The following is a 168,712-nucleotide window of genomic DNA, read 5'->3' on the forward strand; positions in this document are numbered from 1 at the left end:
GCCGCCGGCCTGCAGCAGGGGCCGTACCGACCGCCGCAACCCTTCGGTGACGCGGACCAGCAGCCCGCCCCAGTCCCGGTCGGCGGCCGTGCGCAGGAGGTCGCTCGGCAGGGTCAGGCCCTCGATCGCCGAGTCGGCGACGAAGGTGAGCACGGCGTCGACGGGCCCGTGCCGCCTGCGGTAGTGGAACTCACGGCCGAACGGCGCGTACGGGCCCACCGGCCGGGGCGGCAGGGCGGGCACCACGTCCCGGTCGAAGATGTAGCGGATCAAACGGTCACGCAGCACGTGGTTGCCCAGCGGGCCGGGTGTCTCCTCGCAGGCGCGGGCCAGGTCGGGGCCGCCGACCATGGGCTGGCCGAAGGTGTAGACGCCCTTGAGCTTCTCGGCGATGTGCCGGTACGTCGGTTCGTGGACCAGGGTGAGCGCCATGATCGCGGCCATGGCGGCGCCGAGGCTGTGCCCGGTGATGTAGAGGGCCTCCAGGCCGCCGCCGCGGGTGCCCTGCTCCTCGGGGTTCAGGGACTCGCCGCGCACGGCGCGCTCCAGGGCCTCGATGACCAGGTGGCGGGTGGCACGGACGTTGCGGTAGAAGCCGGCGTGGACCTCGTACGTGCGGCCCTCCAGTTCGACGCAGAGCATCTCCGGCCGTACGTCGGCGTCGGTGAGGATGCTGATGATGTCCTCGGGCTGGGTGCCGCGGTAGCAGAGGATCGCGACCCTGCGGTCCTTGTCCTGGACCAGATAGGCGGCGGAGGCGATGTACATGGCGTCCACGCGCTGCTCGAAGGCCCGGCAGGCGTTCTCCTCCAGGCCGAGCCGCGCCATGATCATGGAGACGGTCCGCACATCGCTGTGCTGCTCGAACCCGGCGTACGAGTAGGCCGCGCAGGTCGCCAGCACATGCGGGACCACTCCGTCCGGGTCGGGCTGGTGCTCGTCCTCGACGAGCCGTTCCACCAGGTCGGGGTAGACCGGGAAGCCAGTCGGATCGGTCTCGGGCTTGCACGGGCGCAGCGCGGCGTAGCTGGGCCCTTTGACGTAGGTGTCCCGCATCTGGGACCTCCCCCGGAACGTCTGCGGATGGTGGGCACCCACCATGGCCCCGAACCGGCACCGGAATGGAGTCGTTCCCCGGCCACGGCAGGGGCGGCGGATGAGGTTGCCGGGAAGCGGGAACGCCCGCGGTGCGGGCACAGCAGGTTACGGCTCCCTCACAGGCCCGGCTGACGTGCCCAAATGCCGTTCATCATGTAAATGTTCGCATGGGGCGCAAGGTGGCGCACATCGGCGCGAACCATCGCTGCGAGCGTGCCGCTGGCGCCAGTAGGGTGCGGGGCCCTGTCCCGTACGCAACCGTGCGCGTGAGGAAACGACCGATGGCCGAGACCGGGCAGCAAGAACCGCGGTACGAGCGGTACGAGCGGTACGAAGGCGGTAGTCCCGAAGCGGAACGGCTGGTGTTCGAGCAGCTGGCCGCCGAACTGATGAAGGTGCAGGTCAAGAACCGGCGGGCGGGGGGCGGCGGGATCGCCCGGACCTTCCATGCGAAGGCGCCGGTGGCCGTGGACAACGCGCGGCTGCGCTTCCACGACGATCTCCCCGCCGCGCTGCGGGTGGGGTTCGCCCAGCCGGGCGCCGAGTATCCGGCGACGGTACGGCTGTCGAACGCGAGCGGGATCCGGCAGGGCGACGGTTCGCCGGACCTGCGCGGGGCGGCCGTGCGGGTGCGGGTGTCGGACGAGGAGAGCCACGACCTGCTGGCGACCAGCTATCCGGTCTCGCACGCCCGCAACGCACGCGAGTTCGTGGCCTTCGCGAAAGCCATGGCGGGCGCGAAGAGCCCCGTGCAGAAGGCGTTCGGGCTGTTCGTGAAGCTGCCGCTGGCCGTGGGCCTCGGCACCGCGAACCGGATGCGCCGCAATGTGCAGGCCGCCACCCGGCACACCGTCGACTCGCTGGCCAATGAGACGTTCTGGAGCCGCGGCGCGGTGCTGTGGGGCGAGGCGGGACCGGTGCGGTTCCTGTTCCGTCCGGTGCCCGGCACACCGCCGGCGCCCTCCGCGGACCGTCGGGACGCGGACGCCCTGCACCGGGAGTTCGCGCACCGCCTGGCGCAGGGTGAGGTCTCCTACGACCTGTGCGTGCAGCGGTTCGTCGACGAGCGGCGCACTCCGGTCGAGGACGCCTCGATGGAGTGGAAGGACGGGGTGTCGCCCGCGATCGCGGTGGCCCGGCTGACCCTTCCGAGCCAGGACCTGAACACCGCGGAGGCCCGCGCGGCCGCCCGCCGGATCGAGGACCTCGCCTTCAACCCCTGGTACACCACGGACGAGTTCCGTCCCCTGGGCAACATCAACCGCGCCCGGAAGGCCGCCTACCAGGCGGCGAGCGCGCACCGGCTGGGGCTGAGGTTCGTCACCGAGGAGCCTGTGCGCAACCGCGTCCTGGGCCGCCCGATGGAAGCGGCCTTCGCGCTGCTGAACCGGTATGTCCCCTGGCACCGGCTGCCGTTGCAGCTGAGCCTGCTGAACCTGGTCTTCCTGCGCAAGGTGCTGCGCCGCCGCAACCTGATCGACACCGAACCGCGCGAGGCACCGCCGAAGGCCCAGCCGGTGCCGGCGCCGATCCCGGAGCGGCTGCGCGGCGAGCGGTCCTACGACGGCACGTACAACGATCTGTCGGACGCGAAGATGGGCGCGGTGGGCGCCACCTTCGGCCGCAACCTGAAGCCGGACTACCGCCCCGACCTCTTCGACACCCCGAACCCGGTCACGGTCAGCCGGCAGCTGCTGTACCGCGAGAGCTTCGTGCCCGCGACCTCCCTCAACATCCTGGCCGCCGCCTGGATCCAGTTCCAGGTGCACGACTGGGTCAACCACCGCCGCTACAAGCCCGGCGAGCGCAGCGTCGAGGTTCCCCTGCCGCCCGGCAGCGGCCCCTGGCACAACACGCCCGGCGGGCCCGGCGAGAACGTGATGCGGTTCGCGGAGAACGAGGGCATCGAGGTGCCGGGCCGCCCGCCGATCCTGTTCGGCAACAACGCCTCCCACTGGTGGGACGGCTCCGAGGTGTACGGCGAGGACGAGCACACCGCCCGCTTCCTGCGCGAGGCCGACGGACGTGCCGAACTCCGCCTGGAGGACGGCCACCTGCCCGGCGGCGGCAACGGCCACGTCCCGCTCACCGGCTTCAACGAGAGCTGGTGGATGGGCCTGAGCGCCATGCACACCCTCTTCGCCCGCGAGCACAACGCGGTGTGTGCCGCGCTGCGCGCCGAGTACCCGGCGATGAGCGAGGAGCGCATCTACCAGACCGCCCGGCTGGTGGTCTCCGCGCTGATCGCGAAGATCCACACGGTGGAGTGGACGCCGGCGATCCTCGCCACCGAGGCGATCGACCTCGCCCTGCACACCAACTGGCAGGGCCCGCCGAAGAACTGGCTCAACCAGCTGGGCCTGTGGCTGTTCGAGGCGCACTCGCTGACGGGCATCCCGAAGACCCTGCCGGACCACCACACGGCGCCGTACTCGCTGACGGAGGACTTCGTCACCGTCTACCGCATGCACCCACTGGTCCCGGACGACTTCGAGCTGCGCGAGCACCACTTCGGGCAGCGCCTGGAGACGGTGGGCTTCCTGGACATCCAGGGCGGCGCGGCCGAGTCCCAGATCCGCAAGACGGGCCTCGCGAACACGCTCTACTCCTTCGGCATCGCCCATCCGGGCGCGATCACCCTGCACAACTACCCTCGTGCGCTGCAGCAGTTCGAGCGGGACGGGGAGATCATCGATCTGTCGGTGGTGGACCTTGTACGGACCCGCCGTCGTGGCGTGCCGCGCTACAACGACTTCCGCGAGGGCCTGCACAAGCAGCGCATCCGCTCCTTCGAGGAGCTCACGGAGAACGCCGAGACCCTGGCGCGCCTCAAGGACGTCTACCGTTCGGTCGACGAGATCGACACGGTGGTGGGCCTGTTCGGGGAGAACCCGCCGACCGGCTTCGGCTTCAGCGACACGGCGTTCCGCATCTTCATCCTGATGGCGAGCAGGCGGCTGCAGTCCGACCGCTTCCTCAACGTCGACTACCGGCCCGAGGTGTACACGCCGCTGGGCATCGACTGGGTGGAGCGGGGCGGCATGAACTCCGTCATCCTGCGGCACTGCCCGGAGCTGGCGGCGCTGCTGCCGCGCGGCGCGAGCGCGTTCGCGCCGTGGCGGACGGTGCGGGCGACCAGCGAGGAAGACATGCACGGAGGCCGTGAATGAGCACGGTCGACGGACATCCGGGGCTGGCCGACCTGTTCGGCCGGCCCCTGCTGGACACCCTCTGGCACCGGCGCACGCACCGCGTCAGCCGCGGCGCCTCGGTGCCCGCCGGGTCGATGAGCTACCACTCCCCGCACACTCAGCAGCCGCTGTCGGAGCTGGAGGAGGCGGTGCTGATCGCGATCACCGGCTGTACGGGCCTCACCATGCCGGACCGCCCCTTCGAGGACCCCCGCGACGGCAAACCCATCATGGCCAAGCCCAACCTCACCATGGCGGGCCGCACCGCGGGCAGCCCCGACAACGCGCAGGGCACCCACTTCTTCATGATCAACGACACGGGGACCTACTACCTGCGGAAGCTGCCACCGGCTCCCCAAGAGCCCTTCGACGCCGAGACGTTGGCGGCGCGGGCGGCGCAGTCGAAGGTGAAGGTCCTCGACCACCGCCTGGACGTACCGCAGAACAAGCGGGACTTCCCGGCGTACCTGGACTCGAACCGCTTCCTGTCCAACCTCGCCGGAACGACGGTGTTCTTCCCGGTCGTCGACCTGTCCCACCAGTACATCAACGCGTTGATGTACCTGCTGACCCAGCCGGACGGAGCGCGCCCGACGCTGGTGGACGACCGCAACTTCTACCGGCCCGCCGGCGTGAGGAAGTGGGTCAGGAACGGCTTCCTGAACGGAGACCTGAAGCTGCCGCTCGGCGCGCTCGGCCCGATGCGCACCCAGATCGAGGCGGACCTGCTGCTGCAGAACCTCATGCTGACGGCGGAGGCGATGGGCCTCGGGGCCTGGATCCACGCGTCGATCAATCCCCAAATCGCCCTGGGCGACCCGAAGTTCTCTCGCACATACGGCAGGATGCTCGGCTTCACCTTCGTCACCCCGCGCTGGCGACTCGCGGACCTGTGGCGCTGGCACGTACCGCTCCCGGCGTACGCGACCCTGCGCTCGCACCCGGTGGGACTCACCTCCCGGGACGGCGAGGCACTGATCGCCGCCGCCTGCCCGCCCGCGCACAAGTCGATGTCGGACGCGGTGGACTCGGTGATCGGCGCGAAGTTCGGCACCGGCGGCATCTACACCGACAAGGACGTCTTCACCCGCATCTACAAGGAGGACTACGGCCAGCGCTATCTCGCGGAGGCGAGCGAGTACGAGGAGCGGGTGATCGACTGCGCCCGCGACATCTGCGAGTACGTCATCCGCACGCACCGCCGCTTCCCCGCGCACACGGACGCGATCCACGTCCCGGGCATCTGGCTGCAGGCCCATCACGTGGAACGGGAGTACTACGAGCGGTACTTCGTGAACGGACTGACCGACACCCACCGGCGGCACGCGGAGCTCTGGGATTAGAGTCACGCTCTGTGGAGATCAACGATCTGACGCCGGCCGAGCAGCAGGTGTGGCGGGCGTTCTCGACGGGGGCGGTGGTCGACTTCCGGGAGGGGGGCGACGACGAGGACACGGCGGAGGGTGCGCAGTGGGGGCCCGAACGGAGCATAAGAGCGACGGTGTTGCGGGCGCTGCTCCTCAACGGCCCCCGAGTGCCGGGGGAAGTGGCCGCGCTCAAGGTCAAGGGGGCGCGGGTCATCGGCACCCTGGACCTGAGACACGCGACCGTCGACAGCATCGTCCATCTGAGCCACTGTCACTTCGCCGACGCCCCGGACCTCTCCGGCGCCCAGCTCCCCTATCTGAACCTGCGTGACTCCGTGCTGCCGGGCCTGATGATCGCGCGGGCGCGCGTGGACGGCAGCGTCCGCCTGACCCGGTGCCGGTTCTCCGGAGTCGTGCACCTGGGCGGATCGCACATCTCCGGGGTGCTGTTCCTCGAACGGGCCGAGTTCGCCGCGGCGCCGGGTCCCGCGCCGGTCCTGAAGCTCAGCCACGTCACCATCGAGGACGACCTGTGCGCCCCGGGGCTGCGCACCCACGGCGAGATACGACTCGACGGCGCCGCCGTCGCCGGATCGGTCGACCTCAACGACGCCCGGCTCCACCACCCCGGCAACGCCGTCCTCGACGCCCAGACCCTCGTCGTGGAAGGCGACCTCCTGCTACGGCGCGTGGAGGCGACGGGCTGGATCGGCCTGCGCGGCGCACGTATCGCGGGTCGCTTCGACCTGTCGTACGCCCGCCTGTCGAACCCGGACGACTCGGCCCTGCGGGCGAGCAGCTGCACCATCGGCGAACTCTGGCTGCGCAAGGGTCCGCCCTTGAACGGACGGCTCAACCTGCGGCGCGCCCAGGTGGACGTCCTCTTCCTGGAACCGGAGGTGGTACCCGAGGAGGTCTATCTGAGCAGCCTCGTGTACACCACTCTCACCCCCCACGAGCCCGCCGAGCGCCGCCTCCCCATGCTGGAACGCGATGCCGAGGGCTATGTGCCGCACGCCTACGAGCAGTTGGCCACCGCCTACCGCCGTGTCGGCGACGACCACGCGGCCCGTCTGGTCCAGCTCGCCAAGCAACGCCGTCTCCGCTCGACCCGCGCCTGGTACGGCCGTCTCTGGGGCTACGTCCAGGACGCCACCGTCGGCTACGGCTTCCGCCCGCTGCGCGCGGCCGTATGGCTCCTGTCGCTCCTCGCCGCCGGCTCGACCGCGTACGCCCTGCACCACCCCCATGCGCTCAAGGCGTCGGAGGCCCCGCACTTCAACCCGGTCTTCTACACCCTCGACCTGCTGCTCCCGGTGATCTCCTTCGGCCAGGAGGAGGCGTTCGCGCCGGACGGCTGGTACCAGTACCTCGCCTACGCCCTGATCATCACCGGCTGGATCCTGGCCACGACGGTCGTCACCGGCGTCACCAGAACCGTCAGCCGCCAGTGAGCCGCCGCGCGGCATGCTGCGCGGCCAGGCGCACGGGCGCGTTCTGGGCGCCGTAACCCCTGTATCCGCCGTCACGCTGGACGAGCTCGAAGAAGACCCGGCCCACGGTCCGCGTGTAGCAGTGCCGGAACTCCCCGTACCGATCCCTGTCGTAGAGGATCCCGAGCTCGCGATACGTGTCCAGCTCCCCCTCGCCGAACGCGAACCGGGCCGCCAGATCGTCGTAGTAGTTCTCGGGCATCGCCAGCAGCAGCCCGCCCGCCTCGCGGAAGCGGCGCGCCGCGGCCACCACGTCGTCCGTCGCCAGCGCGATGTGCTGGGCGTGGACCGTGTCGTCGGCGGGCGCCGCGCCGACCGTCAGGGCGATACGGACGCTGCCGTCGGCGGCGGTGACGGCACGGCTGCGCAGCAGGCCGTACGGGTCGGCGACGTCCACGCTCTCCTGGGCGGACAGGCCGAGCACGCTGCGGTGGAAGAGGGTGGCTTCGTCGAAGTGGTGCCAGGGCTGTACGAGAGCGAGATGGTCGATGCGCCGCACGCCCGAAACCGCCGGCCCCGCGTGCTCGACGTCCTCGAAGTCTCCACGCCAGTCGGGCAGTTCGGGCCGACCGGTCGCGCAGAAGAACAACTCCGTGCCGTCCGGGGCCGCCACGGCATCCAGCGGGGCGTCCTCGCTCGCCCGACGGCGCGGCAGCACGGGCGCCAGCAGCGCCTCGGCGCGGCGGGCGGCGCCCTCCGGGTCCGGGGACTCCAGACCGATCGCGGCGAGGCCGGTGCCGTCCCGCCGGGCGGCCGGCCCGGTGTTGACGAGCACCCGGGCCTCCCCCGCCTGCCACAGATCGACCGGCTTGCTGCGGTGCCGAGCGGTCCGGGCGAAGCCCAGGGCGCCCAGCACTTCGCTGACCGGCTCGGCGTCGGGAGTGACCAGCTCGGCGAAGGCGACCCCCGTGGGGACTACGGGGGCGGGCAGCTCGGCCAGCCCCACCGCCTCCTGGAGCACCAGCAGCGACCGGTGCGCGTCCACGGCCGTCGGCCCGGCCTCGGCCTGCCGGAAGACGTCGTTGAAGACCTCCAGGGAGAGCGGCCCGGCATACCCCGCGCGCAGCACATGCCGCACGAGCCCGGCGACGTCGAAGCCGCCCTGCCCCGGGAAGCAGCGATAGTGACGACTCCACTGCAGGACGTCCATCGCGAGCAGCGGAGCATCCGCGAGCTGCAGAAAGAAGATCTTCTCGCCCGGGATGTCCTCGATCCCCTTGGGATCGGACCCACGGGAAAGAATGTGAAAGCTGTCGAGACAGGTACCGAGCGCGGGATGGTCCGCCGTCTCGACAACATGCCAGGCATGGTCGTACGTACTGACGTGCCGCCCCCAGGCAAGCGCCTCGTAGGCGACACGGATCCCGAAGTCCTGCGCCAGATCGGCGAGTCGGCTCAGCTGCTCGGCCGCGAGGGCGTCGTCGTCCACGGCCAGGGGACTCACGCTGGAACAGACGAGGACCGTATCGGCGTCCAGCCGCCGCATGACCTCGAACTTGTGCCGGGCCCGACGCAGATTGCGAGTGAACTCCTCCTCGGGCACGGCCTCGATGTCCCGCATGGGTTGGTAGAGGTCGATGCTGAGCCCGAGATCGGCACAACGGGCCCGGATCTCCTCGGGCCTGAGGGGACTCGCCAGCAGGTCGTTCTCGAAGATCTCAACCCCGTCGAACCCGGCCCGGGAGGCGGCGGTGAGTTTTTCGGTCAGCGACCCGCTGAGCGAAACGGTGGCGATGGACGTACGCATGGCCCTGCTCCTTCAAACTGCCGGGTGGTACAGCGCCCCGATAGGGGCGCGGGGCTGTGTTCGATGTGCGGCTACCGCCGCGTGGGCGCGAGCAACCACATACGACCCGCACCCGTCACACGGCCTCGCCAACCGAACTCTCCACAGCAATCTCCGAGAAGTCGGCAAGCATCCGCCCACTGTCGGGCTCCCGCCCCGTGAACAACCGAAACGCATCCGCAGCCTGGAACACGGCCATCCCACCCCCATCCAAAGTCGCGCAGCCAACCGCCCGAGCGGCCCGCAGCAACTCCGTCTCCAGAGGCCGATAGACCACTTCGGCAACCCACAGCCCCGGATGAAGCAGTTCAGCGGCGAAGGGCAACCCCGGATGGGCCGCCATCCCGGTGGGCGTGGCATGCACAACCCCGTCGGCCGAGCCGAGCAGCCGCCCGAGCTGATCAGGAGTACCGGCGGCCGCCCGGCCGACCCCGAAGTGCCGGTTCAGTCCGTCGGCAAGATCCGCGGCCCGCTCGGCCAGCGCATCCACGACGGTGACCCGCTCGGCGCCCAGCGTGAGGGTGGCGTGCGCAACGGCCGCCCCCGCCCCGCCGGCACCCAGCTGCACCACCCGCTCCAGCGAGGCGTCCGGCAGCCCCCGGGCGAACGAGGCCGCGAACCCGGTGACGTCCGTGTTGTGACCGATCGCGCGCCCGTCCTCGAAAACGACGGTGTTGACCGCTCCCAACGCCTCGGCCTGCGGAGCAAGCCCGTCCAGGTGCTCGATCACCAGCTGCTTGCACGGGTGGGTGATGTTCAGCCCGTCGAAGCCGAGGTCCCGGGCGGCCCGCACCAGGTCGCCCACCGCCTCCGGCGGCACGCCGAGGGTGTCGATGTCGATGAGCCGGTACAGACAGCGCAGGCCCTGCCGGTCCGCCTCCCGCTCGTGCAGCGCCGGGCTGAGCGACGGACCGATGCCGGAACCGATCAGTCCGACGAGATACGAGTCCTTGGCCACGGGACCTCCTGAGCCGAGCTCTAATGTACGAACTAGTACGTTAGCTATATCAGCCTGTCGGTTCCCTGGGAAGACCCCGCCGGCGCCACCCGGCCCGCCTTCTAGAATCTGCGGCACTGGCCGTACTCCCGAAGGAACCCGATGACCAGCGTCGACGAACCGGCACGACCCAACGGGCGGATCCGCGACGCCGCGCGCACCCAGGCCGAGATCCTCGACGTGGCGACACAGGAGTTCGCGCGAGCTGGTTACGACGGTGCTCGGGTCGACGAGATCGCCGCCCGCACCCGCACCACCAAGCGGATGATCTACTACTACTTCGGCGGCAAGGAGCAGCTGTTCACGGCCGTCCTGGAGCGGGCGTACGGCGTGATCCGGGAGGCCGAGCAGAAGCTGGACGTCGAGCATCTCGACCCGGTCGCGGCGATCCGGCGGCTGGCCGAGCTGACCTTCGACCACCACGAGCAGCACCCGGACTTCATCCGCCTGGTCAGCATCGAGAACATCCACGGCGCCGAGCACATCGCCGCCTCCGAGAAGCTGGGCAGGATCGGCTCCCCGGCGCTCGACGTGATCCGCCGCATCCTGGCCGCCGGGCAGGAGTCGGGCCTGTTCACGGCCGATGTCGACGCGGTCGACCTGCACGCGATGATCAGTTCCTTCTGCTTCTTCCGGGTCTCCAACCGGCATACGTTCGGCGCCCTGTTCGGCCGCGACCTGGTCGACCCGGCCCAGCGCGAGCACTACCGCACGATGCTGGGCGACATGGTGATCGCCTATCTGACGGCGGACCGCGCGACGGACTGATCACGCCGGTCACGCGCACGACGGCGGCAAGATCCTTCGGCATCACCTCTTGACACCCGGGAAACGTGGGCGCAACATCCGTAGCCAACCGCTACTAACTACCCAGTGGGTTAATTAGCCGGGTAGCGCCCGGCACGGCCGTCCCGTCACCCCAGGGATCCGGCACTTCTCCCCCGCCGCTCACTCCGCTTACGTTGGAGTTCCCTCGAAGGAGCAAGCCGTGCCCCATGCCGCCGCACCCCGCGACCCTGCCGAAGCCGTCGGGCAGCCGAAGAAGGCGGCCACTGCCGCCTGGATCGGCAGCGCCCTGGAGTACTACGACTTCTTCATCTACGGCAGCGCGGCCGCACTGATCTTCCCGAAGGTCTTCTTCGACGAGTCCGACCCGGCCACCGCGACCCTGCTGTCCCTGGCCACGTTCGGCGTCGCGTACGCGGCCCGGCCGGTCGGCGCGCTCTTCCTCGGTCACTTCGGCGACCGTATCGGCCGTAAGAAGATCATGGTCTTCACGCTGATCCTGATGGGCCTGTCGACGTTCCTCATCGGCTGTCTCCCCACCCGCGCCCAGGTCGGCACGCTCGCCCCGGTCCTGCTGGTCGCCTGCCGTGTCCTGCAGGGCATCTCGGCGGCGGGCGAGCAGGCCAGCGCGAACTCCATGACCCTGGAACACGCGCCACCGCACAGGCGCGGCTTCTTCACCAGCTTCACCCTCAGCGGCACACAGGGCGGTCAGCTCATCGCCACCCTGGTCTTCATCCCGGTGGCCGCGCTCCCCGAGGACCAGCTGCTGTCGTGGGGCTGGCGGGTCCCGTTCTGGGCGAGCGTCGCGGTCGCCGTCGCCGGCTACGTCATCCGCCGAAATCTCCAGGAGACGCCCGCCTTCGCGAAGCAGGCGGCCACCGCCGGTGTCGTGAAGCTGCCGCTTGCGGTGCTGCTGCGCGAGCACTGGGTGGACGTGCTGCGGGTGATCGGCGGCGCGCTCATCGCCTCGGTCTCCACGATCTTCACGGTCTGGGCCCTCGCCTACGCCACCAGCGACTCGGTCGGCATGTCCCGCTCCTCCATGCTCTGGGTCGGCGCGCTCGCCAACCTCGTCGCCCTCGCCGCGATCCCCCTGTGGGCCTCCCTGTCGGACCGCATCGGCCGCCGTCCCGTGTTCCTGATCGGCGCGGCGGGCAGCGCGCTCGCCATGTTCGGCTACCTATGGGCGGTCTCGACGGGCAACTACCCGCTGACCCTGATCCTGGGCATCGTGGCCTTCGGCATCGTCTACAGCGCCGCGAACGGCGTCTGGCCGTCCTTCTACGGCGAGATGTTCTCCACCCGGGTGCGCCTGTCCGGCATGGCGATCGGCACCCAGATCGGCTTCGCCGTGGCCGGTTTCGCGGTCACCTTCGCCGCGCAGATCGCGGGGCCCAACGGCAACGACTGGTCCTCGGTCGCCCTGTTCACCGCGGCCCTCTGCGTACCGCCGGTCATCACCGGCCTCTCGGCCCGTGAGACCCACAAGATCCCGACGGAGCTCCTGGGCGAGCGTGCGGCGCAGGGAGCGTCACAGCCGGAGACGGTCACCGCCTGACGGCTGCGCACACGCCCCCGGGCCCCGGACACCACACTGGCTCCGGCGCCCGGGGGTTCCGGCATTCCCGTCCCTCACTCACGGCTGCCTCGGCCACCCACTGGAGTGTGATTCCCCCTGCCGGCCTGCGCGGGAGCCACCGCGTCGGCCTCCCGTCCCGGTCAGGGCCTGTCGTGCTGCCGGCCTCCGCCGGACCGTTTCCCACCAGGGAGGCAACGTCTTCCGCCCTTGCCTCCGGCCTGGCGGGGATCCATCGTCGGCCGCAGATCTCGTACGCGGCGGTCCACGGCAGCAGCGCGGCCGGGGCGCCGGAGGCCGGCGTCCCGGCCAGGCCCTCAAGCCACCCGCCGCGTGCCTCGCACCGCGGCGGCGAGGCTGAGCCCATCGCCTCAACCGGCGGCACAGCCCGGCGGACTTCCCGGAGCCGCCGGAGGCCCGGTCGGTGAGGCGTCCGGTTCCTACGCCCGTGGGTGCAGCGGCTCGTAGAGGCCGACCTCGCCGCCGCCCGGCAGCCGGAAGCCGGTCACCCGGCCCCAGCGGGCCTCCTCCAGGGGGCGCGTGAACTCCACGCCCTTCTCGGTGAGTTCGGCGGTCGTCGCGTCGAGGTCGTCGCACATCAGCATCAGTTCGTGCGACGGCTCGCCCGCGGCCGGGTGGAAGGCTACCTCGGCGGGCGGCGCCTTGAAGATGAGCCAGCCGTGCCCGGCGTCGACGTGCGCCCAGCCGAGGACGTCCCGGAAGAAGGCGCGGTCCGCCTCGGCGTCTCGGGTGTAGATCACCACATGTGCACCATTGATCACGCGCGGAGGCTAGGTCCCCGGCCCGGGGCACGGCAAGGGCGGCGCGCGGTCCTCATGCGGAGGAGGCGGCCACGCAGAACTCGTTGCCCTCCGGGTCGGCCATGACGATGTGGTGTCCGCCGACCTCCTCCAGGACTCTCCCGCCCGCCTTCACCAGGCGCTCGGACTCGGCACGGATGCGGGCCCACCGCTCGTCGGGGCTGCCGCCTCCCGGTACCCGGACATCTATGTGGAGGCGGTTCTTCGCCGTCTTGGACTCGGGGACCTTCAAGAGGGACAGCCGGGGGCCCGCACCCTCGGGATCGCAGAGCCACGCGCCGTCGTCGGCCGAGTCGTCGTCCGGCAGGTCGAACTGCGCGAGCCACTCCTCGCGCGTGGTGAAGGGTGCGGGCGGCGGCTCGTCGACATAGCCGAGTGCCGTCTTCCAGAACTCGGCGAGGAGCTTCGCGTCCGCGCAGTCGAGCGTGAGATCGAAGGTGGCTGCCATGCAAGGACCGTACTGCGCACCACTGACAGCGGGGCCGCGGCCGGAGCCTGATCAGGCGTTCGACCAGCCCCGCTCGCACAGCACCAGCCGGTAGCCGTCCGGGTCCTCGACGGTGACGCCCCACTGGTTCCAGTACGGATTGGGCGACGGCACCCGCTTGCCGCCGTGCTCCTCCAGCCGGGCCACCAGGTCGTCCGGCACCGGCCCGTCGACGTAGACGACGAGGAGGTCCTCCTCGGTGGGCCGGGGCTCGACGGGCCGCGCCGGTTCATGGACGAGCTCCAGATGCCATCCGGCGTCCGGCCAGCCGAGCATCAGCAGGTCGTGCTCGCCGGGTTCAAAGCCGCCCTCGGCCCGCCAGACCACACTCAGCCCGAGCCCCTGCGCCCAGAACCGCTCGGCGGCCGCAAGGTCCCTGGACGGGCGGGCGATTCGGATGTGGCTGCGGCCGTCGACCGGCATCGTGACCTCTTCCTGAGCAGGGGCATCCTTCCCCGCAGCCTAGGCAGTCCGTGATCCGCGAACCATCGGTCGCCCGCCCTGCGCCCCGGGACCTAGGTCTCCACCCGCCGCCATCCCGAACCCTCCGGGACAAAGGCGCTGTTGAGGCATTGCGCGCACTGCGGTAATCATGAGGGACCTCCGCGCGCTCCGGCCGGATTCAGGGGCGGCCGGGGTGCGCGGACCGTGACGGCTCCGAGCACCGCGCCGATGGCCCCCGGCGAAACCGGATCCACCATGCCGCGCACTCCCCGTCTTCCGCTCTCCGCCGTTCCATCTGTCGCTCGCGGTGATCAACCCTGACCGCAGCCACGTGTCATGACAGAGCATCACGGAATGCGGGCTCCCGACCGCCGGACGGGCTCATGGCGTTCAGCCCCGGTTCGCCCCCTTGGGAATGCCGTAAGCCCGCTCCACCTTCAGTCGCACCACCAGACGTCGGTCGCGGACCATCGCGGCACGGTAGTCGTCCCAGTCCGGGTGCTCGCCCAGGACGTCGCGGTACAGGCGGATCAGCTCCTCCACCGTGTCGTCGTGCGGGTCCTTGGCGACGGGTGTGAGCTCGGCGGTGCCCTCGACGACCGTGTAGGCGCGGCGGTCCGCGGTGGACACGTGGTACGACGCCCGCGCGTCCCGGCGCAGGTTGCGGGTCTTGGCCCGGTCGTCGGTGACGGAGATCCGGATGATGCCCTCGTCCGGGGAGTAGTGGTGGCTGACGTTCGACAGCTGGGGCCGGCCGTCGCTCTTGAGGGTGACCAGTACGCCGCTGCGGTCGTCGGAGAGCAGCTCGAGCAGTGTGTCGTGAGTCATACCCGGATCAACCCGCGGGACCGATCCATGCATTCCCGCCCACTCCTGCGCGAGTAGACACTGTCTACGCCGGGGTGGTAGACAGTGTCTATGGATGCGTCGGAGAGTGGACTGAGGGACCGGCTGGTCGACGTCGGAGTGGATCTGGTCGCAAGCGAAGGCGCGCAGGCGCTGACCCTGCGGGAGATCGCGCGCCGCGCGGGCGTCTCGCACGGGGCGCCCCGCCGCTACTTCCCCACCCACCTCGAGCTGCTGTCCGCCATCGCCCGCCGCGGCTTCGCCGAACTGGCCGAACGGGCGACGGCGGCGACCGGCGACGGCACGGCGGCCCCGCGTGAGCAGCTGACGGCCCTGGGGCGGGTCTACCTGGAGTTCGCCGTCGACAGCCGCGGAATGTACGAATTGATGTTCCGCCATGACCTGCTGGAGAGCGGGCACTTGGGTCTGCGTGACACCAGCCTGCCGCTGTTCGGGCGTCTGGTGGAGCTGGTCGGGCGGGTCCGGCCCGACGCGGACGCCCGGGTCGTCGCGGGCGCACTGTGGGCGAACCTGCACGGCATCGCCCAGCTGTGGGGCTGGGGCAGCCTCCAACTCGCCACGGGTGCCGATGACTTCGTACCTCTGCTGCGTTCGGCGCTCGACGCCCACCTGGCGGACGGCGCATGAGCGGGCACCGTGCGCTGACGCTGGCGTGCAGTGTGGTCGGGGCGGTGATCGTCGCCCTGGACGGCACGGTCCTCACCGTCGCGCAGCCCAGCCTGCAACGCGACCTGGGCGCGTCCTTCACACAGGTCCAGTGGACGAGCACCGGCTATCTCATCGCGGTGGCGGGCCTGTTGGTCTTCTCCGGACGGCTTGGCGACCGGTACGGGCATCAACGGCTCTACGCCATGGGGATGCTGGGCTTCGGGGCGACGTCGGCGGGCATCGGTCTGGCGCCCGGTGTCGGCTGGGTGATCGGTCTGCGGGTCCTGCAAGGCGTGTTCGGGGCGTTGCTGCAGCCCGCCACGCTGGGGATGCTGCGGGCCGCCTTCCCGCCCGACCGGCTGCGGATGCCGATCGCCGTGCGGGCCGGCGCGATCGGGCTCGCGGCCGCGGCGGGGCCCGTACTGGGCGGGGTGCTGGTGGCCGGGCCGGGCTGGCGGGCGGTGTTCTTCCTCAACGTCGTACCGGCCCTCGTCTTCGGTCTGCTCGCGCTGACGCTGCGCGGCGCGCGCCCTCAACGGTCCTCAGCCCGCCCGGACGTGCCCGGCGCGCTCCTGCTCGCGGTGACCCTGGCCTGTCTGGTCCACACCCTGGTCGCCCTGCCGGACGGCGGATGGACGAGGGCGAGCGCGCTCGGCCTCGCGTCGGCCGCGGTCGCGGGTGCGGCCTTCGTACGGCATGAGCGGCGGACCGCGAGCCCGCTGGTGCCGCCGGACGTCGTGGGCTCGGCCGCGGTCGGTTCCGCGCTCGGCCTGCTGGTCGCCGCGTCGGCCGCCCTGCACGGCACGCTGTTCGTCGCCACCTTCCTGCTCCAGGACACGCTCGGTCTCGACCCGGTGCACATGGCCCTGCTCAGCCTGCCGCTCGCGGCACTGATGATCGCTGCCGCGCCGGGGTGCGCGGTGCTGCTGCGCCGGGCAGGGGCCCGCCGTACGAGCGTGGCGGCGACGGCCGTTCTGGCCGCCGGGATCCTGGTGCTGGGCCGGGCCTCGGGCACGGTCGGCTTCTGCACCGGGTTCGCGCTGCTGGGGGCCGGTTTCGGCACGGTGATGGTGGCGGCCACCCATGTCGTCGTACGCCAGGCCGCCGTCGGGTCGGCCGGGGTGGCGGGCGGGTTGCAGCAGACCGCGCTGAACGTCGGGCCGGCCCTGGGCGTGGCCGCGGCGACGACGCTGATGGGGCTGGGCCACGGACACGAACTGCCGCTGGTCGTCCTCGCCGCGGTGGCCGTCGCCGGGGCGATGGCGGGCCGCGCGCTGCCGGAACGTTCCATCGAAATGATCAATCATGGTCAACAGGGGGCCAACGCCGGCGTTCCTGAGCGACGATGAGACCAGGCAGAACAGGCAAGGTCCGCTGCGGGTTCAGAGCGCCCCGAAGGGGCGCGGGGCTGTATCGTTATGCGGCTCCGCCGCGTGGGCGCGACCAGCCACGATGGTGCCGCAGAGGGCAGACGGTCTGTCGCGGCACGCACAGCAGAGCGCACAGCGCGCCCGGAGGAGAGCGAATGGCACAGCTGCGACAAGAGGTCGACCCGGGTGAGGCCGGGCTGGACGCCAAGGCGCTGGATCGCCTCGACCAGCACTTCGCCCACTATGTCGACGAGGGCCGCCTGCCCGGCTACCTGGTGGCCGTGGCCCGCGGCGGACGCGTCGCCCACCTCACCACCCACGGTCGGCGCGACATCGCGGCGGGTCTGCCCGTCGAGGCCGACACCCTGTGGCGTATCTACTCCATGACCAAGCCGGTCACCTCGGTCGCCGCGCTGATCCTGATGGAGGAGGGCCGTCTGTCGCTCGACGACCCGGTCGCCCGGCACCTCCCGGCCTTCGCCGACCCGCAGGTCTACGAGGGCGGATCCGGCTCCGGCATCCGGACCCGCCCGGCCGCCCAACCCCCGCTGATCCGGCACCTGATGACCCACACCGCGGGCCTGACCTTCGCCTTTTACCACAACCACCCCGTCGACGCCCTCTACCGCGAGGCGGGCCTCGACTCGGCGGTGCTGCCCGGCTCGGACCTGGCCGGGACCGTCGACGCGTACGCGCGCCTGCCGCTGCAGTTCGAGCCTGGCACCGAGTGGAACTACTCGGTCGCCACCAATGTCCTCGGCAGGGTGATCGAGGTCGTGTCCGGACAGCCGCTCGACATGTTCGTCACCGAGCGCGTCCTCGGCCCGCTCGGCATGACCGACGCCGGGTTCTGCGTCACCGACGCACAGGCCCCGAGGCTCTCCGAGTTGTACGGCGAGACCGACGCCGGCGGCATCGAGCCGATCGCCGGGCTGCCGCTGCGCGGGCGGCCCCGCTTCCTGTCCGGCAGCGGCGGGCTGGTGGCATCCGCCTACGACGTGCACCGCTTCATGGAGCTGCTGCGCCGCCGCGGCGAACTCGACGGCGTCCGCCTGCTGGCCGACGAGACGGTGGACCTGATGACCAGCAACCAGCTGCCCGGCGGCGCCGACCTGCGCGCCTTCGGCAGCCGCCCGGCCCATGACGAGCCCGGCAACGACGGCGTCGGCTTCGGCCTCGGCGTCTCCGTCGTCATCGACCCCGAGCGCACCCAGGCGCCCTCGGGCCCGGGCACGTTCGGCTGGAGCGGGGTGGCGACGACGACCTTCTGGGTGGACCCCGGCCGCGATCTGACCGTGCAGTTCATGACGCAGGTCCGGCCGAAGTCGTCACTCAGGCTCTTCCCGGACCTCAAGCGGCTGGTCCACGAGGCGGTCACGGACTGAACCATCCCCGGGGCCGCGACCGGATCACCTCGCCGACCGCCGGTGTCGGCGAGGTGGTGCACGATCCCGCTCAGGACAGGTGGGCCACCGCGTCCAGATGCGGCAGGACGTGGTCGAGCCGCTCCCGCTTGGTGCGCAGATAGGTGATGTTGCTCTCGCACGGCGGGATCAGCAGCGGGACGGTCTCCGCCACCTGGATGCCGTGCCGCACCAACGCCTCCTGCTTGCGCGGGTTGTTGGACATCAGGCGTACCGAGTTCACGCCCAGGTCCTGAAGGATCTTCGCGGCGACGCCGTAGTCGCGGGCGTCCACCGGCAGTCCCAGCGCGAGGTTCGCCTCGACGGTGTCCAGGCCCTCCGCCTGCAGCGCCATCGCCCGCAGCTTGGCGAGCAGACCGATGCCGCGGCCCTCGTGGCCCCTCAAGTAGACGACTATGCCGCTGCCTTCGGCGACGACGGCCTTCAGCGCGGAGGACAGCTGGTCGCCGCACTCGCAGTGCTGGGAGCCGAACGCGTCACCGGTCAGGCACTCGGAATGCAGCCGGGTGAGGACACCGTCCGTGCCGATGTCACCGTGGACGAGGGCCACTTGCTCGTCGCCGCGATCGTGATCCATGTAACCCACCGCCCGGAATTGCCCGTACACCGTGGGCAGTGGGGCATTCACAATCCGTTCCACGCCCGTGCGCTGTGGGGACTTCTTGCCGAGGACGCCGATTTTATCTGTCATGATCTGATTCCTAAGCAGAGACGAAAGGCCGTGAAGAAATGAGTGTTTCGGGCGCGCGTACGGCGGCATACGGGCTGGTGCCGGCGGACACTACGGAAGAGGTACGGACCAGAGCGGCGGGTGTCTCAACGCAGGTCGCCGTCCTTCCGGTCGGGAGCTTCGAGCAGCACGGTCCGTTCCTTCCGCTGGCGACCGACACGCTCGTCGCCTGTGCCGTGGCCCGGGAGATCGCGGCCGCGTACCCGGTGCACCTCCTTCCGCCGGTGACGATCTCCTGCTCGCACGAGCATGCGGCCTGGCCGGGGACCGTCAGCATCTCCTCCGTGACCCTTCACTCGGTGGTGAGCGACATTGCGCAGTCGCTGCGCCGCTCCGGTGTCGAGGCCCTGGTGGTGGTCAACGGGCACGGCGGAAACTACGTACTGGGCAACGTCGTTCAGGAATCCTCCGCCCGCGGCGAGCGCATGGCGCTGTTCCCGGCCGCCGAGGACTGGGAAGCGGCGCGGCAGCGGGCGGGGGTGACCACCTCGCTGCTGACCGACATGCACGCGGGAGAAATCGAGACCTCCATCCTTCTGCACGCTCACCCGGAATTGCTCCGCCCCGGTTATGAGACCTCCGATTTCGTCGCGGACGACCGGCGTCATCTGCTCACCCTCGGGATGTCCGGCTATACCGATTCGGGCGTCATCGGACGCCCTTCGCTCGGTTCCGCGGAAAAGGGGAAGGAACTGCTCGCCGCCCTGGCGGATTCCTTCGGAGCGTATTTCTCACTCCTCACGTCGGCGGACGAATCCGGCACCGAATCCGGGGAGACGGCGGAAGCCGGCAGCGCGCGCGGATAGGTGGGTTCGCGGGCGGGTTGCGGGGCCGGCGCCGCGGCGGTTCCGGAGCCTGCCCGCAGACCCGTGTACCAGCGGGCGACGAGGACGGCGAGGCCGGGCAGGGCCGCCACGAAGCTGAGCACCCCGTACACCACGGAGACCGCCACCCCGCTGCTCGCGCCGAGCCCCGCCGCTCCGAACGCCCAGGCGGCGACGCCCTCGCGGGGGCCGAAGCCGCCGACGTTCAGGGGCAGGCCCATCGCGATCAGGGCGAGGACCGCGAGCGGCAGCAGCGCGGCGACGGAGGCGCCGGATCCGGCGACACCCGCGGCCAGCACGAACATCGCGACATGGCCGGCCAGGATGAGCACCGACGAGACGACGACGCCCGGCCAGTTGCGGCGCGACACCAGCCCCTCGCGCGCCTCGGCGAGCGTCGCGCGCAGCGCCCGCCCGCGGCGGGAGGGCGCCCGGTTCATCCGCAGCGCGACCATGACGGCGAGCGCGCCCACCGCCGCGAGAGCGACCAGCGGCGCGAAGTGCCGGGTCTCCGCGAGCACGGGGGACGGCATCGTCAGCAGCACGGCACCGCCGAGGACGGTCAGCGCGACCTGGCCCGCGACCCGTTCGAGGACCACCGAGCGAACGCCACGGCCCATGTCGCCGGCGCTCTGACCGTGCCGTACCGCCCGGTGCACATCGCCGAGGACACCGCCGGGCAGGGCCGCGTTCAGGAACAGCGCCCGGTAGTAGTCGGCGACGGCCGCCCCGAGCGGCAGCCGGATCTTCAGGCCCCGGGCCACGAGGGCCCAGCGCCAGGCGCTGAGCACGGTGGTGGCCACACCGATCAGGAGGGCCAGCACCAGCGTCGTCGTGTCGATGCGCCGCAGCCCGTCCAGGAGGACGCCGGTGCCGAGGTGCCACAGCAGGGCGCCGAGGATGACGACGCCGGCGACGGTGCCGAAGTGGGTCCGTACGGCACGGGAGTTGAGACGGGACACCACGGCACGCCACCGGGGCGTCCGCGCGGCGGCCGACTCGGGCCGGGCCGCGGAGACGATCACGCCGATACGGGCCTCGGAAACGGCGGGACCCACGGGTGGGGCGGACGCGAGGACATCCGCCCGCGTCCGCAGCGCCGCATCCCGCGCGGCGAGACAGGGCGCGCCGTCCGCCCATACCTCGACCACGGCGGAGACGGCACTGCCGGCCGCACCCGCCGCTGCCGGGCGGACGGCGCATTCGGTTCGCGTCTCCAGGCCGGCGCCGGTCGGCGCCCCGGACACGACGTCCACACCCCGCCCGGCCGCCACGACGCCACGCCGGTCGGCTCGCACCACGTGTGCCCGTACCGTCTCGATGCTCATGCCGCGCCGCCCGTCGGCCGGGACAATGCCAGCAGGTCGCTGTGGTGGACCACGACGTGCAGTTCGCCCGCCGCGCAGGCGGCCAGACGGTCCTGCAGATACCGTTCTGCACGGGCCTTCAGCTCAGGGCGTTCCTCGACGGCCGCGCCCACCCAGCCGCGCAGCCACTGGGCCGTCAGCGCGGCCTCGTCGGGGCCGAGGCGCCAGGGGCTGGGGTTGACCCGTACCGTCGCGCCCCGTTCCGAGAAGGCCTCGCAGGCCACCGTGATCGCGTCCGGGCCGAGCAGGTCGCCGCGGCGCTGGTGGGCGTTGAACGCCTCGGTGATCTCCTCGTCCATCGGGTCGGACGGGGTGAGTTCGACGCGTCCGGCCACCGAGAGCGTCAGCAGGGCGGGGCAGCCGGCCCCGGTGCAGGCGTCGGCGAGGGTCTCGATCTCCTCACGGGTGAGGACGTCGAGGAGGGCGGAGGCCGTCACCAGGGAGGCGCCGGCGAGCGCGTCCGGGGTGAGCCGGGCGACGTCGCCGCGGCGCGTCTCCACGGAGACCCGGCTGCCGTCGGCGGCGGACCGCGGGGAGGCGACGGCCGCGAAGTGCAGCAGGTAGGGGTCGCGGTCGTGCAGGACCCAGTGCTGGGCGCCGTCCAGGCGGGGTGCGAGCCAGCGGCCCATCGAACCGGTGCCGCAGCCCAGGTCGTGGATGACGAGCCCGGCCTTGCCCGGCAGGTTGGCCAGCCGGATCCGCAGCGGGTCGAGCAGCTCGTGCGCCCGCGCGGCGGCGTCGGCGGGCTCGCGCAGCTCCAGCCACTCGGGCGCGTAACGCGGCGGCTCCTCGGGCCCGGTGTCCCGCAGCCGCACGGTGGCGCGCTCGCCGGGGCGCGGGGCGGGGCCGGCGCCGGGGATCACGGAGTCCGCCGTCTCGGAGGCGTCGCGATCGGCCTGTTCGGAGCCGCCCCGCGGCCCGGGCTGCGCCGGAATCTTCCCGCCGGCCTTCGCCGGTACCGTCCTGTTCATGCCGCCCTCCTGGGTTCGCTCGGCAGCCGGCCCAGTACTCCGGCAAGGCTTCGGGCCGTGGTCGCCCATCCGTCCAGGGCGGCCCGTCGGCCCCGGGCGGCGGCCTTCAGCCGGCGTCGTACGTCGGCCTCGCCGAACCAGCCACGCAGTTCGGCGGCGAGGGCGGCGGGGTCCTCCGGCGGCACGAGGATGCCGGGCACACCGCCGTCGGGGGCGCGTCCGACCGCCTCCGGGAGACCGCCGACATCCGTGGCCAGCACGGGGATGCCGCGCGCGAGGGCCTCCGTCACCGCCATGCCGTACGTCTCCGCGTACGAGGTGAGGACCATGAGGTCGGCGGCGTTGTAGCTGGCGTCGAGCTCGGCGCCGGACTGCGGTCCGGCAAGGTGGATGCGGTCCTCCAGGCCGTGCTCCTGGATCAGCAGCCGCAGATGGGCGACGTACTCGGGGTCGTGCCCGAGCCCGCCGACGCACACGCAGCTCCACGGCAGGTCGGCCGCCGCGGCCAGTGCCTGCACCAGCCGGTGCTGCCCCTTGCGCGGGGTCACCGACGCCACGCACAGCAGCCGGGAGACGCCGTCGGTGCCGGAGGCGAGCGGCGCGATGTCGGCGCCGGGGGCGGCGACATGCACCCGCTCGGGTGCGAGGCCGTGGTGGGCGACGAGGCGGCGCACCGCCCAGTCGCTGGTGGCGATCACCGCGGGCACGGCCCGCAGCACGTCACGCTCCTTGGCGTCCAACTCGGCGGCCACGGCGGGCTCGAGGCCCCGCTCGTCGCCGAGCGGGAGGTGCACGAGGACGGCGAGGTTCAGCCGCTCCGTCTCCGGTACGACGATCTCGGGGACCCCGCAGGCCACGATCCCGTCCAGCAGGACAACCGTCCCGTCCGGCAACTCCCGCAGCGTCCGCGCGAGTTCCGCACGGGCCGCCGCACCCGGCCGGGGCCACTCGCCGGCCACGGCGTGCTTGTGCACCTGCCAGCCGAAGCCGGGCAGGTCGAGGCTGACGCGCCGGTCATAGGCGTTGCCGCCGCTCGGCGCGGCCGCGTCGTCGACGCCGCCCGGCATGACGAAGTGCACGGAGCGCAGGGACATGGGGATGATCTCGGCGTTCTTCAGGGCGGAGTGCTGCACGGGCACATAGCTGAGCGACGGCGTCTCCGCCTCCCCCGGGGCGTTCTCCACCTTCTCCAAGGTCACGTCGGTCACAGGGCACGCTCGTAACTCGCCCAGGCGATGTGCGACTCGTGCAGGGTCACCGAGATGCCGGCGATGCCCTTGGCGCCCTCGCCCAGCGCGCCCTTCTCGATCCGCTCGGCGAGCCGGTCGGCGATGACCTTGGCCAGGAACTCCGTGGAGGTGTTGACGCCGGCGAACTCGGGCTCGTTGTCGAGGTTGCGGTAGTTCAGCTCGCTGACGACGGCGCCGAGTTCCTGAGTGGCGAGTCCGATGTCGACGACGATGTTGTCGTCGTCCAGCTGCTCGCGCCGGAACGTGGCGTCCACCAGGAACGTCGCTCCGTGCAGGCGCTGCGCGGGTCCGAAGACCTCGCCGCGGAAGCTGTGGGCGATCATGATGTGATCGCGGACGGTGACACTGAACAACGGACGACCCTCCAGGTGCGGCACGTCTGGTCCTCCGGCCATTGGCTGCCGGAGGATGCCGTGTAGTACGGCCCTTCGCTTCCCCCCGTTCAGCCGAGTCTCACTCTTTTCTCAGGTCAGACCGTTTCGGGGTACCTCACACGGTGACACAGCGCGGGAATCTCACCGTTGGCCAGCCGGGGCATCACCTCCGGCAGCTCCTCGAACGCGCTTTCCCCTGTGATGAGCGCGTCGAGCGCCGGGTCGGCGAGCAGGTCGAGGGCGAGGGCGAGCCGGTCGGCGTAGCTGCGCTGCGCGCGGGCCGGGGAGACGGTGCCGACCTGGCTGCTGCGGATCGTCAGCCGCCGGGAGTGGAAGGCCTCGCCGAGCGGGAGGCTCACCTTCCGGTCGCCGTACCAGCTCAGTTCCACGACGGTGCCCTCGGCGGCCAGGAGTTCCAGGGACCGGGCGAGGCCCTGTTCCGTGGCGCTGGCGTGCACCACCAGGTCCCTTTCTCCAAGCGCGTCCTCGGGCAGCGCGAAGTCGACTCCGAGGGCCTCGGCGGTCTTGGCGCGGGCCGGGTCGGCGTCGACGAGTTGCACGCGTACACCCGGGAAGCGGGCCAGCAGGGCGGCCACCGAGCAGCCGACCATGCCGCCGCCGACCACCGCGATCCGGTCACCGACCAGCGGCGCGGCGTCCCACAGGGCGTTCACGGCGGTCTCCACGGTCCCGGCGAGGACGGCCCGTTCGGCAGGAATGGTGTCCGGTACGACCGTAACGGCTGAAACCGGCACAACATACCGCGTCTGATGCGGATACAGACAGAAAACCGTACGCCCGACCAGTTCCTCGGGCCCCTCCTCCACCCTCCCGACACTGAGGTACCCATACTTCACGGGTGCAGGGAACTCGCCCTCCTGGAAAGGCGCTCGCATGGCCGCGTGCTGACTCTCCGGAACGCCGCCGCGGAAGACAAGCGTCTCCGTGCCCCGGCTGACCCCGGAGTAGAGCGAGCGCACCAGCACCTCGCCCTCGGCGGGTTCGGGCAGGTCGACGCTCCGGATCTCGCCGAGACCCGGACGACTCAGCCAGAACGCGCGTGCGATGCGGTTCATCCGGCCTCCTCCTGAACGATCGGGAAGTTGTTCACGTACCGAGGTGTGCACAGGCCGCGCACAGTACGCGGCGTTGATCGACTTTGTCATACGGCCGGAGGGTGTGCGGTGGCCCTGAACAACACTTACGAAGCAAGGCTGGTCCAGCAGGAGACCGCTGTGGGAGCGGGCGTTCAGATCCTGTTGCTGGCCCTGCTCGGCACGGCGATCGGCATGGGGCCGGCGGGCTGGCTGACCGGCCTCGTCTTCGCCGTCGCCATGTGGGCGGTGCTCTCGCGAGCCCTGCACCGCACCCGGCCGCGTTCGTTCGGCCCGGCCAACCGCGTCACGCTCGGCCGGGCGACCCTGGTGGGCGGGGTGACGGCCCTGGTCGCGGACTCCTTCGAGAGCTCCCCGCCGGTCACCGCACTCGTCGGCCTCACGGCGGTCGCCCTCATCCTGGACGGCGTCGACGGCAAGGTCGCCCGCGCCACCAACACCTCCACCCCGCTGGGCGCCCGCTTCGACATGGAGGTCGACGCGTTCCTCATCCTGGTGCTCAGCGTCTACGTCTCGATGCAGCTCGGCCCGTGGGTCCTGCTCATCGGCGGCATGCGCTACGCCTTCGTCGCCGCGGCCCGCGTCTGGCCGTGGCTGAACGCCTCACTGCCGCCGAGCACGGCCCGCAAGACGGTCGCCGCGATGCAGGGCATCTGCCTCCTCCTGGCCGCCTCGGGCTACCTGCCCCCCATGGCCTCCCTCGGGGTCGTCGTCCTGGCCCTGGGCTCGCTCATCTGGTCCTTCGGCCGCGATGTCCTGTGGCTGCGGCGCACGTCCCGGGTCCGGGACGGCGAGGTGGAGGAGATGCTGGACCTGGAGTCGGAGCGCGAGACAGTGGCGTCCTGATCACAGACCAGGAAACGGTTCCGGCAGCGCCCCAAAGGGGCGCGGGGCTGTGTCGATTTGCGGCTCCGCCGCGTGGGCGCGACCAGCCACAACGTACTCGCAGACGACCGCGGCGCCACCGGCGAGGCAACAACCCCACCGCAGCCGCCGGCACGGCACCCAGCACCAGCCACGGCACAACCCCCGGCAACCCCATCTCCAGCAGCGCCCCGGTGTACAGCCCGAGTCGTCCCTCCTCCACAACGTCGGGGACCCAGGCACGGGCGACCGCCAGAAAACGGCGGTTGCGCAGCAGCCCTCGCACCCCGCCCCGTCCCCGGGTACGCGAGCCCCCGCCCGCCTCCTCCAACACGACGGCCTGCCGGGCGACCTCGGCCTCCACGGCGGGTGAGAACCGCGCGGCGGCGAACCCGATCAGCAGCACCGCACCGATCCCCGCCCAGGTCTGCCCGGCGTACCCGAGCCGGACGAAGCCGACGACCCGCAGCACGCAACCGGCCTGCCCAAGGTGCTCGGACATGACATGCATGAAGCAGCCTCCTTGATCACCATCCGATCACCCACCCGACCGCCCCGATTTGACAGACCGTCGGAAGCTGCCTAAAACCTAGCCACATGACATTCATTTTCAAAATGAGCTCGGCCCGGTAATGCGGGTCGCGTTCGTCGGCAAGGGCGGCAGCGGCAAGACCACCCTCTCAGCGCTCTTCACCCGCCATCTGGCCCGCTCCGGCGCGCCGGTACTCGCCATCGACGGCGACATCAACCAGCACCTGGCCGAGGCGCTGGGACACGACGAGGACCATCTGGACGCCCCGCCCCTGGGCGCCCACCTCCCCGAGATCAAGGACTATCTGCGGGGCACCAACCCGCGCATCGCCTCCCGCGAGGCGATGATCAAGACGACCCCGCCCGGCCGCGGCTCCCGCCTTCTGCGCGTCCTCGGCGACGACGAACTCCACGAGCGCCACGTCCGGCGCGTGGGCGACGTACCGCTGATGGTGACCGGCGAGTTCGACGAGAGCGACCTCGGGGTGGCCTGCTACCACTCCAAACTGGGCGGCGTCGAGCTCTATCTCAACCACCTGGTCGACGGCCCCGGCGAGTACGTGGTGGTCGACATGACGGCGGGCGCGGACGCCTTCGCCTCCGGCCTGTTCACCCGGTTCGACATCACGTTCCTGGTGGCGGAACCGACCCGCAAGGGCGTCTCGGTCTACCGCCAGTACCGCGACCACGCCCGCGAGTTCGGCATCCGTATCGCCGTGGTCGGCAACAAGGTGACGGGCGAGGACGACCTGCTGTTCCTCAAGGAGCAGGTGGGCGACGACCTCCTGACCCACCTGGTCCACTCCCCCTGGGTACGGGCGGCCGAACAGGGCCGCGCGGAGGGCGGACTGGACACCCTCGAGCCGCACAACCGCCACGCCCTGACCATCCTGCGCGAGACCGTCGACGCCCACCCCAAGGACTGGCCCGCCCTCCACCGCCACGCCGTCGAGTTCCATCTGCGCAATGCCCGCGCATGGGCGGACGAGGCGACCGGCCTGGACCTGGCCGGCCAGGTGGACCCGGGGTTCGTACCGGGCCCGACGGCGCTCACCTGACCGCTCCCCCCATGCAGAACATCCACCCCCTCCTGGAACGGACGCCCCTTTTCATGTCTCTCGACGTCCCCCCGAAGCTCCTCGCCGAAGCCGAGTCCGGTGACATCCGCGAGCAGGACTTCGTGGACACGGTCCGCACGTCCCTCCCGTACGCCTACGACCTGATCGCATCCCTCGCCGGCGAACTCAAGGGCGGCACGGCCGAGTTCACCGACAACCAGACCCCTCCCCCCTCAGAGCAGGAGCGCGGCCAGCTTCTGCGCGCCCTCGCCAGCGACGCCATCCGCGGCAGCCTGGAACGCCACTTCGGGGTGGAACTGGCCTTCCAGAACTGCCACCGGGTGGCGGCGTTCCGGCCCGGGGCACGGGACGGCGAGACGTACGGGCGGTTCACGTCGCTGCGGTCGCAGGTGCTGAACCAGTCGCCGGAGTTCCGGGACTGCTGACGCGCCCCACGCCCTGCCGGCCGGCTCGGCCGAAGGCCCCGGTCAGAGGATCTCTTCCTCCTCGGGGACCACGACCTGGTCGATCATGTACTGGATCTGCTCGGCCGGCAGGGCGACCGCCATGGCCCAGTAGTAGATGATCAGGCTGAAGACGCCGGTGGCGACCATGTCCCACCACAGCGGGAACCACGGGTGCTTCAGCGGCCCGAAGTCGCTCAGGTACACGATCAGACCCATCCCGACCAGGTACACGGGCAGCCACTGCGCGGCACGCAGGTCCAGCTGCGGGGTGATCGGGTTCATCTTGAACACCCTGTTGGCGACCAGGATGACGTAGCCGATGAGAATGGCGACGCCGAGCTTCCAGTCGGTCGTCCAGCCCGACCAGAGGATCAGCAGGTTGGCCACGATGAAGGCGAGCGGTGACATCCAGCTGCCGCCGGGCAGCCGGTAGGGGCGGTGGGCGTCGGGAAGACGGCTGCGGAACACACCGAAGGAGAGCGGCGCTCCCGCGTACATCAGCACGCTCGCGCTGGTGATCAGCCCGACCAGGGAGCGCCAGCTCGGGAAGGGCAGGAAGCAGATGCAGCCGATCACGAAAGCGGTGATCAGGCCGACCCAGGGGACACCGCGCTTGTTGGTCCGCTCGAACGCGGTCGGCACATAGCCGTTGCGGCTCAGGCCGTACGAGACCCGGGAGGACCCCGTGATGTAGATCAGGCCGGTGCCTGCGGGGGAGATCACCGCGTCGAGGTACAGGATGGTGGCGAGCCAGCCGAGGCTGATCAGCGTGGCGACCTGCGCGAAGGGTCCGCTCAGGGCATTGAACGCGGAGTCTGCCCAGGTATGGCCGATCTGGGACGCGGGCAGCGCCGCGAGGAAGACCACCTGGAGGAGGATGTAGATGATGATGCCGATGACGATCGACCCGATCACCGCGCGCGGGATGTCCCGCTTGGGATTGGCGCTCTCGCCGGCGAGCTGGTCGGCCTGCTCGAAGCCGAGCAGGGCGAAGATGATGCCGCTGGTCGAGACGGCGGACAGGATGCCCTTCGCCCCGTAGGGGTTGAATCCGTCGGCCGCCGTGAAGTTGGCCGTGTGGAACTGCGCGATGGCGAAGACGAAGATCGTCAGCAGGGGGATGCCGACCTTCCACCAGGTCGCCGCGCTGTTGGTGCGGGCCAGCAGCCGGATGCTGAGGAAGTTGATGGCCGTGATGACGGCCATCAGTCCGACCGCGACGGCGATGCCGGAGCTGGTGAGGACGTGCTGGCCGCCCTCGACCTTCTCCCAGCCGTGTGCCCAGGAGTAGTGCTGGCCGTAGGTGATCATGGCCAGGACCTCGATGGGTGCCACCGTGGCCGCCTGCAGCCAGGAGAACCAGCCGAAGGAGGCTCCCGCGGCACCTCCGTAGGCGTAGTGCGGGAAACGGGCGGTGCCGCCCGAGACCGGGTACATCCCGCCGAGCTCGGCGTGCACCAGCGCCAGAATCAGAATGGCGACGCCGCCGATGGCCCAGGAGATGATGGCCGCCGGCCCGGCCGCCGCCAGGGCACCCTGGGCGCCGAACAGCCACCCGGATCCGATGATCGATCCCTCCGAGGCCCAGATGAGGCCGATGAAGCCGATCTCGCGCTTCAGCCCCGGTTTGGTTCCCGCGCTGGGCGCTTTTTCCGATGTGGCCATGACACGCACCCCCTCATAGGGTGATTCTCGTCACAACATCGTGCCACGCCGACGCGCGCGCAGCAGCCGCACATGCAGGCACGACTCGGCAAAATGCGCATGAGCAGGGCGACCGTGCCTGTGCCGGACCCGGGCTCCCGCGCCCGGATCCGGCACAGGGTCCTGTCTCAGGCCGCCCTGCGGGTGCGGCCCCGGTGGGCACGGACGATCTCGGCGTAGCGGTGTCCGCTCCCCTTGATCGTCCGCAGCTGCGTCCGGTAGTCCACACGCACCAGCCCGAACCGCTTGTCGTAGCCGTACGCCCACTCGAAGTTGTCCAGCAGCGACCAGGCGAAGTAACCGGCCAGCGGGGCGCCCCTGCGAACGGCTGAGGCGCAGGCCGCGAGGTGGCGTTCCAGGTAGTCCTGGCGCTCGGGGTCCTCGACGGTGCCGTCCGGGCGTACGACGTCCGGGTAGGCGGAGCCGTTCTCGGTGACGTACAGGCGCCGGGCGCCGTACTCCTCGGTGAGCCGCAGCAGCAGCGTCTCGATGCCGTCCGCGTCGATCTCCCAGTCCATGCCGGTGCGCGGGACGCCGAGGCGGCGGACCGAACGTACGTGGGGTGCCGGGGCCGAGGGGTCGTCGGCGACGGTCGCCGGCATGTAGTAGTTCAGGCCGTGCCAGTCGAGCGGGGCGGCGATCGTCGCCAAGTCGCCTTCCTGTTCGGGGAGTTCGACGCCGTACACCTCACGCATGTCCGCCGGGAACCCGCGGCCGTACACCGGGTCCAGCCACCAGCGGTTGACGTGGCCGTCCTGTCGACGGGCGGCCCGTACGTCCTCGTCGCGGTCGGTGGCGGCGTGCACCGTGGAGAGGTTGGTGACGAGGCCGACCTGCGCGGACGGGGCCGCGGCGCGGATCGCTCCGACGGCGAGGCCGTGGCCGAGGAGCAGGTGGTAGGAGGCGCGGACGGCGGCGGTCAGATCGGTCAGGCCGGGGGCCATCCGGCCTTCCAGGTGGCCGATCCAGGCGGAGCACAGCGGTTCGTTGAGGGTGGCCCAGTGCGCCACGCGGTCGCCGAGGCGCGCGGCGACGACCGAGGCGTACTCGGCGAAGGCCTGCGCGGTGTCCCGCTCGGGCCAGCCGCCGCGGTCCTGGAGCGTCTGCGGGAGGTCCCAGTGGTAGAGGGTGACGAACGGCGTGATGCCCGCCGCCAGCAGGCCGTCGATCAGCTCGTCGTAGAAGGCGAGGCCCTTGGGGTTCACCGGCCCGTCCCCGTCCGGCATCACCCTCGGCCACGCGATCGACAACCGGTAGGCGTTCGCGCCCAGTCGACGCATCAGGCCGATGTCCTCGCGCCAGCGGTGGTAGTGGTCGCATGCGACATCGCCGTTGTCGTTGCCCGCGACCTTGCCGGGGGTGTGGGAGAAGGTGTCCCAGATCGACGGGGAGCGGCCGTCCTCCGCGACGGCGCCCTCGATCTGGTACGCCGCTGTGGCCGTCCCCCACAGGAAGTCGTGCGGGAAGGCGGCGAGGTCGATGCGGTCGGACACGGAAGTCCCTTCGGAATCGGAGAAGTTGGTTTCCCGACGGCTCACTTGACGGCTCCCGCCGTAAGACCGGCGACGAGATAGCGCTGCAGCAGCAGGAAGCCGGCCACCACGGGCACGCTGACGACCAGCGAGGCGGCCATGATCTGGTTCCAGTAGACGTCGTTGAGGGTGGAGTAGCCCTGCAGGCCGACGGCGAGCGTGCGGGTGGTGTCGTTGGTCATGACGGAGGCGAAGAGCACCTCGCCCCAGGCGGTCATGAAGGCGTAGACGGCGACGGCGACGATCCCGGGGATCGCGGCCGGTACGACGATCCGCAGCAGCGCGCCCAGCGGTCCGCAGCCGTCCACCAGCGCCGCCTCGTCCAGGTCGCGCGGCACCGAGTCGAAGTACCCGATCAGCATCCAGATCGAGAAGGGCAGGGAGAAGGTGAGGTACGTGAGGATCAGGCCGCCGCGGGAGCCGAACAGGGCGATGCCGGTGGCGTTGCCGATGTTGACGTAGAGGAGGAACAGCGGGAGCAGGAAGAGGATGCCCGGGAACATCTGCGTGGACAGGACGGTGACCGTGAAGACCCGTTTGCCGCGGAAGTCGTAGCGGCTGACGGCGTAGGCGGCGAACACCGCGATCACCACCGAGCAGACGGTCGCCGCACCCGCCACGATCAGCGAGTTCACGAAGTAGCGCGCCAGTGGGACCGTCGACCAGATGTCGATGTACGGGCGGACCGTCAGACCGCTGGGCAGCCAGCGGAACTCGCCCGTGACGTCGGCGAGCGGCTTCAGCGAGCTGGAGACCATGACGTACACCGGCACCAGGACGAAGCCGGTGAGCAGGGTGAGGAAGAGACGCCGGGACCAGAGGAACGAACTCGGCGGGGACATCGGGGACTTATACATCAGCGGCCCTTCGTCCGCGGGAGGTGAGGGCCAGGTAGACGCCCGTCACGACCAGCAGGAACAGCAGCAGGAGTACGGACATGGCGGATCCGGTGCCGAAGTTCCAGGTGACGAAGGACGCCTGGTAGATGTGGACCGAGATGAGGTCCGCGGCTTCGGGGGCCGCCTTGCCGAACAGGACGTACGGCGTGTTGAAGTCGTTGAAGGTCCACAGGAACAGCACCAGGACCAGGACCTGGTTCACGGGGCGCAGGGAGGGCAGCGTGATGCGGCGGATCTGCTGCCACATCCCGGCACCGTCCAGGGCAGCCGCCTCGTACAGCTCGCGCGGGATGTTCTGCAGGCCGGCCATGACGATCAGGAAGGCGAACGGCCAGCCCTTCCACACCGACACGGTGAGCAGCGCGTAGAAACTGTTGTCGCCGATCAGCCAGAAGGACGGCTTGTCGGTGAGATGCAGCTGGTCGTGCAGGACATGGTTCACCAGGCCGTTGTCGTGCTGGAACATGAACACCCAGGTGATGACGGCGGCGTACACCGGCAGGGCGTACGGCACCAGGAACAGCGCCCGCAGGAGGCCGCGGCCGCGGAAGGTGTCCTGCATGAAGACCGCGGCCGCCGTACCGATCAGCCAGCACAGGCCGACCGACAGCAGGGTGAAACCGACCGTGACGAAGAAGGAGTGCAGCAGCGCCTCGCCGACCGGGGCGTCGAAGTCCACCGACACCTTGTAGTTGCCGAGGCCGGACCAGGGCGCGGTGCCCCAGTCCCGGATGTAGAACTGCGTGAGCTCCTTGAAGCTCATCACGATGCCGATGACCATCGGCACGAGGTGGACCAGGAGTTCGAGGATCAGAGCGGGCAGCAGGAGCAGGTACGGGAGTCCGATACGGCGGATCCGGCCGGGGCGGCGGCCACGCGGCTCGCGTGCCGCCGCCCCGGGGGAACTCCCGCTCACCGAGGGCTCCTTGAGGGCGGTGGTCGTCATCGGGCTCACTTCGCCGGCATCTGCTGCTGGGCCTTCTCCAGCGCCGCCTTCACCGAGTCGGCGGTCACCGCGCGCCCGGCCGCCGCATCCGCGAACAGGTCCTTGACGGCCGTACCGACCGCCGTCTCGAACTGTGACTCGTCGGCGACCTGCGGCAGCGCGGCGGCACTGGTCGCGAGGGTCTGCTTCAGCACGGAGTTGGACGCGCTGTTGAACGCGGCATCCGACTGGGCGGTCTTCACGGGCGGGATCGAGCTGTAAGCCGTGTTGAGGATCTTCTGCTCGGCGTCGCTGGTCATGAACTTCACGAACTTCGTGGCGCCGTCGAGGTTGTCGGTGTTCTTGAAGACGGCGAGGTTGATGCCGGCGACCATCGAGTCGACCTGGGTGCCGGTTCCGGGGGTGCCGGACTGCACGGGCACGGGCGCGATGCCGTACGAACTCTCGCTCATCCCCTGGGACTTGAGGTTGGCGGCGGCGGACTGCCACAGCAGCATGGCCTGCTTGCCCTTGGCGAAGTCGCTGACGGACTGGTTCTGCGCGTACTCGGCGTCGCCGGTCGGGATGACCTTGTCCTTGGCCATCAGGCCGACGTACTGCTCGACCGCGGTCACCACCCCGTCGTTCGTGAAGTCGGGCTTGCCGTCGGCGGTGAAGAAGTCGGCGCCGTGCTGCTTGGCGAAGACGAAGACATGGTGGATGTTCTCCGCGAGGTTGGCTCCCTCGGCGCCGAGCGGCGACTTGCCCTTCGCCTTGATCTTCTTGCCGTCCGCGACCAGTTCGTCCCAGGTGGCCGGGGGCTTGGAGATGCCGGCGTCGGCGAAGATCTGCTTGTTGTAGTAGAGGGCGTAGGCCATCGAGTACAGCGGTACGGCCGCCGGGTCCTTGCCCTGCGCGCCCGTCGAGCCGAGTGCCGAGTCGACGAAGCGGTCCTTGCCGCCGATCTTCGCGAAGTTCCCGGCGTCCCAGGGCAGCAGGGCGCCGGTGGCCTGCAGGGAGGCGCTCCAGGTGTTGCCGATGTTGAGGACGTCGGGGCCCTGGCCGGAAGTGGTCGCGGTGAGGATCCGGTTCAGCAGGTCCGACCAGGGGACCACCTCCAGCTTCACCTTGATGCCCGTCTGCTTCTCGAACTTGTCGAGCTCGGGCTGCAGGACCTTCTTGTCCACGGCGATGCTCGCGCCCTGGTTGGAGGCCCAGTAGGTGAGCGTCTTCGGTGAGTCGTTGGAACCCCCGCCCGTCGACGAACCGCCTCCGCAGGCCGAGGCGGAGAGGGCGAGTGACATGGTGACGGCGCCTACGGCCGCGGCTCGGATGCTGCGCATGGCTCCCGGTGTCCCTTCAGGGATTGCACTCATGACTTAATTTAGGACGTGAGTTAAACCTCAAGGGATGGCCGCGTCAAGGGGTGCGGCAACCCTTGTGGAACTCCGGTCCCACCTCTTGACGCACCCGTTCGGGCAGTTGAAGCATTCACCGGCGAGAGAGCGCTCCCATACCCCACCTCGTTCACTTCCTGAACAGGAGAGCCGCCCCATGCCCCTGCCTGACTCCGGCCTGCCCGCCGTGGGCCGCAGAACCGTCCTCGGCGCAGCCGCCGCAGCCGCAGCAGCGCCCGCGGTGCTCGGTCTGTCCGCCCGCGCGTCCGCCGTCCCGTCGCCGCCCGGGAAGCCGAAGCTCCTCCCCGGCGGCGGTGACCTCGGCCCCAACGTCCTGGTCTTCGACCCGTCCACCCCGGGGATCCAGGCCAAGCTGGACGAGGTCTTCGCACAGCAGGAGTCGGCCCAGTTCGGCACCGGCCGCTACGCGCTGCTGTTCAAGCCGGGCACCTACAACGGCCTCAACGCCCAACTCGGCTTCTACACCTCGATCATGGGACTGGGTCTCTCCCCCGACGACACCACCATCAACGGGGACGTCACCGTCGACGCCGGCTGGTTCAACGGCAACGCGACGCAGAACTTCTGGCGTTCGGCGGAGAACCTGGCCCTGGTACCGGCGAACGGCACCAACCGGTGGGCGGTCGCCCAGGCGGCCCCCTTCCGCCGTATGCACGTCCGCGGCGGCCTCAACCTCTCGCCCACGGGCTACGGCTGGGCGAGCGGCGGCTACATCGCCGACAGCCGCATCGACGGCCAGGTCGGACCGTACTCGCAGCAGCAGTGGTACACCCGGGACAGTGCGATCGGCAGCTGGCTCAACGGGGTCTGGAACATGGTGTTCTCCGGCGTCGAGGGCGCCCCCGCGCAGAGCTTCCCGAACCCGCCGTACACCACACTGGACACCACCCCGGTCTCCCGCGAGAAGCCCTTTCTGTACGTCGGCGGCGCCTCGGACCTCCGCGTGTTCCTGCCGGAGAAGCGGACGGGCGCCCGCGGTGTCACCTGGGGCAACGGCACCCCGCGAGGCAGCTCGCTCCCGCTGTCGCAGTTCTACGTCGCCAAGCCGGGCGTATCCGCGGCCACCCTCAACCAGGCGCTCGAGCAGGGTCTTCACCTCCTGCTGACGCCGGGGATCTTCCACCTCGACCAGCCGATCCGGGTGAACCGCGCCAACACCGTCGTGCTGGGTCTGGGTTACGCAACTCTCGTACCGGACAACGGAGTTACCGCGTTGCGGGTCGCCGACGTGGACGGCGTGCGCCTGGCGGGCTTCCTGATCGACGCCGGACCGGTCAACTCCCCCACCCTGCTGGAGGTCGGCCCGCGCGGCGCCTGGCGCGACCACTCCGCCAACCCGACCACCGTGCAGGACGTGTTCGTCCGCATCGGGGGCGCGGGCGCCGGAAAGGCCACCACCAGCATGGTCATCAACAACAGGCACACCATCGTCGACCACACCTGGGTCTGGCGCGCCGACCACGGCGACGGAGTCGGCTGGGACACCAACCGCGCCGACTACGGAATCGTGGTGAACGGCGACGACGTGCTGTGCACCGGCCTGTTCGTCGAGCACTTCAACAAGTACGACGTGCAGTGGTACGGCCAGCGGGGCCGCACGATCTTCTTCCAGAACGAGAAGGCCTACGACGCCCCGAACCAGGCCGCGATCCAGAACGGCCCGGTGAAGGGGTACGCGGCCTACAAGGTCGGCGACGGCGTCACCGTGCACGAGGGCTGGGGCCTGGGCAGCTACTGCTACTACAACGCCGACCCCACGATCGTGCAGCACAACGGCTTCGCCGCCCCGGACCGGCCCGGCGTGCGCTTCCACGACCTGCTGGTGGTCTCCCTGGGCGGCAAGGGCCAGTACGAACACGTCATCAACGACACGGGCACCCCGACGTCGGGCACGTCGACGGTGCCGTCCACGGTGGTGTCGTATCCGTGAGCCTGCGGCGGCCCTGACCGTGTCCGGGACGGGCCGTGAAGGTGCCGCGGCGTGTGCCCCTGCGCGAGCCTGCGACCACCCGTGCCGCTTGGGACGGCACGGGTGGGCGCAGGCGGCCCCCGCCCGCGTACCGCAGGGGCCGCCTTTCGCTCACCGGACCGGTGTCACCGCCGGCGCCGGCGCATAGCCCGTGGGGCGGGCCGTGAAGGTGCCGCGGCCCTGTGTCCGGCTGCGCAACCGGGTTGCGTAGCCGAAGAGTTCGGCCAGGGGCACGGTGGCCGTGACGACCGCCGCGCCGCCCCGCGCGGCCGAGCCCGAGACGCGGCCGCGGCGGGCGGCCAGGTCTCCGAGGGCGCCGCCGACGGCGTCCTCGGAGACGGTGACCGTGACCTCGACGACCGGTTCCAGCAGGACCATCGCGCAGGCCCGCAGGGCTTCCCGGAGACCGAGCCTGCCCGCCGTGCGGAAGGCGGTCTCCGAGGAGTCCTTCACATGGGTCGCCCCGTCGGTGAGGGTCACGCGCAGCCCGGTCACCGGGTGACCGCCGAGCGGTCCCTCGGCGAGGGCGTCCCGGCAGCCGGCCTCGACCGCGCGGACGTACTCCTGAGGCACCCGCCCGCCGACCACGGCCGAGCGGAACTCGAAACCGTCGTCGAGGGGCTCGACATCGAGGACGACGTGCGCGAACTGGCCGGCCCCGCCGTCCTGTTTGACGTGCCGGAAGACCAGACCGGACACCCCGCGCCCGACCGTCTCGCGGTAACTCACCCTCGGTCGGCCGACATTGACCTCCACCCCGTGTGCGAGCCGGAGCTTCTCCGCCGCGACCTCCAGGTGCAGTTCACCCATCCCGGACAGCACCGTCTGGCCGGTCTCGGGGTCCGTGCGCACCACGAGCGAGGGGTCCTCCTCGGCCAGCCGCGCGAGCGCCGAGGCCAGCTTGTCGGCGTCGGTGGAGCTGCGGGCCTCGACGGCCACGGAGACCACCGGCTCGGCGACGCCCGGCGGTTCGAGCACGATCGGCGCGCCGGGGGCGCACAGGGTCGAGCCGGCGCGGGCGGACTTCAGCCCGACCACGGCGACGATGTCCCCGGCGACCGCACGGTCCACCTGCGCGTGCCGGTCGGCCCGCACCCGCAGGATCCGCCCGATCCGCTCGGTGCGGCGCGCGCCCGCGTCCCACACGGCGTCTCCCTTCTCGATCGTTCCCGAATACACGCGTACGTACGTCAGCCGCCCGGTCGGGGTGGCATTCACCTTGAACGCCAGCGCCGCGAACGGCGCCGCCGGATCGGCCGCCCGCTCCTGCTCCGTACCGTCGAACGTCCCTTGTACGGCGGGTACGTCGAGCGGCGAGGGCAGATACGAGACCACGGCGTCGAGCAGCGGTTCGATCCCGCGGTTGCGGTACGCCGAGCCGCACAGGACGACGACGCCCTCGCCGCTGCGGGTCAGCTCGCGCAGCGCGGCGGCAAGGGTCTGGGACGCGAGGGCCCCGTGCAGGCAGAACTCCTCCAGCGCACCGGCGTGCAGTTCGGCCACCGTCTCCTCCAGCAGCCGCCGACGCCGCGCCGCCTCGTCCCGCAGTTCCTCCGGCACCGGACTCTCCACGGCCGTGTCGGCGCCGTCGGCCCAGACCAGGGCCCGCATGCGGACGAGGTCGACGACACCGCGGAAGCCGTCCTCCGCGCCGATCGGCGACTGCACCACGAGCGGCGCCGGGTGCAGCCGCTCGCGGATCGACGCGACGGCCGCGTCGAGGTCGGCGCCCGCACGGTCCAGTTTGTTGACGAACGCGATCCTCGGCACGCCGTGCCGGTCGGCCTGCCGCCACACGGACTCGCTCTGCGGCTCGACGCCCGCGACGGCGTCGAACACCGCGACCGCCCCGTCGAGCACCCGCAGCGAGCGTTCCACCTCGTCGGCGAAGTCCACATGCCCGGGGGTGTCGATGAGGTTGATCCGGTGGCCGTCCCAGGCGCAGCTGACGGCCGCGGCGAAGATGGTGATCCCACGGTCGCGTTCCTGCGGGTCGAAGTCGGTGATGGTGGTGCCGTCGTGGACCTCACCGCGCCGGTGCGTGGTCCCGGTGGCGTACAGGATCCGCTCGGTGACGGTGGTCTTGCCCGCGTCGACGTGGGCGAGGATGCCGAGGTTGCGGACGACGGCGAGGGAGTTGAGGTTGGTGCGCACGGCCCGTTGGCCTTTCTGGTGTCATGAAAGAGGGCAGCGCGATTCCCGGACGAGAGGCTGGTCTGCTCAGACGTTCGTCACGGGCATCCGGTACCGGCCGCGCAGCGGGCACCGGACGGACAAGGACACGAGGATCACCTCGAACTGCGAGCAGGGGACGACGACATCGGTGCGGTAACGCACGGCCGTCCCCCTCTCGTTCGTCTCTCTTGCGTCCCGCGCGTCATGGCGACGCACGGTGCGTGGCGAGTGTAGGGAACGAGGAGCGGGCGGGGCACCGGATTTTCCGGCGGCGCGGGGCAGGTGAACTCTCCTGGAACGGACGGAACTTATCCTCCGTGCCACGAGTTTCCACGGTGCTGTAGATCTCTTACGACACCGAACACATGGAGTTCTCATGGCCCTGTGGGACCGCATCAAGGAATCCGCGTCGACGATGCAGACCCAGCTCGTGGCGAAGAAGAACGACCTGAAGAGCGGAGCCTTCCGCGACGCCAGCATGGCGATGTGCGCCCTGGTCGCCGCAGCCGACGGCACCATCGACCCGGCCGAGCGGCAGCGCGTGGCCCAGTTGATCGCCACCAACGAGGTCCTGCAGAACTTCCCCGCCGACGATCTGCGCCGCCGCTTCGAGGAGAACCTGAACAAGCTGACGGCGGACTTCGCCTTCGGCAAGGTCAGCGTGCTGCAGGAGATCGCCAAGGCGAAGAAGAAGCCTGCCGAGGCCCGGGCCGTCATCCAGATCGGCATCGTCATCGGCGGCGCCGACGGCGACTTCGACAAGACGGAGCAGGCCGTGGTGCGGGAGGCCTGCTTCACCCTCGACCTGCCGCCGCACGAGTTCGACCTCTGATCCGGCCTCTGCCTGCGCTGCGGTGCCCCAGCTCACCCCTGCGGGTGGTTTACGTCGCGCAGAACCGGTGAGGCGCGTGGGATGTCCCACCCCCAGACCACAGCCGTAACTCAGGTAAGACACGCATCAGAAAGCGCAGGTTCCCCACGCGGTGTGCAGCCAGGGCGGGTGAGGCAGCGCGACGCCTACTTCGACAACGCGAAGTATCTGGCGATCGTGCTGGTGGCGATGGGCCACGCGTGGGAGCCGCTGCGGGACGGCAGCCGGACCGTCACCGCGCTCTACGACCTCGTCTACGCCTTCCACATGCCGGCGTTCATCGTGATCTCCGGCTATTTCTCCCGCAGTTTCGACGCGAGCCCGGCGAAGATCAGACGGCTCGTGACCGGCGTCGTCGTTCCGTATGTCGTCTTCGAGACGGCGTACACCCTTTTCACTCGCTGGACCGACGGCGTCCCGGACCGGCCGATCACCCTCCTGGACCCCTTGTATCTGACGTGGTTCCTGGTGGCGCTGTTCATCTGGCGGCTGACCACACCGCTCTGGCAGAAGCTGCGCCGGCCGCTGCCGGTGGCGCTCGTCGTGGCGATGCTGGCGACCGTCTCCCCGTCCATCGGCAACGACCTCGATCTGCAGCGGGTGCTGCAGTTCCTGCCGTACTTCGTGGTCGGTCTGTGCCTGCGGCCGGAGCACTTCCGGCTGGTGCGCCGCTGGAAGGTGCGCGTCCTGGCCGTGCCGGTGTTCGTCTGTGCGCTCGCCGCGTCGTACTGGGCGGTGCCGCGGATGACCGGCGCCTGGTTCTTCCACCGCGACAGCGCCCAGGAGCTGGGCGCCCCCGCCTGGTACGGGCCGGTGATGACACTGGCCACCTTCGGCTGCTCGATGGTCCTGGTCGCCTGCTTCCTGGCCTGGGTGCCGGGTCGCCGCCTGTGGTTCACCGCACTGGGCGCGGGCACGCTGTACGGCTACCTGCTGCACGGATTCGTCGCCCAGGGGTCGAAGTTCTGGGGCTGGTACTCCCCCGCCTGGATCCACGGGCCGCTCGGCGAGATCACCGTCACGGTCGCCGCCGCCGCGGTCGTGACCGTGCTGTGCACACCGCCGGTCCGGCGGGTCTTCCGCTTCGCGGTGGAGCCGAGACTGAGCTGGGCGTTTCGCCCGTAGCCTCTCTCCCCGCCTGCTGTCGGACGTCCCTATGCGCCGGCGAAGAAGCCGCTCCGTGCGGCACGAGCGCCCATCGCGGCTCCCACCAGCCGCCTCTCGAAGGACCGCAGTATCTGTTCGAGATCCGTCGCGTCGAACGACGTCGCATCCGTCCCGAGGCTGATTCCGGCCGTCTCGGACATCCCCCACACATCGAAGCTGAGCCTTCCGGAGTACGGGTCGACGGGTTTGGGGAATCGTCCGTAACGGCTGGACTCCATGGCCCGCTCGATGTCCTGCTGTGCGCTGTCCGCGCGAGCGCGGATCAGCGTGCGGGGCGCTATGGGGCGAATGTTGACCACATACGGGTTGTGTGCCGAGCGGCCCAGCTCGGCGGAGACCTCGTCCAGGGACCTGGCATAGCGGTCGGGCTCTCGCAGGCTGACGGAGGAGGACCTGACGAGTGCCGCGTCGACGGCCCGGCACAGCGCCGGGAAGCGGTCGCTGCCCAGGGAGGTGTCGACCGGGACGAGGGCCCTGCCGGCGACATGGGCCACCGCCTGACGGGCGAAGGTGGTCTGCCGGTTGGCCATCACGGTGTTGAACACGCAGTCGCCGACGCCGAGATGCTCGGCGAGCGCGCACGCGTACGCGGCTTGCAGCACGGCGGCCGCGGATGTCCGGTATTGCTTCGCCAGACCGGCTGCCGCGAGTGCGACCGCCGCGGAGTCGAGACATACGAAGTTGTAGACGGCGCCCCTGTGGCTCGCGGGCACCTGGAGTTCGGGCATGACGGACTGCCGGAGCATGGCCCGGTCATGGGTGTCGACACGATGGGCGTGCCGCAGCCCGGAGGGACTGGCTTCGAAGCTCGCGATCTGCCGCGGCTGCCACCCCGAACCCAGGCGGGCGCCCGGATCGACGGCCAGTCGGGCTATGTGTTCGGCCACGATCCGGGCGGCCGTCGTGTCCGCCGAGAAGTGGTGCACCGACAGCGCGACGTGGACGGGTCTGCCGTCCACGGTGACCACGGCGGCCCGCAACGGCAGGTCGTCCGGGGCGAATCCGGGCTCGGCCAGTCGGAGGGTGAGCGCGCTCAGCTCGTCGTGGGTCGCCGGGGCGTCGAAGGCGTACTCGTCGACCTGGAGCACGCCGGAGGCCACAACGACCGCGCGCGTGTGCCCGTCCGCGTCACGCGGATACAGCGTGCGCAGCGCCTCGAAGCGGGCCACGACCGCGGCGAAGGCATGCAACACCGCGGCGATGTCGGGTCGGCCGTCCAGTGCCCGGCCCATCCGTATGTTCCTGTTGCGGGGTCCTTGGAGACGGGGGTGACACCCCTCGCGTTCATGGGCCTTCTGCGACCAGGTCGGTTCATGCTCTCCGGCGGTGCCGGCCACGAAGACGACGTCATGGCGTGCGATCAGTCGCATACCCGCCTCGGCTCTCTTCCGGTACGACGACACGGCCCGAGCGCGGGCGTCCTGTCTTCAGTCGGAGGATGGATCCGCAGGCAGAGGATAAATCCGCGCGGAGCCGGTGCGTCAAGGCTCGGAAGGGGTGGGACGCGGCGGCGGCCCGTTGTCCCACCACGTTCCACCGGTACTCACCGACTCCCGCCGGCGATCGCGGCCAGGTGGGCACCACCCCGCAGAACGAGATACAGATCGTGCACCCCGGTCACCTCCGCGGGCATCGGTGCGCCGACCGTGTGCCAGTCGTAGCGGCCGCCGGTGCCCGCGGGGACATGGAGGCCGGCGAGCAGGGTGCCGGTACCGGGAGCGCCGTCGGCGTAGATCTCGACGGTCGCCTCCTCCTGCGTACCGCGGGACACCTCGGCCGTGATGACGCGCGGTCCGTCCGCCGGGCCGCCCAGGTCGACGGATCGATAGCGCAGTTCGCAGTGGGTCTCGCCGGTTGCCGGTGTGACCGCCTCCCCTCTCTCCCGGGTGGCGTCGACGAGCGTGCCGCCGGCCCACTCGTCGAAGTCGGCGGCCTCCAGTCGTCCGCCGATGAGGCCGCGGACGGGAAGGGCAGGACCCGTCACGGTGAGGGGCGCCGCCAGGGCGATCGCTTCGGCCGAGTGCCCGATCAGGATCTCGTGCTCTCCCGGTTCCACGGCGAAGGCGCCGGCTGCGACGGACCAGTGCGCCAAGGCCGCGACCGGCACATCGAACTCCAGCCGCCGCCGTTCACCGGGGGCGAGGGAGACCTTGCGGAAGTCCGTCAGTCTGCGCCTGGGCGCGCGATGGCGGGCGGCGAGCGCGCGGGTGTAGAGCTGCACGGTCTCGGTGCCGGGGCGCGTTCCGGTGTTGGTGAGCTCGACGCTCACGGTCAGGGTGTCGTCCTGCGCCGCTTCCCGGGCGGACAGCCGCAGGTCGGCGTAGGCGAAGCCGGTGTAGGACAGGCCGTGCCCGAAGGGGTACAGCGGTGCGGCCTCGTGGTACTGGTACGTCCAGCCGGCGCTGATGATGTCGTAGTCGAGGCGGGCGGGCAGCGGGTCGTCGCCGCGGTACCAGGTCTGCGGGAGCCGTCCCGAGGGTTCGGCCTCGCCGAGCAGGATCGCGGCGAGTGCCCGGCCCGTGTCCTGTCCGCCGTGGGAGGTCCACACCACGGCGGGCAGGTGCTCGTCCGCCCAGTCGACGGCGTACGGGTAGCTGCTCATCACGACCAGCACCGACTCGGGGCGCGCGGCGGCGACGGCGCGCAGCAGCGCTTCCTGTGCGGGCGGCAGCGAGATGCCCGTACGGTCCTCGGTCTCACGGCCGTTGATGTGCGGGTCGTTGCCGAGGACGACCACGGCGACGTCCGCCGAGGCGGCGGCCGCGATGGCTTCGGCGATTCCGTTCCTGACGACCGTCCGCGTCCAGCGTTCCGCCTTCTCGGGGGCTTCGGCGGACAGGGTGACGAGGCCGGTGGCGGGATCCACGGCGGCGTAGCGGCCGTTGCTGATGTTGCGCAGCAGTTGTGTGCCGTCCGGCTGGGTTTCCAGGCGGAAGGTCTCGTGGACGAACCAGCCGTTCGGCTGCGTCTGGTCGGCGGCGAGGGTGAGGTCGTCGTCCTTGAGGGTGACGTAGCGCTCCGTGCGCGCGTTGCGGAGGGTCAGCACGCCTTCGCCCCAGTCGAACAGGTCGTGGCAGGCGCTGTCGCCCGCCTCCTGCTCGTCCGAGGGAGCGCCGGCCACCATGGGTCCGCCGGGGTCGGGCGCCGGGACGCGCAGGAGGCCTCCGGTGGTGGCGGCGCGCAGGGTGACCCGGTCGACGCCCTCCGCGCGGACCGCTTCGGCACCGCGCTGGGCGAGCGCCGCCCCCAGGCCGGTGGCGACGGTGATCCGGTACGGCATGGTGCCGCTGTACCAGTCCTCGAAGAGGGTGTCCGCCAGTGGGCCGACGATCGCCACGCGGCGGCCGGGGGCCGGCGACAGCGGCAGGGCGCCGTCGTTCTTCAGCAGCACCACCGACTCCGTGGCGGCGCGCAGGGCGAGCGCACGGTGTGCGGGGCTGTCCACGACGTCGTCACGGATGCCGGCGTAGGGGTCGAGGTCCGGATCGAACTCGCCGAGGCGGAAGCGGATCGACAGGTGGCGTCGTGCGGCGCGGTCGATGTCGGCCTCGGTGAGCAGCCCGCGGTCGACCGCCGTGCGGAGTCTGCCGAGGGTGATGCTGCCGTCCTCGCGCTGTTCGGTGATGCTGTCGACGCCGGCACGTACGGCCGCCGCGTGGGAGGTGGGGTGGTCGTCGAAGTAGGCCTGCGATTCGGCCAGGTTGGTCACGGCGGTGGCGTCGCTGCAGACGAAGAGCTCGTGGCCGGTGGGCTCGGCCCAGCGCCGTACCTCGGTCTCGATCAGTGGACTGACATGGCAGGGGCGGCCGTTGACGAGGTTGTAGGCCGGCATGACGCCGGTGGCGGCACCGGACGCGATCGCCGGGCGGAAGGCGGCGAGGTCGTATTCGTGCAGCACCCTGGGCGGCACCACGGAGGAGGTGACGTCGCGCTCGTCCTCGTTGTTGTAGGCGAGGAAGTGCTTGAGGAGCGGCGCCGTCCGCAGATGGACCGGGTGGTCCCCGGCCAGCCCGCGGCAGTAGCTGACGGAGAGCCGGCCGGTGAGCAGCGGATCCTCCGCGTACCCCTCCTCGTTGCGGCCCCAGCGGGGGTCGCGCAGCAGGTTCACCACGGGCGCCCAGACCTGAAGGCTGTGCCGGCGGCCGTCCTCGGAAGGGCGCTGGTGGAAGGCGCGGGCCTCGGTCCCGACGGCTGTGGCGACCTCGTGCAGCAGTTCCTCGTCCCAAGTGGCCCCCAGACCTGTCGCCTGCGGGAACACGGTGGCCGGCCCCAGCCAGGACACACCGTGCAGCCCTTCGGTGCCGGTCTTGAAGGGGGCAAGTCCCAGGCGTGGGACCCCTGGTGAGTACTGGTAGAGCAGCTCGATGCGCTCGTCCGGCGTCAGACGGGAGAGCAGGTCGTCGACTCGCTGGGCGAGGGGCAGCGCGGGGTCGCGGAACGGCAGGTCGGTGGTGGGCGGCTCGGGGGGTGGGGCGGCGGTACTCACCTGAGATGTCCCTTACAGGAGGCTCGGAGGAGAAGGCGTGGGTTCCATGGGCGACTGCGGGCCCGGGCGGCGTGCGGCTCTCTTCGATCGCACGGTCGCGCAGTCGAAGCGCTTCGACGTTGACATGACGCTGAGTCGTGTGTCAATCACAGGTCACCCAGCCGCTACAGGCCGCTGTCCGAGCGTTCGCGTTCCCTTCTGAGAGTTCGTCAGAAGAGCAGCTCACCTGGGGTGAAGCCACATGGAAAGTCGGACACACCGCCACCCTCGACCGTGCCTGTTACCGAAAAGTGACCTGGACGGCCCGTTGTCGCGCCCGGAAACACGGCCTTAGTGTCACGGAAACGTCGAAGCGCATCGAAACAGATTCCGCCACCCTCCCGGCGTCAGGCCACCTAGGGACTCAGCCTCGGCAGCCGAAGGCCGCCCCGGACGGGTGACACCGTCCGCCCGTACCTCCCCGACCGCACCAGTGCCGAGGGACCGCTGCCTCTGCGCATCCCGTACGGACCCGCACCCGAAAGGCAAGAACCGGTCATGTCCCACGCCCCGCACCTCTCCCGCCGAGGCCTGCTGGCCGCCGGCGCGGCCGCGGCCGCGCTCCCCCTGCTCACCCCCGCCGCCGCGTCCGCCCGTGCGGCCGGGAGGGTCCGGTGCGCGCCCTACGCCTTCCGCAACGCGGAGATAGTCGGCGGCGGCTTCGTCGACGGGATCGTCTTCAACCAGCGCGAGCCCGGACTGGTGTACGCCCGTACCGACATCGGCGGCGCCTACCGCCTCGACACGGCGACCAAGCGGTGGATTCCCCTCACCGACTGGATCGGCTGGGACGAGTACGGACACACCGGCATCATCAGCATCGCCACCGACGAGGTCGACCCCGACCGCGTCTATCTGGCGGCGGGCACCTACACCCTTCCCGACTGGGACCCGAGCATGGCGGCGATCCTGCGGTCGAACGACCGCGGCCGCACCTGGAAGACCACTCCCCTGCCGTTCCGGCTGGGCGGCAACATGCCCGGCCGGGGCATCGGCGAACGGCTGGTGATCGACCCCCACCGCAACAGCATCCTCTACCTGGGAGTGCGCGGCGGCCACAGCCTGTGGCGCAGCACCGACCACGGCAGGACCTTCGCGAAGGTGTCCGGCTTCCCCAACGCGGGCAACTTCGTCCCCGACCCCACCGACCCCGGCGGCTACAACGGCGACAACCTGGGCGTGCTGCAAGTCGTCTTCGACAAGCGCACCGGCAGAGCGGGCAGAGCCACCCGGACCCTCTACGTCACCGTCGCCGACAAGGACAACATCCTGTACCGGTCGACCGACGCGGGAGCCACCTGGGAACGCGTCCCCGGGCAGCCCACCGGCTTCATCCCGCACCACGCGGTCTTCGACCACGCAGGCGGTCACCTGTACCTGGCGACCAGCGACACCGCCGGCCCCTACGACGGTTCCAAGGGCGACGTGTGGAAGCTGGACACCGCCACCGACACCTGGACCCGCATCAGCCCGGTCCCCTCCACCAGCGACGACAACACGTACGGATACAGCGGCCTGACCATCGACCGGCAGCACCCGGACACCCTGATGGTGTCCACCCAGGTCAAGTGGTACCCCGACTGCCTCCTCTTCCGCTCCACCGACGGCGGCGCGAGCTGGACCCGCGCATGGGACCTGGGCACGAATTCCGAACGCACCCTGCGCTACGACATCGACATCTCCAACGCCCCCTGGCTGACCTGGAACGCCTCGCCGTCACTGCCCGAGATGGCCCCCAAGCTGGGCTGGATGATGGAGTCCGTCCAGATCGACCCCTTCGACTCCGACCACTTCATGTACGGCACCGGCGCGACGATCTACGGCGCCGACAACCTGACCGACTGGGACAGCGGCGGCACGGTGCACCTGTCCGTGCGGGCCCAGGGCCTGGAGGAGTGCTCGATCGGCTGTGTGATCAGCCCGCCGGTCGGCCCGGCGCACCTCTTCTCCGGCGTGGGCGATGTCGGCGGCTTCCGGCACACGGATCTCCACAAGGCGACGAAGATGTACGACAGCCCGACCTTCGGCGCCACCCCGGCCCTGGACTACGCGGAGCTGGCGCCCCGCACCCTCGTGCGGGTCGGCAGTCCCACCAGCGGCTGGACCCAGCACTTCGCCGTCTCCACCGACAGCGGCGACACCTGGAAGCCGTCGGGCAGTGAGCCGTCCGGCATCACCGGGCCCGGAGTCGACGACCAGGCCGTCGCCATCAGCGCCGACGGCAGGCGGATCGTCTGGTCACCGGCCGGTGCGCCGGTGAGCTGGTCCGACGACCACGGAGCGACCTGGACGGCTTCGAAGGGGCTGCCGGCCGGGGCCCCCGTGCGCTCCGACCGGATGAACCCGGCGAAGTTCTACGCCTACGACTCCGGCGTCTTCTACCTCAGCACGGACGGCGGCAAGAGCTTCGAGGCCACGGCGGCCACCGGTCTGCCCGTCGCGGGGAACGTCCGGTTCAAGCCGGTCCCGGGTCACGAGGGCGACATCTGGCTGGCCGGCGGCACCACCAAGCCCACCACCCCCACACCGTACGGGCTGTGGCGGTCGACCGACTCCGGAACGTCCTTCACCAGGTTCGACGCGGTGGACGAGGGCGACGTCGTCGGATTCGGCAAGGCCGCACCCGGTGCCGAGTACCCCGCCGTCTACACCAGTTCGAAGATCTGCGGCGTGCGCGGCATCTTCCGTTCCGACGACGCGGGCCGGACCTGGACCCGCATCAACGACGACCGCCACCAGTACGCCTGGACCGGCAACACCCTGACCGGAGACCCACGGATCTACGGTCGCGTCTACTTCGGGACGAACGGACGCGGGGTCATCTACGGCGACCCCAAGTGAGGTTCGGCTCCGGCCGCCTCGCTCCGCACCCGCCGTCCCGAAGGGGAGACCGACGTGGTCCTGCCCCCCCCATGACAGGACGACCGACCTCTCCTCTCCTGTGTGATCCCCCCACTCAGCACACATTCCGGAGGGCAGATGAAATTCCGTATCGGCTGGGCCGCGCTTCTCGCGGCTCTGGCTCTCGTCCTCACCCTGCCGAACTCGGCGGTGGCGGCGTCATCGACGTACTGGTTCAAGTACTACGCGACCGGCGGCAACGCCTCGACCTGGTACAGCGACGACAACAACTGGGGTGTGAACTCCTCGACCGGCACCGGCTTCGTCGCCATGGTCAACGGCAAGGACTGGGGCTATTCGTCCCCGGTGACCACACTCCCCAAGAAGATCCGCGACGTCAGCCCCAACAACAACACCTGGTTCAGCCAGTCCGCGTACCCGAAGTCCGGCTCGTACTACGACGCCACGTACGACATCTTCATCGACCCCTACCCCGCGCCGACCGACCGCAACTCCAAGACCGAGATCATGATCTGGCTCAACTGGTACAACACCAAGCCGCTGGCCGACCACTACGACGCGAACGGCAACGCGGTCCCGGCCGCGACCAACGTCAGCCTGGGCGGCCGCAGTTGGGACGTCTACGAGTACACCTGGAGCAACGGCGGCCACACCCTCAGCTTCCTGGACAGGAACAAGTCCGGCTGGTGGTCCGGCAGCCTCACCCCGTTCTTCAACTACGGCCAGAACAGGGGTTTCTACAACGGCGACCACTACCTCAACAGCGTCATGGCCGGCTGGGAATTCGGGCCGGGCGACTACACGGCTCACTCCTGGGGCGCCGTGGGCTTCTGACGCCGCCACAGGCACAAGGGCGGAGCGGTGACCGACCGCCCTCTGCCGGGAAGTACCGCCCGGCTCTCCGTACGGGGGGTCGGGCGGCCCGTACGCAGCGCCGACTCTCCGTAGGGAGGCACGTCATGACCCCACGCAGCATCGCCGACCGCCTCGGCGGGCTCGCCTTCGGCGGGGACTACAACCCCGAGCAGTGGGACGAGCCGGTCTGGAAGGAGGACGACGAGCTCATGCGCCGGGCCAGGGTCAACCTGGCCACCATGGGAGTCTTCTCCTGGGCCCTGCTGGAACCGGAGGAGGGACGCTACGACTTCGCCTGGCTCGACGCCCACATCGATCGCCTCCACGCGAACGGCGTGGCCGTCGACCTGGCCACCCCGACGGCCTCCCCGCCGCCCTGGTTCACCCTGGCCCACCCCGACGCGCTGCCGGTCACCCCGGACGGCACCCGTCTCACCCACGGCAGCCGCGACACCTACTGCCTCACCGCGCCCGCCTACCGCAGCGCGGCCCGCCGGATCGCCTCCGCCCTGGCCGAACGGTACGGCGACCACCCCGCGCTCGCGCTGTGGCACGTACACAACGAGTACGCCACGCTCTGCTGGTGCGACCACACGGCCGCGGCCTTCCGGGTGTGGCTGCGCGCCCGCCACGGCTCGCTGGACGCCCTCAACGACGCGTGGGGCACGGCCTTCTGGAGCCAGCGCTACACCTCCTGGGAGCAGGTGCTGCCGCCGCGTACGACGCAGTGGCACAAGAACCCCGGCCAGGGGCTGGACTTCCACCGGTTCTGGTCCGACGAGGTCATCGCCGCCTACCGTGAGCAGCGCGACGCGATCCGCGCCCACAGCGACCGGCCGGTGACGACCAACCTGATGCTCCCCGCCTACCAGAACATCGACCTGTGGGCCCTGGCCCGCGAACTCGACGTCGTCAGCTCCGACCAGTACCCCGGCTCACCCGGACTGGACGCCGCAGCCGACGCCGCCTGCCACGCCGACCGCACCCGCTCCCTGGCCGGCGGCAGACCCTGGCTGCTGATGGAGCAGGGCACCAGTACGGTCTACGACCGCGACCGGGTGCTGGCCAAGGAGCCCGGGGAGATCCTGCGCCACACCCTCGGACACATCGCCCGCGGTTCGGAGGGCGCCCTCTTCTTCCAGTGGCGGCAGTCCCGGGCCGGTGCCGAGATGTGGCACTCGGCGATGGTCCCGCACGCGGGGCCCGACAGCCGGATCTTCCGCGAGGTCACAGGGACCGGCGAGGCCGTCGCCCGGCTCGGTGAGCTGGCGGGATCGACGGTCGCCGCCCCGGTTGCCGTCCTGCACGACTCGGACGCCTGGTGGGCGCTGGGCATGGACGGCCTGCCCTCCCCCGACCTCGACTACCACGAGGCACTGGGCCGGGCCCACCGAGCTCTGTGGGACGCGGGCGTCACGGTCGACTTCGCCCATCCCGAACACGAGTTGGGCCACTACCGGCTCGTCATCGCCCCGGCCCTGTTCCTGATGTCCGACGCGGGCGCCGAGAACCTGCGCCGTTACGTCGAGGGTGGTGGGACGCTGCTCGTCCAGCACGCGAGCGGATTCGTCGACGAGCGCCTGCACGCCCGGCTGGGCGGGTATCCCGGCGGGCCGCTGCGCGAGGCGCTGGGCATCCGCGTCGAGGAGTACCGGCCGCTGCGGCGGAAGGAGCGGATCGTCCTGTCGGACGGGTCGTACGGCACCGTCTGGAGCGAGTCCGTGCGCGCCGAGGGCGCTCAGACGCTCGCCGCCTACACCCACGGCATGCTCACGGACGGCCCCGCGCTCACCCGGCACCGCCACGGCACCGGGAAGGGCTGGTACCTCTCGACCCGCCTGGAGAAGACCGACTACGGCGCCCTGGTCCGCCGGCTGCTCGTCGAGTCCGGCGTCGGACCGGAGCTGCCGGGACTGCCGGCCGGTGTCGAAGCCGTCACCCGGCACGCGCCCGACGGCCGCCGATGGCACGTCCTGATCAACCACCGCACCGAGGCCCTGTCCCTGCCGGAGCCCGCTCACGACCTGCTCACCGGTGCGGTCGCGCACGAAGTACCGCCCGGCGGCTGCGCGGTGCTGCGCAAGCCCTGACCTGGAAAGGCCACCATGCCCAAGGAACAACAGACCATCAGCTGGGGGCACGAGGCCCTCCAACTGGAGATCCGCCTCGATGACGACGGCAGCCCGCGCCTGACACACCTCGGGCCGCCCGGCGCGGCGGACCGCACCCCCGGTACACCCCTGCCTCTGGTGGAGGTGACGGCCGCAGGCCACGGCCGCAGCTGGTCGGGCAGCCGTCTCGTCGACACCGGCCTCGGCGGGCGGCTGCGCCACCGGGCCCATCACGCGACCCGCGACGGCGACTGGCACTCGCTGACCGTCCAGCTCCACGACGCGGAGACGGGGTTGGCCGCGGAGGTGACCTACCGCTCGCCGACCGGGGTGCCCGCACTCCGCAGCGAGGTGACCCTGCGCAACGAAGGGCGGACCACGCTGCACCTCGAGTCGGTGAGCTCTCTCGTGGTGGGTGTCCTGACCACAAAAGGCTCGGAGGCCATCGACGCCGTGGACCTGCTGTGGGCCGAGAACGACTGGCTGGCCGAGTGCCGCTGGCAGCGACAGCCGATGCGCCGGACCACACCCGCCCTCAGCGGACGCGTGAACTACGGGCACGGCAAGGCCGGCTTCGCGCTGAACGGCCAGGGCACCTGGTCCAGTTGCGGGCATCTGCCCATGGGCGGCCTGACGGACCGCCGCTCGGGCCGCACCTGGCTGTGGCAGATCGAGCACAACGGCGGAGGCTGGCGCTGGGAATGCGGCGAACGCGACAAGGCGGCCTACGCGGCGCTGTTCGGGCCCACCGACACCCACCACGGCTGGCGGCACCCCCTGGAACCCGGGGCCGCGTTCCGCACCGTACCCGCCGCGCTGTCCTTCAGCGCCGAGGACGGCCCCGACGCGGCGTTCGCCGCGCTGACCCGCTACCGCCGCGCCGGGCGCCGCCCGCACGCCGACCACCGACGCCTGCCCGTCATCTTCAACGACTACATGAACTGCCTGATGGGCGATCCCACCACCGACAAGCTGCTGCCGCTCGTCGACGCGGCCGCCGAGGCGGGCGCCGAGTACTTCGTCATCGACGCCGGCTGGTACGACGACGATGACGGCGGCTGGTGGAGCACCGTCGGCGCCTGGGAACCGGCCGTCTCCCGCTTCCCCGGGGAGAGGGGCATCCACGAGGTGCTGGACCGCATCCGCGGCCACGGCATGGTCCCCGGCCTGTGGCTGGAGCCGGAGGTGATCGGCATCCACAGCCCCATGGCCAAGTCCCTGCCCGACGAGGCGTTCTTCCGACGCGACGGCGTCCGCGTCACGGAGACAGGCCGGCACCACCTGGACCTGCGTCACCCCGCGGCCCGTGCCCACCTGGACCAGGTCGTGGACCGTCTGGTCGGCGAGTGGGGCGTCGGCTACCTCAAGCTCGACCACAACATCGACCCGGGCTCCGGCACCAGCGCCCACCCCGGCGAGACGCCGGGCGCCGGACTGCTCGGACACAACCGTGCCCACCTCGACTGGCTCGACGGCATCCTCGACCGGCACCCGCACCTCGTGGTGGAGAACTGTTCGTCCGGCGGCATGCGCTGGGATGACGCCCTGCTGTCCCGGCTGCAGCTGCAGTCCACCAGCGACCAGCAGAACCTCCAGCTCTACGCGCCCATCGCGGCCTCCGCACCCACCGCCGTGACCCCCGAGCAGGGTGCCGTGTGGGCCTACCCCCAGCCGGAGGACTCCCTAGACGAGGTCGCCTTCACCATGGCGAGCGCCCTCCTCGGGCGCATCCACCTCTCCGGCCGTGTCCCCGAACTCGGACCGGAGGCCCGCGCCCTGGTCCACGAGGCGGTCGCCGTGTACAAGGCCATCCGCGCCGACCTGCCGCAGGCCGTGCCGTCCTGGCCACTCGGCCTGCCCGCCTGGGACGCGCCCTGGATCGCCCTGGCCCTGCACACCTCCGCCACCACCTACCTCACCGCCTGGCGCCGCCCCGGCGCCGAGCCCTCCGCAACCCTCCGCCTGCCCCATCTGCGCGGCTCCCACATCCACGCGGACCCGCTCTACCCATCGATCAGCCAGGCCACCACCACCTGGGACCCCGGCACCGGCGGCCTCTCCCTGACCCTGCCCACCGCCCCTTCCGCGGTCCTGCTCCGCCTCGCACGCCGGGAGACGAGCACCTAGCGGGGCACGCACGCCTCGGCGGACGCCCCTACGCGGGCCGGCCCGTGCCGTTCACGTTCCTCACCCTGCCGCTGCACCGTCTCTCCACCCGGAGGAAGTCCCCATGCCTCTCACCGACTTCGGCCATGACGAACTCGTCGGCTACCGACCGGTGTCGACCGCGCCGCACGACTTCGACGCCTTCTGGCAGCGCACCCTCGACGACGCCCGGTCACGGGGCGGAGCGGTGAAGGCCGAGCGTGTCACCGACCGGTTCCGGCTGCGCACCGTCGAGGTGGACGACCTGCGCCTGCCCGGCTGGAACGGCGAGCCGGTGGCCGCCTGGCTGCTCCGCCCGCGTGGTGCCGAAGGCCCGCTGCCCGTCGTCGTCACCTACATCGGCTACAGCGGCGGCCGTGGCCTGCCCACCGACCACCTCTTCTGGCCCGCGGCCGGTTACGCCCAGCTCGTCGTCGACAGCCGCGGCCAGGGCCACGACACCCCGGACCGGCCCCTGGGCGACGGCACCCAATGGGTCGAGGGATTCATGACCCGCGGCATCGACTCGCCCGAGAACTACTACTACCGCCGCCTGATGACCGACTGCGTGCGGGCGGTGGACGCCGTCGCGGAACTGCCCGGCCTCGACGCCCGCCGGGTCGTGGTCGGGGGCGGCAGCCAGGGCGGTGGACTGGCCCTCGCCGCCGCCGGACTCCTGGGGGACAGGGTGGCGGCGGTGATGCCCGACGTACCGTTCCTGTGCCACTTCCGCCGCGCCGTCCAGATCACCGGCGAGGGCCCCTACCCGGAGATCGCCCACTACCTGCGCTGGCACAGCCGCCACCAGGTGGCACCTGCCCTCGCCACCCTCGACTACTTCGACGGCGTCCACTTCGCCCAGCGGGCCACCGCACCGGCCCTGTTCAGCGTAGGCCTGATGGATCCGGTCTGCCCGCCCTCCACCGTCTACGCGGCCTTCAACCACTACGCGGGCCGGGACCGGACCATGACTGTCTGGCCGTTCGCCGACCACGGCGGCGGTTGCGGCTCCAACCCGCCTGTCCAACTGGACTGGCTGGCCGAGCGCGGCCTCGCACCCGAGCAGGGCCCAGCGACGAGCTGACGGCCACCGGGGTGTCACCTCCGGGGGTGTCCGGTCCGGGACTGACGGCCCCAACGGCACCGGCGGCCGCCATCCGTGGTCAGCGCTCCAGCAGAAAGTCGAACACCGCCTGACGACCCTTGTCGCTCGCCGCCCTGTTCTGCACCGAGTGCGCGGCGCCCGGCACCACCACGACGCGGGCTCGCGGTGTCAGCCTCTTCTGCTCGTAGAGCCCTTCCAGCGGTGTCGACAGGTCGCGGTCCCCGCCGAGGAGCAGGACCGGTACGCCCGGAAGCCGGCGGTGCTGCGGCGGCAGCGGCTGCACGGCGGTGCGGGGCCAGTGCAGACAACTCAGCATGGAGCCGAGTCCCGTTGCCGTGGCGGCATCGAACGGGCCGAGGTCGTCCGGGGTCAGCTCCGCGGCCGCCTTCTCAAGGGCCTCCTGGCGTCCCGCCACCGGCGCGTCCGCCCTGCCCCACGGGTAGCGGCCGTCCAGGCACAGGGTCGAGGCGTGCAGCCCCTGGCTCAGCTCCTGCGCGGTCGCCCCGCTCCCCTGCCGTACGTCCGCGATCAGGCCCCGCAGCGGCGCGGGGTCGCCGGTCGCCGCCTTGTGCAGGGCGTCGATCATCGCGGCGTAGTCCGGGTCCACGAACTCCCAGGTGGTCAGGGTGTCCAGTACGTCGACGCCATTGCCGTACGTGGCCACCACCTTGGCCAGGTCCGCCGCCGGGTCGGTGGCGCAGCCGGTCGCCTCGCAGGCCTTCGTCAGCACGCGCGGCGCCGCGCGCATGGCGTAGAGGTCCATCGGGTCGTAACCGGTCTGCGGCACGACCGAGTCCAGCACCATCCGCGCCACGTGCCGCGGGTACGCCAGGGCGTACCGTTCGGCGGTGTACGTCCCGTACGAGACGCCGTCGAGCGTCAATTTCCGCGCGCCCAGCGCCCGGCGCAGCAGTTCCAGGTCGGCGACCGTGTCACTCGTGCCGTAGAAGCGGCGGTCGGGGCCGATGACCGCGGCGCAGTCCGTCACCGCCCGTGCGGTGGGCGGCGTGAGGTCGGACGACCCCATCTCCTGCTGCAGCTGCGGACACTGCAGCGCGCCCGCGCCGGTGCCGCGCTGGTCGACCATCACGAGGCGGTAGTCCTTCAGAACCGGCGCGAGCTTCTTGCTCAGCCGTTCCACGAACGGCACACCCGGCTGCCCCGGACCGCCCGTCAGGAACAGCAGGACACCCTTCGGTGCCTTCACGTTGTCCGCCATCGCGACCTTCAGGCCCAGCCGGCCCGGAACCCGGCCGCCGTGGTCGAGCGGTACCGACAGCGTGGCGCAGGTGTAGCCGTCCAGGCCGGGGCAGGCCGCGGCGCCGGAAAGCCCCCCGCTGCCTCCCGATGCCGCGGCCGTCCTCCCCGGCGCCGCCGACGTGCACGTCCCCGACAGCATCAGCATGCCGGCGGCCAGCGCGACCGTCGCCAGCGCCTTGGGCCTGCGCTTCCCCCGCGCCTTCGCGCCCGTCCGTCTTCTCCGCATCCCCGTGCTCCCCCACATCTGCGTGCCCTTCCCCTGCCCCGTGTCCCTCGGCTTGCGGACCTGAGTCCGCGCCGGCCTCCTCGTCGGTGCCGGCCACCAGACTGCTCGAACCGTTCTCCTGCGGCGAGAGTCCATGCCACGATTCGAGCAGGTTCGAAGCGTCAGGGGCTGCGGGCGACAAGGGACGGCGGATGCAGGACAGGGCCACGCAGGCCAAGGGACCGGGGGAAAGAGCCGTTGATCGAACTCACCGTGGACGCCACTGGGCTGGCCCGCTCCCGTTTCGCGGTCTCGCCGCTGCACGAGGTCGCGGCGACACTGCTGCCCTCGGGCCTCAGCCCGGGCCCGGACGCCGATCCCTGGATCGCACGCGCCCGGAGTGTGCTGCGCCGGGCGCGGCTGCCGCTGCTGTCGGAGCTGGCCCTGGACGACGGCGGATACGTACCCGACTTCCTGAGCCCGCATCCGTGCGGGCCGTCGCCCACCGTCGAGGAGGAACTCGAGCGGGTCCGGTCCACCCCGCCCGAGCGCGTCCTCGGCGAACTTCGGGCCTTGCGCGACGGCCGCCCGTGCAACGGCCTGGCCGGATCGGAACTGCCCCCGGAGGTGAGGCGGGCGATGGCCCGGGGCGGTGGGTACGTCGCCCGGCAGGCCGCTCAGGAGCTGCGGCGCTACTGGGACCTGGCGTTCGCCCGGCACTGGGAGGCCGCGAAGGCCGTCCTGGAAACCGAGGTCGACCGGTGCGCCGGTGTGCTGGCCCGGCGCGGGGCGGCCGGGCTGTTCAACTCGCTGCATCCCGGCATCCGGTGGGCCGACGGCACGCTGCGCGTCGACAGCCGGTTCACGGTGGAGCTGGCCGTGCCGCTGCTGGTCGTGGTGCCCTCGCTGGTGGCGGTGCGGCCGGGGGTGGCCGTGGACCCGGTAAGGGGTGGACGAAGACCGCCGATGGTGGCCTACCCCGTGCGCGACAGGGCCACCGCGCCGACGCCCCGTACCGCCGAGCTGGCCCGGCTGCTCGGCCCCACCCGAGCCGGACTGCTCACAGCGCTGGCGAAGCCGGCTTCCACCGCGCAGCTTGCGGCACGGCACTTCCTCAGTCCCGCCACGGTCTCGTACCACCTGGGCGTCCTGCACCAGGCGGGTCTCGTCACCCGCGCCCGGTCCGGACGGATGGTGCTCTACCGCCGTACCCCGGAGGGTTCCCGGCTGACAGGAGGCCGGTAGTCACGGACGACAACGCAACGAGGACCGCGACCGTTGGGTCGAGGTCCTCGCGTCCGTGTTGTTACAAGGAGTGTCCGAGGGGCGAGCGGACGCATGCTTCCTGGCCTCCGCCATCCAACGAGATCACCAACGCAGTCGAAACCAGTGGGCGAGCGGAGGGGAGGCCTGTACACGCACGACTGCGTCACCCGGCCTACGGGTCGCTCCTCGGGGGTCGCAGTGCGGCGGCGCCTGCCCGCACCATCGCGGCCACCGGTGACCTCACCCATTGCACGAGGTCACGCGGCAGGCCGGTGTCGAACTCGACGCTCACCCGGACGTATCGGGTGTCCAGCCGAGCGACTTCGACGAGACGCGGTACGACCGCCTCCGGGCCGCGCTGCAATGCGGCCCGGTAGGTGTCCTTGCGCTGGTTCATGCCGTGTCCTGTCGCTTGACGAGTTCTTCTGCGAGATCCATGTACGCCGAGCCTTTGGCCACCACCGGACTTCCGAATGACTGGGCGTACAGGTCGAGCCGCGGGATGTGGGTGGACAGCACGTCGAAACCCCGCTCGGTGAGAGCTTCGCGGGCGTCGGCGTCGGGACCGGTCCGCGTGGCGTCGGCCCGGTTCGTTCGGTTCAGCAGGACGGCGGCGTGGGCCGGGTGGGCGCGCAGGGACTGTACGTCGCCCATCTCGCCCCCGATGGGCGCCATGCGGTCCAGCTCGATAGGGGCCGGAGTGACCGGCACGATCCATTCGCTCGCGTATCTCATGATGCTGCGGGCGATGTGCGAGTGGTCCTCCATCTGCGGAGCGTCGAACACGACGGCCTGCCGCTCGCCCAGGAAGTCATTCACGCGCCGGTGCACATCGCCCACCGGCAGGGCGACCACGGGCAACGGGAAGCCACCTGCCAATTCGCTCCAGCGCAACGCGGAGGAAGCGGGGTCGCTGTCGACCAGCAACGGCGGGATGCCCAACTCGTGAAGTGCGTGGGCCAACCAGACCGCGCTGGTCGTCTTTCCCACTCCGGGCTTCAGGTTCACAAAGGCGTAACTCAGCGTCACACGAGTCAACGTAGGGTCGCGCGCGGCTGCCGACCGCCGACTCGGGCCACACAGTGCCATCGTTCACCCTGCGGCGCTGGTGAATCATTCGTATGGGCCAGTACGGATGTCGTCCTCTTCGGGTGCCAAGGGGAGCGGGACCACCTCAAGTCCCGACGCGGCGCCAGGATTTCCACGTCCTTGTCATGGTCGCTCATCGGTAGCAAGCGCAGCACGGCACACGCGTTCGTCACAGCCAGGTAGGCCAGTCGCAACAGCACGATCGATCGTGTTCCCGCAGTTCTCAGCACTCGCTCCAGAGCGCCGCCCCCAGGGACCGCCACCAAGACCCCTCGTCGACAGACGCCAGGTCATCATCCGCCTGCGGGTCCGTAGGTTGGCCTGTCCGGTTCTGGACTGCTGGCGACAGGCGTTCCACAAGCAGATTCCAGGGCTGTTGGAGCGTCATCAGCGACCGGCCGCCTGTGGTGCTGATCGACGACGCGGACGTGTTCGACGACTTCAGCGGAGTGCTTCAAGCCCTGGCGTCCCATCAGGACCCGGGCATCCACGTCATCGCCGCCGCCCGCAACGACGGCGAGGTGCGCAGCAGCATGCACTGGTTGGCTCGGTGCGGCGCAGCAGGTCGGGGGTGTTGCTGATGCCCGACTCGCTCGACGGCGATCTGCTGGGCGTCGGCCTGCCCCGCCGTCCCGCGCTCACCATGCGGCCCGGCGCGGATACCTCGTCTCGGACGGCTCCTTCACCGCCGTCCAGGTCGCCGTGCCCGGCGACTGACAGGCCGACAGAACGTGTGGGGCCGCGCACCGCACGCCCTGTCCGGTCTACGTCCGACGCCCCGCACGCTACTGCCGACAAGTGACGGAGAGTGGGGCGGATCTGCTGGCGTTGCTGCGTGAGCTCGATGACCCGCAGTGGCTTGAGTGGCCGGCATCGTACGACAGGAAGGCAGTCGCTGCGCGGTTCGGCGAGCTGATCACGCGGCTCGAAAGCGACTTCGGGGTTCGGTGCGCGGCCGAGCAAGGATACGCAGAATTCCAGCGAGTACGGGCAGGTCACTGTGCCCGCTGAGGCCACGGCATGCGGGACCCGGATCGTCGTCTGCGTCAGCAAGTTCGGGTCCCTCGCCCTGGTCTGTGCTGAGGATCCAGGAGCCTTTCTCGGGACGCAAGATGCCCAGGACGAAGGCGAGCCAGACGCCGCCGATCTCGCCTCCGTCGAGCGGGCCCTGGTCGAGCTCGGCTTCACGGTCGTCCCGGAGGAACTGGTGGAGTCCGACTATGACGGGCCGAGTCGAGCGTCGTCCGGCGTGGGTCGGTGCGTGTGTTCGTCGGCGCGGACGACGGCGAGGAAGGCGTGAGCCAGCATCGCGAGAGTGGCCCAGCGGGCCCAGGAGGGGTAGCGGCGGACCTGGTGCTCATCCTGCGGCGGATGAGCAGCTGGTGACGGCCTGGGGCCGGCTCGGCGAGGTCGATGCCGGCCCAGTCGTAGAACCGCTGCCCCTTCGCGCCGCGCCCGGCCGAGAGCTTCTGCCAGGCCCGCTTCGGCACCTTCCGCGCCAGGGCATCGGCGCGGAACTTGCCTGCGCCAGTGGGCAGTTCGGCCGAGCAGGCCACCGCGAGGACATAGCCGACGCCGCGTTCCTCCAGAGCCGTACGGAGTCGTGGGTTGCCGCCGTAGACCTCGTCCCCGGTGACCCGGCCGACGTGTGCGCAGGGCGGGCACGGTGGTCGATGAACGCGTGCTTGACACCCCGTCGTGACGGTGCGAGGACTCAGGAGTGGTGGCATCGGGCCGGGGGAGCCCGCGGCCTGGGCGGCTGTTCAGCAGAGGAGAGTGGTGAGCGCCTCCTGGAGCAGGTGCAACGCTTCTTCGTCGTCCCAGACGGCTTCGCTGTGGCGCCAGGCGATGTAACCGTCGGGGCGGACCAGCAGTGCTCCGGCCTCGTGGATGTCGCGGGCGCGGTGCCAGTCGTGGTAGGCGTCCTCCGCACCCTTGGCGCCGATCACGACGGCACGCAGGAAGGATGGTCGGCCTTGTCCGCCGCGTGCACCCATGCCTGGCCGGACACTCCGGTGACGAGGGAGAACTTTCCCTTCTGGGTCACGTCGAGGGTGGAAACCCTGTGGCCGGTCTCGTCGATCAGCCACGCGTGCGGAATCTTGGCGCCGGGCCGGGTCGTCGCCTGCAGGTACAGGACGGGGTCGCGCTTCCAGACCTCCTCGCCTGCCTCGGCGTCGGGGATGACGGCGCGGGAGTCGTAGCGCTGGTTGAGTTCGATGCCTTGGGCGTTGAACTCGGTGTTCTTCAGTTCGACAGCGGCGACGAGGGCTTCGCGGGCCTGGACACCGGCGGGGCTGATATCACGGATCTTCGCCAGGCCGGCGGCGACCGGATCGGACTGGCCTTCGGTGCGGAACGCCGCGTTGAGCGGGCCGTAGTACGGAATCCATCCGAGTCGAGACCGGCGCCGGCCTGGTGACGTGCACCGTCTACCGCCCGTCGGCCGCCGCCACAGCCCCTGCCCGCAGGGTCACGGCACCGCTGCCGAGCTTGTACGCCGCGCCCTGCAGGAACTCACCCGGGACATCCCGTTCCTGTCGACGGATCCATTCCTGCAGATGGGACACGGTTTCGGAGCGTCGCTTGACCCAAGGAGCCAGGCGCTAGAAGGAAACTCCCCTCACCGCCGACCAGATCCGGGAGATCACTGAGAGACTCGGAGACATCGCACAACGCGTGCAAGCCGTCGACACAGAGAAGAAGAGCCCACTCTACGAAGCCCTCGGCATCACGATCAGTTACGAACACGCAGGTAGGGCCGCGACCGTAAGGTCGAGGCCCTTGTCCGCGTATCGCTATAGCGAGTGTCCGAGGGGGGACTTGAACCCCCACGCCCGATAAAGGGCACTAGCACCTCAAGCTAGCGCGTCTGCCATTCCGCCACCCGGACCAGGTGTCTGCCGCCTGACCGGGGCGTTCCCCGCGGCGACATGGACAACAATACCAAGCTTTCGCAGTGCCCTTCACCTGCATATCCGTCCCTCGGGCGCCGCCTCGGGAGAACCGGAGACGCCAGGCGGGACGGGCCACTGTGGGTGACCGAACGACTACGGCCACCGACTGCACTGTGCGCCGCCCGGCCGCCTAGACGCGGCCCGTACAGGTACTGGTGTCGTATGACGACCCGGCGGCAACGCGAGCCACAGTGCGCGCGCCGGTCGACGCCGGGATGCATCACGTCGTGCTCAGCCGGCCCCGCCCCTGTCCGCGAGGAGCGGCACGGTGGCTGGCCGACAAGGTGATCGCCGGGTGGCACCCCTGAGGCGGGGCGCCACCCGGGCGTCGGTCACGGCATGAGGTGGTAGTCCGGGAAGTTCCCAGGCAGTCGCTCTCCCGCCGGACCCTGGGTCACGGCGCGCACCAGCAGCTCGCCACCGACGAAGGCGCCGCGCCAGGAGGCGCCGAAGCCGCCGAACAGTTCGTCGCGGTCACCGCGTGAGCGCGGCTTGCCATGGCCGACCTTGAACGCCCGGATCTGCGGGGCCAGCCGGTCGAAGGTCGCCCGGTCGTCCGTGGACAGGGTGGCCACCAGCGCGCCGTTGGACGCGTTCATCGCGGCCAGCAGCTCCGCCTCCGTGTCGACCAGGACGATGCTGTCGACCGGGCCGAACGGTTCCGCGTGGTGCAGGGGTGAGGACGGCGGCGGGTTGAGGAGCGTCACCGGATGGACGTATGCCGAGGTGTCCTGGCCGGGCAGGAACCGGCCGTCGGCCTCGCTGCCGCGGTGCAGCGGGACCGCGCCCCGGTCGATGGCCTCGGCGACCTGGTCGCGCAGCTCCTTGGCCTTGGCCGCGTTGATGACCGGCCCGAAGTCCAGCTGCGGATACGGGTCGTCGCCGTTCTCGACCGCCAGCGGGTGCCCCACCTTGAGCGTGCGCACCGCCGGGAGGTACGCCGCGAGGAACTCGTCGAACAACTGCCGCTGGACGACGAAGCGCGGGTACGCCGTGCAGCGCTGCTTGCCGTAGTCGAAGAGCTTCGGGATCACCGCGGTGAGCGCGTCCCAGTCCGAGTGGTTCCAGATGCCCCAGGTGTTGAGTCCTTCCTGTTCGAGTACATGCCGCTTGCCGAGGTCGGCGACGGCCGTGGCGACCGCGGCACCGGTGTCACGGCCGCCCACGAAGGAGACGCAGCCGATCTCGGGCGCCCGTACCAGCGCCTGGGACAGCTCGCCCCCGCTGCCACTGACGAGGGTGGCGGGAATCCCCTCGCGGGCGGCGAGCGCACAGGCCAGGGTCAGACAGGCGAGGCCGCCGTCGGTCGGGGTCTTGGCGATCACCGCGTTGCCTGCCAGTGCCTGGACCAGCATGGCGTGAACGAGCACGCTCATCGGATAGTTCCAGCTCGCGATGTTGGACACCGGCCCGTCCAGCGAGGTGCGCCCGTCGAGCATCGGGTCGATGCCGTCGACGTACCAGCGCACGCCGTCGATGGCCCGGTCGACGTCCGCCTGCGCGAGCCTCCAGGGCTTGCCGATCTCCCACACCAGCAGCAGGGCGAGGAGTTCGCGGTGCTCGGTGAGGGCGTCGAGGGTGGCCGCGACGCGGGCGCGGCGCTCGTCGAGGGGGACGTGCCGCCAGGCGCGGTGCTGGTCGAGCGAGGCGCGCACAGCCTGGTGCGCGGTGTCGCGGTCGAGGCGGGGCGGGCCGGCGATGGGGCTGCCGTCGACGGGGCTGGTGGCGGGCAGGGCCCGGCCGTCGGCCTGCCAGGCGGAGTTCCAGAGGTTGAGGACGCGGTCGTCCTGGAAGGCCTCCGGGGCGACGGACAGGCAGCGCTGCCAGGCGTCGGCCCAGGACGTGCCTGATTTGAGGGTGAGGGTTGTTGCCATAGGGGTTTCTCCGCTCTCGGTGCACAGTCGGGGGCGGGGGTGCATGGCTCGTCGCGCGCCGGCTCGCACTGCCGTGCGCGGACGTCGTGCGAAGGAGGCCGTGACGCACGCGGTGGTGCGCCACGGTCGCCTCACATCAACTATGAGCGGCCGCGCGCCCGCGTTCGAGACACGCGAGCACAAGTTTCGCCGTCTCGGTCGGTGTGTTTCCCACACTCACCCCGGCGGCCTCCAGAGCCTCCTTCTTCGCCTGGGCGGTGCCGGAGGAGCCGGACACGATGGCGCCCGCGTGCCCCATCGTCCTGCCCTCGGGGGCGGTGAATCCGGCGATGTAGCCGACGACGGGCTTGGTGACGTGCTCGCGGACGTATGCGGCGGCGCGTTCCTCGGCGTCGCCGCCGATCTCCCCGATGAGGACGATCAGTTCGGTGTCGGGGTCGTCCTGGAAGGCGGCCAGGCAGTCGATGTGGGTGGTGCCGACGACCGGGTCGCCGCCGATTCCGACACATGTCGAGAAGCCGATGTCGCGGAGTTCGTACATGAGTTGGTAGGTGAGCGTGCCGGACTTGGACACCAGGCCGACGCGGCCCGCCTTGGTGATGTCGGAAGGGATGATGCCCGCGTTGGACTGTCCGGGGGTGATCAGACCCGGGCAGTTGGGGCCGATGACACGCGTGCCCTTCGCCTTGGCGTGGGCGTGGAAGGCGACGGAGTCGTGGACGGGGATGCCCTCGGTGATGACGACCGCCAGGCCGATGCCGGCGTCGGCGGCCTCGACGACGGCCGCCTTCGCGAAGGCGGGCGGCACGAAGACGACGGAGACGTCGGCGCCGGTCGCATGGATGCCCTCGGCGACCGATCCGAAGACGGGGACGCCACGGTCGTCGAAGTCGACGGTGCGGCCCGCCTTGCGCGGGTTGACGCCGCCGACGATGTTCGTGCCGGCCGCGAGCATGCGCCGGGTGTGCTTCATGCCCTCGCCGCCGGTCATGCCCTGGACGAGGACCTTGCTCTCCTTGGTGAGGTAGACGGCCATGTCGGGCTCCTTCAGCCGCTGGTGGCGAGTTGGGCGGCACGGCCGGCGGCGCCGTCCATGGTGGTGGCCTGCTGGACCAGGGGGTGCGCGCGCTCGTCGAGGATGGCGCGCCCGCGGGCCGCGTTGTTGCCGTCGAGCCGCACGACGAGTGGTTTGGTCAACTGCACTCTGTCCAGGGCCTGCACGATGCCGTCGGCGACCGCGTCGCAGGCGGTGATTCCGCCGAAGACGTTGACGAAGACCGACTTGACGGCCGGGTCGGACAGGATGACCGAGAGGCCGTCGGCCATGATCTGGGCGGAGGCTCCGCCGCCGATGTCGAGGAAGTTGGCGGGGCGGGCGCCGCAGCCCGCGACGACGTCGAGGGTCGACATGACCAGGCCCGCGCCGTTGCCGATGATGCCGACCTCGCCGTCCAGCTTGACGTAGTTGAGGCCCTTGGCGGCGGCCGCCGCCTCCAGGGGGTCGTCGTGCTCCACGTCCTCGGCGCCCCAACGGGCCTGCCGGAAGCGGGCGTTGTCGTCGAGGGTGACCTTGCCGTCGAGGGCGAGGATCTGCCCCTGCGACGTCCGCACGAGCGGGTTGACCTCGACGAGGACGGCGTCCTCCCGGACCAGGACCTCCCAGAGCCGTACGAGGACGTCGACGGTCTGCGCCGGCAGTCCGGCCGCCTCGGCGATCTCGTTCGCCTTCGCCGAGGTGACGCCCTCGGCCGGGTCGATGTGGATACGGGCCACCGCCTCCGGCCGGCTCGCGGCGACCTCCTCTATCCCCATGCCTCCCTCGGCGGAGGCGATGGCGAGGAAGCGGCCCGCCGCACGGTCGAGCACATAGGAGGCGTAGAACTCCGTCTCGATGTCCACGGGCTGGGCCAGCATCACCTTGCCGACCGTGTGGCCCTTGATGTCCACACCGAGGATCTGACGTGCGGTGAGCTCCGCGGCGGCCGGGTCCGCGGCGAGCTTCACACCGCCCGCCTTGCCCCGCCCACCGGTCTTGACCTGCGCCTTGACGACGACGCGACCGCCGAGCCTGCGGGCGATCTCACGTGCTTCCTTGGGCGAGTCGGTGACCTCGGCCCTCGGCACCACGATGCCGTGTTCCTCGAAGAGTTCCCTTGCCTGGTGCTCGTACAGGTCCATTTCGGCTCCTGACCGCTGTGTCTTCTGGGAGGGACCCCCAGACCCCCGGAAATTGCCGCACGCCCCCTGGACACCACTCACTGGATGCGGGATAACAAGGTTCATACAGTATTCGTCGACTGTATGCAATGTACCGCGAGAGCAGTTCGAACCCCTACGAAGGGACAGGACTTCGCCATGCCCGACGACACCCAGGACGTGATTTCCGGTGGTCATCTCGTTGCCAAGGCACTCAAGGCCGAGGGGGTCGACCGCATCTACACCTTGTGCGGCGGCCACATCATCGACATCTACGACGGTTGCGTCGACGAGGGCATAGAGGTCGTCGACGTCCGCCATGAGCAGGTCGCCGCCCATGCCGCCGACGGTTACGCCCGTCTCACCGGCAAACCCGGCTGCGCGGTCGTCACCGCGGGTCCGGGCACGACGGACGCCGTCACCGGTGTCGCCAACGCCTTCCGCGCGGAGTCCCCGATGCTGCTGATCGGCGGTCAGGGGGCCCTCACCCAGCACAAGATGGGGTCCCTGCAGGACCTGCCGCACGTCGACATGATGACGCCGATCACCAAGTTCGCGGCGGCCGTGCCGGACACGGCCCGCGCGGCGGACATGGTGTCCATGGCCTTCCGTGAGTGCTACCACGGCGCGCCGGGCCCCTCCTTCCTGGAGATCCCCCGCGACGTGCTGGACGCCAAGGTGCCGGTGAGCAGGGCACGCGTGCCGAAGTCCGGCGCCTACCGCGCCTCGACCCGCTCGGCCGGTGACCCCGAGGCCGTCGAGAAGCTCGCCGACCTGCTCGTGCACGCCGAGAAGCCGGCCATCCTGCTCGGCAGCCAGGTGTGGACGACCCGCGGCACCGAGGCGGCCATCGACCTCGTACGGACCCTCAACATCCCCGCCTATATGAACGGGGCGGGCCGCGGCACCCTCCCGCCCGGCGACCCGCACCACTTCCAGCTCTCGCGCCGGTACGCCTTCTCCCACGCGGACGTCATCGTCGTCGTCGGCACGCCCTTCGACTTCCGCATGGGCTACGGCAAGCGGCTCTCCCCCGACGCGACCGTCGTGCAGATCGACCTCGACTACCGGACGGTGGGCAAGAACCGCGACATCGACCTCGGGATCGTCGGCGACGCCGGGCGCGTGCTGAAGTCGGTGACCGAGGCCGCCTCCGGACGCATCAACGGCGGCGCCGCCAAGCGCAAGGAGTGGCTCGACGAGCTGCGCGCCGCCGAGCAGACCGCGATCGAGAAGCGGCTGCCGAGCCTGCGGTCCGACGCCTCACCGATCCACCCCTACCGCCTGGTCAGCGAGATCAACGACTTCCTCACCGAGGACTCCATCTACATCGGCGACGGCGGCGACATCGTCACCTTCTCCGGGCAGGTCGTCCAGCCCAAGTCACCCGGGCACTGGATGGACCCGGGCCCGCTCGGCACCCTCGGCGTCGGCGTCCCCTTCGTACTCGCGGCCAAGCAGGCACGGCCCGACAAGGAGGTCGTCGCCCTGTTCGGCGACGGCGCCTTCTCCCTCACCGGCTGGGACTTCGAAACCCTCGTCCGCTACGGCCTCCCCTTCGTCGGCATCGTCGGCAACAACTCCTCCATGAACCAGATCCGCTACGGCCAGGCCCAGAAGTACGGCCTGGAGCGCGAGCGGGTCGGCAACACCCTCGGCGACGTCCACTACGACAAGTTCGCGCAGATGCTGGGCGGTTACGGCGAGGAGGTCCGCGACCCCGCCGACATCGGCCCGGCGCTGCGGCGTGCCCGTGAGTCGGGCAAGCCGTCGCTGATCAACGTCTGGGTCGACCCGGACGCGTACGCCCCCGGAACCATGAACCAGACGATGTACAAGTGAGGTGGCCCGCATGACTGGAACGCCCGCCAAGGCCCTCGCCGGCATCCGCGTCCTCGACATGACCCACGTCCAGTCCGGGCCCTCCGCCACCCAGCTGCTCGCCTGGCTCGGGGCGGACGTGGTCAAGCTGGAGGCGCCGACCGGTGACATCACGCGGGGGCAGCTGCGCGACCTGCCGGACGTCGACTCCCTCTACTTCACGATGCTCAACTGCAACAAGCGGAGCATCACCCTGAACACCAAGACCGAGCGCGGCAAGGAGATCCTCACCGAGCTGATCCGGCGCTCCGACGTCATGGTCGAGAACTTCGGACCGGGCGCGGTCGACCGTATGGGTTTCACCTGGGACCGCATCCAGGAGATCAATCCGCGGATCGTCTATGCCTCCATCAAGGGGTTCGGGGACGGCCCGTACACCAACTTCAAGGCGTACGAGGTCGTCGCGCAGGCCATGGGCGGGTCGATGTCGACCACCGGTTTCGAGGACGGGCCGCCGCTGGCGACGGGGGCCCAGATCGGGGACTCGGGGACGGGCGTCCACGCCGTGGCGGGGATACTCGCGGCGCTGTTCCAGCGGGAGCACACCGGGCGCGGTCAGCGGGTGAACGTGGCCATGCAGCACGCTGTGCTCAACCTCTGCCGGGTGAAGCTGCGCGATCAGCAGCGCCTGGCCCACGGCCCGCTCGCTGAATATCCCAACGAGGACTTCGGCACGGAAGTTCCCCGGTCCGGAAACGCCTCGGGCGGCGGCCAGCCCGGCTGGGCGGTCAAGTGTGCGCCGGGCGGCCCCAACGACTACGTGTACGTCATCGTGCAGCCCGTCGGCTGGAAGCCGATCAGCGAACTCATCGGCCGGCCGGAGCTGGCCGATGACCCCGAGTGGGCGACGCCCCAGGCCCGGCTGCCCAAGCTCAACAAGATGTTCCAGCTGATCGAGGAGTGGTCCTCGACGCTTCCCAAGTGGGAGGTGCTGGAGCGGCTCAACGCGCACAACATCCCGTGCGGGCCGATCCTGTCCACCAAGGAGATCATCGAGGACGACTCGCTGATCGCCAACGAGATGGTCGTCACCGTCCCGCACCCCGAGCGCGGCGAGTTCACCACGGTGGGCAGCCCGCTCAAGCTCTCCGACTCCCCCGTCGAGGTGACCAGTTCACCCCTGCTCGGCGAGCACAACGAAGAGGTCTACATCGGCGAACTCGGCCTCGGCGACGAGGAACTGCGCCTGCTCAAGTCGAACGGAGTGATCTGACGTGATGGCCGAAGACCGGGAGCCGAGGGTGCGGTCGCTCCTCGACACTGCGCGGGCCGAGGGCCGCACCGCGCTCACCGCACCCGAGGGCAAGGTGATCGCCGACGCGTACGGGATCGCCGTACCGGGTGAGGAGTTGGCGACCGACGTCGACGAGGCCGTCTCGTACGCCGCGCGCTTCGGCGGGCCCGTGGTGATGAAGATCGTCTCCCCGGACATCCTGCACAAGACCGACGCCGGCGGTGTGATCGTCGGCGTCGAGGGCGCCGCGGACGTCCGGGCCGCGTTCCACGAGATCGTCGAGAACGCGCGCGCGTACAACGCGTCCGCGCGCATCGAGGGCGTACAGGTCCAGGAGCTGCTCCCGCAGGGGCAGGAGGTCATCGTCGGCGCGGTGACGGACCCGACGTTCGGGAAGGTGGTCGCCTTCGGGCTCGGCGGTGTGCTCGTCGAGGTCCTCAAGGACGTCACGTTCCGCCTGGCGCCGGTGAGCGCCGACGAGGCGCTGTCCATGCTGGACTCGATCCGCTCGGCGGAGGTCCTGCACGGGGTGCGCGGGCAGGCGGGCGTCGACCGGTGGGCGATCGCCGAGCAGATCCGCCGGGTCTCGCAACTGGTCACGGACTTCCCGGAGATCGCGGAGGTCGACCTCAACCCGGTGATCGCCACTCCTGAGGGCGCGGTCGCGGCGGACATCCGCGTGATCCTCGCCGAGTCGGTGCCGAAGCCGCGGCGCGCGTACACGCGCGAGGAGATCCTCACCTCCATGCGCCACCTGATGCAGCCCTCGTCCGTCGCCGTGATCGGTGCCTCCAACGAGCAGGGCAAGATCGGCCACTCGGTGATGCGCAACCTCATCGACGGCGGCTTCGCCGGAGAGATCCATCCGGTGAACCCCAAGGCCGATGACATTCAGGGCCGCAAGGCGTACAAGAGTGTCACGAACGTTCCCGGTGAGGTGGATGTGGCGGTCTTCGCGATCCCCGCCAAGTTCGTGGCCTCGGCACTGGAGGAGGTGGGACGCAAGAAGATCCCGAACGCCGTGCTGATCCCCTCCGGGTTCGCGGAGACCGGCGAGCACGAGCTCCAGGAGGAGATCGTCGCGATCGCCGAGCGGCACGGCGTGCGCCTCCTCGGGCCGAACATCTACGGCTACTACTCGACGTGGCAGGACCTGTGCGCCACGTTCTGCACGCCGTACGACGTCAAGGGCGGTGTCGCGCTGACCTCGCAGTCCGGTGGCATCGGGATGGCCATCCTGGGTTTCGCGCGCACCACGAAGACGGGTGTGTCGGCGATCGTGGGCCTGGGCAACAAGTCGGACCTGGACGAGGACGACCTGCTCACCTGGTTCGGCGAGGACCCGCACACCGAGTGCATCGCGATGCATCTGGAGGACCTCAAGGACGGCCGCGCCTTCGTGGAGGCCGCACGGGCGACCGTGCCGAAGAAGCCGGTCGTGGTGCTCAAGGCGGGCCGTACGGCGGCGGGTGCGAAGGCCGCCGGTTCGCACACCGGGGCGCTGGCGGGCGACGACGCCGTGTACGACGACATCCTCAGGCAGGCGGGTGTCATCAGGGCGCCGGGGCTGAACGACATGCTCGAGTACGCGCGCGCGTTGCCGGTGCTTCCGGCTCCCCAGGGCGACAACGTCGTGATCATCACCGGGGCCGGCGGCAGCGGTGTGCTGCTGTCCGACGCGGTGAGCGACAACGGGCTGTCCCTGATGGAGATCCCGCCGGACCTCGACGAGGCCTTCCGCAAGTTCATCCCGCCCTTCGGGGCCGCCGGCAACCCCGTCGACATCACCGGAGGCGAGCCTCCGTGGACGTACGAGGCAACGATTCGGCTGGGCCTTCAGGACCCGCGCATCCACGCGCTCGTCCTCGGCTACTGGCACACCATCGTCACTCCCCCGATGGTCTTCGCGGAGCTCACCGCGCGCGTGGTGGCCGAATTCCGGGAGCGCGGCATCGAGAAGCCCGTGGTGGCCTCCCTCGCGGGTGACGTCGAGGTCGAGGAGGCCTGCCAGTACCTCTACGAGCGAGGGGTCGTGGCTTATCCGTACACGACCGAGAAGCCGGTGGCCGTGCTGGGTGCGAAGTACCGCTGGGCGCGGGCGGCGGGCTTGTTGGGGGGCGGTTCATGAGGTGAGCGAAGCGCGGGGCCGGCCGACAGTGCGGTCGGCCGGCCCCGGGACCCGTGCGCACGCGAAAGGCATTGGACAGGGGGCGCTGGCCAGAGCTTTCGATGCAAGGGGTGCTGAGCGATGACAACCACCGACCACTCGACGTCCGTCCCCTACAGGGAGGTGACGGATCGCCATGGCCGCGTGTACCGGATCGGTGAGTCCGATACCGACGTCATGGGCCGACCACGCAAGTGGATGGTCGTCCTGCCCTGGGTGGGGATGATGGGCATCAGCTCCGCCGAGTACGCGTTCACATCGGCGGAGGACACGCTCCACGAGGCTCATCTGTGGAGCAGCGGACACATCTTCTGGCTGATGGGCGTCTGGGTGTTCTTCCAGGCGGCCGTGGCCTTTCCCGCCGGGCAGCTGCGGGAGAGCGGCAGGCTGCCCGCCCGTACGGCGATGATGATCGGCGCCGTCGGCACCATGCTGGGCTATCTGTCGCTGGCGTACGCGCCGAACGTGGCCGTCGCGTATGTCGGCTTCGGCATGTGCAGCGGCATCGGCGCCGGTCTCGTCTACGCGACCTGTGTGAACATGGTCGGCAAGTGGTATCCGGAGCGCAAGGGCGGCAAGACGGGCTTCGTCAACGGCGGTTTCGCCTACGGCTCCGTGCCCTTCGTCTTCCTGTTCACCTCGTACATGGACCTGAGCAACTACCGGACCGTGCTCGCCTCTGCGGGCATCGGGCTGTGCCTGCTGGTGGCCGCGGCCGGCTGGTTCTTCCAGGACCCGCCGAAGAACTGGTGGCCCGCGCACGTCGACCCGCTGAGGATGACCGACGACCCGAAGATCCGCCGGGCCCTGGAGAAGAACCCGCCCGCCGTCAAGCAGTACACCCCCAAGGAGGCCGCCCGTACCCCCGTCCTGTGGATGATGTGGTTCTGTCTGCTGTGCACGGCCGGCATCAACATCTTCGGCATCGCCTTCCAGGTGCCGTTCGGCAAGGACATGGGGTTCGCGGGCGGGGTCGTGGCCACCGCGATGTCCCTGAAGGCCGTCGTCAACGGCACCGGGCGCGGTGTCATCGGCTGGATCTCCGACCTCCCCCACGCTCGAACAAGCTCGCGCGGGGGCACCCCCATCGGCCGGCGCAACACACTGATCATCGTCTGCATCGTGCTCGGCACGGCGCAGTTCGGTGTACTGGTCTCCGGCCAGCTGGGCAGCATGCCGTTCTTCCTGTTCTGCTCCATGGTCTCCGGTTTCGGCGGCGGCGCGATCTTCCCGCTGTTCGCGGCCATGACGGCGGACTACTTCGGCGAGAACAACAACGCCACCAACTACGGAATGGTCTACAGCTCGAAGCTGATCTCCGGGCTCGTCGGCTCCGGCCTGGGCGCGGTCGTCGTCGGCGCATGGGACTACCACGGCGCGTTCGTGCTGGCGGGTTCCATCGGCCTGGCCTCCGCGGTGCTGGCGCTCTTCCTGAAGTCCCCGGGCCGGCCGAAGGCCCGGCGCATCGTCCCCAACCCGCACCCGCTCGGCGAGGAGATGGCATAAGCATGACAGCAGACCCGCTCGCGGCCGATCCGACAGCCGCGAACCGTCCCTACCGTGAAGTGACCGACGCCCGAGGCCGCGTCTACCGCATCGGCGAGACCGACCGGGACATCCTCGGCCATTCGCGCAAGCTCATGGTGTACCTCCCGTGGATCGCCATGATGGCCATCAGCGTCTTCGAATACGCGTACGGCTCCGCGGAGGACACGCTGTCCCACGCGCACGGCTGGACGCAGTCCAACACCTTCTGGATCCTCAGCGTCTGGGTGTTCTTCCAGGCCGGCATCGCCTTCCCGGCGGGCTGGCTGCGCGAGAAGGGCATCCTGACGGCCCGCAAGGCCATGTACACCGGCTCCGGGATGTGTCTGGTCGGATTCCTCGCGCTGTCGCACCTGAGCAACGTGTGGCTGGCGATCCTGGGCTTCGGAGTCATCGGCGGGCTCGGTGCCGGCCTGGTCTACGCGACCTGCATCAACATGGTCGGCAAGTGGTTCCCCGAGCGCCGCGGCGCCCGCACCGGCTTCGTCAACGGCGGCTTCGCCTACGGATCGCTGCCTTTCATCTTCATCTTCAACTACGCCTTCGACACCGGGAACTACCACCGCGTCCTGGACCTGATCGGCTGCTACATCATGATCGTGGTGTTCGGGTGCGCGTTCTTCTTCAAGGACCCGCCGAAGAACTGGTGGCCCGCGGACATCGATCCGCTGACCTTCTCCGGGGCCCGGAAGGGCGCGGAGAGCCTTGCCAAGAACCCGCCTGCGACGAAGCAGTACACACCCAAGGAGGCCATCAGGACGGGCATGCTGCCGCTGATGTGGATCTCCATCGTGATGACCGCCGGTGTGTCGATCTTCGGGATCTCCTTCCAGGTCGACTACGCCAAGGACGTCGGCTTCGGCCCCCTGGTGGCAGCGTCCTCCATGGGTGTCATGGCGGTCATCAACGGCATCGGACGCGGTGTGGTGGGCTGGCTGTCCGACAAGTGGGGCCGCAAGTCGACCCTGGTGTTCGTCATCGTCGTCCTGGGACTGGCCCAGTTCGGTGTGATCCTGGCGGGCGAGATGAAGAGCGAGTGGCTCTTCCTGTTCTTCGCCTTCCTCTCCGGCTTCGGCGGCGGCGCGTTCTACCCGATGTTCGCGGCGCTGACCCCGGACTACTTCGGGGAGAACTACAACGCCACCAACTACGGCCTTGTGTACAGCGGAAAGCTGGTCAGCGGCCTGTTCGGCGGCGGCCTCGGCTCCATGGTGGTCGCGGCCTGGGGCTACAACGGGGCGTACGCGCTGGCCGGCGGCGTCTCGATGGTCGCGGCGGCGATCGCCCTGCTGCTGCGGCAGCCGGGACGCAGCAGCTCGGATGCGCCGGCCCCGCAACCGCAGCCCGCAGGCTGACGGTTGACGGCACACGCGCGTGAGGCGGCCCTCCCCGGGATTGCGGAGAGGGCCGCCTCACGTGTGCGCCCCTGTGGCGCCGTCAGCACTTCTCGCGCAGTGAGTGCAGGTAGGCGCTGGAGCGGCGTGCGAAGGTGAACGACTCGGCCGGCTGGTCGTGTTCGGTCTGCCAGTGGTGGGCGAGGCGCTCGCCGCGCAGCCGGGTCACGGCGGCGATGAAGCGCTGGTAGTCGATGTCGCCGACGTCTGGCGGACCTTGGGGTCGTCGGAGGCGAAGGCGAACTCATCGGAGTGGTTGTGCTGGTAGAACTTCATGCCGCGCGCCTTGGCCGCCGCGCCGTACGCGTTGAACTCCTCGGCGGCCCGCTTCCAGGCGTCGACGCTGTTTCCGTAGCGGCCCGGGTTCGCCGCGGTGCCGATGTGCTTGAGGCCGAGAGCCTGGGCGTCGTCGAGGACCTTGGTGAGGTTCTGGGCGAAGGTGTAGGCGCTCGGGTCACTGGAGTAGTAGCCGACGTGGCTGCCGATCGGGTTGAGGCCGTGGTCGACCTCGTCGTACGCCTTGGAGGCCTTCCTCGTCGTGGGAGTAGACGTCGAGCTTGCCGATGAGCCGTGTGTTTCCGGCGGCGTCCGTGAGGCGGAGTTCGCCGTCGCGCGAGGTGTGCAGGACCGAGCGGTCCGGGAGGACGGCGAGGGACATCGGCTCGCCGACCTCCGCCTCCCCCTTGGCGAGGGTGACCTGCCGGAAGTCCTCGGCGGCGGCTGCCGCGGGGGCCGCCCCCGGGTCGGCGACGGCTGCGCCGGCCCGGGGAGCGGTGAGGGTCAGCGACGCGCCCGCCGGCAACACGTCACTGAACAGGGCGGCTGCTGGTGGTGCGGTCGTTCCCGTGCACGAATGCCTCCAGTGAGGGGCCGGTTGTACGGGCGGGTGCGGTACGCCGGGATGCGCCGTCATCCCGGAACACACGGAAGAAGGAACGGAGTCGGGTTACTCGTTGCCTCCGAACGCCGCGTCGAAGGAGGCCGACGGCGGCTCGAAGTCGTATGCCTTCAGACGGGTCAGGGCTTCTGGTGCACCCTGGAGCCGGTCCATGCCGGCGTCCTCCCACTCCACGGAGACGGGCCCCTGGTAGTCGATGGAGCGCAGCATCCTGAAGACGTCCTCCCAGGGGACGTCACCGTGGCCGGCCGACACGAAGTCCCAGCCGCGGCGCGGGTCGCCCCAGGGCAGATGGGAGCCGAGGCGGCCGTTGCGGCCGTCGAGGCGTTTGCGGGCCTCCTTGCAGTCGACGTGGTAGATCCGGTCGCGGAAGTCCCACAGGAAGCCGACGGGGTCGAGGTCCTGCCACACGAAGTGCGAGGGGTCGAAGTTCAGACCGAAGGCCGGGCGTCCGCCGACTGCCTCCAGGGCGCGCCAGGTTGTCCAGTAGTCGTACGCGATCTCGCTCGGGTGGACCTCGTGCGCGAACCGGACACCCTCCTCGTCGAAGACGTCGAGGATCGGGTTCCAGCGTTCGGCGAAGTCCTCGTAGCCGCGCTCGATCATCGACTCCGGGGCGGGCGGAAACATGGCGACCAGATGCCAGATCGCGGACCCGGTGAAGCCGATGACGGTGTCGACGCCGAAGGCGGCCGCGGCGCGCGCGGTGTCCTTCATACGGTCCGCCGCGCGTCGTCGCACCCCTTCCGGGTCGCCGTCGCCCCACACCTCGCCCGGCAGGATGGCCCGATGGCGCTCGTCGATGATGGCGTCGCAGACGGCCTGGCCGACCAGATGGTTGGACACGGCCCAGCACTTGAGGCCGTACTTGTCGAGCAGTTGCTTCCTGGACTCGATGTACGTGGAGTCCGCGAGCGCCTTGTCGACCTCGAAGTGGTCGCCCCAACAGGCGAGTTCGAGCCCGTCGTAGCCGAAGTCGCGGGCGAGGCGGCAGACCTCCTCGAGCGGGAGGTCGGCCCATTGTCCGGTGAAGAGCGTGAACTGTCGCGGCATGCGCAGGGGCCTCCTCAGACCGCTATGGGCGTGTAGACGGAGTTCTTCTCGGCGCTCTCCTCCACCGCGGCCAGTACGCGCTGCACCTGCAGGCCGTCGGCGAAGGAGGGTTCGGGCCTGCGGCCCTCGGCGATCGCGTGGACGAGGTCGCGGGCCTGGTGGACGAAGGTGTGCTCGTAGCCGAGGCCGTGGCCCGGCGGCCACCAGGCGTCCAGGTAGGGGTGGTCGGGTTCGGTGACGAGGATGCGGCGGAAGCCGGCGTGCGCGCCGGGTTCCGTGGCGTCGTGGTACGATAGCTCGTTGAGGCGCTCCAGGTCGAAGGCCAACGAGCCGCGCTCGCCGTTGAGTTCGATGCGCAGGGCGTTCTTGCGGCCGGTCGCATAGCGCGTCGCCTCAAAGGAGGCCAGGGCGCCGGAGGTGAAGCGGCCGGTGAACAGGGCGGCGTCGTCGACGGTGACCTGTCCGGTGCCGGCGGAGGCGACCGAGGACAGTCCGCTGGTGGCGCCGACGGGCAGCGGCCGCTCCCGTACGAAGGTTTCCGTCAGGGCGGAGACCCCGGCCAGCCGCTCCCCCGCCAGGTACTGCGCGAGGTCGACGATGTGCGCACCCAGGTCGCCGAGCGCGCCGGAGCCGGCCTGGTCCTTGCGCAGCCGCCAGGTGAGCGGGAACTGCGGGTCCACGAGCCAGTCCTGGAGATACGTCACCCGGATGTGCCGCAGGGCGCCGAGCCTGCCCTCGGCAATCATGTTCCGGGCGAGCGCGGTGGCCGGCACCCGGCGGTAGTTGAAACCGACCATCGCCAACTGGCCACGTCCATAAGCCGCTTCGGCTGCGGCGGTCATCGCCGAGGCCTCCTCGACCGTGTTGGCGAGGGGCTTCTCGCACAGCACGTGCTTTCCGGCGGCGAGGGCGGCCAGGGCGATCTCGGCGTGGCTGTCGCCGGGGGTGCAGATGTCCACGAGGTCGATGTCGTCCCGGGCGATCAGGGCCCGCCAGTCGGTCTCGGCCGAAGCCCAGCCGTGCCGGTCGGCCGCCGCGCGCACGGCCTCCGGGTCGCGTCCGCAGATCGCGGCCAGGACCGGGCGGCGGGGCAGGTCGAAGACGTGGCCCGCGGTGCGCCAGCCCTGGGAGTGGGCGGCGCCCATGAACGCGTAGCCGACCATGCCTACGCGCAGCGGCGGCGTCGCGGCCTCCGGTCCGTCCGACTGCTGGGGCTGTCCCATACGGATGTCCTCCTCGTCCTCGTAGTGATGGCCCCGCGGGGGGTGCGGGGGCAGGATGCGGCCCAGCGGAAGCCGGTGGGCATGTACTGGTCGACGTTGGTCTTGTCGACGACGGCCGAGCAGAGCGTCAGCGAGGCCGGGATCTCGAACTCGGCGAGACCGCTTGTGCCCTTGCCCCGGCCGAGCGCCCGGGCCAGGTCGATCGCGGAGGCGGCCATCGTCGGCGGATACAGGACGGTCGCCTTCAGTACGCCGTTGTCCTGCTTGATGGCCTGGAAGGCGCAGAGCGCGCCCGCCCCGCCGACCATCAGGAAGTCCGCGTACGACGAATCCGGCGGCCGTGGGTTCATGGCCGAGGTGGACGTTCTCGGCCACCGACAGGTGCTCCACCAGGTCGAGTTCCTGGTAGATGGTGGCGATGCCCAGGCGCATGGCGGCGATCGGCGAGCGGAGGGGGACCTCCTCGCCGCCGGCGGATGGTGCCGGTGTCGGGCTGGTGGGCACCGGCCAGCACCTTGATGAGGGTGGACTCCCCGGCCCGTTCTGGCCGAGCAGGCAGTGCACTTCACCGGCCTGGACGTCGAGGTCGACGCCGTCGAGGGCCCGGACTCCGGGGAACGACTCGGTGATGCCGGACATGCTGAGCAGCGCTGGTTCTGGTGCCATGAGGTCCCCTTGGCGGGCGTGCGGGCCGGTTTCAGGGCGCTTTCGGGCAGGCGTGTTCAGGGCAGGGCGGGGCAGGACGCCGTACCGGTGATCTTCAAGAACGGGTTGGTTGCGCAGGCGAGAAGAGGTGGTCGCTGATGAGCCGCGCCGCGCCGATGACGCCGGCGGTCGGGCCCAACTCCCCGAGGACGATGGGCAGATGGCCCGTCGCGAGGGGCAGCGACTGGCGGTAGACCTGGGTGCGGATGGCGGCGAGCAGGGTGTGGCCGAGGCCGGTCACCCCGCCGCCGATCACCACCAGGCCCGGGTTGAAGAAGGAGACCAGGCCGGCGATGACCTGGCCGGTCCGGTTGCCGCCCTCGCGGATCAGATCGAGGGCGGTGGCGTCGCCCGCGGCGGCCGCGGCGGCGACGTCGACGGCGGTGAGCGTGCCGTTCGCCGCCAGCCGCGAGGCGAGTTCCTCGGAGCGCCCCTGCTCGGCCGCCGCCGTGGCGTCCCGGGCGAGGGCCGCCCCGCTGAAGTGGGCTTCCAGACAGCCCCGGTTGCCGCAGGCGCACGGGTTGCCGTCGGGCACGGCCTGGATGTGCCCGATGTCTCCCGCGCTGCCCGTCACGCCGCGGTGGACCTCACCGCCGGCGACGATGCCGCAGCCGATGCCGGTGCCGATCTTGACGCAGAGGAAGTCGCCCACGGAGCGTGCGACGCCCGCGTGCTGCTCCCCCATCGCCATGAGGTTCACGTCGTTGTCGACCATGACCGGGCAGCCGAGTTCCTGGCTGAGCGCCTCCCGTACGGGGAAGCCGTCCCAGCCCGGCATGATCGGCGGAGCCACGGGGACGCCCTCGGGGAAGCGGACGGGTCCCGGGACGCCGATGCCGGCGCCGTCGAAACCCTCCGCGAGCCCCGAGGCCCGCAGCTTCGCGGCCATGGACAGGACTTGCTCGAAGACCGCGACCGGGCCCTCGCGTACGTCCATGGGCTGGTTGAGATGTTCGAGGATCTCCAGCTCGGCGTTGGTGACGGCGACGTCGACCGAGGTCGCGCCGATGTCGACGCCGAGGAAACGCAGGCCGGGTGCGAGCCTGATGTTGTGGGAGCGGCGGCCGCCGCGCGAGGCGGCGAGTCCGTCGGCCACGACCAGGCCGGTCTCCAGCAGCCGGTCCACCTCCACGGCCAGTTTGGACCGCGACAGATCGACCTGGTCACCGAGCTGCGCACGGGAGTTGGGTCCTCCGTCGCGCAACAGCTTGAGCAGCCTGGCCTGATGGGCGTTCGCGGGTCGTGCCGTCATGCGTCTCACGAACCCCTCCCCGCCTCAATCGGCCACCAGTGTCCGGGCTTTCGAGGGGAACGTAGCAGCGAACCGCGCACCTGAGAAGAAGCTGTGCACGCATTCGTCCAACTTTCTCCACTCACAGGACAAAGACTGAACTGCCCGCCGCCCCATACGATCTGGTCAGCACCGGTTCAGGGGGAACGCATGAGCACCACGGAACGCATGAACACCGCAGCGGAGGAGCCCGGCCGCCGGGTCACGACGCTGGAACTCTTCTTCGACCTCGTCTTCGTCTTCACCCTCACCCAGCTCAGCGTGCTGCTCGCCGGCGACCTGACGTTCGCCACGGCGGGCCGTGTGGCGCTGATCTTCGTGGTGCTGTTCTGGATGTACGGCGCCTACGCGTACCTCACCAACCAGGTCCCGCCCGACCGCCCCTCCCGGCGGCTGCTGCTGATGCTGGGCATGGGCGCGTTCCTGGTCTGCGCGCTGGCGATCCCGCGCGTCTTCGACGACACCGGAGTGGTCTTCGGGCTCGGCTTCCTGGCCGTCGTGGTCGTGCACACCACCCTCTACACCCGCAGCCACGGCCGGGACGCGATCTGGTACGGCGTCCCCAACTCGCTGGCCGCGCTGGCCGTCACGGCGGCGGGCCTCCTCGACGGGCTCGCGGCGGACGGGCTGTGGCTGCTCGCGCTGCTCCTGCAGTTCGTGACGCCGTTCCTGGCCGAGCACGGCCCCGGCCGGGCCGACGGGCGGTCGGCCGCGGCCCTGCGCGTTCAGCTGGGCAGCCTGGACCCGGCGCACTTCGTGGAGCGGCACGGTCTGCTGCTGATCGTCGCGTTCGGCGAGTCCGTCATCGCGATCGGCACCGGGATCGGCGAACTGCCGCTCACCCCGGGCCTGTTCGGCGGGGCGTTCCTGTCGCTGGCGCTCGCGGTCGCGCTGTGGTGGACGTACTTCGTGCGGGACGAGGAGGCCGCCGAGGCGGCGTTCCGGAACACGCCGGCACCGAATCGCTGGCGGCTGGCGATGAACGCCTACTACTACGCGTTCCTGCCGATGCTGCTCGGCATCGCCTACCTGGCCACGGGTGTGAAGAAGACCCTGGGCCACCTCACCGAGCACCTGCACACCGGCCCCGCCCTGGCCCTCGCGGGCGGCGTGGCGCTCTTCCTCGCGGGGGACGCGGCCTTCCGGACGGTCCTGCGTCTGCATCCCGTCCGCTTCCGGGCGACCGCCGCCCCGGTCCCCCTGGCCGCCGCGCTGCTCGGCGTCCACCTGTCGGCGGTCGCCGAACTCCTCGCGCTGGTGGGCGTGTTGGTGGTCATGCTGGCGGTGGAGGCACGCTGGTGCGCGGCGAGCGAGGCACCACGGGATCTCGTGCGAACCTGACCGCTCCGTGGCTCAGGTCAGGACTGCGCCCGGTCGTGGTACGACCGCCGGGTGTGCTCGGTGTGCTCCCGCATCAGCCGGGTGGCCCGCTGTTCGTCACGGTCGGAGATCGCGGCGATCAGCTCGCGGTGCTCGGTCCAGGACTGCTGTCCGCGCTGCCGGGCGATGGGTGTGTAGTACCAGCGCACCCGGCGGTCGACCTGGGCGGCGAGCTCGGCGAGGACCGCGTTGCCCGCCAGTTCCATGATCTTCGCGTGGAAGCGGGCGTTCATCGTGACGGCGCCGTCCACGTCGTCCGCGGCGACGGCCTTCTCGCCCTCCGTGCACAGCTCCTCGAGGACCGCGATGCCGGCGCTGCCCGCGTTGGCGGCGGCGAGCCGGGCCGCCTCGGCCTCCAGCAGCGTGCGGACGGTGAGGAGCTGGTCGGCCTCCTCCTCCGTCGGCTCGTGCACGAACGCGCCCTGGGCGGGCCGCAGATCGACCCAGCCCTCGGTGTTCAGGCGCTGCAGCGCCTCCCGTACGGGCTGCCGGGACACCCCGAGGTGGCCTGCGAGTTCGCTCTCGACGAGGTGCTGGCCGGGCTGCAGGGCGCGCGTGGTGATCAGTTCCAGGAGCGCTTCGTAGACGCGGTCGCGCAGCGGGCCGGGCCGTTCGAGCTTGGGCACCGCGCCCTGCGGCAGTCCTGTCGACAACATCGGTCGGTCCCCCTCCTGAGCGGCGCGGAGCAACTGCGGCCGGAAAGCCAGTATGGATTGTCTTTCGTCTACAGTCTACGGCGCACCGGGGCCAGGGGTGCGGGGGGCGAGTGCGTCACATCGGACCGTGCGCGCAGGTCACGGGCAGCGGACGACCTGTCCGGCGTACGACAGGTTCCCGCCGAAGCCGAACAGCAGCACCGGGTCCCCGGTCGAGATGGCCCCCTGCTCGACGAGCTTGGAGAAGGCGAGCGGAATACTCGCGGCCGAGGTGTTCCCCGACTCGGCGACATCCCGCGCGACGACGGCGTTGACGGCGCCGATCTTCTCGGCGAGGGGCTCGATGATGCGCAGGTTCGCCTGGTGCAGGACGACTCCGGCGAGTTCCTCGGGGGCGAGCCCGGCGCGCTCGCAGGCCTTGCGGGCGATGGGCGGCAGCTGGGTGGTGGCCCAGCGGTAGACGCTCTGCCCCTCCTGTGCGAACCGCGCAGGCGTGCCCTCGATGCGTACGGCGTGCCCCATTTCGGGCACGGAGCCCCACAGCACGGGCCCGATTCCGGTCTCCTCCGCGGCCTCCACGACGGCGGCCCCCGCGCCGTCGCCGACGAGCACGCAGGTGGTGCGGTCGCTCCAGTCGGTCACGTCGGACATCTTGTCGGCGCCGATGACCAGCGCTCGCGTCGAGGCACCCGCCCGGACCGCGTGGTCGGCGGTGGCCAGGGCGTGGGTGAACCCGGCGCACACGACGTTGACGTCCATCGCGGCGGGCGAGGGGATGCCGAGCCGGGCGGCGACCCGGGCGGCCATGTTGGGCGAGCGGTCCACGGCGGTGGAGGTGGCGACCAGGACCAGGTCGATGTCACCGGGCGCGAGGCCGGCCGCCGCGAGCGCCTTGGCCGCGGCGTGGGCGGCCAGCTCGTCGACCGGCTCGTCGGGTCCGGCGATGTGGCGTGTGCGGATGCCCACCCTGGACGTGATCCACTCGTCACTGGTGTCGACCAGGCCCGCCAGGTCCTCGTTGGTGAGCACCTTGGCGGGCTGGTAGTGGCCGACGGCGGCGATGCGCGAGCCGTTCATTGGGCGGTCCCCCTCATTGCCTCGGGTAGCGGGATCCACCAGTCTGATCAGTGACTCACGGGTACGACGGCAGCCAAGACGACAGGATTCGAGCGCCAGGCTTGTCGGCTTCTGTCAGGTCTTCGGACGCCCGAACACTTCCCGAACAGTCACCCGGTGAACAGCTTCGTCGCCTTCTGTACGAGCTCGTACACCCCGTAGGCGAGCGGTGCCCCCACCCACAGCCAGGCGAAGGCGATCAGCGGGCGCCGGTCAGGCGGACTCTGACTGCTGTCGTTCGACATCGGCGGTCTCCTCCCTGGGGGCGGGGATGTGGTGGCGGGCGTTGACGGGCCGGACCAGTTCGTTGGCGACGAAGCCGACGACGAGCAGCCCGATCATGATGATGAAGGAGAGGCTGTAGAGGGACGCGCCGCTCTTGCCTTCGGCCTTCTGGTGGTCGGCGATCCAGTTCACGATCAGCGGTCCGAGGACGCCGGCCGTGGACCAGGCGGTGAGCAGCCGGCCGTGGATGGCACCGACCTGGTAGGTGCCGAACAGGTCCTTCAGATAGGCCGGGATGGTCGCGAACCCGCCGCCGTAGAAGGACAGGATCACCATCGCGCACAGGACGAACAGCGGCTTGGAGGAGTCGCCGAACAGGGCGATCAGCGCGTACATCAGCGCGCCGAAGCCCAGATAGACGCGGTAGATGTTCTTGCGTCCGATCAGGTCGGAGGTGGACGACCAGCCGATGCGGCCCGCCATGTTGGCGGCGGAGAGCAGCGCCACGAAACCGGCCGAGGCCGAGACGGACACGGGGGTCGAGGTGTTCTTGAAGAAGTCCTGGATCATCGGGGCGGCCTTCTCCAGGATGCCGATGCCCGCGGTCACGTTCATGCAGAGCACGACCCACAGACACCAGAACTGCGGGGTGCGCACGGCCGTGCCGGCGGAGACCTGTGGCCCCTGGAAGGCGCTCGGCGCGCCCTCGACCGGCCGCTCACTGCGCGGCACCCGCACCAGCAGCACGCCGAGCGCCATGAAGACGGCGTACGACAGCCCGTGCACGAGGAACGCGAGCGCGATCCCGGAGCTGTCGGTGCCGAACGACTCCAGCATCTGCGTGGACCACGGCGAGGCGATGAGCGCGCCGCCGCCGAAGCCCATGATCGCGATGCCCGTGGCCATTCCGGGCCTGTCCGGGAACCACTTGATCAGCGTGGAGACGGGCGAGATGTAACCGATGCCTAGGCCGATGCCGCCGACGAAGCCGTAGCCGAGGACGATCAGCCAGTACTGCTCGGTGGCCGCGCCCAGCGCGGAGATCAGGAAGCCGGACGAGAAGCAGACCAGGGCGACGGTCATCGCCCAGCGCGGCCCGTTGCGCTCCACCAGCGTGCCGCCGAACGCGGCCGACAGACCGAGCATGACGATGGCGAGCTGGAAGGGCAGCGCGCTCTGGGTGCCACTGAGGCCGAGCGAGGACTCCAGGGGCGGCTTGAAGACACTCCAGGCGTAGGCCTGGCCGATGGAGAGATGGACGGAGAGAGCGGCGGGGGGAACCAGCCAGCGGCTCCAGCCGGCCGGTGCGACGGGGGGACTCATGATCTCGAACGTAAGGGAACGACAAGGGAGTTGAGAAGGCGGCGCGTCGACCGTATGCGATGAACGGTATCCGGCGCGCGCCGAACGGTCGGACCGCCCGGTTTTCCGACCGTGCGCGGAGCCTTGTGGCCCCCGCCACCATACTGTAGACAATATTCAGTCGACAGCGTTCGGCAGTTCGGCCATCTCCGCGGTATCCCTCGAACCGAACGGAGCTCCCTCGTCATGAAAGTCGCAGTTCTCGGCGCCGGTGCGATCGGCGCCTACGTCGGTGCCGCGCTCCATCGCGCCGGCGCCGATGTGCATCTCGTCGCCCGTGGACCGCACTTGGCGGCCATGAGGCAGCACGGAGTACGGGTGCTCAGCCCGCGCGGCGACTTCACCGCGCACGCCCACGCCACCGACGACCCGGCCGAGATCGGCCCGGTCGACTATGTGTTCCTGGGCCTGAAGGCCAACTCGTACGCGGCGTGCGGGCCGCTGATCGAGCCCCTTCTGCACGACACCACGGCCGTCGTCGCCGCTCAGAACGGCATCCCCTGGTGGTACTTCCACCGGCACGGCGGCCCCTACGACGGCCACCGCGTGGAGAGCGTGGACCCGGACGGCGCGGTCAGCGCGGTACTCGCGCCCGAACGGGCCGTCGGATGCGTCGTCTACGCGGCCACCGAGCTCGAAGGACCGGGCGTCGTACGGCATTTGGAAGGCACCCGGTTCTCCATCGGCGAGCCCGACCGCAGCGTGTCCCAGCGCTGCCTGGCCTTCAGCGAGGCCATGGTCGCCGGTGGCCTGAAGTGCCCGGTCGAGCCGGAGCTGCGGGGCGACATCTGGGTCAAGCTGCTCGGCAACATCTCCTTCAACCCGATCAGCGCGCTGGCCCGGGCCACCATGCGGCAGATGTGTCTGCACGGCGGCACCCGCAAGGTCATCGAGACCATGATGGCCGAGACCCTTGCCGTCGCCGAGGCCCTCGGCTGCGAGGTCGGCGTCTCCATCGAACGCCGCCTCGCCGGCGCCGAACGCGTCGGCGACCACCGCACCTCCACGCTCCAGGACCTGGAGCGCGGCAAGCCGCTCGAACTCGACGTCCTGCTCGCGGCCGTCGTCGAGTTGGCGGAGATCACCGGCGTCGAGGTGCCCACGCTGCGCACCGTGCACGCCATCTCGGACCTGCTCGCGCTGAGGAGCGCCGCATGAGGAGTGTCGTATGAGCAAACGCGACCGGACCCCGAAGACCTACACCCGGCTCACCCACCCACTGGTCCGCGACTCGCGCGACGAGCCGTTCCGGCAGGCGAGCTGGGAGGAGGCCCTGGACCGGACGGCGCGCGGGCTGCAGCGCAACCGCGGCGCGTTCGGCATGTTCTCCTGCGCCCGCGCCACGAACGAGATGAACTACGTGGCGCAGAAGTTCGCTCGGGTCGTGATGGGCACCAACAACGTCGACTCCTGCAACCGGACGTGTCACGCGCCCAGCGTCGCGGGCCTGTCGGCCGCGTTCGGTTCCGGCGGCGGAACGTCGTCGTACGAGGAGATCGAGCACACGGACGTCATCGTGATGTGGGGCTCCAACGCCCGCTTCGCGCACCCGATCTTCTTCCAGCACGTCCTGAAGGGGATCAGGAACGGCGCCCGGATGTACGCCGTCGATCCGCGCCGTACGTCGACCGCCGAGTGGGCGGAGAGCTGGCTCGGCCTCAACGTCGGCACCGACATCCCGATGGCCCACGCGCTCGGCCGCGAGATCATCCACGCGGGCCTGGCCAACGAGGCGTTCATCGAGCGGGCGACGACCGGCTTCGAGGAGTACCAGGCGCTCGTCGAGCCATGGACCCTGTCCCTCGCGGAGAAGGTCACGGGCGTACCGGCGCCTGCGATACGGGAGTTGGCGCACGCCTACGCCCGCGCCGAGCGCGCCCAGCTGTGCTGGACCCTCGGCATCACCGAGCACCACAACGGCACCGACAACGTCCGCGCGCTGATCAACCTCTCCCTGCTGACCGGCCAGGTCGGCCGCTACGGCGCCGGACTGCAGCCGCTGCGCGGCCAGAACAACGTGCAGGGCGGCGGCGACATGGGCGCCATCCCCAACCGCCTCCCCGGCTTCCAGGACCTCCTCGATCCGGACGCCCGGCTGAAGTTCGAGTCGGCCTGGGACACCGTCATCCAGCCGCACTACGGGCTGAACCTGACGGAGATGTTCGAGGCGATGGAGGAGGGCTCCCTCAGGGCCGTCTACTGCATCGGCGAGAACCCGGCGCAGTCGGAGGCCGACAGCGAGCAGGCCGTACGCCGGCTGCGGCAGCTCGACTTCCTCGTCGTCCAGGACATCTTCCTGACGAAGACGGCCGGGCTGGCGGACGTCGTCCTGCCGGCCACCGCCGGCTGGGCGGAGACCGACGGCACGACCACCAACAGCGAGCGGCGGGTGCAGCGCGTGCGCCAGGCGGTGACCCCGCCCGGCGAGGCGCGCCAGGACATCGACATCATCTGCGAACTGGCGGCACGCCTCGGCCACGACTGGAAGTACGCCGACGCCGAGGCCGTCTGGAACGAGCTGCGCTCGGTCTCTGAGGACCACTATGGGATGACGTACGAACGCCTGGAGGAACACCAGGGCATCCAGTGGCCGTGCCCGAGCACCGAGGAGCTCGAACCGACCTATCTGCACGGCCGGTTGTGGGAGAAGGACCCGGCCCGGCGCGGAATGCCCGCGCCCTTCGGGATCGTCCAGCACGATCCGCCGGTCGACCTCACCGACGAGGAGTACCCGATCCGGCTGACGACCGGGCGGCGCCTCGACTCGTACAACACCGGTGTGCAGAGCGGGGGTTTCGCCTCCCCGCTCAGGCGCGGCGAGTACATCGAGCTGTGCCCGGAGGACGCCGAACGCTACGGGGTCGTGGTCGGCGAGGAGGTCCAGGTGTCCTCGCGGCGGGGGTCGGTCGTGGCGCCCGTATGGGTCGACACGGCTCTTCGCCCCGGGCTCGCCTTCATGACCATGCACTTTCCCGACGAGGTGGACACCAACCAGCTGACGATCGAGGCGAACTGCCCGATCGCGGGGACGGCGGAGTTCAAGGCGTCGGCGATCCGGATCGAGAAGCTCCCCGTCGCGACCATCGTGAGGTGACCTGGTGGATCTGCACTTCGGCGACAGCAAGCCGACGGACGACGAACGGGCCGCGGTGGACGCCCTGTTGGGCCCTCCCGAGTCCTCCTGGGAGGGCGCGGACCGCTCCGACGCCGACCTGAGGTGGGCCCGCGGCGGCCGCGAGGCCCGGGAGAGGCGCGATCTGCTGTTGCCGGGGCTGCACGCCATCAACGACCGGATCGGCTGGATCAGCGAGGGCGCCCTCGACCACCTGTGCCGGCGGCTGACCGTACCGCCCGCGGAGGCGTACGGCGTCGCCACCTTCTACGCCATGTTCTCGGTACGGCCCCGCCCCGCCACCGTGCTCCACGTGTGCACGGACCTGGCCTGCGCCGCCGCCGGGGCACCCGAGCTGTGCGCGGGGATCGAGGCGCGGCTGGGCCAGGGCAGCGGGGTGAGCGTCGAGCGCAGCCCCTGCCTCGGTCTGTGCGAGCGGGCCCCGGCGGCCCTCGCGATCAAGGCGGGCGACCCGGTGCGCACGGCCGTGTCGGCGCCGGCGACGGTCGAGGCGGCCGTACTCGCCGCGAGCGCACCCGACTCGGCGCCGGAGGAACCGCCGGCGGCGATGGCGGTGCCCCAGGCCGGACAGGACGGGCTTGTCCTGCTGGGGCGGGTCGGCGTGGTGGACCCGGAAAGTCTCGACGACTACCGGGCCCACGGCGGCTACACCGCCCTGCGCCGGGCCTTCGCGCTCGGCCCCGCCGGAGTCATCCGCGAGGTCACCGACTCCGGCCTGGTCGGGCGCGGCGGCGCCGCCTTCCCCACCGGCCGCAAATGGCAGGCCACGGCGTCCCAGCCCGACCACCCCCACTACCTCGTCTGCAACGCCGACGAATCCGAGCCGGGCACCTTCAAGGACCGCGTGGTCATGGAAGGGGACCCGTACGCGCTGGTCGAGGCGATGACGATCGCCGGATACGCGACCGGCGCCCACCGGGGCTACCTCTACCTGCGCGGCGAGTACCCGCGGGCGCTGCGCCGCCTGGAGCAGGCGATCGCGCAGGCACGCGCGCGTGGCTTCCTCGGCGAGGACGTCCTCGGACAGGGCTGCGCCTTCGACATCGAGATCCGGCGCGGCGCGGGCGCCTACATCTGCGGCGAGGAGACGGCCCTGTTCAACTCCATCGAGGGCTACCGCGGCGAACCACGCTCGAAGCCGCCCTTCCCGGTGGAGAAGGGCCTGTTCGGCAAACCGACGGTCGAGAACAACGTGGAGACGCTGATCAACGTCCTGCACATCCTGACCATGGGCGCCCCGGCCTACGCGGCGACCGGCACCGCGAGGTCCACCGGACCGAAACTGTTCTGCGTCTCCGGCAGCGTGGACCGGCCCGGCGTCTACGAGCTGCCGTTCGGCGCGACGCTCGGCGACCTGCTCACCCTGGCCGGGGTGCGGGACCGTCTGCGGGCGGTGCTCCTCGGCGGCGCGGCGGGCGGCTTCGTACGACCGGACGAACTGGACATCCCGCTCACCTTCGAAGGCACCCGCGAGGCGGGCACGACACTCGGCTCAGGCGTGGTCATGGCCTTCGACGACACGGTGCCGCTGCCCCGGCTGCTGCTGCGCATCGCGGAGTTCTTCCGCGACGAGTCGTGCGGCCAGTGCGTGCCCTGCCGGGTCGGGACCGTGCGCCAGGAGGAGGCGCTGCACCGGATCGCCGAGCGCACGGGCGCGGCGGCCGCCGACGACATCGCCCTGCTCAGGGAGGTCGGCCGCGCCATGCGGGACGCCTCCATCTGCGGCCTGGGGCAGACCGCGTGGAACGCCGTGGAATCCGCCATCGACCGTCTGGGGGCGTACGAATGACCGTGACACCGCTGGGGATACCGCGCCGGCTGCTGGAGTTCACCATCGACGGGGAGCCGGTACGCGCTCCCGAGGGTTCGACGATCCTCGACGCCTGCCGGACGGCGGGCAAGGACATCCCGACCCTCTGCCAGGGGGACACGCTGCGGCCCAAGAACGCGTGCCGCGTCTGCGTGGTCGAGGTGGAGGGATCCAGGACCCTCGTCCCGGCCTGCTCCCGCACGGCCGAGCCCGGCATGGAGGTCCGCACCGACACGGAACGGGCCCGCCACAGCCGCAGGATCGTCCTCGAACTCCTCGCCTCCTCGGTCGACTTGTCGACGACTCCACAAGTCGCCGAATGGATCAAGGAGTACGAGGCGAAGCCGGACCGCTTCGGCCCGGACGCGGCCCGTCCGGGCGAGGAGCCCAAGGTCGACAACGAACTGTATGTGCGCGACTACGGCAAGTGCATCCTCTGCTACAAGTGCGTGGACGCCTGCGGCGACCAGTGGCAGAACACCTTCGCGATCTCGGTCTCCGGCCGCGGCTTCGACGCCCGGATCGCCGTCGAGCACGACGCCCCGCTCACCGACTCGGCGTGCGTGTACTGCGGGAACTGCATCGAGGTGTGCCCGACGGGGGCGCTGTCGTTCAAGTCGGAGTTCGACATGCGCGCGGCGGGTACCTGGAACGAATCGGCACAGACGCAGACGACGACGGTGTGCGCGTACTGCGGAGTGGGCTGCAACCTCACTCTGCACGTGCAGGACAATGACATCGTGAAGGTCACCTCACCGCACGACAACCCGGTGACCCACGGCAACCTCTGCATCAAGGGCCGCTTCGGCTACCAGCACGTACAGAACCGGGACTGAGACACGACATGGGACGAGTCACGGAACGACGCAAGGTGATCCGCATCCGCGACGGGGCGGTCTCGTCCCGCCCGGACACGCTCGTCGCCGAGGAACCGCTGGAGATCAGGCTGAACGGCAAGCCGCTCGCGATCACCATGCGCACCCCGGGCGACGACTTCGCGCTGGCCGCGGGCTTCCTCGTCAGCGAGGGCGTGCTCGCCGAGCAGGGCGATCTGCAGAACATCGTGTACTGCGCGGGGGCCACGGTCGACGGTTCGAACACGTACAACGTGGTGGACGTGCGGACCGCGCCGGGTGTGCAGATCCCCGACATCACCCTCGAACGGAACGTCTACACGACCTCGTCCTGCGGGCTGTGCGGCAAGGCGAGCCTCGACGCGGTCCGTACGACGGCCCGCTGGCCGATCGCCGACACTCCCCCGGTCCGCGTCGGACCCGAGCTGCTCGCGAGCCTCCCCGACCGGCTGCGCGCCGCCCAGCGGGTCTTCGACCGGACCGGGGGGCTGCACGCGGCGGCCCTGTTCACCGAGGACGGCGAGCTGCTGGACATACGGGAGGACGTGGGCCGGCACAACGCGGTCGACAAGCTGGTGGGCCGCGCCCTGCAGAACGGCGACCTGCCGCTGTCCCGCACGATCCTGCTGGTCTCGGGCCGCGCCTCCTTCGAGCTGGCGCAGAAGGCGGTCATGGCCGGGATCCCGGTCCTGGCCGCGGTCTCGGCTCCCTCGTCCCTCGCCGTCGACCTGGCGGCGGAGACCGGCCTGACCCTCGTGGGCTTCCTGCGGGGCAGCTCCATGAACGTGTACGCGGGCGAGAACCGCATCGCTCTGCGGACCGCGGCCGCCCAGGGGTGACCGACTCTCCGCGACACGGCGGCGGGGCCCGGTCGGCGGGGAGCGCCCCCTGCGCCGGCCGGGCCGGAACCGTGCCGCCCGGCCGTACGGACCTCCCGTAGAGCCGTAACGACGTACGGAAATCCAGTACGGCCGAAACAGGGACAGAACGCCACCCTGTCCCTATTGTGAGAAGGGCCCGCACGGGGGAGGGCCCATGGCGCCACGACCGCTGCCACAGCTGCCGCAGTACGACACGGACGCCGTCACACGTCTGCTGTGTGCGCACGCGCATCTCGACGAGAACTTCGCGCTGGACGCGCTGGACGAGTTCACCGGCGACCGTCTCAAAGCCGTCGGGCTGCCCCTCGGGATCAATCTGGTCGCGCTGGTGCGGCACGCGGCGGCGGCGCAGCTGCGGCGCAGACGGCGGGATCGCCTGCTGACGGTGCTGCTGGTGGCGATGGTCGCCGCCCTGCCGGGTGGCGTCGTCGCCCTGGTTCAGGGGCAACAGTCCGCCGCGGTGGCGCTCGGTGCCGTGCTGGTGGGTGCGGGCGTCGTGGCGGCGGGGGTCGTGCACCGGACCGAGCACACGGCCTGGGTGGCGGCCCGCACGGTCTTCCGCGACCCCGGCAAACCCCTGAGCCAGGCGCCTCCTCTCGACCAGGCCACCGAGGCCCGGCTCACCTCGCTGCGACGGATGAACGTGGTCCCGTACGACGCGAGCGTCGAGGCCCGCAACCCCTTCGTGGGCAGCGGCATCAAGATCCGGGAGAGCGTCTGGGCGCCGATCGACGTCGGCACGGCGGCCGCCGGGAAGACGATCAAGCCGTTCGACGCGGTGGACCTGCACGGCTTCCTGGCCCGGGAAATGACGACGATCACCGGCCTGACAGAGCTTCGGGCCCAGAACCGCCTGTACATCCGCGGCCTGCATGTGAGCAAGGTCGGTCCGAAACTGCTGCCGGACCCACTGAAGTCCCCTGTCTCCCGCATCGACAAACAGCTCGTGCAGGCCGGGGCGAACCAGGCGGGAGCCGCCATGGCGACGTATCTGAGCCTGGAGATGGTGGGCCGCGGCGGCCGCTATGTGGTGTCCGTGCATCTGCGGGCCAGGCTGCTGCAGACCCGGCTCTCCTGGGAGGTGGCCGCCTATGTACTGCCGCCCGTGGACGAGGAGTTCAGCCGGGTGGCCGCACTGCCGCTCGGCGGCTTCGAGGAGTGGTGGTGGCTGGTGCGGATCACGCTGGCGAACTGGCGTGTCCTGCTGACCCGCGCGCCCGTCCGCATCCGAAAGCGCCGGGTACGGAAGGCGCGGCGCGCACGGGCCCTGGACAAGGACCGGCGGGACATCTCCAAGTACCACGTGGTGTACGACTACGGGGCGTTGGACAGTCTCCGCGAGCGGGTGTCGGGCGTCACCATGGCTTACAACGAGGTGATGGACGCCACGGACGCCTTCCAGCGCATCCATGAGTCCGTGATGATCGCCACGGAGCAATTCCTGCGCGCTCACAACGTGGACACGGCCGCCCTGGACAAGGTGCGGACCGTGATCAACAACCAGAACAACTTCGCCGGTCCCACCTGGGGCAACTTCGGCGACGACGGAAAGTTCTTCATCAACCAGCCGGGTCAGCAGGCAGGTCCCGCGGGCGGCGGACAGGGGCCGGGACAGCAGCCCCCGCAGCCGCAGCAGCAGGCCAAGCCGCACACCTGAGCCGGGGGTCAGGACCGTTTAATGGGGAGATGTCGCGATGACCACGAACAACATCTACGGCCCGGCGACGGGCAACTTCGGTGACGGCAACACGTTCAACCAGTACCAGGCGGCACCCGTCGGCGACGCCACTCCGGTCGCCATCGCCGCCGAACTGATCCGCCAACTACGCGCCGTACAGCCCGCGTTGGCCCCGCAGGCCGAGCAGGTCCACCGTGAGCTGGTGCACGCCGGTGAGCACAACCGGCCGATCGACCAGGGCCGTATCCGCGGCTGGCTGGAGACGATCCAGGCCGGTTCGGCCGCCGGGAGCGGGGTGTTGGCCCTGGTGTTGTCGCTCGGCCGGGCGGTCGGGCTGCCGATGTAGGGCCTTCCCGGCGGACACGGCAGGCCGCCCCGCACCCGCGGTCAGTGCTCGCGCACCACCGCCTGGGCAAGGCCGAGGTCGACCTCCAGGCCCGCGCGCAGCGGCACCGTCTGGCCCGGCGCGACCTGCTGGGCGGTGCCGTCGCTCCGGCGCGTGCTCCAGGTGGTCGCGGTCCGGTTGGCCAGCCCGTACTTGCCGGGCTTCTGGGGGTGTTCGACGAGTTCGGCGACGAGACCGTCCGGGCCGTAGCGGTGCCGGTCGGGCTCGGCCTGGAGGTGGTGGGCGTACACCTTGGCGGCCCGGCGCAGCCGCAGATGCCGTTCCACCTTGGGCATACGGGTGGTGACCACGAGCCGCGGGGGCAGCATGAGCGTGTGCCGGCAACGCCAGCACACCCCCGGTTTTGTCTCGCGCGGCTCCGTCAGGTTCTGCTTGCCGCAGTCTGCGCAGACCACGATGGTGTCGCGGACCTCGCTGAGCGCGTGCCTCCACTGGGTCTCGCGGACCCGGTGCGAGGCGTCGCGCAGTCCGTCGGTGAAGTTCTGCACGAAGAGCTTCTGCAGCACGGGCGGGATGGTGGGCCAGGTCAGCAGGACTGTACGGTGTTCGTCGGGGTCGGGGCAGTTGGCGTCGTTCTCTGGGTCGAAGATGAACACCGGACGCTTGCCGAACAGCCGTCGCTCGGCGGCCTCGTCCAGGCAGTTGATGTCCAACTCGGCGCGGCCCTTGAGCGGGTGATGATTCGTCAGCAGCATGAACAGGAGGACGGAGAGGGAGTGCAGGTCGGTCTGGGTGCCCGGCATCGCGCCAGGGTCGCCGCGGACCAGCTCCGGCGCCATGAACTCCATCGTGCCGGCGATGCCGGTGACCTCGCCCTCACCGACGGCGTTGTCGTTGTCGCAGACCAGGACGTCTCCGTTGTCCGGGTCGAAGAAGAGGTTGCCGTAGGAGATGTCCCGGTAGGCGATGCCTTTGGAGTGCAGCGCCTGGTACGCCTCGACCATGTGCAGGCCCGCGGTCACCAGGGCCAGCGGGGAGGTGTCAAGTTCCCGGCGGAAGAGGTCGGGCAGTCCGCGGAAGCGTTCGGGGCGGATGTCCATGAGGTAGCCGAAGCCGCTGCGGGGCCCGGTGACCATGGCCTGCGGCCACAGGAACCGGTCGTCGGTGAAGCCGCGGCCGACGAGGTTGTGGACGATGTCCCACTGCTCGGCGGTGGCGCAGCCCGGGTAATACCACTTGAGGGCCTTCTCCCCCATCGTGCCCTTGACCTGGTAGACCTCGCCCTGGCCGCCGGAGCCGAGCAGGCCGGAGACCACCATCTCCTCCCCGTCCTCGGTCTCGAGCCGGGTACCGGTCGCCAGCATGCCGGACATCAGTCCTCCTCTTCGCGTCCCCCGTGCGGAGGCAGTGTTCGCCGGTTGCGGGCGACGACCGCCGTGGTGTCATCGCCCGAGTACCTGCCGGCCTGGGCCAGCCATCCCTGCAGGGCCTCGTCGACCGCCGCAGGGCCCTCGGCAGTGATCCGCCGGTCCACGTCCCTCACGAACCGCACGAAGCCGTCGCGCTCGGCGAAGCTGTTGGACAGTCCGTCGGTGGACAGGGCGACCAGGCGGGGCAGCCGGCCCGGATCGCCCGGCAGCGCGCAGTGCACCCGCATCAGCTGCCAGGCGCGGCGGCTGCACATCGACTCGGTGTCGTCGCCGAGTTCGGGGCGGGCCGGGGTCAGCGGCTGGGTGAGGGACCCGTCGTCGTCGACTACCACCAGGTCCCCGTCGCCCAACTGCCAGGCGGCGAACAGGCCGTCGGTGAGCACGACGCCGATCAGGGTGGTGCCGAACGGGCGCAGCGATTCGTACAGACGGGGTTGTTCGCCCAGTGACTCCCCGTCGGTGCCGAGAACTTGGCGGCGCCATTTGAGGACGAGTTCGCGCGGCATGCGGTCATGGGCGTCGGTCCACAGCCGGCGGAAACCTCCGGGGCCGCTCCCGGCGGCGGCCCGGGCCCGTACGGCGAATTCGATGCCGCTGGCGGTGAAGACCTCCACCGCGTGGCGGGAGCCGACATGGCTGCGCGCATGCACGGGTGCGCCGTGGCCGTCGGCCACCGCGAACACCAGGTCGCCGTCGGAGGTGACCCGGACGGCGCTGGAGTCCTGGTTGCGCCGCTTGGCGGGGCCCTGCGCCGACTGGTAGAGCACGTCCCAGTACTTCTCCTCGCGCAGCACGGTCACCACACGTCGTCGTCATCGTCGTCATCGAGCTGGGGCGGCGCGTAGGCGGGGGCGAGCTGTTTGCCGCCGCTGCCGGAGTCGCCCGAGACGACCGGCTGGGAGGCGGCCTTCACGGCGGCGGTAGAGGCCCAACGGATGGCGGCGGCCAGCTGTTTGGGGCTGTTCGCGTCGAGCACCGGCAGCTCGGGGTTGGCGAGGAACTCCTGCAGGACCGAGCGGTCGGCATCGCCGCCGATGGCGATGGCGACGCGTACCGCCTTGCGGCCCCAGGGTGTCGCGTCGATGGCCTTGAGTCCCTCGCGCCAGTCCTCGTCCAGCGGCTGCCCGTCGGACACCAGCGCCAGCACGGGCTTGAGGGCCCGCCGGGGCATGGGCGGCGTCTCCAGTTCGCGGGCGACCGCCTTGAGGGCGTCGCCGAAGTTGGTGCCGCCGTCGACACCGACCTCCTGCCAGGTGAACTGCTCCACCGGGACGGGTGTCGCTATGTGCCAGCGGGGTGTCGCGGAGAACGTCAGGACACGCACCATCAGCTGCGCGGAGGGCTGGTCGTGCGCCACCGCGCGCATCTCCGGAATGGCCTCGCGGATCGCGTAGTTGACGGTGCCGATCTTCTCGCCGCTCATCGAGAACGACACGTCCAGGATCCAGATGAAATGGACCGGACGGCTCTCCATGGGGCCGCCGGGAATATCGCTCACTCTCGTGTCCTCTCCCTGACGCCGTGGACGGGTTCGCCGCCTCGGCCTACGCCGGCCACCCCACCGTCAGCAGCACGAGCGTGCCGGTGGTCACCAGCGCCGACACGACGAACAGGCCCAGCACCAGGCGGCGTCCGCGCGCCGTGTGATCCGGTACGAGACTCATCGCCGGCTCCCCCGATTTCTCCTGTGCATGCCCACGGTAGACCTCTCGGCGCGAGCCGTCATGGCTTTGCTCCGGCGTCTGTGAGCAGGGATTTCACTGGCAGCCCGGTGGTTGCCAGCAGCCACAGAAGTGGCGCGGCGGCGTGCCGTCCCTCGCTCTCCAGGGCGCCCGCGCCGGTGGCCGCTCGGGCGCTGACGGCCCAGTAGCGCACCTTCCCGAAGTCATGGCCGAGCCCCAGGACGAGGTCGCCGAGTCCCACCCCGGCCAGCCAGGTGTCGAGCGGGTCGCAGGGCCGGGGTATCGAGGGGTGGAGCCGGTCGAGCGCGTCGCGTTTGGTCACGACCGCGGCGACGGGGGTGCGGTCGCGTCGACGGGACATCTCCGTGAACTCGCCCACCAGCCGGTCGTACGTCTGCTTGGGGCTCTCGGGCGAGGGACGGGCCTCGACGGCGTACGGGGCGCCGGCTCCGTCGATCCTGCGCCGCACGCCGGGCACGGCGAGGATGTCCGCGACGAGGACGACGGCGTCGGCGTGGGCGAGGTACTGCTGCCGGCGTACAGCGTCCGCGTCGTCGTACACGCCGCCGTGCGGGTCGTAAAGGTAGAGCAGTCTGCGGCGCCGGCCGCAGCCGATCTCCAGCATGTAGGCGCGGGGCTGGGCCGCGGTGGTGCCGAGCACCCAGCCGCCAGTGTCCAACTGGCTTTTCAGTTGCTGGAGTTGGCGCCGGTCGTCCAGGGTGGCGCAGGTGGCGGTGAGCAAACCGGCGCGTTCGAAGGAAGTGATCCCCGCCAGCATGGCGGCCATCAGCATGGTCTTGCCGGAGGAGGTGCCGCCGACGATCGGGATGTGCACGAGCCGTGCGGAGCCGAGGGAGGGCGGCAACGCACGGGCGCAGTACGGGCATTCGGCGGATTCGCGTGGTCGGCGACCGGGAAACGCGGCGTTGAGGCGGCGGCCGCAGACGCACACGTGCACGAAGACCCCGAACCGGCCCGGGTGCAGGTTGCGGTGGCGCCCGTGGCAGCCGGGGCAGCGGTAGACGGGGAGCGGGATCGGCCGGTAGCAGCCGGGGTAGGGGCACTTCATCCGTACGCGGCGGACGAGCAGCCGGGCCCGCTCCAGCCCGCGCAGTGTCAGCACGCACGCGCCGAGACCGGCACATATGACGGCCAGCAGTGCGGCGAAGCAGATCAGCACGGCGAGCAGGTACGCCACGGCGGCGAACGTGCCCGCCAGGGCTCCCACGGCGAATCCCGGGCTGGTCAGAGTGAGTCCGGCTCTGCTGAACGGGTTGCCGGCGCGCAGATGGGACGGCCACCGGCCGCGCAGGAGATTGAGCGCATCGTTGCCCAGCCACTCACCGAACAGCAGCGTGTCGAGCAGGGCGGCTCCCTCGCCGACAGCCCTGACCACATCGGTCCGCAACTGCCCGGCCCAGTAGGACAGATGGGCGGACTCCTCCGGCACGGGCGGCAGGATCGGCCGCGGGTCGGGCTCGTTGGCCCGCCACGGTCCGAGGCACGCGGCGATGGCCTTGAGAGACCGCCAGGCCGCCGCGGGTGCCGTGCACAGGACGACGAAGGCGGCGACGAGGGCGCTGTAGCCGAGGTAGCCCCAGAGCAGCCACTTGAGAAGGATCAACTGCCGTCTCCTTCCTGGTACTTCGGGCCACGACCCTGGTACTTCGAGCCCCGGCGGAAGAGCCGGCCGCCCCGACGGCCGGACCGTCCCGGCGGCAGCCACTCCTCGAAGACGCGCACACGGTCCGGGGCCGCCCGCTCCACCTCGCGGGTGGTCTCGGCGAGGTCCTGCGGTGTCTTGGCGCGGACCGCTGGACGCAGCACCTCCGCAAGGAGCGCCGTACGGGTCCGCTCCCAGGCGGGGTTGAGTCCGGCGCCGCCGGTCCATGCCACGAAGCAGGCCGCGGTGTAGGCGGGCGACACCCGCAGCCGGTCGCGCACGGCGTCGGAGCGCCCCACCCGCAGATAGCCGTCGAGCAGGGTCTCGTTCCCCGAGGCGAGAAGCCGGTCCAGTTCGCCCGGCGGGGGCTGCCGAGAGAGCAGGGCCTCGGCGACGGTGTCGGCGATACGCTCGGCGACAGCCGGTTCCAGCGGCCGGGCGGCCCGGCAGTGGGCGAGGGCGGTGGCGGTGAATCCGGGCTCCGCCGTGCCGTCGGCGATCCGTCCGGCCAGGACGAGCACGTTGAGCGCGGCGCGTTCCCGGGGCCCGAGGTCCTGCGGGAGGTGCCACAGCAGGTCGGCGGCGAGCCGGGGGGCTGCGGGGTCCTGGGCGGGTGCGTCGAGCGCGGCGGAGACGAGGTGGGCCGCGATGCCGGAGGACGTCAGCCACACCGGGGCCAGTTCGACCGCGAGGTGTCCGGCCTCGATGGTGGTCGGGGCGCCATCCGGCCAGGCCAGCCGGTGCGCGGTGCGCAGCACCGCTCCGTCGCCGAGGTGCTCGTCGCCCGCAGCGGCGACCAGTGCGTGGAAGGTGCGCAGCCGGTCCCCGCCGCCCGGTTTGCGGGCCAGGTCGCCCATGCGCAGGTACGGGCAGTCGGTGAGGTCCGCCGCGGGGACGACTGCGAGCAGTGCGGTGGCGAGCCGTGCGGGATCGTCACCGCGGGCCGCGGCCTGCTCGGCCGCCTCGACGACGGCCTGGGAGAGCTCCGGCCGGTCGGCCAGCACGTCCCCGAGGCCGGCCAGCCGCGCCCCTGCGAGCAGTGCACCCACCGCGGCGCGGACCAGGGCGGGACGGGCGGCCAGGGTGTCCACGCCCAAGGTGTCGGCCAGGACGAGCAGCCCGAGGAACCGCTCGAAGTCGCTCTCGTCGCAGGCCGTGAGGGTAGCTCGCAGGTCGCCCCGGAGCCCTTCGGCGGCCGGAGTGCCGGCGAGGCCGGGGAACCGGGCGGCCAACCGGGTCAGGGCCTGCCACTCCCCGGGCGTCCGTGGGTCGCGCCCCGCAGCGACCGTACTGAACAGCCCCTCCAGGAACGGGACTTGCTGACCTGCACCATGCCCTGCCGCCCAGTCGGCGGCCGCCGTCCGCCCGGCCGAGTCGAGCGGGACGCCTTGCGCGGCGGCGGCCGCGGCGAGCCGCCTGGCATCGAAGGCCCGGTCCTCGCCGTCCCCGGGCAGCGTCCCGGCAGCCTCGAACAGATCGGGCCGGCCGGCCAGCCAGACCCGGGCGGCGAGGTCTGCCCAGGGATCGGGGCGGGCGGGGGTCGAGGCGCCGCCCGTACAGTCGTGGACCCTGAAGCGCGGGTCGCGGGTCGCGCCCGCGAGGTCGAAGTCGGCGTCCGGGAGCACACCCACCAGATGCTGCCGGGCCCGGTCGGGGCGGCGGGTGTACGACGTGAAGGTGAGCCGCTGCGCCAAGGCGTGCGGCACGACGGCACTGGCCAGTGCGATCCACTGGACGGCGGCGTACGCGTCGCGTTCCACGACGATCATCTGGGGCGGCTCGGCCCGGCACAGCAGTTCCCGCACATCGGCCAGGAACGCGGGCAGCCGCTGGGCACGGGAGCGGGCGAACTCTGCTAGCCCGGCGATCTCGATCAATCCGCCCGGGAGCAGTTCCTCGGGCTCGCCGTCGTGCGGGGTGCGGGTCCGCCAGCCCGGGGATCCCCACAGGGCGACGGGCAGCATGCCGCCGGGCAGCGCTCCGCCGTCCGGGAGCCACACGGCGTGGGCGTGGAAGTTGCCGTAGCGGCCGCTGTGGTCGGCCCCGGTGTACACGCTGCGGCACACCAGCCGACTGCCGTCGGTCAGCCGGGTGTGGGTGAACGCAGGGGGAAAGGCGGCCAGTTCCTCGTCGGTTGGGCGGCGCGGAGCGGTGCGGGGAGCCTCGTAGCCGATGATCTGCTCGATCTCGCCGAGCAGCCGGCGCGGGACAGTGTCGCCCACGGCGGTGAAGCGGAAGCCGGAACCGTCGGGGCCGGGTGGCGCGGAGGTGTAGTGGAGATGGGCGAGGCTCACTCGGCGACTCCCCTGGTTCGTCGGTTCGTCCTGCGGACGGGCAGCAGGCCCTGCTCGGCGAGGAGCCACAGCAGGGGGTCCTCGATACGGACGGGTTGGGGGCCGCCCGGAGGTGCCTTGTCCGGGGCGCCGGCCGGGGGCGGCGCCCCGAGCGCCGAGAAGCCGAAGTAGGACACGCGGGAGAAGTCCCGGTCGAGGCGGCGGCAGAGTTCGCCGCCGTCCCAGCCGATCAGCAGCGAGCGCACCTCTTCGTGGACGGCCAGCCGGTCGCTCTCGTGCAGTACTCCGTCGTCGTGGCGAGCGTTGGCGTGCAGCGGCGAGTGGGCCGGAAGCAGCGGGCGGACCATGTCCGTCTTGGTCAGCGCGACTGCCAGCGGGGTGTGCAGCCGGCCGCCGGAGCCGCGCCGCCCGTGGCTGCGCAACTGGGTGGCGACGTCGGCCGCGATCCGCTGCTGCGGGGCGGGCTCGAACGGCAGCAGCGGGCCGCTCGCCGACAACTCCTCACGCACGGTCGGGAGCTGCAGGGGGTCGACGAGAAGGATGATGCCGTCGGCCGCGGCCAGATATCCGGTGTAGCGGTTCATCGCCTCGATGCCGCTCAGATCCTCGCCGGCCGCGTCGAAGAAGACGAGCGCGGTGTGCCGGGTGCCGGTGCCGCGGCGGCCGCCGGGCAGGCTCAGCCGGTATAGCAGCGGGTCGTTGAGGGCGCGCGCCGCCGTGGTGGTGGGGTCCGGCATCAGGCCCAGGTCGTAGAGGTCGCGCTCCAGGTCCCGGTCGCGAGTCTGGGTGTCGCCGCCCATGGCGGCGACGGCGGCCCGGAAGGCGTGGCCCACCCGGTGGCGCAGCTCGTGCATCAGGACGGTGACGCAGGTGCTCTTGCCGACGGAGACAGCCCCGACCAGCGCAATGATCCTGCTCTCCTGGTCGCAGTAGTCGCTCGGGAAGTCGCTGTGGCATTCCTTGCAGACCCGGGTGGGAGTGGGGACGGCGCACTGCGGACAGGGGACGCGCCCGCCCCGGGGGCGCAGCCCCCGCCGCGGGTGGAAGAGCGGCCCGCGCACCGCGGCCTGCGCGCCGATCGCGGGCCCCTTGAACGCCTCCCAGACCTCGTCGCGCACGGGATCGCAGGCCCGGCTGACGCTGCCGCCGCCACGGGACAGACACCGGTAGGGCAGTGCCGAGGCCGCGGCCCGGGCGAAGCAGTACGGGCAGATGACGTCGGTCATGTCAGCGCACCACCAGTCGCTCCCACGGCGGCTCGATCAGCCGCACGGACTCGGCACCGGGACCGAGCAGAAAGACCCGCAGGGCGTACGGCGGCCCGGCACCGCCGAGCGTGACCTCGACGTCACGCGACACGAGTCGGCCGATGCCCAGCTCGGAACCCGACAGGTGCAGCAGAGTCACCCCGTCCCGCAGGGACTGGGGGCGGGGCGGGTCCGACCCCAGCGGTCCGACGCCGGGCCGGGCGACGAGCACGACATCGGGCAGGACCACATCGCGGACGTCGGCCGGGGCGCAGTCGGCGCGGACGGTGATCCGACGCTTGGCCCCGCTCCACCAGCTGGGCTTGCGTACGTCGTAGCTGACGGCGAGGTCGGCCGGGAGGCGGAAGCCCGCGGGGGCCGCCGCGATCACCACGTCGGCGTCGGGCGGCACGGGCTCGATGTGGAAGTCGGCGGGAGCCGTGGCCACGGCGAACTCCAGGGCGCCGCGCCGGTAGGCGGCTCTGGTGATGATCCGGCGGGCCTGGGCTCCCGACTGGGTCCAGCTCAAGTCCACCCGGTCGGCGCGCTCGGGCCACTCGAAGGTGACCCGCACCAGTTCGGCGGCGACGCGCCGGACCCTGAAGTTCCGGACGGGTGCGGTCAGTTCGACCACGACCGACGCTCCGGTGGTGGCCCGCTCCTCGATCACACTGACGGCGGTCAGCCGGAAGCGCATGCCGCGCCGCGGCGGCAGCAGCTCGACGCCGTGGGGCAGTGCCGTCGTCTCCCACTCCATCGGGTCGGGCAGCTCACGGACCGGCAGATCGAGTCCGGCTGCGGGCAACGGCTTGTCGTAGAGCCGCACTTGGGATCCCTCGGCGCCGTCCCAGCCGACGGCGATACGGCCCGGGCGCGGGCCGGTCGTGACGAACAGCCGGGTGACGGGGGCGGGCCACCGCGGCACGGCGGCCCGGGCCACCACCCCGTCGGAGAGGGTTTCGCCGCCGTCGGGCAGCGAGTAGCGGCAGCGGATCAGATAGCGATGCTCACCGGGCGGCACCGGTCTGTCGTCGAAGCCGTTCCCGTCCACCGCCACCCGGAAGGAGCCGCCATGGGCTTCGAGCCGTTCGACCTGTACGGCGAGCGCGGCCGGCGGGGTACGCCACATCACGCTCACCCGGTCCCGGGCCTCCTGGACGCGGACGTTCTCGACCTCGGGCGCGTACCGCACCGGCGCGCCCAGCAGCGCGGGCCCGTCGAGTTCGTGGCCTTGGACGGGCAGCACCACGTACTGGACGGTCTCGCCCGGGGTGACGTCCGCGTCGGTGAAGGCGGGGCCCGGCGCACGGGCGGCCAGCAGCATCCACGGTCCCCCCGCGCCTCGGCGCCTCAGCACCCGATGGGGTCCGTCGCCTAGCCACTGGACGCGGACTCCGCCGCCGACCGGCACGGCGGTCGGGCGCCGGGCAGGATCCGGGTCGGCCGCGGTGCGCAGCAAACCCTCCACGGCCGTGGCGTCGTCCACCGCGGCCCGAGCGGCCTCCAGGTAGAGCGCGGCGGCTCCGTCCGGGTCCCCGGCGTCCTCCAGTTCGGCGGCGCGGGCGAGCAGTTCGTCGAGCCTGCGGTCCTGGTCCGCGATGTCGAGGACGAGCCGACTCAGGCCGGCGTCCCGGCCCGGTTCGCCCAGCCGGACCGCGCAGTCGAAGGCCCGGTGGATCCGCCCAGCCCGCCAGGCGTCGACGATCTCCTCCGCAGCTTCCCGACGATCGACGGTCGGGTGCGGCTCGTGCGCGGCGGCGTGGGCCAGCGCCTCGGCCTCCCAGGTGTCCACGCCCAGCGACGTCACTTCGTCGGCGGTGGGCGCGTGCGATCCGGTCCGCAGAAGCTGGAGGAGTTCGTAGAGGACGACCCGGCGCAGGGCCAGAGGGTGCGAGTCGAGGATGCTCGCGTAGTGGGTGAACAGCAGGTCGACCGTCGCGGCCTCGGCGTCCGTACGGCCGCGCCAGCCGTCGCGCGCCTGGGCCAGGGCGAGGTGGTCGACCCGCGACCAGTGGACCCCACGAAGCACATGCAACCCGTCGAGAACCCGGAAGCGGACCCGGCCGGTGGGGAAGAGCGCATCCGCGGCGTGCCTCAGGCCCAATGCGCGCTGCAGGGCGGACAGTTCGCGGGCCTCGGAGATCAACGGCGAGCGGGGCATGGGAGGAACTGCTTGCTGCAGTCCCAGCAGGGCCCCGAAGGCTTGCGGCATCGCTGCGTCCCCCCACGTCGATACCCCAGAGTTGCCATCTCACCAGATTGCCGTCCTGGGTGTCGACGCTTTCGACAGCCGCGACCGGCGCCGCGCCCGGACGTGCGTGACACCGGGAAACGCCTGGTGAGAGCGGGGTTCATGGGACCCGACGCGGCTCGTTCAAGCGATCGTGAAGGTCACCTCGTGCACGCTCACGACCTTCCCCAGCCGCGGAAAGTCCAGCCGCACCGACGCCTCATGCTCGGCGGCCGTGAGCGCGGCCATGGCGTCCTCGACGAAGACCAGGTCGTAGCCGAGGTCCCCGGCGGCGCGGGCGGTGGACTCGACCCCGAGGTTGGTGGCGATACCGCCGAAGACGAGCGTGCCCACGCCCCGGTCACGCAGCAGGTCGTCCAGTCCCGTGCCCTGGAAGCCGCCGATGGTCCGCTTCACGACCTCCAGGTCGCCGTCCTGGGCCAGACCGGCCACCAGACCGCTTCCGGGGGGCTGTTCGGCGACGCCGGGTCGTTCGACCCGGACGAGGACGACGGTCGCGCCCGCCGAGCGGAACGCGGTCGCCAACTCCTCGGCGGCGGACAGGACTTCGGTGCCCTTGCGGGGCTCCAGGGGCAGCGCGACGATCCGGTCCATCAGATCGACGAGGACGAGGGCGCTGCGCGCGGGATCGAGGGCGAGAGATACGGCCATGACGGAACGTTATCCGCCGTCAGCTCTCCGTACCGGAAATCCGGATCAACAGGTTCATGAACCGGTCGCGTTCGGCCGCGGAGAGCGGCGCGAGCAGCTCGTCGTTGGCCGCGCGCGCCGCCCGCTCGCAGCGCTTGAGCAGCCGCGCACCGTCCCCGGTGAGCGACACCGCGTTCTTGCGACGGTCCTTGGGGTCCGGTTCGCGTACGACGAGGCCGGCGGACTGGAGGTCGTTGAGGACGCCGACCAGGTCCTTCGGGTCGAGCTGCACGCCGCGCCCGAGATCGGCCTGGGCGACGGGGCCGAGGTCGCGCACGGCGGAGAGGACCACGTGGTGCCACATCTTCAGCCCCTCCGCAGCCAGCGCCTCGGCCACCAGGGCCCGGCCGCGCGCGGCGGCACGGCCGAGCAGCCAGCTGGGGAGGGAGCGGATCGCGGCGAGGGGTGCTTCGGACATGCGGACAGCCTAGCGAAAAGTCATTGGACTTCCCAATGAAGTTCGACCTATCGTTGGGGCTCCCAATGAATCCGTCGGGAGTCCCGACGATCCCTGGAGGTGTGATGCGCCGCGTCCGCTACGAGTCCACCGGCGGCCCTTTGCTTCTGGAGGAAGCCCCGGTCCCCGAGCCCGGCCCCGGTGAACTCCTCGTCCGTTGCGAGGCCGTCGGCGTCACGCTCCCCGTCGTCCGCAAGGTCACCGAGGCCGCCGAGCCGATCCCGCTGGGCGGTGAGATCGCGGGAGAGGTCGTGGCCGTCGGCGACGGAGTCACCCGGTTCCGCGCCGGTGACCGCGTGACGGGGCTGTGCTTCGGGCACGGTTACGCCGATTTCGCGCCCCTGCACGAGGCCATGGCCTCCCCCGTACCGGACGGCGCCTCGGCGGTCGACGCGGTCGCCCTCGTCCGCAGCGGCCTGGTCGCCCTCGGCGCCCTGACCGCCGCGCACCCCGAGCCCGGCGAGACAGCGCTGGTCACGGCCGCAGCCAGCGGAGTCGGCCACCTCGCCGTGCAGCTGGCGAGGGTGCGGGGCGCGGCCCAGGTGGTGGGTGCCGTCTCCGATGCCGGGAAGGCGGACTTCGTGCGCTCCCTCGGCGCGGACGACGTCATCGCGTACGGCGACGACAGCTGGGGAGATCCCGTCGACTACGCCTTGGATGCCGTCGGCGGCGACCTGCTCGCCCCGGCCGTCGCCGCCCTCGCTCCGGGCGGACGGCTGGTGGCGTACAGCTCGGGCGGCGGGACGATCCAGGCGTACGACCTGCTCGTCGGCGCCAAGTCCGTGATCGGCTTCCAGATGGCGCGGATCGCCCGCGGCAAGCCGGAGTTGTACGAGAGCTGGCGCCAGGAGCTGTGGCAACTGTTCGGGGCGGGCGCGCTGAAGCCCGCCGTGCACGGGGAGTTCGCGCTGGAGGACGCGGCGAAGGCGCATGCGGCGATCGAGTCGCGGAGCAATCTGGGCAAGGTGGTTCTGCGTCCCTGAAATCCGCGAGCCCGGCGAGTGGCCGCACGGTTCTTGTGAGGCTCCGGAGGCCCCAACTAGCCTCTGAAGTACGGACATTGGACGTGGGATGTCCAGATGTCGAGACCTCTGAAGGGCAGGTTCGCACCATGCCGTCACGTCTTCGCGCCCGTCTGAGAACCGTGATCGCAGCAGTCGCCGTCACCGCAGCACTGGCCGTGTCGCCGCATCCCGCGCAGGCCCAACCCCGCAGCGCGAACGCCGAGTTCGAGCAGCAGGTCATCTTCAAGGCCTCCCAGGACCCCGGCTACGCCTGCTTCCGCATACCGGCGGTCGTGAAGTCCGCCGACGGCACGCTGCTGGCGTTCGCCGAGGGCCGCGTCCGCAACTGCGGGGACGCCGGCGACATCGACATCGTCCTCAAACGCTCCATGGACGGCGGTCGCACCTGGGGCCCGCTCCAGGTCGTCACCCACGGCGGCGGCGACACGCACGGCAACCCGGCACCGGTCGTGGACCGCGCCACGGGCCGCGTCCTGCTGGCCGAGACGTACAACACGGGCCGTGCGGACGGCTCCAGTTGCCAGGTGCCGTGCGACCGCTCCCCGCATCTGCAGTACAGCGACGACGACGGGCAGACCTGGTCGCAGCCGCGCGATCTGAGCGACGAGATCCTCCCGGCCGACTGGAACTCCTGGTACGCCACCGGTCCCGTGCACGGCATCCAGCTCACCCGTGGCAGGCATGCCGGGCGGCTGGTCTTCGGCGTCAACACCGAGACATGGAACGGCAACCGCGTCACCGCCAACCACGCGGCGCTGATCGTCAGCGACGACGGCGGCGACCACTGGCGGATCGGCGCCACCGACTCCTGGCCGATCGCCGACGACGGCACGTTCCGGCAGAAGCCCTCCGAGCTCACGCTCACCGAGCGCGCCGACGGCTCGGTCCTGGTCAGCGGCCGTGAGCAGGACGGCACCGACCTCGGCCACCGCACCCAGACGGTCAGCCGGGACGGCGGAGACAGCTTCACCGCCCCGTTCCGCGACCTGCCCGGCTTCTACACGCCGCAGGTGCAGGGCTCGATGCTGCGCCTGGGCGACCGCATCCTGCTCGCCTGCCCCGGCGACCCCGACCGCCGCCGGACCATGATGATCCGCTCCTCGTACGACGGCGGACGCACCTGGGACAGCGTGGACCGGGGCGCGGTCGTCACCACGGACTGGTCGGGCTACTCCGACCTGGTGCGGGTCGACGGCGCCACGGTGGGGCTGATGTACGAGGGCGGCGCGGTCGACGCCCGTGACGAGATCCGCTTCGCCCGCTTCACGGAGGACTGGCTGCAGCCGCGCCGCGGTCCGGACCCGACCACCGTCGACCTCGCCCGGCACGAACCGCCGGCGGCCGTGCTCGGGGGCGCCCGGGAGACGGACGGCGTGTTCGGCGGGGCGCTGGAGTTCGACGGTGTCGACGACGCCGTACGCCTGCCGTATCGGGACGAACTGCCGCTCAGGACAAAGGACTTCACGGCCTCGCTGTGGTTTCGATACACGGCCACGAGCGGTGAGCAGCCGCTGCTGTGGATGGGCGGGATCGGCACCACACAGCCCCAGGTCTGGCTGCGCGGCGAGCCCGCGAGCAACCGCATCCAGGGTCTGATCACGGTACGCAACGGCGCGGCGGCCCCGCAGTCGGCGTCCGTCCGCACGAACGGGGCGTACAACGACGGGCAGTGGCACCATCTGGCGCTGCGGCGCGGCGGAGGCCGGCTGACGCTGTTCGTCGACGGTACGCAGCTCAGTACCGCCGACGTGCCCGGTTCGGTCAGCCGGAACTCGCCGTTCGGTGTGCACATCGGGCAGCGCATGGACAGCCGGGCCTTCTTCTCCGGTGCGATCGACGAGGTCCACGTGTGGGACCGGGCGCTGAGCGACGAGGAACTCGCCGCCCCTGCCCCCGCCATGAAGGACACGGTGCTGTGGCTGCCCATGGACCAGGTGAGCAACAGCCACTAACGTCCCGTGGGTGCCCGACGACGTACGAGCACGACAGCGGACGGGAACCGGCCTCGGCCTGCTGCTGGCCCTGGTTCTCGGGGCCGTGCTGCTCACCGCCCTCCCGGAGCACGGCCGCCGGGAGGGCGGCGCGTGTACACCGCACACGGTCTCCTCGTGGTCGGCCGACGACCGTCTCACGCGTGAGTTCGCGCGGTACGGCGACGACGCGACCCGTACCGACGACTGGACCGGCGGCGACGGCACGCACTCCGTACGGCTGCCGGACGGGCGCGTGCTGTGGCTGTTCTCGGACACCTATCTCGGGCAGGTGCACCGCCCGCCCAACCCGGTCGGCGAGTCGTACGCCTGGCGGGACACTACGGCCCCGCTGGTGCGCAACTCGGCCGTGGTGATGGACGGCAGGGGCCGCCTGGAGAGCACGCTTCCCGCCCCGCTCTTCCCCGATCCCGCCCAGAACCAGTGGCGCTGGCCGGTCGCCGCCCGGGTCGAGCCACGCTCCCCCGGCTCCTTGGAGAGGGTCGTCCGGGTGCTGCTGTGGGTACGGGCGGCCGGGCAGTCGCCGTGGATCTACGGGGTGCCCACCGCGACCGAGGTCGCCACGCTCTCCCTGCCGGATCTGCGGGTCGAGTCGGTGGTGAAGGTGCTCGACCAGAGCCTGGTGCCCGATCCGTCGCGTCGGATCCTGTTCGGTACGACGCTGGTGGAGAAGGGCGGTTGGACGTACGTCTTCGGCGGCGACGACGGGCAGGCCGCCTCCCGGCCGGCCTCGTCGGCGTATGTGGCGCGGGTGCCTCAGGGGCGGCTCGGGGACGCGGCCGCCTGGCGGTACTGGGACGGCTCGGGGTGGGGCCTCGGGCCGCGGCCGGTGAGCGGGGCGAAGGTGGGCAGCGCGTTCTCGGTGGTGCGGGTGGACGGGACGTATGTGCTGTTCACGATGGCGGCGGGGACGGCGGGGCTGACCACCGTGACCTCGTACTGGGCGTGCTCCCCCGCCGGGCCGTGGCACGGCCCGACGAGGAGCTTCAGCCCGTCGCTGCCGACGGCGGGCGTCGCCGCGTACAACCCGCAGGGGCATCCCGAGCTGAGCGGCGACGGGCGGCTGGTGCTGAGCTACGACGTCAACTGGCTGGAGACGAGCGGCGCCTCGGCGAGCATCAACGCGAACGTGGCCCTGTACCGACCGCGGTTCGTGACGCTGCGGGTGACGCGGTCGCAGTGACCTCGGCGGCTTCCGCCTCGGGGTCGTGCGCGCGGCGCTTGGCGAGCACCGCGCAGACCATCAGCTGCATCTGGTGGAAGAGCATCAGCGGCAGCACGGCCAGTGAGGCGTGGGCGCCGAACAGGACGCTGGCCATGGGCAGTCCCGAGGCGAGGGACTTCTTGGAGCCGGCGAACTGGATGGCGATGCGGTCCTCGCGATCGAAGCGCAGCGCCTTGGCGCCGTACCAGGTCAGGGCGAGCATCACGGCGAGCAGGACGGCCTCCACGACCAGCAGGCCGCCCAGCCTGAGCGGGCTCACCTGGTGCCAGATGCCCCGGACCATGCCCTCGCTGAACGCGGTGTAGACGACCAGCAGGATCGAGCCGCGGTCGACGAGCCCGAGCACCTTCTTGTGCCGGGCGACAAAGCCTCCGATCCAGGGGCGCAGCAGCTGCCCGGCGAGGAACGGCACCAGCAGCTGCAGCACGATCTGGACGAGCGAGTCGGCCGAGAACCCTCCGGCGCTGCTGCCCAGCAGGACCGCCGCGAGAAGCGGGGTGATCACGATGCCGACGAGGGAGGAGAAGGAGCCCGCGCAGATCGCCGCCGGAACGTTCCCCCGGGCGATCGACGTGAAGGCGATCGAGGACTGGATGGTCGACGGGACGAGCGTGAGGAAGAGCAGCCCCTGGTAGAGCGGATGGGTCAGAAAGACGGGGACGAGACCGCGGGCGGCCAGGCCCAGCAGCGGGAAGATCACGAATGTGCAGGCCAGGACCGTGCCGTGCAGCCTCCAGTGCTTGAGTCCGTCCAGCGCCTCACGGGTGGAGAGCCGGGCGCCGTACAGGAAGAAGAGGAAGGCGATCGCGGCCGTGGAGGCTCCCGAGGCGACATCGGCCCCCACCCCGCGCGCCGGGAGAAGCGCCGCGAGGCCCACCGTCCCGAGGAGCAGCAGGATGTACGGGTCGATCGGCATCCAACTCGGCCAGGACAGGCGCTTCACGGTGCTCCACTTGCTTGTTGCTGTCGGCGGTCCGGGGCCGGAGGGCCCCCGTTCATCGTCCTCCACCGGCAGCCGATCGGGAATCCGTCATACCGCTCTGACTGTCATCACGATTAACGATGAGCGGCTACCGTTGTTCTCATGTACGCCCCCTCCCACCTGCGGACCTTCCTGGCGGTGGCCCAGACGTTGAGCTTCACACAGGCCGCCCGGCGGCTGGGGCTGCGGCAGTCGACCGTCAGCCAGCACGTGCGGCGCCTGGAGGACGCCACCGGGCGGCAGCTGTTCTCCCGGGACACCCACTCCGTGGAGCTGACGGAGGACGGCGAGGCGATGCTCGGGTTCGCGCGCCGGATCCTGGAGGTGCAGGAGCAGGCCTCGGCGTTCTTCACGGGCACGCGGCTGCGCGGCCGGCTGCGCTTCGGCGCCTCGGAGGACTTCGTGCTGACCCGGCTCCCGGAGATCCTGGAGGGCTTCCGGCACGACCATCCGGAGGTCGATCTGGAGCTGACGGTCGAGCTGTCGGGCACCCTGCACGAGCAGCTGGCCGCCGGGAAGCTGGACCTGGTGCTGGCCAAGCGGCGTCCGGAGGACCCGCGGGGCGAGCTGGTCTGGCACGACGAGCTGGTGTGGATCGGTGCGGAGCGGCTGCGCCTGGACGCGGACCGGCCGGTGCCGCTGATCGTCTTCCCGCCGCCGGGGATCACGCGCGCGCTCGCCTTCGAGTCCCTGGAGCGTCAGGGCCGGCCGTGGCGCATCGCCTGCACCAGCGGCAGCCTGAGCGCCCTGATCGCGGCGGCCCGGGCCGGCCTCGGCGTCATGGCGCACTCCCGCGGCCTGGTCCCGCCGGGCCTGGTCCGCGTACCGGACCGCTTCGGCCTGCCCGAACTCGGCCGCGTCGACTTCGTCCTGGACCACGGCACCCGCCGTACCTCCGCCCAGAGCGCGGCGGACGCGCTGGCGGCGACGATCCTGGCGGGCGGGGTCCGGCTGCAGCGCGGGCGCAGTGGTTAGCGCGGCCTCGGCCGGTACGTCAGCTGCTTGACGTTGCGCAGGTACGGCGTCACCTCCACATGCTGGACGCCCTCCAGGTGGCCGAGGGGGCCGCTGAGGTAGTCGTACAGATCAGAGGTGTTCCTGACGACTGCAGTCGCCGTGAGGTTGGTGGGGCCCGCGGTCGCGGAGACGTGGGCGATCGGGACGTGGGCGGCGAGGGCCTCGCCGACGGAGTGGAGTGCCGCGGGGGCGACGGTGAGCCAGAGGGCCGCCATATAGGGGTAGCCGACGGTCTCGGTGTGGTACTCGCAGTCGAGGTGGATCGCCCCGGAGGCGATCAGAGTGGCCAGGCGTCGTTTGACGGCGGATTCCGAGCGGCCGGTGGCGCGCTGGAGTTCGGGGTAGGTGGCGCGCCCGTCGCGTTCGAGGACGGCGAGCAGCGGCTCGTCGTCCGGGTCGATCCGGGCGGGGCCGGGGTCGGGCACGGGACCGGGCGTGAGGGCCTCGATCTGGTCCGGGGCGAGCGCCGAGAGCTTCTGCAACCAGCCCTGCGGGCCGCCGAAGAAGCGGTGCAGCTTCTGGTAGGCGCGGATCTCCAGCACGCGCGGAGTGCGCGGGAGCTTGCCCAGCAGCAGGTCGTCGCGGTCGCCCGCGTTGCGTGGCCGGGTGCCGAGCACGATCTCGGTGCCACCGGAGGCGAGCCCGATCCAGGTGGTGTCGGGCCGTTTGGCGAGCGCCTCCGCGACGGCCTGGGCACTGTCGGGGACGCAGCGCAGCCGCAGCGTCCAGTGGTCCAGGCCGAGCGCATCGCCGTCCCGGAGCGCGACGACGCGCAGACCGCCCTCGGCGCACAGCCGCCGGTAGCGGCGCGCGACGGTCTGGTCGGAGACGCCGAGCACGGCGCCGATCCGGCTGAAGGAGGCCCGGCCGTTGACCTCCAGCGCGCTCAGCAGTTGCAGGTCGAGCTTGTCGAAGACATCGGATTCCATCTCTGTCCCGGTCACTCCCGTCGGATTCCGTCGACAGACGCCTGACTTCCGTTGCGATCTGCCGCTCACCGTCCATCGTACGGAGAGACGCATCCGACGTACACGAAGCACAGGAGTTGAGGACATGCGTACATGGGGGCCGCTCACGGCCGTGTGCCTGAGCACGTTCATGTTGTTGCTGGACGTGACCATCGCGGTGGTCGCACTGCCGGACATGGCGGGTTCGCTGCACGCGTCGCTGAGCGATCTGCAGTGGGTGATGGACGGGTACGCGCTGGCACTGGCCGCGCTGCTGCTCGGGACGGGCGCCGCGGCCGACATCCTGGGCCGGCGGCGGGTGCACGTCGTGGGCGTGGTGGTGTTCGCGACGGCCTCGCTGCTGTGCGGTCTCGCGGGCGGGCCGGGGATGCTGATCGCCTCGCGCGCGCTGCAGGGGCTCGGCGGGGCGGCGATGCTCGCGACCACACTGCCGCTGCTGGGCTCCGTCTACCAGGGCAGGCAGCGTTCGGTGGCGCTCGGCGTGTGGGGCGCGGTCAGCGGCGCGGCGGCCGCGGTGGGGCCGGTGCTCGGCGGGGTGCTGACGGACGGGCCGGGCTGGCGGTGGATCTTCTACGTCAATCTGCCGGTGAGCGTGGCCGCGGCGTGGCTGACGCTGAGGGTCGTACCGGAGTCGCACGGCTCGCGCGAGGTGGGGGTCCCCCCGCGCGAGCGAAGCCGAGCGTGGGGGAGTGTCGACTGGGCGGGCACGGTGACGTTCGCGGCCTTCGCGGGCGGGCTGACGTATGGGGCGGTGCGGGCCGGGGAGCACGGCTGGGGCGATGCGGGCACCCTCGTGACGTTCGCGGCGGCCGTGGTGGCGCTGGTGCTTTTCGTCGCGGTGGAGCGACGCGGCGCCGACCCGCTGCTGGATCCGCGGCTGTTCCTGAACCCCCGGTTCTCGGTGGTGATGGTGGGCGCGCTCGCCTTCAACTCGGGGGCGTTCGGTCTCATGGCGTACGACTCGATATGGATGCAGTCGCTGCTCGGGATGAGCCCGGTGCGCGGCGGCGCGGTGTTCCTGTGGATGTCGCTGGCGGCGTTCGTGGTGGCGGCGGCCGGCGGGCGGCTGCTGCACGGGGTACCGGCGCGGATCACGGTCGGCGGCGGGCTGCTGCTTGTCGGCTCCGGGCAGTTCTGCACGACGGTGCTGGACGCGGGGTCGACGGCGTCCGTGCTGGCGCCGGGCATGGTGCTGATCGGGGTCGGTACGGGGCTGGTGGCGCCCGGCATCGCGGGCGCGGCGCTGGCCGCCGTACCGCCGGAGCGGTCCGGGATGGCGGGCGGCGCGGTCAACACCTTCCGGCAGCTCGGCCTCGCGCTCGGCATCGCCGTCTACGGCACCGTGCTCACGTCGCGCATGCAAAGCACGCTGCCGCACGACGCGGCCCACGCGCTGGCGGGAGGCGCGGCCGGGGCCCTGCGCGGGGGCTTCTCCGAGCATGCGCTGCGGTCGGCGTTCGCGTCGGGACTGAACACGGCGGCGGTGGCGGCGGGACTGACCGCGACGGTCGCCGGAGCACTGGTGATCGTCCTGGTCAGGACGGTGCGCCCAACCCGGACGGAAGTAACGGAATCCTCCGCTCCGACGCTGACAGAGGAGAGGACGACACCCCTCGGACAGGCCCGTTGACGGGCGCCGGGGGCGGTTACCAGGTCGTACAGATTCGGTGGAGATTACGGGACCGAAACTTACTCAACCGTCAGTTTTCTGTCCGACCCTTCCGGATGTGAGCGCATTTTCCGGCCGTGACCAGCGTGTGCCTGAGCACTGCCCGGTTTCGGCCCCCCTCCCGCCCTGTCGCCGTCTGGGGTAGCTTTCACGCCCTGTGCGGAGTAGCACTAAATCGGGCACTGAGGAGCGGGGAGCGGGTTTGCGCGAGTTCACCAACCCTCCGTTGACGTTGTCACCGCCGGTGGGCGGTCTGGCCGACGTCGTCTTCGAGCGTGCCCAGGAAGACCCGCTGCACATCACCCTGGGCCGCAAGGACGACCAGGGGCAGTGGCGTGATGTGACGGCCGCGGAGTTCCGGGACGAGGTGCTGGCCCTGGCCAAGGGGCTGCTGGCCCGCGGCATCCGCTTCGGCGACCGCGTCGCGATCATGTCCCGTACCCGCTACGAGTGGACGCTGTTCGACTTCGCGCTGTGGACGATCGGCGCCCAGGTGGTGCCGATCTACCCCACGTCCTCGGCCGAGCAGTGTTTCTGGATGCTCTACGACGCCGAGTGTTCGGCGGCGATCGTGGAGCACGAGGACCACGCGATGACGATCGCCAGCGTCATCGACCGGCTGCCGCAGCTGCACCAGCTGTGGCAGCTCGACATCGGCGCCGTGCAGGAGCTGTACGACGCGGGCGCGTACATCGACGACGAGGTGGTGCACCGGCACCGCCAGGCGGTCACCCCCGACTCGACCGCGACGATCATCTACACCTCGGGCACCACGGGCCGACCCAAGGGCTGTGTGATCACCCACGGCAGCTTCATGTGGGAGGCGGACACGGTCGCCCAGAACTGGGATCCGGTCTTCCACTCCAAGAAGGGCGACGAGGCGGCGACCCTGCTGTTCCTGCCGCTCGCGCACGTCTTCGGGCGGATGGTGGAGGTCGCGGCCATCCGCGGAGGGGTGCGTTTCGGCCATCAGCCGCAGCTGAACGCGGCCGCACTGCTGCCGGACCTGCAGGCGTTCAAGCCGACGTTCATCCTCGGGGTGCCGTACATCTTCGAGAAGGTCTTCAACGCCTCCCGCCGCAAGGCCGAGAAGGAAGGCAAGGCCGGGCCGTTCGAGAAGGCCATCGACATCGCCGTGAAGTACGCGGACGCCGTCGAGGCGAAGGCCTGGGGCCTCGGTCCCGGCCCGTCGGCCGGTCTGCGCGTGCAGCACCAGCTGTTCGACAAGCTCGTCTACTCCAAGGTGCGGGCCGCGATGGGTGGCCGCATCCGCAACGCCATCACGGGGGGCTCCGGGATGGACCGGCGGCTCGGCCTCTTCTTCGCGGGCGCGGGCGTGCAGATCTACGAGGGTTACGGCCTCACGGAGTCGACGGCGGCCGCGACCGCCAACCCGCCCGGACGCACCCGCTACGGCACCGTCGGCCAGCCCATCCCGGGCACGACCGTGCACATCGCGGACGACGGCGAGATCTGGCTGCACGGCCCCAACATCTTCCAGGGCTACCTCAACAACCAGAAGGCCACCGACGAGACCCTGCACGACGGCTGGCTCGCCACCGGCGACCTGGGCTCCCTCGACGAGGACGGCTATCTCACGATCACCGGCCGCAAGAAGGAGATCCTGGTGACCTCCGGCGGCAAGAGCGTCTCCCCCGGTCTGTTGGAGGAGCGGGTGCGCGACCACCCGCTGGTCAACCAGTGCATCGTCGTCGGCAACGACCGTCCGTACATCGCCGCCCTGGTCACCCTCGACCAGGAGGCCGTCGAGCACTGGCTGACCATGCGCGGCAAGCCGCAGATGTCGCCGGCCGAGCTGGTGCGGGACGCCGACCTGGAGACGGAGGTGCGGCGCTCGGTCGTCGCCGCCAACACCCTCGTCTCACAGGCCGAGTCGATCCGCACCTTCCGGATACTGGCCCAGCCGTTCACCGAGGAACACGGTCTGCTGACCCCGTCCCTGAAGCTGAAGCGGAAGGCCATCGAGAACGCCTACGCCAACGAGGTCGAGGCGCTCTACCGGGCCTGAGCCCGACCTGACACTCCGTCAACTGATGTCGATGCGGAAGAGCTTGTCCGATCCGTCCGGCTGGTTTCCGTTGTTGTCGCAGTTGGTGGTCGACAGCCACAGCTGGTCGGCGCCCGGCACCTTGGTCACGGTCCGCAGACGGCCGTACGTGCCCACGTAGTACGCGGTCGGTGTGCCGACGCTCTCGTTGTCCCCGTTGATCGGGATCCGCCACAGCCGCTCTCCGCGCAGGGACGCCATGTAGACGACGTTGCGGACGATCGCTATACCGCTGGGCGAGGCCTCGGAGACGTTCCAGGTGGCCTTGGGGTTGGTCATCCCGGAGACGCTGCAGGTGCCCTCGCAGGTCGGCCAGCCGTAGTTGGCGCCCGGCTTGATCAGGTTCAGCTCGTCCTTGGAGCTGTTGCCGAACTCCGCCTCCCACAGGCGGCCGTTGCGGTCGAAGGCGAGGCCCTGCGGATTGCGGTGGCCGAGGCTGTAGACGTAGTTGCCGAACGGGTTGCCGGGGGCCGGCTTCCCGTCCGTCGTCATGCGCAGGATCTTGCCGTTGAGGGAGTTCTTGTCCTGTGCCAGGTCGGGGGTCTGGGCCTCGCCGGTGGAGACGTAGAGGTAGCCGTCGGGGCCGAAGGCGAGGCGGCCGCCGTTGTGGTAGCGGTTCTTCTTGATGCCCTGGAGCAGGATCTTGTAGTCGCTGAGCTTGGTGCCGTCGTACGTCATGCGCACGACCCGGTTGCCCTCGGAGGCGGTGTGCATGAAGTAGACATAGTGGTTGGTGTCCCACTTGGGGTCGACGGCGACGCCGAGCAGTCCGCCTTCGCCGTTGGTGGTGACGGCGTTGGGGACGGTGCCGACCTGGGTCTTCGTGCCGTCCTTGGTGACCTTCCAGACCTTGAAGTCGTCCCGCTCGGTGACCAGGGCGGTCTTGCCGTCGGGCATCCAGTAGGTGCCCCAGGGGATGGTCCAGCCGCTGGAGAGCGTCGCGATGGAGGACGGGACACCGCCGTCGGTCGCGCACGCCTTCGTGGTGAAGGTGACGGTGTTGCTGGCCTCGGAGACGTTGCCGGCGGCGTCCCGGGCGACGACGTTGAGGCTGTAGGGGCTGTTGCAGGCGAGCCCGGTGAGCGTGGTCGACGTGCCGTTGGTGACCGTGTCGTAGACGGTGGTGTCGCTGCGCACGTCGTAGGCGACGACCGCCTTGTCGTCGGTCGAGGCGCCCCACTTGAGGTCGGCGCTGTTGGCGGTGACATTGCTCGCGGACAGCGTGCCCGGCTTGGTCGGCGGGGTGGTGTCGGAGCTGGGCCTGGTGGTGCAGTCGACGACCGGGCTGGCGGCCGAGGTGTTGCCGGCCGCGTCGCGGGCGATCACCGTGAGGTTGTAGTCGGTGTTCGGGGTGAGCCCGGTCAGCACCTTGGAGGTCGAACTCCCCGGCGCCTCACTGATCTTGTTGCCGTGCTCGTAGATGTCGTACGCGCTCACCCCCACGTTGTCCGTGGACGCCCCCCAGGCCAGCGTCAGCGCGTCCTCGCCGATGTTCGAGCAGCTGGGCTGTCCGGGGCGGGTCGGGGCCTGGGTGTCGGCGGCCGCGTCGAGGCTGATCCGGTCGAGGTTGGGACCGCCGTTGGCGGTGGTGGCGGTGGCCCGGATCGTGTCGGTGCCCGCGGTCAGCGGGACGTTGACGGTCTTGGTGACCCAGGTGTTCCAGTCGGCGGTGGCCGGGAAGGACACCCCGGAGGCGACGACCGTGCCGCCCACGGAGATGTCCATCGGCCGGTCGGTGGAGGTCCCGTTGGCGTAGCGCAGGGTGAGGGCGGAGGTGCCGGCGGAGGCCGCGCTCACCGTGAACTCCACGTAGGAGCCCTTGACGTTGGTGTAGTCGACGAAGCCGGTGCCGGTGTACCCGGTGTGGTTGGTGGCGACGGTGCCCTGGGAGATCGTCGCGTCCTCGGCCTGGTAGTCGGTGGCGGCCAGCGCGGTGCCCTGGCCGAGTCCGGCGAGCGGCAGCGCCAGGGCCGCCGCGACGCCGTACGGCAGAACTCTTCTGATGTTCACGGATGTTCCCCTCAGCCCGTGTACTGGGTGAAGACCTTGAGGTAGTCGTACGGCTGCTGCGAAACGCCGCTGCAGGCGTCGCCGTCGGTGCCCGAGCCGCAGGCCCGGTCGCGGTTGACGGCCCAGTAGGTGAGCCGTCCGATGTGGTGCTGCTGGGCGTAGGCGAGCATGGTCTTGAAGTCGGCCACCCGCACGCGCTCACCGGAGTCGTCGGTCTTGCCGTTCATCGACGACAGTCCGATGTGGGTGTAGGCGGTGGAGTCGCTGTAGCCGTACGCCGACTTCACCTGGGCCTTGAGTCCTTCCATCGCCTTGGTGGTGAGGCTGCCCATGGTGGTGGTGCCGCCGCCGAAGTCGAACGGCATGATGCACCAGACGTCGTTCGCCAGACCGGAGTTCGCGGCCCGCTTGATCATGTCGGTACCGGTGGAGTCGGGACCGCTGGAGGTGGTCCCGAAGGTGATGACGGTCTTCAGGCCCGGGTTGTTGGCCTTCACCGTCTTCAGCGCGTCGACCACCCGCTGCCGCACGGTCGCGTTGGACCACTCGGTGTTCTCGATGTCGATGTCGAGCGCCTTCAGCTTGTAGGCGTTGATCACCTTCTGGTAGGCGCCGGCGAGCGCGGAGGCGCTGGAGCACTTCTCGCCGAGCTTGTTCCCGCTCCAGCCGCCGACGGAGACGACGACGTCACCGCCCGCCGCTCTGATCGCGTTGATGGTGGACTGGTCGCTGCCTCCGGTCAGCGGGCGGGAGCCGTCCCACTTCGGGTTGCAGGTGCCGTCGGAGAGGATGAAGGCGAGGGTGAACCACTTGACGCCCGTCGCGGACATCACCGACGTGGGGATCTGGGGGCTGCCCCAGCCGAGGTACTCGTAGGGGGCCACGGCGAAGCCGGGTGAAGCGGCCGCCGCCTCCAGGGAGTTGGCGGGCTTGACCCGGATGAGCCGGGTCTCGCCCGGACGCAGGGTCGCGCTGTAGGAGTCGGCGATCACGCCCTTGTGGGATCCGGACCAGAGGTCGGTCACGTCACCCGAGCCGCTGAAGCCGACCTGCGACCAGTTCACGCTCACCGTCGCGTTGCCCGAGGTCCCGGTGTTGAACAGGGCCACGACGTACTGTCCGTCGCTCTCCTTCTTGCTCCAGACCTGTTTGACACCGCTGCTCACGATCCGCTTCGCGGCGACGCCGTCCTGGTCGACGCCGATCAGCCGGTCGTTGGTCAGCATCGCCTTGTCGACGGGGTCGAGCTGGGTGAGGTCGGTGCCGAGCAGGAGCGGGGCCGCCGCCATCGACCACAGGGTGAAGTGCGAGCGGCGCTGGTCGGCCGTCAGGCCCACCTGGTCGCCGTTGCCGATCTCCAGCGAGTCCAGGTCGTTCCAGCCACCCGGGCCGGCGTACTGCTGCCAGGAGGCGGCCGAGTCGAAGCGCTTGGAGACATGGGACCAGTCGGTCAGCGGATAGCCGCTGCCGTTGCTCCCCGGCCCGCAGTAGCACTCGACGTCACCCTGGGTGCGCCAGCTGTTCGCCAGTTTCCGCCAGGTGGGGGCGTCGGCGATCGGCAGGTTGTTGGACAGGGCGAAGTTGATGGGCCGTCCGCTGGCCCGCAGCGCCTTGTCCCAGGCCTGGACGTCGGGGATGTCGGCGCTGCCCACCCCGTCGATCTTCAGGTAGTCGACACCCCAGGACGCGAACTGCTTGGCCCAGGAGTCGACGAACTCCTGCGCACCCGGCTTGGAGTAGTCGATGTAGTACATGTTCTTGCAGTTGTAGTTCTTCTCGGTCTTCGAGGTGTCCGCGATGTCCTTCGCGTGGTACGAGGTCCCCTCGATCGGCGTGTTCTTGGTGACGGCGTTCTTCGCGATGCCGGGGGTGACGTAGAAGCCGAACTTCAGGCCCTTGGAGTGGACGTAGTCGGCCACCCCTTTGATGCCGTCCGGGAACTTGGCGGTGTCGACGGCCCAGCGACCGTAGCCGTCCACGGTGAAGCCGTTGGAATCACACTTCTGCCAGAAGTCGTCGAGGTTGACGTAGACGAAGCCGTGGTCCTTGAGGCCACTGGAGACCAGCGCGTCGGCCTGCGCCTTGATCTTCGCCTCGGTCGGCGTGCGGCGCACGAAGCTCCAGCTGGACCAGCCCATGGCGGGCCGGACGGACTGGCCGTTGTCGGAGGCGGCCGCCGGGTGGGCGGCGCCCACGAGCGGCACCGCCGCGGCGAGCAGCAGGCCCGCCGCCGCGGCCGTGAGGGATCTGAGACGGATCATGACTGTCCCCCGTTCGCGGGTGTGGCGTACGACGTGCCGATCCACGCCTCGTCGACCCGCAGTCGCTTGTAGCGGGTGGTGTCGCTGGAGGCGGCCCAGGTGGTGTCGACCTCGAGCCGGACGTAGCGGGCGCCCGCGGCGGTCAGGTCGATGCCCTGGATGCCGCGGCGGCTCGGCAGCTGGCCGGACTTGACCGCGCTGCCCCAGGTCGAGCCGTCGTTGCTGAGGAACACCTTGTAGTCCTTGATGCGGGCCGACTGCTCGGTGCTCGAACGGGCGTAGGCCACGGAGTCCTCGCGCTGGTTGAGCCCGATGTACTGCACCTTCTTGGCCGAGCCGAGGTCGAAGGTGAGGTTCACGGGGAGGGTCTTGTTGTTGTCCCAGTAGGTGAGGTAGTCGCCGTCACCGGCGGCCGACGCGGGGTGCCCGCTCGCGGAGGCGCTCGCGCTGACCTTGACGCCGGTGAGGATGCCCTGACGGCCGGCCGTCGTGACCTTGAAGACCGTGTCGTACGGGTCCCAGGTGCCGAGCCCGCTCAGGGTGAGCACGCCGCCGGACTGCGACCACGAAACCGCCGCTCCAGTGCGGAGGTTGGTGACGGAGGCGATGCGGTAGCCGTTGTCCCGCACGCGCAGGGTGCTGGTGCTGGGCGGGGTCAGGACGTGGATGTACTGCCGGTTGGCGTCGTCCTTGGCGATGGTCGTCACCCCGTACGCGCCGTCGTTCCAGGCGCCGGGCTTGAGGCCGCCGTACATGTAGCCGCCGCCCTCGGTGCCGTGCAGGGACTCCCAGATGGGGTCGAGGTAGGAGTCCGCGAAGGTGTTGAAGGAGGCCTGGTTCGACGGGAACTTGCCGTTGACCTGGGCCGTCTCGGCCATCAGCGCCTTCACCGAGGAGCCGGCGTTGGTGATGAGGCGGCCGAGGGTGAGTGCGCGGTCGACGGAGGGGTTCGAGCCGTCGTACCACCACGCACCGGTCGAGGGCAGCTTGAAGTCGGCCTCGGTCAGGCGGGGTTGGGCGGTGTAGACGGCCTGCGGGTAGTCGTAGGCCGGGGTCATGCCCGTCTTCTGCTCATTGCTGATCATGTCCATGATCGGCGTGTCTTCGTTGTTGTTGCTGAGCGTGTAGTTCGGGCGCTTGTCGTAGATCTGCTGGTAGAGGTTGTGGCTCTCCCAGTAGGAGTTGTCGTTGTCGATCCAGAAGCCGCCGAGTTCGGGGTAGCGGTCCATGACCTCGAAGAAGTTGTCGTAGCTGAACTGCCCGAAGCCGTCGTTGGTGGTCAGGTCGACGTTCTTGCCCTTGTAGGCGGAGTACGCGGCCGAGTCGAGCCACTCGTGGCCGCCCTCGTCGTGCCACTGGGGGTCGTTGGTCATGTAGAGGATGACCTTCATGCCCTTGGCCTTGGCGGCCGTGATCAGCTCGCCGAGGAAGTCCCGCTTGGTGGAGCAGGATCCGGGGATCTTGGAGGGCCAGGGGCGGGCGTAGCCGAGGCGGCTGTGGAAGGTGGCGAGGACCAGGTACTGGGTGTGCAGCTTCTGCGCCTCGTTCACCCAGTAGTCGGGGCTCCAGCCCCCGCTCGTGACGTCGTTCTCCCAGGCGGTGCAGCTGGTGTGGGCGGGTGCGGTGCGCAGCCCCCAGTGCAGGAACAGACCGCCGACGGAGGCGCGGAGGAAGTCCTGGCGGGGGTTCTCCAGGTCGAGCGGCCTCACCGCCGTACTGGTACCGCACTCCTGGCTGCCCGAGACGCGCAGGGCACCGCCGGAGGTGTTGTGACTGTCCGTCAGGCAGCCGCCGGTGACGTCCTGGAAGCCCACGTCGAAGGGGGAGTTACTGCCCCTCTGCGCGGTGAACCGGGTGAGCCGGATGCCGCTGGCCGCGTTGGCGATGAACGCGGGCCGGCCGTCGTTCGAGGCGAACTTGACCGAGCTGTCGGTGAACTGCACGTTGTCGGCGTTGTGCAGGTACCAGCCGTAGGCGGGCCGGGTACCGATGCTCTTCGGGTTGTAGTCGGTCGAGTCGTTGCTGGGCACGCCCGTGGACATGGTGCCGTTGCCGCCGGGGACCGTGATGTTGACGTCGGTGAAGGTCACGCCGTTGATGCGGTGCCCGGACTCGCCCCACAGGGTCGGGCTGAAGGAGGGGCTGTTGCCGGTCGCCGTGATGTTGTCGTACGTGACGTTGCTGATCGATCCGACGCCGGGACTGTTGCCGCAGCGTTTGCGGGTGCCGATCTTCTGCATGATCGGCGAGTGGACGTTGGTCATCGTGATGTCGCGGTAGTGGACGTCGGAGATCTTCGCGCCGTCCATCGACACCATGCCGAGACCGGACTTGTCCGCGCCGTCGATACGGATGTTCTCGAACTGGTAGTCGGAGAAGTCACCGCAGGTCTCGGAGCCGAACATCAGGGCGTTGCAGCACTTGGCGCCGAGCGTCGAATCACTCACCCGCACATGGCCGTTGGGCAGCTTGGCGCCGAGGGCGTAGTCGCTCTTGAAGACCAGGGCGTCGTCGTTGGCGTGGATGGTGGCGTTGGTGATCGTGGCGTCGGTCGTCGAGATGACGTTCCAGCCGTCGCGGTCGCTCGCGGTGTCGATGGTCAGGTGGTCCGAGGTGACGTTCTTGCAGCCGTTGATCAGGGCGGCGAAGTGGCCTCCGCGGCGCAGGGTGAGACCGTCGCCGATGCGCAGGCCGTCGCACCGGGTGAGCGAGATGATCTTGTCGGCCTCGCCGGACTTCGGGTTGCCGGTGATCAGGTTGCCCATGCCGTCGATGACACCCTGCCCGACGAAGCCGATGTCGGTCAGCCGGTCGCCGTAGATCATCGCATCGTGGAAGTGGCTGTGCCCGTAGTCCTGGTAGGCGTCGTACGGGTTCGGCTCGGCCTTGTCGTAGGTGTCGGCGCTGGAGCCCTGGATCGTGGCGCCCTTGTCGAGCTGGAGCGTCACATGGCTCTTCATGTGGATGGTGTTCTGGGACTTGTAGGCGCCGGCGGGAAAGCGGACGATGCCGCCGCCACTGGCCGAACCGGCTGCCGTGATGGCCTTGTTGATGGCCGGGGTGTCGTTGGCGGACCCGTCGGCCTTGGCTCCGTAGTCACGGACGTCGTAGACGGCGGCGGTCTGCGGGCTGTGGTGCGGGGCCGCGAGCGCGGCGGGGTGGGCGAGTCCGAGGACGACGGCGATGACGAAGAACACGATCGCCGCCGCCCCCGTCCGCTGTGCGGTGGGGGGTCTCATATGACGGTTCCTCAGACGAGTTGGTAGCCGCGGAGATTGGTGAGCAGGAGGTAGGTGTCCTGCAGGGACCCGGAGGTGTCGCCGAGGGAGCGGTAGATGCCCCACTTCGGGCGCACACGGTCGGCCAGGAAGGTGTCGACGCCGGATTTCGACGCGTCGACGACGGTGGAGCCGCCGGACTTGAGGATCCAGCGGACCGAGCCCGCCGAGCCGTTGCCGACCTTGATCTGGAAGTCGACGTCGGTCCATGTGTCGTGCAGCGGGTCGAGGTCGGTGCGGCCGACGAGGATGTCGTCGACGGCCAGCTTCAGCTCGATGGTCTGCTTGCCGTTCACCCGGCGCAGGGACTGCACGACGATCGGCGAGGTGCCGTTGCCCGGCTGCTTCATCTGCATGATGTGGGTGAAGGTGGTCGTCGCCTTCAGCGAGCTGGGGATGTACATCGAGTACGTGACCCGCCAGGTCTGGCCCTCGGTCCACTTGAGGTAGTTGCCGCCGCTGCCGTTGCGCAGGCCGGTGACCTCCTGGCGCTGGCGGTCCGTCGAGGTGTCGCGGTCGACGGTGTGCATGTTGAAGCGCCAGTTGTTGCCGGTGGCGAAGATGTGCGGATGGCCGGCGGGGTGCGAGTCGGCGCGGTCGTCCTCGACCGTCTCGAAGGCACCGAGGCCGTCGCCGCTCGCGGACGGTGCCCACTTCTGCTGCCAGGAGGCGGCGTGAGCGGTGGTGGCCGGCAGGCCGACCGCCGCGGTGGCCGCGCCACCGAGAGCGGCGCCCAGCAGCGCCCTTCTGGATGTGCTCATGACATTAATCACCTCGCAGTTGCTCGTTCATGATCAGGAAGGCGCCCAGGCCGTGGAAGTCGTTGGTGGCCCGGGGGCGGGCGACGTAGTACGCGTAGTCGCCGACGTTCGTACCGACGGATGTGTCGGCGAGGTCGGTACGGCCGTCGGGGCCGGTGGAGAGCTTGGCGAGCACGCCCTGGTAGCCCCGGCGGGCGATGTCCGCGTAGTGGGGGTCGAGGTAGTGCTGCTGAGCTCCGCGCGAGAGGGCGTAGGTGAACATGCTGGAGCAGGACGTCTCGGTCCAGTTGCCGCTCCGGTCGCCCTTGTCGATCACCTGGAACCAGCGTCCGGTCGCCGGGTCCTGGTATTTCTCCAGACCTTCCGCCAGCTTGCGGAAGATTCCGATGAGTTGGGCCCGGCGTGGGTGGTTCGCGGGGAGCGCGTCCAGCACATTGACGATCGCCATGGCGTACCAGCCGACCGCGCGGCACCAGTGTTCGGGGGCGAGCCCGGTCTGCGGGTCGGCCCAGCTCGCGCTCTTCGACTCGTCGTAGGCGTGCCTGAGCAGACCGTTCGCCACCTGCAGATGGCTGCCGTACACAGACAGCTGCCTGGCCGCCTCGTCGTCGGTGGAGGCGCTGTCGCCGAACTCCTTGCCGTACTCGACGAGGAACGGGTTCACCATGTAGACGCCGTCCGACCAGAGCTGGTGGGCGCGGGCGGCGGAGTCCGCGTGCCAGAAGCCGCCGTCGGCGGTGCGCGGGTAGGTGGCGAGCCGGTCGACGATCTTCTTCGCGGCCTTGCGGTAGCGGTCCTGGCCGGTCTCGTGGTGCAGGATCACCAGCAGCCGTCCGGCCTGCATGCTGTCCAGGCTGTTGAAGGACTGGTCGATGGAGCCGTCGCTCTTCACGAACCGGTCGACATAGTTCCTGATGTACGTCAGGGAGCGGGCGTCATGGGTGCGCTTGTACGTGAGGTACTGGCCGTAGAGGTAGAGGCCGACCGGGTAGGACCAGCCGCCGATGGTGCTCGGGGTGTAGCGGGCCATGGTGGAGTCGACGACGGCCACGGACCAGTCGGGGGCGGCGGCCCGGAGGTGTGCGGGCGCGGGGGCGGCGGGCGGAGCCGGTGTCGCCGCCGGCAGGGTGACGAGGCCGGCGGTGACGAGGGCGAGGGTCGTCAGTGCCGTCCGCAGACGTCTGGGGCTCATGTTCCTCCCTTTCGGTGGACGTACGCGAGGTCGCCGCGCGGCCCCTGCACGAGATCGCGTACGAGGTGGTGGTCGGGGGCGTGCCGACAGGCCGGGTCGGTGCGGCTCGCGTCGCCGGTGAGGGCGTGGGCCTGGCAGCGGCAGCCGCCGTGGTCGGCGGAGCGCAGGGCGCAGCCGCGGCAGGGTTCGGGCATCCAGGACTCGCCGCGGTAGACGTTGAAGGCCTTCGACTCCCGCCAGATCCACGCCAGTCGGTGCTCGCGCACGTTCGGCGGGTCGAGGTCCGCAAGGGCGGCCGCGGCCGGGCAGGGCAGGACCGTGCCGTCCGGGGCGACGGTGAGCGAGACCGCGCCCCAGCCGCCCATGCAGGGTTTAGCGGTGGCGTCCACCCAGTCCGGGGCGACCCACACCAACTCCTTCGCTCCGTCGAGGAGTTGGCGCCAGCGGGAGACCGAGGCGCGAGCCCGCTCGACCTGTTCCCGGGTGGGCAGCAGGGCTGACCGGTTGCGCAGGGCCCAGCCGTGGAACTGCGCGTGGGCGAGTTCGATACGGTCGGCGCCCCACGACAGGCCGAGGGCGATCAGGTCGTCGAGGGCGTCGAGATTGGCGCGGTGGAGCACGATGTTGAGGCCGAAGGGGAGACCGGAGGCGCGGATCAGCCGGGCGGCGCGCTCCTTGGCCGCGAACGAGCGGACGCCCGCGATGCGCTCGGAGGCCCCCGGGTCGGCGTGCTGCACCGAGAGCTGGACGCTGCGCAGCCCGGCCTCGGCAAGTTCCGTCGTGCGCCGCTCGCTCAGCCCCACGCCGCTGGTGACCAACTGGGTGTAGAGGCCCGCGGTGTCGGCGGCCGCGACGATACGGGGCAGATCGCGCCGGAGCAGGGGTTCACCGCCGGACAGGTGTGTCTGCACGACGCCGAGGTCGGCGGCCTGACGGAACACGTCGGACCACTGCCCGGCGTCCAACTCCCTTGACCGACTGATCAGTTCGACGGGATTGGAGCAGTACCCGCAGCGCAGCGGACAGCCGTGGGTGAGTTCGGCGAGCAGCGCCCAGGGGGCGTCCACGGTCATGCGAGCCAGCCCTCCTTCCGTAACGCCGCGAGGAAGTCGGGGACCTCGCCGGCGACGGGTGCGTCGGGGTACCGTCCGCCGAGCTCGGCGACGATGGCGTCCACCGCGCGCGTGCCGTCGCAGAGGCGCAGGACGGAGCCCGCGCTGCCGCGCAGTACGACCACCCGCTCGGGGAGCAGCAGCAGATCGGTCTCCCGCACGCGGTCGTGGTGGAGGACGACACCGCGGGAGAGCGCCGGACGCCAGGTCATGGGCCGGCTCCGTCCACCGCGTCCAGCAGCGACCACAGCACCTCGCACTTGAACTCCAGTGCGGCCAGCGCGCGTTGCTGCTCCTCGCGGGTGCGGGCGAGGTCGAGGACCAGGGTGAGGGCCTCGGCTCCGTCGCGGCCGCCCTGGTCGACGCGCGTGCGGAAGTAGGCGAGGCCGTCGGGATCGATCCAGGGGTAGTGGCGCTCGAAGGCGGCGATGCGGGTGCGCATGAGGTCGGGTGCGGCGAGTTCCGTGAGCGAGGCGGCGATCGCGTCCAGGGCCGGGCGCAGGCGGCAGAAGTTGACGTATCCCTCGACCGCGAGGCGGACGCCGGGCAGCACCCGGGAGCCCTCCCACAGTTCGTCGCGGCGCAGGCCGGCCGCCTCTCCGAGGCGCAGCCAGCGTTCGATGCCGCCCTCCCCCTCGGCCGTGCCGTCGTGGTCCTGGATGCGGCGCAGCCAGGACCTGCGCAGTTCGGGCCGGTCCAGCTCGGCGAGGATCAGGGCGTCCTTGACCGGGATGTGGCGCTGGTAGTGGAAGCGGTTGGCGATCCAGCGGCGCAGCTCGGCCGGGCTCAGTTCGCCGCGGTGCATCCGCAGGTTGAAGGGGTGGCGGTCGTGGTAGCGCTCCGCGGCGACGGCGCGCAGCCGCTCGGTGAACTCGGCGGTTCCCCAGGCGGTGGCGCCGTCGGCACGGACGGTTGTCGCGGTCACGGTGCGGTCGCCGTACGGCCGGGTCAGCGGTCGCCGAGGGCGTAGGCGGTCACTTCGAGAGCGGTCTCCACCACCGTATAACCAGGGCTTTGCCAGACGTTTTCATCCGATGTCTCCCGCTCTTCCTGGAGCGGCCGTTCCGCACGGAGGACGTACCGAAGCGTCTCGTTCATGTGGCCGTACCTGCTTTCCTGAGGTGGGGGGGGTCGGGGAGGCCCAGACAGGTGCTAGGTGTTCACATGCATGCACCGAGTTCATGAACTCGTTCGGTGGCGCGATCCAGAGTTGCGGGCGGAAGGAGTCCGCGTCAATGGTCCGTACCGAAGACGTCGGATGCATTTCCGGACAACCCCCGGATCCGTCAACTGACTCATCGGTCAGTTCGCACGGATTCTCCCGTCAGGAATGCATTACCGCCGGTGATCGTTGACGATGGGAGTACCACCTGACGACAACCGTAAGGATCAAGAGCTCGTGAGCAGCAAGGTCCCCCCGATCATCCTCAACAACGGCGTCGAGATGCCCCAGCTGGGCTTCGGCGTCTGGCAGGTGCCGGACGACGAGGCGGAGCGGGCCGTCGCCACCGCGCTGGAGGCCGGGTACCGCAGCATCGACACAGCGGCGATCTACGGCAACGAAGAGGGCACCGGCAAGGCGATCGCCGCCTCCGGCGTCCCCCGCGAGGACATCTTCCTCACCACCAAGCTCTGGAACAGCGACCACGGCTACGACTCCACGCTGCGTGCCTTCGACGCGTCGCTGGACAAGCTCGGCGTGGAGTACGTCGACCTGTACCTGATCCACTGGCCGACCCCGGCCCGGGACAAGTACGTCGACACGTACAAGGCGTTCGAGAAGCTGCACGCCGACGGCCGCATCCGGGCGATCGGCGTCTCCAACTTCGAGCCCGACCACCTTCAGCGGCTGATCGCGGAGACGTCGGTCATCCCGGCCGTCGACCAGATCGAGCTGCACCCGCACCTGCAGCAGCACGCCGCCCGCGAGTACCACGCGGAACAGGGCATCGCCACCGAGGCCTGGTCGCCGCTCGGCCAGGGCAAGGGTCTGCTGGAGGTCCCGGCGATCGTCGCCATCGCCCAGAAGCACGGCCGCACCCCGGCCCAGATCGTGCTGCGCTGGCACCTGCAGCTCGGCAACATCGTGATCCCCAAGTCCGTGACCCCGTCCCGGATCAAGGAGAACATCGAGGTCTTCGACTTCAGCCTGGACACCGAGGACCTGGCGGCGATCAGCGCGCTCAACGAGGACCGGCGCCTGGGACCGGACCCGTCGACGTTCAACATGGCCTGACGGCTGCCGCGGTACACGGGTCGGCCCCCGCTGTGCGGCGGGGGCCGACCCGTGCCCGGGGCCGGCGCTACGTCGACTCCCCCACGGAACCCGTCAGTCGCCGTGCACATCCGCGTGGACGACCTCGAACTCCTCCAGTCCGATCACGGTCACATGCGCCTTGGCCGCGCTCTCGTGCCGGGCCGACGCCTGTGCCGCGCGGGATGCGCCGAGGGACTGCCGGTCCGTGAACAGCGCGCCGACCAGGCCGCGTCCGCGCTCCCGGTCGACCAGTAGGGAGGTCCTGGCCAGCCCGGACAGGCTGTCGAGCCGGGGGACCACGGAAGCGCGGAAGGTCTCGCTGAGCAGATCCGCGTCCATCGGGTCGAACTCCAACCTGGTGAGCCGCAGTCCGCCGCCCGGCTCCGGCGGCCGCACCTGATGGACGACCACCGCCTCGTAGTTCTCCACCGCGGTCGTCGCCGCGAACGGCTCCAGCAGCCCGCCGCGCCGTTCCCGCATGACCTGGTCGCTGTTGCGCCGGGCCTCCTCGGACCGCCACCAGCTCGCCGTCAGCAGCTTGCCGAGCTCCCGGTCCACGAAGATGCCGGCCCCGAGATAGCCCGGACGCTCCTCCAGCAGCTCCCGCCCCTGCGAGTTCAAGGCCCTGATGGCCGTGTCGACCTTCGTGGGATCCCCGGTCGCATACACCATGCGAACGAACATGACGCCTCGCCTCCCAGAAGTCGGGCGCACATCTGGATATTGCGTCCATCCAGTCTTCTCCTCCGGACAAACCGCTGCAATCAGGGCCGGACACGGTGCCGTGGCACAGAAGTCCGGACCAGTCCAGACCAAGGGGTTGACGAGGACACGCAAAGAGGGCCACCTTGTACGGCACCCAAGTAAGGAAACTTTCCTAACAGAAGGGTCCCCCACAGTGCGCATACGAACACTGACCCTCGCCGCGGCCTCCGGGGCCGCACTGCTCGCCGCCGGAGTGCTCCCCGCGAACGCCTCCGGTACGGCAGGACCGGCCTCCGCCCAGGAGGGCTCGGTCAGCGCGGCCGACCTGCTCGCCAAGGTGACGTCCTGTCAGCAGATCTCCCACGGCAAGTACAAGACGGACGACGAGACCTCGGCCACGATCCCGGTCTGCGGCAAGAACGGCGCGGTCTTCTGGAAGGCCGACATGGACATCGACTGCGACGGACAGCGCACCTCGAAGTGCAACGAGAACACCGACCCCTGGTACCAGGACGACACGGCGTTCCACCAGTCCAACGGCAAGCCGCTCAAGGCCGATTCGCTGCCGTACGTGGTCGTTCCCAGCTCCAGCAGCATCTGGAACTACTCCAGCTCCGGCATCAAGGGCGGCGGCGTGGTCGCCGTGATCTACAACAACAAGGTCGAGTACGCCGTCGTCGGCGACACCGGCCCCACAAAGATCATCGGGGAGGCCTCGTACGCCACCGCCCAGGCCCTCGGCATAGACAGCAACCCCGAGACCGGCGGCGCCGACTCCGGCGTGACCTACATCCTCTTCAAGAACTCGCAGGTGTCCCCCATCGAGAGCCACAGCGCGGCGGTCTCACTGGGGGATCAGCTGGCGAAGAAGTTCCTGCAGAACAACTAGGACATGGGGCGCGCAAGCTTCCGGGCACTCCAACCAGCCGCTCATGACGGCTGGTTGGAATCCCCCTCACATGGCATGGGCCGCCGTGTGCACCGTGTGTGCCGCCAGGACGAACACGTCCGGGCGGTGGTGGACGCTCGCCTTGTCGTCGGGGTCCAGGAGCTGGTCGAGGGTGGCGCGGTCGGTGGCGTCGAGGTGGTCGCCGAGGCCGTCGCGGAGGCGGGAGAGGGAGGCGGCGACATAGGCGCGGGCGCGGTCCTTGGCCGGGGCCGGCAGGTCCAGCAGGAAGGTCCGGGTGCCGGTGGGCCTGAGGCCCGCGGCGGCCATCAGGGCCGGCCAGTCCTCGGTCTCGGCGACCGCGCCGGGCAGGCCGGCGCGCATTTCGGCGAACCACTCCTCCTCCAGCACGTCGAGGCGGGCCTGCAGACCGGGGCGGCCGATGCCGATGTCCCGCGGCAGGAACCGCGCCGGCAGACCGCCCTCCATGAGCGCGAGTGTGCCGCCGGGCGCGAGCCGCGCGGCGAAGGCGGCCAGGGCGGCCCGCTGGTCGCCGATGTGGTGCAGGCTGCGGCTGGCCCACAGCAGATCGGCGGGATAGTCCAACTCGTCCAGCACACCCGGCAGTTCACCGGTGAGCGTGCCGAAGCGATCGCCCACCCCCAGCCGGTCGGCCCGGGCACGGGCCCGCTCCAGGAGCGGCGCCGAGCCGTCGACCGCGACGACCCGGGCCCCCGGGAAGGCCTCGGCGAGCAGACAGGCGACGACACCGGGCCCGCTGCCCGCGTCGACGATCAGCCCGGGTTCGGTCTGTTTGTCGGTCAGCCAGGTCATGGCCCGCTCGTACAGGGACGTGAACAGCTCCGCCTGCGATTCCAGCAGCGGGGCCATCTCGGCCCAGTCGATGTCGGTGTGGTCGTGGTGACCGTGCGTGCCGTGGCCGTGCGTGCCGTGGTCGTGATCGCCGTGCTGGTGGGGTCCGTGCGCCATGGTGGTCAGCCTCTCTCCGGGTGCCGCCCAGAGTGCGCCGACGCACCGCGCGAGGGCCAGTGCTGTTGCCGTCATGGCAAAAAGCGGCGGCAAAAATCAGGTGCGTACGGCCGACCGTGTCACCCACGATGGCCCGATGGACGACGAACTGGTGGACAGGTTCCTCACGGACGGGTTCGTGAAGATCGAAGGGGCGTTTCCGCCACGGGTCGCCGAGGACTGCGCGCGGCTGCTGTGGCGGGAGACGGGGTACGACCCCGAGGACCCCGCGACCTGGAAGGACCCGGTGGTCTGGGTGGGCGGCATGGCCCAGGGACCGTTCGCCGCAGCCGTCAACTCCCCTGTTCTGCACGAGGCGTTCGACCTGCTGGTGGGCGAGGGCCGCTGGATGCCGCGCTACTCCCTGGGCAGCTTCCCGCTGCGGTTCCCGCACGAGGAGGAGCCGGACGACGCGGGCTGGCACATCGAGGGGAGCTATCTGCCCGACGGTGTCGAGTCCCGCTGGTACCACACCAATCTGCGCTCACGCGATCGCGCCCTGCTGATGCTCTTCCTCTTCTCCGAGGTCACCGAGCAGGACGCGCCCACCCGCATCCGGGTCGGCTCCCACCTCGACATACCTCCCGTCCTGGAGCCGTACGGCGAGGAGGGCGTCTCCATGCTGGAGATCGCCCCCCAGGTCGTCGAGGCCTCCGCGCACCGCCCCGTCGCACACGCCACCGGCCGCCCCGGCGACGTCTACCTCTGCCACCCGTTCCTGGTCCACGCGGCCCAGCCGAACCACGGCACCCGCCCCCGCTTCATGGCGCAGCCGCCGCTGATGCCGGCCGTCCCCTATGAGCTGGAACGGCCGGACGGCGACTACTCGGCGGTGGAGTACGCGATCCGCCGGGGCCTGACCAACAAGGCCTGACCCCGGCGGACCTGTCTTTCAGGAGCGCGGGGCTGTGTTTGATGTGCGGCTGCCGCCGGGTGGCCGCGACCAGCCACAAACAGCCCGCAGCTCAGAACGCACCGCGACCAACGAGACCTACAACGGCGGGTACGCATTCTGCATCAGCTGCTGGAACTCCGCCGAGAACCAGTGCCCCGACAGCGGAGCGTTGGGCAGCGCCCCCGACATGTTGTTGTTGTTCCGGGGGTTGCCCGTATAGGTCGGGTCGCACATGCGGTCGAAGCCCTTGCCCTCGTCGTTCGGGATCGCGGAGCTGGACCCGTCGGACTCGCCCGGAGGCTTCATCCACACATACGCGTCGATCCCGGCCGCCGGACTGGCCTGCGGACGCTCGCCGAGACCGGCCCCGGCCTGGTTGCACCAGTTACCGGCGTTGATACGGCGGTCGTAGCGCCCGCCGTCGACATACGCGTCCACGCTGGTCTTCGGACCGGGACCGGCCGGCCGGGCGGTCCCGCCCCACCCGTTCCTGGACGTGTCGATCAGCATGCCGATGCCGGAGTTGAAGCCGACGGAGACCAGTTCGTTGCGGAAGGCCTGCGCGTACGACAGCTCGTCCACGTACCGGTTCCAGTCGACCCACTTGGACTGGCGCACGGAGGTGCCGTTCACCGTGTCGTCGATGGTGAAGTTGTTCTCCTTGAGGGCGCTGTAGTTCGCCGTGTTGGTGATGAAGCCCTGCACGTCGTCGACGGTCGCGCCCTCGCTGGTCGCCGCCTGCTTGAGCACGTTGGCGGAGGGGGCGAAGTTGTCGTCCCAGCCGAGCCAGCCGTGGTGGCCGGCGTCGATGTAGTTGTAGACGTTCGGGATCGCGCCGAGCTTGGCGAGCGCGTAGCCGACGCCCTTCACGTAGTTGCCGTTGGCGAGCATGGTGTCGCAGTTGGCGGTGGCGGTGGCGCGGCTGCCGGTGTTGGTGACGAGGTTGGGCAGCGAGTCGAGCTCGACCGTGGTGACGATCCGCAGCGAGCTGTACTTGCTGTCCGCGAGGATCGCCGCGATCGGGTCGATGAACTGGGACTTGTACTTGTCGATCTCCGTGGGGCCGAGTTCGCCGTTGGAGGCGAGAGCTGAGCAGTCGCGTCCGGGAAGGTCGTAGATGACGAGCTGGACGACTTCCTCGCCGCTGCCCTTCTGCTGCAGGGCCGCGTCGAGATGGTCACGCAGACCCATGCCGCCGTTCACGCCGTTGATCGCGGCGATGCGGTCGAGCCACACGCCGGTGGGCTGGTTGGAGATCCTGCTGCCGCCCGGCTCCGCGGCGGCATGCGCGGACCACTCGGGGTTCACGTACACCTTGGCGCCGGCGTACGGGTTGTCGACGCGGCCGCCCGGGTTGGTGCCGCCGCCCCCGCCGCCTCCCCCGCTGCCGTCATCGACGTTGCAGGTCACGCCGTCGAGCGTGAACGAGGCCGGGACCGCGTTGGTGCCGCTGTAGGAGCCCTGGAAGCCGAAGCTGACCGAACCGCCGGTCGCCAGCTGGCCGTTGTAGGTCTCGTTGGCGGCGGTGACGGCGGCCCCGCTCTGGGTGAGCTTGGTGTTCCAGTAGTTGGTGACCTTCTGGTTGCCTGCGTACGACCACTTCACCGCCCAACTGCTCTTGGCGGCACTGTTGTTGGTGACCGTGACGGCGGCGGTGAAGCCGGAGCCCCAGTCGTTCTGCACCTTGTAGTCGACGGTGCAGGGAACCGAGGCCGCGGAGACGCCTCCGGGGACGACGGCCGTCGCGGTCCCTGCGGTCCCGGCGACCAGCGCCAGGGCGGCGAGTATCGCTGTTCTGGTACGACTCATGAGTGCGGGTTCCTTCTTGGATGCGGGAATTGCGGGATACGGGACTTACGGGTTGATGGCGCGCAGGTGATCGCGCAGCCCGATGCCGTACGACGTGGGGGTCCCGTCGTAGTTGGAGATCAGGGAGGGACCGGAGGAGCAGTCCCAGGTGTTCCAGGTCCAGCCGAGGTAGGACAGGCCCCGGTCGTCGAACCACTTCATGACCTGGTCGACGAAGGAGTGCGAGCAGGTGTTCTCGCCGATCTCCCCGGCCACCAGCGGCACCTGGGCCGCGACCGGGGCGAGGGTGGAGTTCCAGCAGCTCTCGTTCGTACAGGCGTTGAAGTTGTAGACGTGGTAGGCGGCGACCAGATTGCCCGTCGGGTCGGTGGGCTTGTACGTCAGCCACTGGCCGAGGTCGTTCGAGTACGCCAGACCACCGGCCATGACGACGTTCTTGGCGCCGGTGCCGCGCACGGCGTCGACGAGGTCCTGCATCCCCGCGACCTGGTAGCCGATGCCGGGGCAGGTGCCTCCGTCCTTCCAGCACTGCCACGCCTGGGCGGTGGTGGAGGTCGCCCGGTCCGGGTACGGCTCGTTGAACAGGTCGAACACGACCGCCGGGTCGGCCTTGAAAGTGCTCGCCACCGACGACCAGAACGAGGGCGTGTACTGCATGTCGGGCATCGGCTTCTGGCAGGTGGCGTGCACGTCGGAGCAGCCCGCCGAGTTGCCGGTGTACTGGCCGTAGGTCCAGTGCAGATCGAGGATCGGCGTCAGGCCGTGCGCCTCCGCCTTGGTCACGAGATCCTTGACGGCACCTATGTAGTTGGCGCCCGCGTACTCGGGCTTGATGTTGGGAAGACCCAGCCAGCACTCCTCGTTGAGCGGGATGCGGACGGTGTTCGCCTTCCAGTCGGCGATCGCCTTGAGCGCGGCGTCGTCGACCGGGCCGTCCCACAGGCCCCGGCCCTGCACACACATGAACTCGCCGCCGGAACGGTTGACGCCGAGCAGCCGGCGGTTCCTGCCGTCGGCGTCCACGAGCTTGTTCCCGGAGACATGCAGGGCGGGTGCGGTACCACCGGCAGGCGGCTCGGTCGGCGGCGGGGACGGCTCCGTATCGACGTTGCACGTCGTCCCGTTGAGCCTGAACGACGTCGGTACGGCGTTCGTCCCCGACCAGGAGGCGAGGAACCCGGCGCTGACGCTCCCGCCGGTGGCCAGCGAGCCGTTGTAGCTCTCGTTGGCCGCGGTCACCGTCGTGCCGGACTGGGACCACTTGGCGTTCCAGCCCTGGCTGACCCTCTGACCGTTCGCGAAGTCGAAGCCGAGGCTCCAACTGCTCATGGCCGCCGTATTGTTGGTGATCTTCACGGCGGCCTGGAAGCCGGTGTCCCACTGACTGGTGACGGAGTACTCCACCGAGCAGGCGGGGGTGGCTCCCTGTGCCGTGACGACCGGTGCGACCGCCGTGCCCACCAGGGCCACGGCGGCAGCGACAAGTAAAAGACCTGAACGCGGGGGGTGTCGCATGAGCGACTCCTTGCAGTTCGGGCGCGTCGTGACGGACGCGTCGACTGATGGAATCGCTCCCACTGGTGTCCATGAAGCTAGCGCCAAGTGACGGCAAAGGACAGGGGGGTCACAGACTTTCCTGACTTTCCCTCAGCTGGAACGCGTCGAATCTTTTCGACTCTTCAAGCACCTTGACCGCCCCCACCCCCGTCCCCACTATGGGAGCGCTCCCACTGGTTCAAGGCTTGTTGCTCCTCCCCTCCCCCACTCTTTTCCGAGCCGCAAGGAGGAACCAGCACATGCAGCCCAGAAGGAGACGCAAAGCCGCTCGGCGGTTGTGGACCGCCGTGGTGGCGGCCCTCGCTCTTCCGCTCACCATGCTCGGCACCGGTACGACTCCCGCTCACGCGGCGGCACTTCAGTGCAGCGTCGACTACAAGACCAACGACTGGGGCTCCGGCTTCACCGCGGATCTGACGCTCACCAACCGCGGCACGGACGTCATCGACGGCTGGACCCTGACGTACGCCTACAGCGGCAACCAGAAGCTCAGCAACGGCTGGAACGGCACCTGGTCCCAGTCGGGCCAGTCGGTCACCGTGAAGGACGCCGGGTACAACGCGAAGATCGCCGCGGGCGCCGCGGTCTCCACCGGCGCGCAGTTCACCTACAGCGGCACCAACACGGCGCCCACCAGCTTCGCGATCAACGGCACCACCTGCGCCGGCGCGCACCAGCCGCCGGTCACCGTGCTGACCAGCCCCACCGCGGGCGCGGTCTACACGCAGGGCGACCCGGTCCCGCTCGCGGCCACCGCCGCCGCGGCCGACAACGCGACGATCAGCAAGGTCGAGTTCTACGACGACACGACCCTGCTGGGCACGGACACCAGCGCGCCCTACACGCTCTCCGCCTCCGGTTTGACCGTGGGCAGTCATTCGCTGGTGGCGAAGGCGTACGACAGCCTGGGCGCGTCCGCGGAGTCGACGCCCGTCGGCATCACGGTCGCCTCGGGTCCCGCCGTGGTGGCCTCGCCGACCCAACTGGGAGTCCAGCAGGGCAAGTCGGGCACCTACGCGGTGAAGCTGTCGACGCAGCCGAGCGCCAATGTCACCGTGACATCGGCCCGGGCGAGCGGCAACTCCGGTCTGTCGGTAACCGGCGGCGCGACGCTCACCTTCACGCCCGCCAACTGGAGCACCGCCCAGAACGTGACCGTCACCGCCGACTCCTCCGGCACCGGCTCGGCGTCCTTCGAGTCGACGGCGACCGGTTACACCAAGGCAGCGGTCACGGTCACCGAGCTGGCGGCCCAGAAGGCGTACGACGCCCGCTTCCTGGACCTCTACGGCAAGATCACCAACCCGGCGAACGGCTACTTCTCCCCCGATGGCATCCCGTACCACTCGGTCGAGACGCTGATCGTGGAGGCTCCGGACCAGGGCCATGAGACCACCTCGGAGGCCTACAGCTATCTGCTGTGGCTGCAGGCGATGTACGGCAAGGTCACCGGTGACTGGTCCAAGTTCAACGGCGCGTGGGCCCTCATGGAGAAGTACATGATCCCGACCCACGCCGACCAGCCGACCGGCTCCTTCTACAACGCCTCCAAGCCGGCGACGTACGCGCCCGAGCTGGACACCCCGAACGAGTACCCGGCGAAGCTCGACACGTCCGTCTCGGTCGGCTCCGATCCGATCGCGGGCGAGCTGAAGAGCGCGTACGGCACGGACGACGTGTACGGCATGCACTGGCTGCAGGACGTCGACAACGTCTACGGGTACGGCAACACGCCGGGCGGCACCTGCGAGGGCGGTCCGACGGCGAAGGGCCCGTCGTACATCAACACCTTCCAGCGCGGGCCGCAGGAGTCGGTGTGGGAGACGGTGCCGCAGCCGACCTGCGACGCCTTCAAGTACGGCGGCACGAACGGGTACCTGGACCTCTTCACCGGTGACTCGTCGTACGCCAAGCAGTGGAAGTTCACCGACGCCCCGGACGCCGACGCGCGTGCCGTGCAGGCCGCGTACTGGGCGGACGTGTGGGCCAAGCAGCAGGGCAAGGGCAGTGACGTCTCCGCGACCGTCGGCAAGGCCGCGAAGATGGGCGACTACCTGCGCTACGCCATGTACGACAAGTACTTCAAGAAGATCGGCAACTGCGTCGGTCCGTCCACCTGCCCGGCCGGCACCGGCAAGGACGCCTCCGACTACCTGCTGTCCTGGTACTACGCCTGGGGCGGCGCCACGGACACCAACGCGGGCTGGGCCTGGCGCATCGGCTCCAGCCATGTGCACGGCGGCTACCAGAACCCGCTGGCCGCGTACGCGCTGAGCTCGTACGCCGATCTGAAGCCGAAGTCGGCGACGGGCGCGACCGACTGGTCCAAGTCGCTGCAGCGACAGCTGGAGTTCTACCAGTGGCTGCAGTCGTCCGAGGGCGCCATCGCGGGCGGTGCGACCAACAGCTGGGCCGGCCGCTACGCCACGCCGCCGGCCGGGACGTCGACCTTCTACGGCATGTACTACGACTGGGAGCCCGTCTACCACGACCCGCCGTCCAACCAGTGGTTCGGCTTCCAGGCGTGGTCGATGGAGCGGGTCGCCGAGTACTACCAGCAGACGGGGAACGCGCAGGCCAAGGCGATCCTCGACAAGTGGGTCAAGTGGGCGCTGTCCAAGACCACGGTCAACCCGGACGGCACCTATCTGATCCCCGCGACGCTGCAGTGGTCGGGGCAGCCCGACACCTGGAACGCGTCAAGTCCCGGCTCCAACAGCGGACTTCACGTCACCGTCGCCGACTACACCAATGACGTCGGTGTGGCGGCCGCGTACGCCAAGGTCCTGACGTACTACGGCGCCAAGTCGGGTGACGCCACCGCCAAGTCGACGGCGAAGGCGCTGCTGGACGGCATGTGGAGCAACTACCAGGACAGCCTGGGCATCGCCGTGCCGGAGACCCGCACCGACTACAGCCGGTTCGCCGACAGCGTGTACGTGCCCAGCGGCTGGAGCGGCAAGATGCCGAACGGGGACGCGATCAACTCGTCGTCGACGTTCAGCTCGATCAGGTCGTTCTACAAGAACGATCCGGCCTGGTCGAAGATCCAGGCGTATCTGGCCGGTGGGGCGGCGCCGTCGTTCACGTATCACCGGTTCTGGGCCGAGGCGGACATTGCCATGGCCATGGGCTCGTACGCGGAGCTTCTTGAATAGCCCTGCGAGGAGCTCCGCGGGTTGGGCAGTTTTTGGCTGCGAGTCCGTTGTGGCTGGTCGCGCAGTTCCCCGCGCCCCTTAAAGGGGCGCTACCCACCGCCCGGTCCCGCGGAGCCGCCGGGCGGCCCCCACCCGCACTGGGGGCCGCCCGGCAACCCCACTTCCCGGAAAGGACCTTCCGTGCGAAGAACCCGTATCCTCACGGCCGCGCTCGCCCTTGCGGCCGGCTTGCTGGTGGGCTCGCCGTCCGCGCTCGCCGCCGGCAGCAGCCCGAAAGTGAAGCTCGCCGCGGACACGTACACCTGGAAGAACGCGCGGATCGACGGGGGTGGTTTCGTCCCCGGCATCGTGTTCAACCGGAGTGAGAAGAACCTGGCCTACGCCCGCACCGACATCGGTGGGGCCTACCGCTGGCAGGAGTCGACGAAGACCTGGACACCGTTGCTGGACTCGGTCGGCTGGGACCAGTGGGGGCACACCGGGGTCGTGAGCCTGGCCTCCGACTCCGTCGATCCGAACAAGGTGTACGCGGCCGTCGGCACGTACACCAACAGCTGGGACCCGACGAACGGGGCCGTGCTGCGGTCCTCCGACCGCGGTGCCGACTGGCAGAAGACGGATCTGCCGTTCAAGCTGGGCGGGAACATGCCCGGGCGGGGCATGGGTGAGCGGCTCGCGATCGACCCGAACAAGGACAGTGTGCTGTATCTGGGCGCGCCCAGCGGCAAGGGGCTGTGGCGGTCGACGGACTCCGGGGTGACCTGGTCGCAGGTCGCAAGCTTCCCCAACGTCGGCAATTACGTGCAGGATCCGAGCGACACCAGCGGATACGCCTCCGACAACCAGGGGATCGTCTGGGTCACCTTCGACGAGTCGACCGGTACGTCCGGTACGGCGACGAGGACCATCTACGTCGGGGTCGCCGACAAGGACAACGCGGTGTACCGCTCGACGGACGCGGGCGCCACCTGGTCCCGTCTCGCCGGGCAGCCGACGGGATATCTGGCGCACAAGGGCGTGCTGGACGCGAAGAACGGCTATCTGTATCTCGCCTACAGCGACAAGGGCGGACCCTACGACGGCGGCAAGGGACAGCTGTGGCGGTACGCGACCGCGACCGGGACCTGGACCGACATCAGCCCGGTCGCCGAGGCCGACACGTCCTACGGCTTCAGCGGCCTGACCGTCGACCGGCAGCATCCCGGCACGGTCATGGCGACCGCGTACAGCTCCTGGTGGCCGGACACGCAGATCTTCCGCTCGACCGACAGCGGCGGCACCTGGACCAAGGCGTGGGACTACACGTCGTACCCGGGCCGCTCGAACCGCTACACCATCGACGTCTCGTCGTCACCCTGGCTGACCTTCGACGCACACCCCTCACCCCCCGAACAGGCCCCGAAACTGGGCTGGATGACCGAGTCGCTGGAGATCGACCCGTTCAACTCGGACCGGATGATGTACGGCACGGGGGCGACGCTCTACGGCACCGAGAACCTCACCCGGTGGGACAGCGGGGGCCAGTTCACCGTGAAGCCCATGGTGCAGGGGCTGGAGGAGACGGCCGTCAACGACCTCGCCTCTCCCCCGTCGGGCGACGCCCAGCTGTTCAGCGCCCTCGGTGACATCGGCGGTTTCCGGCACACGGACCTGACCAAGGTCCCCTCGATGATGTTCACCTCGCCGACCTTCACCACGACGACCGGTCTCGACTTCGCGGAGACCGACCCGAACACGGTCGTGCGGGTCGGCAATCTCGACTCCGGTCCGCACATCGCGTTCTCGACGGACAACGGGGCCCACTGGTTCGCGGGGACCGATCCTTCGGGTGTGTCGGGCGGCGGGACGGTGGCCGCGGCTTCGGACGGCAGCCGGTTCGTGTGGAGCCCGGCGGGCACCGGCGTGCAGTACACGACCGGCTTCGGGACGTCCTGGGCCGCGTCGAGCGGCATCCCGGCCGGTGCGACCGTCGAGGCCGACCGGGTCGACGCGAAGACCTTCTACGGCTTCAAGTCGGGGAAGTTCTATGTGAGTTCGGACGGCGGCGCGACCTTCACCGCGTCCCCGGCCACCGGCCTCCCCAGCGGCGACAGCGTCCGCTTCAAGGCGCTGCCCGGCGCGAAGGGTGACGTCTGGCTCGCGGGCGGCGCCCTTGACGGCGCGTACGGGCTGTGGCACTCCACGGACGGCGGCGCGAGCTTCACCCAGCTGCCCGGCGTCGAGCGGGCCGACACCATCGGCTTCGGCAAGGCGGCGACGGGGGCCTCGTACCAGACCCTCTACACCAGCGCGAAGATCGGCGGCATACGCGGCATCTTCCGTTCGACCGACAAGGGCGCAACCTGGACCCGCGTCAACGACGACGCCCACCAGTGGGGCTGGACGGGCGCGGCGATCACCGGTGACCCGCGGGTCTACGGACGGGTGTACGTCTCCACCGACGGCCGGGGCGTCATCTACGGCGACACCTCCGACACCGGCGGAGGCGGCGACAACGGCGGCGGTGGCGGCACGGACCCGACGCCTTCCGCTGCCTGCACGGTCATCTACAAGATCACCAACCAGTGGTCGGGCGGCTTCCAGGCCGACGTCCAGCTCACCAATACGGGCTCGAGTGCCTGGAGCGGCTGGTCACTCGGCTGGACCTTCGCGGACGGCCAGAAGATCACCCAGCTGTGGAACGCCGAACGCACCCAGTCGGGCGCAGCGGTGACGGTGAGAAACGTGAGCTGGAACGGCACGGTGGCGGCCGGTTCGTCCGTGGGCTTCGGGTTCACGGGGAGCTGGTCGGGCTCGAACACGAAACCCGCCTCGTTCAAGCTGGGCGACCGGATCTGCACGGTCGCCTGACTGGGCCGAACGGTTGCCGCGAGTGATCCTCGAGTTGCGGAGCGCAGAGGGCCACCTGAATCTGATTGAACCTGATCAAGGAAGGTCCGGTCCCCCATGCCCGTCGAAAGGACAGTGATGTCGCAGCGCACACGCAAATCGACCCGCTCCCGCGTCGCGGCGGTCCTCGCCGCTCCCGTAATCGCCCTGACCCTCATGGCGCCGAGCGCGTCTGCGGCTCCGGCGCCCTCCAAGTGCGAAGGAACAATCCACATCTCCCTCCTGGGCCACCAGACATGCGTCTCGGCCAAGGGCGACCACGACGAGCACCATGACGGGCTCTCAGGCCTGCTGGGCGTCGTGACCGGCCTCCTGGGCGGGCTGTTGGGTGGAATCCTGGGCGGCTGAAGCCGGCCCGGGGAGGTGAGGCGGTCGCCCGCGATCGGCGGGCGACCGCCTCCGTGTCATGGTGTGCGGACCGTCGGCCTCGGCGGCGTCGCCGTCCCGTCGCCGATGGACACTGTTGGGCGTGGCGGCTGTGGAGGACAGGCCGTAACCGAGATGGTCTCGTTGCCGGACCGTTTGCCCGACTCACCACGGCAATGAGTCACGCGTTCGACGCAAGACCTTTTGCCCCTTTCCCGCGGTGTGCACGCACCCGTCCGCCACCACTTCAGCCGTAGCGCGCCGCCAGCTCCAGTACGGTCGCCGCGATCCTGTCCCGCAGTGCGGCCGGTTCCAGCACCTTGATGTCGGCGCCCAGCCGCAGGAACTCGCCATGGGCGTGCTCGACGGACTCGATGGGGACCGTGGCGAGGGTCCAGCCGTCGTCGTCCGTACGGCTGCCGACCGCCCTGGGCAGCCGCACGCCCGGCGCCAGCCGGACCAGTGCCTCGCCGCGGTACAGCCGGTCGTGGAAGTCGCGCTGGTACGCCGTCCAGTAGGCGGCCAGGTCGAAGTCGTCCGGGCGGGTGAACTCCTCCTCGGAGGCGGCGAGTCGGAGGATCTGGTCGACGCGGAAGGTACGGGGGCCCGGGCCCGCGACGACGTACCAGCGGCCGGCCTTCAGCACCAGCCCGTACGGCTCCAGGCGGCGCTCCACGTCGGTGGGTTCGGCCCAGCGGCGGTACAGGACGTTCAGGACGCGGCTGTTCCACACCGCGTCGGCCACCGCCGGCAGATACGGCGCCTCCTCTGCGTCCGCGTACCAGCCGGGGGCGTCGAGGTGGAAGCGGCCGCTGATCCGGTCGGCGTGCGCGCGCAGCTCCGGCGGCAGGGCGGCGCGGACCTTGAGCTGGGCGGCGGCGAGTACCGAGCCGAGACCCAGCTCCGCGGCCGGACCTGGAGCACCGGCGAGGAAGAGGGCCTCGGCCTCGTCGGCGGTGAGGCCGGTGAGACGGGTGCGGTAGCCGTCGAGCAGACGGTAACCGCCGGCGTGGCCCGCGTCGCCGTACAGCGGGACGCCCGCGGCGCCCAGCGCCTCGACGTCCCGGTAGACCGTGCGGACCGAGACCTCCAGCTCCTCGGCGAGCTGGGCGGCGGTCATCCGGCCCCGGGTCTGGAGCAGGAGGAGGATCGAGACGAGTCGGCTTGCCTTCACTGACACAGGATGTCAGTGAAGGCGCCCTAGCGTCCTGTCCATGCCCTTCACGGAGAAATTCCTGACCGTGCCGCCGCCCGTCGAAATGGCGGGACGGCACATCAAGCGGTACCACGTCACCGCCGATCCGGCCGGTATCGCACCCGACGTGGAGAAGGCGGCGTACGCGATCCTGGCGGAGCTGCTGCCGGAGCCGGACGGCACTCCGCCGGCGACGTTCGTCGTCGTTCACAGGGGAAACGACGACGGCGCCTACATCAACGCCTACAGCTGGGTGTGGGACAACGTCCTGCACTACGCGAACGCCGCCGCGGGTCAGCCGGTCGTCGGCTGCCCCGATCACGACCCGACGCATTTCGTCAGGCCCGAACTCCCGTGGATCGGCTGCGTCTTTGAGCTGCCGCCGATCCAGCACGAACGAGACGCCTGGGTACGGCACATGCTCGTACCCCAAGTCCCGGACCTGGACGCCTACTTGGCCGACTCCCTGCCCGCAGGAACCACTGGAGAGCGCTCATGAGCAGCCCGCACGACTTCGACTTCTTCGCCGGCGAGTGGCGGGTCGCGAACCGTCGCCGCACCGACTTCCTCGACCCGGACAGCGACTGGGTGCAGTTCCCGGGCACCAGCTGGTGCCGGCCGCTGTTCGACGGGGCCGCGAACATCGACGAGATCGACATGCCGTACCTCGGCGCGAAGGGGCTGACTCTGCGGCTGTTCGACGTGGAGCGCGAGGAATGGTCGCTGAACTGGTCCTCCAGCCGTAGCGGCAAGCTCTTCCCGCCCGTTTCCGGGCGTTTCGACGGCGACCGCGGCGAGTTCTACGGCGACGACACATACGACGGCAAGGACGTGCGGGTGCGGTTCATCTGGGCGGACGTGTCCACCAGCTCCGCCCACTGGGAGCAGGCGTTCTCCGTCGACGGCGGTCAGACCTGGGTGACCAACTGGACCATGGACTTCAGTCGGCCGCCGGCTTCCTGAAGGCCCGCAGGCTGAACTCCGGGTCGGCGCGCGGCCGTTCCTGGTCGGGCAGCGTCCGCAGGCGGGCGACGAAGCCTTCGGTGAGCGGGTCGCCGGGCGGCAGCTGCGTGAACCAGCCGCGCCGCAGATCGGCGGCCGTGCGGCGGGGGCTGCGGCCCTGACCGCGGCCCGGGAAACGGGCCTGCCCCGCCGGGTGCAGGCGGTGCGCGGCGGCGTACGACTCCACGAGCGGGGCGGCGTCCGGGGCCGGGCGGCGCGGGCGCGGGGCTAGGACGGCGTCGATGTCGCTGCCGACGTCGTGCGCGGCGGCCTTGTCGACGGTGGTGACGTACACACCGCCGGGCTTCAGCACGCGGGCGCACTCGGCGACGACGGCGCGGACGTCCTCGGGTTCGTCCAGCAGGTGCAGCAGCCAGACGCTGGTGACGGCGTCGAACGTCCCGTCTCGGAACGGCAGTCGGCGGCTGTCGGCCAGCAGGACGCAGCCGGGCAGGCGCCGGGCGGCCATCCGGGCCATGCCGTACGTCAGGTCGGCGCCCGTCACCCGGGTGGCGGGCCGCGCGGCCGCGAGGCGCCGGGTGACGATCCCGGTGCCGCAGCCGACGTCGAGGAGCCGCTCGGCGGCTGCCGGGATCAGGCCGAGTACGGCGTCGGCGGCGGCCGCGGCCCTCGGCTCGCCACCGCGGGTGGCGTCGTAGGCGTCGGCTTCCTTGTCGTAGTCGAGCACGCGGGTCAGTGTGCCCCGTGGGCCTGTGCGAGTTCCTCGACCCTTTGCGCGAGGCCGAAGTCGAGCTCGGTGATCTTGCCGCCCACACTGTGCGTGTTCACCGACAGGGAGACGGTGTTGTAGCCGAGGGTGAGGTCGGAGTGGTGGTCGAGCTCGTCCTGCACCTGGGCGATGTGGATGACCATCGCGGTCGCGGCGAAGTGCGAACCGAGCCGGTAGGAGCGGGTGAGCCGGTCGTCGTCGACCGCCCAGCCCGGCAGCTCGGCCAGTCGGTCCTCGATCTCCTTCAGCGACAGGGGTTCGACGGGCATGGGCTCGCTCCTTCCTCGGCACCGGGTGCTTCTTCAGCGTGCCACAGCAACTGACTGCGGTCCTGGTCAGAAGGGTTCCCGGGGGCGGGCCGGAGAACCCTCCGGAGGGCCGGGGAACGGCTGCCCGCTCACCACTCGTGCAGGCGCTCCGCCGCCAGGTCGTCCGCGATCGCGGCGATCCGGGGCCTGCCCTCGACCCGCTCCACCCACTCGTGCGGCAGGCCGACGTCTCCGTGTACGGCGCCGAGGAGGTTGCCGCAGATGGAGCCGGTGGAGTCGCTGTCACCCGAGTGGTTGACGGACAGCAGCAGGGCCTCCTTGACGTCCGGCTCGACGAGCGCGCAGTAGACGCCCATCGCGAGGGCCTGCTCGGCGACCCAGCCCGCGCCGAGGGACTGGAGCTTCTCCGCGGTCGGCGCCCCCTGCGCGGCAAGGTCGAGGGCTCCTTCCAGGGCGGCGGTCGTCTCCTCGTGGCCGGGGTGGCGGGCCAGCAGGCGAAGTGTGCGCAGCACCGCGCCCTCCAGGGAGTCCCCGTCCACTGCGTACGCCACGATCGCGGCCAGTGCGCCCGCCGCGTAGTAGCCGGTGGGGTGACCGTGGGTGATCTGGGCGCCGCGGGCGGCCATCGCGAAGGCCCCCTCGGCGGAGTTGATCAGGCCGAAGGGGGCCGAGCGCATCACCGTGCCGCAGCCCTTGGAGTCGGGGTTGACCCGGCCCGGCCTGCCGTCGAGCGAGAGCGACGGGTCGGGGGCGTACTTCTGGGCGACCCCGGAGAGGCAGGCGTTGCCGGGCGCGCGGCGGGAGTACAGCCAGGGCTCGTCGATCAGACCGCCCGTCGGGGCGCCGCCCTGCTCCGGGCCCGGCTTCGACTGGGTCTCCAGCCAGCGCTCGTACGCCTGGAGCAGCATGTGCGACCAGGCGCCGCCGATCCCCCTCATCCGCTCCCGGGCGTGCGCCTGGATCAGGGCCTCCACGGTGAACAGGGTCATCTGTGTGTCGTCGCTGACCAGGCCCAGCGCGCCGTACGCACCGGGCACGAACCCGGTCACCCCGCGTTCGCCGTGGAGGGCACGGATACGGTCCAGGGAGTTGAACTCGATGGGATAGCCGAGGGCGTCACCGATCGCCCCGCCCAACAGACAGCCACGCACTCGGGCGCGGTACACCGCGGCGGTCTCCAAGGTCGGCTTCAACGGCCAGGTCATCTGCTGCGCTCCTCGACTACGGTCGTACGTATGGCCATTGTCGCGACCGGAACCGCCACCTCCACGACCGGCCCCTCCGACAAGAGCGTCGGCCCCCTCCTGCGGTCCTGGCGCGAGCGCCGCCGGGTGAGTCAGCTGGAGCTGGCGCTGCGGGCCGACTCCTCGGCGCGGCACATCAGCTTCATCGAGACGGGCCGTTCGCGGCCGAGCGAGGAGATGGTGCTCAGGCTCGCCGAGCATCTCGACGTCCCGGTGCGCGAGCGCAACTCCCTGCTGCTGGCGGCCGGTTACGCCCCGCACTACCCGGAGACCCCGCTCGACTCGCCCGAGCTGGACGCCCTGCGCCAGGGCATGGAACGCCTCATCCAGTGCTACGAGCCCTACCCGGCGTTCGTCGTCGACTCGGTGTACGACGTGGTCGCGGCCAACCGGGGCATGACGATGTTCCTGGACGGCGTCGCGGAGTCCCTGCTCGAACCCCCGCTGAACGCCATGCGGTTGACGCTGCACCCCGAGGGCCTCGCGCCGCGCATCCGCAACCTCCCGGAGTGGCGCGGACATCTGCTCGCGCAGATGGAACGGGAGATCGCCCTGCACCGCTCCGCACCACTGCGGGCGCTGTACGAGGAGGTGGCGGCCTACCCGGTGCCGCAGCGGGAACACAGTCAGGGCCCCGAACCGGCGGAACCCGTCCCCTACTTCGCGCTCCCGATGCAGATCGAGCACGAGGGCCGGACGCTGTCCTTCGTCTCGTCCATCTCCACCTTCAACACGCCCATGGACGTGACGGTCGCCGAACTGGCCATCGAGACGCTTCTTCCGGCCGACCCGGCGACGGTCAAGTACCTCCAGTCGCTGATGCCCTGACGGACGTCCGCCGGACGGCCCGCGTGGCGAGCGCCTCTTCCCGGAACCCGTGAGACTGGCGGCGGAACATGACACACTACTGCGCGGTTGCTTCGGCGCGTAGGGGAGGCGTGGCGTGAGTGAGCGGCGTCCCGCGCCCACCGTGGGCCAGGTGGTGCTCGGCAGACGCCTGCAGGAACTGCGCGAGGCGGCACAGCTCAAGCGGGAGGAGGCCGCACGCGTCCTGCGGGTGGCCCCCGCGACCGTACGGCGGATGGAGATGGCCGAGGTCGCCCTGAAGATCCCGTACGTCCAGGTGCTGCTGGAGACGTACGGCGTCCCGGACGACGAGGCGGCCGCGTTCGTCGCCCTGGCCGAGGAGGCCAACCGGCCGGGCTGGTGGCAGCGCTTCCACGACGTGCTGCCGGACTGGTTCAGCCTGTATGTGAGCCTCGAGGGCGCCGCCGGCATCATCCGCTCCTACGAGCCGCACTTCGTGCCCGGGCTGCTGCAGACCGAGGACTACGCACGTGCGGTGATGGAGGCGGGCACCGTCGGGCAGACCGGTCCGGAGACCATCGAGCGGCATGTGTCGCTGCGGATGGCGCGGCAGCGGCTGCTGGACCGCCCGGATCCGCCCCATCTGTGGGTGATCATGGACGAAACGGTTTTGCGGCGCCCGGTGAGCTTCCGCGGCGAGGTGATGCGCGAGCAGCTGGACAAGCTGCTGGAGTTCGCCGAGCGGGACCGGGTCACGCTGCAGATCGCCGAGTTCAAGGACGGCCCGCACCCGGGGACGTACGCACCCTTCACCCTGTTCCGCTTCGACGAGCCCGAGCTGCCCGACATGGTCTTCACCGAGTATCTGACCGGTGCCCTGTACCTCGACTCGCGCACGGAGGTCTCCGCGCATCTGGAGGTCCTCGACCACATGACGGCGCGGGCCGCGTCGGCCCAGCGCACGAAGAAGATCCTGCGGGAGCACCGCGAGGACTTCTGAGCCACCCACTACACCTGTCCGACCGGAGGAGAAGACCCCGCATGACCGGATCCGACGCCGCACCGCAGATCGACACCAGCCGGCCGCACCCCGCCCGCGTGTACGACTGGCTGCTGGGCGGCAAGGACAACTACCCGGTGGACGAGGAGCTGGCCCGGAAGATCCTCGCCGTGGACAACAGCGCGGTGCGCGGGGCGCGGGCCAACCGGCGGTTCATGCACCGGGCCGTCCGCACCGTCGCCGAGGCCGGGATCCGCCAGTTCCTGGACATCGGCACGGGCATCCCCACCGAGCCCAATCTGCACCAGGTGGCGCAGGCCGTGGCGCCGGAGTCCCGGGTGGTGTACGCGGATAACGACCCGATCGTGCTGCGGCACGCCCAGGCACTGCTGCGCGGCTCCGAGGAGGGCCGCACGGAGTATGTGCACGCGGACGTGCGGGACATCGACACCCTGCTGCGGCAGGCCGCCGAGACCCTGGACTTCGCACAGCCGGTCGCGCTGTCGCTGGTGGCGCTGACCCACTACCTGGACGACGGCGTCCACGACCTCCTGGCGAAGTACGTCGCGGCGCTCGCCCCGGGCAGCCATCTGATCCTTTCGCAGGTCACCCCCGACCTCAATCCGGAGGCCATCGCGAAGGCGGCGGGCGCCTTCCGCGCGAGCGGCACCCCGCTCTTCCCCCGCTCGATCACGGACTTCCAGCGCTTCTTCGAGGGCCTGGAGCTGCTCGGCCCCGGCGTGATCCCGGTGACCGGGTGGCGGCCGGAGGCCGAGGACGTGGCGGCGCAGACGGAGGGCATCGTTCCGGTGTACGCGGGGGTCGCCCGCAAGCCCTGACGTCGTGCACGAGCACCCATACGGGCGCCATGAACAGGTGCGTTCCTCCGCCCGCCCCTAGCGTCGAAGCACGGGGTGAGCAAGGGAGCGACGCAGGTGGCCGAACCGCGAACAACGCCCGCCGGGCCGGGAGCGGCGCTGCTGCGCGCAAGATGCTTCTTGCGGTCCGCAGCCACCGCCCCCGACCGGCCCGAGTGCGAACCCCGCGGCTGCGTCAGGGGCGTCTGCCGTAGCTGTACCACGAGGCTCTCGCCCGGCCCGGAGCCCCCGTCTTCGCCCGGGCCGGCATCCAGCCGTCTGCCGCTGGTGTCGGTGGCGCACTTCCACGCCCTGCGAAGACGCCGGACCACGGACGAGACCAAGGAGGCCTGATGCCCTCGGACGCCGTGCTGTACCAGGCGGCAGCGCTCTGCCTGACCTATCCCGACGACGGCTTCCGCGCCCGGCTGCCCCTGCTGCGCGAGGCGGCCCCGCAGCTGCGGGAGTTCACCGACCACGCGGCCCTCACCCCGCCCGGCGAACTGGCCGCCCACTACGTCCAGGTCTTCGACTTCAAGAACCGGCACAGCCTCTGTCTGAGCTGGTGGCGGGAGGGCGACACCCGGCGGCGCGGCAGGTCGCTGGTCCGCTTCAAGGACGTCTACCGCGCCGCCGGCCTGGAGTTCACCGGCGAGGAACCGCCCGACTTCCTGCCCGCGGTACTGGAGTTCGCGGCCCGCACCGGCGACACGGACCTCCTCACGGAACACCGCGGGGGCCTCGGGCGGCTGCGGGCCCGGCTCACCGACTTCGGTACCCCGTACGCATCCGTCCTGGATGCCGTGTGCGCCACCCTGCCGATCCCCCACACGGAGGTTCGCTCATGACCACGCTCCTGTGGGGCGTTCTGCCGTATGCCGCCTTCGCCCTGCTCGTCGCCGGCCTGATCTGGCGCTACCGCTACGACAAGTACGGCTGGTCCACGCGTTCGTCGCAGGTGTCCGAGTCGAAGCTGCTGAACATCGCCTCCCCGGCCTTCCACTACGGCATCCTCTTCGTGCTGGCGGGCCACCTGGTGGGCCTGTTCGTCCCCCGGTCGTGGACCGACTCGATCGGCGCCCGCGAGCACACGTACCACCTGTTCTCGCTCTACGGCGGCACGGTGGCCGGCGCGCTCGCCGTCGCCGGGATCCTGCTGCTCATCCACCGCCGCCGCACGCACGCCCCGGTGTTCCGGGCGACGACCGTCAACGACAAGCTCATGTACGTCGTCCTGATCGCCGCCATCTGGCTGGGCATGGCCGCCAAGCTCAGTCATGTCTCCGGCGACGGCTACAACTACCGTGCGTCCATCGCCCCTTGGGCCCGCAGCCTGTTCACGCTCCAGCCGAGGACGGACCTCATGGAGGGCGTGCCGGTGCTGTACCGGGTCCACGCGACGATCGGCATGGCGCTGATCGCGCTGGTGCCGTACACCCGCCTGGTCCATGTGTTCAGCGTGCCGGTGCAGTACCTGTTCCGCCCGTACGTGGCCCACCGCAGCCGCGAGCCCAGGCAGTTGGGACCGCGGCCGGAGCGGCGGGGCTGGGAGAAGACGGGCGTGTGACGGTCAGGCCGCGCCGCCCTTCGTGTCGCGGTCCTCGTCGACGATCTCGGCGTCGACCACGCCCTCCTCGTCCTGTGGTGACGTCTGCTGTTCGGTGCCGCTTCCGGAGGCGCCCTGGTCGGCCTGGGCGTACATGGCCTGGCCCATCTTCTGGCTGACGGTGGCGAGTTTCTCGACGCCGGTGCGCAACTCGTTGGTGTCGGCGTTGTGTTCCAGCAGGCCCTTGAGTTCCGTGGCGGCCGCCTCCACCTCCGCTTTGGTGTCGGCGGGGATCCGCTCCTCGTTCTCGCGGATGAACTTCTCCGTCTGGTAGACGAGTTGTTCGGCCTGGTTGCGGGTCTCGGCGGCCTCGCGACGCTTTCGGTCCTCCTCGGCGTACTGCTCGGCCTCCCGCATCATGCGGTCGATGTCGTCCTTGGGGAGCGCCGAGCCGCCGGTCACCGTCATCTTCTGTTCGCGGCCGGTGGCGAGGTCCTTGGCCGACACATGCATGATGCCGTTGGCGTCGATGTCGAAGGCGACCTCGATCTGCGGGACCCCGCGCGGGGCCGGGGGCAGACCCGTGAGGTCGAAGACGCCGAGCTTCTTGTTGTACGCGGCGATCTCGCGCTCGCCCTGGTAGACCTGGATGCCCACCGAGGGCTGGTTGTCGGTGGCCGTGGTGAAGATCTCCGAACGCCGGGTCGGGATGGTCGTGTTGCGCTCGATGAGCTTCGTCATGATGCCGCCCTTGGTCTCGATGCCGAGGGACAGCGGGGTGACGTCGAGGAGCAGCACGTCCTTGACGTCACCGCGGATGACGCCGGCCTGGAGGGCCGCGCCGACGGCCACGACCTCGTCGGGGTTGACACCCTTGTGCGGGTCCTTGCCGGTGAGCTCCTTGACCAGGTCGGTGACCGCGGGCATCCGGGTGGAGCCGCCGACGAGGATGACGTGGTCGACCGCGGAAAGCTTGATGCCGGCGTCCTTGACCGCCTGGTGGAAGGGGGTCTTGCAGCGGTCGAGGAGATCGGCGGTGAGCTCCTGGAACTGGGCGCGGGTCATCTTCTCGTCGAGGTGCAGCGGCCCCTCGGCGGAGGCGGTGATGTAGGGGAGGTTGATCGTCGTCTCGGACGAGCTGGACAGCTCGATCTTGGCCTTCTCGGCGCCCTCGCGCAGCCGCTGCACGGCCATCTTGTCGCCCGCGAGGTCGATGCCGTACTGCCCCTTGAACTTCTTGACGAGGTGCTCGACGATCCGCTGGTCCCAGTCGTCGCCGCCCAGGTGTGTGTCGCCGTTGGTGGCCTTGACCTCGATGACGCCGTCGCCGATCTCCAGCAGCGACACGTCGAAGGTGCCGCCGCCGAGGTCGAAGACCAGCACGGTCTGCTCCTCGCCGCGGTCCAGGCCGTAGGCGAGGGCCGCGGCCGTCGGCTCGTTGATGATCCGCAGGACCTTCAGGCCCGCGATCTCCCCTGCCTCCTTGGTCGCCTGCCGCTGGGAGTCGTCGAAGTACGCCGGTACGGTGATCACGGCGTCCGTGACGTCCTCGCCGAGGTAGGACTCGGCGTCCCGCTTCAGCTTCTGCAGCACCCGCGCGGACAGCTCCTGCGCCCGGTAGCGGGTGCCGTCCACGGAGCCCTGCTCGGGGAAGCGCCAGCTCGCGTCGCCCATGTGCCGCTTCACGGAGCGGGCGGTCCGCTCCACGTTGGTCACGGCCTGCCTCTTCGCGACCTCCCCGACGAGCACCTCGCCGTTCTTGGCGAAGGCCACGACCGACGGTGTGGTCCTGGCCCCCTCCGCATTCGCGACGACGGTGGGTTCGCCGCCCTCCAGCACGGCCACCACCGAGTTCGTGGTCCCCAGATCGATCCCGACCGCACGTGCCATCTCCGTCCCCTTCCGCCAGGGCACTCCTCACACACCAGCACAAAACTTGAGTGCGCTGTTGTCAATGCCGCGTACTCCGGGTACCCGGAAACGACGGTGCCGCGCCCCCTGTGTCGGGGGCGCGGCACCGAAGGACGTCCGGGACGCGGGCGGGTGTCAGGCGAGCTTGGCCGACAGGGTGATCGTCGTGCCGGTGAGGGCCTGGCTGACCGGGCAGTTCTTCTTGGCGTCCTCGGCGGCGGCGACGAAGGCGTCGTTGTCGATGCCGGGGACCGTGCCCTCGACGGTCAGGTGGATGCCGGTGATGCCCTCACCCGGCTGGAAATTCACGTCGGCCGAGGTGATCAGCTTGGTGGGCGGGGTGCCGGCGCCGGCCAGGGCGTGCGACAGCGCCATGGAGAAGCAGCTGGAGTGCGCGGCGGCGATCAGCTCCTCGGGGCTGGTCTTCCCGTTCGCGTCCTGGGAGCGCGAGGCCCAGGTCACCGGCTGCTCGGCGATGGCACCGGAGGAGTCGAAGGAGACGACACCGTTGCCCTCGAGCAGGTTGCCTTCCCAGACGGTGTGTGCGGAGCGCGTGGTTGCCACGATGAATCCCTTCGAATTCTGGCTGTTCCTGTAGGACACCATCCGATCACATTCCGGCTCACCGCACCCGGAACACCGGCCCACGCGCGGTGAACGGCAGCCGCGCCCCCTGCGGGATCAGATACGCGTGCTCGCGCCGCACCCGCAGGACGTCGCACCAGCCGTCCGTGATCACCAGTACCGGCGCGCCCGGTGGGAAGTCGTCCGCCCGGTGCAGCAGGTCGATGCCCGGCTGCAGGACCGTACCGCCGCGGCCGTGGACGCGTACCCGGCCGGCGATCTCCGTGACCGGCACGAAGCCCGCGTCGTGCGGGGCCGTGTCGCAGAAGATCACGCGGGCGGCCGGGACGTCGCGGGCCTCGGCGTAGGAGGCGATGGCTCCGAGGGCCTTGCCGAGGAGGGTGCGGTCCATGGAGCCGGAGGTGTCCAGGACGACGCCGAAGGTGCAGCGGGCGATCTCCTCGGGCGGGAAGCAGCGGCCGGCGCGCGGGATGTCGGGGGTGGAGGCCTGGCGGCGCGAGGGGCGGGCGTATGTCCGTACGGGCTGCGGGCTGGGCACGAACTCGTCGAACCAGCGGGCCAGTCGGGCATCCCAGGGCAGGGGCGGGTGGCTGAGGGTGCGGATCTCCTCGACCAGGCCGCCGGGGAGGAAGCCGCGCTCCTGCTGCTGGTGCAGGTCCAGGCCCTGGCTCAGGCCCCGGCGGTAGAACTCGTCGAGGTCGACGTACGCGCCGGGCGGGCCCAGCGGGGCGCCGAGCATGTCGCCGCTGCCCTTGCCGCGCAGGGTGGACAGGCGGCGCATGCGGCGCAGGTCGCCGACGAGACGGTCGTAGACCTCCTCGGAGGAGAGGCCGGTGAGGGCCGGGTCGTGCAGGAGGCCCTCCGGCATGGTGCCGACCTGCATCTCCTGCAGCCAGCCGTTGATCACGTAGTCGCAGGCGATGTTGAAGAGGTAGTGGTCGCGGGTGCCGCAGCGGTCGCCGTGGCGCAGGGCGGCGTGCAGCATCTCGTGGGCGAGGATGAACCGCCATTCCTCGTCCTCGAACCGGCGCAGCGGGTTGAGGTAGATCTCGCCGGCCTCGGCGTTCACCGCAGCCACGGAGATGCCGTGCGCGCGGGCGAGTTCGGCGTCGGCGACGAGTGTGATGCCTGCCGCGATGCCGCCGAGCAGTGGGTAGGAGGAGATGAACCAGCTCAGGGCCCGCTCCCAGGGGCGCTGCGGGGCGACTTCCCCGCTGAGGGAGTCGCGGCGGCCGCCCGCCATGTCCATCGCCGCGGACACGGTCCGGGTCAGGGCGGTGGCGAACGCCAGCTGGTGGTCCGGGGGCGGGCCGTAGTACCCGTGCCAGGTCAGGAGCAGCTGGTCGGGCTCGCCGCCGGCCGTGCCGCAGCGCTCGTACGCGGGTGGGAGCCCGTCCCGCCGCCAGCGCGCGGCGAGTTGCTCCTCGTCGCCGTCGGGGTAGGAGGCGGGCAGCGCCTCGGGGGTCTCGCCGATGGTGAAGTTCAGCAGGAAGCGGTTGACGACGACGCAGCGTGCGGCGAGGTCGTAGCGGTCCGGCTGGGTGCGCTCCCCCTTCGCCGCCGGGACGTGTCCGAAGCCGAGGTGCAGGACGGCGTGGGCGAGGGCCCAGGCCCAGGCGGCGGGTTCGGCCAGCCGGTGCGGGTGGACGTGCAGGTCGGCAGCGGAGTCGACGACCACGAGTCCGTCGCGGGGCGCGATCTCGCACTCCTCGTCGCGGCAGACGTCGAACTCCACGGCCGCGAGGGCCGGGTTCGCCTCCACCAGCGCCATCCCCGCCGCGAACGCCTCGGCCGCGAGGTCCCGCTTCTTCTGCCCGTTGCCCTTGGTACGGCTCACCGCCGCGCCTCCACCAGCCGGGGCATGTCCCGGGCGGCCTCGATGAGGAACCACGAGGGCAGGACGGGGTTGCCGTCGGCGTCGGAGGCGATGACGGTCCGGGCGACCTCGACGGAGATCTCGGCGAGCTGCACCAGCAGCGACTTGGCGCGGTACGCGGTCTGCCGGCCGTTCGCCGACATGTGCTCCTTGCTGACCGGGAGTTCCTTGATCAGACGGCCGCGGAAGGACTCGGCGAGGTAGTAGAGCAGGTCGCGGTCCTCGATGCGGTTCGGCCAGCGGGCGTCGCCCTTGACGATCGCCTCGATCCCGAACTGGCTGCGCACGATCTTGACGTAGCCGCAGAAGGCCGTGGCGTGCGCGGGCGTCAGCGTGCCGTGCGCGAGGACCTTCAGTGTCTCCTCGTCGAGGTCGCGGCCGAAGGAGTGCAGCGCGTCGGAGAGCATGTGCCAGGAGCGGGGCGTGGAGAAGGGCTCCTCGGTCTTCGGCGGCCTGGACCACAGGTGGTCGGGCCGGTCGGTGAGGTGGTCGAGGATCCAGGGGTGGATGTCGTTGTTCGCGGCCCAGGTCAGCCAGTCCTTGGCGGAAGCCTCCAGATGGACGTGGGCGAGACGGTTGACGAGGGCGGAGGCCACGGGGCGGGCGAGCGCGTTGTCGGTGGCGCGGTTTCCGGCACCGATGACGATCGATCCCTTCGGCAGCTCGTAGTTGCCGATGCGGCGATCGAGGATCAGGGAGTAGAACGCCTTCTGGACGTCCGGGGTGGCCGCGTTGAGCTCGTCCAGGAAGAGGCAGTACGGCTCGTCGCGGGCGATCGCCTCCGGCGGGCAGAACACCGACCGTCCGTCGCGGATCTGCGGGACGCCGATCAGGTCCTCCGGCGCGAGCTGGGTGCCGAGCAGGCTCACGCACTCCAGGCCCAGCGACTCGGCGAAGTCCCGCACGAGGGAGGACTTTCCGATGCCGGGCGCGCCCCAGATGAAGACCGGCCGCACGGTGGCGAGGCCGAGAAGGAGTTCGGGGATACGGGCGGGAGTGACGGTGACGGCAGCCTGCAAGGCAGCGGCTCCTGAGGAGTGTTCGAGGAAGGTTCGACTCGAACAGTGTGAGCGGACGCCTCCCCGGGCGCAGCCGATTTTCAGGCGGCCCGCCGGCCCTGCTCCTCCTTCTCCCCCTTGGTCACCGGCACCTGAGGACCGTCCGTCTCCCGCAGCCAGCGGCGCAGTACCCGGTGGACGTGCTCGGCGCCGGTCAGCTCCTCACCGTCCTCGACCGGCGGCGAGAAGGCGACCGGGGAGAGCAGGAACGGCCGGCCCTGCGCGCCGCCGAGTCCTCCGTGCGAGCCGATCTGTTCCTCGAAGGCGAGAACCTCGCCGTCGGCCGGGTCGTGGAAGGAGTTGACCATGATGTCGGCGGTGTGCGGGAAGGAGTGGGTGCGGCGCACGGCGTCGGCGGCGCCCGGCCCGAACGCCTCCAACGGGCCCGGTTTGTCCTCGAGTTGGTCGAGCGGTATCTCGGCGCCGTACGCGCCCAGCACCACCCCGCCGTGCTCCTCGCTGCGGACCAGCAGGAAGCCGACGCCGGGATGGTTGGCGAGGGTGGTCAGCAGCGCGGGATGGCGGGCGTCGATCTCCTCCTTGCTCATCCGGTGCGGCACGTCCGGGAAGGAGACCAGGCCGAGGTTGCCGGAGGCCAGCACGAGCGGCTCCGAGCGGCGGCGGGAGGGGCGGTGCTGCTCCTCGCCCTCCTCGACGGGCCGGCGCAGCGCCGCCCGCACGGCCGCGCGGGCCTCGGCCCCGCTGTGGGTGCGCTGCGCCCTGCGCGGCACGGGCAGCCCGCAGCCGGCCCGCACCAGATCGCCGAGGCCCAGGCCGTAGCGGGCGCGGAAGGTCTCGCCGGGGCTCTGGCCGTGGTCGGACAGGACGACGATGTGGTACGGCCGCGGGGCGTGCTCGGCGACGTTCGCGATCAGCGCCAGGGCGCGGTCGAGGCGTTCGAGGACCTTCTCCGCGTCGCGGCTCGTCGGCCCGGAGTGGTGCGCCACTTCGTCGTACGCCACCAGGTCGGCGTAGACGGCGGTGCGGCCGGCGAGCATGTCGCCCATCACCGCGGCGACGACGACGTCCCGTTCGACGACGGTCGCGAAGGCGCGGACGAAGGGGTAGAGGCCGCCGCGGGCGACGCGCGGGCGCTGCTTGCTGACCCTGGCCCGGGTGGACTCGCTTATCTCGCGGCAGACTTCGGCGACGAAGGACATGGCGGTGCGCACGGCGTTGGCCGGGTCGGAGAAGTACGCGAAGTAGCCGGCCCGGGACCTGTTCTCCCGGCCGCGGCGACGGGTGGCGATCGACAGCACCAGCGCCTGCTCGCCGGCGCCGCCGCTGAAGAGGTTGCCGCGGCTCGCGCCGTCGGCGGTGAGCAGGCCGCCCTCGCCGGTGCGCTCGACGGCCCGGCGCTGGAGTTCGGCGGCGCTGGTCGGCCGGTTGCAGACCATCACCTCGCGGGTGTCCTTCTCGTACCAGCGGAACGCCGGGACGTCGTGATTGCTGCCGTGCAGGATGCCGAGCTGGCTGGCGCCGGTCTGGCTGGACCAGTCGGTGCGCCAGGGGGTGAGCCGGTGAGTGCTCCCCAGCCACCGCGTGACGGTGGGCATCACGCCCTTGCCGACCGCGGCCAGCAGTACGTCGTGGCCCACCCCGTCGAGCTGCAGGAAGACCGTGCCCGGGGCGGACGGGCCGGGCGGCAGACGTCTGCGGCGGCGGTCGGCGAGGCGGTACAGGCGCCGCCGGTACGCGTCGTCGTCGCGCACGGCCAGGGCGGCGCCGGTCGCGGAGGCCACGGCGGACATCACGGCGGCCACCACCACGGCCGTCTCGGGAGCCGCCTCGGCGCTGCTGGCCGGATTGAGCCGCAGGGCGACCAGCAGCAGCGACCCGTTCAGAACGAAGACGAGCAGGCCCAGCACCAGCGCCGGAACGAGCAGCAACAGCCGTACGAGCAGCGGCCAGACCAGGGCGGACAGGACACCGAAGGCCCCGGCGCCGAACGCGGCGGTGACGGCGATGTGCGTGGCGCTCTCGCCGTCGGCGGACTGCAGGCGGAAGTCCGGCAGGATCCCCGCGAGCACGAGCATGGTGACCGTGGAGACCGCCCACACCGCGACGCTCCGCCCCATCTGACTGGCGGCCCGCCGCCAACGCCCGCCACGCACGCCCAGCCCACCTCACGTCCCGGCCCGTCGTCGGTGCGGGCCCGTACTTCAGACTGTCACACGGGTCGGACAATCCGGTCCGCAACCGGCAGCGGGGGCTCAGCGCCCGTCGTATCCGGCCGTCGGCATCGACAGCCGCCGGTGCACCCGGGCCTTCATCTGGGCGTCGTAGCAGGGCTCCTCGAACCCGACCGTCTCCACCCGCACCCCGCGCCGGGCGCACTCCGCGGTGAACTCCTCGACCGACGACAGCGCGCGCTCCAGCACCCGGCGGCTGGGGGCCACGAACAGGTCGATCCCCGGCCGGACGCCGTCCCACAGCACACAGTGGTCGGCCCGCACCCCCCGCACCAGCAGCTCCCGGCTGACGATGTAGCCCCGCTCGGCGGCCCAGCGGGCGCACATCGCGTGCTGGCTGCGCGAGTCCACCAGGAAGGGATCGTCGTCCAGCTCCTGCAGCGGCGTCAGACTCGCGATCGCCGTGACCCGCACCGATCCCATGGCGTCCCCCTCACCTCCGGGTTTCGGCGCCGACCCTACTCCTGCCCGTAGGCTTCGGGGAGTCGCGCGAAGGAGGCAAAGGGGTGCCGGTGGAGATCACCTGGTGGGGTCACGCGACCTGTACGGTCGCGGACTCGGGCGTACGGCTGCTCACGGACCCTCTCTTCGCGCGCCGTCTCGCCCATCTCCGCCGCCGTCGCGGGGCGCTGCCGCCGCCCGGCGCCTGGCGCGCGGACGTGGCGCTGGTGTCGCATCTGCACGCCGACCACCTGCACGTTCCGTCGCTGGAGCGACTGGCGGAGGGCACACGCCTGCTGGTGCCCCGCGGCGCGCCCCGGGCCGTGCCGGGACTGCGCCGGCTCACCCATCTCCTGGTGCGCGAGGTGGCGCCCGGGGACCGCGTGACGGTCGGTGACGTGGTCGTACGGGCCGTACCCGCATGGCACGACGGGCGAAGGCTGCCGCTCGGGCCGCATCGCTCGCCCGCTCTCGGCTATGTGATCGAGGGAGAGGCGCGGACGTACTTCGCCGGGGACACGGGGCTGTTCGACACGATGGAGCAGGAGGTCGGACCGGTCGACGTGGCGCTGCTGCCGGTGGGTGGCTGGGGACCCTACCTCGGCACCGGGCATCTGGACGCGGGGCGGGCGGCCCAGGCGCTGGCCCGGCTGGCGCCGCGCAGTGCTGTGCCGGTGCACTACGGCACCTACTGGCCGATCGGGATGGACGCCGTGCGCCCCCATGAATTCCACGCGCCCGGTGACGAGTTCGCGCGCCTCGCGGCCGAGCACGCGCCGGATGTCGAGGTGCACCGGCTCGGGCACGGGGAGAGCGTGCGCCTGGAGGCCGCACGGTGACGTGGCTTGCCGCTACGGCGGCGATCGTGCCTCCGGAGTCGACCCAGCGGGCGATCGGCTATCCGTCGCTGTTTCTGCTGGTGCTGTTCGGGGCGCTGGTGCCGGTGATTCCCACAGGGGCGCTGGTGAGTTCGGCGGCCGTGGTCGCCTTTCATCAGACGGCGCCGTTCGCGTTGGCGCTGGTGTTCGTGACGGCGTCGCTGGCGGCGTTTCTCGGGGATGCGGCGCTGTACTGGCTGGGGCGGCGCGGGATGCGGTCGAAGAACGGGTCGCGGTGGCTGGAGGCGATTCGGGCGCGGGCGCCGGAGGAGCGGCTTGCGCAGGCGCAGGGGAAGTTGGCGGAGCATGGGGTTGCCGTGCTGGTGTTGTCCCGGCTGGTGCCGGCCGGGCGCATTCCGGTGATGTTGGCTTGCCTGGTGGCCGAGTGGCCGTTGCGGCGGTTTGCGCGGGGCAACTTGCCGGCGTGCCTGGCTTGGGCGGCGACGTATCAGGTGATCGGGATTCTGGGGGGTTCGCTGTTCCCGGAGCCTTGGGAAGGCGTGGTGGCGGCGGTTGCGTTGACCGTGGTCATCAGTGTGGTGCCGAGTGCGTGGCGGCGGGTTCGATCCGCCGGGTGACGGTGTGTTGCGGGGCGCGGGTGAGGTGGCGTTGATCGCGCTCACGCGGCGGAGCCGCACATCGGCACAGCCCCGCGCCCCTATGGGGCGCTACAGGACCCGGGAGGCTCCCACGGGGAGGTCCCACAGGTCATCGCGGGCCAAGCCTGCCTTCTCCCAGGCCGTACGCACCCGCGTGAGCGGCTCGAGGACCGGTTCCGCCGACAGAACGAACGTGCCCCAGTGCATCGGGGCCATCCTGCGCGCACCCAGGTCCTGGGCGGCCCGTACCGCCTCTTCCGGGTCGCAGTGGACGTCGCTGAGCCACCAGCGGGGGTCGTAGGCGCCGATGGGGAGGAGGGCGAGGTCGATGTCCGGGTGGCGTTCGCCGATCCGGGAGAACCAGTGGCCGTATCCCGTGTCGCCCGCGAAGTAGACGCGTTGGCCGTCGGGGGCCGTCAGTACCCAGCCGCCCCACAGGGAGCGGCAGGCGTCGGTGAGGGTGCGCTTGGACCAGTGGTGGGCGGGGACGAAGTCGAAGCGGACGCCGCCCAGTTCGGCCGCCTCCCACCAGTCCAGTTCGGTGACGGCGGTGAAGCGGCGGCGGTGGAACCAGCGGGCGAGGCCTGCCGGGACGAACACCGGGGTGGTGCGCGGGAGTCGGCGCAGGGTGGGGGCGTCCAGGTGGTCGTAGTGGTTGTGGCTGATGACGACCGCGTCGACGGGCGGCAGGGACTCCCAGGGGACTCCGACCGGGGTGATGCGGGCGGGGGTGCCGAGGATGCGGCGGGACCAGACCGGGTCGGTGAGGACGGTCAGGCCGCCGATCCGGATGACCCAACTGGCGTGTCCCGCCCAGGAGACGGCGACGGTACGGGCGTCGACGCGGGGCAGCGGAGCGGGTTCGAAGGGGAGCCGGGGGATGTCGGCGAGGCCCTCCCGCCCGGGGCGGACGGAGCCCTCGCGGGCGAAGCGGGCCATCGCTTTCAGGCCGGGCAGCGGGGCGGTCAGGCGGTCGTGGAAGGTGCGCGGCCACACCCGGCGCTCGCTCAGCGGGCGGGGTTCGGCGAGCGGCGGAAGGGCGGGAACCAATCCTGGCCCGGGCGCCCTCCCGTCGGCTTCCCGGGTGGTCGTACTCGTGCTCGTGGTGGTGGTCGACTCGGACTGCTGCGTCATCGAGGAGGCTCCCATCGCTGAGCGTCGTCGCGGAGATCGTCGAAGACCGACTTCACATGACTCAACGCGCGTTGCACGTGTGGCAGTTCCAACGGCGCGGGTGATGTGAGACATGCCGCGCGTTCCTCGTCCGTGCGGCCCAGCAGCGGGCCGGTGGAGAGGCGGACACGCAGGGCACCGAGTTCGTCGCCGAAGCGGTGGCCGCCCGGTGCGGGCATGCCGAGCCGGGCGGCGAGGAAGTCCTCCAGTTCCTGTGCGTCGCCGACGCCGTGCTCGGAGAGCGCGGCGCGCAGCGGGCCGAGGTCGGCGTAGAGATGGCGGCCGGCCTGCGGGGGGCGGGACAGGGTGCCCGCCGCGACGACCGCCGCATGCACGGCGGCGGCCACGCGTGCGTGCACGCGCACGGCGGCCGCCACGCGCGCGGTGACCGGCTCCGGCTCCCCCAGCGCGTACGCGGCCGGGGCGGCGAGGGGGCCGGCGATGCGGGCGCCCAGAGCGGTGAGCACGTCGAGCACGCGCGCGTGGAGGTCAGCACCCGTATCGCCTGCCGGGAAGCGGGCCACCGCGGCCGGCCAGCCGGGCGGCAGCAGCGCGCCCGCCAGGTCGGTGACGACGGTGACCTGGTCGGGCAGCATCTCGGCGGGGCTGAGCAGCACGGTGTCGTGCGGTGCGTGCAGGGTGTCGCGCCAGGTCTCGTCGCTGACCAGGTGCAGCCCCTCCCCGGCGGCGGCCTCCACGCACTCGTGCAGGACCTCGGGCGGCGCGACCGTGGCGGTGGGGTCGTCGGCGACCGACAGCACGAGCAGCCGCGGATCACCGCCCTCGGTGCGCACCCTGCGCACGGTCTCCAGGAGGGCGTACGGATCCGGGACGCCACCGCACTCGGCCGGCGTCGCCACATGGAAGACGGGTCTGCCCAACAGGCGTGCGTACGGCGCCCACCAGGCCGCGCACGGCCTCGGCACCAGGACGTCGCCGCCGAGGGCGGCGGTCAGCGCGAGCAGCAGGGCGGGGGCGCCGGGTCCGGCGGCCACGCGGTCGGGGGCGGCGGACAGGCCGCGCCGCTCCCAGTAGCCGCACGCGGCCTCGACCAGCTCGGGTCCGCCGCCGATCGGCTCCCCCTCGGCCCGTGCGGCGGCCGCGGCGAGCACGGCGGTGAGCTCGGGCGGCACGGGCAGCCCGTCCTCGGGCAGCGGCGGCCCGTAGCGGACGGGGCCGTGGCCTTCCGGGTCCGTCCGCCGCATGCGTACCTCCGCGCAGTCCCTGTGCCGTGTCCGTCGCCGTGCTCCGAGTACCCAGAGTGCCGCTGCCGCATCGGAGTGCGCACGAGCTTCGCCGATCGCCCCGGCGGGTCAGCGGTCCCAGGCGGAGTCCTTCGGCCACAGCCGGTAGGTGGCGGCGCCCAGTGCGCACGCGATCAGGAGGCCGCCGGCGACCAGGGCGGGCACGGAGTCGGAGAAGGTGCCGCCCGCACCGGCCTCCACCCCGTGGTGCATGCCGTTCTGCAGGTCGTGCTCCCGCCCGTTCTGCATGCCCGTGCCGCCGCAGGAGCGGGAGTCCGGCTCTGTGCAGGGCCGGCCTTGGTCATGGCCGCCCCCGTCGCCGACATCGCCGCCGCCGACAGCACCTCCGCCGAGATCGGCGCCCTCATCGCCGCCGGTGTCTCCCCGTCCGCCGCCACCACCGCCGTCGCCACGCCCACCGCCGCCGTCGCCACGCCCGCCACCGGTGTTGTCGCCGGCCAGACCACCGTCGCTCCCGCTCTCACCAGGCCCGGCACCATCGCTGCCGTCGCCGCGGTTCACGCGGGAGGCTGCGCTCAGCGCCTTGCCCCTGGCGCCTGGCGCCGTCGCGCAGGTGCCGTCGGCCGTTGTGGGGTTCCCCCTCCTGGCGTCGGTGTGTGAGACGGCGTCGAGGCCGGCGGGCGGCGGTCCGCCAGTGGCTCGGCAGGCGACCGAGACGGTGACGCTGCCGCCGGGAGAGACGCTGCTCGGGCCGGCCTCGGCGGCCGAGTCCGCGTAGGCGGCCGAGGCGAAGCCGAGCGTGGCACCGGCCAGGGCTGCGACGGACAGGACACGGGCAGTGCGAGGCATGGGGAGGGCTCCTTCGACGGGTGACTTCTCAGGAGCACGGAGTCGTGCCCCATAGCCCATCACAGCCCGCGCGGCGGCCAGGCGCGCGCGGCCGAGCCCCATTCGCGCTACGAGGACGGCCGAGCGGGTGACACGGCCCGCGCCCGCGCCGAGGTGTCAGGACCCGGCTGCGCAGGACCTCAGTTCAGCAGCGCGGCCAGCTCCCTCTCCAGCCCCCGCCCCCGCCGCTCGACCACCGCCCCCGCCACGTCGGACAGCTTGCGGTTGCTGCCCTGCGAGAGGCGGCGCAGCACCCCGAACGCGGCGTCCGCGTCGCAGCCCAGTACGTGCATGACGATGCCGCAGGCCTGGTCGACGAGGGGGCGGGAGCGCAGCGCGGTGCCGAGCTGGTCGAGTTCGGTGAGCGCGGCGCCGTAGGAACGGTCGCGGACCAGGCAGGTCACGGCGAAGTCGCCGAGCGCCCGGGCGGGCCCGTGCGGGGCGTCCTCCAGGGCGCCGGGCCGGAAGCTGTAGAGGCTGAGCGTCACCGCCATGCCGGAGCGCCGGAAGGGCAGTGTCACGCTGGAGCGCACCCCGGAGTCGAGCGCGAGGGCGCGGTAGTCGGGCCAGCGGTCCTCGCGCAGCAGGTCGGAGCAGACCGCGGGCTCCCCGCGTTCCAGGGCGGTCGGGATGGGCCCGTCCCCGGAGCGCAGCTGCACGGCGACGAGCGGGGCGAGGTCGGGGTGGGTGACGGCCGCGGGCCGCTCGCTGCCGCCCTCGACAACCATTCCGCTCGCTCCACAGCACTGGACGGTGCAGCGCGCGGCCTCCTCGACAAGTTCCGACAGCCGCCGCCCGGGGAGAGCGGGTTCGGTCGCCTCCGTTCCCCAACGACGGATGTGCGGCCCGGTGTCCGGCATGGTGCACTCCTCCTCTCCCCGCCCGCCTTCCCCTTCCCCCGGTCCGAAAACGGTGGTCTTGAACGGGAGTCGCGCTACGTTCGTCGCATGACGCAGACGGACGAGTTCGGGGAAGACCTTGCGGATTTTGTACGCCGCGTCGCGGAACTGAAGACGGCGCGGTCCGTGTCGGGCGGGGACCTGCCCACGGTGCTGGATGCGGCGATCTTCGAACTCGACCATGTGGCCGGTAAGTTGTGGCCCCGGTACGAGCGGCTTTCGGAGGCGGGCCCGGCCCGCACCCGCGCCTCGGCGGACCGTCAGGAGCAGCAGTTGCTGCGCACGGTGTTCCAGCGCCTCCCGCTGCCGGTGGCGCTGGTCGACAAGGAGACGGTGGTGCGGCGGCTGAACGGCGCCGCGACCGCTTTCACCGGCGTGCGCGCCGGCTATGCCACGGGCCGCCCGCTGACCGGTTTCCTCACCCACGCCGACCGGGCCGCGTTCCGTTCGCAGGCCGCGGCGGTGGCCCGCGGCGAGGGCGACCGCAGTCTCACCGTCCACCTCCAGCAGCAGCCGTCCGTCCCGGTGCACGCCACGCTGGCGGCCGTACGCCCGGGCGGCGAGCCCCGCACCACGGTCCTGGTGGTCCTGCAGCCCGGCGGACCCAGCGTCCCCGCCGCACCGGCGGACCCGCCCGCACGGCAGCTGCCGGACCTCGCCGAGACCACCCGTCACGCGGCCGTGATGGACCTCCTGGACGCGATGACCACGGCCCTGCTCACCACGGACCGGCAGGGCGCCCCGGAGGCGGCGGCGCGGGTCCTGCACGGCAGGTTCGCCGACTGGGTGATCGCCGACGCGGGCGTGGACGGCCTGTCGCGCACGACCGTGCTGGCCCCGCCGGACGCGAACGCGGCCGCGCTCGAGGGGCAGGATCCGGCCGACTGCCCCCTGGTCGTCGAGACGGCCCGGACCGGGTCCCCGGCCCTGCAGATCCGACCGCCGGACCCGGACGCCTTCGGCCTGACCACGACGGGCGCCCCCGTCCTCGTGGCGGCGAATGTCACCTCACTGCTGTGTGTGCCGCTGAAGGACGGGAACGCCTTGCGGGGTGTGCTCACGTTGTTCCGGTGCGGGCCCCGGCTGGCGTTCTCGATGGCGGAGGCGCAGGCGATGGACCTGATGTCGCGCCATCTGGCACTGGCTATGCGGCCTCGCGCATGATCTGGTCCCGCATCCGCGTGCAGCAGCGGCTGATCAGCCGTGACACATGCATCTGAGAGATGCCGAGCTGCTCGGCGATCCGGCTCTGCGTCATGTCGCCGAAGAACCGCATGTACAGAATGGCCCGCTCCCGTTCGGGAAGCGCGGCCAGCCGGGGCTTGACGGACTCGCGGTCCACGACCGTGTCCAGCGCGGGGTCAGGCGAGCCGAGGGCGTCGCTCAGCGAGTAGCCGTCCTCGCTGCCGGGCAGTTCGGCGTCGAGTGAGAGCGCGGTGAAGCTCTCCAGCGCCTCCAGTCCGACCAGGACGTCCTCCTCGCTCATGCCCGCGTGCTCGGCGATCTCCGCGACGGTGGGCCTGCGGCCCGAGATGGTCTGGGAGAGGTCCTGGCTGGCGAACCGGACGCGGTTGCGCAGGTCCTGGACCCGGCGCGGTACGTGCAGGGTCCACATGTGGTCGCGGAAGTGCCGTTTGATCTCGCCGGTGATGGTGGGGACGGCGTAGCTCTCGAAGGCGTTGCCGAGTTCGGGGTCGTACCGGTCGACGGCCTTGACCAGGCCGAGGGCGGCGACCTGCCGCAGGTCCTCGAAGCTCTCGCCGCGGCTGCGGAAGCGTCCCGCGAGCCGTTCGGCCATCGGCAGCCAGGCCTCGACGACCTGCTCGCGCAGCGTGTCGCGCTGCTGGCCCGGGGGGAGCTGGGCGAGCTTGCGGAAGGCCTCGGCGGTGTCCGGGGCGTCGTCGTGCGGGTGGTGCTTCGCGCTCACTTTGGTGGGCATGGTGCGTCGCAACTCCCTTGAGGGTGCTCTGGGGTGGACGGTCACCGTGGGAGTGCGGCCGCGCGTTCGAGACAGGCGCGGCCTGGGCGGCTCAGGGGCCGTTCCCACGGACGTGCCTCCTGTCCGAAGCACTGGAACTGCGCCTGCCCCGGGCCCCGGGCCGCAAACACCCCCGGATGTTTTCCGGTGGCCCACCGGGTGACTCGGCCCGCAGACGACTGCTGTCCGATCACGTCAAGGCCCGGGAGGTCGACATATGAGCACCAAGGTCTCCGACCACGTCCTGCAACGACTGCGCGAGTGGGGTGTGGACCATGTCTTCGGCTACCCGGGCGACGGCATCAACGGCCTGCTGGCCGCCTGGGGCCGGGCCGAGAACAAGCCTCGTTTCGTCCAGTCCCGGCACGAGGAGATGTCCGCGTTCGAGGCGGTCGGCTACGCCAAGTTCAGCGGCCGTCTCGGAGTGTGCGCGGCGACCTCGGGGCCCGGTGCGATCCACCTGCTCAACGGCCTCTACGACGCCAAGCTCGACCATGTGCCGGTCCTTGCGATCGTCGGCCAGACGCACCGCACGGCGATGGGCGGCTCGTACCAGCAGGAAGTCGACCTGCACACCCTGTTCAAGGACGTCGCCTCGGACTTCGTGGAGACGGTGACGGTCCCCGAGCAACTCCCGAACGTCATCGACCGCGCGATCCGCACCGCGTACGCCCGCCGCGCCCCCACGGCGGTCATCATTCCCGGCGACGTCCAGGACCTGGACTACTCCGCGCCCACGCACGAGTTCAAAATGGTGCCCTCCAGCCTGGGCCGCAGCTCCTGGACGGCGGTTCCGTCCGAGGAGTCCGTCCAGCGGGCGGCCGAGATCCTCAACTCCGGTGACAAGGTGGCGATCCTGGTCGGCCAGGGCGCCGCCGGGGCCCGCGCCGAGGTCGAGCGGATCGCGGAACTGCTGAAGGCCGGCGTCGCCAAGGCGCTGCTCGGCAAGGACGTCCTCAGCGACGAACTCCCTTACGTCACCGGCTCGATCGGCTTGCTGGGCACCCGCCCCTCGTACGAGCTGATGCGGGACTGCGACACCCTGCTGACCATCGGTTCGTCGTTCCCGTACACGCAGTTCATGCCGGAGTTCGGCAAGGCGCGCGGGGTGCAGATCGACATCGATCCGCACATGGTCGGGATGCGCTATCCGTACGAGGTGAATCTCGTCGGCGACGCGAAGGCGACCCTTCAGGCCCTGATCCCGCTGCTGAGCGAGGACCGCGGGCGCGAGTGGTACGACCAGGTGTGCGCGAACGTGACGCGCTGGCGCGAGGTGATGGGGCGGCGGGCGGAGCAGTCGGCCGATCCGATCAACCCGGAGTACGTCGCCCATGCGCTGGACCCGCTGCTGCCTGCCGACGCGATCGTCAGCTCCGACTCCGGCTCGGCGGCCAACTGGTACGCACGCCACCTCACGATGAAGCCGGGCATGCGCTCCTCGCTCTCCGGCACGCTCGCGACGATGGGCTGCGGGGTGCCGTACGCCATCGGCGCGAAGTTCGCGCACCCGGACCGGCCCGCGATCGCGCTCGTCGGGGACGGTGCGATGCAGATGAACGGCATGGCGGAGCTGATCACGGCCGCCAAGTACCGGGATCTGTGGGAGGACCCGCGGCTGGTCGTGGCCGTGTTCAACAACCACGACCTCAACCAGGTGACCTGGGAGATGCGGGCCATGGAGGGCGCTCCGTCCTTCCTGCCCTCGCAGGAGATCCCGGACGTGCAGTACGCCGCGTTCGCCCGTTCGCTGGGCCTGACCGGCATCCGGGTGGAGAAGCCGGAGGACGTCGAGGCGGGCTGGCGGGCCGGCCTGGAGGCGGACGGTCCCGCGGTGATCGAGTTCCTGACCGACCCGGCGGTCCCGCCGATCCCGCCGCACGCCACCTGGGAGCAGATGGAGGCGACGGCCGCCTCGATCCTGAAGGGCGACGCGGACCGCGGCTCCATGATCAAGCAGGGTCTCAAGGCGAAGGTTCAGGAGTTCCTGCCGGGGAAGCAGAAGCAGTAGCCCCTGTCGTGTTGAACGGCGCTGAAGAGTTCAGTTGCGCACGAAACAGTTCAGTGGTCAGTTCAGTAGCGCGGTGAACTGTTCAGTGCCGAACTGCCGTACTTGACATCGTGGTGCGGCTGATACTCCCGGACGTCACGCCACGGGGGCTTGCGGAACACGCTGGGCACCCAGCGGCCATCGGCGCCATCGGCGCACCGTGCGGGCAGGAGCAGCGCTGGCCTTCTCGGCCGGCCGGGTCCCCTCCCGTGACGGTGACGGGGCCACGATGAGGGCTCACCGCTGTGCCTGAGCTCAAGGCGAATGGAGGCATTGGCCGGGGACATCTGTCTGGTCCGTCGGGCGTGAGCAGCGGCAGCAGGACTTGGTCGATGAGGCGCCGCGTGGATCGGATCACGCAGGGATGAGGTGACGGCCCTTCGTGCGAGAATGCCGATCTCGGGAACACGTGTAACCGTCAGACGCACGCCGTCCCCTTATCTGTTGGAGGGGCCGGGTCAAGTCCGTCTGGGCATGGTGATGGGCAGTGTGGTGCGTGGCTGGCCCAGCCTTATCTCGGTGCGCAGACGGCTTGATGGTTGTCTGGCGACATGATGATGGATGGGGTCGGGCTCACGGGGTGCGGCCTCTCGGTCTTTTGAGGCCGTGGGGTGGCACGAGGCGGCCGGGCAGGGGACCTGCGAAAGCCGGCCACGGGCATCGTGGAAGTCGGGCGGGGTCGCGCACCGGGCGCCGGGGACGTCGGGCCGGGATGAGTGCCTGGTGGCCCAGTGCATGCGGCACGCTCCAGCCGCACTCCCGAGATGGACAAGATCGCGCCGACAGACGCCGCCACCGGGCACGACCTGACGCTCGACGCAGCTGTTGCCCTGGTCAGCCGCCATCACGGAAGTCCCCCAGCCCGCTGAGGATGGGATCCAACCCAAAGGGGAAGACCTCTTCGACAAGCACCGGCAACGCCTCCGCGATCGAGTGGACAGCGGGGAACCGTGCCGGATCCACGCCCCGGAGGGCAGCGACCGACACCTCGTTGCGCCGCCCACCGGCGCCGTTCTCATGGTTGAGCTGTATCGCCAGGCCACATACGTAGCGAGCCAGCGTCACATACGCGCGTGTGGCCAGTGAGGCCTCGAATCCCGCCTTGAGCAAAACCGCGACACAGCGCCCCCGCAGCGCCATCGCGTTGGGGCCGACGGGAATCTGCTCGGCCAGCAGCCGGGCAGCGTTCCCGTGCCGACCCAAAGCGCGGAACATGGCGTGTGCCACCACCGCCAGAGACCACTGCCAACTCGCCGAGGCCAGTTCTCGATCGTCCAGTTCGACGAGGCCGAACGTGTGGTCCACGACCTGCGCCACGAGCTCTGCCCGGTTGCCGAAATGCCGGTACAGCGTCGCCGTACCCGAGCCCAGGCGCTCGGCCAGGGCCCTCATCGACAGCGCCTCCGCTCCCTCCTCGTCGACGATCCGCAGCGCCATGGCGACGATCCGGTCCGGTGGGACCGCCGGACGACCGGCAGGGCGGCGCACGAACTGATCCATCTCCTCGCTCAAGACCACCGTGGCCGTAACACGCGGGGGCTTCCACTTGACACGAAACTATATCGGTAACAGTGTATCCATTATGAGTACCTGGTCCGAGCCCCAGCCTGATTCCCGGTTCGTCGAGGTGGACGGCCTGCGGATCCACTACAAG

The 168,712-nt window shown here is 70.7% G+C and carries 134 protein-coding genes, 1 tRNA gene and 7 pseudogenes (1 of these 142 running past the window's edge); 59 read left to right on the forward strand and 83 right to left on the reverse strand.

Annotated features, from left to right (window positions below):
* Positions 1 to 1,056: the 5' portion of a lipase family protein gene (locus tag ACFY1U_RS14100; RefSeq protein WP_390694376.1), read on the reverse strand. The gene continues 219 nt to the left of window position 1, outside the view; the window shows 1,056 of its 1,275 coding nt (coding positions 1-1,056); its start codon is at positions 1,054 to 1,056; its stop codon lies beyond the left edge, outside the window.
* A 323-nt stretch (positions 1,057 to 1,379) separates the two neighbouring features.
* Between ACFY1U_RS14100 and ACFY1U_RS14105 the strand changes: the two genes are divergently transcribed.
* From ACFY1U_RS14105 to ACFY1U_RS14115, 3 genes are read left to right on the forward strand one after another with little or no spacing between them, the layout of a single operon-like run.
* A complete protein-coding gene (locus ACFY1U_RS14105) occupies positions 1,380 to 4,268 on the forward strand; it encodes a peroxidase family protein (protein WP_390694377.1) in 2,889 nt (962 codons plus the stop codon).
* Positions 4,265 to 5,632, forward strand: coding sequence for a hypothetical protein (locus ACFY1U_RS14110; protein WP_390694378.1), 1,368 nt, complete (start codon positions 4,265 to 4,267; stop codon positions 5,630 to 5,632). The genes ACFY1U_RS14105 and ACFY1U_RS14110 overlap by 4 nt, the downstream gene beginning before the upstream one ends.
* Positions 5,633 to 5,643: 11 nt before the next feature.
* Positions 5,644 to 7,110, forward strand: coding sequence for a membrane-associated oxidoreductase (locus tag ACFY1U_RS14115; protein ID WP_390694379.1), 1,467 nt, complete (start codon positions 5,644 to 5,646; stop codon positions 7,108 to 7,110).
* Here the strand turns inward: ACFY1U_RS14115 and ACFY1U_RS14120 are convergent.
* Together ACFY1U_RS14120 and ACFY1U_RS14125 are read right to left on the reverse strand one after the other, a co-directional pair.
* A complete protein-coding gene (locus tag ACFY1U_RS14120; protein WP_390694380.1) occupies positions 7,097 to 8,896 on the reverse strand; it encodes a bifunctional sugar phosphate isomerase/epimerase/4-hydroxyphenylpyruvate dioxygenase family protein in 1,800 nt (599 codons plus the stop codon). The two genes, ACFY1U_RS14115 and ACFY1U_RS14120, sit on opposite strands and share 14 nt — an antisense overlap.
* A gap of 115 nt (positions 8,897 to 9,011) precedes the next feature.
* Positions 9,012 to 9,893: a shikimate dehydrogenase gene (locus ACFY1U_RS14125; RefSeq protein WP_390694381.1), complete on the reverse strand. Its 882-nt coding sequence runs from the start codon at positions 9,891 to 9,893 to the stop codon at positions 9,012 to 9,014.
* A gap of 141 nt (positions 9,894 to 10,034) precedes the next feature.
* On the opposite strand from ACFY1U_RS14125, the gene ACFY1U_RS14130 reads away from it, so the two are divergent.
* Entirely contained in the window at positions 10,035 to 10,700 is a 666-nt protein-coding gene (locus tag ACFY1U_RS14130; protein ID WP_115910319.1) for a TetR family transcriptional regulator, read from the forward strand.
* Between the two features lie 220 nt (positions 10,701 to 10,920).
* Positions 10,921 to 12,279, forward strand: coding sequence for an MFS transporter (locus tag ACFY1U_RS14135; RefSeq protein WP_390694382.1), 1,359 nt, complete (start codon positions 10,921 to 10,923; stop codon positions 12,277 to 12,279).
* Positions 12,280 to 12,737: 458 nt separating this feature from the next.
* Here ACFY1U_RS14135 and ACFY1U_RS14140 read toward each other — a convergent pair whose 3' ends face one another.
* The 4 genes from ACFY1U_RS14140 to ACFY1U_RS14155 all read right to left on the reverse strand — a co-directional run bounded on the left by ACFY1U_RS14140 (position 12,738) and on the right by ACFY1U_RS14155 (position 14,877).
* Positions 12,738 to 13,079 (reverse strand): VOC family protein, encoded by a 342-nt coding sequence (locus ACFY1U_RS14140; RefSeq protein WP_390694383.1) that lies wholly within the window; start codon positions 13,077 to 13,079, stop codon positions 12,738 to 12,740.
* Positions 13,080 to 13,131: 52 nt separating this feature from the next.
* On the reverse strand, positions 13,132 to 13,566 hold the full coding sequence (locus ACFY1U_RS14145; protein ID WP_390694384.1) for a VOC family protein: 435 nt from the start codon (positions 13,564 to 13,566) through the stop codon (positions 13,132 to 13,134).
* 51 nt (positions 13,567 to 13,617) lie between these two features.
* On the reverse strand, positions 13,618 to 14,028 hold the full coding sequence (locus ACFY1U_RS14150) for a VOC family protein (protein ID WP_390694385.1): 411 nt from the start codon (positions 14,026 to 14,028) through the stop codon (positions 13,618 to 13,620).
* 411 nt (positions 14,029 to 14,439) lie between these two features.
* Positions 14,440 to 14,877 (reverse strand): PPOX class F420-dependent oxidoreductase, encoded by a 438-nt coding sequence (locus ACFY1U_RS14155; protein WP_390694386.1) that lies wholly within the window; start codon positions 14,875 to 14,877, stop codon positions 14,440 to 14,442.
* 90 nt (positions 14,878 to 14,967) lie between these two features.
* On the opposite strand from ACFY1U_RS14155, the gene ACFY1U_RS14160 reads away from it, so the two are divergent.
* The 3 genes from ACFY1U_RS14160 to ACFY1U_RS14170 all read left to right on the forward strand — a co-directional run bounded on the left by ACFY1U_RS14160 (position 14,968) and on the right by ACFY1U_RS14170 (position 18,319).
* Positions 14,968 to 15,543 (forward strand): TetR/AcrR family transcriptional regulator, encoded by a 576-nt coding sequence (locus tag ACFY1U_RS14160; RefSeq protein ID WP_390694387.1) that lies wholly within the window; start codon positions 14,968 to 14,970, stop codon positions 15,541 to 15,543.
* Complete coding sequence (locus tag ACFY1U_RS14165; protein ID WP_390694388.1) at positions 15,540 to 16,913, forward strand: MFS transporter; 1,374 nt, start codon at positions 15,540 to 15,542, stop codon at positions 16,911 to 16,913. The genes ACFY1U_RS14160 and ACFY1U_RS14165 overlap by 4 nt, the downstream gene beginning before the upstream one ends.
* 176 nt (positions 16,914 to 17,089) lie before the next feature.
* Positions 17,090 to 18,319, forward strand: coding sequence for a serine hydrolase domain-containing protein (locus ACFY1U_RS14170; protein ID WP_390694389.1), 1,230 nt, complete (start codon positions 17,090 to 17,092; stop codon positions 18,317 to 18,319).
* A gap of 70 nt (positions 18,320 to 18,389) precedes the next feature.
* On the opposite strand, the gene ribA is transcribed toward ACFY1U_RS14170, so the two are convergent.
* Complete coding sequence (gene ribA / locus ACFY1U_RS14175) at positions 18,390 to 19,049, reverse strand: GTP cyclohydrolase II (protein ID WP_390694390.1); 660 nt, start codon at positions 19,047 to 19,049, stop codon at positions 18,390 to 18,392.
* 38 nt (positions 19,050 to 19,087) lie between these two features.
* Between ribA and ACFY1U_RS14180 the strand changes: the two genes are divergently transcribed.
* Complete coding sequence (locus ACFY1U_RS14180; RefSeq protein WP_390694391.1) at positions 19,088 to 19,894, forward strand: creatininase family protein; 807 nt, start codon at positions 19,088 to 19,090, stop codon at positions 19,892 to 19,894.
* 152 nt (positions 19,895 to 20,046) lie between these two features.
* On the opposite strand, the pseudogene ACFY1U_RS14185 reads toward ACFY1U_RS14180, so the two are convergent.
* The 5 genes and pseudogenes from ACFY1U_RS14185 to ACFY1U_RS14205 all read right to left on the reverse strand — a co-directional run.
* Positions 20,047 to 21,240, reverse strand: a pseudogene (locus ACFY1U_RS14185) (YbhN family protein); the annotation flags it as partial.
* A complete protein-coding gene (locus ACFY1U_RS14190; protein ID WP_390694392.1) occupies positions 21,237 to 22,250 on the reverse strand; it encodes a trans-aconitate methyltransferase in 1,014 nt (337 codons plus the stop codon). The gene ACFY1U_RS14190 and the pseudogene ACFY1U_RS14185, both read right to left, overlap by 4 nt.
* Positions 22,247 to 23,458: a glycosyltransferase family 4 protein gene (locus ACFY1U_RS14195; protein ID WP_390694393.1), complete on the reverse strand. Its 1,212-nt coding sequence runs from the start codon at positions 23,456 to 23,458 to the stop codon at positions 22,247 to 22,249. Before ACFY1U_RS14195 ends, ACFY1U_RS14190 begins: the two co-directional genes overlap by 4 nt.
* Positions 23,455 to 23,853 carry a 6-carboxytetrahydropterin synthase gene (locus tag ACFY1U_RS14200; RefSeq protein ID WP_115910305.1) on the reverse strand — a complete coding sequence of 133 codons (399 nt, stop codon included), beginning with the start codon at positions 23,851 to 23,853 and terminating at the stop codon, positions 23,455 to 23,457. Before ACFY1U_RS14200 ends, ACFY1U_RS14195 begins: the two co-directional genes overlap by 4 nt.
* Before the next feature lie 116 nt (positions 23,854 to 23,969).
* Positions 23,970 to 24,950: a dehydrogenase gene (locus ACFY1U_RS14205; RefSeq protein WP_390694394.1), complete on the reverse strand. Its 981-nt coding sequence runs from the start codon at positions 24,948 to 24,950 to the stop codon at positions 23,970 to 23,972.
* A 108-nt stretch (positions 24,951 to 25,058) separates the two neighbouring features.
* Here ACFY1U_RS14205 and ACFY1U_RS14210 point away from each other — a divergent pair, with 108 nt between their 5' ends.
* Positions 25,059 to 25,835 carry a CDP-alcohol phosphatidyltransferase family protein gene (locus ACFY1U_RS14210; RefSeq protein ID WP_390694395.1) on the forward strand — a complete coding sequence of 259 codons (777 nt, stop codon included), beginning with the start codon at positions 25,059 to 25,061 and terminating at the stop codon, positions 25,833 to 25,835.
* A 118-nt stretch (positions 25,836 to 25,953) separates the two neighbouring features.
* Here ACFY1U_RS14210 and ACFY1U_RS14215 read toward each other — a convergent pair.
* A pseudogene (locus tag ACFY1U_RS14215) lies at positions 25,954 to 26,334 on the reverse strand (hypothetical protein); the annotation flags it as partial.
* Between the two features lie 151 nt (positions 26,335 to 26,485).
* Between ACFY1U_RS14215 and ACFY1U_RS14220 the strand changes: the two are divergent.
* Together ACFY1U_RS14220 and ACFY1U_RS14225 are read left to right on the forward strand one after the other, a co-directional pair.
* On the forward strand, positions 26,486 to 27,442 hold the full coding sequence (locus ACFY1U_RS14220; protein WP_390694396.1) for an ATP-binding protein: 957 nt from the start codon (positions 26,486 to 26,488) through the stop codon (positions 27,440 to 27,442).
* Positions 27,443 to 27,495: 53 nt separating this feature from the next.
* Positions 27,496 to 27,888, forward strand: coding sequence for an SCO5389 family protein (locus ACFY1U_RS14225; RefSeq protein WP_390694397.1), 393 nt, complete (start codon positions 27,496 to 27,498; stop codon positions 27,886 to 27,888).
* 42 nt (positions 27,889 to 27,930) lie between these two features.
* Here the strand turns inward: ACFY1U_RS14225 and ACFY1U_RS14230 are convergent, their stop codons facing one another.
* The 5 genes from ACFY1U_RS14230 to ACFY1U_RS14250 all read right to left on the reverse strand — a co-directional run bounded on the left by ACFY1U_RS14230 (position 27,931) and on the right by ACFY1U_RS14250 (position 34,312).
* Positions 27,931 to 29,574, reverse strand: coding sequence for an APC family permease (locus tag ACFY1U_RS14230; RefSeq protein ID WP_390694398.1), 1,644 nt, complete (start codon positions 29,572 to 29,574; stop codon positions 27,931 to 27,933).
* Between the two features lie 167 nt (positions 29,575 to 29,741).
* Positions 29,742 to 31,106, reverse strand: a complete 1,365-nt coding sequence (locus ACFY1U_RS14235; protein WP_390694399.1) for a GH1 family beta-glucosidase — start codon at positions 31,104 to 31,106, stop codon at positions 29,742 to 29,744.
* A 41-nt stretch (positions 31,107 to 31,147) separates the two neighbouring features.
* The gene (locus ACFY1U_RS14240; protein WP_390694400.1) at positions 31,148 to 31,987 is read right to left on the reverse strand and encodes a carbohydrate ABC transporter permease; all 840 of its coding nucleotides are present in this window, start codon (positions 31,985 to 31,987) and stop codon (positions 31,148 to 31,150) included.
* Positions 31,988 to 31,994: 7 nt separating this feature from the next.
* Complete coding sequence (locus ACFY1U_RS14245; protein ID WP_390694401.1) at positions 31,995 to 32,990, reverse strand: carbohydrate ABC transporter permease; 996 nt, start codon at positions 32,988 to 32,990, stop codon at positions 31,995 to 31,997.
* 5 nt (positions 32,991 to 32,995) lie between these two features.
* Entirely contained in the window at positions 32,996 to 34,312 is a 1,317-nt protein-coding gene (locus ACFY1U_RS14250) for an ABC transporter substrate-binding protein (RefSeq protein ID WP_390694402.1), read from the reverse strand.
* Between the two features lie 211 nt (positions 34,313 to 34,523).
* Between ACFY1U_RS14250 and ACFY1U_RS14255 the strand changes: the two genes are divergently transcribed.
* Positions 34,524 to 36,317 carry a coagulation factor 5/8 type domain-containing protein gene (locus ACFY1U_RS14255; protein ID WP_390694403.1) on the forward strand — a complete coding sequence of 598 codons (1,794 nt, stop codon included), beginning with the start codon at positions 34,524 to 34,526 and terminating at the stop codon, positions 36,315 to 36,317.
* Between the two features lie 150 nt (positions 36,318 to 36,467).
* Here the strand turns inward: ACFY1U_RS14255 and fusA are convergent, their stop codons facing one another.
* Complete coding sequence (gene fusA / locus ACFY1U_RS14260) at positions 36,468 to 38,510, reverse strand: elongation factor G (protein ID WP_390694404.1); 2,043 nt, start codon at positions 38,508 to 38,510, stop codon at positions 36,468 to 36,470.
* Between the two features lie 397 nt (positions 38,511 to 38,907).
* Here fusA and ACFY1U_RS14265 point away from each other — a divergent pair, with 397 nt between their 5' ends.
* Both ACFY1U_RS14265 and ACFY1U_RS14270 read left to right on the forward strand, forming a co-directional pair.
* Positions 38,908 to 39,363, forward strand: a complete 456-nt coding sequence (locus ACFY1U_RS14265) for a tellurite resistance TerB family protein (RefSeq protein ID WP_189312223.1) — start codon at positions 38,908 to 38,910, stop codon at positions 39,361 to 39,363.
* 81 nt (positions 39,364 to 39,444) lie between these two features.
* Entirely contained in the window at positions 39,445 to 40,527 is a 1,083-nt protein-coding gene (locus tag ACFY1U_RS14270; protein WP_390694405.1) for an acyltransferase family protein, read from the forward strand.
* Between the two features lie 29 nt (positions 40,528 to 40,556).
* Here the strand turns inward: ACFY1U_RS14270 and ACFY1U_RS14275 are convergent, their stop codons facing one another.
* Together ACFY1U_RS14275 and ACFY1U_RS14280 are read right to left on the reverse strand one after the other, a co-directional pair.
* A complete protein-coding gene (locus ACFY1U_RS14275; RefSeq protein ID WP_390694406.1) occupies positions 40,557 to 41,801 on the reverse strand; it encodes a condensation domain-containing protein in 1,245 nt (414 codons plus the stop codon).
* A 311-nt stretch (positions 41,802 to 42,112) separates the two neighbouring features.
* The gene (locus tag ACFY1U_RS14280) at positions 42,113 to 45,055 is read right to left on the reverse strand and encodes a glycoside hydrolase family 3 C-terminal domain-containing protein (RefSeq protein WP_390694407.1); all 2,943 of its coding nucleotides are present in this window, start codon (positions 45,053 to 45,055) and stop codon (positions 42,113 to 42,115) included.
* A 537-nt stretch (positions 45,056 to 45,592) separates the two neighbouring features.
* Here ACFY1U_RS14280 and ACFY1U_RS14285 point away from each other — a divergent pair.
* From ACFY1U_RS14285 to ACFY1U_RS14305, 5 genes are all read left to right on the forward strand, one after another.
* A complete protein-coding gene (locus tag ACFY1U_RS14285; RefSeq protein WP_390694408.1) occupies positions 45,593 to 47,935 on the forward strand; it encodes a xyloglucanase in 2,343 nt (780 codons plus the stop codon).
* A 138-nt stretch (positions 47,936 to 48,073) separates the two neighbouring features.
* Positions 48,074 to 48,790, forward strand: a complete 717-nt coding sequence (locus ACFY1U_RS14290) for a cellulase B precursor (RefSeq protein ID WP_390694409.1) — start codon at positions 48,074 to 48,076, stop codon at positions 48,788 to 48,790.
* A gap of 125 nt (positions 48,791 to 48,915) precedes the next feature.
* Positions 48,916 to 50,901 carry a beta-galactosidase gene (locus ACFY1U_RS14295; RefSeq protein ID WP_390694410.1) on the forward strand — a complete coding sequence of 662 codons (1,986 nt, stop codon included), beginning with the start codon at positions 48,916 to 48,918 and terminating at the stop codon, positions 50,899 to 50,901.
* Positions 50,902 to 50,916: 15 nt separating this feature from the next.
* Positions 50,917 to 53,049, forward strand: a complete 2,133-nt coding sequence (locus tag ACFY1U_RS14300) for an alpha-galactosidase (protein WP_390694411.1) — start codon at positions 50,917 to 50,919, stop codon at positions 53,047 to 53,049.
* A gap of 103 nt (positions 53,050 to 53,152) precedes the next feature.
* A complete protein-coding gene (locus ACFY1U_RS14305; RefSeq protein ID WP_390694412.1) occupies positions 53,153 to 54,151 on the forward strand; it encodes an acetylxylan esterase in 999 nt (332 codons plus the stop codon).
* 79 nt (positions 54,152 to 54,230) lie between these two features.
* Here ACFY1U_RS14305 and ACFY1U_RS14310 read toward each other — a convergent pair whose 3' ends face one another.
* Entirely contained in the window at positions 54,231 to 55,658 is a 1,428-nt protein-coding gene (locus ACFY1U_RS14310; RefSeq protein ID WP_390694413.1) for an alpha/beta fold hydrolase, read from the reverse strand.
* A 237-nt stretch (positions 55,659 to 55,895) separates the two neighbouring features.
* Between ACFY1U_RS14310 and ACFY1U_RS14315 the strand changes: the two genes are divergently transcribed.
* Entirely contained in the window at positions 55,896 to 56,882 is a 987-nt protein-coding gene (locus tag ACFY1U_RS14315; RefSeq protein WP_390694414.1) for a helix-turn-helix domain-containing protein, read from the forward strand.
* 193 nt (positions 56,883 to 57,075) lie between these two features.
* Here the strand turns inward: ACFY1U_RS14315 and ACFY1U_RS14320 are convergent, their stop codons facing one another.
* A complete protein-coding gene (locus ACFY1U_RS14320) occupies positions 57,076 to 57,300 on the reverse strand; it encodes a hypothetical protein (RefSeq protein WP_390694415.1) in 225 nt (74 codons plus the stop codon).
* Entirely contained in the window at positions 57,297 to 57,932 is a 636-nt protein-coding gene (locus ACFY1U_RS14325; RefSeq protein WP_344400160.1) for a ParA family protein, read from the reverse strand. The genes ACFY1U_RS14320 and ACFY1U_RS14325 overlap by 4 nt, the downstream gene beginning before the upstream one ends.
* Before the next feature lie 464 nt (positions 57,933 to 58,396).
* On the opposite strand from ACFY1U_RS14325, the gene ACFY1U_RS14330 reads away from it, so the two are divergent.
* Positions 58,397 to 58,573: a hypothetical protein gene (locus ACFY1U_RS14330; protein ID WP_390694416.1), complete on the forward strand. Its 177-nt coding sequence runs from the start codon at positions 58,397 to 58,399 to the stop codon at positions 58,571 to 58,573.
* 652 nt (positions 58,574 to 59,225) lie between these two features.
* Here the strand turns inward: ACFY1U_RS14330 and ACFY1U_RS14335 are convergent.
* Positions 59,226 to 59,716 (reverse strand): annotated as a pseudogene (locus tag ACFY1U_RS14335) (IS701 family transposase); the annotation flags it as partial.
* Positions 59,717 to 59,755: 39 nt separating this feature from the next.
* A complete protein-coding gene (locus ACFY1U_RS14340; protein WP_390694417.1) occupies positions 59,756 to 59,941 on the reverse strand; it encodes a hypothetical protein in 186 nt (61 codons plus the stop codon).
* 116 nt (positions 59,942 to 60,057) lie between these two features.
* On the opposite strand from ACFY1U_RS14340, the gene ACFY1U_RS14345 reads away from it, so the two are divergent.
* The gene (locus ACFY1U_RS14345) at positions 60,058 to 60,414 is read left to right on the forward strand and encodes a hypothetical protein (RefSeq protein ID WP_390694418.1); all 357 of its coding nucleotides are present in this window, start codon (positions 60,058 to 60,060) and stop codon (positions 60,412 to 60,414) included.
* A 10-nt stretch (positions 60,415 to 60,424) separates the two neighbouring features.
* Here ACFY1U_RS14345 and ACFY1U_RS14350 read toward each other — a convergent pair whose 3' ends face one another.
* The 5 genes from ACFY1U_RS14350 to sucC form a co-directional block, all read right to left on the reverse strand.
* Positions 60,425 to 60,562: a hypothetical protein gene (locus ACFY1U_RS14350; RefSeq protein WP_390694419.1), complete on the reverse strand. Its 138-nt coding sequence runs from the start codon at positions 60,560 to 60,562 to the stop codon at positions 60,425 to 60,427.
* A gap of 238 nt (positions 60,563 to 60,800) precedes the next feature.
* Positions 60,801 to 60,885 (reverse strand) — tRNA-Leu (locus ACFY1U_RS14355).
* Between the two features lie 396 nt (positions 60,886 to 61,281).
* Positions 61,282 to 62,823 carry an aldehyde dehydrogenase family protein gene (locus ACFY1U_RS14360; RefSeq protein WP_390694420.1) on the reverse strand — a complete coding sequence of 514 codons (1,542 nt, stop codon included), beginning with the start codon at positions 62,821 to 62,823 and terminating at the stop codon, positions 61,282 to 61,284.
* 136 nt (positions 62,824 to 62,959) lie between these two features.
* A complete protein-coding gene (gene sucD, locus ACFY1U_RS14365) occupies positions 62,960 to 63,859 on the reverse strand; it encodes a succinate--CoA ligase subunit alpha (protein ID WP_390694421.1) in 900 nt (299 codons plus the stop codon).
* 11 nt (positions 63,860 to 63,870) lie between these two features.
* A complete protein-coding gene (gene sucC, locus ACFY1U_RS14370; protein WP_390694422.1) occupies positions 63,871 to 65,001 on the reverse strand; it encodes an ADP-forming succinate--CoA ligase subunit beta in 1,131 nt (376 codons plus the stop codon).
* Positions 65,002 to 65,178: 177 nt separating this feature from the next.
* On the opposite strand from sucC, the gene ACFY1U_RS14375 reads away from it, so the two are divergent.
* From ACFY1U_RS14375 to ACFY1U_RS14395, 5 genes are all read left to right on the forward strand, one after another.
* Positions 65,179 to 66,861, forward strand: coding sequence for a thiamine pyrophosphate-binding protein (locus ACFY1U_RS14375; protein WP_390694423.1), 1,683 nt, complete (start codon positions 65,179 to 65,181; stop codon positions 66,859 to 66,861).
* A 10-nt stretch (positions 66,862 to 66,871) separates the two neighbouring features.
* Entirely contained in the window at positions 66,872 to 68,113 is a 1,242-nt protein-coding gene (frc, locus tag ACFY1U_RS14380; protein ID WP_390694424.1) for a formyl-CoA transferase, read from the forward strand.
* Positions 68,114 to 68,117: 4 nt separating this feature from the next.
* Complete coding sequence (locus ACFY1U_RS14385; RefSeq protein WP_390694530.1) at positions 68,118 to 70,262, forward strand: acetate--CoA ligase family protein; 2,145 nt, start codon at positions 68,118 to 68,120, stop codon at positions 70,260 to 70,262.
* A 120-nt stretch (positions 70,263 to 70,382) separates the two neighbouring features.
* Positions 70,383 to 71,807, forward strand: a complete 1,425-nt coding sequence (locus ACFY1U_RS14390; protein WP_390694425.1) for an OFA family MFS transporter — start codon at positions 70,383 to 70,385, stop codon at positions 71,805 to 71,807.
* Between the two features lie 2 nt (positions 71,808 to 71,809).
* A complete protein-coding gene (locus ACFY1U_RS14395) occupies positions 71,810 to 73,201 on the forward strand; it encodes an OFA family MFS transporter (protein ID WP_390694426.1) in 1,392 nt (463 codons plus the stop codon).
* Between the two features lie 82 nt (positions 73,202 to 73,283).
* Here ACFY1U_RS14395 and ACFY1U_RS14400 read toward each other — a convergent pair.
* The 7 genes and pseudogenes from ACFY1U_RS14400 to ACFY1U_RS14430 form a co-directional block, all read right to left on the reverse strand.
* A pseudogene (locus ACFY1U_RS14400) lies at positions 73,284 to 73,816 on the reverse strand (hypothetical protein); the annotation flags it as partial.
* A pseudogene (locus ACFY1U_RS14405) lies at positions 73,755 to 74,153 on the reverse strand (glycosyl hydrolase); the annotation flags it as partial. The pseudogenes ACFY1U_RS14400 and ACFY1U_RS14405, both read right to left, overlap by 62 nt.
* Before the next feature lie 33 nt (positions 74,154 to 74,186).
* Positions 74,187 to 75,191 (reverse strand): sugar phosphate isomerase/epimerase family protein, encoded by a 1,005-nt coding sequence (locus ACFY1U_RS14410; protein ID WP_390694427.1) that lies wholly within the window; start codon positions 75,189 to 75,191, stop codon positions 74,187 to 74,189.
* Between the two features lie 14 nt (positions 75,192 to 75,205).
* Positions 75,206 to 76,414: a Gfo/Idh/MocA family protein gene (locus ACFY1U_RS14415; protein WP_390694531.1), complete on the reverse strand. Its 1,209-nt coding sequence runs from the start codon at positions 76,412 to 76,414 to the stop codon at positions 75,206 to 75,208.
* 65 nt (positions 76,415 to 76,479) lie between these two features.
* Positions 76,480 to 76,731: pseudogene (locus ACFY1U_RS14420) on the reverse strand (sugar ABC transporter substrate-binding protein); the annotation flags it as partial.
* Positions 76,730 to 77,080: pseudogene (locus ACFY1U_RS14425) on the reverse strand (ATP-binding cassette domain-containing protein); the annotation flags it as partial. The pseudogenes ACFY1U_RS14420 and ACFY1U_RS14425, both read right to left, overlap by 2 nt.
* Before the next feature lie 94 nt (positions 77,081 to 77,174).
* A complete protein-coding gene (locus ACFY1U_RS14430) occupies positions 77,175 to 78,371 on the reverse strand; it encodes an ROK family protein (protein ID WP_390694428.1) in 1,197 nt (398 codons plus the stop codon).
* A gap of 189 nt (positions 78,372 to 78,560) precedes the next feature.
* Between ACFY1U_RS14430 and ACFY1U_RS14435 the strand changes: the two genes are divergently transcribed.
* Positions 78,561 to 79,751: a low temperature requirement protein A gene (locus ACFY1U_RS14435; RefSeq protein ID WP_390694429.1), complete on the forward strand. Its 1,191-nt coding sequence runs from the start codon at positions 78,561 to 78,563 to the stop codon at positions 79,749 to 79,751.
* A 17-nt stretch (positions 79,752 to 79,768) separates the two neighbouring features.
* Here ACFY1U_RS14435 and ACFY1U_RS14440 read toward each other — a convergent pair whose 3' ends face one another.
* The 4 genes from ACFY1U_RS14440 to ACFY1U_RS14455 form a co-directional block, all read right to left on the reverse strand.
* Positions 79,769 to 80,446 (reverse strand): GntR family transcriptional regulator, encoded by a 678-nt coding sequence (locus ACFY1U_RS14440; RefSeq protein WP_390694430.1) that lies wholly within the window; start codon positions 80,444 to 80,446, stop codon positions 79,769 to 79,771.
* 138 nt (positions 80,447 to 80,584) lie between these two features.
* The gene (locus ACFY1U_RS14445) at positions 80,585 to 81,523 is read right to left on the reverse strand and encodes a beta-ketoacyl-ACP synthase III (RefSeq protein WP_390694431.1); all 939 of its coding nucleotides are present in this window, start codon (positions 81,521 to 81,523) and stop codon (positions 80,585 to 80,587) included.
* Between the two features lie 149 nt (positions 81,524 to 81,672).
* Positions 81,673 to 81,807, reverse strand: coding sequence for a hypothetical protein (locus tag ACFY1U_RS14450; protein WP_266962832.1), 135 nt, complete (start codon positions 81,805 to 81,807; stop codon positions 81,673 to 81,675).
* Positions 81,776 to 83,110, reverse strand: a complete 1,335-nt coding sequence (locus ACFY1U_RS14455) for an OFA family MFS transporter (protein WP_390694432.1) — start codon at positions 83,108 to 83,110, stop codon at positions 81,776 to 81,778. Before ACFY1U_RS14455 ends, ACFY1U_RS14450 begins: the two co-directional genes overlap by 32 nt.
* A gap of 225 nt (positions 83,111 to 83,335) precedes the next feature.
* On the opposite strand from ACFY1U_RS14455, the gene ACFY1U_RS14460 reads away from it, so the two are divergent.
* The 7 genes from ACFY1U_RS14460 to ACFY1U_RS14490 all read left to right on the forward strand — a co-directional run bounded on the left by ACFY1U_RS14460 (position 83,336) and on the right by ACFY1U_RS14490 (position 91,851).
* Positions 83,336 to 84,307, forward strand: a complete 972-nt coding sequence (locus ACFY1U_RS14460) for a 2-dehydropantoate 2-reductase (protein WP_390694433.1) — start codon at positions 83,336 to 83,338, stop codon at positions 84,305 to 84,307.
* A 10-nt stretch (positions 84,308 to 84,317) separates the two neighbouring features.
* The gene (locus tag ACFY1U_RS14465) at positions 84,318 to 86,243 is read left to right on the forward strand and encodes a molybdopterin oxidoreductase family protein (protein WP_390694434.1); all 1,926 of its coding nucleotides are present in this window, start codon (positions 84,318 to 84,320) and stop codon (positions 86,241 to 86,243) included.
* A 4-nt stretch (positions 86,244 to 86,247) separates the two neighbouring features.
* Positions 86,248 to 88,071, forward strand: coding sequence for an NADH-ubiquinone oxidoreductase-F iron-sulfur binding region domain-containing protein (locus ACFY1U_RS14470; RefSeq protein ID WP_390694435.1), 1,824 nt, complete (start codon positions 86,248 to 86,250; stop codon positions 88,069 to 88,071).
* A complete protein-coding gene (locus tag ACFY1U_RS14475) occupies positions 88,068 to 88,928 on the forward strand; it encodes a 2Fe-2S iron-sulfur cluster-binding protein (protein WP_390694436.1) in 861 nt (286 codons plus the stop codon). The genes ACFY1U_RS14470 and ACFY1U_RS14475 overlap by 4 nt, the downstream gene beginning before the upstream one ends.
* Positions 88,929 to 88,936: 8 nt before the next feature.
* Positions 88,937 to 89,785: a formate dehydrogenase accessory sulfurtransferase FdhD gene (gene fdhD, locus ACFY1U_RS14480; protein WP_390694437.1), complete on the forward strand. Its 849-nt coding sequence runs from the start codon at positions 88,937 to 88,939 to the stop codon at positions 89,783 to 89,785.
* A 196-nt stretch (positions 89,786 to 89,981) separates the two neighbouring features.
* Positions 89,982 to 91,484, forward strand: coding sequence for a hypothetical protein (locus ACFY1U_RS14485; protein ID WP_390694438.1), 1,503 nt, complete (start codon positions 89,982 to 89,984; stop codon positions 91,482 to 91,484).
* A gap of 37 nt (positions 91,485 to 91,521) precedes the next feature.
* Complete coding sequence (locus ACFY1U_RS14490) at positions 91,522 to 91,851, forward strand: hypothetical protein (RefSeq protein ID WP_390694439.1); 330 nt, start codon at positions 91,522 to 91,524, stop codon at positions 91,849 to 91,851.
* Between the two features lie 41 nt (positions 91,852 to 91,892).
* On the opposite strand, the gene ACFY1U_RS14495 is transcribed toward ACFY1U_RS14490, so the two are convergent.
* From ACFY1U_RS14495 to ACFY1U_RS14535, 9 genes are all read right to left on the reverse strand, one after another.
* Complete coding sequence (locus ACFY1U_RS14495; RefSeq protein ID WP_390694440.1) at positions 91,893 to 93,224, reverse strand: protein kinase; 1,332 nt, start codon at positions 93,222 to 93,224, stop codon at positions 91,893 to 91,895.
* On the reverse strand, positions 93,224 to 94,084 hold the full coding sequence (locus tag ACFY1U_RS14500; RefSeq protein WP_390694441.1) for a protein phosphatase 2C domain-containing protein: 861 nt from the start codon (positions 94,082 to 94,084) through the stop codon (positions 93,224 to 93,226). Before ACFY1U_RS14500 ends, ACFY1U_RS14495 begins: the two co-directional genes overlap by 1 nt.
* On the reverse strand, positions 94,078 to 94,755 hold the full coding sequence (locus ACFY1U_RS14505) for a VWA domain-containing protein (protein WP_390694532.1): 678 nt from the start codon (positions 94,753 to 94,755) through the stop codon (positions 94,078 to 94,080). The genes ACFY1U_RS14500 and ACFY1U_RS14505 overlap by 7 nt, the downstream gene beginning before the upstream one ends.
* Before the next feature lie 248 nt (positions 94,756 to 95,003).
* Complete coding sequence (locus ACFY1U_RS14510; protein WP_390694442.1) at positions 95,004 to 96,587, reverse strand: hypothetical protein; 1,584 nt, start codon at positions 96,585 to 96,587, stop codon at positions 95,004 to 95,006.
* The gene (locus ACFY1U_RS14515) at positions 96,584 to 98,920 is read right to left on the reverse strand and encodes a GTPase-associated protein 1-related protein (RefSeq protein ID WP_390694443.1); all 2,337 of its coding nucleotides are present in this window, start codon (positions 98,918 to 98,920) and stop codon (positions 96,584 to 96,586) included. The genes ACFY1U_RS14510 and ACFY1U_RS14515 overlap by 4 nt, the downstream gene beginning before the upstream one ends.
* Entirely contained in the window at positions 98,917 to 100,146 is a 1,230-nt protein-coding gene (locus ACFY1U_RS14520; protein WP_390694444.1) for a hypothetical protein, read from the reverse strand. The genes ACFY1U_RS14515 and ACFY1U_RS14520 overlap by 4 nt, the downstream gene beginning before the upstream one ends.
* 1 nt (position 100,147) lies before the next feature.
* The gene (locus ACFY1U_RS14525; protein WP_390694445.1) at positions 100,148 to 102,328 is read right to left on the reverse strand and encodes a hypothetical protein; all 2,181 of its coding nucleotides are present in this window, start codon (positions 102,326 to 102,328) and stop codon (positions 100,148 to 100,150) included.
* A gap of 213 nt (positions 102,329 to 102,541) precedes the next feature.
* A complete protein-coding gene (locus ACFY1U_RS14530) occupies positions 102,542 to 103,069 on the reverse strand; it encodes an isochorismatase family protein (protein WP_390694446.1) in 528 nt (175 codons plus the stop codon).
* 19 nt (positions 103,070 to 103,088) lie between these two features.
* Entirely contained in the window at positions 103,089 to 103,526 is a 438-nt protein-coding gene (locus tag ACFY1U_RS14535; RefSeq protein ID WP_390694447.1) for a MarR family winged helix-turn-helix transcriptional regulator, read from the reverse strand.
* Between the two features lie 104 nt (positions 103,527 to 103,630).
* Here ACFY1U_RS14535 and ACFY1U_RS14540 point away from each other — a divergent pair, with 104 nt between their 5' ends.
* The 3 genes from ACFY1U_RS14540 (at position 103,631) to ACFY1U_RS14550 (ending at position 107,764) form a co-directional block, all read left to right on the forward strand.
* Positions 103,631 to 104,548, forward strand: a complete 918-nt coding sequence (locus ACFY1U_RS14540) for a zinc-binding alcohol dehydrogenase family protein (RefSeq protein ID WP_390694448.1) — start codon at positions 103,631 to 103,633, stop codon at positions 104,546 to 104,548.
* A gap of 128 nt (positions 104,549 to 104,676) precedes the next feature.
* Positions 104,677 to 106,542 carry an exo-alpha-sialidase gene (locus ACFY1U_RS14545; RefSeq protein ID WP_390694449.1) on the forward strand — a complete coding sequence of 622 codons (1,866 nt, stop codon included), beginning with the start codon at positions 104,677 to 104,679 and terminating at the stop codon, positions 106,540 to 106,542.
* A 10-nt stretch (positions 106,543 to 106,552) separates the two neighbouring features.
* Positions 106,553 to 107,764 (forward strand): DUF4185 domain-containing protein, encoded by a 1,212-nt coding sequence (locus tag ACFY1U_RS14550; RefSeq protein WP_390694450.1) that lies wholly within the window; start codon positions 106,553 to 106,555, stop codon positions 107,762 to 107,764.
* On the opposite strand, the gene ACFY1U_RS14555 is transcribed toward ACFY1U_RS14550, so the two are convergent.
* On the reverse strand, positions 107,700 to 108,722 hold the full coding sequence (locus ACFY1U_RS14555; RefSeq protein WP_390694533.1) for a bile acid:sodium symporter family protein: 1,023 nt from the start codon (positions 108,720 to 108,722) through the stop codon (positions 107,700 to 107,702). The genes ACFY1U_RS14550 and ACFY1U_RS14555 overlap by 65 nt on opposite strands.
* 168 nt (positions 108,723 to 108,890) lie before the next feature.
* On the opposite strand from ACFY1U_RS14555, the gene ACFY1U_RS14560 reads away from it, so the two are divergent.
* The gene (locus ACFY1U_RS14560; protein ID WP_390694451.1) at positions 108,891 to 109,763 is read left to right on the forward strand and encodes a LysR substrate-binding domain-containing protein; all 873 of its coding nucleotides are present in this window, start codon (positions 108,891 to 108,893) and stop codon (positions 109,761 to 109,763) included.
* On the opposite strand, the gene ACFY1U_RS14565 is transcribed toward ACFY1U_RS14560, so the two are convergent.
* The gene (locus ACFY1U_RS14565; RefSeq protein WP_390694452.1) at positions 109,760 to 110,734 is read right to left on the reverse strand and encodes an Lrp/AsnC family transcriptional regulator; all 975 of its coding nucleotides are present in this window, start codon (positions 110,732 to 110,734) and stop codon (positions 109,760 to 109,762) included. The two genes, ACFY1U_RS14560 and ACFY1U_RS14565, sit on opposite strands and share 4 nt — an antisense overlap.
* Positions 110,735 to 110,858: 124 nt before the next feature.
* Between ACFY1U_RS14565 and ACFY1U_RS14570 the strand changes: the two genes are divergently transcribed.
* Together ACFY1U_RS14570 and ACFY1U_RS14575 are read left to right on the forward strand one after the other, a co-directional pair.
* On the forward strand, positions 110,859 to 112,403 hold the full coding sequence (locus ACFY1U_RS14570; protein ID WP_390694453.1) for an MFS transporter: 1,545 nt from the start codon (positions 110,859 to 110,861) through the stop codon (positions 112,401 to 112,403).
* A 241-nt stretch (positions 112,404 to 112,644) separates the two neighbouring features.
* Complete coding sequence (locus ACFY1U_RS14575; RefSeq protein WP_390694454.1) at positions 112,645 to 114,471, forward strand: AMP-dependent synthetase/ligase; 1,827 nt, start codon at positions 112,645 to 112,647, stop codon at positions 114,469 to 114,471.
* A gap of 18 nt (positions 114,472 to 114,489) precedes the next feature.
* Here ACFY1U_RS14575 and ACFY1U_RS14580 read toward each other — a convergent pair whose 3' ends face one another.
* The 9 genes from ACFY1U_RS14580 to ACFY1U_RS14620 are packed head-to-tail and all read right to left on the reverse strand — an operon-like array spanning position 114,490 to position 126,222.
* Complete coding sequence (locus ACFY1U_RS14580; RefSeq protein ID WP_390694455.1) at positions 114,490 to 116,520, reverse strand: PQQ-dependent sugar dehydrogenase; 2,031 nt, start codon at positions 116,518 to 116,520, stop codon at positions 114,490 to 114,492.
* 11 nt (positions 116,521 to 116,531) lie between these two features.
* Entirely contained in the window at positions 116,532 to 118,781 is a 2,250-nt protein-coding gene (locus ACFY1U_RS14585) for an alpha-galactosidase (RefSeq protein WP_390694456.1), read from the reverse strand.
* On the reverse strand, positions 118,778 to 122,020 hold the full coding sequence (locus tag ACFY1U_RS14590) for a glycosyl hydrolase family 28 protein (protein ID WP_390694457.1): 3,243 nt from the start codon (positions 122,018 to 122,020) through the stop codon (positions 118,778 to 118,780). The genes ACFY1U_RS14585 and ACFY1U_RS14590 overlap by 4 nt, the downstream gene beginning before the upstream one ends.
* Positions 122,021 to 122,031: 11 nt before the next feature.
* Positions 122,032 to 122,820, reverse strand: a complete 789-nt coding sequence (locus ACFY1U_RS14595; protein WP_390694458.1) for a Tat pathway signal sequence domain protein — start codon at positions 122,818 to 122,820, stop codon at positions 122,032 to 122,034.
* Positions 122,821 to 122,824: 4 nt separating this feature from the next.
* Positions 122,825 to 124,012 carry a glycoside hydrolase family 105 protein gene (locus ACFY1U_RS14600; RefSeq protein ID WP_390694459.1) on the reverse strand — a complete coding sequence of 396 codons (1,188 nt, stop codon included), beginning with the start codon at positions 124,010 to 124,012 and terminating at the stop codon, positions 122,825 to 122,827.
* Positions 124,009 to 125,085, reverse strand: coding sequence for a pyrroloquinoline quinone biosynthesis protein PqqE (pqqE, locus tag ACFY1U_RS14605; protein ID WP_390694460.1), 1,077 nt, complete (start codon positions 125,083 to 125,085; stop codon positions 124,009 to 124,011). Before pqqE ends, ACFY1U_RS14600 begins: the two co-directional genes overlap by 4 nt.
* Positions 125,082 to 125,336, reverse strand: a complete 255-nt coding sequence (pqqD, locus tag ACFY1U_RS14610; protein WP_390694461.1) for a pyrroloquinoline quinone biosynthesis peptide chaperone PqqD — start codon at positions 125,334 to 125,336, stop codon at positions 125,082 to 125,084. Before pqqD ends, pqqE begins: the two co-directional genes overlap by 4 nt.
* Positions 125,333 to 126,049 carry a pyrroloquinoline-quinone synthase PqqC gene (pqqC, locus tag ACFY1U_RS14615; RefSeq protein WP_390694462.1) on the reverse strand — a complete coding sequence of 239 codons (717 nt, stop codon included), beginning with the start codon at positions 126,047 to 126,049 and terminating at the stop codon, positions 125,333 to 125,335. Before pqqC ends, pqqD begins: the two co-directional genes overlap by 4 nt.
* 23 nt (positions 126,050 to 126,072) lie before the next feature.
* Complete coding sequence (locus ACFY1U_RS14620; RefSeq protein WP_390694463.1) at positions 126,073 to 126,222, reverse strand: pyrroloquinoline quinone precursor peptide PqqA; 150 nt, start codon at positions 126,220 to 126,222, stop codon at positions 126,073 to 126,075.
* 301 nt (positions 126,223 to 126,523) lie between these two features.
* Between ACFY1U_RS14620 and ACFY1U_RS14625 the strand changes: the two genes are divergently transcribed.
* Positions 126,524 to 127,360: an aldo/keto reductase gene (locus tag ACFY1U_RS14625; protein WP_390694464.1), complete on the forward strand. Its 837-nt coding sequence runs from the start codon at positions 126,524 to 126,526 to the stop codon at positions 127,358 to 127,360.
* Positions 127,361 to 127,453: 93 nt separating this feature from the next.
* Here the strand turns inward: ACFY1U_RS14625 and ACFY1U_RS14630 are convergent, their stop codons facing one another.
* Entirely contained in the window at positions 127,454 to 128,065 is a 612-nt protein-coding gene (locus ACFY1U_RS14630; RefSeq protein WP_390694465.1) for a hypothetical protein, read from the reverse strand.
* A gap of 214 nt (positions 128,066 to 128,279) precedes the next feature.
* Between ACFY1U_RS14630 and ACFY1U_RS14635 the strand changes: the two genes are divergently transcribed.
* Positions 128,280 to 128,975: a glycoside hydrolase family 75 protein gene (locus tag ACFY1U_RS14635; RefSeq protein ID WP_390694466.1), complete on the forward strand. Its 696-nt coding sequence runs from the start codon at positions 128,280 to 128,282 to the stop codon at positions 128,973 to 128,975.
* 66 nt (positions 128,976 to 129,041) lie between these two features.
* Here ACFY1U_RS14635 and ACFY1U_RS14640 read toward each other — a convergent pair whose 3' ends face one another.
* Complete coding sequence (locus tag ACFY1U_RS14640; protein ID WP_390694534.1) at positions 129,042 to 129,962, reverse strand: class I SAM-dependent methyltransferase; 921 nt, start codon at positions 129,960 to 129,962, stop codon at positions 129,042 to 129,044.
* A 136-nt stretch (positions 129,963 to 130,098) separates the two neighbouring features.
* Between ACFY1U_RS14640 and ACFY1U_RS14645 the strand changes: the two genes are divergently transcribed.
* Entirely contained in the window at positions 130,099 to 130,875 is a 777-nt protein-coding gene (locus ACFY1U_RS14645; protein WP_390694467.1) for a phytanoyl-CoA dioxygenase family protein, read from the forward strand.
* 117 nt (positions 130,876 to 130,992) lie between these two features.
* On the opposite strand, the gene ACFY1U_RS14650 is transcribed toward ACFY1U_RS14645, so the two are convergent.
* Entirely contained in the window at positions 130,993 to 132,705 is a 1,713-nt protein-coding gene (locus ACFY1U_RS14650; RefSeq protein ID WP_390694468.1) for a glycoside hydrolase family 6 protein, read from the reverse strand.
* Positions 132,706 to 132,750: 45 nt separating this feature from the next.
* Positions 132,751 to 134,220 carry a cellulase family glycosylhydrolase gene (locus tag ACFY1U_RS14655; protein ID WP_390694469.1) on the reverse strand — a complete coding sequence of 490 codons (1,470 nt, stop codon included), beginning with the start codon at positions 134,218 to 134,220 and terminating at the stop codon, positions 132,751 to 132,753.
* 281 nt (positions 134,221 to 134,501) lie between these two features.
* Here ACFY1U_RS14655 and ACFY1U_RS14660 point away from each other — a divergent pair, with 281 nt between their 5' ends.
* The 3 genes from ACFY1U_RS14660 (at position 134,502) to ACFY1U_RS14670 (ending at position 140,657) form a co-directional block, all read left to right on the forward strand.
* Entirely contained in the window at positions 134,502 to 137,420 is a 2,919-nt protein-coding gene (locus tag ACFY1U_RS14660) for a glycoside hydrolase family 48 protein (RefSeq protein WP_390694470.1), read from the forward strand.
* A 180-nt stretch (positions 137,421 to 137,600) separates the two neighbouring features.
* Positions 137,601 to 140,270 carry a cellulose binding domain-containing protein gene (locus ACFY1U_RS14665; RefSeq protein ID WP_390694471.1) on the forward strand — a complete coding sequence of 890 codons (2,670 nt, stop codon included), beginning with the start codon at positions 137,601 to 137,603 and terminating at the stop codon, positions 140,268 to 140,270.
* Between the two features lie 117 nt (positions 140,271 to 140,387).
* The gene (locus ACFY1U_RS14670; RefSeq protein ID WP_390694472.1) at positions 140,388 to 140,657 is read left to right on the forward strand and encodes a hypothetical protein; all 270 of its coding nucleotides are present in this window, start codon (positions 140,388 to 140,390) and stop codon (positions 140,655 to 140,657) included.
* Positions 140,658 to 140,922: 265 nt separating this feature from the next.
* Here the strand turns inward: ACFY1U_RS14670 and ACFY1U_RS14675 are convergent, their stop codons facing one another.
* Positions 140,923 to 141,849 carry a helix-turn-helix transcriptional regulator gene (locus ACFY1U_RS14675; RefSeq protein WP_390694473.1) on the reverse strand — a complete coding sequence of 309 codons (927 nt, stop codon included), beginning with the start codon at positions 141,847 to 141,849 and terminating at the stop codon, positions 140,923 to 140,925.
* Positions 141,850 to 141,889: 40 nt separating this feature from the next.
* Between ACFY1U_RS14675 and ACFY1U_RS14680 the strand changes: the two genes are divergently transcribed.
* The gene (locus ACFY1U_RS14680; protein ID WP_390694474.1) at positions 141,890 to 142,369 is read left to right on the forward strand and encodes a hypothetical protein; all 480 of its coding nucleotides are present in this window, start codon (positions 141,890 to 141,892) and stop codon (positions 142,367 to 142,369) included.
* Positions 142,366 to 142,833 carry a hypothetical protein gene (locus ACFY1U_RS14685; protein ID WP_390694475.1) on the forward strand — a complete coding sequence of 156 codons (468 nt, stop codon included), beginning with the start codon at positions 142,366 to 142,368 and terminating at the stop codon, positions 142,831 to 142,833. The genes ACFY1U_RS14680 and ACFY1U_RS14685 overlap by 4 nt, the downstream gene beginning before the upstream one ends.
* Here the strand turns inward: ACFY1U_RS14685 and ACFY1U_RS14690 are convergent.
* The 3 genes from ACFY1U_RS14690 to ACFY1U_RS14700 all read right to left on the reverse strand — a co-directional run bounded on the left by ACFY1U_RS14690 (position 142,811) and on the right by ACFY1U_RS14700 (position 145,076).
* The gene (locus ACFY1U_RS14690) at positions 142,811 to 143,560 is read right to left on the reverse strand and encodes a class I SAM-dependent methyltransferase (RefSeq protein WP_390694476.1); all 750 of its coding nucleotides are present in this window, start codon (positions 143,558 to 143,560) and stop codon (positions 142,811 to 142,813) included. The genes ACFY1U_RS14685 and ACFY1U_RS14690 overlap by 23 nt on opposite strands.
* Positions 143,561 to 143,565: 5 nt before the next feature.
* On the reverse strand, positions 143,566 to 143,871 hold the full coding sequence (locus ACFY1U_RS14695; protein ID WP_390694477.1) for a 4a-hydroxytetrahydrobiopterin dehydratase: 306 nt from the start codon (positions 143,869 to 143,871) through the stop codon (positions 143,566 to 143,568).
* Between the two features lie 128 nt (positions 143,872 to 143,999).
* Positions 144,000 to 145,076, reverse strand: coding sequence for an ADP-ribosylglycohydrolase family protein (locus ACFY1U_RS14700; RefSeq protein WP_390694478.1), 1,077 nt, complete (start codon positions 145,074 to 145,076; stop codon positions 144,000 to 144,002).
* Between the two features lie 30 nt (positions 145,077 to 145,106).
* On the opposite strand from ACFY1U_RS14700, the gene ACFY1U_RS14705 reads away from it, so the two are divergent.
* The 5 genes from ACFY1U_RS14705 to narI all read left to right on the forward strand — a co-directional run bounded on the left by ACFY1U_RS14705 (position 145,107) and on the right by narI (position 149,346).
* Positions 145,107 to 145,943 (forward strand): helix-turn-helix domain-containing protein, encoded by an 837-nt coding sequence (locus tag ACFY1U_RS14705; protein WP_390694479.1) that lies wholly within the window; start codon positions 145,107 to 145,109, stop codon positions 145,941 to 145,943.
* A 115-nt stretch (positions 145,944 to 146,058) separates the two neighbouring features.
* Positions 146,059 to 146,922, forward strand: a complete 864-nt coding sequence (locus ACFY1U_RS14710; RefSeq protein ID WP_390694480.1) for a helix-turn-helix domain-containing protein — start codon at positions 146,059 to 146,061, stop codon at positions 146,920 to 146,922.
* A 41-nt stretch (positions 146,923 to 146,963) separates the two neighbouring features.
* Positions 146,964 to 147,761 carry an SAM-dependent methyltransferase gene (locus ACFY1U_RS14715; protein WP_390694481.1) on the forward strand — a complete coding sequence of 266 codons (798 nt, stop codon included), beginning with the start codon at positions 146,964 to 146,966 and terminating at the stop codon, positions 147,759 to 147,761.
* Positions 147,762 to 148,132: 371 nt separating this feature from the next.
* A complete protein-coding gene (gene narJ, locus ACFY1U_RS14720; protein ID WP_390694482.1) occupies positions 148,133 to 148,627 on the forward strand; it encodes a nitrate reductase molybdenum cofactor assembly chaperone in 495 nt (164 codons plus the stop codon).
* A complete protein-coding gene (gene narI, locus ACFY1U_RS14725; protein WP_390694483.1) occupies positions 148,624 to 149,346 on the forward strand; it encodes a respiratory nitrate reductase subunit gamma in 723 nt (240 codons plus the stop codon). Before narJ ends, narI begins: the two co-directional genes overlap by 4 nt.
* A 3-nt stretch (positions 149,347 to 149,349) precedes the next feature.
* Here the strand turns inward: narI and dnaK are convergent, their stop codons facing one another.
* The 6 genes from dnaK to ACFY1U_RS14755 all read right to left on the reverse strand — a co-directional run bounded on the left by dnaK (position 149,350) and on the right by ACFY1U_RS14755 (position 157,370).
* Entirely contained in the window at positions 149,350 to 151,215 is a 1,866-nt protein-coding gene (gene dnaK, locus ACFY1U_RS14730) for a molecular chaperone DnaK (protein WP_390694484.1), read from the reverse strand.
* Positions 151,216 to 151,371: 156 nt separating this feature from the next.
* Positions 151,372 to 151,800 (reverse strand): OsmC family protein, encoded by a 429-nt coding sequence (locus ACFY1U_RS14735; RefSeq protein WP_099934526.1) that lies wholly within the window; start codon positions 151,798 to 151,800, stop codon positions 151,372 to 151,374.
* Positions 151,801 to 151,858: 58 nt separating this feature from the next.
* A complete protein-coding gene (locus tag ACFY1U_RS14740) occupies positions 151,859 to 153,592 on the reverse strand; it encodes a hypothetical protein (RefSeq protein WP_390694535.1) in 1,734 nt (577 codons plus the stop codon).
* Between the two features lie 62 nt (positions 153,593 to 153,654).
* Positions 153,655 to 154,716, reverse strand: a complete 1,062-nt coding sequence (locus ACFY1U_RS14745) for an ATP-binding protein (protein ID WP_390694485.1) — start codon at positions 154,714 to 154,716, stop codon at positions 153,655 to 153,657.
* Positions 154,717 to 154,796: 80 nt separating this feature from the next.
* Positions 154,797 to 156,833, reverse strand: a complete 2,037-nt coding sequence (locus ACFY1U_RS14750; protein ID WP_390694536.1) for a phage holin family protein — start codon at positions 156,831 to 156,833, stop codon at positions 154,797 to 154,799.
* A 135-nt stretch (positions 156,834 to 156,968) separates the two neighbouring features.
* Positions 156,969 to 157,370 carry a hypothetical protein gene (locus ACFY1U_RS14755; protein ID WP_390694486.1) on the reverse strand — a complete coding sequence of 134 codons (402 nt, stop codon included), beginning with the start codon at positions 157,368 to 157,370 and terminating at the stop codon, positions 156,969 to 156,971.
* Positions 157,371 to 157,453: 83 nt separating this feature from the next.
* Here ACFY1U_RS14755 and ACFY1U_RS14760 point away from each other — a divergent pair, with 83 nt between their 5' ends.
* Positions 157,454 to 158,227, forward strand: a complete 774-nt coding sequence (locus ACFY1U_RS14760; RefSeq protein WP_390694487.1) for an MBL fold metallo-hydrolase — start codon at positions 157,454 to 157,456, stop codon at positions 158,225 to 158,227.
* Positions 158,224 to 158,844: a DedA family protein gene (locus tag ACFY1U_RS14765; RefSeq protein ID WP_390694488.1), complete on the forward strand. Its 621-nt coding sequence runs from the start codon at positions 158,224 to 158,226 to the stop codon at positions 158,842 to 158,844. The genes ACFY1U_RS14760 and ACFY1U_RS14765 overlap by 4 nt, the downstream gene beginning before the upstream one ends.
* Positions 158,845 to 158,934: 90 nt before the next feature.
* On the opposite strand, the gene ACFY1U_RS14770 is transcribed toward ACFY1U_RS14765, so the two are convergent.
* The 4 genes from ACFY1U_RS14770 to ACFY1U_RS14785 all read right to left on the reverse strand — a co-directional run bounded on the left by ACFY1U_RS14770 (position 158,935) and on the right by ACFY1U_RS14785 (position 162,991).
* Positions 158,935 to 159,999, reverse strand: coding sequence for an MBL fold metallo-hydrolase (locus ACFY1U_RS14770; RefSeq protein ID WP_390694489.1), 1,065 nt, complete (start codon positions 159,997 to 159,999; stop codon positions 158,935 to 158,937).
* Positions 159,996 to 161,243, reverse strand: a complete 1,248-nt coding sequence (locus ACFY1U_RS14775; protein ID WP_390694490.1) for an aminotransferase class I/II-fold pyridoxal phosphate-dependent enzyme — start codon at positions 161,241 to 161,243, stop codon at positions 159,996 to 159,998. The genes ACFY1U_RS14770 and ACFY1U_RS14775 overlap by 4 nt, the downstream gene beginning before the upstream one ends.
* Positions 161,244 to 161,351: 108 nt before the next feature.
* Positions 161,352 to 162,092: a hypothetical protein gene (locus ACFY1U_RS14780; RefSeq protein ID WP_390694491.1), complete on the reverse strand. Its 741-nt coding sequence runs from the start codon at positions 162,090 to 162,092 to the stop codon at positions 161,352 to 161,354.
* Between the two features lie 179 nt (positions 162,093 to 162,271).
* Positions 162,272 to 162,991, reverse strand: coding sequence for an ANTAR domain-containing response regulator (locus ACFY1U_RS14785; RefSeq protein WP_390694492.1), 720 nt, complete (start codon positions 162,989 to 162,991; stop codon positions 162,272 to 162,274).
* 87 nt (positions 162,992 to 163,078) lie between these two features.
* On the opposite strand from ACFY1U_RS14785, the gene ACFY1U_RS14790 reads away from it, so the two are divergent.
* Positions 163,079 to 164,194: a PAS domain-containing protein gene (locus ACFY1U_RS14790; protein ID WP_390694493.1), complete on the forward strand. Its 1,116-nt coding sequence runs from the start codon at positions 163,079 to 163,081 to the stop codon at positions 164,192 to 164,194.
* Here ACFY1U_RS14790 and ACFY1U_RS14795 read toward each other — a convergent pair.
* Complete coding sequence (locus ACFY1U_RS14795; RefSeq protein WP_390694494.1) at positions 164,175 to 164,969, reverse strand: RNA polymerase sigma factor SigF; 795 nt, start codon at positions 164,967 to 164,969, stop codon at positions 164,175 to 164,177. The two genes, ACFY1U_RS14790 and ACFY1U_RS14795, sit on opposite strands and share 20 nt — an antisense overlap.
* A gap of 256 nt (positions 164,970 to 165,225) precedes the next feature.
* Here ACFY1U_RS14795 and ACFY1U_RS14800 point away from each other — a divergent pair, with 256 nt between their 5' ends.
* Positions 165,226 to 167,019: a thiamine pyrophosphate-requiring protein gene (locus tag ACFY1U_RS14800; protein ID WP_390694495.1), complete on the forward strand. Its 1,794-nt coding sequence runs from the start codon at positions 165,226 to 165,228 to the stop codon at positions 167,017 to 167,019.
* Positions 167,020 to 167,892: 873 nt separating this feature from the next.
* Here ACFY1U_RS14800 and ACFY1U_RS14805 read toward each other — a convergent pair.
* Positions 167,893 to 168,558: a TetR/AcrR family transcriptional regulator gene (locus ACFY1U_RS14805; RefSeq protein WP_390694496.1), complete on the reverse strand. Its 666-nt coding sequence runs from the start codon at positions 168,556 to 168,558 to the stop codon at positions 167,893 to 167,895.
* Positions 168,559 to 168,712: the final 154 nt, after the last annotated feature.

Origin of the sequence: Streptomyces sp. NPDC001351, from assembly GCF_042896045.1 — a bacterium.
Classification (GTDB): domain Bacteria; phylum Actinomycetota; class Actinomycetes; order Streptomycetales; family Streptomycetaceae; genus Streptomyces.

Coding starts and splice junctions, on each gene's coding strand:
- ACFY1U_RS14105 (WP_390694377.1), top strand. CDS start 1,380: ATGGCCGAGACCGGGCAGCAAGAACCGCGGTACGAGCGGTACGAGCGG.
- ACFY1U_RS14110 (WP_390694378.1), top strand. CDS start 4,265: ATGAGCACGGTCGACGGACATCCGGGGCTGGCCGACCTGTTCGGCCGG.
- ACFY1U_RS14120 (WP_390694380.1), bottom strand. CDS start 8,896: ATGCGTACGTCCATCGCCACCGTTTCGCTCAGCGGGTCGCTGACCGAA.
- ACFY1U_RS14130 (WP_115910319.1), top strand. CDS start 10,035: ATGACCAGCGTCGACGAACCGGCACGACCCAACGGGCGGATCCGCGAC.
- ACFY1U_RS14145 (WP_390694384.1), bottom strand. CDS start 13,566: ATGGCAGCCACCTTCGATCTCACGCTCGACTGCGCGGACGCGAAGCTC.
- ACFY1U_RS14150 (WP_390694385.1), bottom strand. CDS start 14,028: ATGCCGGTCGACGGCCGCAGCCACATCCGAATCGCCCGCCCGTCCAGG.
- ACFY1U_RS14155 (WP_390694386.1), bottom strand. CDS start 14,877: ATGACTCACGACACACTGCTCGAGCTGCTCTCCGACGACCGCAGCGGC.
- ACFY1U_RS14160 (WP_390694387.1), top strand. CDS start 14,968: ATGGATGCGTCGGAGAGTGGACTGAGGGACCGGCTGGTCGACGTCGGA.
- ACFY1U_RS14165 (WP_390694388.1), top strand. CDS start 15,540: ATGAGCGGGCACCGTGCGCTGACGCTGGCGTGCAGTGTGGTCGGGGCG.
- ACFY1U_RS14170 (WP_390694389.1), top strand. CDS start 17,090: ATGGCACAGCTGCGACAAGAGGTCGACCCGGGTGAGGCCGGGCTGGAC.
- ribA (WP_390694390.1), bottom strand. CDS start 19,049: ATGACAGATAAAATCGGCGTCCTCGGCAAGAAGTCCCCACAGCGCACG.
- ACFY1U_RS14180 (WP_390694391.1), top strand. CDS start 19,088: ATGAGTGTTTCGGGCGCGCGTACGGCGGCATACGGGCTGGTGCCGGCG.
- ACFY1U_RS14190 (WP_390694392.1), bottom strand. CDS start 22,250: ATGAACAGGACGGTACCGGCGAAGGCCGGCGGGAAGATTCCGGCGCAG.
- ACFY1U_RS14205 (WP_390694394.1), bottom strand. CDS start 24,950: ATGAACCGCATCGCACGCGCGTTCTGGCTGAGTCGTCCGGGTCTCGGC.
- ACFY1U_RS14220 (WP_390694396.1), top strand. CDS start 26,486: ATGCGGGTCGCGTTCGTCGGCAAGGGCGGCAGCGGCAAGACCACCCTC.
- ACFY1U_RS14225 (WP_390694397.1), top strand. CDS start 27,496: ATGTCTCTCGACGTCCCCCCGAAGCTCCTCGCCGAAGCCGAGTCCGGT.
- ACFY1U_RS14230 (WP_390694398.1), bottom strand. CDS start 29,574: ATGGCCACATCGGAAAAAGCGCCCAGCGCGGGAACCAAACCGGGGCTG.
- ACFY1U_RS14240 (WP_390694400.1), bottom strand. CDS start 31,987: ATGTCCCCGCCGAGTTCGTTCCTCTGGTCCCGGCGTCTCTTCCTCACC.
- ACFY1U_RS14245 (WP_390694401.1), bottom strand. CDS start 32,990: ATGACGACCACCGCCCTCAAGGAGCCCTCGGTGAGCGGGAGTTCCCCC.
- ACFY1U_RS14250 (WP_390694402.1), bottom strand. CDS start 34,312: ATGCGCAGCATCCGAGCCGCGGCCGTAGGCGCCGTCACCATGTCACTC.
- ACFY1U_RS14255 (WP_390694403.1), top strand. CDS start 34,524: ATGCCCCTGCCTGACTCCGGCCTGCCCGCCGTGGGCCGCAGAACCGTC.
- ACFY1U_RS14265 (WP_189312223.1), top strand. CDS start 38,908: ATGGCCCTGTGGGACCGCATCAAGGAATCCGCGTCGACGATGCAGACC.
- ACFY1U_RS14270 (WP_390694405.1), top strand. CDS start 39,445: ATGTCCCACCCCCAGACCACAGCCGTAACTCAGGTAAGACACGCATCA.
- ACFY1U_RS14275 (WP_390694406.1), bottom strand. CDS start 41,801: ATGGGCCGGGCACTGGACGGCCGACCCGACATCGCCGCGGTGTTGCAT.
- ACFY1U_RS14285 (WP_390694408.1), top strand. CDS start 45,593: ATGTCCCACGCCCCGCACCTCTCCCGCCGAGGCCTGCTGGCCGCCGGC.
- ACFY1U_RS14290 (WP_390694409.1), top strand. CDS start 48,074: ATGAAATTCCGTATCGGCTGGGCCGCGCTTCTCGCGGCTCTGGCTCTC.
- ACFY1U_RS14295 (WP_390694410.1), top strand. CDS start 48,916: ATGACCCCACGCAGCATCGCCGACCGCCTCGGCGGGCTCGCCTTCGGC.
- ACFY1U_RS14300 (WP_390694411.1), top strand. CDS start 50,917: ATGCCCAAGGAACAACAGACCATCAGCTGGGGGCACGAGGCCCTCCAA.
- ACFY1U_RS14305 (WP_390694412.1), top strand. CDS start 53,153: ATGCCTCTCACCGACTTCGGCCATGACGAACTCGTCGGCTACCGACCG.
- ACFY1U_RS14310 (WP_390694413.1), bottom strand. CDS start 55,658: ATGCGGAGAAGACGGACGGGCGCGAAGGCGCGGGGGAAGCGCAGGCCC.
- ACFY1U_RS14320 (WP_390694415.1), bottom strand. CDS start 57,300: ATGAACCAGCGCAAGGACACCTACCGGGCCGCATTGCAGCGCGGCCCG.
- ACFY1U_RS14360 (WP_390694420.1), bottom strand. CDS start 62,823: ATGGCAACAACCCTCACCCTCAAATCAGGCACGTCCTGGGCCGACGCC.
- sucD (WP_390694421.1), bottom strand. CDS start 63,859: ATGGCCGTCTACCTCACCAAGGAGAGCAAGGTCCTCGTCCAGGGCATG.
- sucC (WP_390694422.1), bottom strand. CDS start 65,001: ATGGACCTGTACGAGCACCAGGCAAGGGAACTCTTCGAGGAACACGGC.
- ACFY1U_RS14375 (WP_390694423.1), top strand. CDS start 65,179: ATGCCCGACGACACCCAGGACGTGATTTCCGGTGGTCATCTCGTTGCC.
- frc (WP_390694424.1), top strand. CDS start 66,872: ATGACTGGAACGCCCGCCAAGGCCCTCGCCGGCATCCGCGTCCTCGAC.
- ACFY1U_RS14385 (WP_390694530.1), top strand. CDS start 68,118: ATGGCCGAAGACCGGGAGCCGAGGGTGCGGTCGCTCCTCGACACTGCG.
- ACFY1U_RS14390 (WP_390694425.1), top strand. CDS start 70,383: ATGACAACCACCGACCACTCGACGTCCGTCCCCTACAGGGAGGTGACG.
- ACFY1U_RS14395 (WP_390694426.1), top strand. CDS start 71,810: ATGACAGCAGACCCGCTCGCGGCCGATCCGACAGCCGCGAACCGTCCC.
- ACFY1U_RS14410 (WP_390694427.1), bottom strand. CDS start 75,191: ATGCCGCGACAGTTCACGCTCTTCACCGGACAATGGGCCGACCTCCCG.
- ACFY1U_RS14415 (WP_390694531.1), bottom strand. CDS start 76,414: ATGGGACAGCCCCAGCAGTCGGACGGACCGGAGGCCGCGACGCCGCCG.
- ACFY1U_RS14430 (WP_390694428.1), bottom strand. CDS start 78,371: ATGACGGCACGACCCGCGAACGCCCATCAGGCCAGGCTGCTCAAGCTG.
- ACFY1U_RS14435 (WP_390694429.1), top strand. CDS start 78,561: ATGAGCACCACGGAACGCATGAACACCGCAGCGGAGGAGCCCGGCCGC.
- ACFY1U_RS14440 (WP_390694430.1), bottom strand. CDS start 80,446: ATGTTGTCGACAGGACTGCCGCAGGGCGCGGTGCCCAAGCTCGAACGG.
- ACFY1U_RS14445 (WP_390694431.1), bottom strand. CDS start 81,523: ATGAACGGCTCGCGCATCGCCGCCGTCGGCCACTACCAGCCCGCCAAG.
- ACFY1U_RS14450 (WP_266962832.1), bottom strand. CDS start 81,807: ATGTCGAACGACAGCAGTCAGAGTCCGCCTGACCGGCGCCCGCTGATC.
- ACFY1U_RS14455 (WP_390694432.1), bottom strand. CDS start 83,110: ATGAGTCCCCCCGTCGCACCGGCCGGCTGGAGCCGCTGGCTGGTTCCC.
- ACFY1U_RS14460 (WP_390694433.1), top strand. CDS start 83,336: ATGAAAGTCGCAGTTCTCGGCGCCGGTGCGATCGGCGCCTACGTCGGT.
- ACFY1U_RS14465 (WP_390694434.1), top strand. CDS start 84,318: ATGAGCAAACGCGACCGGACCCCGAAGACCTACACCCGGCTCACCCAC.
- ACFY1U_RS14475 (WP_390694436.1), top strand. CDS start 88,068: ATGACCGTGACACCGCTGGGGATACCGCGCCGGCTGCTGGAGTTCACC.
- fdhD (WP_390694437.1), top strand. CDS start 88,937: ATGGGACGAGTCACGGAACGACGCAAGGTGATCCGCATCCGCGACGGG.
- ACFY1U_RS14485 (WP_390694438.1), top strand. CDS start 89,982: ATGGCGCCACGACCGCTGCCACAGCTGCCGCAGTACGACACGGACGCC.
- ACFY1U_RS14490 (WP_390694439.1), top strand. CDS start 91,522: ATGACCACGAACAACATCTACGGCCCGGCGACGGGCAACTTCGGTGAC.
- ACFY1U_RS14495 (WP_390694440.1), bottom strand. CDS start 93,224: ATGTCCGGCATGCTGGCGACCGGTACCCGGCTCGAGACCGAGGACGGG.
- ACFY1U_RS14505 (WP_390694532.1), bottom strand. CDS start 94,755: ATGGAGAGCCGTCCGGTCCATTTCATCTGGATCCTGGACGTGTCGTTC.
- ACFY1U_RS14520 (WP_390694444.1), bottom strand. CDS start 100,146: ATGACCGACGTCATCTGCCCGTACTGCTTCGCCCGGGCCGCGGCCTCG.
- ACFY1U_RS14525 (WP_390694445.1), bottom strand. CDS start 102,328: ATGCCCCGCTCGCCGTTGATCTCCGAGGCCCGCGAACTGTCCGCCCTG.
- ACFY1U_RS14530 (WP_390694446.1), bottom strand. CDS start 103,069: ATGGCCGTATCTCTCGCCCTCGATCCCGCGCGCAGCGCCCTCGTCCTC.
- ACFY1U_RS14535 (WP_390694447.1), bottom strand. CDS start 103,526: ATGTCCGAAGCACCCCTCGCCGCGATCCGCTCCCTCCCCAGCTGGCTG.
- ACFY1U_RS14540 (WP_390694448.1), top strand. CDS start 103,631: ATGCGCCGCGTCCGCTACGAGTCCACCGGCGGCCCTTTGCTTCTGGAG.
- ACFY1U_RS14545 (WP_390694449.1), top strand. CDS start 104,677: ATGCCGTCACGTCTTCGCGCCCGTCTGAGAACCGTGATCGCAGCAGTC.
- ACFY1U_RS14555 (WP_390694533.1), bottom strand. CDS start 108,722: ATGCCGATCGACCCGTACATCCTGCTGCTCCTCGGGACGGTGGGCCTC.
- ACFY1U_RS14560 (WP_390694451.1), top strand. CDS start 108,891: ATGTACGCCCCCTCCCACCTGCGGACCTTCCTGGCGGTGGCCCAGACG.
- ACFY1U_RS14565 (WP_390694452.1), bottom strand. CDS start 110,734: ATGGAATCCGATGTCTTCGACAAGCTCGACCTGCAACTGCTGAGCGCG.
- ACFY1U_RS14570 (WP_390694453.1), top strand. CDS start 110,859: ATGCGTACATGGGGGCCGCTCACGGCCGTGTGCCTGAGCACGTTCATG.
- ACFY1U_RS14585 (WP_390694456.1), bottom strand. CDS start 118,781: ATGATCCGTCTCAGATCCCTCACGGCCGCGGCGGCGGGCCTGCTGCTC.
- ACFY1U_RS14590 (WP_390694457.1), bottom strand. CDS start 122,020: ATGAGACCCCCCACCGCACAGCGGACGGGGGCGGCGGCGATCGTGTTC.
- ACFY1U_RS14595 (WP_390694458.1), bottom strand. CDS start 122,820: ATGAGCACATCCAGAAGGGCGCTGCTGGGCGCCGCTCTCGGTGGCGCG.
- ACFY1U_RS14600 (WP_390694459.1), bottom strand. CDS start 124,012: ATGAGCCCCAGACGTCTGCGGACGGCACTGACGACCCTCGCCCTCGTC.
- pqqE (WP_390694460.1), bottom strand. CDS start 125,085: ATGACCGTGGACGCCCCCTGGGCGCTGCTCGCCGAACTCACCCACGGC.
- pqqD (WP_390694461.1), bottom strand. CDS start 125,336: ATGACCTGGCGTCCGGCGCTCTCCCGCGGTGTCGTCCTCCACCACGAC.
- ACFY1U_RS14620 (WP_390694463.1), bottom strand. CDS start 126,222: ATGAACGAGACGCTTCGGTACGTCCTCCGTGCGGAACGGCCGCTCCAG.
- ACFY1U_RS14630 (WP_390694465.1), bottom strand. CDS start 128,065: ATGTTCGTTCGCATGGTGTATGCGACCGGGGATCCCACGAAGGTCGAC.
- ACFY1U_RS14640 (WP_390694534.1), bottom strand. CDS start 129,962: ATGGCGCACGGACCCCACCAGCACGGCGATCACGACCACGGCACGCAC.
- ACFY1U_RS14645 (WP_390694467.1), top strand. CDS start 130,099: ATGGACGACGAACTGGTGGACAGGTTCCTCACGGACGGGTTCGTGAAG.
- ACFY1U_RS14650 (WP_390694468.1), bottom strand. CDS start 132,705: ATGAGTCGTACCAGAACAGCGATACTCGCCGCCCTGGCGCTGGTCGCC.
- ACFY1U_RS14655 (WP_390694469.1), bottom strand. CDS start 134,220: ATGCGACACCCCCCGCGTTCAGGTCTTTTACTTGTCGCTGCCGCCGTG.
- ACFY1U_RS14660 (WP_390694470.1), top strand. CDS start 134,502: ATGCAGCCCAGAAGGAGACGCAAAGCCGCTCGGCGGTTGTGGACCGCC.
- ACFY1U_RS14670 (WP_390694472.1), top strand. CDS start 140,388: ATGTCGCAGCGCACACGCAAATCGACCCGCTCCCGCGTCGCGGCGGTC.
- ACFY1U_RS14680 (WP_390694474.1), top strand. CDS start 141,890: ATGCCCTTCACGGAGAAATTCCTGACCGTGCCGCCGCCCGTCGAAATG.
- ACFY1U_RS14685 (WP_390694475.1), top strand. CDS start 142,366: ATGAGCAGCCCGCACGACTTCGACTTCTTCGCCGGCGAGTGGCGGGTC.
- ACFY1U_RS14695 (WP_390694477.1), bottom strand. CDS start 143,871: ATGCCCGTCGAACCCCTGTCGCTGAAGGAGATCGAGGACCGACTGGCC.
- ACFY1U_RS14700 (WP_390694478.1), bottom strand. CDS start 145,076: ATGACCTGGCCGTTGAAGCCGACCTTGGAGACCGCCGCGGTGTACCGC.
- ACFY1U_RS14705 (WP_390694479.1), top strand. CDS start 145,107: ATGGCCATTGTCGCGACCGGAACCGCCACCTCCACGACCGGCCCCTCC.
- ACFY1U_RS14715 (WP_390694481.1), top strand. CDS start 146,964: ATGACCGGATCCGACGCCGCACCGCAGATCGACACCAGCCGGCCGCAC.
- narJ (WP_390694482.1), top strand. CDS start 148,133: ATGCCCTCGGACGCCGTGCTGTACCAGGCGGCAGCGCTCTGCCTGACC.
- narI (WP_390694483.1), top strand. CDS start 148,624: ATGACCACGCTCCTGTGGGGCGTTCTGCCGTATGCCGCCTTCGCCCTG.
- dnaK (WP_390694484.1), bottom strand. CDS start 151,215: ATGGCACGTGCGGTCGGGATCGATCTGGGGACCACGAACTCGGTGGTG.
- ACFY1U_RS14740 (WP_390694535.1), bottom strand. CDS start 153,592: ATGGCGCTGGTGGAGGCGAACCCGGCCCTCGCGGCCGTGGAGTTCGAC.
- ACFY1U_RS14750 (WP_390694536.1), bottom strand. CDS start 156,833: ATGGGGCGGAGCGTCGCGGTGTGGGCGGTCTCCACGGTCACCATGCTC.
- ACFY1U_RS14755 (WP_390694486.1), bottom strand. CDS start 157,370: ATGGGATCGGTGCGGGTCACGGCGATCGCGAGTCTGACGCCGCTGCAG.
- ACFY1U_RS14770 (WP_390694489.1), bottom strand. CDS start 159,999: ATGACGCAGCAGTCCGAGTCGACCACCACCACGAGCACGAGTACGACC.
- ACFY1U_RS14775 (WP_390694490.1), bottom strand. CDS start 161,243: ATGCGGCGGACGGACCCGGAAGGCCACGGCCCCGTCCGCTACGGGCCG.
- ACFY1U_RS14780 (WP_390694491.1), bottom strand. CDS start 162,092: ATGCCTCGCACTGCCCGTGTCCTGTCCGTCGCAGCCCTGGCCGGTGCC.
- ACFY1U_RS14785 (WP_390694492.1), bottom strand. CDS start 162,991: ATGCCGGACACCGGGCCGCACATCCGTCGTTGGGGAACGGAGGCGACC.
- ACFY1U_RS14790 (WP_390694493.1), top strand. CDS start 163,079: ATGACGCAGACGGACGAGTTCGGGGAAGACCTTGCGGATTTTGTACGC.
- ACFY1U_RS14795 (WP_390694494.1), bottom strand. CDS start 164,969: ATGCCCACCAAAGTGAGCGCGAAGCACCACCCGCACGACGACGCCCCG.
- ACFY1U_RS14800 (WP_390694495.1), top strand. CDS start 165,226: ATGAGCACCAAGGTCTCCGACCACGTCCTGCAACGACTGCGCGAGTGG.
- ACFY1U_RS14805 (WP_390694496.1), bottom strand. CDS start 168,558: ATGGATCAGTTCGTGCGCCGCCCTGCCGGTCGTCCGGCGGTCCCACCG.